This window comes from Pseudomonas costantinii, from assembly GCF_001870435.1.
Classification (GTDB): Bacteria; Pseudomonadota; Gammaproteobacteria; order Pseudomonadales; family Pseudomonadaceae; genus Aquipseudomonas; species Aquipseudomonas costantinii.
This window is the reverse complement of the sequence record NZ_MDDR01000065.1, coordinates 112,935-277,826: the sequence shown is the minus strand read 5'-3', so window position 1 is coordinate 277,826 and position 164,892 is coordinate 112,935. Positions and strand designations below refer to the sequence as shown.

Annotated in this window: 150 protein-coding genes and 1 pseudogene (1 of these 151 cut by a window edge); 95 read left to right on the top strand and 56 right to left on the bottom strand. The window is 59.2% G+C overall.

Annotated features, from left to right (window positions below):
- The first annotated feature begins 690 nt into the window (after positions 1 to 690).
- Entirely contained in the window at positions 691 to 3,027 is a 2,337-nt protein-coding gene (locus BFL40_RS31465; protein WP_071487598.1) for a putative bifunctional diguanylate cyclase/phosphodiesterase, read from the top strand.
- A gap of 65 nt (positions 3,028 to 3,092) precedes the next feature.
- Here the strand turns inward: BFL40_RS31465 and BFL40_RS31460 are convergent, their stop codons facing one another.
- Both BFL40_RS31460 and BFL40_RS31455 read right to left on the bottom strand, forming a co-directional pair.
- Complete coding sequence (locus tag BFL40_RS31460; protein WP_071487597.1) at positions 3,093 to 5,510, bottom strand: glucose/quinate/shikimate family membrane-bound PQQ-dependent dehydrogenase; 2,418 nt, start codon at positions 5,508 to 5,510, stop codon at positions 3,093 to 3,095.
- A gap of 474 nt (positions 5,511 to 5,984) precedes the next feature.
- Positions 5,985 to 8,003 (bottom strand): TonB-dependent receptor, encoded by a 2,019-nt coding sequence (locus BFL40_RS31455; protein ID WP_071487596.1) that lies wholly within the window; start codon positions 8,001 to 8,003, stop codon positions 5,985 to 5,987.
- A gap of 213 nt (positions 8,004 to 8,216) precedes the next feature.
- On the opposite strand from BFL40_RS31455, the gene BFL40_RS31450 reads away from it, so the two are divergent.
- Together BFL40_RS31450 and BFL40_RS31445 are read left to right on the top strand one after the other, a co-directional pair.
- The gene (locus BFL40_RS31450) at positions 8,217 to 8,450 is read left to right on the top strand and encodes a VF530 family protein (protein WP_071487595.1); all 234 of its coding nucleotides are present in this window, start codon (positions 8,217 to 8,219) and stop codon (positions 8,448 to 8,450) included.
- Between the two features lie 4 nt (positions 8,451 to 8,454).
- Entirely contained in the window at positions 8,455 to 9,078 is a 624-nt protein-coding gene (locus tag BFL40_RS31445) for a Pr6Pr family membrane protein (RefSeq protein WP_071487594.1), read from the top strand.
- Position 9,079: 1 nt separating this feature from the next.
- Here the strand turns inward: BFL40_RS31445 and BFL40_RS31440 are convergent, their stop codons facing one another.
- Together BFL40_RS31440 and BFL40_RS31435 are read right to left on the bottom strand one after the other, a co-directional pair.
- Positions 9,080 to 9,847, bottom strand: a complete 768-nt coding sequence (locus BFL40_RS31440) for a siderophore-interacting protein (protein ID WP_071487593.1) — start codon at positions 9,845 to 9,847, stop codon at positions 9,080 to 9,082.
- Positions 9,844 to 10,365, bottom strand: a complete 522-nt coding sequence (locus BFL40_RS31435) for a PadR family transcriptional regulator (RefSeq protein WP_071487592.1) — start codon at positions 10,363 to 10,365, stop codon at positions 9,844 to 9,846. Before BFL40_RS31435 ends, BFL40_RS31440 begins: the two co-directional genes overlap by 4 nt.
- Before the next feature lie 534 nt (positions 10,366 to 10,899).
- Between BFL40_RS31435 and BFL40_RS31430 the strand changes: the two genes are divergently transcribed.
- The 9 genes from BFL40_RS31430 (at position 10,900) to BFL40_RS31390 (ending at position 18,672) form a co-directional block, all read left to right on the top strand.
- Positions 10,900 to 11,409, top strand: coding sequence for a fimbrial protein (locus BFL40_RS31430; protein ID WP_071487591.1), 510 nt, complete (start codon positions 10,900 to 10,902; stop codon positions 11,407 to 11,409).
- A gap of 53 nt (positions 11,410 to 11,462) precedes the next feature.
- Positions 11,463 to 12,023 carry a fimbrial protein gene (locus BFL40_RS31425; RefSeq protein ID WP_071487590.1) on the top strand — a complete coding sequence of 187 codons (561 nt, stop codon included), beginning with the start codon at positions 11,463 to 11,465 and terminating at the stop codon, positions 12,021 to 12,023.
- Between the two features lie 19 nt (positions 12,024 to 12,042).
- Positions 12,043 to 14,655 carry a fimbria/pilus outer membrane usher protein gene (locus BFL40_RS31420; RefSeq protein WP_159440222.1) on the top strand — a complete coding sequence of 871 codons (2,613 nt, stop codon included), beginning with the start codon at positions 12,043 to 12,045 and terminating at the stop codon, positions 14,653 to 14,655.
- The gene (locus tag BFL40_RS31415) at positions 14,652 to 15,413 is read left to right on the top strand and encodes a fimbria/pilus periplasmic chaperone (protein ID WP_071487588.1); all 762 of its coding nucleotides are present in this window, start codon (positions 14,652 to 14,654) and stop codon (positions 15,411 to 15,413) included. Before BFL40_RS31420 ends, BFL40_RS31415 begins: the two co-directional genes overlap by 4 nt.
- A gap of 21 nt (positions 15,414 to 15,434) precedes the next feature.
- Entirely contained in the window at positions 15,435 to 16,016 is a 582-nt protein-coding gene (locus tag BFL40_RS31410) for a fimbrial protein (RefSeq protein ID WP_071487587.1), read from the top strand.
- A gap of 10 nt (positions 16,017 to 16,026) precedes the next feature.
- Positions 16,027 to 16,521 carry a fimbrial protein gene (locus BFL40_RS31405; protein ID WP_071487586.1) on the top strand — a complete coding sequence of 165 codons (495 nt, stop codon included), beginning with the start codon at positions 16,027 to 16,029 and terminating at the stop codon, positions 16,519 to 16,521.
- Positions 16,522 to 16,534: 13 nt separating this feature from the next.
- Complete coding sequence (locus tag BFL40_RS31400; RefSeq protein ID WP_071487585.1) at positions 16,535 to 17,014, top strand: fimbrial protein; 480 nt, start codon at positions 16,535 to 16,537, stop codon at positions 17,012 to 17,014.
- A gap of 11 nt (positions 17,015 to 17,025) precedes the next feature.
- On the top strand, positions 17,026 to 17,574 hold the full coding sequence (locus BFL40_RS31395; protein WP_071487584.1) for a fimbrial protein: 549 nt from the start codon (positions 17,026 to 17,028) through the stop codon (positions 17,572 to 17,574).
- A gap of 126 nt (positions 17,575 to 17,700) precedes the next feature.
- On the top strand, positions 17,701 to 18,672 hold the full coding sequence (locus BFL40_RS31390; RefSeq protein WP_071487583.1) for a fimbrial protein: 972 nt from the start codon (positions 17,701 to 17,703) through the stop codon (positions 18,670 to 18,672).
- 53 nt (positions 18,673 to 18,725) lie between these two features.
- Here the strand turns inward: BFL40_RS31390 and BFL40_RS31385 are convergent, their stop codons facing one another.
- Positions 18,726 to 23,603 carry an NEL-type E3 ubiquitin ligase domain-containing protein gene (locus BFL40_RS31385; RefSeq protein WP_074851686.1) on the bottom strand — a complete coding sequence of 1,626 codons (4,878 nt, stop codon included), beginning with the start codon at positions 23,601 to 23,603 and terminating at the stop codon, positions 18,726 to 18,728.
- A gap of 36 nt (positions 23,604 to 23,639) precedes the next feature.
- On the bottom strand, positions 23,640 to 26,783 hold the full coding sequence (locus BFL40_RS31380; RefSeq protein WP_235864721.1) for a transglycosylase domain-containing protein: 3,144 nt from the start codon (positions 26,781 to 26,783) through the stop codon (positions 23,640 to 23,642).
- Between the two features lie 381 nt (positions 26,784 to 27,164).
- Between BFL40_RS31380 and BFL40_RS31375 the strand changes: the two genes are divergently transcribed.
- Positions 27,165 to 28,577: an amino acid permease gene (locus BFL40_RS31375; protein WP_071487582.1), complete on the top strand. Its 1,413-nt coding sequence runs from the start codon at positions 27,165 to 27,167 to the stop codon at positions 28,575 to 28,577.
- Between the two features lie 45 nt (positions 28,578 to 28,622).
- Here the strand turns inward: BFL40_RS31375 and BFL40_RS31370 are convergent, their stop codons facing one another.
- From BFL40_RS31370 to BFL40_RS31345, 6 genes are all read right to left on the bottom strand, one after another.
- On the bottom strand, positions 28,623 to 35,132 hold the full coding sequence (locus tag BFL40_RS31370) for an NEL-type E3 ubiquitin ligase domain-containing protein (protein WP_071487581.1): 6,510 nt from the start codon (positions 35,130 to 35,132) through the stop codon (positions 28,623 to 28,625).
- Positions 35,133 to 35,203: 71 nt separating this feature from the next.
- Positions 35,204 to 36,343, bottom strand: a complete 1,140-nt coding sequence (locus BFL40_RS31365) for an OpgC domain-containing protein (RefSeq protein WP_071487580.1) — start codon at positions 36,341 to 36,343, stop codon at positions 35,204 to 35,206.
- 132 nt (positions 36,344 to 36,475) lie between these two features.
- Positions 36,476 to 36,772, bottom strand: a complete 297-nt coding sequence (locus tag BFL40_RS31360) for a cupin domain-containing protein (protein ID WP_071487579.1) — start codon at positions 36,770 to 36,772, stop codon at positions 36,476 to 36,478.
- A 58-nt stretch (positions 36,773 to 36,830) separates the two neighbouring features.
- Entirely contained in the window at positions 36,831 to 37,115 is a 285-nt protein-coding gene (locus BFL40_RS31355) for a putative quinol monooxygenase (protein WP_071487578.1), read from the bottom strand.
- A 12-nt stretch (positions 37,116 to 37,127) separates the two neighbouring features.
- Positions 37,128 to 38,747 (bottom strand): FMN-binding glutamate synthase family protein, encoded by a 1,620-nt coding sequence (locus BFL40_RS31350; RefSeq protein ID WP_071487577.1) that lies wholly within the window; start codon positions 38,745 to 38,747, stop codon positions 37,128 to 37,130.
- A 28-nt stretch (positions 38,748 to 38,775) separates the two neighbouring features.
- The gene (locus tag BFL40_RS31345) at positions 38,776 to 39,540 is read right to left on the bottom strand and encodes a helix-turn-helix transcriptional regulator (protein ID WP_071487576.1); all 765 of its coding nucleotides are present in this window, start codon (positions 39,538 to 39,540) and stop codon (positions 38,776 to 38,778) included.
- Positions 39,541 to 39,632: 92 nt separating this feature from the next.
- Between BFL40_RS31345 and BFL40_RS31340 the strand changes: the two genes are divergently transcribed.
- The 6 genes from BFL40_RS31340 (at position 39,633) to BFL40_RS31315 (ending at position 44,847) form a co-directional block, all read left to right on the top strand.
- Positions 39,633 to 40,454 (top strand): carbon-nitrogen hydrolase family protein, encoded by an 822-nt coding sequence (locus tag BFL40_RS31340; RefSeq protein ID WP_071487575.1) that lies wholly within the window; start codon positions 39,633 to 39,635, stop codon positions 40,452 to 40,454.
- Between the two features lie 97 nt (positions 40,455 to 40,551).
- Positions 40,552 to 41,877 (top strand): APC family permease, encoded by a 1,326-nt coding sequence (locus tag BFL40_RS31335; protein WP_071487574.1) that lies wholly within the window; start codon positions 40,552 to 40,554, stop codon positions 41,875 to 41,877.
- A gap of 100 nt (positions 41,878 to 41,977) precedes the next feature.
- A complete protein-coding gene (locus tag BFL40_RS31330; RefSeq protein WP_071487573.1) occupies positions 41,978 to 42,250 on the top strand; it encodes a type B 50S ribosomal protein L31 in 273 nt (90 codons plus the stop codon).
- 167 nt (positions 42,251 to 42,417) lie between these two features.
- A complete protein-coding gene (gene nosR, locus BFL40_RS31325; RefSeq protein ID WP_071487572.1) occupies positions 42,418 to 43,755 on the top strand; it encodes a response regulator c-di-GMP phosphodiesterase, NosR family in 1,338 nt (445 codons plus the stop codon).
- Between the two features lie 169 nt (positions 43,756 to 43,924).
- The gene (locus tag BFL40_RS31320) at positions 43,925 to 44,347 is read left to right on the top strand and encodes an NUDIX hydrolase (RefSeq protein WP_071487571.1); all 423 of its coding nucleotides are present in this window, start codon (positions 43,925 to 43,927) and stop codon (positions 44,345 to 44,347) included.
- Positions 44,344 to 44,847 (top strand): GNAT family N-acetyltransferase, encoded by a 504-nt coding sequence (locus BFL40_RS31315; RefSeq protein ID WP_071487570.1) that lies wholly within the window; start codon positions 44,344 to 44,346, stop codon positions 44,845 to 44,847. Before BFL40_RS31320 ends, BFL40_RS31315 begins: the two co-directional genes overlap by 4 nt.
- Here BFL40_RS31315 and metR read toward each other — a convergent pair.
- Positions 44,844 to 45,761, bottom strand: a complete 918-nt coding sequence (gene metR, locus BFL40_RS31310; protein ID WP_044274718.1) for a transcriptional regulator MetR — start codon at positions 45,759 to 45,761, stop codon at positions 44,844 to 44,846. The two genes, BFL40_RS31315 and metR, sit on opposite strands and share 4 nt — an antisense overlap.
- 182 nt (positions 45,762 to 45,943) lie before the next feature.
- On the opposite strand from metR, the gene BFL40_RS31305 reads away from it, so the two are divergent.
- Positions 45,944 to 46,963, top strand: coding sequence for an alpha/beta fold hydrolase (locus BFL40_RS31305; protein ID WP_071487569.1), 1,020 nt, complete (start codon positions 45,944 to 45,946; stop codon positions 46,961 to 46,963).
- 55 nt (positions 46,964 to 47,018) lie between these two features.
- Positions 47,019 to 47,672 carry a DsbA family oxidoreductase gene (locus BFL40_RS31300; RefSeq protein ID WP_071487568.1) on the top strand — a complete coding sequence of 218 codons (654 nt, stop codon included), beginning with the start codon at positions 47,019 to 47,021 and terminating at the stop codon, positions 47,670 to 47,672.
- 353 nt (positions 47,673 to 48,025) lie between these two features.
- Here the strand turns inward: BFL40_RS31300 and BFL40_RS31295 are convergent, their stop codons facing one another.
- Positions 48,026 to 48,796: a MipA/OmpV family protein gene (locus BFL40_RS31295; protein ID WP_071487567.1), complete on the bottom strand. Its 771-nt coding sequence runs from the start codon at positions 48,794 to 48,796 to the stop codon at positions 48,026 to 48,028.
- 227 nt (positions 48,797 to 49,023) lie between these two features.
- On the opposite strand from BFL40_RS31295, the gene BFL40_RS31290 reads away from it, so the two are divergent.
- From BFL40_RS31290 to BFL40_RS31265, 6 genes are read left to right on the top strand one after another with little or no spacing between them, the layout of a single operon-like run.
- On the top strand, positions 49,024 to 49,728 hold the full coding sequence (locus BFL40_RS31290) for an MtnX-like HAD-IB family phosphatase (protein WP_071487566.1): 705 nt from the start codon (positions 49,024 to 49,026) through the stop codon (positions 49,726 to 49,728).
- Positions 49,721 to 51,115 carry an aspartate aminotransferase family protein gene (locus tag BFL40_RS31285; protein WP_071487565.1) on the top strand — a complete coding sequence of 465 codons (1,395 nt, stop codon included), beginning with the start codon at positions 49,721 to 49,723 and terminating at the stop codon, positions 51,113 to 51,115. Before BFL40_RS31290 ends, BFL40_RS31285 begins: the two co-directional genes overlap by 8 nt.
- The gene (locus tag BFL40_RS31280) at positions 51,112 to 51,984 is read left to right on the top strand and encodes an alpha/beta hydrolase (protein WP_071487564.1); all 873 of its coding nucleotides are present in this window, start codon (positions 51,112 to 51,114) and stop codon (positions 51,982 to 51,984) included. Before BFL40_RS31285 ends, BFL40_RS31280 begins: the two co-directional genes overlap by 4 nt.
- 9 nt (positions 51,985 to 51,993) lie before the next feature.
- Complete coding sequence (locus BFL40_RS31275) at positions 51,994 to 53,118, top strand: GNAT family N-acetyltransferase (RefSeq protein ID WP_071487563.1); 1,125 nt, start codon at positions 51,994 to 51,996, stop codon at positions 53,116 to 53,118.
- Positions 53,118 to 54,896, top strand: a complete 1,779-nt coding sequence (locus BFL40_RS31270; protein WP_071487562.1) for a sensor histidine kinase — start codon at positions 53,118 to 53,120, stop codon at positions 54,894 to 54,896. Before BFL40_RS31275 ends, BFL40_RS31270 begins: the two co-directional genes overlap by 1 nt.
- Positions 54,886 to 56,283 (top strand): sigma-54-dependent transcriptional regulator, encoded by a 1,398-nt coding sequence (locus BFL40_RS31265; RefSeq protein WP_071487561.1) that lies wholly within the window; start codon positions 54,886 to 54,888, stop codon positions 56,281 to 56,283. Before BFL40_RS31270 ends, BFL40_RS31265 begins: the two co-directional genes overlap by 11 nt.
- A 136-nt stretch (positions 56,284 to 56,419) precedes the next feature.
- Here the strand turns inward: BFL40_RS31265 and BFL40_RS31260 are convergent, their stop codons facing one another.
- The 8 genes from BFL40_RS31260 to BFL40_RS31225 all read right to left on the bottom strand — a co-directional run bounded on the left by BFL40_RS31260 (position 56,420) and on the right by BFL40_RS31225 (position 65,983).
- A complete protein-coding gene (locus BFL40_RS31260) occupies positions 56,420 to 56,758 on the bottom strand; it encodes a GlpM family protein (protein ID WP_071487560.1) in 339 nt (112 codons plus the stop codon).
- Between the two features lie 10 nt (positions 56,759 to 56,768).
- Positions 56,769 to 58,118 carry a two-component response regulator AauR gene (gene aauR, locus BFL40_RS31255; protein ID WP_071487559.1) on the bottom strand — a complete coding sequence of 450 codons (1,350 nt, stop codon included), beginning with the start codon at positions 58,116 to 58,118 and terminating at the stop codon, positions 56,769 to 56,771.
- Positions 58,115 to 60,016: a two-component sensor histidine kinase AauS gene (gene aauS / locus BFL40_RS31250; RefSeq protein WP_071487558.1), complete on the bottom strand. Its 1,902-nt coding sequence runs from the start codon at positions 60,014 to 60,016 to the stop codon at positions 58,115 to 58,117. The genes aauR and aauS overlap by 4 nt, the downstream gene beginning before the upstream one ends.
- Before the next feature lie 66 nt (positions 60,017 to 60,082).
- Entirely contained in the window at positions 60,083 to 60,817 is a 735-nt protein-coding gene (locus BFL40_RS31245; protein ID WP_017526340.1) for an amino acid ABC transporter ATP-binding protein, read from the bottom strand.
- Positions 60,814 to 61,485, bottom strand: coding sequence for an amino acid ABC transporter permease (locus tag BFL40_RS31240; RefSeq protein WP_071487557.1), 672 nt, complete (start codon positions 61,483 to 61,485; stop codon positions 60,814 to 60,816). The genes BFL40_RS31245 and BFL40_RS31240 overlap by 4 nt, the downstream gene beginning before the upstream one ends.
- Positions 61,485 to 62,231 (bottom strand): amino acid ABC transporter permease, encoded by a 747-nt coding sequence (locus BFL40_RS31235; RefSeq protein WP_071487556.1) that lies wholly within the window; start codon positions 62,229 to 62,231, stop codon positions 61,485 to 61,487. Before BFL40_RS31235 ends, BFL40_RS31240 begins: the two co-directional genes overlap by 1 nt.
- Before the next feature lie 195 nt (positions 62,232 to 62,426).
- Positions 62,427 to 63,353, bottom strand: coding sequence for a glutamate/aspartate ABC transporter substrate-binding protein (locus BFL40_RS31230; protein WP_071487555.1), 927 nt, complete (start codon positions 63,351 to 63,353; stop codon positions 62,427 to 62,429).
- 308 nt (positions 63,354 to 63,661) lie between these two features.
- Positions 63,662 to 65,983 carry a TonB-dependent receptor gene (locus tag BFL40_RS31225; RefSeq protein ID WP_071487554.1) on the bottom strand — a complete coding sequence of 774 codons (2,322 nt, stop codon included), beginning with the start codon at positions 65,981 to 65,983 and terminating at the stop codon, positions 63,662 to 63,664.
- 124 nt (positions 65,984 to 66,107) lie between these two features.
- Here BFL40_RS31225 and BFL40_RS31220 point away from each other — a divergent pair, with 124 nt between their 5' ends.
- Positions 66,108 to 66,833 carry a tetratricopeptide repeat protein gene (locus BFL40_RS31220; RefSeq protein WP_071487553.1) on the top strand — a complete coding sequence of 242 codons (726 nt, stop codon included), beginning with the start codon at positions 66,108 to 66,110 and terminating at the stop codon, positions 66,831 to 66,833.
- A gap of 47 nt (positions 66,834 to 66,880) precedes the next feature.
- On the opposite strand, the gene glpD is transcribed toward BFL40_RS31220, so the two are convergent.
- From glpD to BFL40_RS31200, 4 genes are all read right to left on the bottom strand, one after another.
- Positions 66,881 to 68,419: a glycerol-3-phosphate dehydrogenase gene (gene glpD / locus BFL40_RS31215; RefSeq protein ID WP_071487552.1), complete on the bottom strand. Its 1,539-nt coding sequence runs from the start codon at positions 68,417 to 68,419 to the stop codon at positions 66,881 to 66,883.
- A 260-nt stretch (positions 68,420 to 68,679) separates the two neighbouring features.
- Positions 68,680 to 69,435 carry a DeoR/GlpR family transcriptional regulator gene (locus tag BFL40_RS31210; RefSeq protein ID WP_010212755.1) on the bottom strand — a complete coding sequence of 252 codons (756 nt, stop codon included), beginning with the start codon at positions 69,433 to 69,435 and terminating at the stop codon, positions 68,680 to 68,682.
- Positions 69,436 to 69,530: 95 nt separating this feature from the next.
- On the bottom strand, positions 69,531 to 71,036 hold the full coding sequence (gene glpK, locus BFL40_RS31205) for a glycerol kinase GlpK (protein WP_071487551.1): 1,506 nt from the start codon (positions 71,034 to 71,036) through the stop codon (positions 69,531 to 69,533).
- Between the two features lie 81 nt (positions 71,037 to 71,117).
- Positions 71,118 to 71,972 (bottom strand): MIP/aquaporin family protein, encoded by an 855-nt coding sequence (locus tag BFL40_RS31200; RefSeq protein WP_071487550.1) that lies wholly within the window; start codon positions 71,970 to 71,972, stop codon positions 71,118 to 71,120.
- 326 nt (positions 71,973 to 72,298) lie between these two features.
- Between BFL40_RS31200 and ybaK the strand changes: the two genes are divergently transcribed.
- On the top strand, positions 72,299 to 72,769 hold the full coding sequence (ybaK, locus tag BFL40_RS31195) for a Cys-tRNA(Pro) deacylase (protein ID WP_057021816.1): 471 nt from the start codon (positions 72,299 to 72,301) through the stop codon (positions 72,767 to 72,769).
- Positions 72,770 to 72,839: 70 nt separating this feature from the next.
- Here ybaK and BFL40_RS31190 read toward each other — a convergent pair whose 3' ends face one another.
- Positions 72,840 to 73,949, bottom strand: coding sequence for an ABC transporter ATP-binding protein (locus BFL40_RS31190; protein WP_071487549.1), 1,110 nt, complete (start codon positions 73,947 to 73,949; stop codon positions 72,840 to 72,842).
- Positions 73,946 to 74,866, bottom strand: a complete 921-nt coding sequence (gene argF, locus BFL40_RS31185) for an ornithine carbamoyltransferase (RefSeq protein ID WP_071487548.1) — start codon at positions 74,864 to 74,866, stop codon at positions 73,946 to 73,948. Before argF ends, BFL40_RS31190 begins: the two co-directional genes overlap by 4 nt.
- A gap of 435 nt (positions 74,867 to 75,301) precedes the next feature.
- On the opposite strand from argF, the gene BFL40_RS31175 reads away from it, so the two are divergent.
- Positions 75,302 to 77,410: a molybdopterin oxidoreductase family protein gene (locus BFL40_RS31175; protein ID WP_071487546.1), complete on the top strand. Its 2,109-nt coding sequence runs from the start codon at positions 75,302 to 75,304 to the stop codon at positions 77,408 to 77,410.
- An 84-nt stretch (positions 77,411 to 77,494) separates the two neighbouring features.
- On the top strand, positions 77,495 to 77,833 hold the full coding sequence (grxD, locus tag BFL40_RS31170) for a Grx4 family monothiol glutaredoxin (RefSeq protein ID WP_071487545.1): 339 nt from the start codon (positions 77,495 to 77,497) through the stop codon (positions 77,831 to 77,833).
- A 68-nt stretch (positions 77,834 to 77,901) separates the two neighbouring features.
- Here grxD and bfr read toward each other — a convergent pair whose 3' ends face one another.
- Positions 77,902 to 78,372, bottom strand: coding sequence for a bacterioferritin (bfr, locus tag BFL40_RS31165; protein ID WP_071487544.1), 471 nt, complete (start codon positions 78,370 to 78,372; stop codon positions 77,902 to 77,904).
- A gap of 201 nt (positions 78,373 to 78,573) precedes the next feature.
- A complete protein-coding gene (locus tag BFL40_RS31160; protein ID WP_010564137.1) occupies positions 78,574 to 78,792 on the bottom strand; it encodes a bacterioferritin-associated ferredoxin in 219 nt (72 codons plus the stop codon).
- 245 nt (positions 78,793 to 79,037) lie between these two features.
- Here BFL40_RS31160 and BFL40_RS31155 point away from each other — a divergent pair, with 245 nt between their 5' ends.
- The gene (locus BFL40_RS31155) at positions 79,038 to 79,640 is read left to right on the top strand and encodes a peroxiredoxin (RefSeq protein ID WP_071487543.1); all 603 of its coding nucleotides are present in this window, start codon (positions 79,038 to 79,040) and stop codon (positions 79,638 to 79,640) included.
- A gap of 65 nt (positions 79,641 to 79,705) precedes the next feature.
- Here the strand turns inward: BFL40_RS31155 and rnt are convergent, their stop codons facing one another.
- Together rnt and pyrC are read right to left on the bottom strand one after the other, a co-directional pair.
- Positions 79,706 to 80,377 carry a ribonuclease T gene (rnt, locus tag BFL40_RS31150; RefSeq protein WP_071487542.1) on the bottom strand — a complete coding sequence of 224 codons (672 nt, stop codon included), beginning with the start codon at positions 80,375 to 80,377 and terminating at the stop codon, positions 79,706 to 79,708.
- Entirely contained in the window at positions 80,374 to 81,420 is a 1,047-nt protein-coding gene (gene pyrC / locus BFL40_RS31145; RefSeq protein WP_071487541.1) for a dihydroorotase, read from the bottom strand. Before pyrC ends, rnt begins: the two co-directional genes overlap by 4 nt.
- Positions 81,421 to 81,576: 156 nt before the next feature.
- On the opposite strand from pyrC, the gene BFL40_RS31140 reads away from it, so the two are divergent.
- From BFL40_RS31140 to BFL40_RS31130, 3 genes are all read left to right on the top strand, one after another.
- The gene (locus BFL40_RS31140; protein WP_071487540.1) at positions 81,577 to 82,485 is read left to right on the top strand and encodes a flagellar protein MotY; all 909 of its coding nucleotides are present in this window, start codon (positions 81,577 to 81,579) and stop codon (positions 82,483 to 82,485) included.
- Between the two features lie 129 nt (positions 82,486 to 82,614).
- A complete protein-coding gene (locus tag BFL40_RS31135; RefSeq protein ID WP_048720141.1) occupies positions 82,615 to 83,832 on the top strand; it encodes an argininosuccinate synthase in 1,218 nt (405 codons plus the stop codon).
- A gap of 613 nt (positions 83,833 to 84,445) precedes the next feature.
- Positions 84,446 to 85,078 carry a response regulator transcription factor gene (locus BFL40_RS31130; protein WP_071487539.1) on the top strand — a complete coding sequence of 211 codons (633 nt, stop codon included), beginning with the start codon at positions 84,446 to 84,448 and terminating at the stop codon, positions 85,076 to 85,078.
- Positions 85,079 to 85,163: 85 nt separating this feature from the next.
- Here BFL40_RS31130 and BFL40_RS31125 read toward each other — a convergent pair whose 3' ends face one another.
- The 4 genes and pseudogenes from BFL40_RS31125 to metG form a co-directional block, all read right to left on the bottom strand.
- Positions 85,164 to 85,346: a PA3496 family putative envelope integrity protein gene (locus tag BFL40_RS31125; RefSeq protein ID WP_071487538.1), complete on the bottom strand. Its 183-nt coding sequence runs from the start codon at positions 85,344 to 85,346 to the stop codon at positions 85,164 to 85,166.
- 107 nt (positions 85,347 to 85,453) lie between these two features.
- Positions 85,454 to 86,092, bottom strand: coding sequence for an endonuclease III (nth, locus tag BFL40_RS31120; protein WP_071487537.1), 639 nt, complete (start codon positions 86,090 to 86,092; stop codon positions 85,454 to 85,456).
- Positions 86,093 to 86,971: 879 nt separating this feature from the next.
- A pseudogene (rsxB, locus tag BFL40_RS34685) lies at positions 86,972 to 87,346 on the bottom strand (electron transport complex subunit RsxB); the annotation flags it as partial.
- Positions 87,347 to 87,472: 126 nt separating this feature from the next.
- Entirely contained in the window at positions 87,473 to 89,524 is a 2,052-nt protein-coding gene (gene metG, locus BFL40_RS31110; protein ID WP_071487535.1) for a methionine--tRNA ligase, read from the bottom strand.
- Positions 89,525 to 89,695: 171 nt separating this feature from the next.
- Here metG and apbC point away from each other — a divergent pair, with 171 nt between their 5' ends.
- Positions 89,696 to 90,790 (top strand): iron-sulfur cluster carrier protein ApbC, encoded by a 1,095-nt coding sequence (gene apbC / locus BFL40_RS31105; RefSeq protein ID WP_071487534.1) that lies wholly within the window; start codon positions 89,696 to 89,698, stop codon positions 90,788 to 90,790.
- Between the two features lie 498 nt (positions 90,791 to 91,288).
- Here apbC and fdxA read toward each other — a convergent pair whose 3' ends face one another.
- Both fdxA and mutS read right to left on the bottom strand, forming a co-directional pair.
- On the bottom strand, positions 91,289 to 91,612 hold the full coding sequence (gene fdxA / locus BFL40_RS31100; RefSeq protein WP_071487533.1) for a ferredoxin FdxA: 324 nt from the start codon (positions 91,610 to 91,612) through the stop codon (positions 91,289 to 91,291).
- A gap of 142 nt (positions 91,613 to 91,754) precedes the next feature.
- A complete protein-coding gene (gene mutS / locus BFL40_RS31095; RefSeq protein ID WP_071487532.1) occupies positions 91,755 to 94,346 on the bottom strand; it encodes a DNA mismatch repair protein MutS in 2,592 nt (863 codons plus the stop codon).
- Between the two features lie 198 nt (positions 94,347 to 94,544).
- On the opposite strand from mutS, the gene BFL40_RS31090 reads away from it, so the two are divergent.
- The 23 genes from BFL40_RS31090 to recX all read left to right on the top strand — a co-directional run bounded on the left by BFL40_RS31090 (position 94,545) and on the right by recX (position 110,410).
- Positions 94,545 to 95,279: a LexA family transcriptional regulator gene (locus BFL40_RS31090; protein ID WP_074851688.1), complete on the top strand. Its 735-nt coding sequence runs from the start codon at positions 94,545 to 94,547 to the stop codon at positions 95,277 to 95,279.
- Positions 95,280 to 95,876: 597 nt separating this feature from the next.
- Entirely contained in the window at positions 95,877 to 96,221 is a 345-nt protein-coding gene (locus BFL40_RS31085) for a phage holin family protein (RefSeq protein WP_071487530.1), read from the top strand.
- A 21-nt stretch (positions 96,222 to 96,242) separates the two neighbouring features.
- A complete protein-coding gene (locus BFL40_RS31080) occupies positions 96,243 to 96,758 on the top strand; it encodes a hypothetical protein (protein WP_071487529.1) in 516 nt (171 codons plus the stop codon).
- Positions 96,759 to 96,761: 3 nt separating this feature from the next.
- A complete protein-coding gene (locus tag BFL40_RS31075; RefSeq protein ID WP_071487528.1) occupies positions 96,762 to 97,370 on the top strand; it encodes a phage baseplate assembly protein V in 609 nt (202 codons plus the stop codon).
- A gap of 12 nt (positions 97,371 to 97,382) precedes the next feature.
- Positions 97,383 to 97,715: a phage baseplate protein gene (locus BFL40_RS31070; RefSeq protein WP_071487527.1), complete on the top strand. Its 333-nt coding sequence runs from the start codon at positions 97,383 to 97,385 to the stop codon at positions 97,713 to 97,715.
- The gene (locus BFL40_RS31065) at positions 97,712 to 98,707 is read left to right on the top strand and encodes a baseplate J/gp47 family protein (protein WP_071487526.1); all 996 of its coding nucleotides are present in this window, start codon (positions 97,712 to 97,714) and stop codon (positions 98,705 to 98,707) included. The genes BFL40_RS31070 and BFL40_RS31065 overlap by 4 nt, the downstream gene beginning before the upstream one ends.
- Positions 98,704 to 99,345, top strand: coding sequence for a phage tail protein I (locus BFL40_RS31060; RefSeq protein WP_071487525.1), 642 nt, complete (start codon positions 98,704 to 98,706; stop codon positions 99,343 to 99,345). Before BFL40_RS31065 ends, BFL40_RS31060 begins: the two co-directional genes overlap by 4 nt.
- Positions 99,342 to 99,872, top strand: coding sequence for a phage tail protein (locus tag BFL40_RS31055; RefSeq protein WP_071487524.1), 531 nt, complete (start codon positions 99,342 to 99,344; stop codon positions 99,870 to 99,872). The genes BFL40_RS31060 and BFL40_RS31055 overlap by 4 nt, the downstream gene beginning before the upstream one ends.
- 48 nt (positions 99,873 to 99,920) lie before the next feature.
- Positions 99,921 to 100,703, top strand: a complete 783-nt coding sequence (locus tag BFL40_RS31050; RefSeq protein ID WP_071487523.1) for a phage tail protein — start codon at positions 99,921 to 99,923, stop codon at positions 100,701 to 100,703.
- Between the two features lie 11 nt (positions 100,704 to 100,714).
- Positions 100,715 to 101,017 carry a hypothetical protein gene (locus BFL40_RS31045; protein ID WP_083374589.1) on the top strand — a complete coding sequence of 101 codons (303 nt, stop codon included), beginning with the start codon at positions 100,715 to 100,717 and terminating at the stop codon, positions 101,015 to 101,017.
- Between the two features lie 90 nt (positions 101,018 to 101,107).
- Positions 101,108 to 101,281 carry a hypothetical protein gene (locus tag BFL40_RS34175; RefSeq protein ID WP_162843037.1) on the top strand — a complete coding sequence of 58 codons (174 nt, stop codon included), beginning with the start codon at positions 101,108 to 101,110 and terminating at the stop codon, positions 101,279 to 101,281.
- A gap of 2 nt (positions 101,282 to 101,283) precedes the next feature.
- Positions 101,284 to 102,450 carry a phage tail sheath protein gene (locus BFL40_RS31040; RefSeq protein ID WP_071487522.1) on the top strand — a complete coding sequence of 389 codons (1,167 nt, stop codon included), beginning with the start codon at positions 101,284 to 101,286 and terminating at the stop codon, positions 102,448 to 102,450.
- Positions 102,450 to 102,956 (top strand): phage major tail tube protein, encoded by a 507-nt coding sequence (locus BFL40_RS31035; RefSeq protein ID WP_071487521.1) that lies wholly within the window; start codon positions 102,450 to 102,452, stop codon positions 102,954 to 102,956. Before BFL40_RS31040 ends, BFL40_RS31035 begins: the two co-directional genes overlap by 1 nt.
- Positions 102,957 to 103,005: 49 nt before the next feature.
- Positions 103,006 to 103,578: a phage tail assembly protein gene (locus tag BFL40_RS31030; protein ID WP_071487520.1), complete on the top strand. Its 573-nt coding sequence runs from the start codon at positions 103,006 to 103,008 to the stop codon at positions 103,576 to 103,578.
- Between the two features lie 127 nt (positions 103,579 to 103,705).
- Positions 103,706 to 105,535: a glycine zipper domain-containing protein gene (locus BFL40_RS31025; protein WP_071487519.1), complete on the top strand. Its 1,830-nt coding sequence runs from the start codon at positions 103,706 to 103,708 to the stop codon at positions 105,533 to 105,535.
- Positions 105,535 to 105,918, top strand: a complete 384-nt coding sequence (locus tag BFL40_RS31020; protein ID WP_071487518.1) for a phage tail protein — start codon at positions 105,535 to 105,537, stop codon at positions 105,916 to 105,918. Before BFL40_RS31025 ends, BFL40_RS31020 begins: the two co-directional genes overlap by 1 nt.
- Positions 105,911 to 106,123: a tail protein X gene (locus BFL40_RS31015; protein WP_071487517.1), complete on the top strand. Its 213-nt coding sequence runs from the start codon at positions 105,911 to 105,913 to the stop codon at positions 106,121 to 106,123. The genes BFL40_RS31020 and BFL40_RS31015 overlap by 8 nt, the downstream gene beginning before the upstream one ends.
- A gap of 9 nt (positions 106,124 to 106,132) precedes the next feature.
- On the top strand, positions 106,133 to 107,143 hold the full coding sequence (locus BFL40_RS31010) for a contractile injection system protein, VgrG/Pvc8 family (RefSeq protein ID WP_071487516.1): 1,011 nt from the start codon (positions 106,133 to 106,135) through the stop codon (positions 107,141 to 107,143).
- Positions 107,144 to 107,164: 21 nt separating this feature from the next.
- A complete protein-coding gene (locus tag BFL40_RS31005; protein WP_071487606.1) occupies positions 107,165 to 107,722 on the top strand; it encodes a glycoside hydrolase family 19 protein in 558 nt (185 codons plus the stop codon).
- Positions 107,710 to 108,210 carry a lysis system i-spanin subunit Rz gene (locus tag BFL40_RS31000; protein WP_071487515.1) on the top strand — a complete coding sequence of 167 codons (501 nt, stop codon included), beginning with the start codon at positions 107,710 to 107,712 and terminating at the stop codon, positions 108,208 to 108,210. Before BFL40_RS31005 ends, BFL40_RS31000 begins: the two co-directional genes overlap by 13 nt.
- Before the next feature lie 81 nt (positions 108,211 to 108,291).
- Positions 108,292 to 108,792, top strand: coding sequence for a CinA family protein (locus tag BFL40_RS30995; protein WP_071487514.1), 501 nt, complete (start codon positions 108,292 to 108,294; stop codon positions 108,790 to 108,792).
- Positions 108,793 to 108,875: 83 nt separating this feature from the next.
- A complete protein-coding gene (gene recA, locus BFL40_RS30990; protein ID WP_071487513.1) occupies positions 108,876 to 109,934 on the top strand; it encodes a recombinase RecA in 1,059 nt (352 codons plus the stop codon).
- A gap of 8 nt (positions 109,935 to 109,942) precedes the next feature.
- Positions 109,943 to 110,410 carry a recombination regulator RecX gene (recX, locus tag BFL40_RS30985; protein WP_071487512.1) on the top strand — a complete coding sequence of 156 codons (468 nt, stop codon included), beginning with the start codon at positions 109,943 to 109,945 and terminating at the stop codon, positions 110,408 to 110,410.
- Between the two features lie 57 nt (positions 110,411 to 110,467).
- Here recX and BFL40_RS30980 read toward each other — a convergent pair whose 3' ends face one another.
- Positions 110,468 to 111,580, bottom strand: a complete 1,113-nt coding sequence (locus tag BFL40_RS30980) for an LOG family protein (RefSeq protein WP_071487511.1) — start codon at positions 111,578 to 111,580, stop codon at positions 110,468 to 110,470.
- Positions 111,581 to 111,957: 377 nt separating this feature from the next.
- The gene (locus BFL40_RS30975; protein WP_071487510.1) at positions 111,958 to 112,398 is read right to left on the bottom strand and encodes a PA3611 family quorum-sensing-regulated virulence factor; all 441 of its coding nucleotides are present in this window, start codon (positions 112,396 to 112,398) and stop codon (positions 111,958 to 111,960) included.
- Positions 112,399 to 112,597: 199 nt separating this feature from the next.
- Between BFL40_RS30975 and BFL40_RS30970 the strand changes: the two genes are divergently transcribed.
- The 3 genes from BFL40_RS30970 to BFL40_RS30960 all read left to right on the top strand — a co-directional run bounded on the left by BFL40_RS30970 (position 112,598) and on the right by BFL40_RS30960 (position 114,658).
- Positions 112,598 to 113,317 (top strand): tRNA-uridine aminocarboxypropyltransferase, encoded by a 720-nt coding sequence (locus BFL40_RS30970; protein WP_071487509.1) that lies wholly within the window; start codon positions 112,598 to 112,600, stop codon positions 113,315 to 113,317.
- Positions 113,318 to 113,569: 252 nt separating this feature from the next.
- Positions 113,570 to 114,220, top strand: a complete 651-nt coding sequence (gene erdR, locus BFL40_RS30965; protein WP_071487508.1) for a response regulator transcription factor ErdR — start codon at positions 113,570 to 113,572, stop codon at positions 114,218 to 114,220.
- 69 nt (positions 114,221 to 114,289) lie between these two features.
- Positions 114,290 to 114,658, top strand: a complete 369-nt coding sequence (locus BFL40_RS30960) for a diacylglycerol kinase (protein ID WP_174555611.1) — start codon at positions 114,290 to 114,292, stop codon at positions 114,656 to 114,658.
- Positions 114,659 to 114,661: 3 nt separating this feature from the next.
- Here BFL40_RS30960 and BFL40_RS30955 read toward each other — a convergent pair whose 3' ends face one another.
- The gene (locus BFL40_RS30955; protein WP_010212678.1) at positions 114,662 to 115,588 is read right to left on the bottom strand and encodes a LysR family transcriptional regulator; all 927 of its coding nucleotides are present in this window, start codon (positions 115,586 to 115,588) and stop codon (positions 114,662 to 114,664) included.
- A gap of 124 nt (positions 115,589 to 115,712) precedes the next feature.
- Between BFL40_RS30955 and fpr the strand changes: the two genes are divergently transcribed.
- Positions 115,713 to 116,492 carry a ferredoxin-NADP reductase gene (fpr, locus tag BFL40_RS30950; protein WP_003231344.1) on the top strand — a complete coding sequence of 260 codons (780 nt, stop codon included), beginning with the start codon at positions 115,713 to 115,715 and terminating at the stop codon, positions 116,490 to 116,492.
- Positions 116,493 to 116,548: 56 nt separating this feature from the next.
- On the opposite strand, the gene tsaA is transcribed toward fpr, so the two are convergent.
- The 6 genes from tsaA to rimO all read right to left on the bottom strand — a co-directional run bounded on the left by tsaA (position 116,549) and on the right by rimO (position 121,440).
- Positions 116,549 to 117,244, bottom strand: a complete 696-nt coding sequence (tsaA, locus tag BFL40_RS30945; RefSeq protein ID WP_071487506.1) for a tRNA (N6-threonylcarbamoyladenosine(37)-N6)-methyltransferase TrmO — start codon at positions 117,242 to 117,244, stop codon at positions 116,549 to 116,551.
- Between the two features lie 52 nt (positions 117,245 to 117,296).
- Positions 117,297 to 118,067 carry an SDR family oxidoreductase gene (locus tag BFL40_RS30940; RefSeq protein ID WP_071487505.1) on the bottom strand — a complete coding sequence of 257 codons (771 nt, stop codon included), beginning with the start codon at positions 118,065 to 118,067 and terminating at the stop codon, positions 117,297 to 117,299.
- A gap of 131 nt (positions 118,068 to 118,198) precedes the next feature.
- On the bottom strand, positions 118,199 to 118,660 hold the full coding sequence (locus BFL40_RS30935) for a YehS family protein (protein ID WP_071487504.1): 462 nt from the start codon (positions 118,658 to 118,660) through the stop codon (positions 118,199 to 118,201).
- 68 nt (positions 118,661 to 118,728) lie between these two features.
- The gene (locus BFL40_RS30930) at positions 118,729 to 119,439 is read right to left on the bottom strand and encodes an rRNA pseudouridine synthase (protein ID WP_065872498.1); all 711 of its coding nucleotides are present in this window, start codon (positions 119,437 to 119,439) and stop codon (positions 118,729 to 118,731) included.
- A 71-nt stretch (positions 119,440 to 119,510) separates the two neighbouring features.
- Entirely contained in the window at positions 119,511 to 119,984 is a 474-nt protein-coding gene (locus BFL40_RS30925) for a GNAT family N-acetyltransferase (protein WP_071487503.1), read from the bottom strand.
- A gap of 115 nt (positions 119,985 to 120,099) precedes the next feature.
- Positions 120,100 to 121,440, bottom strand: a complete 1,341-nt coding sequence (gene rimO / locus BFL40_RS30920; protein ID WP_046384502.1) for a 30S ribosomal protein S12 methylthiotransferase RimO — start codon at positions 121,438 to 121,440, stop codon at positions 120,100 to 120,102.
- Between the two features lie 288 nt (positions 121,441 to 121,728).
- Between rimO and BFL40_RS30915 the strand changes: the two genes are divergently transcribed.
- The 4 genes from BFL40_RS30915 to BFL40_RS30900 all read left to right on the top strand — a co-directional run bounded on the left by BFL40_RS30915 (position 121,729) and on the right by BFL40_RS30900 (position 125,893).
- A complete protein-coding gene (locus BFL40_RS30915) occupies positions 121,729 to 123,630 on the top strand; it encodes a potassium transporter Kup (RefSeq protein WP_071487502.1) in 1,902 nt (633 codons plus the stop codon).
- A 126-nt stretch (positions 123,631 to 123,756) separates the two neighbouring features.
- Complete coding sequence (locus BFL40_RS30910; protein WP_071487501.1) at positions 123,757 to 124,863, top strand: NADH:flavin oxidoreductase/NADH oxidase; 1,107 nt, start codon at positions 123,757 to 123,759, stop codon at positions 124,861 to 124,863.
- A gap of 103 nt (positions 124,864 to 124,966) precedes the next feature.
- A complete protein-coding gene (locus tag BFL40_RS30905) occupies positions 124,967 to 125,512 on the top strand; it encodes a GNAT family N-acetyltransferase (RefSeq protein ID WP_071487500.1) in 546 nt (181 codons plus the stop codon).
- Between the two features lie 195 nt (positions 125,513 to 125,707).
- Complete coding sequence (locus tag BFL40_RS30900; protein ID WP_071487499.1) at positions 125,708 to 125,893, top strand: hypothetical protein; 186 nt, start codon at positions 125,708 to 125,710, stop codon at positions 125,891 to 125,893.
- Between the two features lie 59 nt (positions 125,894 to 125,952).
- Here the strand turns inward: BFL40_RS30900 and BFL40_RS30895 are convergent, their stop codons facing one another.
- Positions 125,953 to 127,578, bottom strand: coding sequence for a glucan biosynthesis protein D (locus BFL40_RS30895; protein WP_071487498.1), 1,626 nt, complete (start codon positions 127,576 to 127,578; stop codon positions 125,953 to 125,955).
- 402 nt (positions 127,579 to 127,980) lie between these two features.
- Between BFL40_RS30895 and BFL40_RS30890 the strand changes: the two genes are divergently transcribed.
- The 16 genes from BFL40_RS30890 to BFL40_RS30815 all read left to right on the top strand — a co-directional run bounded on the left by BFL40_RS30890 (position 127,981) and on the right by BFL40_RS30815 (position 144,613).
- On the top strand, positions 127,981 to 128,691 hold the full coding sequence (locus BFL40_RS30890; protein WP_071487497.1) for a tellurite resistance TerB family protein: 711 nt from the start codon (positions 127,981 to 127,983) through the stop codon (positions 128,689 to 128,691).
- Positions 128,692 to 128,840: 149 nt separating this feature from the next.
- Entirely contained in the window at positions 128,841 to 130,463 is a 1,623-nt protein-coding gene (locus BFL40_RS30885) for a methyl-accepting chemotaxis protein (RefSeq protein WP_071487496.1), read from the top strand.
- Entirely contained in the window at positions 130,463 to 130,975 is a 513-nt protein-coding gene (locus tag BFL40_RS30880) for a chemotaxis protein CheW (RefSeq protein ID WP_071487495.1), read from the top strand. The genes BFL40_RS30885 and BFL40_RS30880 overlap by 1 nt, the downstream gene beginning before the upstream one ends.
- Positions 130,972 to 132,243, top strand: a complete 1,272-nt coding sequence (locus BFL40_RS30875; protein ID WP_071487494.1) for a CheR family methyltransferase — start codon at positions 130,972 to 130,974, stop codon at positions 132,241 to 132,243. The genes BFL40_RS30880 and BFL40_RS30875 overlap by 4 nt, the downstream gene beginning before the upstream one ends.
- A complete protein-coding gene (locus tag BFL40_RS30870) occupies positions 132,240 to 132,941 on the top strand; it encodes a chemotaxis protein CheW (protein WP_071487493.1) in 702 nt (233 codons plus the stop codon). Before BFL40_RS30875 ends, BFL40_RS30870 begins: the two co-directional genes overlap by 4 nt.
- A complete protein-coding gene (locus BFL40_RS30865) occupies positions 132,938 to 135,211 on the top strand; it encodes a hybrid sensor histidine kinase/response regulator (protein ID WP_071487492.1) in 2,274 nt (757 codons plus the stop codon). Before BFL40_RS30870 ends, BFL40_RS30865 begins: the two co-directional genes overlap by 4 nt.
- Entirely contained in the window at positions 135,208 to 136,218 is a 1,011-nt protein-coding gene (locus tag BFL40_RS30860) for a chemotaxis response regulator protein-glutamate methylesterase (RefSeq protein ID WP_071487491.1), read from the top strand. Before BFL40_RS30865 ends, BFL40_RS30860 begins: the two co-directional genes overlap by 4 nt.
- Positions 136,219 to 136,270: 52 nt before the next feature.
- A complete protein-coding gene (locus BFL40_RS30855) occupies positions 136,271 to 137,272 on the top strand; it encodes a diguanylate cyclase (RefSeq protein WP_071487490.1) in 1,002 nt (333 codons plus the stop codon).
- 173 nt (positions 137,273 to 137,445) lie between these two features.
- Positions 137,446 to 138,541, top strand: a protein-coding gene (gene prfB / locus BFL40_RS30850; RefSeq protein ID WP_139213525.1) for a peptide chain release factor 2 whose coding sequence is annotated in 2 segments (ribosomal slippage) — positions 137,446 to 137,517 and positions 137,519 to 138,541 — 1,095 coding nt in all. Because the reading frame shifts where the segments join, the coding sequence is not laid out codon by codon here.
- 71 nt (positions 138,542 to 138,612) lie between these two features.
- Positions 138,613 to 140,115, top strand: a complete 1,503-nt coding sequence (lysS, locus tag BFL40_RS30845; RefSeq protein WP_071487489.1) for a lysine--tRNA ligase — start codon at positions 138,613 to 138,615, stop codon at positions 140,113 to 140,115.
- Between the two features lie 152 nt (positions 140,116 to 140,267).
- Positions 140,268 to 140,981: a TetR/AcrR family transcriptional regulator gene (locus BFL40_RS30840; RefSeq protein ID WP_071487604.1), complete on the top strand. Its 714-nt coding sequence runs from the start codon at positions 140,268 to 140,270 to the stop codon at positions 140,979 to 140,981.
- Between the two features lie 16 nt (positions 140,982 to 140,997).
- A complete protein-coding gene (locus BFL40_RS30835) occupies positions 140,998 to 141,546 on the top strand; it encodes a hypothetical protein (RefSeq protein ID WP_071487488.1) in 549 nt (182 codons plus the stop codon).
- 21 nt (positions 141,547 to 141,567) lie between these two features.
- Positions 141,568 to 142,845, top strand: coding sequence for a flavohemoglobin expression-modulating QEGLA motif protein (locus BFL40_RS30830; RefSeq protein ID WP_071487487.1), 1,278 nt, complete (start codon positions 141,568 to 141,570; stop codon positions 142,843 to 142,845).
- Between the two features lie 139 nt (positions 142,846 to 142,984).
- A complete protein-coding gene (locus tag BFL40_RS30825) occupies positions 142,985 to 143,890 on the top strand; it encodes an alpha/beta hydrolase (RefSeq protein WP_071487486.1) in 906 nt (301 codons plus the stop codon).
- Positions 143,887 to 144,213, top strand: a complete 327-nt coding sequence (locus tag BFL40_RS30820; RefSeq protein WP_071487485.1) for a PA3694 family proteiin — start codon at positions 143,887 to 143,889, stop codon at positions 144,211 to 144,213. Before BFL40_RS30825 ends, BFL40_RS30820 begins: the two co-directional genes overlap by 4 nt.
- 106 nt (positions 144,214 to 144,319) lie before the next feature.
- Positions 144,320 to 144,613: a hypothetical protein gene (locus BFL40_RS30815; protein ID WP_235864723.1), complete on the top strand. Its 294-nt coding sequence runs from the start codon at positions 144,320 to 144,322 to the stop codon at positions 144,611 to 144,613.
- 55 nt (positions 144,614 to 144,668) lie between these two features.
- On the opposite strand, the gene lptF is transcribed toward BFL40_RS30815, so the two are convergent.
- From lptF to BFL40_RS30800, 3 genes are all read right to left on the bottom strand, one after another.
- Complete coding sequence (gene lptF, locus BFL40_RS30810) at positions 144,669 to 145,454, bottom strand: lipotoxin F family OmpA-related lipoprotein LptF (protein WP_071487484.1); 786 nt, start codon at positions 145,452 to 145,454, stop codon at positions 144,669 to 144,671.
- Between the two features lie 55 nt (positions 145,455 to 145,509).
- Positions 145,510 to 145,935, bottom strand: coding sequence for a DUF4398 domain-containing protein (locus BFL40_RS30805; protein WP_071487483.1), 426 nt, complete (start codon positions 145,933 to 145,935; stop codon positions 145,510 to 145,512).
- Positions 145,936 to 146,218: 283 nt separating this feature from the next.
- Positions 146,219 to 146,563: a pilin assembly protein gene (locus BFL40_RS30800; RefSeq protein ID WP_071487482.1), complete on the bottom strand. Its 345-nt coding sequence runs from the start codon at positions 146,561 to 146,563 to the stop codon at positions 146,219 to 146,221.
- A 197-nt stretch (positions 146,564 to 146,760) separates the two neighbouring features.
- Here BFL40_RS30800 and ppc point away from each other — a divergent pair, with 197 nt between their 5' ends.
- The 6 genes from ppc (at position 146,761) to BFL40_RS30770 (ending at position 153,272) form a co-directional block, all read left to right on the top strand.
- Entirely contained in the window at positions 146,761 to 149,388 is a 2,628-nt protein-coding gene (gene ppc, locus BFL40_RS30795; protein WP_071487481.1) for a phosphoenolpyruvate carboxylase, read from the top strand.
- 280 nt (positions 149,389 to 149,668) lie between these two features.
- Positions 149,669 to 150,316, top strand: a complete 648-nt coding sequence (gene adk / locus BFL40_RS30790) for an adenylate kinase (RefSeq protein ID WP_071487480.1) — start codon at positions 149,669 to 149,671, stop codon at positions 150,314 to 150,316.
- Between the two features lie 90 nt (positions 150,317 to 150,406).
- Positions 150,407 to 151,093 (top strand): tRNA (adenosine(37)-N6)-threonylcarbamoyltransferase complex dimerization subunit type 1 TsaB, encoded by a 687-nt coding sequence (gene tsaB / locus BFL40_RS30785; RefSeq protein ID WP_071487479.1) that lies wholly within the window; start codon positions 150,407 to 150,409, stop codon positions 151,091 to 151,093.
- Positions 151,094 to 151,253: 160 nt separating this feature from the next.
- On the top strand, positions 151,254 to 151,556 hold the full coding sequence (locus BFL40_RS30780; RefSeq protein ID WP_071487478.1) for a hypothetical protein: 303 nt from the start codon (positions 151,254 to 151,256) through the stop codon (positions 151,554 to 151,556).
- Positions 151,556 to 152,416, top strand: coding sequence for a DUF72 domain-containing protein (locus BFL40_RS30775; protein ID WP_071487477.1), 861 nt, complete (start codon positions 151,556 to 151,558; stop codon positions 152,414 to 152,416). Before BFL40_RS30780 ends, BFL40_RS30775 begins: the two co-directional genes overlap by 1 nt.
- Positions 152,417 to 152,444: 28 nt before the next feature.
- On the top strand, positions 152,445 to 153,272 hold the full coding sequence (locus tag BFL40_RS30770; protein WP_071487476.1) for an isocitrate lyase/PEP mutase family protein: 828 nt from the start codon (positions 152,445 to 152,447) through the stop codon (positions 153,270 to 153,272).
- Position 153,273: 1 nt separating this feature from the next.
- Here the strand turns inward: BFL40_RS30770 and BFL40_RS30765 are convergent, their stop codons facing one another.
- Entirely contained in the window at positions 153,274 to 153,894 is a 621-nt protein-coding gene (locus tag BFL40_RS30765) for an energy transducer TonB (RefSeq protein ID WP_071487475.1), read from the bottom strand.
- Positions 153,895 to 153,990: 96 nt separating this feature from the next.
- Here BFL40_RS30765 and BFL40_RS30760 point away from each other — a divergent pair, with 96 nt between their 5' ends.
- Positions 153,991 to 154,773, top strand: a complete 783-nt coding sequence (locus tag BFL40_RS30760) for a class I SAM-dependent methyltransferase (protein ID WP_071487474.1) — start codon at positions 153,991 to 153,993, stop codon at positions 154,771 to 154,773.
- Positions 154,774 to 154,817: 44 nt separating this feature from the next.
- Here the strand turns inward: BFL40_RS30760 and BFL40_RS30755 are convergent, their stop codons facing one another.
- Positions 154,818 to 155,453: a TetR/AcrR family transcriptional regulator gene (locus BFL40_RS30755; RefSeq protein WP_071487473.1), complete on the bottom strand. Its 636-nt coding sequence runs from the start codon at positions 155,451 to 155,453 to the stop codon at positions 154,818 to 154,820.
- 93 nt (positions 155,454 to 155,546) lie between these two features.
- On the opposite strand from BFL40_RS30755, the gene BFL40_RS30750 reads away from it, so the two are divergent.
- The 4 genes from BFL40_RS30750 (at position 155,547) to BFL40_RS33965 (ending at position 160,767) form a co-directional block, all read left to right on the top strand.
- Entirely contained in the window at positions 155,547 to 156,647 is a 1,101-nt protein-coding gene (locus tag BFL40_RS30750; protein ID WP_071487472.1) for an efflux RND transporter periplasmic adaptor subunit, read from the top strand.
- A 6-nt stretch (positions 156,648 to 156,653) separates the two neighbouring features.
- Entirely contained in the window at positions 156,654 to 159,719 is a 3,066-nt protein-coding gene (locus tag BFL40_RS30745) for an efflux RND transporter permease subunit (RefSeq protein ID WP_071487471.1), read from the top strand.
- A 2-nt stretch (positions 159,720 to 159,721) separates the two neighbouring features.
- Positions 159,722 to 160,315, top strand: a complete 594-nt coding sequence (locus BFL40_RS30740; RefSeq protein ID WP_071487470.1) for a LysE family translocator — start codon at positions 159,722 to 159,724, stop codon at positions 160,313 to 160,315.
- A 161-nt stretch (positions 160,316 to 160,476) separates the two neighbouring features.
- Positions 160,477 to 160,767 carry a hypothetical protein gene (locus BFL40_RS33965; protein ID WP_139213526.1) on the top strand — a complete coding sequence of 97 codons (291 nt, stop codon included), beginning with the start codon at positions 160,477 to 160,479 and terminating at the stop codon, positions 160,765 to 160,767.
- A gap of 65 nt (positions 160,768 to 160,832) precedes the next feature.
- Here BFL40_RS33965 and BFL40_RS30730 read toward each other — a convergent pair whose 3' ends face one another.
- From BFL40_RS30730 to plsB, 3 genes are read right to left on the bottom strand one after another with little or no spacing between them, the layout of a single operon-like run.
- On the bottom strand, positions 160,833 to 161,522 hold the full coding sequence (locus BFL40_RS30730; RefSeq protein WP_071487468.1) for a DUF4197 domain-containing protein: 690 nt from the start codon (positions 161,520 to 161,522) through the stop codon (positions 160,833 to 160,835).
- Positions 161,523 to 161,549: 27 nt separating this feature from the next.
- Positions 161,550 to 161,951, bottom strand: a complete 402-nt coding sequence (locus BFL40_RS30725; protein ID WP_071487467.1) for a YbaY family lipoprotein — start codon at positions 161,949 to 161,951, stop codon at positions 161,550 to 161,552.
- A 51-nt stretch (positions 161,952 to 162,002) separates the two neighbouring features.
- Complete coding sequence (gene plsB / locus BFL40_RS30720; RefSeq protein WP_071487466.1) at positions 162,003 to 164,522, bottom strand: glycerol-3-phosphate 1-O-acyltransferase PlsB; 2,520 nt, start codon at positions 164,520 to 164,522, stop codon at positions 162,003 to 162,005.
- Between the two features lie 181 nt (positions 164,523 to 164,703).
- Here plsB and BFL40_RS30715 point away from each other — a divergent pair, with 181 nt between their 5' ends.
- A protein-coding gene (locus BFL40_RS30715; protein WP_071487465.1) for a cold-shock protein crosses the window boundary here: on the top strand, positions 164,704 to 164,892 show its 5' portion. 21 nt of this gene lie beyond the right edge of the window; the window shows 189 of its 210 coding nt (coding positions 1–189); the start codon lies at positions 164,704 to 164,706; its stop codon lies beyond the right edge, outside the window.

Below are 164,892 nucleotides of genomic sequence, written 5' to 3'. Positions count from 1 at the left end.
AAATCAAAAGCAGAGCACGGCGGCCTGAAAGCCGACCTGAGTGGTGTGGAGCAAAAGCCAGATCAGAAGCAGGGCAGATTGCAGTCATCCCTGATGTATGGAGATTAAAAATGTGGGAGGGCTTGCTCGCTCACATGTTTTACCGCTTTTGATCTACACCACTCAGGTCGGCTTTCAGGCCGCCGTGCTGTTGATTTTGACTTTGATCTTAGGCGCCCCGTTAAACCACGCTGGCCGCAAGTAGGCACGGTGGAGCGGGTAAACCGGCAAGGATGCCGGTTTAGCCGCGCTGGGCCAGGGATGGCCCATCGCGGCGACCCGCGCAGCCGTGCCGGAGTGCGGGCACACCGAGCCTAGGCGAGGTGCCGAGTGGTGGGGCAAGAGCCCTTTGCTTACTTTGGGGCTTTTCCAAAGTGAGTCGCCGTAAGGGCGAAACCCTAGGCCGCCGTTACCCAAACAACGGATATGTACACAGCAATCCGCCCAATCAAACCCGCATTCGCCAATAAAATGACATGAAGTTCCCGGTATTTATTGGGTTTACTTATCCAAACTCCCAGCTAATCTGCTAATACTAAATATTTAATCAGAATAGATGTTTTTTTGACGCCATGTCAGTAGTCGCCAAGGATGCGTATGACAAAGGGACGCAGTGGCAGAGAGAGGCGAACGCTGCCAGAGGGCACGGAAATGAAGTGGCGCCACACATTCCAAACCCGCATTGCCGGGGTACTGGCGCTATTGCTGCTGGTGGTCGTGGCCGCCACCTACTTCGCCGTCAAGGCCGCCACCAACAGCGCCGTGGAAAAACAGGCCCAAGTCCAACTCAACACCGGTATCCAAGTGTTCGAGCGCTTGCTTGACCTGCGCGGGCGCCGCCTGCAATACGGGTTGGACTGGCTCACCGTCGATGGTCCATTCAAACAATCGGTGGCCGAGGGCGAACCTTTACCGATTCTGGCCGCGCTGCGTCGGCATGGCACCGGCATCCGTTCCAGCGAAGTATTTGTGTTGGGCCTGGATGGCAAAGTAATCGTCAGCACGTTGCCCGTGCTTGCTCGTGGCCAGTCGTTTCCCTATGAAGACGCTTTGCGCCACGCGCGGCGCAGTGGCTTGCAAATGCTGATCGTCGCGATGGACGGGCAGCCCTATTTGCTGGTGCAGGATGAAGTGCTCGACCCGCAGCCCATCGCTCGCGTGGTCATGGGCTTTCCCATGGACAAGCTGTTCGCCGATGAGCTGCGCTCCATGAGCAACCTTGAGGTGTCGTTCCTCAGCGTGCAGGACGGCCGCGTCGGCGCGTTGTTCAGCACCCAGCCTGACGCCTACCAGGCTGCCATCATCACTACGCTGCGCGACACGCACCTCAACGCTGAAGCACAGATCAATCAGTTCTACGGGCAACGCGTGCTCAGCCAGGTGCTACCGCTGGCCAACACCGGTGAGGGTGATGAAGTGCGTGTGTTGCTGCAAAGCCCGCTGGACCATGCGTTGGAGGCGTTTGGGCCGTTGGACCGGCAATTCCTCGTCATTGCGCTGGCGGTACTGTTGGTGTCGCTGGCGGGTGCGCTGTTCCTGGCGCGCCGGGTATCACGTCCTCTCAACGCCTTGGTGGAGGCGGCCCAGCGGATTGGCGCCGGTGACTACCGCACGCCGGTGCGGGTGCGCAGCCACGATGAGTTCGGTTTGCTGGCCAATGCCTTCAACGCCATGCAAAGCGGCATCGCCGTACGCGAGCGACAACTGGCCCATAACGCCCTGCATGACCCACTCACCGGCCTGCCCAATCGCGCCCTGGCCATGGAGCGCCTGGGCAGTGCGATCAGTGCGCAGCGGCCAGTGGTGTTGTTGTACCTGGGGATTGAAAACTATCGGGTGATCAACGAAGGCTTTGGCCCCCAGGGTGTTGAGGAAATGCTGCGTGAAGCCAGCCGGTGCTTGTCGATGTGCCTGTTGGCCAGCGACACCGCCGCGCGTATCGCCGGCAGTGAGTTCTTGCTGTTGTTGGAAAACACCGAGATCGACCGAGCGGTGGCCCGCGCCGACCGCCTTTATGGACTGCTCACCGAACCCCAGCGTATTGGCAATGACGAAGTGCGCCATGAAGTGAGCATCGGTATCGCCGCCTATCCCACCGATGGCCAGCAGGTGGAAGAGTTGATCAGTCGCGCCGCGATTGCTCGGCATGATGCGGCGACCTTGCCTGGGCATTTGCAGATCTACCAGCAAGACCGCGACCTGGCTCACCAGCGTCAGATCACCTTGATCCGCGACTTGCGCCGTGCTGTCGTCGAGGGCGAATTGTTCTTGTGCTATCAGCCCAAGCTCGACCTCAATGACGGCCATGTGCGCCAGGCGGAAGCCTTGCTGCGTTGGCAGCATCCGACCTTGGGCCAGGTGTCACCCACCGAATTCATTCCCCTGGCGGAACGCACGGGCAGCATGAGTGGCCTGACCCAGTGGGTGATCGAGGAAGCAATCCGGCAACTTGCCGAGTGGGCGCAGCGCGGGTTGTTTATTCAGCTCTCAGTGAACATTTCGGTAGACGACCTGGCCGATGATGACTTGGCCGTTCGCATCACCGCCTTGTTGATGCAATACAAAGTGCCGGCCGAACAACTGATTTTCGAGATCACTGAAAGCGCCATCATGCACAACCCGCAGCAGGCGCTCAGCGTGCTGGAGCAACTGCGCGGTTGCGGCATCAGCCTGTCGGTGGATGACTTCGGCACCGGTTATTCATCGTTGGCGCAACTGCAACGCTTGCCGGTGCAGGAGTTAAAGATCGACCAGTCCTTTATACGCAACCTCGACAGCGCCAGCGGTGACGGCGTAATCGTGCGTTCGACCATCGAAATGAGCCACAACCTGGGTCTCAAGGTGGTGGCTGAAGGGGTGGAATTCGAGCCCAGCCTGAAATTGCTCAAGAAGTGGAAGTGCGACACGGCCCAGGGGTACTTGATCAGCCGGCCGTTGAATGCGATGGCGTTTGAGATGTGGATGCGACGTGAGCGGGTACCGCTGTGAAAAGTCGGAAAATAAAAAGGCGGCTACCCATCAGGTAGCCGCCTTTGTTTTACCGCCAGTATTGCTTAGTCCGGCAGTTTAAACGCCATCACGTAGTCACCCTGCTTGGTGCCCAGCGAACCGTGACCGCCGGCCATGACCAGCACGTACTGCTTGCCGTCCTTGCCGGTGTAGGTCATCGGGGTGGTTTGCGCGCCTGCAGGCAGGCGGCCTTCCCACAGTTGCTTGCCGTTTTTCACGTCATACGCACGCAGGTACTGATCAAGGGTACCGCTGAGGAACGCCACGCCACCGGCGGTGGTGAACGTACCGCCCAAGCTAGGCACGCCCATGGTCAGCGGGACCGGAACCGGCGAGCTATCACGTACGGTGCCGTTCTTGTGCATCCAGATGGTTTTGTGGGTGGTCAGGTCGACCGCAGCCACATAGCCCCACGCCGGTGCTTGGCACGGCAGGCCCATCGGCGACAGCAGAGCTTCGAGAATCACGCCGTATGGCGCGCCTTTGTTCGGCTGTACGCCTTGCGTCTCGCTGACGCGAGGGCCTTGTTTGGCAATGTCGGCGGCCGGGATCAGCTTGGATTTGAACGCCATGTAGCTCGGGTTTACGAAGGCGATCTGGCGTACCGGGTCGACGGAAATGCCACCCCAGTCGAACACGCCGAAGTTACCTGGGTAAACGATCGAGCCTTGCAGCGATGGCGGAGTGAACGGGCCGTCGTAGCGCATCGACTTGAAGTCGATCCGGCAGATCAGTTGGTCGAACGGGGTTACGCCCCACATGTCGCGTTCTTTCAACGGCGGCGGCATGAAGTTCAGGTCGGACTTGGGCTGGGTAGGGGCGGTGTGATCGCCAGCTACTGCACCCTGCGGAACCGGAATTTCATTGATCGGCACGACCGGCTGGCCATTGCTGCGATCCAGCACATAGATGCTGCCTTGCTTGGTCGAAGCCATGACCGCTTGCTTGACGCCGTCAGCAGTCTTGATATCGATCAGGCTTGGCTGGCCGCCCACGTCCATGTCCCACAGGTCATGGTGAGTGAACTGGAAGGTCCACTTCACGTGGCCGCTGTCGATGTCCAGGGCGGTCAGGCCGGCGCTGTACTTCTCGGAGGCCGGGGTGCGGTCGCCGCCGTACTGGTCGGGCATCTGGTTGCCCATCGGCAGATACAGCATGCCGAGTTTTTCATCGACGCTGAACATGGACCACATGTTCGGCGAGTTGCGGGTGTAGGTTTTGCCTTCGGCCAGCGGGGTGGTGTCGTCCGGGTTGCCGCTGTCCCAGTTCCACACCAGCTTGCCGGTGTGCACGTCGAACGCGCGGATCACGCCGCTTGGCTCGTCGGTGGAGACGTTGTCGGTCACGTGACCGCCGATCACAACCAGGTTCTTGGTCACGGCCGGTGGCGAGGTGGAGTAGTAACCGCCCGGGGCGAAGCTGCCGATGTTGGCACGCAGGTCGACTTGGCCTTTGTCACCGAAGTCTTCGCACATCTTGCCGGTGTCGGCGTTCAGGGCGATCAGACGGGTGTCGGCAGTCGGTACGAAGATACGTTTCGGGCACACGGCGCTGACGGGCGCCGCACTGGCGTTGCCGGTTGGGCTCTGCGCAGAAGCGTACACAGCGTCATCGTGATACGACACGCCACGGCAGGTCATGTGCGCCCAACCTTTGAAGTTCGCGGCACCTTCGGTGCTGATCTTCGGGTCGAAACGCCAGATTTCCTTGCCGGTGTCCGGGTCCAGGGCAATGACTTGGCTGTGTGGCGTGCACACATAGAGCATGCCGTTGACTTTCAGCGGGGTGTTTTCCGCGGTGGTCTCACCGGGATCGCCTGGGCCAGGAATGTCGCCGGTGCGATAAGTCCACGCCGGTACCAGCTTGTGGGCGTTCTCTGGAGTGATCTGCGCCAGTGGCGAGTAGCGATCGCCGAAAGCCGAACGGCCGTAGGAGTTCCAGTCGCCATCGGCTTGGGTCGGTGCAGCGCTGGCCATGCCAGGCACCGCGTCGCGGTCCAGTTGGCCGGTCTTGACCATTTCACCGGGGTTGGTGAATTGGCTGGCCAGAGCGGCAGCACCCGCCAGCACTACGGCCACGCTCAGCGCGCCGGTGCCCAGTGGCGCGGGTTGGCCACGCAGCAACGGACGGCGAAACCACGGGAGCAGCATGACGATGCCCAAGGCGAACAGCAGGGCCAGACGTGGCACCAACTGCCACCAATCCAGGCCGACTTCCCACAGTGCCCACACGGTACTGGCGAACAACACCAGTGCGTACAGGCCCAGCGCGGCGCGACGGGTGGCCAGCAGCAGGACGCCGGTCAGGGCGATGCCGATACCGGCCAGCAGGTAGTACAGCGACCCGCCGAGCATGCTCAACTTGACGCCGCCGGCCAGCAAGGCCAGGCCCATGATCAGCAGCAAGACGCCTAGCAGCCTGGGCAGCAGGCGGCTTGGGCTTGAGGCACCATCAGTGCTCATAGTGTGTTTCTCCGTGACGTTGGAATTATGTAACCCCGTGCTTCACTGTAGATGACGATTCGGCGCGGGCTTGGTTCAGCGTTATTTGGGTTTTTCTGTGGATAACCGGGTTATCCACAGGCGGGCGATTTATCCTCAGGCGCAGTTGGGTGTGAGACAGCGCTGTCTTTGCAGGTAGGAGTCATCGGCAAGATAGGGTCGACCGGGGCGTGAAACGTTTCAGTTTGTTGCCGGCAAGGATAAAGCGCAGACGCGCCAAGAGAAAGCGCAAATCGCAAGATGCATCATTTCGGATTTGGTAACAGTGACAGAACGTCGCTGCTGGAAGCGGGTGTGAGTGGGTTCCATGTGTCGAGCGGGCTTGCCCCTATTTCAGGCACCGCGCTATGTCTGACACAGCGCGGTGATCTTTTAGGGCTGCTTCGCAGCCCAACGCGGGGTAAGCCCGCTCGCCACAGGGGAACCGATTGGCAGTTAGAAAGTAGTGCGCACCCCAAACTGCACACTACGCCCCGGCGCCGGTGCGATATCGCGCAGGATCGAACTGGCATACCGCACGGTCTGGTTGGTCAGGTTTTCACCATTCACAAACGCCAACCACTGGCTGCCACCGACATTGAAGTGATAACCCGCGCTTGCGCCCAATGTGGTGTAGCCGTCGGTGCCGCTTTCGTTATTCGGTACACGCCCTTGGCCTGCGGCATGTTCTACATCGATACGCGCTTGCCAGCGGTCCAGTTCCCACAGCAAGCCGCTGTTCAAGCGCAGCGGCGCAATGCGCGGTAGAGCTTCGCCGGTATCCAGGTTGGTGGCGCGGGTGTAGTCACCCGACAGCTCCAGGGCGAATTTGCCGTAGGCGCTTTCGCCGAGCTTCCAGTGATCCTGGGCTTCGAAGCCTGCAAAACGGGCACGTACGCCGGAGTATTTGTACTCCGGGTGACCGCCTGCATCTTCTTCGCCTTCATCGTTCAACGTGCGACCAGTGCCCAGCAGCCCGATGTAATTGGAGAAGCGGCTGTAGAACACGCCGAAGCTGCCTTTGTGGGTGCCATTGTCAAAGCGCAGGGCCAGGTCGCTGGACACGGCTTTTTCTTTCTTCAGGTTGGCATCGCCCAGCTCGTAGGTGTTGGTGGCGACATGAACGCCGTTGGCATACAGCTCGTAAAAGGTCGGTGCGCGTTCGGTGTAGCCCAGGGTCGCCGCCAAGGACCAGATCGGCGTGAGGGTGTAGACCGCGCCCGACGACAGGCTGCCTGCCGTGAAGTCATTGGACTTGTCGGCCTTGGCAAAGCGCGCGTTGCCTTTGGCATTCGGGTCGATGCTGGTGTGCTCCAGGCGCCCGCCGAGGCTGAGCTTCAGGCGCTCGGTGGCCTGCATTTCTTCGAGAATAAACAGTGCACCGGCGTTGGTGTCGGTCTGTGGCACGAAGGCTTCTTCGCCCAGGGCCGAGAACTCGTTGCGGCTCACTTGTGCACCGACCACGCCATCGAACGGGCCGATCGGCTGGTGGCGAGCTTCGACACGCGCTTCATAGCCCTTGTTCTTGAAGACGGTGCCGGTTTCCCCGCCTTCGATTTCGCGGTGCTGGTAGTCGGTGTAGCCCGCATCGAGTTTTACCGAGGTGAATGGGCCTTGCAGGTTGCGGATCTCGGACGCAAAGGCGTAGTGATCCTGTTTCATGCGGATGCGCACGTCCTGCTCGGCAGGCGAGCCGTAATTACTGTCGTAGTTGCTGTAGGACAAGCCTGCATAACCGTCGTCCCAGGTGTAGGAACCGCCCACCGCGCCGCCGTCCTGGCGCCCGTCGCTGTTGCCCAGTCGACCGTCTTTGCCAGGGCCGTCTTCGGTGGCCGGGGCGTGGCGGCTGCGCGCATAACCCGGGATTTTCAGGTCGTTGAACTCCCGCGCATTGGCGTCCAGGTGCAAGGCGAAGGTACCGTTGCCGGCTTCCAGTTTGCCCGCGCTGCTGCGGGTGGTGTCGGCGCCGCCATAGCGCAATTCACCGGCCCCGTGGATGCCTTCAATGGCCTCGGTGGGGATGCGATTGTCGAAGGTGTTGACCACGCCGCCGATGGCACTGCCGCCATACAACAGAGCCGCCGGGCCACGCACAATTTCAATGCGGTCGACGTTGATCGGGTCCAGCGGCACCGCGTGGTCGTAGGACAGCGCCGAGGCGTCCAGCGCGCCCACACCGTTGCGCAGGATGCGAATACGGTCGCCATCCTGGCCACGAATGATCGGGCGACTGGCGCCTGGGCCAAAGTATGAAGATGACACGCCAGGCTGCTTGTTCAGGGTTTCGCCGAGGCTGCCTTTTTGTTGCAGGGTCAGGTCATCGCCTTCCAGCACGGTGGTGGGCGAAGCCAGCTGTTCGCTGCCCAGTGGGTTGCCGGTAATGACTTGGGGTTGCAGCTCAAGGGCGTAGGCTTCGGAGCAGATCAGCAGGGTGGCGGCAAGCGGGGTCAAGCGCCATAGAGAAGAGAGAGACATCGGACATTCCTTGGCAAAACGGCAAAAGAAGAGAAGGCTTAAAACGGTATCGAATCAGTTACTTTTGATAAGTATCGTTACAATATAACATCTCTTTTTTCGCTGAAAAGGGGAACTTTCTCTCAGGGTCTATATTCAATGCGGTGCTTCCACCGTTACGCCCCGTCGGCTAAGGTGCGCGGCTGTGTTTCCTCTTTTTGCAAAAGGCCTGGCATGACCGCGACAAGCAACGACCCGCTCCATGGTGTGACCCTGCAACACGTGCTCACCACTCTGGTGGAACATTACGAATGGGAAGGCCTGGCCGAGCGTATTGATATCCGCTGCTTCAAGAGCGACCCAAGCATCAAGTCGAGCCTGACGTTTTTGCGCAAAACCCCGTGGGCACGGGAGAAAGTCGAAGGCTTGTATGTGAAGCTGATGCGCACCAAACGCCCGCAGGACTGAGCCCATGAAGCGCTTTGTCGCGGTGGCGGCATTGGCCGGTTGGGTGGGGTTGGCGATTCAGCAATACCTGATTTTTTATTCGCGCTGGTCCAGCGGCGCCAGCCTGCTGGGCGGGTTGATCAACTTCTTCAGTTTCTTCACCGTGCTGACCAACACCCTGGTGGTGGTGGTGCTGAGCTATGCGCTGGTCAATCGGGAGTCAGCCGCCAAGCGGTTTTTCCTGGCGCCCCACATCAGTAGTGGGATTGCGGCGAGCATCATCGTGGTGAGCCTGGCCTACAACCTGTTGCTGCGGCATTTGTGGAGCCCCGAAGGCTTTCAATTTATCGCTGACGAGTTGTTGCACGACGTCATGCCACTGCTGTTTGTCGTGTATTGGTGGCGGTGTGTGCCCAAAGGGACGTTGCGTCTGGCACACATCGGCGCCTGGGTGATCTACCCGCTGGTGTACTTTGCTTATGTGCTGCTGCGCGGGCATTTGCTCGGGCAGTATCAGTACCCGTTTATCGACGTGGACACCCTCGGTTATCCACAAGTGTTTGTGAATGCAGGGGGGCTTTTGGCGGGGTTTGTGTTGATTGCGTTGGCGGTGGTGGGGCTGGATAAAGTCATCCAGCCCCGACGTTGACTTACTCTTCGTCACTGCCCTCGGCGCGCCAGTAACCGACGGCCTTGAGGAACTCTTCGTTAACCTGGTGCGTGTCCAGCAGCACCCGGCGCACTTGGCGCGACAGCTTGGTTTCGGTCGCGACGAAGGTGTACAGCGAGCCGTTCGGCAGTGTCAGTTTTTGCACGGTTTGGAGCAGGTCATCCTGGCCGCGCACCACCCAGATCACGTCCACATCTGCGGCACTTTGCAGCACTTGCCGTTCCGCCGCATCGGCGATTTCAATCACCGCCAACACGGTGCGCCCCGCCGGTAATTCTTCCAGGCGGCGAGCGATGGCGGGCAGGGCGGTTTCATCGCCGATCAACAGGTAACTGTCGAAGATATCCGGCACGATCATCGAGCCCCGTGGCCCACCGATGTACAAGTGCTGGCCGACCTGCACCTGTTCGGCCCAGGTGGACGCTGGGCCATCGCCGTGCAGCACAAAGTCGATATCCAACTCACCGATACTCAGGTCAAAGCGCCGAGGCGTGTAGTCACGCATGGCCGGTTGCGGACCATCCCCCTTGATGTTGAACGTCGGGCTTTCCAGCGCGGCCTGCTCGGCGGCGTTTTGCGGGAACAGCAGCTTGATGTGATCGTCACTGCCCAGGCTGACAAACCCCGCCAGCTCAGGACCACCCAGGGTGATGCGGCGCATGCGCGGTGTGATATCGACCACCCGTAAAACCTCCAGGCGACGACGTTTGATTTCGTGGGTAACGCGGTGGATAGCTTGCGTATTCATTGGTCTTTCCCGTCGGCAATGGCTTGAGCGGTGCGATTGAGCAGCGCCGCGACACGAACGATTTCTTCCGGGCTCCAGCGCCCGTGGTGCGAATGCAGGGCATGGCGCAGGTTGTGCACCGCCTCGTGGATTTGTGGCGGGCGGTCCTGGCCACGCAACGAGCGCTTGCTGACGTCGATGCGCATGCGCACGCCATCCAAGGCCACTTGTTGTTCGCTTAAGAAGAGACGACCGGCGTCGGTGATTGTGTAGCGTTTTTTTCCACCATCGGCGTCGCCCTGGATCAAATCGCTTTCTTCAAGAAAGGTCAGGGTCGGGTAGATCACGCCTGGGCTGGGGGTGTAGGCACCGTCGAACAGGCTTTCGATCTGGCGGATCAGGTCATAGCCGTGGCAGGGCTGTTCGGCGATCAATGCCGGCAGCAACAATTTCAAATCGCCGGGTGCAAATACCCGGGGGCCGCGACCGCGGCCGGCGCGTGGGTCAAAGCCGTCACGCTGGTGAGGATGGTCTCGCATGGTAGGAGCCTCTGTGTGTGTCTAGATATAACGTAAGATATATCTTGATGGTCAGGCAAGGACTCCCGACAGACGGTCTCCCATCCTTCACTCCCTCCTGTTATTCGCTAGTTGATATACCCAAGTAAATGTTGTTATTTTTTTGTGCATGTCATCCTCTTCTTACATACTTATTCTTCACTAAAACATTCTCATTAATGCTCATGTAATCCTCTTCTTACGGTTAATTTGAAAGTTTTGGCAAATTGCCATAATTCTCCTATGTGTCTAGGTGTGACAAAGCTACGCCATTAAGAGAATCGCCCGGCTTACATCTTCAAGCTTGAAAGCGAGAATTTCCTGGCTTTGAACGGGTTCCTGATTTGCAATGCAATTAATTGGAAAAATCGTTTCACGTTTCACTCAGTGACTCGAATTTTTCCACATCAGGAGTTACCACCCAGTCATCGCTTGCTTAATAAGTCCTGCGCATTACCGCGTCAGGGTTTTTTATGAAATTTATGAATGTGTGAGTACTTTTAAATGAAAACCAAAATGAAAACTGCACTGTTGTCTATCGGGTTGCTGGTAGGTTCGATGTCCGTTGCTCATGCGGCCGATGGAACGGTTACGTTTTTGGGTTCGGTCCACTCCGGTGCTTGCTCTATCAAGCCTGACTCCGTCGATCAGACAGTTAACCTGGGAGCGATCGCAAAACATCAACTGCAAAGTGGAGGCAAGTCTGAAGCACGACGTGTGCTTATCGAACTTGAAGGCTGCGATTTGACTGGCCTCACCGATAACACCGTGACCACTACCTTCACGGCCGCGCCTTCCAGCGCTGTTCCAGGTGCGATCGGCACCATCGGTGGTGCGGGCGGCGTGGGCATCATGGTGACCTATGGCAGTAAACCCATCGAGTTGGGTGTCCCTACCGCCCCGCAAGCCCTTTCCGCCGGTAATAACACGTTGGAGTTCGGTGCTTATGTACAAGGCGCGGCAACGGGGGCAATCGTTCCTGGTGGTTTCAGCGCAGTCACCAATTTCACCTTGGCTTATCAGTAAGTTTCGCCCCCGCCATTTTTAGAGTGGCGGGGGGAAGCTGGCGGGAGATAAAGGTGAAAACATTCATAAGTCTCGCTATTGCCTCTTCATTGACGATGTTCATCAGCCCTTGTGTTGTCGCTCAGGCGCCTGCGCAAGGCGATGGGGTGGTCACGTTAGGAGGACAGGTCGTCGACTCGGCCTGTGGGCTGGAAGCGGTCAGTGCCGATCAAACCATTGAGATGACTCCCCAACCAATAGGTCGGCTGTTGCGCAATGCAAGGGGAGAAACACATCCCTTCCAGCTGCGTTTGGTCAACTGCACATTGAGTCGTCCCGACCCATCACGCCCAGGCGAAAACCTGCCTGATTGGGAGCATCTGCGAGTGACGTTTGAGGGGCCCAGCGATAGAGAAGGGCGCTCTTTTGCTGTCTTTGGCAGTTCACAGGGGGTGGCTCTGCATATTGAAGACGCTGCGGGTCAGGAGAGTGTTCCTGGTGTACCGATGGCGCTGCTTCCGCTGGTCAATGGCGACATGACGCTTCACTACACGCTTCGCTTGGTCGGCAACGGGTGGGCGCTCTCAGCTGGGCCTCACAGTGCCGCGGTGCGGTTCAAGTTGGAATACTTTTGAACAGTGATGGACTGCTTTCATGTTGAATACGTCGAAAGTCAAAAATACGCTGCGCCCAAGCCTCTTTAGTGGGCTGATATCACTGGCGGGAACTGCATTGGGTGCAGGGAATATCGAATTTAATACCGATGTTCTTGATCTGAGTGATCGCTCCAATATCGACTTGTCTCAGTTTGCGCGCAGCGGGTTTATTCTGCCGGGCACTTACTCGATGGTTGTGCAGATAAATACCCAGCCTATTTCTGAGCAGTCGGTGGCGTTCTATCCCCCCGATGATGATCCCAAAGGCAGTCAGGCCTGTTTATCGCAGGCTCTCGTGGAACAGTTGGGCCTGAAGGCGTCCGGCACGGCCAAACTGGCGTGGTGGAGAGGCGGAGAGTGCCTGGATATTCAAGGCTTGCCGGGTATGGAGGTGAGTGGAGATCTGGCCACCTCCACACTGAACATTAGCCTCCCTCAAGCCTACCTCGAGTACAGCACCATTAATTGGGACCCGCCCTCGCGCTGGGATGAGGGAGTGCCTGGCCTGCTGATTGACTACAACCTGACGGCGCTGTCCAGCTACCGAAAGAATGACGGGGCCCGTAATAACGTCACGGGCAACGGAACGCTGGGGGCCAACGCCGGGGCTTGGCGCCTGAGGGCGGATTGGCAGGGGCATCTTGAGAAAGGGCGCGAGGGGGCGACCGGGGGGCGAAAGCTGGACTGGAGTCGTTACTACGCTTATCGCGCAATTCCTGCGCTGCAGGCGCGCTTGGTAGTGGGAGAGGACTACCTGTATTCGGACCTGTTTGACAGTTTCCGGTTTACTGGCGCAGCGCTCAACTCGGATGAAAGCCAACTGCCACCCAACTTAAGGGGTTATGCGCCGGAAGTCATCGGAGTGGCCAAGACTAATGCGAAGGTCATCATTAGCCAACAGGGACGTGTGCTGTATGAAACCCTGGTCGCGGCGGGACCTTTTCGCATTCAAGACCTGAATGACGCGGTGACTGGCAGGCTCGATGTACGGGTGGAAGAGCAGGATGGTTCGATTCATGCGTTCCAAGTCGATACGGCAGGCGTTCCCTACCTGACGCGCCCTGGACGTGTTCGTTACAAACTGGCGGCTGGACGGCCGTCCAATCTTCAATATGGCGCTGAAGGCGACTTTTTCGGTACTGGGGAGTTCTCTTGGGGGATCAGCAATGGCTGGTCTCTGTTTGGCGGCGGAATCAGCGATAACAACTATCGAGCGCTCTCCGCTGGGGTGGGGCGAGACTTGCTGGCGTTCGGCGCCATCTCGTTGGATGTCACGCAGTCTCAAGCCAATGTGTGGAACGACACGCTCTCCGGTAAATCGTACCGCCTTCAATATTCCAAGAACTTTGAACAGTACGACAGCCAAGTGACCTTCGCCGGTTATCGGTTTTCCGAGAAAAACTTTTTGAGCATGAGCGAGTACTTGGATGCTCGTCATTATGGGTTGAATGGCGAGCGCCGTAGGCGGGAGGTATACGACCAATACGGTGAGTACCCTGATAGCCCGATACCGATTGGTGATAGCAAGGCGCTTTATACGGTGACCGTTAATAAGCAGTTTCGTGATGTGGGGGCGACCGTCTACGCCAGTTACAACAAACAAACTTATTGGGGACGGCCGGACACTCAGCGTTGGAACGTGTCTGCGTCGCGTTACTTCAAGTTAGGCACCGTCAAAAACATGAGCCTGTCCCTGAATCTGTACCGTACTTTGGAGTACAGCTATAAAGATAACGGAGTGGCGCTGACGGTCAGTCTGCCGTTGGGGCGCACCGGCACACTGTCACTGGATGCTAATAGAGCCGCAGGCGATAACCGTTTTTCGACGCGCTACAGTGATCGCATCGATGAGCGTAATAGCTACCAGCTCAGTGCAAGCAACAGTTCCGCGAGTGGCTACCTGAGTCATGTGGGTGAGCAGGCCGACATTAACGTCAGTGCCAGCAAGCAAGAAGGCAATTACAACAGCCTCAGTCTGTCTGCTCGCGGTGGTGGCACGCTCACACCTTACGGTGCTGCACTGCATCGTAACAATGGTACGGGCGGAACCCGCTTGATGGTTGATACCGCTGGTGTGTCCGACGTGCCTGTGCGGGGTTACGGCACCCCGACCCGCAGCAACATTTTTGGCAAGGCGGTCATTTCCGATATCAGCAGCTATCAGCGCACGGCAGCCAGTGTTGATCTGGAGAGCTTGCCGAGCAATGTCGAAGCCACTCAATCCGTCACGCAACTGACACTCACCGAAGGCGCCATTGGATACCGCTCGCTGGACGTGATTGCCGGTGAGAAGGCCATGGCGGTTCTGCGCCTGCCCGACGGCACTTCACCGCCCTTCGGCGCGATGGTGAAGAACATAAAACAGCAGGACACCGGGATTGTGAATGACGGCGGCAATGTTTACCTGAGCGGTATTCAGGCCGGCGAGCAGATGACCGTCAGTTGGGGAGGTGTCGAGCGCTGCATTCTTACGCTCCCTGTCATTTTGCCATTTGATGGTTTGACCAATGCCCTGCAACTGCGCTGCCAAATGGTAGCCGTTGCCCCATCTTTGCCCGAACCAGCCGCGCTGACCGGCAAGCATACCGAAATGGAGAGCACAGCCTCATGATGCTGAACACACGCTTCATACCGCAGGCATTTGCACTGCTGATTCTAGGCTTTAGCCAAAGCGCTAACGCCGCTGTTGGCCTGGATCGTACCCGCGTGATTTTTGATGGCGGCAAAGATGCAACCAGCGTGAACATCACCAATAACAACACCCAGTTACCGTATTTGGCTCAAGGTTGGATTGAGGATGAAGCGGGTAACAAAATCACCACGCCCTTGATCGTGCTACCGCCGGTTCAACGATTGGAGCCAGGGAAACAAAGTCAGGTGAAAGTCCAGGCGTTGCCGGCAGCAAAGTTGTTACCTCAGGATCGAGAGACGGTCTTCTACTTCAACTTGAGAGAAATTCCGCCACGCAGCGATAAGGCCAACACCCTGCAAATTGCGTTGCAAACCCGAATTAAATTGTTCTACCGACCGCAAGCCATTGCGCCAAGTCAACAGGACTTGTCAAACCCTTGGCAGGAAAAGCTGACCCTTACCCTGCAAGGTGACCATTATCAGGTGAACAATCCTACGCCTTACTACGTAACCCTGGTGGATGCGCGCAGCAGCAAGGACGGCAAAACCGTGCCGGGTTTTGAGCCACTGATGGTCCCACCCAAAGGCTCGCTGACCTTGGGCCCGACGGCCAAAACACTCGGTACAACCCCCCATTTGGCCTATGTGAATGATTACGGCGGACGCCCGCTGATGGCGTTCACCTGCAGTGGCACTGCTTGCAAAGTGAACTTGCAAGTATCACTGCCTAATGAGTAGTGCCTACTGCCGGAGAACGTCATGAAATTGCGCAATGTGAGGGTCTTGGGCTGCCTGTGGCTGGCCTTGGTAGGGGGCGCGCACGCTCAGGAGGATGATGACATTGAAGGCATGGTTGGGATGCTGAACATTAGCGGGTCCATGCATGAAACCCCTTGCAGTCTGGAGATGACATCGCTGCATCAAACGATTGACCTGGGAGCCGTGTCGACCAGCCAATTGCAACGGCCCGGCGATCAGGCAACCGCTGTGGCATTTCAGCTGCGTTTTACGGATTGCCACCGCACCGCTGGCAACATCCGCAGTGAGCGTACGGGGAACCTGGCATGGAGTGCCTATCAACCCGTGCTGTCGGTCGCGTTTTCTGCGCCCGCCGATGCCGAGGATCCACGGCTGGTCAAAGTGCAAGGCATCACCGGGATGGGCCTGCGCTTGACCGATGCCCTGGGCCGGGACGTACAGCTGGGCTCAAGGGGCGAACCTTTGTTTTTACCGTTGGGCGGCAGCACCCAGACCTGGAATGTTCAACCCACGCGTACCTCCGCTCCTTTGACCAGCGGGGCATTTCGGGCCGTGGTGGATTTCAGGCTCAATTATGAGTGAGGGCAGAACAATGGCTAAGTCAACCGGCTCTCGGGCTATGTTTCTCGGTGGCGGCCTACTGTGGGCGGTCAGCCACGGTGTGCTGGCCGAGACCAATTTGACCATCCGGGCCGTAATCATCGCGCCTCCGCCGTGTGTGATTAACAGCGGGAGCACGCTTGATGTGCCCTTCGGGAATGACCTTCTGACATCACGGGTTGACGGGGTTAATTATCGTCGAGGTGTGCCTTATACCGTCAGGTGTGATTCCCCCTTCAACAACGCGATGACACTGGAACTCAAGGGCACGGGGGCGTCGTTTGATCAAAACGTGCTGTTGACCCGCAAACCGGACCTTGGGGTAAAGCTGTTCGTGAATGGCGCTGATTGGCCTCTGAATACGGCCGTGAATTTTACTCATCCAAACTTTCCAGTCGTGCAGGCGGTGCCTGTCAAACGTGTGGGCAGCAGCCTGACGGGAGGCGCATTTGATGCCGCCGCAACCCTCGTAGTCGAATATCAATGAAGAGGAACGATCAATGACATGTTGGCAGCAGCGAGCGTTGCTCGCCCTGTGTTCCATCAGTCTTTGCAGCGGTGCGTCGGCCAACTTGACGTTCAGCGGAACGCTGAACGAGCCTCCCCCCTGCACGATTGATGCGGGAAACACGATAGAAGTCGACTTTGGCGATGTCGGGGTCAAGCGAGTCGATGGTGTGAAATACCGCCGAGGGGTCGGCTACACCATTAGCTGTGGCCCTGCCACGCTTCCGTGGGAGCTGAAGTTGAGTATCAACGGTACACCCACGAGTTTTGATGGCTCAGCAGTGCAGACCAGTGTGCCTGCGTTGGGTATTCGGATTTTTCAGAATAACGTGCCGTTTCCACTCAATACGCCACTGGACATCACCCTGTCGTCGCCTCCGACATTGGAAGTTGTACCCGTCAAGCAGCTAGGCGCAGTTCTGGCCCCCGCAAGGTTTACGGCGGTGGCCACGCTGTTGGCTGAATACGAGTAGGAGTCAAGTCTATGCGACATCAAATGGTTCATAAGGGTTGGCCATATGCCGGGCTGACATTACTGCTGACCTTCGGCCTGGTGCCCAAGGGGCATGCGGCGGACAACCTGAGATTTAAGGGCAACCTGGTTGAAGAAGCCTGCACCATCCGCCCTGGCGACGAGGCCATCACTCTGGAACTCTGGGACGTTACCAGCAAGCACCTCTACATCAACACGCGTACACAGGGTAGGGGATTCAAACTGCACCTGGAGGACTGTGACACCACCATCGGCAATACGGTCACCATCACATTCGGCGGCACAGAAAACGTGGCGCTACCCGGATTGTTTTCGCTGGATGGTGGAAGTGGTGCCTCAGGTATTGGGGTCGGTATCGAGACGCTGAGCAACAAGCCATTGCCTTTGAATGCTGTCAGCGATGAACAAGTGTTGAGTGATGGCAGCAATGTAATTGAGCTCAAAGCCTATGTGCAGGGTGAGCCGAATGCCATCAAGGATCAAACCATAGGGCATGGCACGTTCACGGTCACCTCTACTTTTACGCTGGACTATCCATAGCGATGAACCGTTATTCATAGGCTGAAAGTGGCCTCGGACAAACTTCAAATCTCTTCTGGGCGGCTTTAAAGCACGAACTCAATATTCGGTGGGTGGCGCCTGGGTGGGGAGCATCGAGAGATCAAAATGAAACGACTATATGGAGCTATTGTGCTTCTCGTCCTGATTGTCAGTAGTACGACCGCGAGAGCAACCGATTGCCGTGTGAATGGTGGACCGTGGGTATTTGTAGGTGCAGGCGGGACGCTGAACCTGCAAGTCCCCGTCACCGTCCAACTGGGTTCGGACAGAACCCGTATCCTGCTCGAAGGGGTGAGGTTAGAGTGCCGGTTCTCCGGCTTTGGTGGCAGTCAGCCTTGGTATACGGACTACTGGGCAACATCGGCAAGAGTCGGCCCCGCCTGGGTGCCCGGTCCAAAGTTCACCCGCGAAGGCACCGGCTTACGAATAAGCGGAAGCTACTACAATACTCCGGTTCAAAATGGTATTCGGATGACGACCATGCCTAACAACGGCGTAGGCGTCGCGGTCGATGTAACACCCTATATTTTGGTACGCAACGATCCGACGAACCCTATCGACATTCGAGTAGGGGATGTCCTCGGAGGGTTAAATCTCGACCAAACCAACAATTATAATTCCGGCAGCGCAGCGCTTGCCCTGACGTATACCGCCGCCAACAACTTCTCCATTTCCCCGTCAACGTGCACGATCAACAATAACAACCCGATCGACATAAACTTTGGCAACGTACACCAGAGGGCAATCGGCACCGATCCGCTGACAACAACTATCCGCAGCGACCGCAGACTCACCTACTCATGCCCGGATGGAGGGATTACCACACCGATAACCATTACCTACAAAGGCAGCCCATCGCCGTTCGACACACGTCTCCTGATGATGAGCAATCCCGACGTGGGCACGGCGCTTGTGCGGGCAGGGGCTGCGGTTCAAGTTGGCGGTTCATTCCTGACCCGCATTACCAACAGTGTTGGAGGTGACGATGTGACGTTTGCTCTCGTTCGGCGAGCGGGGTCTCTACCTGCCGCCGGGGCCGTAAGCGGGAGCGGTGTACTCGTGATGGGTGTGCCGTGACCTGTGCGGCCTCAAACTCTGATTTTGATCGTGGATGTCTGAGACTCTGATTCTTAATTGACGGGCTTTAGGGCTTCTCTGGTCAGGCGTCGGGCGAGATTCTTTTCTTCGGACGCAAGCGCCAGCAGCAGACGATCACACGTGGTTTGGGGTATTGGTTGCTCGATAAATACCTCATCGTCTGGAACCCCCAGCGCATCCGCCAGCACCTTGAGCGGTTGACGCAAGGCTTCCCGCGCTGCGTTGCTGGCTTGCACCCACGCGTGTTGGGCTTGTTGCAAATCGTCGACCTGTTCGGCTTTGGCCTGATAGAAGCGGGTGTTTTGCTGCAGCTCATCGGCGTAGGTTGCGTCGAGGTACTCGTCCCAGAAATCCACGTTCAGCATGCGGTTGATCAGGCCGTCACCCTGTTCGCGGCGAGTCACCTGCTCGAAAGCCTCATCGATCATCTGCGCATCCACCCTGGCGGTCTCGCGATAGACCATATGGCTGGCCAACCAAGGCAAATCCAGCCGTTGCTTGAGGGCGGTTTGATAGGCGGCATGCACCTGTACTTCGTCCACGCTGCCGGGTACGCCGTCGATCACCTCGGTGGTCAGCCGCAAGCCCGGGCCGCCCATCTCGGCGGGGGTGAGGCGGCGGGCCACTTCGTCTTCGGCGATGGCATTGACCATGTCCAGTCGCGCTTTTTGCCGGGCCAGCGCCGCCAGCCGACCGGAAAAAGCAGGCGGTGTCAGCCCGGCGCGGGCGCTGTAGGCTTCATGCACCAGCGTCTGCACGCCCAGGTTATTGAAGATCTGCGCGCTGGCGTCGGCACAGTTGCCGGGTGTACTGGCCATGGTGAAGAAGCGTTTGCGCAGGGCCTCGTCCTGGTGGATGGCGTCCAGCATGCGCCAGACGTTGGCGGTCAGCTCGTTATGGTTGAGTCGGTAGTCGATTGCGTCCTGGTCCGTCTCGAAAAATTCCGGGAGTTGCAAACTTCTCAGCACGTCGAAAAAGCCCTGGGAGCCGTGTTCGTTTTCCAGTTCATCCCATTGCGCCCGGCGCCGGGCTTTTTCAGCCGAACCCAAGTGGTCCCACCAGAAACGGCTGTCTTGCTCGCCGCGTGGCGGGTAAGTGCGCCAAGGGTCCAAGCCGGCGGCAAGCCGGTAACTGACCATGCGCTCTTGATCGTCCAGCCCCAGTTGGTTGCGATCCAGGCGCGTGCGGGCCACCAGTTCCGCCTGAGGTTGCCAAGGCAGGAATTGCGGCACGGTCTTGATCTCGGTGTTTTGCAGGTCGAGGAAAAACTGTTCGGGACGCTGGACCTCGAACAGACCGTCGGGCCATTGAGTCAGGGACGTGTTGCGCAGGTACAGTTCACGCAAATGCGGCATGCCGCCGACATCGGGCGGTTCGCTCATCAGGCGATTGAAGGACAGGTCCAGTACTTTGAGGTGCCTTAGTCTTTTCAGACGATCCAGGCTGTGTCTGCCCCACACCAAAGGGTTTTCGCCCAAGCCCAGTTGGCCCAGGCGTGGCATCGCCATTACTGCTTCAGGCAGGTAGGTCAGGCGGTTATTGGAGAGTTCAAGGGCAACCACGTTTGGGAACAGCGAGAGGAATTCGGCTTGGTCGTCGCTGAAGGCACTGTTGGTGACTGTCATGCTGGTGATGCGGTTAAAGCCTTCACACGGGCCCGGCATGGTTTTCAGGTATTGACCCAGAGGCCAACCTTCCAGGTTCAAATGAGCACCCGACTGGCGCTCACCGAAGTTGTCCACATAGCCGCAGGTGGCGTTCTCCCAACTTTGACGCAGGGCACGAGCCAGTTGGACACGCACCATGCGCTCTTCTTCCTGGCGGGTGATGTTGCCCTCGTGGCGCTGGGTGGGCGCTTTTATCCAGTTATCCAGCTCACGGGCCAGCGCCTTTTTTTCTCGCTCCAATGCGCGCAGCACCGGTTCACCCTCGGCCGAGCTGTAGGTTTGCACCCTTTCCAGCACCTTGTCGGCGCGTAACCTTGGGTATAACGCCTTGACCCGTTCCTCCACCGTAGGCGGGGTGATGCCGAGCAATTTGCTGGCCCATTTGAACCGGGGCTTTTGCAACAGCGTCTCGGTTTTCCGCTCCGGCGGTGGCGCCGCTGCCAGCGTCGTGCGGCGTTCTTCGATGGGTGCCAGCAGTGTCATCAGCCAAGTGCGCAGACTGGCGCCGTCGCGGGCGGCGAGGGTGTCGGCGGGCAGGGTCAGCAGCACGGCGCTGTAGAAATCCGTAGCGGGGTGCAGGCGGTTGCGCTGGTCATCCTGGACCTCGTATTGGCCGTTATCATCCCGCACTAGCACGCGCACCTCACGGGCATTGCCTGGCCCGGCCGTGGCACGTAGATCGCCCAGATAACTTTGTTTGCGCACTTCCACCCGCTGGCTGCCAAAGGCATCGCTGTGCAGCTTGAGGGTGTTGAGCAGCAGTTGTTCGCTGTCGGCTGTCATTAGGGCGGGGTGATAAAAGCCTTCATAGGCGTGGGTGGCGCGGGAGTGGATCAACAGCTCAGTCGCCTGGTTTTTCAGGCGCAGGGGCAGGCGCTGATGCTCTTTCATGATCTGTAGCTCGTCGGGCCTGGCCTGCTGCAACAAGCGTTGGATCAAGCTTTTGGGTAACCCGGGAACGGCCTGACGTACCAGGACTTCTTCAGCGTGGGTAAGGTATTCGCTGTTGTTGTACAGGTAGTCGAGAACTTGACGATGGTGAGAGGCGAGCTGGTCAGCCATGCGTTGACGCAGTGCGTCAATGCGCGCCAAGTGCTCTGACGGCAGTGTATTCAACACACTGCGTTGCTCCGCTTCGTCGAGCACTTCAAGCAGGCGCTCAGGAAGCTTGCCGGCATTCAGGTCCTGACGAGTGATATGCAGCGTACGTGTGGGTTCATTTGCGCCGTAAAGCAGCGAGTCGCCATGAGTGGCGGGGCCTTCGTATATGCGAATGGCCAGGTCCTGCGGCCAGCCCGGCAACTCGGTTGCCATTTGCGCGCTCCAGTAGGTGTGCTCGTCGGCGGGCTTGCCGGTGCGAATCCGTTCGGGCAACTGGCGCGCCTCTTCGTTGAGGCGAAAGCGCTTGAGGCTGTCGGTCAACAAGGGCGGCGGGGGGGTGTTGTCGGCGTGCATAGCGCGCAGTACTGCGTGTTCGGTACCGCTTAAGGTGCGCACCTGGTCCAATTGAGCATCGTTGAGGTCTTGCACCGAGTGCCCCAGGCGCCGCATCAGTTGGGGGGTGTCCCAGGTTCTGGGCGTTTCCGCTTCATGGGTCCAGGCGCCTTGACCGTTATGTTCGAGGTAGGGTGCATAGGCGTCGGCGCGTGTGGGGTGTCGGATTCGGTGGGCGCCACTTTCTGGGTCGAGTGTCACGGCGTAATGTTCGCCGTCCAGAGGCAGGATATGTTGCCCGGCATGGGCATGCAGTCCCAGATCGTCGGGTGTGGTGTTGCCGGGCAATGCGAAGTCTTTTTGTGCATAGGGACGCAGGTCCGGGTTCCACAAGCGAGCCTGCCCATTGACCTTAACGGCTTTGAGCTGATTGACGAACAGCGAGGGCACCAGATGCCCAGCGACACCAAAGGCGCCGAGTTGCACCACATCACTGACCACGCCCACCAAGTTTTCGGCAGCCTCGACGGCCAGGCCCTCGGCCAGGTCGACCACGCCTTCGACCACTTCATCCAGCAGTTGATAGGCGGTGTAGGCCAGCATCAACTCGCCCAGAAACGGCACAAATGGCGTCACCACCAACAGCGCCGCGTTGAAGATTTCTTCAAGCGCGCCGCTGACGCTATCCCACCAGGCCCAGCGTGCGCGGCTGTCGCTGTCGGCGGTGGAAACCGCCAGCACGCGCGCGTCGTTGAGCACCTTGTCGAGACTGCGTTGGTAGCGATAGGTCCACAGGTCGCCATCGATGCGTAGCGCACCGAACGGCACATGGGCGCCGCCCAGTCCGTTGAAAAAGTGCGCACGTTGTTGCTGGTCGACAAACTGGCTGAAGAAGCGCTGGTAATTCGTATCGCGCAGTTTTTCGCGCAATGCCTTTATCAGGGCTACGGTGCTCGTGTAGTGCTGAATGGGGGCCACGGGGTCATGGGGGGTGTAGGCGAGCACGGGTGTGATGAACGTGCTTGAGCCCAGGTCTGCCGCTATCAGAAGAATGCCGGTCAGCACCGTGTCCATCATCTTCAGTTCATAGAATTGCATGATCCCGCGCTCACCCTTGAGGGTGCGTTGCAGCAGGTGAAACTGGCCTGGTTCGATGTCCCCTCGGGCCAGGGCGATATGCGCGGCCAGGCCCAAAGCTGCCTGTTGGCTGGCAATGAGCGGGGCTTTCAATTCGGCAGGCAACAGGTGTTGACGCACATGGCGTTGGTACTGCGCACCCAGGTCTAGCTTGCGGCACAAGGCAATGAACTGCGCGATGCTCACCTGGTGCTTGAAGGGCTTGATCATGAAGTGCCCGCGCGCGTCGGGGCGGGTGATGTAGCTGGAGCTGTCGGTAAAGGTTTCGCGGTTTGAAAAGTTCTGCACGGCGGCGTCCAGCAAGGACACCGTGCGACTGGCGGTGCCTTTGATGACAGTGCCTTTGGCGATGTGCAGGAAGAGGTAAGTGTCGCGAACGTTTTCCTCGAAGGCGTAGTGTTTCTTCAATGCGTCGATGAGCAACGGTTCGGCAAACGCGTACACGTCCTGCACCGCCTTGAGGCGCTCATCGACATTGTTTTGCGTGACCCAGGCCTGGGCGTTCGCCTGCTTGAGCGCGGCGGACGCCCGGTGATGCCAGGGCTCGATGGACAGGCGCGTTGTGCTGAGCGCCTGGGCCCTGGCCCATGAGGTGCCGAGCAACCAGGATGGCGCTCGTTCCTTGATCAGTGAGTAGTGTGGGCCTTTATCAGGTACCCGTGGGGTAGGCATGGTGGATGACCTTGAAGAGGAGACAAGGTCATCAGCCTATTGGGCGGTCAGGGCGCCAGGTGTTATCGGGTTAGCGCTCGTTGCCTGTTCATACGCTGGTGCGGGGGGCAGGCATTGGGTGTACATGCCGGGTTGCAGATACGGCATCAGGATTGGCGCCATGCCCTTGAGTACTTGAACCGGCAATGCGGAGGTGAACGTGAAATGCTCCGCCGATTGACCGGGCACAAACGCCGTGAGTGTGCCGAAGTGATGCTCACCGAGGTAGAACACAAACGTGGCGGTACGGTTGATGGATTTGGAGCTTAGAATCCGCCCGCCCGCGCCGATGGCCTCAATGCGGTTATCCCCGGTGCCGGTCTTGCCGCCCATGGCCATCGGCGTCCCGTCGGCCAGTTTGAAACTGCCGGCCACGCGTTTGGCGGTGCCGGCATCCACCACTTGGGACAAGGCCCCGCGCAGGGCCCGGGCTACCTCAACGGGAATTACCTGCTTGCCGGGCGCCGGGTCGTTGACCACCTGGGTTTCGTAAGGCGTACCGGCCGCGAAATGCAGGGTGTCGATGCGCAGCACTTTGGGGCGCACACCGTCATTGAGGATGATCCCCATCAGTTCCGCCAGGGCCGCCGGGCGGTCGCCTGAGCTACCGATAGCGGTGGCGAGGGACGGCACCAGATGGTCGAAGGGGTACCCGACCGCTTGCCAGCGCTGATGAATATCCAGGAACGCCTCGATCTCCAGCATGGTTCTGATTCGGCTGTCGCGTGCACTTTGATGGCGACTTTTGAACAACCAGCTGTAGACCTCCTGACGTTCGAATTGGCTGGCTTTGACCACCTCGGTAAACGTTGCATCGGGATGGTTGAGCAGGTAGCCCAGCAGCCACAAATCCAGCGGGTGGACCTTGGCGATATAGCCTTGGTCGGGCAAGTCAAAGGCGCCGGGCCCATAATTTTTGTAGAGTTTTTCCAGGCGTTCATCCGTGAGCTTTTCGGTGATCTTGACGCCCGTCAGGTGCGCGCGCACGAACAGGTTGAAGCTCTCCTGGCTGGCGTTGGGCAGCAAGTAGCGATGCACCGCAGCCAGGCGAATCGGTGTGGGGCGCAAACTGTCGAGGAAGGTCTCGAGGCGTGCCTGGGTGTCTTTCTTTTGATACTTCTTCCAGAATTTTCGCAGGAAGGTAGTGCCTTCACGGTCGGCAAAACCGGCGAGGTATTCTTGGCGGCGCGGGTCGTTGTCGTCCTTGAGCAACTCGGCGCTGTTGTTCGGGCCGGCATAGGTGGAGTAGCGCACCAGGTCGCGCATCAGGCGAATAAAGGGCAGGTTGATCGACTCGCGTAACGCATCGCGCAGGCTAGGGCTGCGGCCGTTGTCCTGGCTGCGAAAATTGTGGAAGTGATGCAGGCCACCGCCGGTGAAAAAGCTCTCGGCGGGGCTCGCCGAATACGTGCGATCGAGGGCCGCATCGAGCATTGTTGTCAGTGATTTGTCCGGCGTCTGGATCAGGTAGTCCAAGGCCCACCGGCTCAGGCGGTCCTGATCATCCACGGTGACTTTCTTCAGTGCGGCGGGAGCTTGGGCGGCGTACTTGTCGTGCAGCTCGCTGATGATTTGCAGGTAGGTGGTGAGTACCCGCAGCTTGGCGGTGGAACCCAGCTCCAGCTTGCTGCCTTCGTTGATATCGAAGGGTTGGTCGGTGTTGTCGGTTTGTACCCGCACGCGCGAGCCGTCCGGGGTCAGTTCGAACAGGGTGAAGCTGTAACGCACTTGTGCAGTGCTGGTGGGGGTCAGCAGGCGTTCTCCGAGCAGGCCAAGCTGACGGGCGTAGTCAGGGTCGGCAAGGTGTTTGAGGTAGTCGCTGACCTGGCCCTGCAACTGCGCTTGCAAGGTGCTGGTGGCAGACAAGTCAAGACGATCGAGGTCGTACAGCGGCCGGTCGAGCAGCGCGGCCAGACGGCTGCGGGCCACACTGATGCCCTTGTTGGTTTCGATTGGCTGCACGGTGGGTTGTTGCACCCAGTCGCGGTAAGTGACCTTGCTCGTCAGTGCCGCTTGCAACAGCGCCGGTTCGATCACGCCGTTCTGGGCCAGCAGGCGCAGGTGGCTGTCAGTCAGTTGCGCCAGTTCATCGCGGCCCTTGGCCAGGTAATGGGAGGGGCGGCGCTGGGCGATGATCAGCGACAACACTTCGCGCAGGGCCAGGCCTTGTTCCGCGTTCACGGGGCCGCGCAGCACTTGGTTGACCCGGTTGAAATCGGCGCCGTACCACACCCGCAAACCCTCGGCCATGCCATGCACTTCACCGTGTCCGGGCACTGCCGACAGGGGCACGCTATTGAGGTAGTCGCGCAGGATGTTTTTGCGTGCAGGCAAGGTGTCGGGCCCGTCGTGGTAGGCGCGCACGGCGGCGGAAAACATCTGCCGCAGTTTTTCGCCGCCCGACACCGTCAGGCCATCCGGCGAGTGGCGGTATTTTTCCAACTGCGTGGCCAAGGTGCTGCCGCCGGCACTCTGGCCTGGCAGGTGCAGCAGTTTGGCGACCTGCGACCACGCGGCCTTGGCAAACCGCGGCCAGTCGACGGCGGGGTTGGCCTGAGGCTGTGCGGGGTCGAGCAAGTCGCGGTTTTCGATGAACAACAGGCTGTTGACCACCAGCGGCGGGATGGCTGCGAAACTGTCGTAGAGCTGTTGCGGGTAGTTGTAGTGGTAGAGCGGTACGGCACGGCAGTCGGTGATGGACAGCCCGGCCTGGATCTTCTCCGCATAGGGCACGAACAGACCCTTGGCGCTGTAATCCATCAGCTCGGTAGAAAAGCGCGACTGGGCCTGGATCACATAACCGCGCTTGAGCAGGCGTGGCAGGAAGATACCGAGGTCGCTGTAACCCAGGCGACGGTCGAAGGGCCCCGCGCCGGGATAAACCATCGCGTCGCTGGGGCCTGGCTTGACCTGGTACGTGAGTTCACGGGCCAGGCGGCTGAGTTCCTGGGCCTGCAAGCGTGAAGTGCGCATCTCTTTGGTGGCGGCAAAGCACAAAGCGATCAGGGCTATCAGTAAAATCAGCCAAAACAGCCGGCACCAATAACAGGGCCTGGGTTTATTTTTGGGTAAAGGCGCTGGGTCCGAACTGCCTTGTAGTTTCGCAGCCTTGGTCGATTCGGTTTGCCAGAGTGCGCCCATAGTCGATTGATCCATTCACGCAGATTGATCGGACTTGTTAGAAGCTTAGTCGCTGGGAGCGGGCTGTGAGGAAATTGTATTTTTCGCATCGGAATATTCCATGAGAGGACGTAATACGGTGTCCTCCGCGACGTTTTGTCGCCCAAGACAGGTTAGATACTCCTGTAAAATTGCATTTTGACGAGCACTTCCCCTAAATTGGCCCGCTTTTATAGTGAATGGCCCTGACCAGGGCTTTTTATACTGCACGCCCCGCTGATCTTGCCCGGCAAGAAGGGCCCGTCCATGAGGCGGCCCCGGTTTCGGCAAGGGCACAGGCTTACCAGCCTGAGCCCTGGAAACGCGACGGACAATCCAATAACAAGATGAGGTTGTACCCCTATGCCAGTTGGCAACCCACTGCCCCATGGCGAGACCGCTCAAGGCGGCCCGCTCAAACGCGAACTTGGTGAACGGCACATTCGCCTCATGGCCCTCGGCGCCTGCATCGGTGTCGGCCTGTTCCTCGGTTCGGCCAAAGCCATTGAAATGGCCGGCCCGGCAATCATGCTGTCCTACATCATCGGTGGTCTGGCGATCCTGGTGATCATGCGCGCCCTCGGCGAGATGGCCGTGCACAACCCGGTTGCCGGTTCGTTCAGCCGTTACGCCCAAGACTATCTCGGCCCGCTGGCGGGCTTTCTTACCGGCTGGAACTACTGGTTCCTGTGGCTGGTGACCTGCGTTGCGGAGATCACCGCCGTCGCTGTCTACATGGGCGTCTGGTTCCCCGACACGCCGCGCTGGATCTGGGCCCTGGCGGCGTTGATCAGCATGGGCACGATCAACTTGATTGCGGTCAAGGCCTTTGGTGAGTTCGAGTTCTGGTTTGCGCTGATCAAGATCGTCACCATCATTGCGATGGTGATCGGCGGCGTTGGCATCATCGCGTTCGGCTTTGGTAACGACGGCGTGGCGTTGGGGATTTCCAATCTGTGGGCCCATGGCGGCTTCATGCCAAACGGTGTTCAGGGTGTGTTGATGTCCCTGCAAATGGTGATGTTCGCCTACCTGGGTGTGGAGATGATCGGCCTTACCGCCGGTGAAGCAAAGAACCCGCAGAAGACCATCCCGAGTGCGATTGGCTCGGTGTTCTGGCGCATTCTGCTGTTCTATGTGGGCGCGTTGTTCGTGATTTTGTCGATCTACCCGTGGAATGAAATCGGCACCCAGGGCAGCCCGTTTGTGATGACCTTCGAGCGCCTGGGCATCAAGACTGCCGCCGGTATCATCAACTTTGTGGTGATCACCGCCGCGCTGTCGTCTTGCAACGGCGGCATCTTCAGTACCGGGCGTATGCTCTACAGCCTGGCGCAGAACGGCCAGGCTCCGGCCGCGTTCGGTACGACCTCCAGCAACGGTGTACCGCGCAAGGCGCTGCTGTTGTCGATCTTCGCCTTGTTGCTGGGCGTGTTGCTCAACTACCTGGTGCCGGACAAGGTGTTCGTCTGGGTGACGTCCATCGCCACCTTCGGCGCGATCTGGACCTGGCTGATGATCCTGCTGGCCCAGCTTAAATTCCGCAAAAGCCTGAGCCCGGCCGAGCAGGCGGGGCTCAAGTACCGCATGTGGCTGTACCCGGTCAGTTCCTACCTGGCCTTGGCATTTCTGGTGCTGGTGGTGGGGCTGATGGCGTACTTCCCTGATACGCGCGTGGCGCTGTATGTGGGCCCGGCGTTTCTGGTACTGCTGACCGTGTTGTTTTATGCCTTCAAATTGCAGCCCGGTAATACGGCTGTAGCGACTGCTCGTTAAGTGAGCTTGGTGCGCCGGTTCCTCACCGGTGCACCAGGCGGTTGGTCAGTCGGCTCGCTGGCCAATCTGCGCGGCTTGGGTCAGTTGCTTGACCAGCCGGGCAAGCTCGGCAGTTTTCTGGTCGATGATGTTTTGGCGTTTTTCCAGGTAGCCATCTGATCGTTTGTCCGCAACCTGTTGGTTCAGCTCAATGATCTGATACCCCGCTATTGCGTCGATGGTTTGGAATGGCTCCGGCAGGCTGCGGGCCAGGTAATCAATCCAGAACTCTTCCATTAACAGCGCAGTCTGCTGCGCTTCGGTGCGGCTCAACTCTATAAGCGCTGTTCTGACGTTGCCGATGTCCCTTTCGCTGACCCATCCTTGCACCGAATACAGCATTTCTTCGTGTTGTACGGGCAGATTGAATTCTGTGCGCAGTTTGAGTCGGTAGTAGAGTTTTACCTCTGCGTCGTCGGGGTCAAGGCCGGATTCGTACAAGGATTCTATGCGCCTTTGGGCGTGATAATCCACGTGACGCAAGTAAAACAGCCCCTTGGCAAGAGCGAGTAGCTCTCGGTCAGCTTCTTTGCTGTTGGGGCGGGCTTTTGCCTGATGCAGTTTGTGCAGGATCTCCATGTCGATAAAGGTCAGTATGGCGCCGTCGCCGCAGGTGCCGGCTGCGTAGGTGTTGTGAAAAACCGTGTCGCGTAACTCCGTGGACTCGCCCATTGCATCCAGTAAGCGCCAGACGCGGTCGGTCAAGGTTTGCCTTGAGGACGGGCTGTGGGTATAGGCATAGGACTGGCTCAGGTCCGCCAATACGCGGAATGCATCATCCGGGCTAGCGCCCTCGTTCTGTTGCAGTTGCTCCCACAACTGCTTGCGGGCGCCATGCTGCGCGTCGGGTACACCGGCCAGCCACTGACCTGCATCGGCGCTGGATACAGGGGCATGGGTGATACCGGGTAGAGCGCCGCCGAGGAGGATGCCGGTTTGCTCGCGGTATCGGGTGATCCTGGTCAGCGTTTCGGTGGTCAAAGGGTTATCATGGAGAAACGTATGCCCGTTGGCAGGCTCCATCCGAACGTCGGTGAACACGGCATCGGGGATCGTGGTGATGCGATTTTCCTCCAGGCGCAGGCTCTGCAAACCAAAGAGGCTTTCGGCGCCGATGGGCCATTGGTCGATCCCGGTGCCACGTAAGTCCAGCTTGATCAGTTCAGTCATTGCACTGACGTCGGGCGTCAACCCCAGAGGGTTGTCGTCCAGATAGAGGCGGACCAATTGCGTCATGCCGGCCAGGCGCTCGCGAGATTCTGGCGTGAGGACAATATCGTTTTCAGCCAGGTCCAGATAACGAAGGGTATGCATGTCGGTGATGCTGGCGGGAAGTTCGGTGAGCCTGCAATCAACATGCAAATGCGACAAGTTGGAAAACTTGCCTATAAAGGCATTGCCCGTCGGCGGAAAAGCCTCCCCTGAAATTTTCAACAGATCAATGTGCTCGAACCCGCGAGTGCCCAGAATAAAGTCGGGGTCAGGCAGATCATTGCCGTCCAGCTGCAATTCCAGAAAGTGCATGTCATACATGCTTCCTGGGCGCGGCCTTCGAGTTTCCATACGCCAGGCGCTACGAATGTGCTGGGCGATGTAGCGGCGACGGCCAAGGTTCAACCCTAAAGGGTCGTCTGCATCGTTGGCGTGGGGCGCTTCGGCCCATTGAGTCAACCCGTAGTCCAGTGCCTGGTACTCGGCCCTGCGGCGTTCAAGCTCGATCAGCCTGGCGGGGTCGCTTGAACCCAGTGTCTGGAGCATATAGTTGGCTACCCCTGCGCTGAGGCTGGGATACAGCTCACGGAGCTTGCTGACCAGGTCAGCCGTCGGCGGCTGATCGGCACTGGACGGCCACAGGTTGCGCAGTGTGAAAGGGTAGGCAAGAAACGAGCTGTCGACCCGCATCGGTGGTTGCAGCCACGGCGGAATATGCGGCAGGCCGAGCAAGGTCTTAATTGCAACTCGCTGGTTCAACGCCAATTCGGCGATGCGCTGTTGCAGCGGCGTGATGTCCAAACCGTCGACAACCTCCAGGGCTTTGCGCTGTTCGGTAGACAACAACTGAACGATCGACCTCAGCAGGTCATGGGGGGCGTCAGCTGGCTCGTTGAGCAAGCGGCCCTGGCTGTCGTAGGCCTGGTAGCCACCGCCAAGCCTGGCCAGGATTCTGCGTTCGCTGCCGTCCAGGTGGCCGGCACTTTCGAGCAGGCGGCCCTTGTCGCTGCCTTCGTGGATGTCCAGGCGTAAAGTCGCCGGCCAGCCGGGTAGGGACTTAAGCAGGTGCAGGGTGATTTTCTCGCTGTCTGGGTTGGCTAATGTATTGAGGTACAAGCCCTCAAAGGCACGGTTCAGACGTGTGTCATTGACCGTCAGCCTTGCCTGTTCGGCCAGGCGTAAGCCTACTCGGTCGTGAGTTTGCAGTTGCTTGAGTTCCTTGGGGCTGGCCTGTTCGAGGATGGCCGTGACCGCACTGTGCGGCAGTGCCGGATGGTGAGTCTTGAACCGTTGCTCCAGCGCGGTGCCGTGCGGCTCGCTTTGGAGGTACAGCGTATTGAACAGTTGTGCCCGCTCGCGGTAGGCGTACTCGCTAATTTTTTTCGCCAGCTTGGACAGGCGCTCTTGCTGGCTGGTGGGCAACTCGCCGAGCAACGCGCTGGTGACGGTATCGTTGCGTGCGATAGGTCCAAGAGGCTCGGCGCCTCGGCTCTGGGCTTCACTGATTCGAATTTTTTCAGCGTCGAGGCGGCTTTTCGACGGGTATTGCGAGCGCACGCCGCCTTGGCTGTCGACAATCACCAGGGCATGGGTGTCGGGCCAGCCGGGCAGGCTGGTGACCAGCAGCAGTTGCAGGGAAGGCCGGGCAGTGTCGGTGCCTGAGTAAGTGGCCATGGCCTGGATGAAGGCAAGGATTTCGCGCTCGATTCGAAAGCGTTTGCTGGTGTCACTCAGCAAAGGCGGTGGCGGCAGGTGGGTGCTGTGCACCTCACGCAAGGCTCGGGCAGGTGTATCGGTCAGGCTGAGGATCCGGCTGGCGGTGGTCTGGTCAACATTGAAGTTGTGGTTGCCCAGGCGTGAGAACAGCTGGTGGTCATTCCAGGCCATCGGATTATCGTTGGCCAGGCGCCAGGCACCCCGGCGGTTATGCTCCAGCAGTGGCGTGTCGACGCCTATTTTTTGCGGGTGCTTGAGACGCCATTTGAGTCGCTTGGTGTCGAAGATAATCGAGTACACCGAGCCCATCAGAGGCAGCAGCGTTTGCCCATTCAGTTCGTACACACCGGTGGCATTGGGCGGCTCGTCGAAGGGCAGTACCACGCTCATGGCGTACTGGCCCAGAGAGCGGTCAAGCAGACTGATGTAACCTTCGGGGCTACGCTGGGCGCTCATGGCGTTTGCCAGGGTGTTGCGCAGGCCCTGGGCATCAATCGGTGAATGCATGCCCAGCGCAACTCGTTCATGGGGTTGCAACACGGAACCGATGGCCAGGTAAAAACTGTCGCTGGCCGGGCTGACAGGAATCGGCCCGGCGTTGTGCAGGTCGTTGGCTTCGTAGCCACCTTGGCCGTGGTGCAGCACATTCACGGTGGTGTCGTCGGGGCCGCTGGAAATGTAGGGCTTTATGGCTTTCTCATCCGCCATCTCGGTGACGACGAAATCCCGGTTGAAGCGGATGCGTAGCAGGCTGGCGGCGAATTCACGTGCCCAGGAGTCGGTGTCCGGGTTGAAGGCGCGCGGGTGGTACAGACCGTCGATCACCTCATCAATGCGCAAGGCCATGCGGTGGTGCTCGAGGTTGTCTTTTACCACGGCAGGCAGGCTCGCATCATTCAGGAAGCTCGCCTGTTGCGTCATGTTCAAGGGCGTGCGCTCCAGCAGGTATTCAAGGTGGGCGGGTGTCAGAGGGGCATAAAGTGTTCGCAGCTTTTCCAGCAACGGCGTGACTTCCACGCGCGGTGCAGCGTGGTGAAACGGCACAAAATATCGAGCATCGTCGTTGGCCGACACCTGGTCGCGGGTATGCTCGGCGTAGCGGGTCAGGGCGCTGAACAGGGCCAGTTGGTCGGCTTGTGCCCGTTGGCTGATCTGCAGGCGCAGCCGGGCAATGCGCTGCGCTTCGCTCAGGTTTGGGCTGCCTTCTTTGCCTAATATCGAACCGGTGGGCAATTGGCGAAGGATCGCCTCGAAGAGAGACTCTTGGGAGACAACGGTGGCAGCGGGGTCGTCAAGGCCGACATAGGTGCCGTCGTCGCGACGCTTGAGTTTGATGGTGTGAGCGCCGCTGGCTGGCGGTTGGCGGCCTGCATAGGTTTGCAGGCGCTGGCCGTGTTGGTCATGCACTTGGAGCTGTGCCTCCACCGGCCAGCCGGGCAACTGGGTCAGCAGGCTCAATACGGCTTCCTCTGCATAAGGCGGCATGTGCCCGCGCCGATGAAAATCACGGGTGATCTGCTTGATCACCTGATCTGCCTGTAAACGCCTGACGCCCTCGGTTACGTGGAGAGGAGCTGTTTTGCCAGCCCAGATGGCGTCCAGGGCGGCGCGGGATGCCGCGACACTGCGCAGCATCTGTTCGATATCTGACATGGGAACGCTGGCCGAGCCATCGGGCAGCATGCGCTCGACCAATTGGCTGTCCGACAGCGTGTGGGTGCCGTTCACGTCCAGGACCCAGGCTTGCAGCGACGGGTCGAACACAATGGGCGGGGCAAAGTGCGCCGGGTTTTCCGGTTTGAGCGTAAAGCGCATCGCTTTGGCGTCGTAGCTGATTTCCATGACCCTCTGCGCCTCGCCATGCTTGACCCGCGCGTACTGCTTGCCGTTGATCGCATAGACGCCTTGGGCATTGGCGGTCTTGCCGTTGAGCAGGTTCTGATCGAGGGCGGCATCCGGGCCTATGTCCGGCATCCATAACATGGCGTTACCGTCGCCGCCGGTGACTTTGCGCGGGCTGCCCAACCGCCTCAACAACCCTTCGATTCTTTGGCGGTGGACACGGCCGGCGGTCGAGATCAGCAGGCCGTTGACGGCCATATCCATCACGTCGGCCAAGGCCCCGGCAAATTGGCTGGCCTCGCCCCTGGCGGCTTCATTGACGCCGACGATCACGCTGTAGGTCAGGCTGCCGAATACCGCTGCCTGCATCACCCGGTTCAGGCCGGTCACCCCACCAGGCATGGGGGTCAGAAGCAGTTGCAGGACCTCGTCGAAGAGATGCGCCGCACCGTCGATAACGGCTTGCAGGTCGCGTTCGGAACGGCGGGTGGCCAGGGTCGAGAGATTGGCTTGGTAGCGTTGTACTTCTCGATAAGTCAGCGCTTGAACCAGGGTGTGCTTGCGACCGTGCTCGATGTCCGGAGTAAAGCGCAGGCCATCCAGGGCTTGCTCCGGGAACCAGCGGTGAAACGTGTCGTACAGCCAGCCTGCCACCGGGCTCAGTCCCTCGGGTGGGCTTTGTGGAATGGTCAAGCCTTTGAACGCGTGCATTTCGTTCATGGGTAACTGGCGGGCAAACCATCCCAGGTCAAAGGCGCGATGGCTGTCTTTGAGCTGTTGAGCGAAGTGGCCGGCGGCGCTGCCGGCGTCGTCGTGATAGCGCAGCGCGCCGCCGGGGCGAAAAGGGAAATACGAGAGCACGCCAAGGCTGGCGACCCGAATCAACAACAAAGGTACCGGGATGGTCGCACCGGAGGGTACGAAAGGCACGGCGGGTAACACGGTCACCCCGGTGCTCATCCCCAGGGTTTCAAACGTGAGGGCGGGGCCGCTGCCGTCGATGGCCTGGGTCAATTGCTCATACAACCTGAGTGTTACCCCGGTGCTGGCGCGGTTGCGATAGGCCTCCAGGGCTTCAAACAACAGGCAGGCCTTGGTGCTGGTTTGCAGTGCGCGCTCCAGCCTCCCGTCTTTTTTCAGGGCCGTTTGCAGAGTGGCCTGTAGTTGCTCGCCCAAATCCAAGTCACGACTGATTGCGATAAACTGCGCGACGCTCAAGTCCTTGGCCCCGGTCAGGTAGGACGCGTCGACAAAGCTGTGGCCCGATTGTTGTGGCGTGCCAGTCGCGAAATCGAAGTTCAGGCAGGCAGCGTCCCACAGTGACATCGTGGAGAGGTGGGGGCGGTATCTGGATTCATCATAAGCGCGTCGAAAACGGTTCTGAAGCAGGTTCACCTCGGCTTTACCGAACGCCGGCTCCCACGGCAGCGCAGGCTCGATAACTTCCAAGTAGCGGGTGTGCAGCTTTATTTGCTCGGGGTCCTGGCCGCCTAGCTTACTGCGCAATTGCGCGAGTCCGCGGGTCTTGAACTCACTGATGATGGCCGCATTCTGGATCTCGACAACGGCGAGGGCTGCGTGAGCCTCGCGTTGCAGCCGGACGTAATCTCTCTGTTGGGAGGGCGTCAGGCTGGCGAGTGCGCGTGCAACGGTGTGGCGGATGAACTCCAGGGCTTGCTGTCGATCCCAGGATTCGCGGGACTGCAGGGCGCCCGACAAGCCATTGAGCGGTGGACGGGTAGGCATGGTGACCATCTCCTTTCACTGAATAAGTGGAAGGCAGATGGAAGCACCCCGTTGTCGGCGTCTGGCGCTACCTATGTAGCGGGGGCAGAACGGGTGACGATCCTTGGCGGTTGGGTCAGGCGCTTGTTCAACTCCAGCCAGGCGGCGAGGCCCGCCATCAGTGCGACGCCGACGATGGCTGTCAGCAGTTGCATGACCAGGGCATCGTCCATCAGCGCGTTGAGCATGTCCGCCAATGGCGCCAGCACCACGCCGAGGCAGAACACCTCCAGGGAATAGCGGCCCATCTGACAGACATGTCTGGCCAGCCAATTACGCGTCCAGCCATCTGTCGGCAGCAACTTGGCGGTGACATAGGCCAATGCGAGAAAGTGCAGCAGGCGCACCGGCGACAAATCGGTCTTGCTGATGGGGTAGATCAAGTCGCTGAGCAGCGACGGCATCAGCGCGTCATGAATCTCTGGCCAGCGCCAGGACACGGTCAGCACACCGGCCACCAGTACATAAATGGCAGCCGCGATAAACATCGGCTGATGGATCAGGGGTCGGGTTTCGACCGGTCGATCTTTCTGGCTGTAGAGCGCCGCCGCACCACCTAGTACGAACAGCAATTGCCAGGTGACCGGGTTGAAGTACCACACGCCATCGGCAATCGCGCGCAGGTTCCAACCCATCCACGGCGCCAGCAGGTAGATCGTCGTGGAGATGGCGACCACCGCCCAGGTCTTGCGCAGCATCAGCGGCAACACCAGCGGCAAGCCGGCCAACAGCACGATGTACAGCGGCAACGGGTCCATCAGGTTAGGTTTGAAGCGCAGCAACAGTTCATCGGTAAGCGCTTGTTGCGGGTGAGTGACGAAGTGCGTCAGGCCCATTTCTGCGACCAGATCGCGGGTTTCCACATGGCTGTTGGCGAAGAACACGATGCCCATCAGCATCGCCAGCAGGAAGATGTGCACCACGTACAACACCCAGGTACGGCGCAGGATTTTCAGCGAGGCAATCCAGTAGCCGTCGCGTTGCAGGATCTTGCCGTAGGCCAGCACGGCGGCGTAACCGGCGAGGAACACAAATACCTCCGCCGCATCGCTGAAACCGAAGTTGCGCAGGGTGATCTGGCCGAGTGGGTTATGGGGGACGTGATCCCAGAAAATGAAGATCAACGCCAGGCCCCGAAAAAAATCGATGCGCGGGTCGCGTCCGTTCAGCATGGCTGCGGGCTCTTGAACAAATGGTTTAGTAATGACACGCGAACGCGCGGGTTGTCGTACGCCGCACGTCGGGCGGGCGCAGGTTGGCGGTATTTGTAAGCAATTGCAAAGGCGGGGTATTACTGAATGTCTCTAGACATCCACGATCACCAAAGTGCCCCGGCTGCCGGCGAGTACGCCATGGGCGGTGCCGGCTTCCACGAGGTACATCTGGCCGGCTTCAACCCGGATTTCGTCATCACCGATGCTCAGGCGCAAATGGCCGTTGATCACCAGTAACCCCTCGTTATAGTCGTGGGTTTCTTCTTCGTACGCCTGCTCATCCATGCGCAGCACCTTGATCCGCGCCGGGCCGACTTGACCCAGGCGCGTTGATTTCCAGGTATCGGGCAGTTGCCCGGCGATGGCAGTGAAGTCGAGTAACGGCATGTGAAGCTCCTTGTTTCAACGATGCCGTCGGTGGTCCGGTTCAGCGGGAAAGGGTTGGTTAGAACGCATCCATCAGCAGCACTCTGCACGGCTTGGCTTGATACGCGTTGATTTGTGGCACCAGCCGAGTGAAGTGTTCGGTCTGGCAATGCGTATCGAGCGCTGCCTGGTCGGGCCATAGCTCGATGAAGATAAAGTGCCCCGGGTCTTTTTGATCGACAAACAAATCGTAGGCGATGCACAGCGGTTCCTGGCGAGTTTTTTCCACAAGCTCGGCGTACCACGGGCGCACAGCATCCAGATGTTCAGGCTTGATGAAATCTTCGGCGATGACTTTCAACACACTATCGATCCTTTACGCGGCCACGACTTCATGGGGCTCGAAGCTGTCTGCGCGCGCCATCTGCCACATGCGCGAATAGAACTCGCCGCTCACCTCACCGGTCAACAACTCGCCGGGTTTTAGGAATACATGCAGTTGCGAGAACAGCTTGATCTCCGTCGCCGACATACGCCGCACCAAGTGCTTGGCCGACAGTTGCGAGGGGTGATTGAGACCCGCTGCCGCCAGCATTTCCGCCAGCGCTTTAAGAGTGTTGCGGTGGAAGTTGAACACGCGCTCGGCCTTATCCGGTACCACCAGTGCGCGCTGGCGCAGTGGGTCTTGGGTGGCGACGCCTGTGGGGCATTTGTTGGTGTGGCAGCTTTGCGACTGGATGCAACCGATGGCAAACATGAAGCCGCGTGCCGAGTTGGCCCAGTCGGCGCCGATGGCCAGGACGCTGGCGATGTCGAATGCGCTGACGATCTTGCCGCTGGCGCCGAGCTTGATCTTGTCGCGCAGGTTCAGGCCCACCAGGGTGTTGTGCACAAACAGCAAGCCTTCACGCAGCGGCACGCCGATATGGTCGGTGAACTCCACGGGCGCGGCACCGGTGCCGCCTTCCTTGCCATCCACCACGATAAAGTCCGGGAGGATGCCGGTTTCAAGCATGGCCTTGGCGATGCCCATGAACTCCCATGGGTGGCCGAGACAGAACTTGAAACCCACCGGTTTACCGCCGGACAGTTCGCGCAGTTGGGCGATGAACTGCATCATTTCTATCGGGGTGGAAAACGCGCTGTGGCGCGACGGCGAGATGCAGTCTTCGCCCATCATGATGCCGCGGGTATCGGCGATTTCCTGAGTGACTTTGTGTTTGGGCAGGATCCCGCCATGACCCGGCTTGGCGCCTTGGCTCATCTTGATTTCGATCATGCGCACTTGCGGGTTTTGCGCCTGCACGGCGAAGCGTTCCGGGTCGAAATGGCCGTCGCTGGTGCGGCAGCCGAAGTAGCCGCTGCCCAGTTCCCAAGTCAGGTCGCCGCCGTTTTCGCGGTGATAGGGGCTGATGCTGCCTTCGCCGGTGTCATGGGCAAAGTTGCCCAGCTTGGCACCCTGGTTGAGTGCGCGGATCGCGTTGGCGCTCAGGGAGCCGAAGCTCATGGCCGAGATGTTGAACACCGACGCCGAGTACGGCTGCTTGCACTGGGGGCCGCCGACCATCACGCGAAACGCGCTGGGGTCGCTCAGCGGCGCCGGGCGCATGGAGTGGCCGATAAATTCGAAACCCGACTGGTACACGTCAATCAAGGTGCCGAAGGGTTTGTCGGCGCTTTCATTCTTGGCGCGCGAGTAGACCAGCGAACGCTGGGCTCGGGAGAAGGGCAGGGCGTCGTTGTCGGACTCCAGCAGGTACTGGCGGATTTCCGGGCGAATGGCTTCCACCAGGTAACGGATATTGCCCAGGATCGGGTAGTTGCGGCGCACTGCATGGGGGCTTTGTCGCAGGTCGAAAATGCCGATCAGGCTGAGGATGCCGGTGACCACGGTGATGGGCCACAGCCATTCATGTTGAATAAAGGGCAGGCTGGCGAGGGTGAAAATGACACACACGGCAAAGAAGGCGTAACGGCTTAGTAACGACAGGCTCATACGGTTTTCCTTGGTTCGGACTCATCGGCTAGGCGTTTTGCGCCTGAAGAAAGATCGAGAACAGCTCTGACTGGGATTTGATCCCTAGCTTGCTGTACATGTGTTTCTTATGGACTTTCACGGTTTCAACAGAGATTTCCAGCTTACGAGCGATTTCCTTGCTAGAGCAACCGCTGAGCATCAAACGGCCTACATCCAGCTCACGGGCGGTGAGTTGCGCGCCCCAATCATCATGTTGAATCGGCGGTTGCAGCGCGCTGACCTGCTTGAGTTCAAAGGGCAGGCGTTGGCGCAGCAAACTTAAAACCCAGGGTTGGATCAACGACAGCAAGGCAATCTGATGCGGGTCAAAGCGCTGCTTCGAGCCCAGTGACAGGCATAGGGTACGCCCATCCGGCTGTTGGCAATTAAATTGGATTTCATCGGCCACCACATTCAGACGGAAGTAGCGCTGGTAATACTCGGTGAGTTCGAAATGCTCCGGCGCGACTTCCGCCAGGCGAAACAGCCCGGTACGCAAGTGCTCTCGGCTGGCGATGTAGAAAGGGTCGAGCAGGTACAGGCCGTTGAGGTAGTCCTGGAACAGATGGTCGGGTGTACCGTCGGCACCTGGGCATTCGGCGAATACCAAAGGCCGGTGCTCGCTGCTGAACAGCAACACCACCCAGCTGTCGAACGGCACGTATTGGTCCAGCAATCGAACAAGCTGGGTCCAGAAATTGGCCTGGTCGAGGGCGTCTATCATTTGCCCCACCGAACGGTGCCAGGCGATGTCTTGCAGCGAGACTGTCATTCGTCTACCCCCATAGGGTTACCCCGGTGGCGTGATTTCCCCGGCGGGTGTGGCTGCGCATACTGCGCCACAGATAAAAAACAGGATTTCCCATGAAGGTCGAATTTGCCCAGTTGGCAGGTCGTGATAACGGCACAGCTTACAACCTTGAGCGCGCCTTGGCGGCAATTGCTGCCTGCGCTGGTGATACACAACTGATCGTATTCCCGGAAACCCACCTGATGGGCTTCCCGACGGCCGAAACGGTTGCCGACATCGCTGAGCCCGTGGATGGCCCGACCGTACAGGCGATTATCCAGGCCGCCCGAGCGCGCAATATCGCGGTAGTGATCGGCATGGCCGAGGCTGATAGCGGCCAATTCTTTAACACCACCTTGCTGATCACCCCGGAAGGCATCGCCCTGCGTTATCGCAAGACCCACCTGTGGGCTTCGGATCGCGGCGTGTTCACCCCGGGCGATCGCTACGCCACTTGCCTTTGGAACGGCGTGCGCGTCGGCCTGCTGATCTGCTACGACATCGAATTCCCGGAAACCGCCCGCGCCTTGGCGCAATTGGGCGCCGAGTTGCTGATTGTCACCAACGGCAATATGGACCCGTATGGCCCGACGCACCGCACCGCAATCATGGCTCGCGCCCAGGAAAATCAGGCGTTTGCGCTGATGGTCAACCGGGTGGAAGAGGGCGATGACGGGCTGTTGTTTGCCGGTGGCAGCGCCCTGGTGGACCCGATTGGCACGTTGCTGTTCGAGGCTGGGCGTGAGGAAGGGCAATTTACGGTTGAGCTGGATCTCGACCAACTGGCGGCGGCTCGCAAGGACTACCGCTACCTGGATGACCAACGCTTGAAGTTGCCGGGTGAGGTGATTGAGCGCAGCGATGGGACTCGCGAGTTGTTGATTCCAACGACCTGAAATAACAGGCCCTGCAAGGGCCTGCACTCTAATAAAAGCATCCGCTTCACCGACTTCAGTTCTGCCATAAATCTAATAAATCAGCGGAGAATCGCTCATGGCTCGTTTGCAACGCACCCTGTCGTTAGGGTCGGTGGTGCTGTTTGGCATCGCCTATATGACGCCAATCATTGTGCTCGGCACCTTCGGCATCCTGGCGCAATCCACCGCCGGCATGGTGCCCGCCGCGTACCTGGCGGCCCTGGTGGCGATGTTCTTTACCGCCATGAGTTACGGGCGCATGGCCTCGGCTTTCCCGGTAGCCGGTTCCGCCTACAGCTATGTGCGCAAGGCGATCAGCCCCAAGCTGGGCTTTATCGCCGGTTGGGCGGTGTTGCTCGACTATCTGTTTTTGCCCATGGCGATCTGGCTGATCGGCGCGGCGTATCTCAATTCTGCGTTTCCCTCGGTGCCGCAGTGGGTCTGGGTGCTGGCGTTTATCGGCATCACCAGCGCCATCAATATCGTCGGCCTCAAGCTGGCCAACGGCATCAATGCCTTGCTGATGCTGGTGCAGTTTTTGGTGCTGATTGCGTTTGTGGCGTTGTGCATCCACTACATCGGCGGCGATGCGAGCAAGCCGTTGTGGACCCTCACCCCGTTCTTCAACGGCCAGATGCAAATGCCATTGATCATGAGCGGCGCGGCTATCGCCTGCTATTCGTTCCTGGGTTTTGACGCGGTCAGTACCCTCACCGAAGAAACCCGCGACCCACGTCGTACCATCCCTCGGGCGATCATGTTGATCACCTTGATCGGCGGGCTGATCTTCGTGGCGGTGTCCTACTTTGTGCAGATCGCTCATCCGTCATTCGAGTTCGCCAATGTGGATTCGGCGGCGTACGAAATCGCGCGCAATATTGGTGGCGACCTGTTTGTGTCGATCTTCCTGATTGGGCTGATTGTCGGTCAGTTCGCTTCAGGGCTGTCGGCCCAGGCCAGTGGTTCGCGCTTGTTATTCGCGATGGGCCGCGACGGCGTGTTGCCTAAATCGTTCTTCGGCACTTTGCATGTGCGCTTCGGCACGCCGGTCAACAGCATTCTGTTGTGCGCGGTTGTGGCGTTGCTGGCGTTGAAGCTGGATGTGACCACCTCCACCTCGTTCATCAACTTCGGCGCGTTCCTGGCCTTCAGTTTGGTGAACTTGTCGGTGATCTTCCACTACTGGATCGGTGCGAAAGGGCGCGGTGTGCGTGAGTTGATCCTGTTTCTGGTATTCCCTGCCATCGGTCTGGTGGCGGATTTGTGGCTGATGGTCAGTCTCGATCACCTGGCGATTTACCTGGGGGTGATGTGGTTGGCAATCGGGCTGGTTTACCTGGGTTTTCTGACGCGTGGCTTTTCGCAACAGCCACCGGAAATGGACTTCCAGGAAGCCGCATAGACTTTCCAGGCCTATTCTTATTGCAATAGGTTCTCGTTTGAGTGCATGATTTGTGTTACTGTATAACACATTGAATGCACCCAAACGCCCCGGAGGCTCTATGAAAGCTGGTATCCATCCCGACTACCGCACCGTGCTGTTTCACGACACCGCCGCCGACGTGTTCTTCCTGATTGGTTCCACCGCCGACAGCGATCGCACCCATAAACACAGCGACGGCAACATTTACCCGTATATCCCGTTGGATGTATCCAGCGCCTCACACCCGATCTACACCGGTCAACAGCGCAAGACTCAGGTCGAAGGGCGGATTGCCGGGTTCAACAAGCGTTTCGCGTCGTTCGGCTCTAACCCGAAAAAAGCCGACGCCTGAGGGATTTGTGTTTCACCTCGAAGACCGCTCTCGTTTCCAGAGCGGTTTTTTTATGGGTTGATATCGTAAAGCCATCATTCTTGAAAAACCGACTAGACTACTCAGTAAACGCCAGGAGGCGGTGGCCCCGACCTTAAGGAACGCATATCGACGATCCGAGGTGTCCCATGGGAGAGTCAGTTACTTTCACCGATGCCGACCGCCCTGTGGTGCTGTTGATCGACGCCCACTCGGACGTATTGCACAGCCTGACGCAACTGCTGCGGCTGGAACCTTTCGAACTGCACAGCGCGATCTGCGCCGCTGATGCCCTGGCTATTCTCGCCAACCAAACCATTGATCTGGTCATGAGTGCTGCACGCCTGCCGGACATGGACGGTGCCTCGTTGCTGGCGCATATCCATCAACACTATCCCCACACGGTACGCATCCTGCTGACTGGCGAAACCGACCGGACGCTGATTGTCAAAGCCATCAACGAAGGCGAGATCTACCGCTACCTCAGCAAACCCTGGAACGATGAAGAATTGCTGTTGGCGCTGCGCCAATCCCTCGCCCATCAACATTCCGAGCGTGAACGTCTGCGCCTGGAACAACTGACCTTGCAGCAAAACGAAGAACTCAAGCGGCTCAATGCCTCTTTGGAAAAACACGTGGCTTCGCGCACCAGCGAGCTGCAGCAAACCGCCGATATGCTCGATTTGGCCTATGAAGAACTCAAGCACAGCTACGCCACCGGCACTGAGGTGTTTTCGCTGCTGGCCAACTTGCGCCTGCCGCGCGCCAAGCAAACCAACCGGCAGATCATCGAACTGGTGCGCACCTGGAGCGTGACCCACGGTGTGGACTCCGCCAGCAACCGCGACCTGACCATGGCTGCGGCGCTCTACAACATCGGCAAGTTGAGCTGGAGCGACAGCATGATGGCCTCGCCTTCGGACTTGTTGCACGGCAGCGACCGGGAACGCTATCGCGCCTATGCCACCCAAAGTGAATCGTTGCTGATGACCCTGGAGCCGATGAAGGACGCCGCGCGCCTGATCCGCCATCACCAGGAACGCTGGGATGGCAGCGGTTTTCCCGACCACCTCAAAGGTGAAGCGATCCCTGCAGGTTCGCGCTTGCTGAAACTGGCAGTCGACTTTATCGAGCTGCAAAAAGGCCTGATCCTGGAACGGCAGATGAACAGCGACGAAGCGCTGCTGTATATCCGCAAATACGCCGGGAGGTTCTATGACCCGCAGATGGTCGAAGACTTTGTGTTGGTGTGTGCCACCTACCTCAATGACGTGACCCTGGGAGACCCCAACGTAAAAGTGCTGGGCACCCGCGAGTTGGAAGCGGGCATGGTGCTGGCGCGTAATTTGAATGCAGATAGCGGTATGTTGCTGCTCAACGCCGGCAAAGTGTTGAACCTGCCGCTGGTGGATAAGTTGATTGCCTTTGAAACCATGGAAGGCGCGCGCTATAGCGTATTTATCAAAGATTACGCTGAGTTGTCGTAGCCGTTGTCGAGCGCCAGCGAGGCTACGTCGGCAGCTCTGCCACTATTGCGCCAGGTACGGGCATCGAGTCGCGCCCAACGCAGCCTCGCGGGTGCTCGACAGCTGCTACGGTTGTTCTGATTTAAATGCCATGTGATCCTTGCGCCTTTGTGTTTAAGGTGACCTTTTCATGACCTCTACCATCCGCATCGCCGCCGCCCTTCTGATCGGCAGCGACGGCCAAACCCTGCTGGTGCGCAAGCGCGGCACACAGGCGTTCATGCAACCTGGCGGCAAGATCGATGCCGGTGAGCAGCCTGCCGAGGCGCTCGCCCGTGAACTGCACGAAGAGCTGAATTTGCACATCGAGCCAAGCGACGCCGTCTACCTCGGCCACTTCTCGGCCCCTGCTGCCAACGAGCCAGGTTTTACCGTGGAAGCCGAGTTGTTCCAGGTGCATATCGACGTGCCGGTAACACCCGCGGCTGAAATCGAAGAAGTGCGCTGGATCGACCCTGCCGGAGATGGTGGTCTGCAATTGGCTCCGTTGACACGCGACTTGATCCTGCCGTTTTATCGCGCATCATTGACTGAGACGACCTGCAACGCATGATCATCCGCACGCTTGGGGTTAACGACGCCGAGGCTTATCGAGCATTGATGCTTGAGGCATACGGCGCCTATCCCCAAGCGTTCACCTCCAGCGTGGCGGAGCGTGCTTTGATGCCGTTGAGCTGGTGGGAAAAGCGCCTGGACAACCCGTTGGATCGGCTGCTCGGTGGTTTCGACGGGGATGAATTGGCAGGTATTGTCGGCCTGGCATTCGAGCCCCGTGAGAAGGCGCGACACAAGGTGACCTTGTTCGGCATGTACGTGACCGAGGTTTATCAGCACAAAGGCTTGGGCCGTCAGTTGGTGGAGGCGGCGCTCGACGAAGCGCGCAAACAGCCCCGGCTCAAACTGATCCAACTGACCGTCACCGCTGGTAATGACGCAGCGTTTGCGCTCTACCAGCGGTGCGGTTTTATCCAATTCGGCCTGGAGCCGCTGGCGGTGCGGGTGGGTGTCGATTACTTCGACAAGATCCATATGTGGCGTGAGCTCACTTCCTAGCGCACCGCACTGACCCCATCCAATGTGGAAAACGACGTGTCCTTGGCCGTCAGCAGGAAGTCGCGCATATACGGCGCGTCCAGCATGTCCGCACGAATTCCCGCATACAGCGTCGCAAACAACCCTTTCTCACCCAAGCGCTTGGCTTTCACATACCCGCGCGAACTGTATTCATGCAGCGCCCAATGCGGCATCCCACACACGCCACGGCCGCTGGCCACCAGTTGCATCATCATCACCGTCAGTTCCGAGGTGCGCACCTGGGCCGGTTCCACATCGGCGGGCTCAAGGAAGCGGGTGAAGATGTCCAGGCGGTCGCGTTCCACCGGGTAGGTGATCAAGGTTTCGATGAGCAGGTCTTCCGGCACGATATACGACTTGTTCGCCAGTGCATGCTGGTTCGCCACGGCCAACATGGCTTCGTAGGTGAACAGCGGCACATAGGTGATGCCCGGCAGTTCCAGCGGGTCGGAGGTCACCACCAGGTCCAGGTCGCCACGCGCCAGGGCCGGCAGCGGCGCGAAGGCAAAACCCGAGGCCAGGTCGAGTTCGACTTCCGGCCACGCATCGCGGAACTGGTCGATGGTCGGCATCAGCCACTGAAAGCAACTGTGGCATTCGATCGCCATGTGCAAGCGTCCGGCAGTACCGCCAGCCAAACGTGCGATATCACGCTCGGCGCCGCGCAGCAGCGGCAGGGTCGCATCGGCCAATTGCAGCAGACGCAGGCCGGCGCTGGTGAAGCGCACCGGCTTGGTCTTGCGCACGAACAGCGGCATGCCCAAGCGTTCTTCCAGCTCCTTGAACTGGTGGGACAGCGCCGACTGCGTCAGGTGCAGGCGTTCGGCAGCTTCCACCAGGCTGTCGGCTTCGCGCAGGGCGTGCAGGGTCTTGAGGTGACGGATTTCGAGCACGGGCTCTCCATGAAGATAATTTGTGACAAAACTGGATGGCGTGAGTTTGTCTCATGTTGCAGCTCGTGTCGACCATGACCGCTGGGCACTCTTCATCAAACTGTCACGCAACTGTGGCAGCGCGCTTGAACAAACTTCATCAGACTCGCGCTCTACTGGGGTTCTGCGTTTCGGTGTTTTTCATGCGCGTGTTGTTTTTACTGGCCGCTCTATTGTTCGGCCTGCCGTCTTTTGCGGCGTCTCGATGTGATGTCAATGTCCCGACTCAAACGGTCGACCTGGATAAGGTGAGCATCGCCTATCAGAGCATCGGCCGTGCGTCCGATCCTGCCTTGTTGCTGGTGATGGGGCTGGGCGGGCAGTTGATCCACTGGCCCGATGAGGTAGTGGTCGCCCTGTGCCAACAAGGTTTTCGGGTGATTCGCTATGACAACCGAGATGTCGGCCTGTCCACTTGGCGGCAGGCTCCGGCCAGCGCCAACCTGACGTTTGAAGTGCTGCGCTACAAGCTCGGCCTGCCGGTGGCGGCGCCGTACACGCTGACCGACATGGCCGATGACGCCCTGGGTTTGATGGACGCGTTGCAGATCCAGCAATTCCATGTGCTGGGCGCGAGCATGGGCGGCATGATTGCCCAGCACCTGGCAGCCATGGCACCGCAACGGGTTGAGAGCCTGACGCTGATCATGACCAGCTCCGGTGCCGAAGGCTTGCCGGCGCCGAGTGCCGCGCTGGTGCAATTGCTGTCACGGCGCAGCGCGCCCAATCGTGAAGTGGCACTGGAGCAACAGGCCGACTTGCTGGCGGCGTTGGGCAGCCCTTACGTGAAAGATGATCGACAAGCGTTGCTGCACCAGGCGGCGCTGTCCTACGACCGCGCCTTCAACCCGGACGGGGTCAAGCGCCAGATCATGGCGATCCTCGCCGAACCCAGCCGTGTCCCGTTGCTCAATCAATTGCGTGTGCCAACCCTGGTGGTGCATGGCACCGCCGATCCGTTGTTGCCGGTGATGCACGGTGTGCATTTGGCCGCGCATATCCAGGGCAGCGAGCTGAAACTGATCCCTGGCATGGCTCATCGTTTCCAGGAGGCGTTCAAAGCGCAGTTGCTGACGGCGGTGTTGCCGTACCTGCAAGCCCATCGCGAAGATGCCGCACACTGGGCGCAGATTGACCTGGGGGAGCCTTCGAAGGTGCTGTGAGTTTGGTGTATCGTGCAGCTTTTACGGCGCAAGAATGCCAGCGAGGTTGCCTGCCATGAGTACTCCCCTGAAAATCGATTTCGTCAGCGACGTGTCTTGCCCCTGGTGCATCATCGGCCTGCGTGGCCTGACCGAAGCCCTCGACCAGCTTGGCGGCGAAGTGCAGGCTGAGATTCATTTCCAGCCGTTCGAGCTGAACCCGAAGATGCCTGCTGAAGGGCAAAACATCGTCGAGCACATCACCGAAAAATACGGCTCTACCGCTGAAGAATCCCAGGCTAACCGTGCGCGTATCCGCGACATGGGCGCTGAGTTGGGGTTTGCCTTTCGCACCGACGGCCAGAGCCGTATCTACAACACCTTCGACGCTCACCGCCTGCTGCATTGGGCCGGGCTTGAAGGCTTGCAGTACAACCTCAAGGAAGCGCTGTTCAAAGCCTACTTCACCGATGGGCAGGACCCGTCCGACCACGCGACCCTGGCGATCATCGCCGAAAGTGTCGGCTTGGATATCAAGCGCGCGGCCGAGATTCTGGCCTCCGACGAGTATGTGGCTGAGGTTCGTGAAGAGGAACAACTGTGGGTTTCTCGGGGTGTTACCTCGGTGCCGACCATCGTGTTTAACGGTCAATATGCGGTCAGCGGTGGCCAGCCGGCTGAAGCCTTTGTCGGGGCGATTCGTCAGATTATCCGTGAGGCGAAGGGGTAGGCCTGTGGCGGCCTTCGGGGTAGCCTGAGTACATATCCGTTGCTGCGGTAACGGCTGATATGGGTTCCGCTCTTACAGCGGGTCACTTTTGGAAAGGCCCAAAAGTAACCAAAAGGCCTTCGCCCCACCACTCGGCACCGAGCCACAGCGAGGTGCCGAGTGGTGGGGCAAGAGCCCTTTGCTTACTTTGGGCTGGGCCGGCATTCCGGCTTTTCCAAAGTGAGTCGCCGTAAGGGCGAAACCATAAGCCGCCGCTACCCAAACAACGGATATGTACTCAGCGGCCCAGCAACAACCATCAAGCCCAAGCCCGTTGCCTGTACCTTACAGCTGGCTACTCAGCATTATGTCCGTCAGTCAAACTTGTAGCTGATCGCGGTCTGCACCTGGCCTTGGTTCACATCTCCGGCTTCCTTGACGATGCTGCTTTTGGCTGCAGAGCCGACCAGGTGCACCCAGCTGGCGCTGGTCAGCAGCGTCCAGTTGGCAGCCAAGGGGAATTCGAAATTTTGGGTCAGCGTCAGGTTCTGGAAGCCCGCGCTAGCGTTATAGGGCCGAAAGCCAGAAACCGCGGACTCCTTGGCGTCGACGCCGAAAAAGGTTTGGGTCTGGCGGGCGTCGGCAAAATGCGCGATCAGGTCGGTGCTGCCAATAATGCCGCTCCCCAGCGGGTAGCCCAACTCGCCACCGAGTTTGCCCAGCACACCACTTTGATCGCGCGGCCCGCCTACAGCCTGGCCCACCTGGGCATACACGCGCCAGAATTCGGCCGGGGCGTATTGGACGAAACCACCGACCTCTGCCATGTCGGGCACATCGCGCAAGCCGCGCAGCGATCCGTTGGCCGAACGTCCCGGCAGGTAATTGATGTAGGGGCCGGCGGTAAAGCCGTTGGTGTTAAGTGCGCTCCAGCTCAGGCCGTCGTCGGAGTCCAGGCTGACGCTGCCCCACTCCAGGTCCAGGTAGGGAATAGGCCGTGTTTCGTAGCGACTGCCGGTGGGATCGTAAGGTTGATAGCTGATGCCGGCGCCCACGTCACCCGTGATGCCGTCGGCCCATACGGCGCTGGAAAACCCCCACAGCCCCAGTAAACCGACGAATACAGCAGATGTAACCTTGAGCATGGAGCGGTTTCCTTAATCAGAACATGCGCGCATGTACGCGCGAAGGGCGGCCCTGGCGCAAGCACTCATCTTGTTTGTAGCAAGCTACAAAAATTGTAGCTTGCGCGACACATATAAACACAAACATCAGCCAAACCCCTAGCCCTGCTGGGTTATAGCCAGTTGGCACAATCTCTGCTTTACCTCGATGGCAAGCGCACAGAGCGCTCCTCTTCAAGGTAAACGCAATGATCCAGTGGCATATCGTGTGCGACTTCGACGGGACCATTACCCCCACCGATGTCATCGACAACGTCCTCCAGCGCTTCGCCGGTCCCGAGTGGGAAACCATCGAACAGGAATGGCTGGATGGGCATATCGGTTCACGCGAATGCCTGAGCCGCCAACTGGCGTTGATCAAGGCGACCCCGGCAGAACTGCTGGCGTACTTCGACAGCGTCGAGATCGACCCGGACTTCCCGGATTTCGTCGATCATGTCATGGGCCTGGGCGCGACCATCGAAGTGGTCAGCGACGGCATCGAACAAGGCATCGCGCGCATTCTGTCGCGCAACTACGTGACCTTGCTGCCGATCCTGGCCAACCGCCTGCGCCAAGTCGATCAGAACAGCTGGCGCATCGACTTCCCGTACTCCAGCGACGCGTGCCGCGCTGCCTCCGGGAACTGCAAGTGCAAATCCACCCCGCGCAACAAGCGCGTGCTGGTGATTGGCGACGGCAAGTCCGACATGTGTGTGGCTTCCACCGCCGACTTCGTCTTCGCCAAAGGCAGCCTCGCCAAGTATTGCGAAGCCAACAATATTCCCTACGCGCGCTTCGACACTTTTGCCGAATTGCCTGCGCTGTTGGCCAAGCTGCCTCAGGGCATCGCCGCCAACTCCACCTCTTTCAACACCTCTTCTGATAGTCAGGAACTCTTCCACCATGTCTGATATCCGTATCGCTACCCCTGAAGACCAGATTCTTCTGGATAAAGAAGCCAAGTACTGCTCTTACGGCGACACTGTTCACTACATCGAGCCACCGCGTATTTTCAGCCGTTGCGAAGGCTCCTACGTGTGGGACACCGAAGACCAGGCTTACCTCGACCTGCAAATGTGGTACTCGGCCGTTAACTTCGGTTACGCCAACCCGCGCCTGAATAACGCGCTGAAACAGCAGATCGATACCCTGCCGCAAATCGCCAGCCAATACCTGCACAAAGGCAAGATCGAGCTGTCGGAAATGATCGCAGTCGACGCCAAGAAGAAATTCGGCCTCGACGGTCGTGTGCACTTCAACGTCGGCGGTTCGCAGTCGATCGAAGACTCCTTGAAAGTGGTGCGTAACGCTTCCAACGGCAAGAGCCTGATGTTCGCCTTCGAAGGCGGCTACCACGGCCGTACCCTCGGCGCGTCGTCGATTACTTCGAGCTTCCGCTACCGTCGCCGCTACGGCCACTTTGGTGAGCGCGCCAACTTCATTCCGTTCCCGTACCACTTCCGTGGCCCGAAAGGCATGACCAAGGAAGAGTACGGCAGCCAGTGCGTGCAGCAGTTCGCCCGTTTGTTCGAGACTGAATACAACGGCGTCTGGGACCCAAAAACCAATCAGTGCGAATACGCAGCCTTCTACGTTGAGCCGATCCAGGGCACCGGCGGCTACGTGATCCCGCCGATGAACTTCTACCGCGAACTCAAGCAGGTTCTTGACCAGCACGGCATCCTGATGGTTTCCGACGAAATCCAGATGGGCTTCTGGCGTACCGGCAAGCTGTGGTCAATCGAACACTTCGACGTACAACCCGACGTAATCGTCTTCGGTAAGGCGCTGACCAACGGCCTGAACCCACTGGGCGGTATCTGGGCCCGTGAAGAGCTGATCAACCCGAAGATCTTCCCACCAGGTTCGACTCACTCCACCTTCGCCTCCAACCCACTGGGTACGGCGGTAGGCCTGGAAATGTTCAAGATGACCAGCGAAGTCGACTACGGCGCAATGGTCATGGCCAAGGGCAAATACTTCCTGGAAGGCCTGCAAGACCTGCAGAAACGTTTCCCGATCATCGGCGACGTCGATGGCCTGGGTCTGGCTCTGCGCTGCGAAATCTGCGGCCCGGACGGCTTCACGCCGGACAAGGCGACCCTGGACTACATGGTCGAGGAAGGCATGAAAGGCGACATGGTGGTTGATGGCCAGAAACTCGGCTTGATCCTCGATGTGGGCGGTTACTACAAAAACGTAATCACCCTGGCACCTTCCCTGGAAATCAGCTACCCGGAAATCGACCTGGGCCTGAAGTTGCTCGAGCAACTGCTGGTGCGGGCGACCAAACGGTGAACAACGTCGAGATCGACCTCGGTGAAGGTGATGCCGGCTTCGTTCTCGGTGAAGGTCCGGTCGGGATCCTGTTGATCCACGGCCTGACCGGCACCCCGACGGAATTGCGTCAAGTGGCCAAGGGTTTGGCCAAGGCGGGTAACTGCACGGTGTATGTGCCCACCCTGGCTGGACACTGCGGGGACAACAGCGACCTGCAGGCCACTGGCTGGCTGGACTGGTACGAAGGGGTGCGCAAAACCTTCGCCCAGATCAAGCAACGCCACGAGCAAGTGTTTGTCGGTGGTTTGTCCATGGGCGCGGTGATGTCGATGTACGTGGCCTCCGAGCATCCTGGGCAAGTCGCCGGGCTGTTGATGTATTCCACCACCTTGAAGTACGACGGCTGGAGCATTAATAAGTTGGCGTTCTTGACGCCATTGTTGATGAAAATTCCATTCGGCGTGCACATCTGCCGCTTCGAAGAGAAGCCGCCTTATGGCATCAAGAACGAGCGTCTGCGGGCAATCGTCGAGCGTCAGATGAAGGAAGGGGAAAGCAGCGAGGCGGGTTTGTTGACGATGGAAGGTATCACCGTGCGCGAATTGCACCGGATGAACGCCGTGGTCAAGAAACGCATGCCTGAGGTCAAGGTGCCGGCTCTGGTGTTGCACTCCATTGAGGACGATATCACCAGCCGCTGGAACGCCGATTACGTGGAGCGCCATCTCGGTGGGCCCGTGACCAAGATCCTGTTGGACAACTGCTACCACATGATCACCGTCGACCTGGAGTACCGTCGGGTGATCGAGTTGAGCGCTGAGTTTGTCGAGCAACACACTGCTGTAATCCAGGTGCCCGAAGATTATCGACAGCGAGCATCCGCTTAAGGACGAGACGTGATCACCGCCCAAGCCTTCTCGACTATCCGGGCCATCCAGCGCAGTGCCTGGAATGACTGTTTCCCCGGTGCCTTGGAGGATTGGGACTATTACGTTGCCGTGGAAAACGCGGCCATCGATGATTTCAAATGGCGTTACCTGGCTGTCTACGAAGATGAAACGCTGGTGGCGGTTGCCGCCGCGTTCATCACTCATTATCGCCTCGACACTACAGTGTCGGGAGCAGGCAAGCGCTTTACCGAGCGCCTGGAGCGACTGTGGCCGGGTGTTTTGCAGTTGCCGCTATATGCCATTGGCTCCCCGGTCGCCGAACGTTGTGACGCAGGGGTCGCGAGTGGTGTGCCCGAGGAGCGGCGTCCGCTGCTGCTCAAGCACTTGTTGCAGGCCGCGCGTCAGGATGCCAATGAATTCGGCATCGGCCTGGTGGCAGTCAAGGACGTGCCGACAGACGACCCGAACTGGGCAGCCAGCTGTCGCACCGCAGGCTTCCAGAGCATGCCGAGTTTGCCCAGTGGGTTGCTGAGCGTGCCCTACGGTTCGGTGGATGCCTACCTGGGCTCGTTGTGCAAATCGACCCGTAAGGATCTGCGCCGCAAACTGCGTGCGCCGGGCCCACGGGTGGAGTGGCGGCACAACATTGATGATGTGCTACCCCAGATCATGCGTCTGTATGAATGCACGCTCAGTCGTGCGGACTTGCAATTCGAACGCCTGCCGGCCAGTTACTTCACCGGCATCCTTGAACGGCTTGAAGAGCGTGCGGTCTGTGTTCTGTATTGGGTGGACGAGCGACTGGTAGCGTTCAACTTGATCCTGTTGGACCAGCACCGACTGATCGACAAATTTTTCGGGCATGACATTGAGTTCAGCCGTGAGTACAGCCTGTACTTTCGTAGTTGGTTGACCAATGTCGACTATTGTATCCAGCACAATATTCCCGTGTACGAGTGCGGTCAGGAAGGGTATGCCAGCAAGAAGCGCCTGGGCTGTGAATTCCAGGGCAACAGCATGTTCTTCCGCCACCGTAATCGGCTGGTGAACGGCCTGCTCAAACTCGTGAAAAAGTTTCTCCGACCGGATCGTTCCGACCCTGCCATGGCTGCTGCGATAAGCGAAACCTGATGATCACCAAGACCCGCCAAAAAGCCCGCCCCTTTGCCATTTCGCGCTGGAGCGTCCAGCGCAAGCTGGTGCTGGCGTTCTGGCTGGTCAGCGTCATTCCCACCATGATCGCGGCCGAGTTGGCGGCGACCACGCTGTCGCAGATTTTCGACAGTAACGTGCGTATCTGGCTGCAAGAGTCGACCAAGATCGTCAAGGATGAGATTGGCGACATCCTTCATGACAACGCACGAGTGGCCAAGCTGTTCCTGCGCTACACCAGCCCGCCCTCGAGCAAGCAAGCCGCCAAGCACGACCGGCTTACCGCCGACATCGCCGAAGCCACCGATATCGATGTGGTTGCGCTGATTCGCAGCAGTGACAACAAGGTGATGTTCAGCACCGCGCCCGATGACATCGTCAAGCAGATCAACCTGACCAGCCATGCGGCGTTGCAAACCGTCGAGGTGGCTGGGGTGAGTACGGGCCTGGTGGTCTCGACGTTCGAAACCTCCCAGGAGGGCGTCGACTATGTGCTATTGGTGGCCACTTATCTGGACAGCAGCTTCCTCACCAGCGTGGCCGATGTGCATTCCCTTGACCTGCGCCTGTACCTGGCCAACCCCACGGGTTTTTCCGAGATATTCTCGACTCAGCGCTTCGAGCGTCATCCTTCGCGCATTCCGAAGAGTGTCGAAACGGCCATGCGCAGCACCCGGCAGCCGAGTGAGCAGTTCACCAATAGCTATAGCGGTTTGTATTGGCCGATCTTCAACGACGCCGGCGATTTGCAAGGGGTGATCTTCAGCGGCCTGCTGCGCCACACCAGCCTGGTGGGGTTGGTGAACCAGAGCAATCTGTTCGTACTGATTTTCCTGGTGAGTTCGGCGTTGTCCCTGGGCGCCGGTGTGCTGGTGTCGCGGCGTCTGACCAAGCCTCTGCGGGACTTGTCCGAAGGGGTGAACGCGGTCATTTCGGGCAATTACGAACATCGCGTGTTGGTCAGCGGCGGCGACGAGCTGGCGCAGTTGAGCAGCACGTTCAATCACATGACCGAGCGCCTGGGGGAGTTGCACCACCTCGAGGCCCAGTTGCGTCGTCGTGATCGGCTGCATGCCCTGGGCGAAGTTGCCATGGGCCTGGCCCACGAAATCCGCAACCCGCTGGGCATCATCAAGACGGCCACCCAACTGCTGCACCGTCGCGCCGACCTGCCGGAAACCGATAAGCGTCATTTGGAATACGTGATCAGCGAAGTCAGCCGCATCAACGACTTGATCACCGAGTTTCTCGACTTCGCCAAACCCAACCCACCCTTGCGTGTGTTGCAGGCGGCACGTCCGTTGGTGGAGGAGATCCTAGGTTTCTGCGCCCCGGAGCTGGCGAGCCATAACATTGACTCGCAAATCGATGATCAGGCGCCCGGTGCGACCATCTATGCTGACGCCAAACAGCTCAAGCAGGCGTGCCTCAACCTGATTCTCAACGCCATTGATGCGATGCCGGAAGGTGGGCGCTTGACCGTGGGCATTGGCAGCTTGGGTGGCAATACGGTTATCAGTATTGCCGACACCGGCCAGGGCATCCCGGCGGATATGATTGAGCGCATCTTCACGCCATTCGTCACCACCAAGGCCTCGGGCACAGGCCTGGGCCTGGCTAAAGTCTATTCGATCATGGAAAGTCACGACGGCAGCATCGAATGTGCCAGTGAGAAAGATGCCGGCGCCACCTTCAGCCTGTACATTCCGGCCAATGGTGAAGATGACGGTGATGATGAGGAAGGTCATGACGCATAACGTATTGGTAGTCGACGATGAGCCCAAGCTCTGTGACTTGCTGTCGCAGGCCTTGAGCCAGAATGGCATCCAGGTATTTACCGCGAGCAACGGCTTGCACGCGCTCAAAGTGCTGGAGCAGGAAGACATCGACCTGGTGATCAGCGACTGGCGCATGCCGGGCATGGACGGGCCGGCGCTGCTGGCTGAGATCAAGGTGCGTTTCCCTGATTTACCGGTGATCGTGATGACCGCCTACAGCACCGTGAAAAATGCCGTGCAGTCGATGCGCAATGGCGCTTATGACTACATCGCCAAGCCGTTCGACATCGACGAGTTGGACATCACCGTGGCCAAGGCCTTGCAGTTTCGCGACATCATGCGCGACAACGCGCGCCTGCGCGCCGAACTGGACCAACATGCACAGTTCGACAGCCTGGTGGGCGATAGCCCGGCGTTTCGCCAGGTGTTGCATGCGGTGGACTCAGTACGCGACAGCAGTGCAACCATCCTGCTGACCGGCGAAAGCGGAACCGGCAAGGAAATGGTCGCCCGCGCCATCCATAAGCACGGCAGCCGTGCCGACAAGCCGTTCGTGGCGGTCAACTGCGCAGCCATCCCTGAAGGCCTGCTGGAAAGCGAGATGTTCGGCCATCGCAAGGGCGCTTTTACCGGCGCCGTAGCGGATCGGATAGGGCGCTTTATGCAGGCCGATAAAGGCACGTTGTTCCTGGATGAAGTGGGCGATATGCCCCTGGCATTGCAGGCCAAGATTTTGCGCGCCTTGCAGGAGAGGGTGATCGAGCCGGTAGGTGACCCGCGTGAGCGCAAGGTGGATGTGCGGGTGATCGCCGCCACCAACAAAAACCTGCTGGATGCGGTGGCCAATAAAGAGTTTCGCGAAGACCTGTATTACCGCCTCAACGTGTTCCCGATTCCGTTGCCGGCCCTGCGCGAGCGCGCAGAAGATATCGTGCCCCTGGCGCGACACTTCGCCCAGACCCTGAGCGCCACCGCCGGCAAACGCATCACGGGCTTCAGCCCTGAGGCGTTGCAGGCCATGGCCGCCTACAGCTGGCCGGGCAATATTCGTGAGCTGCAAAACTGTGTAGAGCGAGCGACGATCGTGGCGGCCAAGCCGGTGATCGAAGACATCGATCTTCCCGCTTATTTGTTTGCTTCCAAACCCGTCGAGGGTGGCGTCACGGCGCTGCTCGGTGACACACCGGGCGTGCCTGCGGACCTGGATGCCGCACTGGCGGAGGTTGAGAAAACCTACATTCTGGCGGCGTTGAATGAGAGCAATGGCGTGCAGGCTGCCGCGGCGGCGAAGATCGGGATTTCCGAGCGGAGTTTCTGGTATCGGTTGAAGAAGCTGGGCATTCAGGTCGAGAAGATCATCCGTTAACGCGGCTGAAAACTTCCGTAGCAGCTGTCGAGCGCCAGCGAGGCTGCGTTGGTCACGCTGCCGATACCGAGTCAGACAGAGCATTGCGCCGCGCCTGACGCAGCCTCGCTGGCGCTCGACAGCTGCTACGGTTTAATCAGGTGTGGACGCGTACCCACAGGCTCACCAAAATGGTCGCCGCGATTAACCACGCCACCGCCGCCACGGCGAGTGATGCCTCTAATCGCATGCGGTCGACCATCACATACAGCGTCGCCAAATACACAAAGTACGGAATGATCGACCACATCCCAAACAGGATGGTGGTCTTCAAGTCGTCTGCCGAGCGGCCCTTGCCGACGATGTAGTGCGCGATCAACGCAAAGGTCGGAAACAGCGGCACCAGCCCTGCGAGGTAATAGTTTTTGGTCTTGGCCAGCGCCGCCAGAATCAACACTACCGCTGCGCCAAGAGCGGCTTTTAATACCAGATCCACACTGCGCTCCTTAGTGGCTCAAACCGTACTTTTTGACCTTGTCGAACAGGGTGGTCTTGGCCATTCCCAGCTCCTGGCTGGCCTGGGTCAGGTTGCCGCCGCTGCGTTGCAAGGCGTCGTTGAGCAGGTTGCGTTCGAAGGCTTCCACCGCCTCGGTAAACGCCAGGCCATGGTTTGCGCTGCCGGTGCCGCTTTTCTTGAAGGCGGGTAAGCCCAGGGCAAAGCGTTCGGCAACGTTGCGCAGTTCACGCACGTTGCCTGGCCAGTCGTGGCTCATCAAGCTCGACACGGTCTGGTTGTCTAGTTCCGGTGCGGTGCGGTCGAAGCGCAACGACGACTGCTGCAGGAAGTGTTCGAACAACTGCAGGATGTCTTCGCGGCGCTCGCGCAGGGGCGGCAGTTCCAGGGTCACCACGTTGAGGCGGTAGTACAGGTCGCTGCGAAATTGGCTGGCGCGGCTCAGTTCGTCGAGGTCGGACTTGGTGGCGGCGATCACCCGGCAATCCACCGCCACGCTCTGGTTTGAACCCAGGCGTTCCAAGGTGCGTTCCTGTAACACTCGCAATAACTTGATCTGCAGGTTGATCGGCATGCTTTCCACTTCATCGAGAAACAGCGTGCCTTCGTGGGCGTGTTCGATCTTGCCGATACGACGTTTTCCGGCGCCGGTAAAGGCGTTGGCTTCGTGGCCGAAAATTTCGCTTTCGAACAGGTTTTCCGGCAGGCCGCCGCAGTTCAAGGCGACGAACTGGTGGGAATGGCGTCGGCTGAAATCATGCAGGCAGCGCGCAACCAGTTCCTTACCGGTGCCGGTCTCGCCTTCGATCAGCACGTTGGCCGAGGTGTCGGCCACATTGGCGATCAGCTCGCGCAGGTTCTGCATGGCCGGGGAGCGGCCAATGATGCGGCCCTCCAGGGAGTCGCGTTCGGCCAATTGGCGTCGCAGCGACCACACTTCTCGTGCCAGTCCACGCTGTTCCAGGGCGCGGCGGGCCACGTCGACCAAACGCTCGGGGGAGAAGGGTTTTTCCATGAAATCATAGGCGCCGTTGCGCATCGCGCCGACGGCCATCGAGATATCGCCATGGCCAGTGATCAGCACCACCGGCAAGCTTTTATCCAATGCCTTAAGGCGGGTCAGCAGTTCCAGACCATCGATGCCCGGCAGGCGAATGTCGCTGATGACGATGCCGGCAAAGTTCTCGCCGATGCGCTTGAGCGCTTCCTCGGCACTGCCCACGCCCACGCTGGGAATGTCTTCCAGCGCCAGGGCTTGCTGGCAGCCGAGCAACACATGGGGGTCGTCCTCGACGATCAGGACGGTGAGTTCGCCTGCTGGGGTTGTAACGTCTGTATTCATGTCGACTCAGCTTTTTGAGCGCCAACCAACGGAAGGCACAAGACAAAGGCAGTACCACCCTCGGCCGGGTGTTCCACGGCGAGGTTGCCGCCAGTGGCCGCCGCGAGGCTGGCGGAAAGGGTCAGGCCCAGGCCCAGGCCTTGTTCGCCGGGTTTGGTGGTGAAGAAGGGTTCGAATAAATGCTTACGCGCCTCGGAGTCGATGCCGTGACCGTTGTCGCGCACATGCAGGCGATATTTGCCGTCGAGAATGTGGCCGTTGAGCCACAGTTCGGGTGCCGGCTGCGCTTGCATGGCGTCGAGGGCGTTGCCGATCAGGTTGACCAGGATCTGCTCCAGGCGCGTCTGGTCGATTTGCAATTGGGCGTTGGCGAAGTCGCGGTGCACGGTTAACGGCAGGCTGTCCAGGCGGGCGCCCAATACCTGGAACGCGGCGTCCACGGCCTTGCCAAGGTTGGCTTCGCCCTGGTCGTCACCGCGCCGGGCAAAGGAGCGCAGGCTGGCGGTGATGCGGCCCATGCGGTCGATTAACTCGTTAATGGTCTTGAGGTTGGCGCTGGCAGTATCCAGTGCGCCGCGTTCCAGGAAGCGCACGGTATTGCCGGACAAGGTGCGCAACGCGGCCAGGGGTTGGTTCAATTCATGGGCAATGCTGGTGGACATTTGGCCTATGGCTGCCAGCTTGCCGGCCTGCACCAGTTCATCCTGGGCACGGCGCAGGGTTTCTTCGGCCTGGCGGCGTTCGCGAATTTGGCCCTTGAGCCGTTCGTTGCTGGCGCGCAGGTCGGTGGTGCGTTCGGCAATCCGCCGTTCCAGCTGGCTGTTGGCTTCCTGCAAGGCTTCCCGCGCGGCGAGGCGCGTGGCGATGACCTTGCGCCGCTCGTTCCAGGCAATCAGCAAAAAGGCGACCAGGCCAAACGCGACGGCCACCAGGATGCCTTGGTTGATCGCTGCTCGGCGCAAGTCATTGAGCGGGGTGAGCAGCGTGAAATTCCACGGCGTATCACTCAGGGGCCGAGTCTGGGCCAGGTAGCTGACCTCTTTCTCGTCGGCCACTACTTCGCTGTTGGCGGGGAACGTCAGTTTTTCGGTGCCTTCATTGATACGCTCGCGGGCCAGGGGTTCCAGCTCGTTCAGCGTCGCCCAGTAATATTGCAGGCTGTGGGCCAGGCGTTCCTTGGTGTCATCGCTCAGCGGCCGCACGGCCTTGAGGCGACGGGCCGGGTCGCTGGACAGAATGATGATGCCGTTCTCGTCGCTCACAAACGCTTCGAGACGCGCGCGTTGCCAGCGTTCTTCCAGGGCTTCGAGGCGCACTTTGACTACCGCGACGCCGATGATCTTGCCGTGCTCTTCAAGGCCGTGAGCCAGGTAGTAGCCAGGCTCGCCGTTGGTACTGCCGATGCCATAGAAGCGGCCGGGCTGACCGCGTACGGCGTTCTGGAAATAGGCGCGAAAGGACAGGTCTTCACCCTGGTAACTGTCGGCATCGCGCCAGTTACTGGTGGCCAGCACGCGGCCGGTGGTGTCCATCACGTAGATGGCCCGACTGCGACTGCGTCGGTTCAGGCCTTCGAGGTAATCGTTGACCGACTGCCGGGTTTCCTGGGTCGGGTCGGCCAGCAGTGTGGAGACGCTGGACTCCAGTTCCAGGAGGCTGGGCAGGTAGGTGTATTTGCTCAGTTCACTTTCGACGGTGCGAGCGTGCAGCTCCAACTGGCGTTCGCCGTTGTCGCTGAGGGTGCGGATGCCATAGTACTCACTGACCCAGAAGCCGATATAACCCAAGCCGATCATCAAGGCGATGATCAACGGCGGCAGGAACAGTTGGCGAATCAGGCGAGGTTTCACGGCAAGTGATGGCGGTGCGGCGCGAAATTGGTTGGGGTCGCATTTCATCACAGATGCCTTGGGTCAACCAGTTGTGGTGAAGGGCATTGACCCCTCACCACAATTGGACAGTGCTTAGTGCTGCAGGATTTTCTCAAGGAAGTGCTGCGCGCGTTCGGAGCGGGCGCTGATGTCGCCGAAGAACTCTTCCTTCGGGCAGTCCTCGATGATCTTGCCGGCGTCCATGAAAATTACGCGGTCGGCCACTTTACGGGCGAAGCCCATTTCGTGGGTTACGCACATCATGGTCATGCCTTCCTGGGCCAGTTGCACCATCACGTCCAGCACTTCGTTGACCATTTCCGGGTCGAGGGCGGAGGTCGGTTCGTCGAACAGCATGACGATCGGGTCCATGGCCAGGGCGCGGGCAATCGCCACACGTTGTTGCTGGCCACCGGACAGTTGGCCCGGGTGCTTGTGGGCGTGTGCCGACAGACCTACGCGCTCAAGCAGTTGCAGGCCTTTCTTGGTGGCTTCTTCCTTGCTGCGGCCAAGCACCTTGATCTGCGCGATGGTCAGGTTTTCGGTGATGGTCAGGTGCGGGAACAGTTCGAAGTGCTGGAATACCATGCCCACGCGTGAACGCAACTTCGGCAGGTTGGTCTTCGGGTCGGCGATGGAGGTGCCGTCGACCACGATGTCGCCCTTCTGGAACGGTTCCAGCGCGTTGACGCACTTGATCAGGGTGGACTTACCCGAGCCGGATGGCCCGCACACCACGATCACTTCGCCTTTTTTGACATCAGTGCTGCAATCGGTCAGCACCTGGAAGTCGCCATACCACTTGTTGATGTTCTTGATAGAGATCATACGGCAAACCTTTTTTGCAGACGCTTGACCAGCAGCGAGGCGGAAAAGCTGATGATGAAGTAGACGACACCGGCGAAGATCAGGAACTCATTGGAGCGGCCGATGATGTCGCCGTTGGAACGGGCGGAGTTGAGGAAGTCCACCAGGCCCACGGTGTAGACCAGCGAGGTGTCTTGGAACAGGATGATCGACTGTTGCAGCAGCAACGGGGTCATCTTGCGGAACGCCTGGGGCAGGATGATCAAACGCATGGTCTGGCCATAGGTCATGCCCATCGCTTGCGCCGCGCCCATCTGGCCCTTGGGAATCGACTGCACGCCGGCCCGTACGATTTCACAGAAGTACGCGGCTTCGAACATCATGAAGGCCACGACGCAGGACGTGAACGCACCGATCGGGGTGTCTTCGCCGGTAATCCAGCGCAGTACGAACGGTACCGCCAGGTAGAACCAGGTGATCACCAACAGCAGTGGGATCGAGCGGAAATAGTTCACGTAGGCGCCGGCCAGGCGCGACAACAACTTGTTGGACGACAGGCGCATCAACGCCAGGACCGTACCAAGGGCGATGCCGCCGACCACACCCATGACCATCAACTGCAAGGTCATGACCATGCCGTTCCACAGGCCCGGAATGGCGGGGATGATGCCGCTGAAATCGAAGTCCATTATTTACCCCCCACGGAGATCAGGCCGGGCACGGCGACTTTCTTCTCGACTAGGCGCATCAGCAACATCAAGCTCATGTTCAAGGTGAAGTAGATCAGCGTGGCCAAGGTGAAGGCTTCAAACAGGTTGGCCGAGAACTCGGCGGTCTGTTTGGTTTGCGCAAGCAACTCCATCAGGCCGATCAAGGACGCCACGGAGGAGTTCTTGAAGACGTTGAGGAATTCCGAGGTGAGCGGCGGAATGATGATCCGGTAGGCCTGGGGCAGCAGCACGTTCCAGTAGATCTGCGGCAGCTTGAAGCCCATGGCGCGCGCGGCAGCTTCTTGGCCGCGTGGCAGCGCTTGAATGCCGGTACGGACTTGTTCACACACACGGGCGGCGGTGAACAAGCCCAGGCACACGACAACGCTCAGGTAGGCCGAGGTGGTCGGGTTCAGGTCTTGTTTGTACCAGTCCTGCAGGTTTTGCGGCAGCATGTCGGGTATCAGGAAATACCAGACAAACAGCTGAACCAGCAGCGGCACGTTACGAAACAGTTCCACGTAGCAGGTCGCGATGCCCGATACGATGCGGTTTGGCACGGTGCGCATGACCCCCAGAATGGAGCCCAGCAGCAAGGCGATAATCCATGCCACGACAGCGATGGCAATGGTCCAGCCCAAGCCGGCGATGTACCAGTCGAGATAAGTCTCGCTGCCAACGCCGGTGGACTTGAAGAACACGCCCCAGTCCCAGTTGTAATTCATTAGGGTCTCCCCTCGAGATCGATCAATGTACAAGCACCCGCCTGGGGAAGATCCTTTCCCGCCCGGCGGTGAACGCCAGGCACACACGATCGGCTCGAAAACCGCCAGGTCGAGTGTTCCAAAGTAAAGCCAGCAGGTAGTAACAGATACCTGAGGGAGGATTGGCCCCCTCAGGAGATAAGGTTAGATCAGGTGTCAGATTTTTACGTCAGGCGCCGGCTTATCGCTTGGGTTAGCGATCAGCTCTTTAACCTTTTCGCTCATCGGGAAGTTCAGGTTCAGGCCTTTTGGTGGAATCGGGCTTTCGAACCATTTGCTGTAGATTTTGTTGATTTCGCCGGATTTGTAGAGGCCAACGATGGCGTCATCTACCGCTTTCTTGAACGCAGGGTCGTCTTTACGAACCATGCAAGCATAGGCTTCGAAGGATTGTGGAGTACCGGTGATGACCCAATCGTCCGGCTTCTTGGCCTTGGCTTCTTCACCGGCCAGCAGGGCGTCGTCCATCATGAAGGCTACGGCGCGGCCGCTTTCCAGCATGTTGAAGGCTTCGCCATGGTCTTTGGCGGAGATGACGTTCATGCCCATCTGCTTGTCGGCGTTCATCGCTTTGATGATGCGCTCGGACGTGGTGCCGGCGGTGGTCACGACGTTTTTGCCTTTCAGGTCAGCAAAGTCGGCGTAGGAGGGCTTGCCGTCCTTGTCTTTCTTGACCAGCAAACGGGTGCCGATTTCGAAGATGTTGACGGTGAAGTCGACTTGTTGGGCGCGTTCGGCGTTGTTGGTGGTGGAGCCGCACTCGAGGTCCGCGGTGCCGTTCTGGATCAGCGGGATTCGGGTTTGCGAGGTGACCAGGTTGTACTTGGCCTTCAGATCGGGCTTGTTCAGGTCTTTTTTCAGGGCTTCAACGACAGCCAACTGAACGTCGTGGGAGTAGCCCACGGGTTTGCCCGAACCATCCGCGATGTAGGAAAACGGAATGGAGCTGTCGCGGTGCGCGAGAGTGATGGTGCCGGAGTCGTTGATTTTCTTCAGTGTGCCGGTGAGTTCGGCGGCGAAAACTGGAGTGCTGATCAGAGCAGCAGCGATAGCTGCGCCCAAGATATGGGGAACGATGCGCATCAATACTTCCTCGACATTTGTTTTTTTTATGAAGCCGGCTAAACGGCTCTCTTGTACAGCGAATGCCCGTAACGGCTCCTGAAGCGTCTCAGGCAATCGTCAGGGAGTGTAGAGCATGAGTCGTGCCATACCTGAGGCAAACAGTTAACTATTTGATTTATATGGATATTAACTTTATGTGACGGAGGTTTTTCGGAGCGAGGGTCCGGCAAACCGAATAGGGGCGAGGATGGTGTTCGGAAAACCGAATGCCTGATGGGGCGTGATCATTCCCACGCAGAGCGTGGGAACGATCTAGTGTCCAGCGATCAGAACGTGTAGTCGGCCGATACAACCGCTGAGCGCCCATCGCCGGGTACCGCCCAACCGTTGTTACGGATGCGGGTCAGGTACTCCTTGTCGAACAGGTTGTTGACGTTCAACTGCAGGTTCAGCTGTTTGTTGACCTTGTAACCGAGCATCGCGCGCTGCACCGCGTAGCCGGGTGAGGTCGGTGCCCCGGCGGCGCTGGCCAGGTACTGTTTGGTTTGCGCCGTTATGCCATAGCCAACCTGGAAGTCGTATGGCAGGTCGTACACCGTCCAGAGGCTTGCCGCATGTTTGGGCGTGAAGGTGAGCGGTTCGCCTTTCTGCACGTCGACGCCGGTGGTTGCCAGGGTGTAATCGCTGGCACTGCGCAGCACTCGGGTGTCCAGGTAGGTGTAGTTGGAGAAAACCCTCCAACTGTCTGTGAGCGCACCGCTCAGACCCAGTGCCACACCATCCGCACGTGCCTTGCCGTCGAGGGTTTGCGTGCCGCTCAAGTTGCTCGGGTCGTTACTGGCGACTTTGTAGTTGGTGCGGTCATTGCGAAAGATCGCGCCCGTCAGCGACAGGGCATTGTTGAAGAAGTCCCACTTGGTGCCAATTTCATAGCTGACGGCGGTTTCAGGGGCGACGTTGCAGTTGTTGGTGGCCGCACTTGAGGTTTTGGCCACGGTGTAGCAGCCGCCATTGACGCTGGCTTGCGACGGCGTCTTGCTGTTGCCGTAGGCGATATAAAAGCTACCGTTTTCCACCGGTTTGTAGACCAGGGCCGCGCGGTAGGACACCAGATCATCGGCTTGGCCGTAGCGCACGCCGGGTGCTTCCACGCCGGTGCTGGAGTAAGCATTGGTCACCGAACTGCCGGCGTTGTGCTCGTAACGCAAACCACCATTGATTTCCCATTGTGGGTTCAGCTTGAGCGTGTCAAAGATATAGGCGGCACGGTTGTTTAACTCGCCATCGATGTGGGCCGCGCGGGTGAAGTTAACGGGCCCCGACCAGTAGGAGTTCGGATCGCTGTAGCTGACCGGTGGTGGGGTTATCGTGCTGCCGTTGCTGTTAGTCAGCCATTTTCCGGTGTCCGCCTCATATTCTTCGCGGCTGATGGCGATACCGGTCACCAGCGTGTGGTCGATGAAACCTGTGCTGAAGTGGCTGGTCAGGTCGGTCTGGTTGGTGAACATCTTGTTCTGGGTGTTGCGCTCGTTACCCAGTGATCCGCCGGTTGGCTGGAAATAGCCTGGGGCCAGGCCTGCGGTACACGGGGCGCCGGTTATCTGGGTGCCGCTGGCCAGGCAACCGGCCTGGGCGCCTTCGGGACCTGAAGCGCGCAGATACTGGCGCACGCGCTCGATGCGGCTGAAGTTACGGATGGACACTGCGTCGTTGAAGTCGTGCTCGAGCTTCAGGCTGAACGCATCCGAGGTGATTTGCTGGTCGTTGACGTTGTGATAACCGTAGTAATCACTCCAGCCCACGCCCGGCATAGGCTTGCCGTTGTAGATCGGGATGCCGTATTGCGGCGTGTTGTCATCTTTCTGATGCTCGTAACTGACGGTGACGCGTGTCGGCGTGCCCAGGCCAAAGGCGATGGAGGGCGCAATGCCCCAGCGAGAATAATCTTCATAGTCGCGGCCCGGCACATCGTTACCGTGGGCCATCAGGTTCAGGCGAAACGCGGTGGTGTCGTTGAGGGTCTGGTTGGTGTCCAGGGTGGTGCGCTTGTAGTTATCGGTGCCGATGCCGGCGCTGACGGTGGTTTTGTCACGCAATTCCGGCTGCTTGCTCACCAGATTGATGGTGCCGCCGACCGCACCGGAACCCGAATACACCGAGCTTGCGCCGCTGACGACTTCGACCTGTTCCAGGTTGAAGGGGTCGGTGCGGCTGTATTGCGCGCTGTCGCGCACACCGTCGACGTAGATGTCGCCACTGGCGGAAAAACCGCGCAGGTTGATGCTGTCGCCATAACCGCTGCCGCCTTCGCCGGCACCGAAGGTGATGCCGGGCACAGTGCTGAGCACGTCACGCAGGGTCAGCAGGTTCTGGTCGTGAATAACTTCCTTGGGCACCACCGTGATTGTCTGCGGCGTGTCGCGCAGGGCTTCGGTGTATTTGGGGGACGAAGGAGCCACAGGGTTGTAAGCGCTTTGGCTGGGCGCCTGACCTTCAATGCTGGTCGCGCCGAGCTGAATCACACCTGTGCCGTCATCTGCAGTCTCCGCTGCATAACTGAATCCTCCTTGCGCAGCCACTGCCAAACCCACCGCCGACGCGAGCAAATGCCGCGATGAAAGGGGGGCAGAACTGATCCCGGTAGCCATTGAGTATTCTCGTGTGAGTGAAAGTGAGAGGTGATCGTAATTGATAAGTGATCTCAAATGCGATAGTTTGTAACTAAATAATTCATGAAGCTTTTGCGGTCCTGGATCGCCATGTGGGGCACGTATGCAAAGTGGGCAATCAGGCAGTGATGTGTCTGAAATCGGCGACAACCCTCGCGCCTATGCGCGCTGGGTCATGCATGCGGCGCAACTTGGCGATGTCGACGCGCAAGCGACCCTGGCCCAGCTGTTGCTCGACGGCCGTGGCATCCAGAAGGACGAGCCGCTGGCGTTGAGCTGGTTTCGTATTGCCGCGCTGCAGCGCCACCCGATGGCGATCAACATGGTCGGGCGCTGTCTGGAGAACGGCTGGGGCTGTGAAGTCGATCTGACCGAGTGCGCCAGGCATTACCGGCAAGCCGCCGATCTGGGATTGGATTGGGGCTTGTACAACTATGGCCAACTGCTGACGCGCGGGCGCGGTGTGGAGCGCGACCTTATCGCCGCGTTTGCGCTGTTCGGTCAGGCCGCGGCAAAAGGGCATGCCAAGTCGATGAACCTGCTGGGGCGCTTTCACCACGAAGGCGTTGTAGTGCCCAAGGATGTGCAAGTGGCGCGGCAGTGGTATCAGCGTTCGGCTGAGGCCGGGGATTTTCGCGGGCAATACAACCATGCCGCCGAGTTGGTGGAAGCGGGCGATGAGGCCCAAGCCTGCGTATGGCTTGAGCGCGCCCTGACAACCGCGACGCCGGGTTTCCTGCAGGCGGCTTACCCGGTGCTGTTGGGCTCGGCTTTCAGCGCGATCCGCGAAATGGGCCTGCGTTATCAGTGCCAGGCGCTCGAGGCATAAAAAAGCCCCTGGACCTTTCGGTGCAGGGGCTTTTCATTTCGGCCTTATCAGGCCGCTTCAATCTTTGCGCGGTTTTGCTCAACCTTCGACAGGTAACGCTGCACGTTTTCTTGTTCCTGCGGTGTGGTGAACAGGCCAAGCTTGGTGCGGCGCCACAGCACGTCCTGGGGCTGGGTCGCCCACTCTTCTGCGCACAGGTAATCGACTTCGCGGGTGTAAAGGCCACCACCGAGGTGCTCGCCGAGGTCCGCGAGTGACTGAACGCCTTCCAGCAGGCGCCAGGTGCGGCTGCCATAGGTGGTGGACCAACGACGGGCGATCTCGCTTGGCACCCAGTCGAACTTGGCACGGATGGCTTCGGCCAAGGCCTCTGGCGTGCTCATGTTTTCGCCACCAGGCAGGCTGGCCGTGGCCGTCCAGCTCGGGCGCATCTGGGTGAAATACGGCGCCAACTGCGCCATCGCCGACTCGGCGAGTTTGCGGTAGGTGGTCAGCTTGCCACCGAACACCGACAGGATCGGTGCTTCGCCATTACCACCGGACAGCGCCAGGGTGTAGTCGCGGGTGATGGCCGACGGGTTATCCGACTCGTCGTTGCACAGTGGGCGTACACCGGAATAGGTGTGGACGATATCGGCGCGGCTCAACTGCTTCTTGAAGTGCGCGTTGACCACATTGAGCATGTAGTCGGTTTCACCTTCGGTAATCGTTACCTTCGCCGGGTCACCGGTGTATTCACGGTCCGTGGTGCCGATGATGGTCAGGTCGTTCAAGTAGGGAATGGTGAAGACGATGCGCTGGTCTTCGTTCTGCAGAATATGTGCGTGGGCGCCCTCGTACAGCTTTGGCACGATCAGGTGGCTGCCCTGGATCAGGCGGATGCCGTAAGGCGAATCCAGCTTCAGGTCATCCTTGATGAACTTGGCGACCCACGGACCGGCGGCATTCACCAGTGCTCGGGCGCGGATCGAGAACAGGCTGCCATCGGCACGCTCCATGTTCATTTCCCACAGGCCGTTGCTGCGGTGCGCGCTGATGCAACGGGTCTGGGTGTGGATGTGCGCGCCTTTTTCGCGGGCGGCCATGGCGTTAAGCACAACCAGGCGGGCATCGTCGACCCAGCAGTCGGAGTATTCGAAGCCTTTGGTGATTTCGCTTTTAAGCGGGCTGTCAGGTCCGAACTTGAGGCTTTTGGAGCCGGCGAGTTTTTCGCGCTTGCCCAGGTGGTCATACAGGAACAGACCGGCGCGGATCATCCACGCAGGGCGCAGATGCGGACGGTGAGGCAACACGAATCGCATCTGCTTGACGATGTGCGGTGCCTTGGCCAACAGCACTTCGCGTTCGGCAAGGGCTTCGCGCACCAAGCGGAATTCGTAATGTTCGAGGTAACGCAGGCCACCGTGGATCAGCTTGCTGCTGGCGGAGGACGTGTGGCTGGCCAAGTCGTCCTTTTCGCAAAGGAATACCGACAACCCGCGACCGGCTGCGTCTGCTGCAATGCCAACGCCATTGATCCCGCCACCGATTACGGCAACGTCATAGACTTCGGCAAGCGGTGGAGCAGGCAAGGTGGAAGGGTTCATCGGCTAGCCTCGCGATCTTTTTCGTCTTGGAATTCGAACATTAATGTTCATTTGCGAAAATGGTAGCTGATAAACGCGCGCGCAGCCACCCGACTTCGATTGAAAAAACTCATCGAAGGGCGGCGAAAGGAAAATTTGTGAACTGATAGTTCCCACGCCCCGCGTGGGAATTCAGCCCGTGACGCTCTGCGTCATAGAGCGGACGCGGAGCGTCCTGCGATGCATTCCCACGCGGAGCGTGGGAACGAGCAGGTCAGGCGCTACACGACTTCGAGGCGAACCTTATGCTGGTTCAACAGTTGCACCAGCGCCGGTACCGGCTGTTGATCGGTCACCAAACAGTCCACCAAGCTGATCGGTCCCAGGCGAATCATGGCATTGCGCCCGAATTTGCTGGAGTCCGCCGCCAGGATCACCTGGCGTGCATTGGCAATGATCGCCTGGGAAACCCGAACTTCCTGGTAATCGAAGTCCAACAGGCTGCCATCTTCGTCAATACCGCTGATGCCCACCAAGGCAAAGTCGACCTTGAACTGGTTGATGAAGTCGACGCTGGCCTGGCCGACCACGCCACCATCACGCCGCACATTGCCGCCAGTCAGCAACACATCGAAGTCGTCCTTGGCACTGAGCATGGTGGCGACGTTGAGGTTGTTGGTGATGATTTTCAGGTGATTATGATTGAGCAGCGCACGGGCGATGGATTCGGTGGTAGTGCCGATATTGATGAACAGCGAGGCGTGATCGGGGATTTGCGCGGCGATGGCTTCGCCGATGCGCTGTTTCTCATCGCGCATCTGGTCGGCACGCATGGCGTACGCGGTGTTCTCGACACTGGAGTCATAAGCCGCGCCGCCGTGGTAGCGACGCAGCAGATTGGCGTCCGCCAGTTGGTTGATATCGCGGCGGATAGTTTGCGGCGTGACAACGAATAGCTGCGCCATTTCCTCGATACTCACATAGCCGCGTTCGCGGACCAGCTCGAGGATTTGTTGCTGGCGGGGAGGCAGATTCATGGGGCGTCCTTTGGGCTGCCATACAAAAGTCGCCCATGATGACCCAGGAATCTGCTCCCTACCAGTTACAACCCAATGTGGGTCCGGCGGTTGGCTTATTCAGCGCCTTCGTGCGGTTCCCAGTCGCGGGTGCGGCTGACCGCTTTTTGCCAGCCGGCGTACAGTTTCTCTTTGGCCGTTTCTTCAAGCTGTGGTTCGAATTCGCGCTCGATGACGGCCTTGCCGCGCAGTTCGTCCAGGCTGCTCCAGAAGCCACAAGCCAGGCCTGCCAGGTAAGCGGCGCCGAGTGCGGTGGTCTCACGCATTTGCGGGCGTTCAACCTGGGTGCCGAGGATGTCGGCCTGGAACTGCATCAGGAAGTTGTTGGCAACAGCGCCACCATCCACACGCAGGGCTTTGAGGCGTTCGCCGGAATCCTGCTGCATTGCGTCCAGCACGTCGCGGGTCTGGTAGGCAATCGACTCCAGGGCTGCACGAATAATGTGATCTACACGTACACCGCGAGTCAGGCCGAACAGTGCGCCACGGGCGTAGGGGTCCCAGTACGGAGCGCCCAGACCGGTGAATGCCGGGACCAGATACACGCCGTTGCTGTCCTTGACCTTGTTGGCGAAGTATTCGGTGTCGGTGGCATCAGCGATGATCTTCAGCTCGTCACGCAGCCATTGCACGGTGGAGCCGCCGTTGAATACCGCGCCTTCCAGGGCGTAAGCGACTTCGCCACGCGGACCGCAGGCGATGGTGGTGAGCATGCCGTGTTTGGACTTCACGGCTTTGTCGCCAGTGTTCATCAGCAGGAAGCAGCCGGTGCCGTAGGTATTCTTGGCTTGGCCGGCTTCCACGCACATCTGGCCGAACAACGCGGCCTGCTGGTCACCGGCGATGCCGCCGATGGCGATGCCGCTTTTGGTGCGGCCGTAAATTTCCGAGGAAGACTTCACTTCCGGCAGCATTTCGCGCGGGATATCGAGGATTTCCAGCATCTTCGAATCCCACTCCAGCGAGTGGATGTTGAAGAGCATGGTGCGCGAGGCGTTGGTGTAGTCGGTGACGTGGGTTTTGCCGCCGGTAAATTTCCAGATCAGCCAGCTGTCGACGGTACCGAACAGCAGCTCGCCGTTGCGTGCACGCTCGCGGCTGCCTTCGACGTTGTCGAGGATCCACTTCAGCTTGGTGCCGGAAAAGTACGGGTCGGTGACCAGGCCGGTGGTGTCGCTGATGTATTGCTCGTGGCCGTCGCGCTTGAGTTGCTGGCAGATCTCAGTGCTGCGGCGGCACTGCCAGACGATCGCGTTGTAGATCGGGCGGCCGGTGACCTTGTCCCAGACTACGGTGGTTTCACGCTGGTTGGTGATGCCGATGGCGGCGACTTGGTCATGGTGCAGGCCGGCCTGGGCCAAGGCCTCGACCATGACCGCGCTCTGGGTGGCGAAAATTTCCATCGGGTCATGCTCGACCCAACCGGCTTGCGGGTAATGCTGGGCGAATTCACGCTGGGCGGTGCAGACCACATTGGCGTCGCGATCAAAGATGATCGCCCGCGAACTGGTGGTGCCCTGATCAAGGGCAATGATGTAGTTCTTATTCTGAATGTCGGTCATGTCGATTGCCTTGGACGGAAAATAAGGAAGTGAGTAATCAGCCTGGGCCGCAAAAGGGCAGTGGGGACCAGGCTGGCGCTATCAGGAAATATGCGTCTTGCCGTTGACAGCCGTGTCAGTTGTTTCAGCTATAGCAGGTGCGGCGCTTGGCAGATGACGGGCAATCAACCCGCGATAGGCCGCAGCACCGAGGCAGGCGCCAACAATTGGCGCGAAAATTGGAACCAGGAAGTAAGGAATATCGCGTCCGCCAGTAAAGGCTATTTCACCCCAGCCGGCGAAAAAGGTCATCAGCTTGGGCCCGAAGTCCCGCGCGGGGTTCATCGCAAAGCCGGTCAACGGGCCCATGGCGCTGCCAATTACTGCGATCAACAGACCGATCAGCAGTGGGGCCAACGGGCCGCGTGGCAGGCCGTTGTTATCGTCGGTCAGGGCCATGATCACGCCCATCAGGATCGCGGTAATAACCACTTCCACCAGGAATGCCTGGGCGGTGCTCAGCAGGGCATGGGGGTAGGTGGAGAATACCGACGCCAATTCCAGGCTGGCCTGGGAGCCGCGAACCATGTGATGGGTTTGTTCGTAATCGAAAAAAAGATTGCTATAGAGCGTGTACACCAAGGCGGCCGAGCAGAACGCACCGGCGATCTGGGCGAGGATATAGAAGGGCAGTTTGCGCTTTTCGAAATCAGCGAAAATGCACAGGGCGATACTCACCGCTGGATTGAGGTGAGCCCCGGAAATTCCGGCGCTCAGGTAGATCGCCATGCTGACGCCGACCCCCCAGATGATACTGATTTCCCACAACCCAAAGCTGGCACCCGCGACCTTGAGCGCAGCGACACATCCTGTACCGAAGAAGATCAGAAGCGCAGTCCCCAGGAATTCGGCCATGCATTGACTCGAAAGTGAAGGCTGTTGAAGAGCAGTTGTCATGGAAAACCTCGATTGTTGTTCTTGTTTGGCGCACAGCCTCAACGGGCTGTTGCGCGATTTTCACCGTGGCGAGGATCCCCATCCAGGACGCGGCTTACTGCTCGAATGCTGTAGGGCTATTTCTACTGTATTCGGAAACGAAAAAATATAGACAAGAATGACGGCTGTCAAAGGTCGAAAGTGAACCATTGGTCATTTTCGAACTATTGGTCTGGTGAATGATCACGCTTACCCCTGCGGGCACTCATTACAGAAGGGGCGCACTAGAGCGTTTTGCATGGGCTTGGCCTAGAATTGGCCCTCTGTTTGCCACGCCCGGAGTAGTCATGACCCCCGCACTGGACCTGTTGAAAAAAGTTCGCGCCGAACATCGCATTCACAGTTATGAGCACGATCCCAAGGCGGCTTCGTATGGCCTGGAGGCCGCGGAAAAATTGGGGCTCGACCCGGCACAGGTATTCAAGACCTTGTTGGCCAGCAGTGAGAAAGGCGAATTATTGGTGGCGGTGGTGCCGGTCGTCGGAAGTCTGGATTTGAAAGCGCTGGCCCACGCTGCCGGGGTGAAAAAAGTCGAGATGGCTGACCCGGCGGCGGCGCAACGTTCCACCGGTTACTTGTTGGGCGGCATCAGTCCCTTGGGGCAGAAGAAGCGTTTACGCACCTTTATCGATGAGACAGCGCAGCCGTTCGCGACGATTTTTGTGAGTGCGGGGAGACGGGGATTGGAAGTGGAGCTACCGGCAGCGGTGTTGGCTGAACATACTCAGGCCAAGTTCGCGCCGATTGGCCGAGCTTAAATTCACTTTTGACGACAATGTAAATCCAATGTGGGAGCGGGCTTGCTCCCACATGTTTAATCCGGTTTCTTCAGTTGGTGGGGCTGTAGCGGCGCACGCCGAACTCGGCATGAGGAATCTGCGCCGCAACGCTGCCTGAAGCCTGGAACAGCACCAAGTGTTCAGCGGCGACACGAATCCCCACATCCACACCGACCTGATGATCAGCATGACTAGGGAAGATCGATTCCAGCTGCGCCCCCGTCGGCAATTGCAGCCGGTACAGCGTCGAGGCGCCAAGGAAGGTTTTACCGACGATCCGTGCTTTCAACACGCTGTCCGGCGCGTAGACGATGTCATCCGGGCGCAGCAACACATCCACCGCGCCACCTATAGGCCAAGTATAGGCGCGATTGCCGCGCAGGTCACCGAGTTCGGTGTTGACCGATTCCGGCGAGCTCAATTGGCCACGAATGAAATAACCCTGACCGATAAAGCTGGCGACGTAAGGCGTCTGCGGTTCGTGATAGAGGTTGTAGGGCGTGTCCCACTGCTCAAGACGGCCCTCTTTGAAGACGCCTACCTGGTCGCTCACCGCGAAGGCTTCTTCCTGGTCATGAGTCACCAGGATCGCACTGGTGCCACGTGCCTTGAGGATTTCACGCACCTCATGGCTGAGCTTGCGCCGCAGTTCGCCATCGAGGTTGGAGAACGGTTCATCCAGCAACAACAGTTGCGGTTCCGGCGCCAGGGCGCGAGCAAGGGCGACGCGTTGTTGCTGGCCACCGGAAAGCTCGTGGGGGAAACGCTTGCCCAGGTTTTTCAGGTTGACCAGTTCCAGCAGTTCGGCGACCACTCGCTCTTTTTGCGGGTGCTTGCGAATGCCGAAGACGATGTTGTCGGCCACGCTGAGGTGGGGAAACAGGGCGTAGTCCTGGAACACCATGCCGATCCGGCGTTTCTCCGGTGCCAGGGTAAATCCGGCACTGGAGATCACTTCGCCGGCCAGGCTGATCTCGCCTTCGTGCACCGGTTCGAACCCGGCAATCGCTCGCAACGTGGTGGTCTTGCCGCAGCCTGAAGAGCCCAGCAGGCAACCGATGTCGCCGGCGTTGAGGTGCAGGCTGAGGTTTTGCACCACGCGTTGATCCTGATAGCCGCATGCCAAATTGCGCAGGTTCAGCAGTAATGGCTGACTCATGCGTGGTGATATGACGGCGGCACGAGGAATTCGAGCAAGGCCTTTTGTGCGTGCAGGCGGTTTTCAGCCTGGTCCCAGGCGACCGAGCGTGGGTCGTCGAGCAGGTCGACACTGATTTCCTCGCCACGGTGCGCGGGCAGGCAGTGCATGAACAGCACATCCGGCGCGGCCAGGTCGAGCAATGCGCGGGTTACCTGGAACGGCGCGAACAGGGCCAGGCGTTTGGCGGTTTCTTCTTCCTGCCCCATGGAGGTCCAGACATCGGTGCTGACCAGATGTGCGCCGATGACGGCGTCGCGCGGGTCGCGCACGACAGTGACACGATCGCCGGCCTGTTCGAGGAACCGGGCGTCAGGTTCGTAGCCTTCCGGGCAAGCGACGCGCAGTTGGAAATCGAACTGGATCGCCGCTTCTATATAACTGTTGCACATATTGTTGCCGTCGCCGATCCAGGCCACCGTCTTGCCCTGGATCGAACCACGGTGCTCAAGGAAGGTTTGCATGTCGGCCAGTAATTGGCAGGGGTGCAGGTCATCGGACAGGCCGTTGATCACCGGTACCCGGGAGTTGGCGGAAAATTCGGTCACGGTACTGTGGGCAAAGGTACGAATCATCACCGCATCGAGCATGCGCGACATAACCCTGGCGCTATCGGCGATCGGCTCGCCACGGCCCAGTTGGGTGTCACGCGATGACAGGAAGATAGCCTGGCCACCCAGTTGAATCATGCCGGCTTCGAAAGACACGCGGGTGCGGGTCGACGACTTCTCGAAAATCATCCCGAGCACGCGGTTTTTCAAAGGCTCGAACAGTACGCCGCGGTTACGCAGGTCTTTAAGCTCAATGCCTCGACGGATCACGCTGACCAGCTCTTCGGGCGTGCAATCCATCAGGGAGAGAAAGTGCCTTGCGCTCATCATTAACTACCTTTTTGCAACAGACCGCAGATACTCAAAGCCTTGTTTATTGTGACAACGGGCGAGACCTGCGGCGAAAGCCGCACGGGGCGACGAAATAGGGGAAGGCGCGATCTTATAATTAAATGTCGCGTCTTACCAATAGGGCTACGGTTTTTAAGGGTGTTCAAGAGGGGTGCAGAAGCGCTTTTGAAGACGATTTCCAGACAGCAGCAGGTCATTTGTACACTGGCGTTGAGATATTTTGCAATGCGCGAGGGCGGGTCCAGACCAGGCTGCGTCGGTTTCAGAGGCTGTGTGTGGGGTTTCTGAAACATTTGCTCACGCTTAGCCATGCCTTGGCCTGATGCCCGTCGATTCACGGCGCGAACGTTACTGGTGTCCATCCCTGTCGCGGCCCATAGTTGGGCCAAAGCCCTAATAAAGAGACTGGCCATGACCAAGACTCTCCACCACCGTGCCTGCCATCTGTGTGAAGCCATCTGTGGCCTGACCCTGGAAACCACTCAAGCCGACGACGGCAGTCTGGCGATCACGTCGATCAAGGGGGACGCGCTGGATACGTTCAGTCGTGGGCATATCTGCCCCAAGGCTGTGGCGCTGCAGGATATCCAGAATGACCCGGACCGCTTGCACCAGCCTATGTTGCGAGTGGGCAGCGAATGGCAACCGATCCCCTGGGATGAGGCCTTTGCGCTCGTCGCCGAGCGGTTGGCGGGCATTCAGGCCCGTCATGGGCAGAATGCAGTGGCGGTGTATCAAGGCAACCCTAGCGTGCACAACTATGGGCTGATGACGCACAGCAATTACTTCCTTGGCCAGCTAAAGACGCGTAATCGTTTCTCCTCGACCTCGGTGGACCAGTTGCCCCATCACCTCACCAGCCACCTGATGTACGGCCATGGCCTGCTGCTGCCGATTCCGGATATCGATCACACCGACTTTATGCTGATCCTGGGCGGCAATCCGCTGGCGTCCAACGGCAGCATCATGACTGTGCCCGACGTGGAGAAGCGCCTCAAGGCCATTCAGGCCCGAGGCGGCAAAGTGGTGGTAGTCGACCCACGGCGCAGCGAGACGGCGGCGATTGCCGACCAGCACCTGTTTGTACGCCCGGGAGGGGACGCAGCGCTGTTGTTTGGGATGCTCAACACCCTGTTCAGCGAGAACCTGACCCGCGACAGCCATTTGCCGGTTGAAGGCCTTGAGGATGTGCGTCGTGCCATCGCCGGGTTTACCGCTGAGACCATGAGCCGGCAGTGTGCAGTGCCTGCCGATCAGATCCGCCAGTTGGCACGGGATTTTGCTGCGGCGGACAAAGCGGTGTGTTACGGACGCATGGGCGTTTCGACCCAGGCGTTTGGCACGCTGTGCCATTGGCTGGTGCAATTGATCAATCTGGTCACCGGCAATCTGGATCGTGTGGGTGGCGCCTTGTGCACTACTCCGGCGGTGGATCTGGTGGCGTCGACTGGCGGCGGCCATTTCAATCGCTGGCAGAGTCGGGTGTCCGGACGCCCTGAATACGGTGGCGAGTTGCCCGTGTCTGCCCTGGCCGAAGAAATGCTCACCGAGGGCGACGGACAAATTCGCGCCCTGGTGACGGTCGCTGGCAACCCAGTGTTGTCGACACCTAACGGTCGTCAACTGGAGCAGGCCTTGGACGGTTTGGAGTTCATGGTCAGCATCGACCTCTATATCAACGAGACGACGCGATATGCCGACCTGATCCTGCCGTCCACGTCGGCGCTGGAAAACGATCACTACGACACCACATTCAATATGTTTGCCGTACGTAATGTCACCCGTTTCAACCGCGCGATTTTGCCCAAGCCCGAGGGCGCGTTACATGATTGGGAGATATTTGTCGGTTTGGCCAAGGCGTTTGCCGCGCAGACAGGCGTAGCGCTCAAACCGACTATGGCGCCCGCACAGATGATCGATTTCGGGTTGCGCGCCGGTGTGTACGGCGACGCCTCCAGTCATCAGTTGTCGGTGGCGATGCTGGCCGATCATCCGCACGGCGTTGATTTGGGGCCGCTTCAGCCTAATCTTACCGCACGCTTGAAAACCGCCAGCGGCAAGGTGCAGGCGGCGCCCGCAGTGATCCTGGCGGACTTGGCGCGCTTTGCGGCGCAGCCAGTCCCCGTGGCCGACGAACTGTTGCTGATCGGCCGCCGTCATGTGCGCAGCAATAATTCCTGGATGCATAACTATCACCGCCTGGTGAAGGGCAAGCCACGTCATCAATTGCTGATGCACCCCGATGACTTGGCCAGCCGACAACTGAGCGATGGCCAAAGAGTGCGCGTTAGCTCGCGCATCGGCATGATCGAAGTGGAGGTGGTGGCCAGCCTGGACATGATGCCCGGTGTGGTTAGCCTGCCCCACGGTTGGGGGCACGGTCGCCCAGGTGTTCAGATGACTATCGCCAGCGGCCAGCCTGGGGCGAGTGCGAATGACCTGACCGACGAGCGGCAGTTGGACGAATTGTCTGGCAATGCCGCGCTGAATGGCGTTCCAGTGCAGGTTGCCGCTGCATAAGGCCAGAGCACTGCGCTGGAATTTTGCGTTACAATGCGCCACCGTGCCGACCTGTGAGTCGCAAAGTTCCAGCCGAGGTGTTCCATGGATATCATCGAAACGATCAAAGAGCAGATTGCCAACAACACCATTCTGCTTTACATGAAGGGCGCGCCAAACGCTCCTCAGTGCGGTTTCTCCGCGAAGGCTTCCCAGGCCGTCATGGCGTGCGGCGAGAAATTCGCTTACGTGGATATCCTGCAAAACCCTGAAATTCGCGCCAACCTGCCGAAGTACGCCAACTGGCCAACCTTCCCACAACTGTGGGTAGCGGGTGAGCTGGTCGGCGGCAGCGACATCATCGTTGAGATGGCGGCGGATGGCTCGCTGCAAGCGCTGATCAAAGACGCGGCGGAAAAAGCGGCAGCCAAGACTGAAGCTTGATTCGAACGCAATAAAAAGCCCCGCTTCTCGTGAGAGAGCGGGGCTTTTTTATACCTGCCAGATAAGGCTTATTCGCCCATCTGAGATTGCAGGTAGTTCTCCAGGCTGACTTTGATGATCAGGCCCTGTTGGGTTTCCAGCCAGTCGATATGTTCTTCCTGATCTTCCAGGATATCTTCCAGCAGTTCTCGGCTGCCGAAGTCGCCCTTGGTTTCGCAGTGAGCAATGGCGGCCTTGAGGTCGCTGTGGCTCTTCTGTTCGAACTTCAGGTCGCTGCTGATCATTTCCTGGGTGTGCTCGCCGATGTTCAGCTTGCCCAGGTCCTGCACGTTCGGCAGGCCTTCCAGGAACAGGATGCGCTTGATCAGCGCGTCCGCGTCTTTCATGGCCTTGATGGATTCTTTGTATTCACGCTTGCCCAGCTTTTCCAGGCCCCAATCGTCATACATGCGCGCATGCAGAAAGTACTGATTGATCGCGACCAGTTCATTGGCAAGGATTTTGTTGAGTTGCTGGATGACTGAGATGTCGCCTTTCATGACTGGGGTCCTGCCCTGTAATAGCTGTGTATAAGGCAGAGTTTGAGCGGCGAAATCCCTAGTGTCAAACCTAAGTTATTGAATAATAAATGAAAATTAATCGGAATAAGAATGTTTGTGTTCCGCGTCTTGGCGCTAACTAATTGAATTACGAGCATAAAAAAACCGGACGCTAAGTCCGGTTCTTTAAAATACGTCTAATTAGGCGTGTGTAAATTCTGCTGAATAGGGGAGCGCGGCCTGGGCCGTTTGCAACTGCGTGAGGGTTTCCCGTACCACTTGTTTGGCCAGGCATGCACATTTGCCGCACTGGCTGGCAACGCCGGTGGTTTCACGCACTTCCTTGTAGCTGCAGCAACCTTCATAGATTGCTTCGCGGATTTGTCCGTCGGTGACGCCAGTACAGAGGCACACATACATAAAGGAGAACCGTCGCGGGTTTAAGGCTTAAGTGCGATGGATCTTAATGTTAACGAGAATGATTGTCAAAGTAGAATCGCAGGACTTTGCACCGCCGCTGCCAGCGCGCTGACGAACGGTTTTTTCGGTGTATGATGGTCGGTCTTTACGAAGCGTGACTGCGTCACAGGGCTGTCGCTTATGGGCGGCAGACTTGGAGGCGGTCCTTTTACTTCAATCGTCACCCCTACATCAGGAGATACCCAATGAGCGTACTCGTCGGCAAACAAGCCCCGGATTTCGACGTACCAGCCGTCCTCGGCAATGGCGAAATCGTTGACAGCTTCAAGCTGTCTGAAGCCATCAAAGGCAAATACGGCCTGGTGTTCTTCTACCCGCTGGACTTCACCTTCGTCTGCCCTTCGGAGCTGATCGCTCTGGACCACCGCATGGACGATTTCAAGGCGCGTAACGTTGAAGTGGTCGCCGTTTCCATCGACTCCCATTTCACCCACAACGCCTGGCGTAACACCGCCATCAATGATGGTGGCATCGGCAAAGTCAAATACACCATGGCTGCCGACCTGAAGCACGAAATCGCCAAGGCTTACGACGTTGAGTCCGAAGGCGGCGTGGCGTTCCGTGGCGCGTTCCTGATCGACGACAAGGGCGTTGTTCGCTCCCAGATCGTTAACGACCTGCCGCTGGGCCGTAACATGGAAGAGCTGATCCGTCTGGTCGACGCTCTGCAATTCCACGAAGAGCACGGTGAAGTTTGCCCTGCCAACTGGAAAAAAGGCGACAAAGGCATGAACGCTTCGCCAGAAGGCGTTGCGGCTTACCTGACCGAGAACGCCGGCAAGCTGTAAGCCACGTTTGCGGTACAAAAAAACCGGCCTGAGAAGGCCGGTTTTTTTATGCGCGGGAGACGACCTCAGTCGCCGAAATCTTCCCAGCCGCCCATCTGCTTCCAGCGATTGACGATGCCGCAGAACAGCTCGGCCGTCTTCTCGGTGTCGTAGCGAGCCGAGTGAGCCTCGCGACCGTCGAAGTCGATACCGGCAGCCTGGCAGGCTTTCGCCAGCACGGTCTGGCCATAAGCCAAGCCGGCGAGGGTGGCGGTGTCGAAGCTGGAGAACGGGTGAAACGGGTTGCGCTTCATGTCCAGTCGCGCCACGGCGGCATTCAGGAAGCCCAGGTCGAAGCTGCTGTTGTGGCCGACCAGGATCGCGCGTTTGCAGCCATTGGCCTTCAACGCCTTGCGCACACCACGGAAGATATCGGTCAGTGCCGCTTCTTCACTCACCGCCATGCGCAGTGGGTGATCGAGCTTGATCCCGGTGAACTCCAGGGCCGCGGCTTCAATGTTCGCGCCTTCAAATGGCTCTACACGGAAGAAGTGGGTGTGTTCCGGGAACACAAAGCCCTGCTCATCCATGCCGATGGTGGTGGCGGCGATTTCCAACAATGCGTCGGTGGCGCTGTTGAAACCACCGGTTTCTACGTCGATGACAACCGGCAGATAGCCGCGAAAGCGCTCGGCCATCGGGTGGCGAGAGCCGCCACCACTGTGCTCGTGTTCGTCGTCGTAATGGTCTTCACTCACTTGCTTTCCTCCAGCAGGCGCCAGCGCAGTGTTTCACCGGCGCGCAGCGGGATAACAGTCAGCTCGCCAAACGGCAGGCTGGCAGGGGCGGTCCAGTCTTCACGAACCAGGGTAATGCGGTCGGTATTTGCTGGCAGGCCGTAAAAGCGCGGGCCATTGAGACTGGCGAAGCCTTCGAGTTTGTCCAAGGCGTTACGCTGTTCGAATGCTTCCGCGTAAAGCTCTATCGCGGCATACGCGGTGTAGCAACCAGCACAACCACACGCGGCTTCTTTGGCGTGTTGGGCGTGGGGCGCGGAGTCAGTGCCGAGGAAGAACTTCGGGCTGCCGCTGGTCGCAGCATCCAGCAAGGCCACCTGGTGGGTGTTGCGCTTGAGGATCGGCAGGCAATAGAAGTGCGGCCGAATCCCGCCCACCAGCATGTGGTTGCGGTTGTAGAGCAAATGATGCGCGGTGATGGTCGCACCGACGTTGGCCGAAGCCTCTGTGACGAACTGCACGGCGTCTGCAGTGGTGATGTGTTCGAACACCACTTTGAGGGTCGGGAACAGCTCGACCACACGGCGCATATGCTCGTCGATGAAGATCTTTTCACGGTCGAACACGTCCACGTCGCCACGGGTGACTTCACCGTGGATCAGCAGCGGCATGCCGACTTCAGCCATGGCTTCGATGGCCGGCAGGATCTTGTCGATGCTGGTCACGCCGGAATCGGAGTTGGTGGTCGCGCCCGCCGGGTACAGCTTGGCGGCGTGCACGAAACCTGTGGCCTTGGCCTCACGAATTTCTTCAGGCTGGGTGCGGTCGGTCAGGTAGAGCACCATCAACGGTTCGAAGCGGCTACCGGCCGGTCGCGCAGCGAGAATGCGCTGGCGATAGGCGTCGGCTTCAGCGGCATTGCGCACCGGAGGTACCAGGTTAGGCATGATGATGGCGCGGCCAAACGTGCGCGCGACATCGGCCACAGTTTGAGGTAACGCAGCACCATCGCGAAGATGAATATGCCAGTCGTCGGGACGCAGCAGGGTCAGGCGGTCGGACATTGGGGATTCCAGGCGGGTCAATCTGGTGGGAATGCTACCGGAAAAGACTCTTGCAGGCACTCGCTATCAAGTTTTGCAGGAGGTGACCGATATCCCTGGGTATGCCTTAACGACGTATGACGCTTTGAAGTGTTGTAGAAACCAGTGGAGCCTCCCGTGCGCCAGCATTATCTAGCCCTGCTCAGTGTGTTCGCCAGCCTGCCTGCGATGGCCCTCACGTTCCAGACACGTTTGGAGAATATTGAGTGGAAGGTGGAAGGCGACCAGTTCGAGTGCCGCTTGACCCAGCCGATCACCGATTTCGGCTCGGGTGAGTTCGTGCGCCGGGCCGGTGAGCAGGCGACGTTTCGTCTGAAAGCCTACAACGGCTCTCTGGGCAAGGGCTCAGCCACTTTGTTGGCCGCCGCTGCCCCTTGGCAGCCGGGCCGAGGCGATATCAACCTTGGCGCTGTACGTGCCGGCAGTGGCGACGTGTTGTTCAACAGTTCCCAGGCGCAAGCCGGGCGACTGTTCAATGGCTTGCTGGAAGGGCGTAGCCCGACCGTTCGTCACTACGGGCGCGAAGGTGGCTATTCGGAAATTCGCTTGCTGCCGGTAAAATTCAACAAGGCCTACAACGACTATCAACTGTGCACCGCCAAGCTGTTACCGATGAATTACGATCAGGTCAAACAGGCCGAAGTCGGATTTCCCGGTGGCGGCATTGAGCTGGACGCAGCCGCCAAGAAGAAGCTGGACGTGATTCTCGCGTTCATGAAAGCCGATCCCACTGTCAACCATATCGAGTTGAATGGCCATTCGGACAACAGCGGAAACCGCCTGACCAACCGCGATGTTTCGCGCCGCCGCGCCCTGGCAGTGATGGACTACTTCAAGGCCAATGGCATCCAGGAGTCGCAGGTCACCCTACGTTTCCACGGCGAAAGCTACCCACTGGCTCCCAACACCAATGCTGCCAATCGGGCGCGTAATCGCCGCGTCAACATTCAGCTTGAGCGCGTGGCCGCCCCCGAGAAACCGGCGCCTCAGGCCACCGCACCGAGCAACCCGGCAGCCACGTCATAAGGTGCGACCATCGGTCGCCCTCTCGACATAATCTGTCGCTTTATCTTCATTTGCTGTCGCGCCTCTGTAATTTCACGGTTTTGGTCGGTAGAATCGACGCCTTTCCGTAAAACCCCGTGGAGTGATGGCATGGCCGACGTAAACAAGGTCGTTCTCGCGTATTCCGGCGGCCTGGACACTTCGGTGATCCTCAAGTGGCTGCAGGATACTTATAACTGTGAAGTGGTGACCTTCACCGCTGACCTGGGTCAGGGCGAAGAGGTCGAACCTGCACGTGCCAAGGCGCAAGCCATGGGCGTGAAAGAGATCTACATTGATGACCTGCGCGAAGAGTTCGTCCGCGATTTCGTTTTCCCGATGTTTCGCGCCAACACCGTCTACGAAGGCGAGTACCTGCTGGGTACCTCCATCGCACGTCCGCTGATCGCCAAGCGCCTGATCGAAATCGCCAACGAAACCGGCGCTGATGCCATTTCCCATGGTGCCACCGGCAAAGGCAACGACCAGGTCCGCTTCGAACTGGGTGCCTACGCACTCAAGCCAGGCGTGAAAGTGATTGCCCCTTGGCGTGAATGGGACTTGCTGTCCCGTGAAAAGCTGATGGATTACGCTGAGAAGCACGCAATCCCGATCGAACGTCACGGTAAGAAGAAGTCCCCGTACTCGATGGATGCCAACTTGCTGCACATCTCCTATGAAGGCGGCGTGCTGGAAGACACCTGGACCGAGCACGAAGAAGACATGTGGAAATGGACCGTCTCCCCGGAGAACGCTCCAGACAAGGCCCAGTACCTGGAACTGACCTACCGCAACGGCGACATCGTCGCGCTGGACGGCGTCGAAATGACACCGGCCACCGTGCTGGCGACCCTGAACCGTATCGGTGGCGAACACGGTATCGGCCGTCTCGACATCGTCGAGAACCGTTACGTAGGCATGAAGTCCCGAGGCTGCTACGAGACCCCGGGCGGCACCATCATGCTACGCGCTCACCGCGCCATCGAGTCCATTACCCTGGACCGCGAAGTGGCTCACCTCAAAGACGAGTTGATGCCTAAGTACGCCAGCCTGATCTACACCGGCTACTGGTGGAGCCCAGAGCGTCTGATGCTGCAGCAGATGATCGACGCCTCCCAGGCCCACGTGAACGGCGTCGTACGCCTGAAGCTGTACAAGGGCAATGTGATTGTCACCGGTCGCAAGTCCGATGAGTCGCTGTTCGACGCCAATATCGCCACCTTTGAAGAAGACGGCGGTGCTTACAACCAGGCGGACGCAGCGGGCTTCATCAAGTTGAACGCACTGCGTATGCGCATTGCTGCCAACAAGGGCCGCAAACTGTTCTGAGTGATTCCCTTGTTGTGAAAAGTGGCCCCTTATTAAAGGGGCCATTTTTTTTGCTTGAATAAAAGGTGTAAGTCTTGAACAGCTCGCGATGTTTAATTCAGCCTGATAAATGTTTATTTTCTGTTGATTTTAAAGTTTTTGAATGGAGTTTGCGCGAATGAACGATTTTCTAACACCTTACTAGGAACTATGTCTTACAGAAGTTTCACTACCTTATTACAGCGAGCCTGTAAGGCGCTGAAAATTCTGTAGGAATTAAGGATGTTTGAAAATATGTTGAATGGAACTAAAACAGTCGGAATTTTTTCACCCTCGCACCTGTCTGGTGGCAACAAGCAATGGGCATTTCCTGAAAGTCATGTGCGGCACGTTTACCGCGAGCCTCTTATGCGGCGGATATTTCTCTCAAAATATGTAAGCCCCCGGAAAGTTCTGAAGGGCTCAATAAAACCGTATGCGTCTGAGTTGGTGTTTTTTTGTAGGTTAATTCCCATATCGTTGTGGGTTGGGTCTCTGCTTGCTGTTGCTTGGGGGGGAGTGCTATGCCAACTATGAAACGACTAGGCTATTGTGCTTGCTCTAAATAATTCGAACAGCGAAATTGGACTTTCTCATGAATAAAGTGCTGATCGTGGATGATCATCCCGTCATTCGTCTTGCTGTGCGCATGCTAATGGAGCGTCATGGTTATGAAGTCGTTGCCGAGACTGATAACGGTGTTGATGCGTTGCAACTTGCACGGGAGCATGTGCCGGACATTGTCATACTGGATATTGGAATCCCCAAACTCGATGGTTTGGAGGTTATTTGCCGGTTGGCCTCCACCAAGCAGCCAGCACCCTTCAAGGTGCTGGTGCTGACGTCCCAGGCTCCTGGTCATTTTTCCATGCGTTGCATGCAGGCGGGAGCGGCGGGTTATGTGTGCAAGCAACAGGACCTGACCGAGTTATTGAGTGCCATCAAGGCGGTGCTCTCCGGCTACAGCTATTTCCCGAACCAAGCGCTCAATTCAGTACGCTCCACCATGGGCAATTCCAGTGAGGCCGATATGGTCGAGCGCCTGTCGGGTCGAGAGATGATGGTGTTGCAACAACTGGCCCGTGGCAAAACCAACAAGGAGATCGCCGACGGTATGTTCCTCAGCAACAAAACCGTCAGCACCTACAAGACTCGCCTGCTGCTCAAGCTCAATGCGCGATCCCTTGTGGATCTGATCGAACTGGCCCAACGCAATGGCCTTGTATAAAGGAGAGGCTCTTACCACGTTGAAGGCAGAGTAATCGACAGAAAAAAGCCTCCGTCAGGGAGGCTTCCGGTCGTCAACGGGTCGATCAGAGATCGAAGTCGTAATCGGCCAGTTGTTTTTGCAAGCGTCGTTCTTCCAGAAGATTGTCGATAGTACGGCGTTTGCTCAAATTGGTCTTGGCCACCTCTGCAACGGGTGCTTCCCCATCGTCATCCGCCTCTGCAACGAGGTCGTCTTCTACATCCAGTTGTTCTTTGCCAGTGCTCATAAGGTTAACTCCAGGCTAAGACTGCCGTTGGCGCTCCTTATAACGATAATCCATGAATCGGTAAAAAAGATTTTTTCAATCGATTGATCGAGAAAACCAATGAGCTCTCAATCGTCGGACGTTTTGTCCTTGTATTCGCACAGGTCTTCGATGCGGCAGCTCCCGCAGCGAGGCTTACGGGCTTGGCAAACGTAGCGGCCATGAAGGATCAACCAATGGTGGGAGTCGAGCAAATACGGCTTGGGCACGAACTTCATCAACTGCTTTTCCACCTCAACCACATTTTTGCCGCGAGCGATGCCGGTTCGGTTGCTGACGCGAAAAATATGCGTGTCCACCGCCATGGTCAGTTGTCGGAACGCTGTATTGAGTACGACGTTAGCGGTTTTTCGGCCCACGCCAGGCAGGGCTTCCAGGGCTTCGCGAGTTTGCGGCACTTCACTGCCATGTAGCTCAACGAGCATGCGACAGGTCTCGATGACATTCTTTGCCTTGCTGTTGTACAGGCCGATGGTCTTGATGTATTCGGACAGCCCGTCTACGCCCAAGGCATAAATCGCCTCGGGCGTATTGGCCACCGGATACAGTTTGGCCGTGGCCTTGTTGACGCCAACGTCTGTGGATTGGGCCGACAGGATTACCGCAATCAGTAACTCGAACGGCGAGGAGTAGGCCAGTTCGGTCTTGGGTTCCGGATTGTCTTCGTGAAACCTGCGGAAAATTTCCAGGCGTTTTGCGGCGTTCATCGGGCAGGCGTTTCCTTGCAGACGGTCAACGTGGAATTCAAAAGTGATGCAGGCTGTGCAGGATAAACCATCGTTGCCACACCCGGCAGCGCCTGTCGCGGATCAAGCGCCGATGTGGGCGTCCACCTGGCGCTGCGCTTCTTCCAGCTTGTCTTGCGCGGCTTTCAGGTCTTGCGCGCTGACTTCGGGTTGGCGTTGCAATTTGCTTACATCAGCCCGTGCATAAGCCAGGGTGGTTTTCAGTTGGCGCAGTTGGGCGTCGATGGGACGTTTTTCAACACGCTGCAAGTCTGGCTTGGGCTGTTCACTGCTGGCTTCGGCATCGTGCAAGACTTGCTCTGCGCTGGACAGTGCAGCGCTCAAGGTCGCCAGTTGTTGCTCGTCAGCGTTCAGGTCCTGAGCTTTTTTCAGATCGGCTCGCCGCATGGCCAGTTGGATTTTGGCGCGCTTGAGCTCCGGGTCTTTTTGTGTCGGCGAGGGTGCAGGGCTGACCACTTCCAGGCTAGCCAGTGCCTGCTCTGCCGATTCGAACTGCTGTTGCAGGACGATCAACTGCGACTGCTGTTCAAAGGTCGGTGGGTGACCAAATGCCTTCAAGGATTTGTGCAGTTGGGCGCGACTCATTGCAACCGTGATTTTGGCTTTCTTGACTGCAGCATCCTGAGCAGCTTGGGCGGCATCGGCCTGCATGGGGACAGCCGGCGTAGAACGTTTGGCTCGTGCCAGTCGTTCGGCGAGCCTTTGAGCTTCTCCCCGTTGTAGTCGCGCATTACGTTGCTCATAGCGCCGCCGTGCCCGGTCGCGTTTGAGGCCACGTTCCTGGCGCTGGTGATCGTTGACCGCTAGGTTGCCCACAATCGGCAGCACAGAGGCCGCTGGGCGCATTTCAATGCAGTCGACAGGGCAGGGTGCAACACACAAGTCGCAGCCGGTGCATTCATCCATAATGACGGTGTGCATTAACTTGGCGGCGCCGACAATCGCATCCACCGGGCAGGCCTGAATGCACTTGGTGCAGCCAATGCACTCGGCCTCACGGATATAGGCGACTTGGGCCGGGGCCTCTCCACGGCTGGCGTCCAGTTCCAGTACCGGTACGCGCAACAATTTCGCCAGCCCAACGATGGTTTCCTGCCCGCCGGGCGGGCACTTGTTGATCGCCTCGCCAAGCGCGATGCCCTCGGCGTAAGGCTTGCAGCCCGGGTGCCCGCATTTGCCGCATTGGGTCTGCGGCAGCAGCGCGTCGATACGTTGAATCAGATTCATGGGGTGATCATTGGCATGCCGGTTAAACAAACAGGGCCTGATTATCCGGCAAGCGAGAAGGGGGGACTAGCTGAAAAGCCCTGCCGCCGAAACGACAGGGCTGTTTGGTAGGGCTTACTTGATGCGTTGACCCGGCTTGGCGCCGCTGTCCGGGCTCAGCAGGTAGATCTCTTCACCGCCGGGGCCCGCTGCCATCACCATACCTTCGGAAATGCCGAACTTCATTTTCCGTGGCTTGAGGTTGGCGATCATCATGGTCAGGCGACCATCGAGTTTGGATGGGTCCGGATACGCGCTCTTGATCCCGGAGAACACGTTGCGTTGCTCGTCACCGATATCCAGGGTCAGGCGCAGCAGCTTGTCGGCACCTTCCACAGCTTCGGCTTTGACGATCAGCGCAACGCGCAGGTCCACGGCCGCAAAGGCATCGAACTCGATTTCCGGGGAAAGCGGGTCTTTGGCCAGTTCGCCGTTGCCGGCAGGCGCGGACTCGCCGGTGTCGGTCTGGCTGGCGACCAGGTCTTCTTTCGAAGCATCGGTCATCGCCTGGACTTTGACCGGGTCGATACGGGTCATCAGCGGTTTGAACTCGTTCAGTTGGTGGTTGCTGAGCAGGGTGGTGTGGTCGTTCCAGGTCAGCGGCGCGACGTTGAGGAACGCCTCGGCATCGGCGGCCAGCAATGGCAGCACCGGCTTGAGGAAGATCACCAGTTGGCGGAACAGGTTGACGCCGGTGGCGCAAATCGCCTGGACTTCAGCTTGTTTGCCTTCCTGCTTGTTCAGCGACCACGGGGCCTTGTCGGCGATCCAGGCGTTGGCGCGGTCGGCCAGGCCCATGATTTCGCGCATGGCGCGGGCAAAGTCGCGGGCTTCATAGGCGTCGGCAATGCTTGGTGCTGCGGCCAGGAAGGCGTCGGTCAGTTCCGGCGCGGCGTTTTCGGCCACCAATAGACCGGCGTTGCCCTTGTGGATAAAACCTGCGCAACGGCTGGCGATGTTGACCACTTTGCCGACCAGGTCCGAGTTGACCTTCTGTACGAAGTCTTCCAGGTTCAGGTCCAGGTCGTCGACGCCACGGCCCAGCTTGGAGGCGTAGTAGTAGCGCAGGTATTCCGGCGACAGATGGTCCAGATAGGTGCGCGCCTTGATAAAGGTGCCACGGGATTTGGACATTTTCTGGCCGTTAACCGTCAGGTAGCCGTGCACGGCAATGCCGGTAGGCTTGCGGTAACCCGAACCCTCGAGCATCGCCGGCCAGAACAGGGCGTGGAAGTTAACGATGTCCTTGCCGATGAAGTGGTACAGCTCGGCGGTGGAATCCTTGTTCCAGAACGCATCGAAGTCCAGCCCCGGCGTACGGTCACAGAGATTCTTGAAGCTGGCCATGTAGCCGATCGGCGCATCCAGCCACACGTAGAAATACTTGCCCGGCTCATCGGGAATTTCAAAACCGAAGTATGGCGCATCGCGGGAGATGTCCCACTGTTGCAGGCCGGCGTCCAGCCATTCGGCGATTTTATTGGCGACGGCGTCTTGCAGGGTGCCGCTGCGAGTCCAGGTTTGCAGCATTTGCTGGAAATCCGGGAGTTTGAAGAAGAAGTGTTGGGAATCCTTGAGCACCGGGGTGGCGCCAGAGATTGCCGACTTCGGATCCTTCAGGTCGGTCGGTGCGTAGGTGGCACCGCACTTCTCGCAGTTGTCGCCGTACTGATCCTCAGTGCCGCATTTCGGGCAGGTGCCCTTGATGAAGCGGTCGGCCAGGAACATTTTCTTTTCCGGGTCGAAATACTGGGTGATCGAGCGTGTGTCGATGTGCCCGGCGTCGCGCAGACGCTTGTAGATCTGGCTCGATAGCTCGCGGTTTTCTTCGGAGTGGGTCGAGTGGAAATTGTCGAAATCCACCAGGAACTCGGCAAAGTCGGCGCTGTGTTCAGCCTGCACATTGGCGATCAGTTGTTCCGGGGTGATCCCTTCCTTTTCGGCGCGCAACATGATGGCCGAACCGTGGGCGTCGTCCGCGCAGACATAAATGCATTGATTGCCACGATGCTTCTGGAAGCGCACCCACATATCGGTCTGGATGTACTCAAGCATATGGCCAAGATGGATCGAACCATTGGCATAGGGCAGGGCGCTGGTGACGAGGATCTTGCGTGGCTCGGACATGGGGCTCGGCTACTTGATGAAACGGAGGTCGGCCACTATAAAGCGCCGGGAAATATATTTCACCCCGTGGCGCTGTTTCTGAAGCTTTCCGGCCTGCGAAAGCATGCCGCTGGATGCCTGGAACGGTTAGGATAGCCGCCTGTTTCAGTCAGTCTTTTTCGGGAGTAGCCCATGAGCGCCGTCAATCGCGCAGCGGTGGAAGCCGTGCTTCGCCAGTACACCGACCCTTATTTGAACCAGGACCCGGTCAGTGCCGGCTGTGTGCGCGCCATCGAGGTCCAGGGCGACCAAGTGTCGGTCCAGTTGGAGCTGGGCTATGCAGCCGGTCTGTTCAAGAACGGTTGGGCGCAGATGCTGCAAATGGCCATCGAGGGCTTGGACGGTGTGCGTTCGGCCAAGGTCGACATCCAATGCGTGATCGCGCCGCACAAGGCCCAAGCTCAGATTCCTGGCCTGGCCAACGTCAAGAACGTAGTCGCCGTGGCCTCCGGCAAGGGCGGCGTGGGTAAATCCACCACCGCCGCCAACCTGGCCCTGGCCCTGGCCCGTGAAGGCGCGCGCGTTGGGATTCTCGACGCCGACATCTACGGCCCAAGCCAAGGCGTGATGTTCGGTATCGCCGAAGGCACGCGGCCGAAGGTCAAGGACCAGAAGTGGTTCGTGCCGATTGAGTCCCATGGTGTGGAAGTCATGTCCATGGCCTTCCTCACCGATGACAACACGCCGATGGTCTGGCGCGGGCCGATGGTGTCCGGTGCTTTGCTGCAATTGGTCACCCAGACCGCCTGGGGCGACCTGGACTACCTGGTGATCGACATGCCGCCGGGCACGGGTGATATCCAGTTGACCCTGGCGCAGAAAGTCCCGGTGGCCGGCTCGGTGATCGTGACCACGCCTCAGGATTTGGCGTTGCTGGATGCGAAGAAAGGCGTGGAGATGTTCCGCAAGGTCAACATCCCGGTGCTGGGCGTTGTGGAAAACATGGCGGTGCACATCTGCTCCAACTGCGGTCATGCTGAACACCTGTTTGGTGAAGGCGGCGGCGAGAAACTGGCCACCCAGTACGGCGTCGAATTGCTGGCCTCGTTGCCGCTGTCGATGGTGATTCGTGAGCAGGCCGACGGTGGCAAGCCCACGGTGGTGGCCGAGCCTGACAGCCAGATCGCCATGATTTATCAGGAGCTGGCCCGCCATGTGGGCGCGCGGATTGTTCTGCAAGAAGCGGCTGCGCCGGCTATGCCGACGATTACGATCAGCGACGACTGATCCTGCTGAAAGGAAAGAGGCCTCGGCGTTGTCGGGGCTTTTTCTTGCCTGGATATCGGCCAACGGAGTCCAGTTTCGCTTTTACGCAATTGTGCGTGTAAGCATTCACTTACTTTTTCGTAAGTGTTTGGTTTTTTTACCGGGCGTGGACGTCTCGAATCATCGAGAGGGTTTTCTATGTTGCTGAAATATAAGAATTATTTATCGATGTTGTAGTGCTGAAGTCTGTCAGCCCAAGAGGCGGGGGCCGTTGAACTTCCCTTGGAACTCTCTAACATCAGCCCTGTGTCCACGGATTGACACAGCCATCAAGGAACGATGGTTTGAAGGAACGTCGCAGGATGCGATTCATCAGGATGATGAAAAGGAATACAGGGACTAGGGAAAAAATGTGGGCGGGTCATACCGCCCCTTTTTTTTGCCTGTAGAAAAGTGAATTATCGCGCCTACAGAATGCAAAAAGGCCCGCAAGGGGCCTTTTCAGCAACAGCAGAGCCGTTACCTTTCCAGGTCGGCAATCTTGCCCTTTTTACCATCCCACTCTTTAGCGTCTGGCATCGGGTCTTTACGTTCGGTGATGTTCGGCCAGATTTCCGCCAAATCAACGTTCAACTGAATAAATTCCTGCATCTCTGCCGGGACTTCGTCCTCGGAGAAAATAGCGACGGCCGGGCATTCTGGTTCACACAGGGCGCAGTCGATGCACTCATCCGGGTGGATGACCAGGAAGTTCGGGCCTTCGTAGAAGCAGTCCACCGGACATACTTCCACGCAGTCGGTGTACTTGCACTTGATGCAGTTGTCGGTGACGACGAAGGTCATTTCTAATTTTCTCCTCAGGCGGCGGCAGCGAAACCCTTTGTGGCAGGGTTCGCGAGGTTCGGGAGCGATAGTCTGCAGGCCAGGCTAAAAGCCTGCAGCATCCCAAACCGCGCGAGAGTCTACCAGCTTGCAAGCGTCAGCGTTATATCCGAACCTTCAGTGCATATAACATTTCGAGCGCTTTACGCGGGGTCATGTCGTCCAGATCAAGCTTGGCCAACTCTTCCAGCACCGGATGGGGCAGGCTGGCGAACATATCGCTCTGGTGTGGCGCGCTGGGTTTGTTGCTGGATTTGGTCGGGCTGGCCACGGGAATTTCGTGGGGCAGGGCAGTTTCTTCCAGACGGCTCAGGTGTTCACGGGCACGGGTAATCACCTCTGTTGGCACGCCGGCCAATTGCGCCACGGCCAGGCCATAACTCTGGCTCGCAGGCCCAGGCAGCACGTGGTGCAGGAACACGATGCGCTCGTTGTGCTCGGTGGCATTGAGATGCACGTTGGCCACCAGTGGCTCGTTTTCCGGCAACACGGTCAGTTCGAAATAGTGGGTGGCAAACAGCGTATAGGCACGCAGATGGGCCAGGCGTTCAGCCGCCGCCCACGCCAGGGACAGGCCGTCGAAGGTGCTGGTGCCGCGACCCACTTCGTCCATCAGCACCAGGCTGCGGTCGGTGGCGTTGTGCAGGATGTTGGCGGTTTCGCTCATTTCCACCATAAAGGTCGAACGGCCACCGGCCAGGTCATCGCTGGAACCGATCCGCGTGAAAATGCGGTCCACCAGCGACAGTTCGCAACTGGCTGCCGGCACAAAGCTACCGATATGCGCCAGCAACACGATCAGCGCGGTTTGACGCATGTAGGTGGATTTACCGCCCATGTTCGGGCCGGTGATCACCAGCATGCGGGTGTCATCATCCAGCGACAGGTCGTTGGCGACGAACGGTGTGGTCAACACCTGCTCCACTACCGGATGACGCCCCTGCACGATGCGCATGCACGGCTCGCTGACAAACCGCGGGCAGTTCAGGTCGAGGTTCAGCGCGCGTTCGGCCAGGTTGCTCAACACATCCAGTTCCGCCAGGGCGGCGGCGGTGTCTTGCAGGGGGGCCAGGCGGCTGATCAAGTCTTCGAGCAGGGCTTCGTAGAGCATCTTCTCCCGAGCCAGGGCGCGGCTCTTGGCCGACAGCGCCTTGTCCTCAAACTCTTTGAGCTCTGGAGTGATAAAGCGCTCGGCACCCTTAAGGGTCTGGCGACGCTGATAGTCGATAGGTGCCGACTCGGCCTGCTTGCTCGGCAACTCAATAAAGTAACCGTGCACGCGGTTGTAGCCGACCTTCAAGTTGGCCAGGCCGGTGCGGGCTTTCTCGCGGGCTTCCAGATCGATCAGAAACTGCCCGGCGTTTTCGCTCAGGGATTGCAGCTCATCGAGCTCAGTGTCGTAACCGGTTTTCAGCACGCCGCCGTCACGAATGATCGCCGGCGGGTTGTCGATGATGGCTTTTTCCAGCAGCGCCGCGAGGTCCGGGTAGGTGCCGGTGGTCACGGCCAGCTGTTGCAGGTGCGGCGTGTCCAGATCGGTCATCGCCACTTGCAGTTGCGGCAGGGCACCCAAGGCATCGCGCAGACGCGCCAAGTCACGAGGACGAGCGTTACGCAGGCCGATCCGCGCCAGAATCCGCTCGATATCGCCGATTTCCTTCAGTTGCGGCTGCAGCTTTTCAAAGCGATAGCCATCCAGCAGGCAGGTAATTGAAGACTGACGCGCTTGCAGCACCGTCAAATCCCGCAGCGGACGGTTCAGCCAGCGGGTCAGCAAGCGGCTGCCCATGGCGGTCTGGCAACGGTCGACCACCGATTGCAGGGTGTTATCACGCCCACCGGCCAGGTTGGTGTCCAACTCCAGGTTGCGACGGCTCGCGCCATCCAGCACCACGGTGTCGTCCAGACGCTCATGACGCAGGCTGCGCAAATGCGGCAGGGCAGTACGCTGGGTTTCCTTGGCATAACCGAGCAGGCAACCGGCTGCGCCGATGGCCAGGGTCAGGGTCTCGCAACCAAAGCCCTTAAGGTCTTGCACCGAGAATTGCTGGCACAGACTTTTCAGCGCCGAGTCACGCTCAAAATCCCACGGCGCACGACGCTTGGTCCCACGACGCTTTTCCGCCGGCAAGTCCTTGGGCCAATCATCCGGGATCAGCAACTCCACCGGATTGATGCGCTCCAACTCCGCCAGCAGGTTCTCCCAGCCCTTGATCTCCAGCACGCTGAAGTTGCCGCTGGTGATATCCAACACCGAAAGGCCGAACAAGCGCTCATCACCCAACACCGCCGCAATCAGGTTATCGCGACGCTCATCCAGCAGCGCCTCATCACTCACCGTGCCCGGCGTAATAATGCGTACTACCTGACGCTCCACCGGCCCCTTGCTCGTCGCCGGGTCGCCGATCTGCTCACAAATCACTACCGACTCGCCCAGCTTCACCAGCTTGACCAGGTAGCCCTCTAACGAATGGTAAGGAATCCCACACATCGGAATCGACTGCCCCGCCGACTGCCCGCGCGCGGTCAGGGTGATGTCCAGCAACTTGGCCGCCTTCTTCGCGTCTTCGTAGAAGATCTCGTAGAAGTCGCCCATGCGATAGAACATCAACTGATCAGGGTGCTGGTTTTTGAGGCGCCAGTACTGCTGCATCATCGGGGTGTGGGAGGACAGGTCGGACGTGTTTTTGCTCATCAGATAATTAGCAGATTCGTTAAAAGGAGTGAGGCAAAGAGGGCACTTGGCCCAGCTGATTTTGCGATGGCGGCAAGGTTAACACGCGAAGTCGGCCCTTCGCAGGTTGCAAACGGATAGGTATGTAGGCGTGGTCAATGCATAAAATATGCAAATTAGCATTTGCCAACCCCCAAATCTCCCGTCACTATCCCCGCTATGCAAAAACGCAACGTTTCTATCGTCTTAAAAGAACTGCTGGACCGCGACCGGATCTCCCCCACGGAGCTTCACCGGCGTACTGGCGTGCCTCAATCCACGTTGTCCCGGATCCTCAGCGGCAAGATCGTTGATCCGTCGGACAAGCACATTTCCCGCATCGCCGAGTACTTCCGTGTGAGCACCGACCAGCTGCGCGGGCGCGCGGCGGTGGGCGTTTTGCGCGACGATGGGCGCGACCCGATGCATTCGGAACTCAAGGACATAAGCCTGTGGGACGACGACACACCCGTTAATGATGACGAGGTGTCGATCCCCTTTCTGCGTGAGGTTGAATTGGCTGCTGGATCAGGAAGATTCGTCATCGAGGAAAGCGAGAAGGCTAGCCTGCGGTTTGGCAAGCGCAGCCTGCGGCATAACGGTGTGCAGTTCGACCAGGCCAAGTGTGTGACGGTGCGCGGCAACAGTATGTTGCCGGTACTGCGCGATGGCGCCACGGTGGGGGTGAATGCGGGCAAAAGTGGCATTGGTGACATCGTCGATGGCGACTTGTATGCCATTAATCACAACGGCCAGTTGCGCGTGAAACAGCTCTACCGCCTGCCTTCCGGGATTCGCTTGCGCAGTTTCAATCGCGATGAGCACCCGGACGAGGACTACAGCTTCCAGGATATTCAGGATGAGCAGATCAGCATCCTCGGTCATGTGTTCTGGTGGGGCATGTACGCCCGTTAACCTCCTTACGTAAGACAAAGCCCGCTCATGAGCGGGCTTTTTTTCGCCTGAAGAAAATCATCAGGCCCTCAGCCTGCAGGGCCTTAAATGCATCCGTGCATTTGTCCGGCAAAAATAAATGCATTTGTGCATTGACTGTATATGCATACATGCATATTCTCCATCTCAAGCCAGCCAACAAGGCCTGGTGGAGGCGGCAAGGATGCTGCCAAGGAAGACAAGGAAGGCACGCAACATCGGCAAGGACGCCATCGAAGCGATGGCAGGGATGCCAGGCAACACCGGCAAGGATGCCGACGCTCTTTAGTTTTACCGCTTCAAAAAACAGGCAGCGATGAACCGGCCTAATAACGGTTCAGAGGGTTGGCAACTGACCCGGGTGTGCAGCGTAAAGCACCAGAAGCAGTTATCCGGCAGACAGGGATCGTGGTCGGAAAAACATTGAGGAAAGAACCGTACCGCGCCAGTAGCGCCGAAAGTTCGAGGAAATCATTACTGAAAAGCCCGGGCAACCGGGCTTTTTGGAATGCCTACCCATAAATGGAATTACCCAAAAAATCGGCCCTTTGCCGGTAATGCTCAGCCAGGAGGCGTGACATGACAAACGAGCAGCAAGCGTTAGCGGAAATGCCTATCTGGCTGGTGATCGCACTGGCCCTGATCGGCGGGGTGTCCGGTGAAATGTGGCGTGCCGACAAGGAGGGCGCCCGTGGCTGGTCGCTGATTCGGCGCCTGGCCCTGCGGTCCGGGGCGTGCATGGTGTGTGGGGTCTCGGCATTGATGCTGTTGTACGCCGCCGGCATGTCGATCTGGACCGCCGGTGCCTTGGGTTGCCTCACCGCCATGGCCGGCGCGGACGTCGCCATCGGCCTTTATGAACGTTGGGCGGCCAAGCGGATTGGGGTCGATCAGGCCCCGCCCTCCCGCCCGGATCAGTCATAACCGCTGCAAGGACGCGACCAGATGACACTAATCGAAAAACCTTCCCGGCTTCCCGTGGCCATTGGCGATGCGTTGAAAAGCGCCTTCCCACAATTGCGTGTGGGCAATCATCAAGACTTTAAAAACACAGGCGACAAAACCGGCGTGCTGATCACCGTTGAAGGCAACGGCCCGGGCATTCGCTCCCTTGAAGGCCGCAAGGCCCATGCGCTGTCGGTTTCACTCAAGGCCACAGTCGCTGACGGCTCCGCACCTTTTGAGGCCTGCGACCTAGCCAGCCAATTGATGGACCTGGCCCTGGATAACCGCTGGGGGCTGCCGGCTGACCAGTGCGACTTGCCCGCCGCCCTTGTCGCGGCGCCGTCGATTCAAACGGGTGCCGAAATGGACTACGACACTTGGACCGTGTCCTTCACCCAAACCCTCTACCTCGGCCCTTCGTTGCTCGAAGATCCCACAGGCACACCGCTGTTTGCCTGCACTTGGGAAGTCTCGAACATCAACGACCCGAACCAATATCGGCCACTGCAGGAGTAGTCCATGTTCGATGCGCTGTTACGCATGCAACTGGGGCCAATCGTTGAGCGCCTGGCCGAAATGGAGGCTCAGCTCGAAGACCTTTACCGCCGCGCCGAAAGCTTCTGCCGGATTGGTGTGTGCCAGGAGGTCGACGCCGGCAGCAATACCTGCAAGGTCAGCCACGGTGAATTGCTCACCCCGGCTATTCGATTTTTCAACCCCAGCGCAGGTGCGCAAACCGAGACCCGCATCCCATCAGTGGGTGAGCAATGCTTGTTGCTCAACTACGGCGGCGGGGAAGGCGGCGGCCAGTCGGTAGCCTTGTTCGGCCTCAACAGTAGTCTCTTTCCTCCGGTTTCCAGCGTTGCATCGCTGACTCGGAGGCGCCATCAAGACGGTACTCAAAGCGACTACGACGATGCCAGCCACACCTTCAATTGGGTCAACGGCACGACCACGTTCAGCGGCTCCCGCGAACAGGTCGACGTCAAGGTCGGCGCCGCCAGCCTGACGATCAACGCCCAGAGCATCACCCTGCAAATCGGCGGCACCGGCCTGTTGCTGGATGCCGGCGGCGCGCACTTCAGCGGCCCGGTGGTGGACCACCAAGGTCGAGTCATCAGCCCCTGATAAGGACATCCCATGATCGGTATCGACCGAAACACCGGGGCAGCCGTCGATGACTGGCTGCAATTCGTGCAGCGTGCCACCCGAGCGCTGACTACCCCCGTGGGCACTCGTCAGAAACGCCCGCTGTACGGCTCGATGATCCCGCAACTGCTCGGCCAGAACCTGGGCGACGACCTGCTGATCCTCGCCCAAAGCCACGCCGCCCAGGCGTTTTACAACACCCAGAACGGCATCGGCGACTTTCAACCCCAGGTCATCGTCGCCACCCGCCAAGGCGCAGGTTTGCTGCTGCGTTTTGCCGGGACTTGGAAAAACTGCCAACAATCCTTTGAGGTCGTGACATGAGCATGCTGATCCCTGGCCAGAACCAACTGGCGGAGCCTGCCATCATCGCGGTCGACGCGTTCGAACCGTTGCTGGCGGAATTCAAGGCGTTTGTCGTCGACTACGTCGCCACCCGCGCTCCGCAAAGCGCGGCCAAACTCAAGGTTAGCCTCGACAATGAGAGCGAGTTGCTGACCCTGGCCCTGGAAGCCTTTTGCGTCCGCCTGCAAACCCACGAGCGCAAATACAACGCCCGCATCAAACAGATGCTGGCGTGGTGGGCCACCGGCAGCAACCTCGATGCACGCCTGGCCGACATGGGCCTGGAGCGGCAAGTGCTCGACCCCGGTGACCCGGCCGCCTTCCCGCCGGTGCCGCCAACCCTGGAAAGCGATGACGATGCTCGGCTGCGTTACTACCTGGCGCCCCACGCCCCGGCAGCGGGCTCACGCATGCAGTACCGCCGCGAAGTGTTTACCCTCGGCGAGCGGCCTACGGTCAAGGTGCAAAGTGCGACGCCCGGCGTAGTCACCGTTAGCTACACCTTCGACCCTGACGGCTATGCGGCCCAGGTCAAGGACGGCAACGGCCGTCGCACGGCGCCGGGTGAAGTGATGGTCACGGTGCTGTCACGGGAAGGCGATGGCACGCCATCGACCGATTTGCTTGACGGTGTGCGCCGCCATTTCGCACGCCCCGATGTGCGGCCGGAGACTGATCTTGTCACCGTCCAGGGCGCACAGATTCAACCGTACAAGATTCGTGTGGTGGCCAAGATCAATGCCGGCCCGGACTCCGGGCTTACTCAAGTAGCCGCCCAGAAACTATTGCAAACCTATGCCGACTCCTGCCATCGCCTGGAAGGACGGGTGGACCCCAGCTGGATCGACTACGCCATTCACAGCGCTGGCGCGGCACAACTGCAGATCCTCGAACCGTTGCAGCCGATTATCAGCACTGCGTTCCAGGCCCCGTACTGCACAGGTGTTGAAGTGGAGGTGCGCACGCTATGAATGACGAACCCAAGGCGAGTCTGTTGCCGGCCAACAGTTCACCGCTGGAAAAGGCCTTGGACCTGGGCTTCGGAAAGTTACTCGAGCGGGTTATACCGCCGTTTCCTGCGTTGATGAGTCCGCTGCAAACGCCTACCGAATTCCTGCCCTACCTGGCCGCCGACCGGGGTGTCAGTGAATGGGACGCCAGCGCCAGCGAAGCCGAAAAACGCCTGACCGTGGCCTTGTCCTGGCAGATCCAACGCCAGGCGGGCACGCCCAAGGCATTGAGTTACGCGGTGGAATCACTGGGTTTCACTCCCAACATCAGCGCCTGGTATCAACAGCGCCCGCTGGGTGTGCCTTACACCTTCGACGTGCAGGCAATCATCGGGCGCAGCTGGTCCAGTGGTGACCATAACCGGCTGATCCGCCGCATCAACGCGGCGCAGAGCGAGCGGGACCGGGCGACGATCACCGTTGTTCATGAGACCGAAGGTCAACTGGCGTTTACGCAGATGCTCCATGCCCCATTCAGCGACGGCGAGCTGTATTTGGACGGCGCACTGCCGGAATTGGCGCTGGTTGCTCGACTTAACAGTGCCGGGGTTGCCCAGCACTACACCATTAACGACTACGACCTCAGGGCGCAGCCATGACAGATGACATTACGCGCCTGGTGCGCTTCACCTCCAAAGGTTTGGATGAAGTGCTGCAGGCAAAGAACCAGGGCCTGAAAGGCGAAATCACCCACATCGGCGCCGGCACCGGCCGCTATAACCCGGACGGCACGGAAGTGGCCTTGCGCGACGAACGCCAACGGGTTGCCATCGTGGATTACGAAGACCTGGGCGACCGCCAACTCAGGATGGCCGCGCTGTTCGATGGCGAGGGTGAATATGAGATTGGCGAGTTCGGTTTTTACCTCGCCAGCGGGACTTTGCTGGCGGTGTATTCCGTTGCAGGGAAGTTGCTGACGTATAAAGCGGCGGCAGCTCGGGTACTGCAGAAGTTCACGCTGGATATTTCACCGTTGCCGGCAGATAGCGTGACGGTTGTGGTGGGGAGTGAAAACCTGAATGTGTTGTTGGCTGAAGAGATCGCGATCATGGCGGCGGCTTCGGTGGACAATATGTCCCGGCATGTGGATTTGATGCTCAGGGTTATGCATCTCGAAGCGAAGTAATGGCGCTTACAAAAGTGCTGAAAAGACAAAGTTGACAGGGAGTTGATGATGGGAATTGAAGCGACGATTACGAAAGTTGTGGATGCATGCAATAAGCTGACCGACACAGTGACCAACCAGATTGGCAAGATTGATGCGCGCATGGATACGGCGTCCAGTCAGTTCACAACGTGGCGTAATAGCGTGCAGGCCAAGGATATTAATGGGCGTGCACTTTATAAGCAGGAGATCGATCTGACCGGTTTGTCGACCGATGTAGTTTACCCAGTATGGTGGACTATGCCGGGTAACGAGGCGGGTGAAACCGAGATTACGATTTCTCGTTTTTTTGCACGAGACAGTGACAAGGCACCCTTCGGTGAAGGGATTTACCATATTGCAGGCTTGAACTTGCAGTTAGAGGGAGTGGGCTTTCCATGGAATGGCGATGCTAACTTTTTGACGATCAAACGTATATCGCAAACGTATCGCGAAACGGTGCGCGGCATTTCGTTCGGCATGATTTGTACCGCACGAGCTGTCACGGGGCTAAAACCCATGTATGTCGGTTTGGTTGCAGGTCAACTGACGACCGCTCCACAATTTTCCGGTTTGTACCTGAGAGGCGGGCTAAGTTACACCATTACCAAAACCTTTGATTACCCGGTTAACTTCAGCAAGCTGGATACTGAAGTGATTATGAAGGATGACGTCACTGCCGAGTGGGAAGTGCGTTGGGTAGTTAAGCCATATACGTTAGCCCAAGCGGAAGCTGTCCTTGGCAAGACCTTGGAAGAAAAGCGTTTGGCTTATTCGTATGACAACGACACTCGATACACCGCCAAGGTTTAAGGACGGATCAAATGACTTTGTTTATTGAAAAACTGGTGACCCCAGCCGGTGCCGCATTGATTAACGTACCCGCGAATGCGCAAACCCTCCAAGGGCTTGGGTTTAACGATGAGGCCGCTCGCGCACTGATCGATAAAGCCACCGCCGCTGCCGCATTGGCCACCACCATTGCCGCGCGTCGTGCTGCCTACGTCAGTGAGGCGGACCCCATGTATTTGGAGTGGCAATACGACGGCACCACCGAGAAAGAAAAAGACTGGCGTGCCAAGGTCGCCGAGATCAAAGCCCGCTTCCCATTGCCGGAAGATAAGTAACCCTCCCCACCGCGAAAGCGGTTTTTTTACGCCCACCCAAAGCCCCTCTCCGCAGGGGCTTTGGCGTTTCTCACCTGGAGAATTTCACCCATGCACAACCGACAAACCTACACCGTCCTCATCCCATTTCCCACCGGAGGTGGCCATTGGTCCACCGTCGGCGAGGAGCTGGAACTGCTCGACGTCGAAGCATCCGCCTTGCGCACCGCCGGCCGCCTGGAACTGACCAGCGTCCTTAACTCCATCCCCAAGAAGGCTGACTAATCATGGCTGAGGTTTTGAACTTCGAGCACAACGGCATCACCGTGAATGCCACCGAATCCCCCGAGGCCATGGGTGGCCTCGGCGACAACGTCATCGGCCTGGTCGGCACCGCGCCGAAGGCCCATGCTTCGATCCCGAAAAATGCCCCGTTCCGCATCAACAGCTTCACCACCCAGGCACTGCTGGACCCAACCGGCAGTGAGTCGGGCACGCTGTTCCACGCGGTGTACCAGATCCTCAAAGTGGTGAAGGTGCCGGTCTATGTGGTGATCGTCGAAGAGGGTGCTACCCCGGCCGACACGATTAACAACGTGATCGGCGGCAGTGAGCCAATCACCGGCCGCAAACTGGGCCTGGCGGCCTTGAGCAGCGTCCCGGAAGACCTGACCATCATCGGTGCCCCAGGCTTCACCGGCACCAAGGCCGTTGCCGGTGAGTTCGCTTCCTTCGGCAAACGCATCAAGGCTCGTGTGGTATTGGATGGCAAAGATGCGTCCGTCGCCGACCAAGTGACCTACAGCGGCGAGCTGGGCGGTGCCGACCTCGGTTTCGACCGTTGCCTGCTGGTGCACAACATGCCGTCGGTGTACTCCAAAGCGGCCAAGAAAAATGTGTTCCTGTCGCCGTCGTCACTGGCCATTGCGGCATTGGCCAAGGTCAAGCAGTGGGAAAGCCCAGGTAATCAGGTGACGTTCGCCGAGGACGTTTCCCGCGTGGTCGAGTACAACATCCTCGACACCTCCACCGAAGGCGACCTGCTCAACCGCTACGGCGTGAGCTACTACGCCCGCACCATCCTCGGCGGTTTCTCGCTGCTGGGTAACCGCTCCATCACCGGCAAGTTCATCAGCTACGTCGGCCTGGAAGATGCGATCAGCCGCAAGCTGGTCAAGGCCGGACAGAAAGCCATGGCCAAGAACCTGACCAAGTCCTTCATGGACCAGGAGGTCAAGCGCATCAACGACTGGCTGCAAACCCTGGTCGCCGACGAAACCATCCCCGGCGGCAGCGTGTACCTGCACCCGGAGTTGAACAGTGTCGAGAAGTACAAGAACGGCACCTGGTTCATCGTCATCGACTACGGCCGCTACGCGCCGAACGAACACATGATTTATCAACTCAACGCTCGCGATGAAATCATCGAGCAGTTCCTGGAGGACGTTCTCTAATGTTTACCAACCGAGTCAGACAGGCCATTGCGGCCACCCTTCAAGGCCTGCCGTTGTCCGCGACTGTGGAAGAGTTCACCCCGCCGAAGATTGAATTCGACATGGAGCCTATGTCCGGCGGGCGTTTCATCGCCGAAGAAATGGCCAAGAGCGGCAAGGTGCTGGGTGCCAAGTTGGTCCTGCAAGGCGCTGGTCCGGAAATCATGCTGGCCCTGGGCGTGCGCTTGGGTGATGACATCCTGCTGAACGTGCGTGAAGCAGGCCAGGACCAGGACGGCAAGACCTACTTCACCTACCACACCGTCGGCGGCAAGCTGAAATCCCTGGAGGAGGCGAAGCTGAAGATGGGCGACAAGGCCACCACCACGTTGGATCTGTCCTGCCGCACCTACAACCGCCTCGAAAACGGCATCCCGGTGATCGACATCGACGTGCGCACCCAGAAGTTTGTGCTCAACGGCGTCGACATCCTCGGCGATGCGCGCCGCGCGGTACTGATGCCTTAACCCCTGGGGGCGGGTTTTCCCGCCCCTGTTTTTCATCAAGGAATTGCCCATGGCCTGGATGCCTCCGCTGCACCTCCTGCTCTCGCCGATCACCGCCGACACCGGTGCTACGATCGAGCAGGTTCAACTCAAACCGCTGTACTACGCCGCGCAAAAAGACGCGCTGGCCCGGGCCGGTGATGACGAGGACGATCAGTTCTTTGAGCTGGCGAAACTCGCCACCGGCCTGTCGGAAAAAGAGCTCGACCAGCTCAAACGCCCGGACTACGTGAGCATCGCCCAGTACGTGCATGAGATGTCGACACGTCCTGCATCGTTCTTCCTCGGCGCACCTGATGAAGCATCGTCCTACGAGCAGGTAAACCTGCTGCTGCCCCTGGACGCCGCCGGTCGCAACCTGACCACGCTGTCCCTGGAAATGCCTGCCCTGCGCGCGACCAAAGCCATGAAAAAACTCGGCACCAACAAAGAGCGCGCCGAGTTCATCACCGCTCACTGCACCGGCCTGATGATCCCCGATCTCGCCAGCCTGACCGTACCCGACTGGACGGAACTGCAGGAGCGCATCGACGATTTTTTAAATCAACCGGCGGACTTCTTTCGGAGCGCGACATCGAAGTAATCCTCGATGTGGTGCCACTGATTTACTCGGTCAATGAGGCGGAGATCCTCGACTGGGACGCCGGAAAAGCATTGCGCCGCTACGACATCGCGATCACTCGCCTTGGCGTCAAACAGGAGTAAGCGAGATGCAGGATACGTATTCGCTCGCCTATGCCATGGCCAGGGATGGTCAGGGTATTGTTGGCCACGCAGTCGGCGCCAAGGGGGCCGATGCCGTCAACCCGGGTCCTTTGGTACCCGAAAGTATCAAGGCTGCGCCACTTTTATCGCCCCTGAGTTTGGCCCTGGCCAATGCGGGTCTGGAACTCAATGGGCTGTCTCTGTCCCTAGGAGTATTGCGCAACAGTGTCGAGGCGCTGGACGCCTCCCTGTCGCGGTTCAAGGATGTGGGTATTAGTCGCTCCAACACCCGCGAACAGGCCGAGCAAAAGAGCACCACTGAAATCAATTCGAGCACGCCTCAGGATCTGCACCTGACCCGTGAAGCCATGACCGTGCACGTGAAGAGCCTTGATCCGGTCGCAGCCTTTCAGCAATCGTTTACAGCGCCACCCGCCCCGGAAAAAACGATAACGGTGTTGCGAGAGGAATCCACGAAAAGCGAGGCGAGCCTAACCAAAACGCTTGAGCCTGTGTCGGTATTAGGGGAAGGAACTTGGCTGGAAGCCAAAACCAGCGTGATGAACAGCGCCAACCATTGGGCCAGCGACTCTCCGGCTGCCGCTACGACCGTTAAAACTGCTGAGGCAGTGGTTTTGCCTGTGCTTACCGGCTTTTTTTCGGGTTTGGGAGAGACGATTAAAACGCGGGTGACGGGCAACCTGGTCGACGTGACGTTGGGCAAGTTGCCTGGCGTGGCTGGTAAGCTTTTCAAGGATGGCGGATTCGAAAAGGATAAGTCGTGCTGCTGTAAAGACGCGGCCCAAGCCTCACCGAGCAGTCGCCGCACTGCACGCAAAAGCGCATCTGCCGGGAAGAAAGGTACCCAAAGACCGAAATCGCAGACGCCACAGAAGACGAGGAAGTCGCAGAAGTCGCTGAAGTCGCTGAAGCCGAAGAACACGCTGCACTCGCAAAAGAAGCAGGCGCCCGCGAAGTTAGTTCCTGCAAAGACCGGTGGCGCCTTCGCATCCTGGCGCAGTGCTTTTGGGCGGGGTGTTCAGTCACTTTTTCCCGCGAATTCGTCAGGGTTCAATGCCGGTGCTCCTACTCAAACTCTACAACCACGTGGGGCCCAGGCGAAGAGCCGAAAGAACAACAGCTTTCCCCGTCAACCGGCTTCAAGCAGAGGGCCAGGGCTGATCGAAGCACTGGAACGGGGGCTTGTTCCCATGCCTTCCGAAACTCGCGCAAAGACCCCGCCACTTACACAGACCGCCAGCCATGAGCGTTTAGCCGCGCCTGTGACTCACCCGCCGAAAATACCGGCCTCTGGTCTGTTGGGCACGGTGAGCAAGCTGGAGTCGTCGGCCGCCCGCCGCCTTGGTCCGATGAAGTACGTCGACACTGCTTTTGATGTGGTGCAGGGCGTGCGCAACGGCGACGCAAAAGCAGTCGGCGCCGGCCTCAGCACTGCCGGTGGCGCCTGGGCCGGAGCCTCTGCCGGCGCAGCTATTGGCACCCTGATTTTCCCAGGCGTCGGCACCGCTGTAGGCGGCGCCATCGGTGGCTTGCTCGGCAGCGAGGCGGGTACCTGGCTCGGTGACAAATTGTTTGGGGCGAGTGATCGCCTGCCCTCACCGAGCGCAGTGAGCAAGGAACTCAACAGCGCGCGAAGCGACAGCGTGCAGGTCTCTATTGCCCCAAGCATCCAGATCACCGGCGTTAACCCGGCCGATGCCCAGCAAGTCGTCAATCAGGTGATCCAGGCCCTGCAATTTCAATGCATGCCGATGGTTACCGATTCCCTCGGTATCCGGCGTAACGCGGCACTGGCCGATACAGGAGGTGATTGATGCGACAGCAAATGGTGCTGGGCGACTTTATTTTTGGTTTGGCCCGAGGCTTTGCCTATTCCACGTTGATTCGTAACACCGATGGCGGCTGGACTGACCTGGCAATTATTGCCAGCAAACCCCAGTCACGTCAGAACGGGCAAAAACTGGAAAAGCTCACGTTTGGTGGCACGGCCATGTACGCGGTCGGCATGCAGCGATTGGACGAGTTGCGCGCATTGCAAAATGCGCGCGCGCCGTTGCCTCTGGTCGATGGCATTGGCCGCAACTGGGGCCTGTGGCGGATCAATTCGGTGGTGGAAAACCAGAGCAATGTGATCGATGACGGCACCGCCATGGTCATGACCTGGACCCTTGAATTGGAGGAGTTCGTCAATGCGTAGAGTGCGAAGTATTGCCGGTGATTCGGTCAACCTGCTGCTCTATCGCGAGTTGGGTCGCTGCGATGACGCCGCCGAAGAAAACCTCTGGCGCTTGAACCCCGAGCTTGCTGAATATGGCCCGGTGCTGCCGGCTGGCGTGTGGGTCATTGTGCCCGAGCTGTCAACGCAGCCAAGTGCCGTGAGACCCGTTTTGGCCTGGGATTAAGGAGGTTGCATGGCACAGGAATTTACGCCGGTTGTGGAGTTTTACGGCGCCAATGCTGCACTGCTCAATGAGCGCTTGATGCGCTGGAGCCACACCGACGTCTCGGGCGTTGAGAGTGACCGGTTGGAGCTGACCCTCAATATCGAAGGGCTTGAAGGCTTGCCCAGCCTGAATGGCAAGATCGGGTTGCGCATCGGGTATCGGGAGACAGGTTTGGTGGAAAAGGGCGAGTTTGTCGTCACCCAGCGAACCCCCGTGCTGTTTCCCATGCGCTTGATGATTGTGGCGACAGCCGCGCCTTTCAGCATGGAGGACGCCAGCGGTTACCGCCAGCGTCGATCCGCCAGTTATGGCCCGACCACTTTGGGGGCGCTGTTTCGCCAACTGGTCAGCCGTCACGGTTTTTCACCGCGCGTGGCGCCTGCGCTGGAAGGCATTTCGATCCCTCATATCGACCAGTCCAACGAAAGCGACATGGCGTTTATCACGCGGTTGGCCAAGCGATACAGCGCGGTCACCAAACCCTTCAACGAGCTGTATGTGCTGGCCGAAGCCGGGCAGGTCAAATCACTTTCTCTCCAGCAACTGCCAGAGGTGAAGTTGTCGGTGACCCAGGACAATCGCCCGGGTGAGCACGCGTTCATTACCGCCAAACTCGACGAAACCTCACGTGCCAAATATGAGGGTAGCCGCGTCACCTGGTGGGATGCGGCCGCAGGCAAGCAACGTGTGGTACAGGTCGGAAATGCCCCGTTCAAAACCTTGCGCCAACGCTGCCAGAACGAAGCCGAAGCCCGCAGCGTGGCCGAGGCCGAATTACGGCGTGTAGGGCGCGAAGACTTGAAGTTGCAGATTGATTGCCCTGGTAACCCGTTGCTGGCTGCTGAAGGGTTGCTGCGGCTGGATGAAACCTGGCCTTCGTATATGCAGGGGCAATGGTCGATTACCAAAGTGGTGCATGTTGGCGACCCGGCGACGGGCTATCGCAGTTCGATCACGGCCGGTGGGTTGTCGACGTAGCCTCTTTACGGAGCGAAAATGCTGGTAATAACACTCCCCCAATTGCTTCAAGTGATGCCTGGAGCCCGTCTTAGAGCGGGCACTTTTTTAACCTCTCTAAATGCTGCTATCACTCGTTACGGGATCAATAGTCCGAAACGCTTCGCTGCCTTCCTCGCTCAAATCGGTCACGAATCCGGCCAACTGCGTTACGTGCGTGAACTGGGTAGCGATCAATATCTGAGTAAATACGACACCGGCCCTCTGGCCGGGCGCCTGGGCAACACCCCCGAAGCGGACGGTGACGGCCAGAAGTATCGGGGCAGGGGGCTGATCCAGATCACGGGGCGACGCAACTACCTGGCCTGCAGCCAGGCCCTGTTTGGCGATGATCGCTTGCTGCAACACCCCGAACTGCTTGAGCAACCGCAATGGGCCTGTGAGTCCGCTGCATGGTTCTGGCAAAGCAATGGCCTGAATGAACTGGCCGATAAAGACCAGTTCACCACCATTACCCGGCGCATTAATGGCGGGATCAATGGCCTGGAGGACCGTTTGCAATTGTGGGCGCGGGCGAAGGTGGTGTTATGCGTTTCTTAGGAATGCTCCGTCTTATCGGCGTCTGCCTACTGATGGCGTTGGTGTGGCAGGTGCAGGCTTGGCGATATGGCGCGCAGCTTGAGCGGCAATCGGCTGACCATGCGCAGGCGCTCAGCCAGCAAAGCCTGGCGGCCGTGCATCAACAACAGACCGATCAGGATAAACGGCTGGCCCTGGAGCAACAGCTCGTCGCCAGCGACCAACACCATGCGCAGGAGTTGAACGATGCCCAACGCAATCAAGCGTCTCTGCGCGACCGTCTGGCCACTGCTGATGTGCGGTTGTCAGTCCTTCTCGACACCACCGCCCCCACCAGTGGCAACCCAATGCCAACCTCCACCGCCGCCGGCGGCGTGGTTCATGCAGCCGCGCGAGCCCGACTTGACCCGGCGCATGCTCAACGAATTATCGGCATCACCGACGACGGTGATAACGCCTTGATCGCTTTGCGTGCTTGTCAGGCGTATGCGCAGGCCGTCGCGCGCTAGTCTCTTGATGCACTCTGTAACTTGCATGGTCGATGGGCTCCTGTAGGGTAGGTAAACCCCCGCCCACTTCTGGAGACGACCGTGAAGGAAATCACTCAACTAGCCGCTGAACTGGGTCGCCGTTTGCAGGTGCTCAATGCCCACGTCACCACTGCCGAGTCCTGCACCGGCGGCGGTATCGCCGAAGCCATCACGCGGATACCCGGTAGTTCGGCCTGGTTCGAGGCGGGGTATGTCACGTACTCCAATCGACAGAAGACCCGGCAACTGAATGTGCCACAGGAGCTGTTCCCCAAAGTCGGCGCCGTCAGCCAGGAAGTGGTGGAGGCGATGGTCAGGGGCGCGCAGGAAAAAAGCCTGTCGCGATTTGCCGTGGCGGTCAGCGGTGTAGCGGGGCCGGATGGCGGCTCGGCGGACAAACCGGTGGGCACGGTATGGCTGGCGTTCGGTGTTGGCGAGGAGGTGACGGCCGAGCTCCAACACTTCTCCGGCAACCGGGATGAGGTCCGCCGACAAACGGTAAAGGCCGCGCTAGAGGGCTTGTTGCGACGAGCTGCAGCAGAAATAGAAAATCAGGGGTAGGCGATCTCGGATCTTTGTGGAACAATACTGTCTACTTATACAGGTGTTGGCCGCCAGGCCTTATTGATTACGTGAGGACTTTAATGGACGACAACAAGAAGAAAGCCTTGGCTGCGGCCCTGGGTCAGATCGAACGTCAATTCGGCAAGGGTGCCGTAATGCGTATGGGCGATCACGACCGTCAGGCGATCCCGGCTATTTCCACTGGCTCTCTGGGTCTGGACATCGCGCTCGGCATTGGCGGCTTGCCAAAAGGCCGTATCGTTGAAATCTACGGTCCTGAATCTTCCGGTAAAACCACCCTGACCCTGTCGGTGATTGCCCAGGCTCAAAAAATGGGCGCCACCTGCGCGTTCGTCGACGCCGAGCACGCCCTGGATCCTGAATACGCCGGCAAACTGGGCGTCAATGTTGACGACCTGCTGGTTTCCCAGCCTGACACCGGTGAACAAGCACTGGAGATCACCGACATGCTGGTGCGCTCCAACGCCATCGACGTGATCGTGGTCGACTCCGTGGCAGCCCTGGTACCCAAGGCTGAAATCGAAGGCGAAATGGGCGACATGCACGTGGGCCTGCAAGCCCGTCTGATGTCCCAGGCGCTGCGTAAAATCACCGGTAACATCAAGAACGCCAACTGCCTGGTGATCTTCATCAACCAGATCCGTATGAAGATCGGCGTGATGTTCGGTAGCCCGGAAACCACCACCGGTGGTAACGCGCTGAAGTTCTACGCTTCGGTCCGTCTGGATATCCGCCGTACCGGCGCGGTGAAGGAAGGTGACGAGGTTGTGGGTAGCGAAACCCGCGTTAAAGTTGTGAAGAACAAAGTGGCCCCGCCATTCCGTCAGGCTGAGTTCCAGATTCTCTACGGTAAGGGTATCTACCTGAACGGCGAGATGATCGACCTGGGCGTGCTGCACGGTTTTGTCGAGAAGTCTGGCGCCTGGTATGCCTACAACGGGAGCAAGATCGGTCAGGGCAAGGCCAACTCGGCCAAGTTCCTGCAAGACAACCCGGATATCGCCGCCACGCTTGAAAAGCAGATCCGCGACAAGCTGCTAACCGCAGCGCCAGACGTGAAAGCTGCAGCCAACCGCGAGCCGGTTGAAGAAGTAGAAGAAGCCGACACTGACATCTGAAGCAAACGATGACTGTTGTACTGGATACACTCGTCGCCGTACGGCGCACTGCGATGGACCTGCTCGCTCGCCGCGAGCATGGTCGAGTCGAGCTGACGCGTAAATTGCGTCAGCGCGGTGCGCCTCCCGAGATGATCGAAACCGCCCTCGACCGCTTGACGGAAGAAGGGCTGTTGTCGGAATCACGTTACCTCGAAAGTTTTGTGTCCTACCGAGCCCGTTCCGGCTATGGCCCTGCGCGAATTCGTGAAGAGCTGAGCCAGCGCGGCCTGCAACGCGCTGATATCGACCTCGCCCTGCGTGAGTGCGGTATCAGTTGGCAGTCGCAGTTGGAGGACACCTGGCGTCGCAAGTTTTCCGGGCATTTGCCGATTGATGCCAGGGAGCGAGCGAAGCAGGGGCGCTTCTTGAGTTATCGCGGGTTTTCGATGGAGATGATCAGCCGTTTGTTAAGCGGCCGAGATCTGGACGACTGAGCAATACAAAAAAAGGCCCACTATGAAAATAGTGGGCCTTTTTTTTGCTTTAAAAAATCACGCCGGCTCTGGCGTCACTCGCTGCTGAGTCTTCCCCTGAGCCTGTGCCCAGTTTTCCGGCAAGTTGATGTAATCCACCAACTCCCGCAGCCGTCCCTGATCACGCCCGTTGAAGTTGAACACCAACCGCGTCAAATGGCTGAACGTTGGCTCATCATGTTCCTCGCCCGTATAGGAGAGCTGCTGGAACACTCCGCTTAGCCGCAGGCTGGCAAACTCGCTTTGCAAGTGGGCCAGTGCGCGATCGCTGAGTGGGTGATTCATGCGCACCACAAACTCGCGCTTCAACCAGCGCGTGGAATGGAAGTTGGCATAGAACCGGTTGATCTCATCCACCGCTTCCTCAGCGCTGTGCACCAGGCGGACCAGCTTGAGGTCGGTAGGCAGGATGTAGCGATTGGCTTCCAACTGGCTACGGATGAAATCCAAGGCGCTTTGCCAGAAACCACCGCCTGGCGCATCCAGCAATACCACCGGCACCAGCGGGCTTTTACCGGTCTGGATCAGGGTCAGTACTTCCAGCGCTTCGTCCAGGGTGCCGAAACCACCTGGGCACAACACCAGCGCATCGGCTTCTTTGACGAAGAACAACTTGCGAGTGAAGAAGAAGTGGAATGACAGCAGGTTTTCGGTGCCATCGATGGTCGGGTTGGCGTGTTGTTCAAATGGCAGGGTGATGTTGAACCCCAGGCTGTGTTCCAGGCCTGCCCCTTCGTGCGCTGCGGCCATGATGCCGCCGCCGCCGCCGGTGATGACCATCAAATCCGATTGCGCCAACATCGCGCCGACTTCCCGGGCCAAGGCGTACAAAGGGCTTTCGACGGGTGTGCGCGCCGAGCCGAATACCGTCACCTTGCGCCGGTCCTTGAACTGTTCGAGTACACGGAAGGCGTTGTCCAGTTCGCGGATCGCCTGCAGGGTGATTTTGGCATTCCACCGGTTACGGTCATCATGAGCCATACGTAGAACGGTCAGGATCATGTCGCGATAAAGGGGAATATTTGGGCTGTTGGGAGCGATCAGCTGGAGTTGCGCGTCGACCTGCTGTGTGAGGTCGGTCCCGTTTTCTTCAAAATGACGGAGCAGGAGGTCATTCGATTCGTAAGGCATTCAACTTCTCCTTCTTCACAGAGACTGGGCATCGGCGAGATATTCGTCCGAGGCCACGACACCGCATGTGTCGCTGCATGCCAGAGGCATTGCACGGTGTTTGCCAGGCGGCAAAACGGCTCTGTATGTTCCTTGTGATTTGGAAACTTTTGCACTGCAAGTCGCAGGAGGGCAACCCTCTTTTGCCCTGGAAATGTTACAGAACGGCGTGAAAAACGCTGTAGATGGGCTGCCGGGATAACTTGATCATGAGCCGAAAAACCCTTGGCTGGCAACCGGTTATTGGTCACACATCATGGAGTTTAGTTGTAGGCAGGTAAATGAAGCGGGGAGGGTTGCGCGCCACTGGGCAGCAGCGCGCGACGGTCAGGCGAGTGTTACTTTTTCTTCTTCGCAGCAGTGGGGGCCGGGCAATCCGCTTCCGCAAACTTGACCGAGGCCACTGGGCGATTGGTCTTGTTTTCAGTGATGTCGTAGCGCATCACCGCGCCCTTGGCCATCAACTCGCGGTAACCCTTGTTCAGGCACACGCTTTGACCCAGCTGGAAATACACCGCCTTGGGGTTGGCGCGCATCTGTTCTGCCCGGTCAGACTGCACGCTGAGGTGATCAATCAGCTGCATGCCTTCTACGGTGTAGGCCACTTCCAGGGTTTTTTCATCGATTTCCCGGGGCAGGTCCTTGTTGCTTTCCGCCGCGACGCTTTGCAGCTTCTGGTTCATTTGGGCCTCCAGCAGTGAGGCTGCTTGAGCGCTCATGGGCAAGACCAGTGCAAGGGCGACGGACGGAACGACAAGGCGCAGCATGGAATGCAGCATGAAACTCTCCTGATTCGGTTACTGGTGCATAGACCAGCCACTGCGCTGTGCGTTCAGTGGCGCGCAATTATAGGTGACCCTTCGGCACTACAGCCAGGCGTATTGCTGGGAAGTGCGGGTGGCTCTGGTAAACTGCGGCCACTTAAAGCCTCCCTCGAGTTCCCTCAGTGTTGATTTCCCCTTCCTTGCGGCGTATCCGATGAGCCACGCCGTTTCCCGCTTGCGCACCCAGCGCCTGGCGCGGGCCGTCAGGCCTTTCCTCAACCGTGGCTCCCGTGCCGAACGTTGCCCCGGCTGCCGGGTGATTCCCGAGTACTGCCTGTGCGCCTGGCGCCCCAAGGTGGCGGCCCGGTCCGCCATGTGCCTGCTGATGCACGATGTTGAACCGATGAAACCGAGTAATACCGGCTGGCTGATCGCCGATGTGATCGACGACACCACGGCATTCGCCTGGTCGCGTACCGAAGTCGACCCTGACTTGCTGACCTTACTGGCCGATCCACAATGGCAGCCTTATATCGTGTTCCCCGGCGAGTTCGTGGCGCCCGGACGGGTTGTCAACGAAGTGAGCGTGGAGGAGGGCAAGCGCCCGCTGTTCATCCTGCTGGACGGTACTTGGAGCGAAGCGCGCAAGATGTTTCGCAAGAGTCCCTACCTGGAGCACTTGCCGGTATTGAGCCTGGCGCCGGAGCAGCTATCGCGCTACAAACTGCGCCGCTCCAAACGTGATGATCATTTCTGCACCGCCGAAGTGGCGGCGTTGTGCCTGGAACTGGCCGACGACCAAGCTGCCGGCGAAGTGCTGGACGCCTACTTGGACGTGTTCAGCACCCATTACCTGGCCGCCAAGTTTCAGTTACCCCTGGACCCGACGGACATCGTCCATACACGTCTTGCACCCTATATCCCGGCGGTATAACCAGACGACGTTTGCATGATGGCACCGTAAACCCGTAACCCGCTAAAATGCCCACGGGTGTAGTGCTTGACCCCCCAGGCTACGCTGGGCATGCTGGGCGCCGATTGGGGCGTAACCGTGAATTTTCAGCGTCGTTTCGGGTGTTTTTGACGTTGAGTATGCCCTGTGGCGATGGCTGCCTGGCCGTCGCCTTGTGTATTGGCGACCCCTGAACCCATCAGGGGTCCCCTAAAAAACAGGATCATTTAATCAATGGCCACATACGAAATCCTGATAGCCGATGATCACCCGCTGTTTCGCAGTGCGTTGCATCAGGCCGTAACCCTGGGCCTTGGCCCGGATGTTCGCTTGGTCGAAGTGGCGAGCATTGCCGAGTTGGAAACCCGCCTTACCGAAAAGTCCGATTGGGACCTGGTGCTGCTCGACCTGAACATGCCCGGTGCCTACGGTTTCTCGGGGCTGGTGTTGCTGCGCGGGCAGTATCCGCAGATCCCGGTGGTGATGGTTTCGGCCCAGGAAGAAGCTGATGTGGTGGTGCGCTCCAAGGAGTTTGGCGCCAGCGGCTTCATTCCAAAGTCCAGCTCAATGGAAGATATCCAGAAAGCCGTGCGCACTGTGTTGGATGGCGATGTGTCCTGGCCACCGCAAGCGTTTGAAGAAATCAACGTGTCGGACGAAGCCAGGGCCGCCCGTGATGGCCTTGCCAGTTTGACGCCTCAGCAGTTCCGGGTGTTGACCATGGTCTGTGAGGGGCTGTTGAACAAGCAAATTGCCTACGAGCTGAGCGTGTCGGAAGCGACTATCAAAGCCCACGTTACGGCGATCTTCCGCAAGCTTGGCGTGCGTACGCGGACCCAGGCCGCGCTGCTCTTGCAACAACTTGAGTCAATTTCGCAGCATTAAGTCTTTATCTATTCACGCTTTTTTGACTTTGCGTGATCTAGCTTCCCCACTTCTTTGGTTCAGTTGTCTATATCTATGTCGCCTTTCAAGGGTCAAACCGGTATCAAACGTATTCTTAACGCAGGGGGTTATTCCCTGGATGGTCTGCGCGCGGCCTTCACCGGCGAGGCGGCGTTCCGTCAGTTGGTATTGCTGAACGTCATCCTGATCCCGCTGAGTTTTTTCCTGCATGTCAGCCGGGTCGAGCGTGCTTTGCTGATCGCTGTCTGCCTATTGGCCTTGATCGTTGAACTGCTCAACTCGGCGGTGGAAGCGGCTATCGACCGGATCTCCCTGGAGCGCCACCCACTGTCGAAAAACGCCAAGGACATGGGCAGCGCCGCGCAATTCGTGGCGCTGACCATGATCACCCTGGTGTGGGCCGTCATCCTGATCTAACGATCAGGCAATGCTTGGCAGCACGATCTCGTCGCTGCGCTGAACCCCAGCGGTAAAGGCGCGGCACAGTTCCAGGAACTCGCGCATCGCCGAGGTCTGGTACTTCTGTTTGTGCCAGATGAAGTAGAACTGCCGGGCCAGGTCCAGGTCCGGGGTTTCCACCGGCACCAGGCTGCCACGGCGAAACGCATCCCGTAGCGCCAGCCGGGAAATGCAGCCAATCCCCAATCCCGATTCCACTGCACGCTTGATCGCCTCGGTGTGTTCCAGCTCCAGGCGGATGTTCAGCGCGCTACGGTGATGGCGCATGGCCTGGTCAAAGGTCAGGCGCGTGCCCGAGCCTTGTTCCCGCAGAATCCATGCTTCATGGGTCAACTCATCCATGCTCGCCACGCCACGCTTGGCCAGGTGATGTTGGGGGGCGCAAAACACCACCAGCTCATCTTCCACCCAGGTTTGCACCTCGATGTCCGGATGGCTGCAGTCACCTTCGATTAGACCCAAGTCAATTTCGTAGTGCGCCACCTGGTGCACGATATGTGCAGTGTTCTGTACATGCAGCTTCACCTGGCTCTCGGGGTGCTGCTGCATGAAGCTGCCGATCAGCAGGGTAGCCAGGTAATTGCCGATGGTCAGGGTGGCGCCCACCGCCAGGGAGCCGAAGCCGGATTTGCCGTTGAGCAGGTCCTCGATCTCCTTGGCCTGGTCCAACAGTGCCACGGCCTGGGGCAGCAACTGATGACCGAGGGCGTTAAGGCTCAAGCGCTTGCCCGCGCGGTCGAACAATTGGCAGCTGGATTGGCGCTCCAGCTCAGTAATCGAGGTGCTGGCGGCGGATTGAGATAAGGCCAGAAGGCCAGCAGCGCGCGAGACGCTTTCCTGCTGGGCGACGGCGACGAAGACTTGCAGTTGACGTAGAGTAAATCGCATATCGATATAACCGATAACCCTTATCTTAATAATCCAGTTAACAGATATTGTCGCCGCCATTAGAATGCTGTGCAATTGCGCATCTATCATTTGGCGCAGACCCATTTCCAGGAGTTCCCCGTACATGAGCAACATGAACCACGAGCGTGTCCTCAGTGTTCATCACTGGAACGACACTCTGTTCAGCTTCAAGTGCACCCGCGACCCGGGCCTGCGCTTCGAGAACGGTCAGTTCGTGATGATCGGCCTGCAACAGCCTAATGGCCGCCCGCTCATGCGCGCTTACTCCATTGCCAGCCCAAACTGGGAAGAGCATCTGGAGTTCTTCAGCATCAAGGTGCCGGATGGTCCGCTGACTTCCCAATTGCAGCACTTGAAGGAAGGCGACGAGATCATCATCAGCAAAAAACCGACAGGCACCCTGGTGCTTGACGATTTGAAGCCGGGCAAACACCTGTACCTGCTCAGCACCGGTACTGGCCTCGCTCCGTTCATGAGCGTGATCCAGGACCCTGAAACCTACGAGCGTTTCGAAAAAGTGATCCTGTGCCACGGCGTGCGTTACGTCAACGAAGTCGCTTACCGCGAATTCATCACCGAGCACCTGCCGCAGAACGAGTTCTTCGGCGAGGCCCTGCGTGACAAGTTGATCTACTACCCAACCGTGACCCGTGAGCCGTTCGAAAACGAAGGCCGCCTGACCGACCTGATGCGCAGCGGCAAGCTGTTCACCGATATCGGCCTGCCGCCGATCAACCCCGAGGACGACCGTGCCATGCTGTGCGGTAGCCCAAGCATGTTGGACGAAACCAGCGAAGTGCTGAACAGCTTCGGCCTGAAAGTTTCGCCACGGATGCGTGAACCGGGTGATTACTTGATCGAGCGCGCGTTCGTCGAGAAGTAAGCGACACAAAAACCGCGTTGCCTGAAAGGGCCGCGCGGTTTTTTTATGCCTGCGATTTACTTGGCGGCGACCACTTCCAGTACACAAATCATCCCGGCTTCCGGATAGTGCCACCGCACATCCACGTCCCAGAACTGCGCGCCATACTCACGTTCAGGCCCAGGCGTCTGATACGCCGGCCGTGGGTCCTGTGCCAAACACTGTTCGATCAATGCCACCAAGGGTTCGTCAAGGCGCTGGGCGTGGCCTTGTGCCTGGTGCAGGGCTGTCTTCAGCCATTGCACGCCAATTAACTGCGGCGCCGCGCTGGCGATGCTGTTGGTGGCTGTGTCGACAATATCGGCGTAGGGCACATACGGTTTGATGTCGAGAATCGGTGTGCCGTCCAGCAAGTCGATACCGGATATCCACAGGCGGCCATCTTCCACCTTGTCCAGCTTGACCACCGACTGGCCAATGCCGTTGGGCCGGTGAGTCGCGCGGGTAGCAAATACGCCCATGGACTTATTGCCGCCCAGACGAGGCGGACGTACCTTCAGTCGGGGTTTATCTTCCAGCGCCTGGTGAAACAGGAACAGCAACCACACATGGCTGACCTGCTCCAAACCCTGCACCGCTTCACCCTGATCGAACGGTGCCACCAACTCCAGCACCCCACGGGCGGCGGGGGCCAGTTGTGGTTGGCGCGGAATGGCGAACTTCTCCTTGAAGCAGGAGCGGACAAAGCCGATAGGCGAAACGCTGTAGGTCATGGTCTGAGGTCGAAGCGGGCTGAGGCGGGCATGATAACCCGAGGCAAGCCCCTCAGAGACTGAACCCGCCATCCAGCGGAATAATATTGCCGGTCATATAGGCGCCAGCGGTGCTCGCCAGGCTGATCGCGAGTGCTGCCATCTCTTCCTCGCGGCCCCAGCGTTTCATCGGTATCAGCGCCGTGTCTTCTGCCAGGGCCTGCTCATCGTTGCCAATATGCTGGGTCATCTTGCTGGGGAAGCGCCCGGGAGCAATCACGTTGACGTTGATGTGCTGGCTCACCAGTTCCCGCGCCAGAATTCGCGACAGTTGGTGTAGGGCCGCCTTGCTTGGTCCGTAGGCATACGCCTGCTCGCCAAACGACGAGATGCCAGCCACCGAACCGATATTGATGATCCGAGCCGGATTAGCCTGCGAACCGGCCTTGCGCAATAACGGCAGCAGTTGCTGGATGCAGTTGAACACCGAGGTCACGTTCAGTTGCATGACTTTCTCCCAGCCCTTGACCGGATAGCTTTCCAGCGGCGCACCCCAGGTGGTGCCGGCGTTATTCACCAGAATATCCAGCTGGCCGATTCGTTCGCCCAAGTGCGCAGCCAATCGCGCAACGCCTTCTTCCTGTGCCAGGTTGGCGGCCAAACCGTGGCACTCACCCAATGCACTCAATTCGATGGCGGTTTGCTCGCAGGCCTCGGCATCACGGGCGCAGACGTAGACGATGGCGCCGGCCTCGACAAACGCCTTGGCGATCATCTTGCCGATACCACGGGTGCCGCCGGTCACCAGAGCGGTGCGGCCTTGCAGGGAGAAATAAGGGTGCATGGGCAATCCTGAGCGAAAGGGGAAGAGGCTTCACCCTAGTCGCCAGCCGCTGGAAGCGGAGCCACTATTTTGCAGCGGAATGGAGGGTCATGCGTGCCTGCGGGGCCCGAAGGCCACCGCAAGCCATGCGATCAGGTGCGAACGCGCAGGGTCAGGCCCTTGAGGAAGTTGCGCAGCAACTGGTCGCCACACGGACGGTAGTTGGTGTGGCCGAACTTGCGGAACAGCGCGCTCAGCTCAGGTTTGGACACCGGGAACTCGGCGGCCTTGAGAATGGCGTGCATGTCGTCTTCCTTCAGTTCGAAGGCTACGCGCAGTTTCTTGAGGATGATGTTGTTGGTCACTGGGGTTTCGATCGGTTGCGGCGGACGGCTTTCGTCCTTGCCGCGCTTGAAGATCACCAGGCCATCGAGGAAGTGCGCCATGACCTCGTCCGGGCAGAATACAAAACCTTCTTCCTCATCTTTCTTGAGGTAGGTCAGCAGGTCGTCTTTGGTCACGTCCATGCCGCCGAGCTTGATGATCTCGACCATCTTGTTGTCGCTGATGTCGAGCATGTAGCGCACGCTGCGCAGTACGTCGTTGTGAATCATGGTGGGCAATCCTGGTTTTCAACGGTGGACACCGCCGAGTGGGCAGTGTCGAGAAAAGGGGGAACGGCTTAGAACTTCTCTTTGCCGGACAGATAACGCCATTGGCCTACCGGCACTTTACCGATGGATACGCCGCCAATGCGGATGCGACGGATGGCGATGACTTTCAAACCAACCGCTTCGCAGAACAGCGCAATCACACCCGGTTGCGGGTTTTTCATCGCAAAGCGCAGGCGGTTTTCGTTTTGCCAGCTGGCTTTGACGGCCGGCAGCTCTTTGCCTTTGTAGGTCAGGCCGTGGTTCAAGCGGTTAAGGCCGTGGGCAACCATGTCACCTTCGACCTCTACCACGTATTCCTGCTCGATCTTGGCGGCATCGGCGGTCAACTTGCGCAGAATCTTCCAATCCTGGGTAAACACCAACAGGCCGCTGGCCTTGGCTTGCAGGTCGGCGCTGGCGGTCAGGCGCAGGAAGTGGCCTTTGAGCGGGCGCTTGCTGAAGCGGTGTTCTTCGGACAGGGTCTCAGCGCTGATCGAGGCCATTGCCGTCTCGGCGTCCACGCCAACCGGCGCGTGCAGCAGAATGGTCACCGGCTCCGGCACGGTGGCCTTGGCTTCGGGGTCCAGCTCGACTTTTTGGGTGGTGACCTTGAACTGCGGCTCGTCGATCACTTCACCGTCCACCGAGACCCAGCCGCCTTCGATAAACAGCTCAGCCTCCCGACGGGAGCAACCGACCAGTTCGATAAGGCGTTTGGAGAGGCGTATGGGGTCAGTCATGACAAGGGCCGTAGCAAAAGGGGGCGGCTATTGTACCTGTGTGGGCGCGGTTAATCCCGGCCCCATTTCATTTAGCCCTGGCGTGCCTGTTGCTGCACCTGGCGCAAACGCATGTGCAGCAACGGGTAGGGCTGCCCAAGCCCATCATGTTCCGTGCGTCCGATCACCTCGAAACCCTGTTTGAAGTAAAAGCCCAGGGCCTGGGGGTTCTGTTCGTTGACGTCCAGTTCATCGGCGTTCAAGTGTTCGATCGCATACCGCAGCAATTGTCGGCCCAGGCCTTCGCCACGATGCTGTGGGGCGATAAACAGCATCTCGACCTTGCCTCCCGCCACGCCGGCAAACCCGGTGATGCGTTGGCGCGAGTCCTTGGTGCAGATCAACATGACGGCGTCCAGGTAGCGCGTCAGCACCAGGTTCTTCAGCAATACGATGTAGCTATCCGGCAAAAAATCGTGGGTCGCTCGAACCGAGTCTTCCCATATTTGCGCCAATTGCGCGTAGTCGCTGCTTTTAGGTGTGTGGATAACCGAATGCTGACGCATGCCCGCTGCCCCTTGCTGATGATTGGCGTCGATGGGCAAACGATAGACCTAAAAAAGCCCCGCATCTTGTTCAGAGGCGGGGCTTTTTCAACTATTTACAACATGCTTGCGAAAATCAGTCGCGCTTTTCAGCCCACAGGTCGTATTCGTCGGCGTCAGTCACGGTGCACCAGACCTTGTCGCCTGGCTTCAAACCGCTGGCATCGTCGATAAACACGTTACCGTCGATCTCCGGGGCATCGAAGAAGCAACGGCCAACGGCACCTTGCTCGTCGACTTCGTCGATCAACACTTCGATTTCCTTGCCGATGCGCAGTTGCAGGCGCGCCGAGCTGATGGCCTGTTGGTGCGCCATGAAACGCTCCCAGCGGTCTTGCTTGACGTCGTCCGGCACCACGGCCAGGTCCAGCAGGTTGGCCGGAGCACCTTCAACCGGTGAGTACTGGAAGCAGCCAACGCGGTCCAGTTGCGCTTCGGTCAGCCAGTCCAGCAGGTACTGGAAGTCTTCTTCGGTTTCGCCGGGGAAGCCGACGATGAAGGTGGAGCGGATGATCAGTTCCGGGCAGATTTCGCGCCAGTTCTTGATACGCGCCAGGGTCTTGTCTTCGAAGGCCGGGCGTTTCATGGCCTTGAGCACTTTCGGGCTGGCGTGCTGGAACGGGATGTCCAGGTACGGCAGGATCTTGCCGGCGGCCATCAACGGGATCAGCTCGTCAACGTGCGGGTACGGGTAAACGTAGTGCAGGCGTACCCACACACCCAGGCTGCTGAGGGCTTCGCAGAGTTCGGTCATACGGGTTTTCACCGGTGCGCCGTTCCAGAAACCTGTGCGGTACTTGACGTCGACGCCGTAGGCGCTGGTGTCTTGGGAGATCACCAACAGCTCTTTCACGCCGGATTTGACCAGGCGCTGGGCCTCGTCCAGTACGTCGCCTACCGGGCGGCTGACCAGCTTGCCGCGCATCGACGGGATGATGCAGAAGCTGCAGCTGTGGTTGCAGCCTTCGGAAATCTTCAGGTAGGCGTAGTGGCGCGGGGTCAGCTTGATGCCTTGTGGCGGCACCAGGTCGATCAGCGGGTTGTGGTCCTGGCGTGGCGGCACCACTTGGTGCACGGCGTTGACCACCTGCTCGTACTGCTGCGGGCCAGTCACGGCCAGCACGCTTGGGTGCACGTTGCGGATATTGCCTTCTTCCACACCCATGCAGCCGGTCACGATGACCTTGCCGTTTTCCTTGATGGCTTCGCCGATCACTTCCAAAGACTCTGCCTTGGCCGAGTCGATGAAGCCGCAGGTGTTGACCACCACCACGTCCGCGTCCTGATAAGTGGACACAACGTCATAGCCTTCCATACGCAGTTGCGTGAGGATGCGCTCGGAGTCGACCAGAGCCTTCGGGCAACCCAGGGATACAAAGCCTACCTTGGGGTTGGCTTTTGCGATGGTGGTGGACATGTCTAACCTCGGTATTGAATGACGCCGCCGCCGTGAAGGGCAGGGCAGCGGACGGGCGCTTGGTGCGCCTCTGATCAAAAAGTGCGCAATTCTATCGACGGGCAACGCACTTGACCAGCTTTATGCAGGGAAATACGACGAGTGCTGCGCTATGCTTCGCGCCGTTGCACTTGGGTAAAACCCCAAGGTCAATAAAACGTCTGTTACGAGAAGTAAAACAGCGCATGCTAGGGTCAACTCAGGCGCACTGTTTATAAAAGACCTTAGGTTAAAGGGTAGGAGTGGTTGATGGGGCAGGCAAGTAGTCAGGCAGCAGGTGGCGAGCATTCCAACGCAAAGCCGATTGGCATGCTGGTGGCGGCGGTCGGGGTGGTTTACGGCGATATCGGTACCAGCCCGCTCTATACCCTTAAAGAAGTGTTTACTGGCGGCTATGGGGTTCCGGTCGATCATGACGGGGTCTTCGGTATTCTGGCGCTGATTTTCTGGTCGCTGGTCTGGGTCGTCTCGATCAAATACGTGCTGTTTATCCTGCGCGCGGACAACCAGGGCGAGGGCGGCATCATGGCCCTGACGGCGCTGGCGCGGCGGGCGGCGTCGCCGTATCCCAAGCTGCGTGCGGTGCTGGTGATCCTTGGCCTGATCGGCGCGGCGCTGTTTTACGGCGACAGCATGATCACCCCGGCGATCTCGGTACTGTCGGCAGTCGAAGGTCTGGAGCTGGCGTTTGATGGGCTTGAACGTTGGGTCGTGCCGCTGTCGCTGGTGGTGCTGGTGGGCCTGTTCCTGATCCAGAAACACGGCACCGACCGCATCGGCAAGCTGTTCGGGCCGGTGATGGTGGTGTGGTTCCTGGTGTTGGCCGGGCTCGGTGTTCACGGCATCTTGCAACATCCTGAAGTGCTCAGCGCGCTGAACCCGATGTGGGGCGTGCGTTTCTTCACGGTTCACCCTGGCATGGGCGTAGCGATTCTCGGCGCCGTGGTGCTGGCCTTGACCGGTGCCGAAGCGCTGTACGCCGACATGGGCCACTTCGGGCGCAAGCCGATCGCGCGTGCCTGGTTCGCGCTGGTGCTGCCGGCGCTGGTACTCAACTACTTCGGCCAAGGCGCCCTGCTGCTGGAAAATGCCGAGGCGGCGCGCAACCCGTTCTACCTGCTGGCGCCGAGCTGGGCATTGATCCCGCTGGTGGTGCTGTCGACCCTGGCCACGGTGATTGCCTCCCAAGCGGTGATTTCCGGTGCGTTCTCCTTGACCCGTCAGGCGATCCAGCTGGGTTACATTCCGCGCATGCATATCCAGCACACCTCCAGCGCCGAGCAAGGCCAGATCTACATTGGTGCGGTGAACTGGACGTTGATGGTCGGCGTGATCCTGCTGGTGCTGGGCTTCGAATCCTCGAATGCCTTGGCCTCCGCCTACGGCGTGGCAGTGACCGGCACCATGTTGATCACCAGTATCCTGGTGTCCGCCGTGATGCTGCTGCTGTGGAAGTGGCCGCCGGTGCTGGCGATTCCTGTGTTGATCGGCTTTTTGCTGGTGGATGGCCTGTTCTTCGCCGCCAACGTGCCGAAGATCGTTCAGGGCGGTGCCTTCCCGGTGCTGGCGGGGATCGTACTGTTTATCCTGATGACCACCTGGAAACGCGGCAAGGAACTGTTGGTGGACCGCCTGGACGAAGGCGGGCTGCCGCTACCGATCTTTATCAGCAGTATCCGCGTGCAGCCGCCCCATCGCGTCCAAGGCACGGCGGTGTTCCTCACCGCGCGGCCCGATGCCGTCCCCCACGCGCTGTTGCACAACCTGCTGCATAACCAAGTGCTGCATGAGCAGGTGGTGTTGCTGACGGTGGTCTACGAAGACATTCCGCGCGTGCCTGCCGCACGGCGTTTTGAGGTGGATGCCTACGGCGAAGGTTTCTTCCGGGTGATCCTGCACTTCGGCTTTACCGACGAACCGGATGTGCCCCAGGCACTGAAGTTGTGCCATCTGGATGACCTGGATTTCAGCCCGATGCGCACCACCTACTTCCTCAGCCGCGAGACGGTAATCGCCTCGAAGATCGAAGGCATGGCCCGCTGGCGCGAAGCGTTGTTTGCCTTCATGTTGAAGAACGCCAACGGCAACCTGCGCTTCTTTAAGCTCCCGGTAAACCGGGTGATCGAGCTGGGCACCCAGGTCGAAATGTAACGCGTTGTAGAACGGGAGCCGGCAATCGGCTCCCGCTTTCCTTTCTGAACCCTGTGCAATCCATCGTTGTCGACTAGGCTCTAAGCACTGTTGAACAGTGCCCACAGAACCCGGAAGAGGTGCGCCATGAGTCAGCTGCTTGAACCCTATACCCTCCGTCAATTGACCCTGCTCAACCGCATTGCCGTCTCGCCGATGTGCCAATACTCCGCCGACGATGGCCTGGCCAATGACTGGCACCTGGTGCACCTCGGCAGCCGTGCCGTCGGCGGTGCCGGGCTGATTTTCACCGAAGCCACCGCTGTGACCGCCGAGGGTCGCATTACCGCCCAGGACTTGGGCCTGTGGAACGACGAACAGATCGAACCGCTACAACGCATCACCCGCTTTATCGCCGCCCAAGGCGCAGTGGCGGGTATTCAACTGGCTCATGCCGGGCGTAAGGCCAGCACCCATCGGCCGTGGATCGGCAAGCACGGCAGCGTCAAGCCGCAAGACGGTGGCTGGGTGCCGATCGGCCCATCGCCGATTGCTTTTGATCCGCAGCACACACCGCCCAAGCCGTTGGACGAAGGGCAGATTCAGCAAGTGATCGCCGACTTTGTGGCTGCGGCCAAGCGTGCGTTGACCGCCGGTTTCGAAGTGGTGGAAATCCACGCCGCCCACGGTTACCTGCTGCACCAATTTCTCTCGCCCCTGAGCAACCAGCGTCGGGACCAATACGGCGGCTCCTTTGAAAATCGCATCCGCCTGGTGCTGGAGGTGACCAAGGCCGTACGCGAAGCCTGGCCTCAGGAGTTGCCGCTGTTCGTGCGGGTGTCGGCCACCGACTGGGTGGAAGATGGCTGGAACCCCGATGAAACCGTGGAGCTGGCGCGTCGCCTCAAAGACCTTGGCGTGGACCTGATCGACGTGTCTTCCGGTGGCACCGCCGCCAATGCCGAGATTCCCACCGGCCCCGGTTACCAGACGCGCTTTGCCGAGCGTGTGCGCAAAGAGTCGGGCATCGCCACCGGCACCGTCGGCATGATCACCGAACCGGCCCAGGCCGAGCACATCCTGCGCACTTGCCAGGCCGACATCATCTTCCTGGCCCGTGAGCTATTGCGTGACCCGTATTGGCCGCTGCACGCTGACGATGACTTGGGCGGGCGCAAGGCAATCTGGCCAGCGCAGTACCAACGGGCGACTCATCGTGATCAGCCGATTCATGAGTCTGACCTGAGGGATTGATCCTTCAGGTGTTTCACACAAACCCACCCCGAGCCGGTGGGTTTTTTCTTGCTCGCGCTCAATGGAGCGCCGATCCTTGGTCGCTTAAAAGCAGGAGGCCATCATGTTGGTTGAACGAGCATTAAACGAAAGCGATATCCCGTTGCTGGCAACCATCGACCGTACGGAGCTGGTTCACGAATGCTATCGCATGGAGGGCGGCGAGCTGGTGTTGTACGCCGCCTACCACGATATGCGCGGCTGGCCTGAGGGCGAGGCGGAGCAGGACGCCGTGGCACTACTTGCCTGCCTCAAGCGCGGCGGATGGATGTTGGGCGTGTTCGAGGGGCCAACCCTGGTGGCTGCGGTGGTGGTGGACAATCGGCCAATCCACAACCAGAACCTGCACATGCGGCAGTTGAAGTTCCTGCACGTCAGCCACGCTGCCCGTGGCATGGGGCTGGGCGGGCGTTTATTCGCCCTGGCTTGTGAGCATGGCCGGCAAGTGGCGGCCGACGCGCTGTATGTCTCGGCCACAGAGTCGCGTAACACCGTGGACTTCTACCGGCGCCATGGATGCCTGTTACTCAAGCAACCTGATCCGCAGCTGTATGCGCAGGAGCCTCACGATATTCACCTCTATCGGCCGTTGTGTGGGAGTGGGCTGTAGGTCTTTGTTACCGAAGCAGTTTTTTAAGTGAATACTCTAAAAAAATCCCACACGTAACGAGATTGTTTCTACGCTTAGGGTAAGTCTGATTTCTGGCCCAGGGAGTCAGTCTGTTTACCTGCTGAGGCATTGCGCTTCACGGGACGCGGTTGATGGGCGCCAGGAGTCTTAGAGTGATATCAGGAGAAACAGTCCATGGCCAAGTCCTATGGTGTTGCGGGTGTGGTGATGTCTTTTCTGACCCGCAGGGTGTCCTTGAGAGCCCGAAGGTTGAGTTCGGATGAAGCTGAATTACTCGCGCAGTACCGCGCCCTGACTGAAAACGATCAGGTGGCGATGCGGTATCTGATTGGGGCGATGAAGAGTGTGTCGCGGTTCTGAGGTCACATAAAAGCAATGTGGGAGCTGGCAAGCCAGCTCCCACATTTTGAATCAGGGCATTAAGTGTACTTACGCAGCCCAGGTGCTGGCGGGAAGTACTGGTAGAGCCAGGTTTCACTCAGGGTGCGGTCCTGGGTGCGGATAAACAGCCGCAGTTCTACCGGCTCCACGCTGTCGCTGGTCGGGTACCAGTCGAACAGAATGCGATAGCCCTTGATGTTGTCGAGCACCAGCACGCTGAAATCCTTCACCTGGCCATGGGAGCAGGTCACTACCGGCTCGATCCCGGTGCCGGGTGGCAGGCGATCGAGACCGCCGCCCTTGAAGTCCACGGCAAAGCGGCGTGCCCACACTTCTGGGTAATGCTCGCCCGGTGCCCAACCTTCGGTAAAACCGCCCATGCCTGAACGGGTGGCATCGACCTGTGCCAGCGGCGTGCTCACCGGCGGCAGTGCGCTCCAGTACAGCTTGTAGCCGTAGTTCAGCGAATCGCCGGCAGCCACGGGTTTTTTCGGGGTCCAGAAGGCCACGATGTTGTCCAGGGTTTCACCGGTGGTCGGGATTTCCAGCAGGTCGATCGAGCCTTCGCCCCACGCGGTGGTGGGTTCTACCCACAGGCTTGGGCGCTTGCTGTACCAGTCCACGGTGTCCTGGTAGCTGGCGAACTCATGGTCGGTCTGCACCAGACCGAAGCCTTTCGGGTCTTTATCGGCAAAGGCGTTGAATTGCAGCTTGGCCGGGTTGTTCAGCGGTCGGCAGATCCACTCGCCGTTGCCGCGCCACATCGCCAGGCGATCCGAGTCGTGGATTTGCGGGTGAATGGTGTCGCACATCCGACGTTCATGGGTGCCGCAACTGAACATGCTGGTCATCGGTGCGATGCCCAGTTGCTCGATGGCGGTGCGCGCATTGATATGCGCGTCGATGGCCATGACCACCTGGTTGGCCTGGCAGTCGATATCGAAGCGGTAGGCGCCAGTGGCGCTCGGCGAGTCGAGCAGCGCGTAGACCACAAAACGGGTGGCATCCTTGTCCGGGGTTTCGAACCAGAACTGCGTGAAGTCGGGGAATTCTTCGCGTTTTTTCGCGTAGGTATCAATCGCCAGGCCACGCGCTGAGAGGCCGTATTGGCCGGTGGAGTCCACCGCGCGGAAGTAGCTGGCGCCTAGAAATGACAGCACGTCATGGCGATCGAGTTCCGGTGCCTTGAACAGCTTGAAGCCGGAGAAACCCAGGTCGCCGGTCAATTGTTTGGTGTCCACCGTGGTTTTGGCGTAGTTGAACAGCGAAGGGCGGAAATGCACCTCGCGAGCCTCACGGGTCTTTGGGTCGACACTGTGCATGCGCACCGGTGTCTTGAAACCCATGCCGACGTGGAAGAATTGCACGTCGAGTTGGCCATTCAACTCCTTCCACAGCGAATGGTTGCCGTCGTAGCCGATGGCGTTGAAATTCTGCGGGGTCATGGTCGCCAGGGTCGGCGGCAGCACTTGTTTGGTGTCTTTATACGCTGTCCCGGCCAGTTGCTTGGCCTGGGCCTTCAGCGTTTCAAAATCGAATGCTACGGCTTTTCCATCGGCGGCGCGGTTCCCGGCCCAGGCTTGCGCGGCCAGCAGGCCACTGGCCGACAAACCGGTGTAAGCCGCAATGGCCATGGACGCTTTGAGCAAATTCCTGCGGTGCATAGAGACAACCTGTCGTGAGCAAATCCCGCGCCGTTCCTGGCACGTAGCGGATCAGAAAAAACGGTTCGGACATGCCTTCGGCCAAACACAACGGACAATAAACAGACGCCGGATAGCTTAAGCGGTTCGATGCGGAAGGAAAATTGATTGATGGCGGGGTGATGGCCTTGCATGTGAAACAAGTTATTTCCAGTTCTTCAGGCAAACACAGTACTTAAGAATCATGGAGATCCAAAGGTGGGAGACGGTCGCGTGGCCGACGATGTAAGGGTTTGCCGCAGTTCAGGGATTCCAGACGGGCCAGGGTTACATCTGGAAGCACTCTAGATCGGGGCTTTTTGGCACTTGGTTTTACGCTGGGAGCCTATTGGTCCTATGAACCTTAGTGTCTGGAGGCTGTGAATGAATACCCGTGGATTGCTCGATCAGTTGCTCAAGTCTGGCCAAGACATGTTGCAGAACAAGGCCGGTGGCCAACACAAGCAGGATGACAAAGGCGCCCTAGGCGGGCTGCTCGGCAGCGGAGGGCTAGGCAGTTTACTCGGCGGCGCGGGCGGCGGAGCCTTGGCGGCCGGGGCCATGGGCCTGTTGCTGGGCAATAAGAAGGCACGCAAATTTGGTGGCAAAGCCCTTACTTACGGCGGGCTGGCGGCCTTGGGTGTGATTGCCTACAAGGCTTATGGCAACTGGCAGGCGCAACAGGCCAATGCGCCTAAAGGGGAGCCGCAGACCATAGACCGTCTGCCACCGGCCCAGGTCGAGCAGCACAGCCAGGGGATTCTCAAGGCGCTGGTCGCGGCGGCCAAGGCCGACGGGCATGTGGATGAGCGCGAACGTGCGCTGATCGAAGGCGAATTCACCAAGCTCGACAATGACCGCGAGCTCCAAAGCTGGCTGCACGCTGAGCTGAATAAACCGCTGGACCCCGCTGATGTGGCTCGCGCAGCAGGCACTCCGGAAATGGCCGCAGAGATGTACATCGCCAGCGTGATGTTGGTGGACGAGGAAAACTTCATGGAAAAGGCCTACCTCGACGAGCTGGCGCGCCAACTTAAACTGGAGCCGGGTTTAAAGGCCGAGCTGGAAAAACAGGTGCGCCAGGCCACCCTCTGACCTGTCCCGTGAACATAAAACACCTCGGCCGCCGCCACGGTCCGGGGTGTTTTTGCATTCTGTGATCGCTGCATCACAACCCGTTGATAAATGCGGGCATCTGCTCAGCTATACTCCTCGGCATTTGATTGTCCCTTCGAGGAATTACTGTGAAGAACTGGACCTTGCGCCAACGGATCTTGGCTAGCTTTGCGGTCATTATCGCCATCATGCTGTTAATGGTTGTGGTCTCTTATTCACGGTTGTTGAAGATTGAGCTCAGCGAGGAATCGGTCCGGGATGACGCGGTCCCAGGGGTCTACCTCAGTTCGATGATTCGCAGCGCCTGGGTTGACAGTTATCTGCACACCCTGGAGCTGCTCGATCTGCGTGACGATAAGGGCCTGACCGACGCCGACAAGGTCGACTTCAAATCTTTTGAAGCACGCGTCCTGACGCAGATGGCCAACTACCGGAACACCATAAAGGGCGGAGATGATCAGGCTGAATTCGATAAATTCGAAGCCGCGCACCAGGCTTACAACAAGAGCTTGAACGCGGTGCTCGACAGCCTGCAACGCAATGACGTGACCGCTGCGCGCAAAGAGTTCAACACTAACCTGACGCCCGCCTGGACGGCCGGGCGCATGAAGCTCAACGACATCATCACTGAGAATAAGGATGTCGCTGACCGTGCGACCAATGCCATTGATGATGCAGTGTCGGCTGCAAAATTCAGCATGTTCGTGTCGTTGGCTCTGGCCATCCTCGCAGCCGGACTCTGCGGCCTGCTGTTGATGCGTGCAATCATGGCGCCGATGCAGCGCATTGTTTCGATCCTGGGCACGATGCGCGACGGTGATCTGAGCAAACGCTTGAACCTTGAGCGCAAGGACGAATTCGGTGCGGTCGAAACCGGCTTCAACGACATGATGACCGAACTGACGGCCCTGGTGTCCCAGGCCCAGCGTTCTTCGGTGCAGGTGACCACCTCGGTCACGGAGATTGCCGCCACCTCCAAGCAGCAACAGGCCACGGCCACTGAAACTGCAGCAACTACCACCGAGATCGGCGCCACTTCCCGCGAGATCGCTGCAACTTCCAAGGACTTGGTCCGCACCATGACCGAAGTGTCCGTCGCCGCTGACCAGGCATCGGTCGCCGCGGGCTCCGGCCAGCAAGGTCTGGCGCGGATGGAAGAAACCATGCATTCGGTGATGGGGGCCGCCGACCTGGTCAACGCCAAGCTGGCGATCCTCAATGAGAAGGCCGGCAACATCAATCAGGTGGTGGTGACCATCGTCAAGGTCGCCGACCAGACCAATCTGTTGTCGCTCAATGCCGCGATTGAGGCCGAGAAGGCCGGTGAATATGGTCGCGGTTTTGCGGTGGTGGCTACCGAAGTGCGGCGCCTGGCCGACCAGACCGCTGTGGCGACCTACGACATCGAGCAGATGGTGCGCGAGATCCAGTCGGCGGTGTCGGCGGGCGTGATGGGCATGGACAAGTTCTCCGAAGAAGTGCGCCGGGGCATGTTCGAAGTGCAGCAAGTGGGCGAGCAACTGTCGCAGATCATCCATCAGGTACAGGCCCTGGCGCCGCGGGTGTTGATGGTCAACGAAGGCATGCAGGCCCAGGCCACCGGCGCTGAACAGATCAACCACGCGCTGGTGCAACTGGGCGATGCCAGCAGCCAGACTGTGGAGTCCCTGCGTCAGGCCAGCTTTGCCATTGATGAGCTGAGCCAGGTTGCAGTGGGGCTGCGCAGTGGCGTGTCGCGATTCAAAGTCTGATGAGCGACCTTGCGGCTAAACGCGGCGCCGTCCCGGCAGCGAAAAAGGCGTTGTTCCTGGTGTTCCACATCGGCGGTGAGCGTTATGCCCTCAAGGCCACGGAAGTGGCTGAAGTGCTGCCGCGCTTGCCCTTGAAACCGATCGCGCATGCGCCGACGTGGGTGGCGGGGATCTTTGCCCATCGTGGGGCGCTGGTGCCGGTCATCGACCTCAGTGCGTTGACGTTTGGCACTGCGGCCCAGGCCCGTACCAGCACGCGATTGGTGCTGGTCAATTACCAGCCTCAACCGTGGGTCGATGCGCGTTGGCTGGGTTTGATTCTGGAGCAAGCCACCGACACCCTGCGTTGCGACCCGACTGAGTTTCAGCCTTACGGTCTGGATAACCGCCAGGCGCCTTACCTGGGGCCGGTGCGTGAGGATGCCTTGGGTTTGATGCAGTGGATTGGCGTCGCCGATTTGCTGACCGATGAAGTGCGTGCCTTGCTGTTTTCTGCCGAGTTGAGCCAATGAGCAGCGACCCGCGCTTTTTTACCTTCCTGAAAGATCGCATCGGCCTGGACGTCGCCTCCGTCGGTGAGGCCATCATCGAGCGCGCCGTACGCCAGCGCAGCCAGGTCATGCAGTCGCAGACGGCGGATCAATACTGGCAGCACCTGCAAAGCTCGCATGACGAACAGCAAGCGCTGATCGAAGCGGTGATCGTCCCCGAAACCTGGTTTTTTCGTTACCCCGAATCGTTTGCAACCCTTGCTCGGCTAGCCAAGGCGCGCTTGGTCGAGATCAAGCAGATGCGCGCGTTACGTATCCTGAGCTTGCCGTGTTCCACCGGTGAAGAGCCTTATTCGATTGCCATGGCCCTGCTGGATGCCGGTCTGGCACCGCATCAGTTCAAGGTGCAGGGCATGGACGTCAGCCCGCTGTCGGTTGAGCGTGCCCGGCGCGGGGTGTACGGCAAGAACTCCTTTCGCGGTGCGGATATCGAATTTCGCGATCGCCACTTCGCCGAGCAAGAGGACGGTTATCGCATCGCTGACCGGGTGCGTGAACAAGTGCGCCTGCAAGTCGGCAACTTGCTTGATCCGGCCTTGCTGGCGAATGAGCCAACCTACGATTTTGTGTTCTGCCGCAACCTGTTGATCTACTTTGATCAGCCGACCCAGAAGCAAGTGTTCGATGTGCTCAAGGGGCTGACCCACGTGGACGGTGTACTGTTTATCGGCCCGGCCGAGGGCAGCCTGCTTGGGCGCCATGGCATGCGTTCGATTGGCGTACCGCAATCTTTTGCTTTCAGTCGGCATGTCGAACCGGTCAAGCCTGAGCCGCTGCCTGTGTTCGTGTCGGTGCCGAAACCGGCACCTTTGCCGCAGCGCAGCGCAACGCCGGTTCCGGTCAAGCCGCGACCGTTCAGCACAGTCAATGCCCAAGTGGTGCCGATCAAGGCGCCACACTCCGACGCGGGCGACTTGCTCAGCCAGATTGCGACCCTGGCCAATGAAGGCAAAAGCGCTGAAGCCCGCGCCGCCTGTGAACAGTATTTGAATAACCATCCGCCGGCCGCCCAGGTGTTTTACTGGCTGGGGTTGCTCAGCGACGTGGCCGGCAGCGCCCTGGAGGCCCAGGGGTATTATCGAAAAGCCTTGTACCTGGAGCCGCAGCACCCGCAGGCCTTGATGCACCTGGCCGCATTGCTCGAGTCCCAGGGCGATATCGCGGGGGCGCGTCGTTTGCAAGCGCGAGCTGCCCGCAGTGAGCGAGCTGACAGTGAGCCTAAACGATGAGTAGCCCAGCCCCTCTCGACACCACAGGCCTGGACCTGACCCTGGCCGGGACCCATGCCATAGATGACTGTTGGAACCGCATCGGCATTCATGGCGATAAGTCCTGCCCATTGCTGGCAGACCATATCCACTGTCGCAACTGCTCGGTGTATTCCGCCGCCGCCACGCGCTTGTTGGACCGGTATGCCTTGCAGCAGGACGACCGACGCCCGCAGGCGGCTGCCGAACTCGACACTGATGTGGTCACGCGATCCCTGTTGATGTTTCGCCTCGGCGAAGAATGGCTGGGCATCGCCACCCGTTGCCTGGTGGAAGTGGCGCCGCTGCAACCGATTCATTCCCTGCCGCACCAGCGTTCGCGGGCGCTGCTCGGCGTTGCCAACGTGCGCGGTGCGCTGGTGGCGTGCCTGTCGCTGGTGGAGTTACTTGGCCTGGAGAGCGCCGACAACGGCGCCACGGGCGGGCGCATCATGCCGCGGATGTTGATCATTGCCGCGCAGGACGGCCCGGTGGTGGTGCCGGTGGACGAAGTGGATGGCATCCACGCCATCGACGAGCGCATCTTGAAGGCGGCATCGGCCTCCGGCACCCAGGCCAGTGCGCGTTACACCCAGGGTGTGTTGCAGTGGAAAGGCCGCAGCCTGCGTTGGCTGGACGAGGCGCAATTGTTGTCCGCCGTGACCCGGAGCCTCACATGACCCCCGAGCAGATGCGCGATGCCTCGCTGCTGGAGTTGTTCAGCCTGGAAGCCGATGCACAGACGCAAGTACTGAGCGCCGGCTTGCTGGCTTTGGAACGCAACCCGACCCAGGCAGACCAACTCGAAGCCTGTATGCGTGCTGCCCACTCGCTTAAAGGGGCGGCGCGAATTGTCGGGGTGGACGCCGGGGTCAGCGTGTCCCACGTCATGGAAGACTGCCTGGTCAGCGCCCAGGAAAGTCGCCTGTATTTGCAACCCGAGCATATCGACGCGTTGCTGCAAGGCACCGACCTGCTGATGCGCATCGCCACGCCCGGCAATGACGTGGGTCCAGCAGATGTTGAGGCTTATGTGGCGCTGATGGAGCGCCTGCTCGACCCGTCTCAGGCGACCGCGAAAGTGGCTCCTGCGCCGGTGTTTGTTCCGGCGCCCGTGATTGAAGCGTTGCCGCCGGAACCCGAGCCTGCGCCGTCGGTCGTCAGTGAGCCGCCGCGTCAGAACAAACACATGACCGAAGGCGGCGAGCGCGTGTTGCGGGTGACCGCCGAGCGCTTGAACAGCCTGTTGGACCTGTCCAGTAAATCCCTGGTGGAGACCCAGCGGCTCAAGCCTTACCTGGCCAGCATGCAACGCCTCAAACGTCTTCAAAGCAACAGCGTTCGTGCCTTGGATGCCTTGGATGGCCAGCTCAAGGCCTTGGATTTGAACCTGGAGGCTCAGGAGGCGCTGGCTGACACACGTCGCCTACTGAGCGAAGCCCAGGCCTTGCTAGCTGAAAAAACCGCCGAGCTGGATGAGTTCGGCTGGCAGGCCGGGCAGCGCGCCCAAGTGCTGTACGACACCGCGTTGGCCTGCCGTATGCGGCCGTTTGCCGATGTACTGGCGGGGCAGGTGCGCATGGTCCGCGACCTCGGCCGTAGCCTGGGCAAGCAGGTGCGCCTGGAGATCGAGGGTGAAAAGACCCAGGTCGACCGCGACGTGCTGGAAAAGCTCGAAGCGCCGCTCACCCACTTGCTGCGCAATGCCGTTGACCACGGTATCGAGATGCCCGAGCAGCGTATGCTGGCGGGTAAGCCGGCCGAAGGTTTGATTCGCCTGCGCGCCTCCCACCAGGCGGGGTTGCTGGTGCTGGAATTGAGCGACGACGGTCATGGCGTCGACCTTGAGCGCTTGCGCGGCACCATCGTTGATCGGAACCTGTCACCGCTGGAAACCGCCCTGCGCCTGAGCGAAGAAGAACTGCTGACCTTCCTGTTCCTGCCGGGTTTCAGCCTGCGCGACAAGGTCACCGAGGTATCCGGGCGTGGTGTCGGTCTGGACGCTGTGCAGCATATGGTCCGCCAACTGCGCGGCGCGGTGGTGCTGGAGCAGACGGCAGGGCAGGGCAGTCGCTTCCATTTGGAAGTGCCGTTGACCCTGTCGGTAGTACGCAGCCTGGTGGTGGAGGTCGGCGAAGAAGCCTATGCCTTCCCGCTGGCACACATAGAGCGCATGTGCGACCTGGCACCTGACGACATTGTGCAACTGGAAGGCCGTCAGCATTTCTGGCACGAGGGGCGACATGTTGGCCTGGTCGCCGCCAGCCAGCTGTTGCAACGCCCGGCGGGACAGAGCAATGAAGAGACCTTGAAGGTTGTGGTGATCCGCGAGCGCGATGCGGTGTACGGCATCGCCGTGGAACGCTTTATCGGCGAGCGCACGTTGGTGGTGCTACCGCTGGATGCCCGGCTGGGCAAAGTCCAGGATATTTCTGCCGGTGCCTTGCTGGACGACGGCTCAGTGGTGTTGATCGTCGATGTCGAAGACATGCTGCGTTCGGTAGATAAATTGCTCAATACCGGCCGCCTGGAACGCATCGCCCGGCGTAGCCAGTTGGCCACCGAAGCGCCGCGCAAACGGGTGCTGGTGGTGGACGACTCGCTCACCGTGCGTGAGCTGCAGCGCAAATTGTTGCTTAATCGTGGTTATGAAGTGGCCGTCGCGGTCGATGGTATGGACGGCTGGAACGCGTTGCGCTCCGAAGACTTTGACCTGCTCATCACTGACATTGATATGCCTCGCATGGACGGTATTGAATTGGTCACACTCTTGCGCCGTGATAGCCGCCTGCAGTCGCTGCCGGTGATGGTGGTGTCATACAAAGATCGCGAAGAGGACCGGCGTCGTGGCCTGGACGCCGGCGCGGACTATTATTTAGCCAAAGCCAGTTTCCACGATGACGCCTTGTTGGATGCCGTGGTTGAACTGATCGGAGGAGCCCGGGCATGAGGATTGCGATCGTCAATGACATGCCTCTGGCGGTGGAAGCGTTGCGCCGTGCCCTGAGTTTCGAGCCTGCGCATCAGGTCGTGTGGGTGGCCGGTAATGGCCTGGAAGCCGTGCAGCGTTGCGCCGAATTGACCCCGGACCTGATCCTGATGGACCTGATCATGCCGGTGATGGACGGTGTAGAAGCCACGCGGCAGATCATGGCCGAGACGCCGTGTCCGATCTTGATCGTCACCGTGGATCGTCAGGCCAACGTCAGTCGCGTGTTCGAAGCCATGGGCCATGGCGCCCTGGACGTGGTGGACACTCCGGCACTGGGTGTGGGCAACCCCAAGGACGCAGCGGCACCGTTGTTGCGCAAAATTCTTAACATTGGCTGGTTGATCGGCCAGCGCGGCAGCCGTGTACGTGCTGAAACCGCGCCTTTGCGTGTTACCGGCAAACGCCAGCGCCTGGTGGCGATTGGCTCCTCGGCCGGCGGTCCGGCTGCGCTGGAAACTCTGCTGAAGGGCTTGCCCCGGGACTTTTCCGCAGCCATTGTGCTGGTGCAACATGTGGACCAAGTGTTCGCTGCGGGCATGGCCGAGTGGCTGAGCAGTGCGTCCGGACTGCCGGTGCGGCTGGCCATCGAGGGCGAGCCGCCACAAAGTGGCGTGGTACTGTTGGCCGGCACCAACCACCATATTCGATTGTTGAAAAACGGCACGCTAGCCTATACCGCAGAGCCGGTGAACGAGATTTACCGGCCGTCCATCGACGTTTTTTTCGAGAGCGTCGCCAGTTACTGGAACGGCGATGCCGTCGGCGTATTGCTGACCGGCATGGGACGCGATGGCGCCCAAGGGCTCAAATTGCTGCGTGAACAAGGATATTTGACCATCGCCCAGGATCAGCAGAGCTCGGCGGTGTATGGCATGCCCAAAGCGGCGGCGGCGATTGACGCTGCTGTTGAAATTCGCCCACTGGATAGAATTGCGCCCCGATTGCTGGAGGTCTTTGCAAAATGATCAAGACACCCCGCGCTGCTGGCTTGCAGGAAAGTAATTCAGGTGACTGCACATGAATGATTTACAGCTCGACGACTTCAAGGCCAACGAAAATGCCGCCATGGTGTTGTTGGTCGACGACCAGGCGATGATCGGGGAAGCCGTACGACGTGGCTTGGCCCATGAAGAAAACATCGACTTCCACTTTTGCGCCGACCCGCACCAGGCCATCGCCCAGGCGATTCGCATCAAACCGACGGTGATTCTGCAAGACCTGGTGATGCCGGGTCTCGACGGCCTGACCCTGGTGCGCGAATACCGTAATCACCCGGCCACGGCGAATATCCCGATCATCGTGCTTTCTACCAAAGAAGACCCGCTGATCAAGAGCGCGGCCTTTGCGGCCGGAGCCAACGATTATCTGGTCAAGTTACCGGACAACATCGAGTTGGTGGCGCGCATCCGCTATCACTCGCGCTCTTATATGACCCTGCTGCAGCGGGATGCGGCGTACCGTGCGCTGCGGGTCAGCCAGCAACAACTGCTGGACACCAACCTGGTACTGCAGCGCCTGATGAACTCCGACGGTCTCACCGGGCTGTCCAACCGCCGCCATTTCGACGAATACCTGGAGCTGGAGTGGCGCCGTTCCATGCGTGACCAGACCCAATTGTCGTTGTTGATGATCGACGTCGACTTCTTCAAGGCCTACAACGACACCTTCGGCCACGTCGAAGGTGACGAGGCCCTGCGCAAAGTCGCCGCCGCCATCCGTGATGCCAGCAGCCGCCCTTCGGACTTGCCGGCGCGCTACGGCGGCGAAGAGTTCGCGCTGGTGCTGCCGAACACCTCGTCCGGCGGCGCCCGCCTGGTGGCGGAAAAGCTGCGTATGGCTGTCGCTGCGTTGAATATCCCGCATATCACACCGGCTGAAGGTTCCAACCTGACCATCAGCATCGGCCTGTCGACCATTACCCCGCAGCAGGGTAGTGATTACCGGCAGGTGATATTGGCGGCGGATAAGGGGCTGTATATGGCCAAGCACAATGGGCGTAATCAGGTCGGTATTGAGTAACCTGAATCCGCCGCAATTCCAACTGTGGGAGCTTGCTCGTTCCCACATTGGGTCTTCATCGGTCATCAGATCGTGTACAACCCTGCGCCTTTTCGCCAAGCGGGCTGCCGTTTCACCCTGTTTGCCGTTATACTCGTCGGCTTTCAAAAGTTCGCCAACGAGTGCTGCCCGCCATGGAAATCAACCCGATCCTTAACACAATCAAGGACCTGTCCGAGCGCTCCGAAACTATTCGGGGGTATCTTTGACTACGATCAAAAGCATGAGCGTCTGACCGAAGTCAATCGCGAGCTTGAAGATCCGGCTGTCTGGAACAAACCTGAATACGCCCAAGAGTTGGGCCGCGAGCGCGCAGCGCTGGCACAGATCGTCGATACCCTCGACGAGTTGAACACCGGTCTGGGCGACTGCCGCGACCTGCTGGACATGGCCGTCGAAGAGAACGACGAAGGCGCAGTGGGCGATGTCGTCGCCGAGCTGGCCCGTCTCGAGGAAAACCTCGCCAAGCTCGAATTCCGTCGCATGTTCAGCCACGAAATGGACCCGAACAACGCCTACCTGGATATCCAGGCCGGTTCCGGCGGTACCGAAGCCCAGGACTGGGCCAACATTCTGTTGCGCATGTACCTGCGCTGGGCCGACAAACGCGGTTTCGACGCGACCATCATGGAGCTGTCGGCCGGTGAAGTCGCCGGCATCAAAGGTGCGACCGTGCACATCAAGGGTGAATACGCCTTTGGCTGGCTGCGTACCGAGATCGGCGTGCACCGCCTGGTGCGCAAGAGCCCGTTCGACTCCGGCAACCGTCGCCATACTTCGTTCTCCGCGGTTTTCGTCTCGCCAGAGATCGACGACAAGGTGGAAATCGAGATCAACCCGGCAGACCTGCGAATCGACACGTATCGCTCCTCCGGTGCCGGTGGTCAGCACGTAAACACCACCGACTCGGCCGTACGTATTACTCACGTACCCACCAACACCGTGGTCAGCTGCCAGAACGAACGTTCCCAGCACGCCAACAAAGACACCGCCATGAAAATGCTGCGGGCCAGGTTGTACGAGCAGGAAATACAGAAGCGCAACGCCGCTTCCCAGGCGCTGGAAGACACCAAGTCGGACATCGGCTGGGGTCACCAGATCCGTTCTTATGTGCTTGATGCGTCGCGGATCAAGGATCTGCGCACTAACATCGAACGCAGCGATTGCGACAAGGTGCTCGACGGTGATATCGACGAATACCTGGAAGCCAGCCTGAAATCGGGGCTGTAAACCGTCAGCCAAGACCTTAAGTCCCCTGCCACCGGTGGGGGCAACGAACCTGTGATGGAATTTCAAAAGACATGAGCGACCAACAACTCGACCCGCAAGCCCTGCAACAGGAAGAAAACTCCCTGATCGCCCTGCGCAAGGAAAAGCTTGCTGCCGAGCGCGCCAAGGGCAATGCCTTCCCCAACGACTTCCGCCGCGAAAACTACTGCGAAGACTTGCAGAAGCAGTACGCGGACAAGACCAAGGAAGAACTGGCAGAAGCGGCGATCCCGGTCAAGGTGGCAGGTCGCATCATGCTCAACCGTGGCTCGTTCATGGTGATCCAGGACATGACCGGTCGCATCCAGGTCTACGTCAACCGCAAAACCCTGTCGGAAGAAACCCTGGCCTCGGTGAAAACCTGGGACATGGGCGACATCATCGCAGCCGAAGGTACCCTGGCCCGTTCCGGTAAAGGCGACCTGTACGTTGAAATGACAGGCGTGCGCCTGCTGACCAAATCCCTGCGCCCGCTGCCGGACAAGCACCACGGCCTGACCGACACCGAGCAGCGTTATCGCCAGCGCTACGTTGACCTGATCGTTAACGAAGAAGTGCGCCAGACGTTCCGCGTGCGTTCGCAAGTCATCGCCCACATCCGCAGCTTCCTGATGGCGCGTGATTTCCTGGAAGTGGAAACGCCGATGCTGCAAACCATCCCCGGTGGTGCCGCAGCCAAGCCGTTCGAGACTCACCACAACGCGCTGGATCTGGAAATGTTCTTGCGTATCGCGCCTGAGCTGTACCTCAAGCGCCTGGTGGTTGGCGGCTTCGAGAAAGTGTTCGAGATCAACCGCAACTTCCGTAACGAAGGCGTTTCGACCCGTCACAACCCAGAATTCACCATGTTGGAGTTCTACCAGGCTTACGCCGACTACGAAGACAACATGGACCTGACCGAGGAGCTGTTCCGCGAACTGGCACAGTTGGTTCTGGGCAGCACCGACGTGCCGTACGGCGACAAGGTGTTCCATTTCGGCGAGCCGTTCGTGCGTCTGTCGGTGTTCGACTCGATCCTCAAGTACAACCCTGAGCTGACCGCTGACGACCTGAACGATATCGACAAGGCTCGCGCCATCGCCAAGAAAGCCGGCGCCAAGGTGCTGGGCTTCGAAGGCCTGGGCAAATTGCAGGTGATGATTTTCGAAGAGCTGGTTGAGCACAAGCTGGAACAGCCGCACTTCATTACCCAGTACCCGTTCGAAGTGTCGCCGCTGGCCCGTCGCAACGACGACAACCCGAACGTCACCGACCGTTTCGAGTTGTTCATCGGTGGCCGCGAAATCGCCAACGCCTACTCCGAGCTTAACGACGCGGAAGACCAGGCCGAGCGCTTCATGGCCCAGGTGGCCGACAAGGACGCCGGCGACGACGAAGCCATGCACTACGACGCCGACTTCGTGCGTGCCTTGGAATACGGCATGCCGCCGACTGCCGGTGAAGGTATCGGCATCGACCGGTTGGTAATGTTGTTGACCAACTCGCCGTCAATTCGTGACGTGATCTTGTTCCCGCACATGCGGCCACAAGCGTAACCGTAGCGAAATCCGAAGCCGCCTTTTATAAGGCGGCTTTTTTATGCGGCGTATATAAGCGTCAAGCGAACAGCGCCAGGGGATCGTTCCCACGCTTTGCGTGGGAATGCAGCCGGTGACGCTCCGCGTCACACGTTAAAGGAAGATTTGTGGTGAACCGCGTAAAGGAAGAAGGCGCCGCCGGCATTGCTGCTGCCGTGGCTGAAAGCGTCCAGTACCAGGGCCGCAAGGCCAGTCGCCGAGGCAGCGAGCAACGCAGGCAAGACATTCTCGATGCGGCCATGCGTATTGTGGTGCGTGATGGCGTGCGGGCCGTGCGCCATCGCGCGGTGGCGGCGGAGGCGGGGGTGCCGCTGTCGGCCACTACCTACTACTTCAAGGACATCGATGACCTGCTCACCGATACCTTCGCCCAATACGTGGAGCGCAGCGCCGCCTTTATGGGCAAGTTGTGGGTGCGTAACGAAGGCCTGCTACGCGAAATGGTCGCCTATGGCGATGGCAGCCCGCAGTCGCGTTCGCAACTGGCCGATGACATCGCGCGACTGACCGCCGACTACGTGCTGCGCCAACTGACTAACCGTCGTGAACACCTGATGGCCGAGCAGGCCTTTCGCCAGGAAGCCTTGCTCAACCCACGCCTGGCCGAGCTGGTGCGCTCTCACCAGCAAATTCTGTTGCAGGGTACCGGGCAGTTTTTCCAGGTATTGGGTTCGCGTGAACCGCAACAGGATGCCAAAGTGTTGACGGCGATAATCGGTCGGATGGAATATCAGGGCCTGCTTGGCGGCCCAGAGCCTCTGACCGGTGAAGAGGTGCTTGAGATTCTCAAGCGCTATATGCATTTGGTGTTGGCCTCGGTCTGACACCGGGGGATGTTCAATGAAAGCCTGGCGTGTCGCGCTAATCGCCTTGTCGTTCCTGCTGCTCAGCGGTTGCCTGGTGACCTTCAAGGACCCACTGCCGGCCCGCGAAGCCGCGCCGGATGCCTTGTTGGGCCACTGGTCGAGCAAAAACGCCTGGGGCGAACCGCTCAACCTGCAGATCACCCATGCCGGTGAACATCGCTACAAAGCGGTGAGCTACCCTAAAGCCAAGCCGGGCCAGCGCGATGAGTACCTGTTTACCGTCTCGCATCATGGCAACCGTTGGTACTTGTCGGCGCCGTTGCCGGACAAACTGGGTGGGCATTTCATCCTGGCTGGCTTTGAGTTGGACGAAAAGCACGAATTGGTGGTCTACAACCTGGATCTGGAGCAGATCCGTCAAGCGATAGGCCAACAAGCCTTGCACGGCAGTACCGTGGAAACCGTCGAGGGCGATGGCGTGTTGGTGGACAGCTCCATGGACCAGGTGTTTGCCTACCTGGATGACCCGGCCAATGCCGATGTGTTCGTTGAAGCCGTGCGCTACCAGCGTGCGGGCAAATAACGTTTAAAGAGGAAGCACCGGGTGGACGATTACCAGCAGACGATACGCACCTTGTCTGATCGCATTGTGCTGGCGCAAACACCGATTCGCGTCCTCGACGCTGTGAAGTGGGACGAGAACATTCGCCAGGGATTCCTCAAGGCCAAGGGCAAGGCGATGCCTGCCGTGGACCGCGATTACTATCTAAGCCGGCCGCTGGCGTTCGACTCCAGCGCGGTAAAGCTGGAGTTCCAGAACATCGAGCGCGACATCACGCGCCGCCTCGGCCAGTTCAGCCCGGTGGGGCAGATCATGCGCCGCATGTGCCGGGAATACCGCATGGTGGTGCGGATGCTTGAGGCGCGTGGCACCGAGGATTTCGGTCTGATCTCCCAGGAGCTGTACGGCGCGGCCTCCGATGCGTTCCACGCCGGCGACCCGACGCTGGCTGACCTGGGCCTGATGCTCTCCGACTACCTGAACAATATCGACGGCCGTGGCGACCTGAAAGACGAAGCCAAGACCCTCACCGCCAAGGATGCAGTCGCTTTGCTGCAAACTCGCCTGAACAAGGTGTTTGGCGAGGCGGAAGAAACCATTCGTGTGTTCGAGTCCGACGGTATCGTTGCCGACGCCGCGGCGGGCGCCGATTACATCAAGATCCGCGCCGACGCGATGTTCAACGAGCGCGACGTGCGCGCGCTTGAGGTGCATGAAGGCCTGGTGCATGTCGGCACCACGCTGAATGGCCAGAACCAGCCGATCTGCACCTTCTTGTCCAAAGGCCCACCGTCGTCCACGGTGACCCAGGAAGGCCTGGCGATTTTGATGGAGATCATCACCTTTGCCTCGTACCCCAGCCGCTTGCGCAAGCTGACCAACCGCACCCGCGCCATCCATATGGTGGAGGAGGGCGCGGACTTCCTGCAGGTGTTCGAGTTCTTCCGTGAGCAAGGCTTTGAGATGGCCGAGAGCTACGGTAATGCCAGCCGGGTGTTCCGTGGTTCGGTGCCGACCGGTCTGCCATTTACCAAGGATTTGTCCTATCTCAAGGGCTTTATCATGGTCTACAACTACATCCAGCTCGCCGTGCGCAAAGGCAAGCTGGAGCAAGTACCGTTGCTGTTCTGCGGCAAGACCACCCTGGAAGACATGCGCACCTTGCGTCAATTGGTCGACGAAGGCCTCGTGGTGCCGCCCAAGTACCTGCCGGAGCAGTTCCGCGACATGAACGCGCTGGCGGCGTGGATGTGTTTCTCCAACTTCCTCAACCATTTGAGCCTGGACCGGATCGAGGCGGATTACTCAAATATCCTTTGAAGAAACCGAATTCGATCGTTCCCACGCTCCGCGGGGGAATGCAGCCCGTGACGCTCCACGTCACAAAAGCGGACGCAGAGCGTCCTGTTGATGCATTCCCACGCAGAGCGTGGGAACGAGCGTCTGGAGGCTTCAACGGATGAGAATCCTCGGCATTCTGTGCCTGCTACTCACATTGAACGGCTGCAGCTCCCTGCTGTTCTACCCCGAGCCGGGCCTGCCGTTTACACCGGAAAAAGCCCACTTGGCGTATCGCGACGTCACTCTTACCACCGCGGATGGCCTGAAGTTGCACGCTTGGTGGCTGCCGGCCAAACCCGGGGTGCCGCTTAAAGGCACAGTGCTGCACCTGCACGGTAATGGCGGCAACCTAGCCTGGCATCTGGGTGGCAGTTGGTGGTTGCCGGAGCAGGGCTATCAAGTGCTGCTGCTGGACTACCGTGGCTACGGTTTGTCTGAAGGCAAGCCATCATTGCCGGCGATCTACCAGGATATCGATGCGGCCTTCAGTTGGATCGACAAAGCCCCTGAAACCCAAAACCAGCCGCTGATCGTACTCGGCCAGAGCCTGGGCGGTTCATTGGCGGTGCATTACCTGGCGGCCCATCCCGAGCGCCAGACCAAGCTCAAGGCCTTGGTGCTGGATGGCGTACCTGCCAGTTATCGTGACGTGGGACAATTCGCCCTGAGCACCTCCTGGTTAACATGGCCATTTCAGGTGCCGTTGTCCTGGCTGGTGCCGGATGCCGACAGCGCGATCAATGCGATGCCCCAATTGACCGGAGTGCCAAAGCTGTTGTTCCACAGTTTGGATGACCCCATCGTGCCGCTGTCCAATGGCATTCGCCTGTACCAGGCCGCGCCGCCGCCCAGGGTGCTGCAATTGACCCGTGGCGGCCATGTGCAGACCTTTGCCGACAAGACTTGGCAAACCGTGATGCTGCGCTATCTGGACGACCCGCAGCACTTTAACGGCCTGCGCCGCCTGGGCGAAATTCCGAACTATCCGATTTCTAAAGCTGACTCATCAGAGAGCCCACAATGAGTGAAGAACGCAACATGATCCCGCTGATCCTCACCGGCATCGGCACCATCATCGGCACCGTTGGCTGCCTGTGGTATTACGGCTACCTGCACTTCGCGAAGCCCGAAGATGCGTTGCTGCTCAGCGACTTCACCATGCTCAAGACCGTGCCGGGTGAGGACTACAAGATTTCCCTGACCCCGGCCGCGCAAGTGGCGCAGTGCGTTGATGGTGTACTGGTGATGTTCGACACCGAGCAAAAGGGCTTGAGCGGTGTGTTGGTGAACAACAAGAAGCAAGCCGTGCGCTGCATGGGCCAGGAAACGCCGCAATTACAGGAATAGCGCTCGCGCCGGAAATATCTGGAACCGTATTGCGTAAGAAGCCACTGACTGGTTTGTCAGTGTTGCTGATGGATAACTTACGTAGTACGAATCTGGGAGTGTGATGATGGATATTGGTGCGATTGGCAAGATGCTGGGCATGGCCAGGGGCCAAAACGATCTGGACCAGGGCGGTGCACAAGGCGCTGAGCCACAGGGGAAACAGGAGCCAGATCTGATCAAAAAGCTTATGGAAATGCTGTCAGGCGCAGCGGGCGCTCAGGGTGGTGGGGGCTCTGCCGGCTCCGATTGTTCGGAATGTCAGAAGAGTCCCGAGGAGCTTGAACAGTTGGCGGCGGGGCGCCAAGGCATGGAAGCGATGATGCCGGGTAATGACAACGGTCGCCAAATCAACGCCTGATCGGCGAAAAGAACCCCACCTTTCAGGCGGGGTTCTTTTTTCCAGCTTCAATCAATCAGTTAGCAACGGACGAACGTGGCTTCACCGGCTGGTTGTCGTTGGAGATGGTCACTTCAACGCGGCGGTTCATGGCACGGCCCGATGCGCTGCCGTTGTCGGCAACCGGGTATTCCTTGCCGTAGCCCTGGGTCACGATGCGCGAGATATCCACGCCTTGCTGCGCCAGTGCACGCTGCACGGACGCCGCACGACGCTCGGACAGGCTCTGGTTGTACGCGTCGGAGCCGGTACTGTCGGTGTAGCCTTCGACGATCACTTTACGGTCCGGGTTATCGCGCAGGAACTGCGCCAGTTTGGTGATATTCACCAAACCGCTGGATTTCAGGTCGGACTTGTTGGTGGCAAACAGCACATCACCAAAGGTCACCAGGGTGCCGCGATCCGTCTGCTTGGCGTTCAGGCTGTCTTGCAGTTGCTTGATCTGCGCATCACGGGCTTGCAGCAGGGCGCGGGCACGTTCATCACCGGCATTTTTCAGCTTGGCTTCGGACTCGCGCAGCACGATGGTGTCTTTCGCCACTTCAACGCGCTGGTTGGTCAGGTAAGCCAATTGGTCGACTTTCTTCTGGTCTTCCTTGTCGCGGTAGGCTTTTTCAGCCTTGTCCAGCCATTCGCTGGCGTCCTTGGTTTCCAGCGCCGCTACCTTGGTGGCTTGCGGGTTGGCTTGCAGGGCCGAGAAGTTGGTCCGTGCGTTTTCCAGGTTCGCGTTCGGCGGGGTGGAGCAGGCCGCCAGGGCAACGCTCATCGCCAGCAGGGCAGGGATCATCAATTGTTTACGCATAGTCGTGTCGTCCTTTCAATTCGATATCGGGTGCAATGCAATCAGGGGTGTCGGCTTATTGCTGTTGGATAACAGCTGGGCGCATGCCTTCCTGACGCAGCTCCTGAACAGCTTTCTGGGAGTCCTTCACCGCCAGTTCGGCCTTGGCGGCCTGGGCTTTGCGCTCTGCGACGCGGGCATCCCACTCGGCTTGTTCGGACAGGCGACGGGCTTCGTCATAGTTCTTGTCGTGCATGGCAATCTCGGCTTGCTTGAGCTTGTCCTGTGCCGACTTCATCTCAACCGCTGCGTATTCGGTGCCGCCGGCGCTGACCGCGCTGTTAACCGCCGACTGGGTCACCGCATATTGCTCGGTAGGAGGGTTGCCGGCGCAGCCCGCCAAAACGAAGCTGGTGCCGATTGCCAACGCGGCCAATTTGAGCCCGCGCAGGTGGTTAAACGAGGATTTGGCAGTGCTGGTCTTCATCGTCTTCAACTCCATTAGATAACTCCTGAAAAACATCAACATCCATCTCTGGTGATCAGCGGCAGCGGGCCCGGCAGTGATGCGCGTGGCACCTTTCAAACGACTGTTCCTGGTGATGGCTTACTGGCTGTGACCGGAGGCTTTTTTGAATAGTTCAGAGAAGATGGCGATTTGCCTAAAGAAATATCTGACTGCTTGGTCAGCGTAAAAAAGTTGGAACTTTCACGACGTGCAGAGGTACGCCGAGCCTCTGTGAGGCCCGGAATACAAGGGTTTTATAGGTTTTGGCGGATGTTTGTCAGTGCTTTTGTTCGTCGGTGCTGGCCGACAAATCATGCAAATAGCGTCGCGACAACGTGAGAAAACGCGGGGTAGGGCCGACGTCTTCATACAGCGGATCGCCTTCTTCATCGGTGGCAATCACCTGCTGCCCCTTGATGTAGGGAAAGCTGGCTTCCAGCTCCTCAAGGGCTGCGCCGATCAGTTCGCCGAGCAGCTCTTCGGCGTGGCGCTTGGGGTACATTTCGGCAATGGCGGCCAGCCGTGCGGCGGACTCCATATCCAGATGAATCGCGTACTCGGTTTTGGTCAGGCGACCCTTGGCGTTCTCTTCCCAATGCTGGGCCAGTTCTCGAATTTTCATGGCAACCTCAATAAAGCCCACGGTAGCAGGCGGTGATGAGTGACCAGCCGCCTGCGTGGATAACGTGGCGACTCAAGATTGAGACTAGCTGTAAGCCGCAAGGTTTAAAGTCGATTGCACTTGGCCTTGTCAGAAACCGACGCGGGCGGCACTCTGGAAGACCTGCGCGTCCCGGATTTCTGGCTGGAGATTGGCTGATGAGTGATATCGATGCACGCTTGCGTGAGGATGTTCACCTGCTGGGTGAATTGCTGGGCAACACCATTCGAGAGCAGTACGGCGATGATTTTCTCGACAAGATCGAGCAGATCCGTAAAGGCGCCAAGGCCGACCGTCGAGGTGCCGGCGATGAACTGAGCGCCAGCCTGAACCAGTTGCAGGAAGACGAGTTGCTGCCCGTGGCGCGGGCCTTCAACCAGTTCCTCAACCTGGCCAACATCGCCGAGCAGTACCAGTTGATTCATCGACGCGATGAGTCGCAACCGGCGCCTTTCGAGTCCCGCGTATTGCCGGAGTTGCTGGCCCGCCTGCAAAGTGAAGGTCACAGCAACGAATCCCTGGCCCGCCAGTTGGGGCGCCTGGAGATCGAACTGGTCCTCACCGCCCACCCGACCGAAGTCGCCCGGCGCACCCTGATCCAAAAGTACGATGCAATTGCCGCGCAACTGGCGCTGCAGGATCACCGCGACCTCACCACGGCCGAGCGCGAGCAGATCCGCGATCGCTTGCAACGGTTGATCGCCGAAGCCTGGCACACCGAAGAAATCCGCCGCATCAGGCCTACCCCGGTAGACGAAGCCAAATGGGGCTTTGCGGTGATCGAGCATTCGCTGTGGCATGCCATCCCCAATTACTTGCGTAAAGCAGACCTTGCCTTGCACGCTGCCACCGGCCTGCGCTTGCCCCTTGAAGCAGCGCCGATTCGCTTTGCCTCGTGGATGGGCGGCGACCGTGACGGCAACCCGAATGTCACCGCGCCGGTTACCCGCGAAGTGCTGCTGTTGGCGCGCTGGATGGCGGCGGATTTGTACTTGCGCGATGTCGATCACTTGGCGTCCGAGCTGTCGATGCGCCAGGCCAGCGCTGCGTTGCAGGCCAAGGTCGGCGACAGCGTCGAGCCTTATCGTGCATTACTCAAACAGCTGCGTGAACGCCTGCGCGCCACCCGCCAATGGGCTCATACATCACTGACCTCCAGCACACCGGCACCTGCCGAGGTGCTGCAGAACAACCGTGAGCTGCTGGAGCCGTTGGAACTGTGCTTCCAGTCGCTGCACGAATGCGGCATGGGTGTGATTGCCGATGGCCCGTTACTCGATTGCCTGCGCCGTGCCGTCACCTTTGGCTTGTTCCTGGTGCGTCTGGATGTGCGTCAGGATTCCAGTCGACACTCGGCGGCCATGACCGAAATCACCGATTACCTTGGCCTGGGCCGGTATGAGGACTGGGACGAAGACGCGCGTGTCAGCTTCCTGATGAAGGAGTTGGCCAATCGTCGACCGCTGCTGCCGGGGTATTTCAAGCCATCGGCGGATACCGCCGAAGTGCTCAATACCTGCAAGGAAATTGCTGCTGCACCGGCCGCGTCTCTTGGCTCCTATGTCATCTCGATGGCAGGCGCTGCGTCGGACGTACTGGCGGTGCAACTGCTGCTTAAAGAGTCCGGCGTGCAACGGCCGATGCGTGTGGTGCCGCTGTTCGAAACCCTGGCCGACCTGGATAACGCCGGGCCGGTGATGGAGCGCCTGCTGCAACTGCCGGGCTATCGCGCACGATTGCAAGGTCCGCAGGAAGTGATGATTGGCTACTCGGACTCGGCCAAGGATGCCGGCACCACCGCCGCCGCTTGGGCGCAATACCGGGCGCAGGAGCGTCTGGTTGATATCTGCCGCCAACAGCAAGTGGAACTGCTGTTGTTTCACGGTCGTGGCGGCACCGTCGGCCGTGGCGGCGGCCCGGCTCACGCGGCGATCCTGTCGCAACCGCCGGGTTCGGTGGCGGGGCGTTTCCGTACGACTGAACAGGGGGAGATGATCCGCTTCAAATTCGGCCTGCCAGACATCGCCGAACAGAACCTCAATCTCTACCTGGCGGCCGTGCTGGAAGCCACGCTGTTGCCACCACCACCACCCGAGCCGGCCTGGCGCCATTTGATGGACGAATTGGCGGCAGACGGTGTCAGCGCTTACCGCGCCGTGGTGCGGGAAAATCCGCAGTTCGTTGAATATTTCCGCCAGTCCACTCCGGAACAGGAACTGGGTCGCTTGCCACTGGGCAGTCGTCCGGCCAAGCGTCGTGCGGGGGGAATCGAAAGCCTGCGCGCCATTCCGTGGATCTTCGGCTGGACCCAAACCCGCCTGATGTTGCCGGCCTGGCTCGGATGGGAAGCCGCATTAACCAAGGCGTTGGAGCGCGGTGAAGGTGAGTTGCTGGGGCGGATGCGCGAGCAGTGGCCGTTCTTCCGTACCCGCATCGATATGCTGGAAATGGTGCTGGCCAAGGCGGATGCCGATATCGCCCGTTTATATGACGAGCGTCTGGTGCAGCCTGACCTGCTGCCATTGGGCGCGCACTTACGCGACCTATTGTCGCAGGCATGTAATGTGGTGCTTGGCCTGACCGGCCAGTCGCAACTGCTGGCCCATAGCCCTGACACCCTGGAGTTCATCCGCCTGCGCAACACCTACCTCGACCCCTTGCACCTGTTGCAGGCCGAGTTGCTGGCCCGCTCCCGTCAGCAGGAGGCTGCGCAAGACAGCCCTCTGGAACAGGCGCTGCTGGTGTCCGTAGCCGGTATTGCCGCCGGTTTGCGCAACACCGGTTGAGGTTTCTTGCATGTTCTCAAAGGCTTGCAGATAGACAATGACGGCCGCCCCGAAAAGGGCGGTCGGCGTTTAAACGGCGGGGTTGCACTCAGGCACACCCTACCTATGACGCATGCCTGGCACGGGTTCCTCCGACTTTCGGCGGCTTGTGTGGTTTGGGCCTGCTGTGTATCTTGATCAGCCTTTGGCCGTTTGGGCGGCCAGGACCCACATTTCTACGAGATTGGCCCCACGCGGCGAATCCGAGCGTCATCTCTATAAAAAATTGAGGAGCACATCAATGCGCGTCATTCTGCTGGGAGCTCCGGGGGCCGGTAAAGGTACTCAGGCAAAGTTCATCACTGAAAAGTTCGGCATTCCACAAATCTCCACCGGCGACATGCTGCGTGCGGCCGTCAAGGCCGGCACCGAGCTGGGCCTGATCGCCAAGAGCGTGATGGACAGCGGCGGCCTGGTGTCCGATGACCTGATCATCAACCTGGTCAAGGAACGCATCAGCCAGGACGACTGCAAGAACGGTTTCCTGTTCGACGGTTTCCCACGCACCATTCCTCAGGCTGAAGCTCTGGTGAAGGCGGGCGTCGAGTTGGACGCTGTGGTTGAAATCGCAGTTGAAGACGAAGAAATCGTCCAGCGTATCGCCGGCCGTCGCGTTCACGAAGCGTCGGGCCGCGTGTACCACACCGTCTACAACCCGCCGAAGGTTGAAGGCAAGGACGATGTCACCGGTGAAGACCTGGTGCAGCGTAAAGACGACACTGAAGAAACCGTGCGTCATCGCCTGTCGGTCTACCACTCCCAGACCAAGCCATTGGTGGCTTTCTACCAGGACCTGTCTGCTGCTAAAGGCAAGCCGAAGTACAGCCACATCCCTGGCGTTGGTTCGGTGGAAGCGATTACCGCCAAGGTTCTGCAAGCACTGAGCTGATCCTGCGATCTGCTTTGCGTACAACGGCCCGCTTGCGGGCCGTTGTTGTTTATACTGGCGCACTTTTTTTCAACTTGGACACCCACACCGATGAGCACCCTGCTGGCCCTGGACACCGCGACTGAAGCTTGCTCCGTTGCCTTGCTGCACGATGGCAAGGTAACGAGCCACTACGAGGTGATCCCGCGCCTGCACGCGCAGAAGCTGTTGCCGATGATCAAGCAACTGCTGGAAGACGCGGGCACCACCTTGGCGGCCGTGGATGCCATTGCCTTTGGCCGTGGCCCCGGTGCGTTTACCGGTGTGCGCATCGCCATCGGTGTGGTGCAGGGATTGGCCTTTGCGTTGGAGCGCCCGGTATTACCGGTCTCCAACCTGGCGGTGCTGGCCCAGCGCGCACTCCGCGAACACGGTGCCTCGCAAGTTGCGGCAGCCATTGATGCACGCATGGATGAAGTCTATTGGGGCTGCTACCGCGAAACTGCAGGCGAAATGCGCCTGGTGGGCGTGGAGGCCGTGCAGCCGCCGGAAGCTGCGGTATTGCCCAATGATGCCCGCGGTGACTGGTTCGGTGCGGGTACTGGCTGGGGTTATGGCGAGCGCATCGGCGTGCAGTTAGTCGGTCAAGACGCTGCAATGTTGCCCCACGCTGAAGACCTGTTGACCCTGGCACGTTTCGCTTTTGAGCGTGGCGAGGCGATCCCGGCTGACCAGGCTGCGCCGGTTTACCTGCGCGATAAAGTGGCGCAAACCAAGGCTGAGCGCGGGATTATTTGACGTCAAAAATGTGGGAATTTGGCGGCAAATTTCGCCAATCGTCAGAATTCGCCCGCACATTTAAACCTTTATCAAATTATGTGTTCTAGTTATCAACAGAGCATTTGCGCGCCATGGAAAGCGCTATTAAAATGCCATCACTGATACCGAGTTCGCATCGATGCGCATAGACGGCTTTTCCTCACAGTCCTACCCCCTCAAGCGTAAGCCGCGCAAGGCGAACGTCACGGTAGACGAGTCCGTTGAAGATTCGCCGGACTTCATCGAGGTGCTGTCCGACACGCAGTCCAGCCCCCAAGGTTCTGCAAGTGCACGTATCAGTGGTCTTCCTGCCCGCCCGCAAGACATGGTCTTCCCCCGCTCCATGAGCAAAAGCGTCGCCACCGCCCTGGCCAGCTACCTGACCACCGCCGGCTTTGTCGAATGGGATATGGAAGTGCTGGGTCTCGACATCCACATCTGATGCGCCTGCCTTACTTTATTGGTTGCCCATCCTGGAGTGAAAACGCCTGGCGCGAGTACCTGTACCCGGCCGATGCCCGCTCCAGTGACTACCTCGCGCTGTATTCCCAAGTCTTCAACGCCGTTGAAGGCAACACGACTTTTTATGCCCGACCCTCGGCCGCCACTGTGCAGCGCTGGGCCGAAATCATGCCTGAAGATTTTCGCTTCACCGCCAAATTCCCCGGCGATATCAGTCACGGTGGCGACTTGCGCGAGCAGTTGCCGGCAGCGGAAAGTTTTGTCGGCTTGATGAGCCCGTTGGGTGAGCGTGTTTCGCCACTATGGTTGCAACTGTCGGCGAGTTTTTCACCGCAGCGCCTCGGCGAGCTGGCGGGGTTTATCGACGGGCTCGAACGCCCGATGGCTGTGGAAGTGCGCCACCCGGAATTCTTTGCCAAGGGCGATGCCGAGCGCATGCTCAACCGCTTGTTGCGTGACCGTGGTGTCGAGCGCATTTGTCTCGACCCTCGCGCCTTGTTCAGTTGCACGTCCACTTCGGCTGCCGTGCTGCATGCCCAATCGAAAAAGCCCAAGGTGCCACCGCGTCCGGCGGCGCTGACGCAGTCTCCGCAGGTACGTTTTATCGGCCACCCAGAACTGGAGGCGAACGACCCGTTCCTGATTCCGTGGGTGGAAAAGATCGCCGGTTGGATCGAAGAAGGGCGCACGCCCTACGTGTTCCTGCACACTTCCGATAACCGATTGGCGGCACAGTTGGCCCTGCGTTTTCACGACAAGCTGATGGTACGCCTGCCAGGTTTGCCGCCTCTGCCGACGCTGCATCGAGAGCCCGCAGCCGAGCAACTGGGGTTACTCTAGGGCTCCTTTTTTCCGCCAGGAGTCAGTCATGGATGCCCAAACCCTTCGCGCCGAAACCTTCAAGGCCCTGCATGAGCGTGATCGCGCGTTTGTGATGCCCAACCCGTGGGACGCCGGCTCTGCCATCATGCTTGCCAGCCTTGGCTTTGAAGCCTTGGCCACCACCAGTGCAGGTTTTGCGTTCAGCCTGGGGCGGCCGGATGCGGAAGGCGCGTTGTCGCTGGAAGACACCTTGGGCAATGCCGCAACGATTGTCCGGGCGATCTCGCTGCCGGTGGCCGCCGACTTGGAAAATGGCTTCAGCGACACCCCCGAAGGCTGTGCCCAGACCATTCTTCGCGCAGCTGCCACCGGTATTGTCGGCGGTTCCATCGAAGACGCCACGGGCATTTCCGCAGACCCGATCTATCCCTTTGACCTCTCCGTTGAGCGTGTGGAAGCCGCTGTAGCCGCCGCTCGCAGTCTGCCATTCCCCTTCACTCTGACGGCCCGTGCGGAAAACCTCCTGCATGGCCGCCTGGATTTACCTGACACTATCCGCCGCCTGCAGGCTTACGCCGAAGCCGGTGCCGACGTGCTCTATGCCCCCGCGTTACGCAGTGCCGAAGAAGTGCTGGCGGTGGTCAAGGCTGTCGCGCCAAAGCCGGTGAATGTGTTGATGTCCGGCGGCTTGAACCTCAGCGTGGCGCAGTTGAGCGAGATGGGTGTGCGGCGTATAAGCGTCGGGTCGGCCATGGCCCTGGCGGCGTATGGCGAGTTCTACCGGGCGGCGCGGGAGGTGTATGAGTTGGGCACATTTACCTTCACCGAACGCAAGATGCCGTTCAGCCAGGCCAACGATTTTTTCAAAGGCTGAGTCAGGCCGCCAGGCGCAGGTTGTTGAGGATCAGCGGGCGTGCCCAGTGATAATCAAAGTCCAGTGCCTTCTGCTGTGCCACCAGTTCTTCAGTCGGGTACGGTGTAGCGGCGGGCGGCAACAGGTCCAGTTCGAACTCGGCAATTGGCAAGTGCAGTGGGCGTGGTTCCGGCGCAGGGCCCGGCTCAGGTACTGGCTGGCCGGCGTTCAAGACAATCGGGCGCACCCAGCCACTCTCGAAATTCTGCTGACGCTGTTGGGTGACAATTTCTTCCGGCGGGAACGGTGTAGCCGCTGGCGGCAGCAGTTCGGTTTCGAATTCGGCGATTGGCAGGAACAGCGGCTCAGGCGGGGCGATTTCGGTGTCTTTCACGTCACACTCACGCTGGGTGAGAATCTGCGACAACAGGTCGGCGCCTTCGCTGGGTTCTACCGCAGGGTCCACCGCTACAGGCGCCTTGGCGGCGAGTGCATCCGGCGAATCGCCAAGCTGTTCGGCCAATGCCCGTGCGAAGAAGTCCTGCCACACATGACTCACCCCGGCCAGCGCTTGGGTATTGCGCAGGCCGTAGTGGTTGTGGGTCGGCAGTACACCGATGGTTTGGGGAAGAATGTCTGACATTTTTCTCGGTCGACGCTCAGCTCTGGCAAAATACCTGACTGTTGTTTTTATCGGCCGTTGTTTGCCGATCCTTAATATTTTTGAGCGTAGCGATTGATGAGCGAACAACCAGCGGCCAGCCGCATCCGGGTCGAGGCCTTGGCCGAAGGTTTCCAGGCGAGTGCCGAGCAATGGGCTACGCAGCTTGGCCTGCCTTTGCAGTTGGCGGACGCGGACTTTGCCCTGCAAGTCGGGGAGCACGGCCTACAGTTGCAGCAGCTCGGGCCTGACGCGCCGGGCCCTGTGCGTGTGGACTTTGTCGAAGGCGGCGCGGCGCATCGGCGTTTGTACGGTGGTGGCAGCGGGCAGATGATTGCCAAGGCCGTTGGCGTCGCCCAAGGCGTGCGCCCACGGGTGTTGGACGCTACGGCTGGTCTGGGCAAGGACGCATTCGTGCTGGCCAGCCTGGGCTGCGAGATGAGTCTGATCGAGCGTCAGCCGTTAATTGGTGCCCTGCTCGAAGACGGCCTGGCACGTGGCGCGAATGATTTTGAAGTGGCACCGATCGTGGCGCGCATGAAGTTGCTCAAGGGCAATTCCATCGAAGTGATGCTCAATTGGGAAGGCGAACCGCCTCAAGTGATCTACCTCGACCCAATGTTTCCTCATCGTGAGAAAACCGCCCTGGTAAAGAAGGAAATGCGCCTGTTTCGGCCGCTGGTAGGCGATGACCCGGACGCACCGGCGTTGCTGGCTGCCGCATTGGCCCTGGCCAGCCACCGCGTGGTGGTCAAGCGCCCGCGCAAGGCACCGTGTATTGAAGGGCCGAAGCCGAGCCATGCACTGGATGGGAAATCCAGCCGCTACGACATTTACCCGAAGAAAGCCCTCAAGCCCTGAATCATCGTGGGGTTTGAGAGCGCCATCGCAGGCAGCCTTAATCCTTAAGCTCGATAAGCCCGCATAAACAACCCCACCACATCCTGCACATGAGCTTCGGCGGCCTCTTCACTCAACTGCCCGCCGCAGCCATACAGCAAGCGGAAATTTGCCGTGCCCTTGAGCAGGCAGAAGAAGTGCTCGGCTGCCGTGAGCGGTTTGTCGATGCTTAGGGCGCCGCTCTGGTCGATCTTACTAAGCAGGCGCTCCATGCCTAGCAGCATGCGCATGGGGCCTGCCTCGAAAAAGATCTGTGAAAGTTTCACGTCCTGGTTGCCTGTGGTCATCATCAGGCGATGCAGGTTCACCGACTCCTCGCTGTTGATCAGCCGATGGAAGCCCCGTGCGATGTTCAGCAGCACGGTTTCCACGGGCATGCCGTCGGGCAGTTCGAAGTACATCACCGGCAACTGCTCCTCGCACTTGGCGACCACGGCAGCGGTGAACAAGGTCTCTTTGTCGGTGAAATGGCTGTAGACGGTCAGTTTCGACACGCCGGCCTCAAGGGCCACGGCATCCATGCTGGTACTGGCGTAGCCATTGCTCAAAAACAGGATTTTCGCTGCTTCGAGGATTGCCTGGCGTTTTGCCATGTCCTTGGGACGCCCGGGGCTAGTGGTGTTTACAGGATTGTCGGACATTTTCACCTTTAATACTGGACTGGCGAGTTTGGTATTAATAACATACCCGCCAGTATAATTATTCCTAGCTCCATTTGCGAAAGGTCCTTCAGCATGCGCAGCACTTTCCTGCCCCTTGCGTTGCCTGTCAGCCTGGTCTTCCTGTTGGCTGCCTGCGGCCATGAAGAAGCGGCCCAGACCACCATCCGTCCGGCCATGGTGGTGCAACCGCAGCCGTCGGCGCAGGCGATGGACAGCTACCCTGGCGAGGTGCGTGCGCGCTATGAGCCGGACCTGGCATTCCGCATCGGCGGCAAAGTCAGCAAGCGGCTGGTGGAGGAGGGCGAGCGGGTCAAGGCTAATCAGCCGTTGGCGGAGCTAGACCCCCAGGATGTGCGCCTGCAACTGGAGGCCACCCGCGCACAGGTCGCTGCCGCCGAGGCCAACCTGAGCCTGGTGCGTGCCGAACGTGATCGCTACAAGACCCTGATGGACCGTCAGATGGTCAGCCGTTCCCAGTACGACAATTCCGAAAACCTCTACCGATCCGGTGAAGCGCGCCTGAAGCAGATCAAGGCCGAGTTCGACGTGTCGAGCAACCAGGCCGGCTACGCCGTGCTGCGTGCGCCTCAGGACGGCGTAGTCGCCAAGCGCGCCGTGGAAGTGGGTCAGGTGGTGTCCGCCGGCCAAACCGTGTTTACCCTGGCCACTGATGGCGAGCGAGAAGTGTTGATCAGCCTGCCCGAGCAAGGCTTCGGCCGGTTCAAGATTGGCCAGCCGGTGTCGGTCGAATTGTGGAGCCAGCCGGACCAACGCTTTACTGGGCGCATTCGTGAACTATCTCCCGCAGCTGATCCGAAATCGCGCACTTTCGCCGCCCGTGTTGCGTTCACCGGCGGCAAAGTCCCTGCTGAGCTGGGCCAGAGCGCCCGCGTATTCGTACAGGCTGACGGCGTGATTCCACTGTCGGTGCCGCTGTCTGCCCTCAGTGCGGAGAACGGTGTGTCCTACGTCTGGCGTGTGCAACCCGACAACACGCTTAAGCGCACCTCGGTACGTATCGGCGCGTTCGGTGAAAAAACCGTACCGGTATTGGAAGGTTTGACGCCCACCGATTGGGTAATCGCTGCGGGCGTGCATGTACTCCACGAGGGCCAGCAAGTGCGCCCGGTGGATCGCTCCAACCGAGTAGTGAATCTGGCGGCCAAGGAGTAGTCCCCGATGGGTTTCAATCTTTCCGAATGGGCGCTGCGTAATCGCCAGATCGTACTGTTCCTGATGATCCTGCTGGCCGTGGTTGGCACCTTGTCTTACACCAAGCTGGGACAAAGCGAAGACCCGCCATTCACCTTCAAGGCCATGGTAATCAAGACCAATTGGCCCGGGGCCACCGCCCAGGAAGTCTCACGCCAGGTCACCGAGCGTATCGAGAAAAAACTGATGGAGACCGGTGACTATGAGCGCATCGTCTCCTTTTCGCGTCCCGGTGAATCCCAGGTCACCTTTATGGCCCGCGACTCGATGCACTCGGCGCAGATTCCGGACTTGTGGTACCAGGTGCGCAAGAAGATCAGCGACATTCGCCAGACCTTGCCGCCGGATATCCAGGGGCCGTTTTTCAACGATGAGTTCGGCACCACCTTTGGCAACATCTACGCCCTGACCGGCGATGGCTTTGACTACGCGGTGCTCAAGGACTACGCCGATCGTATCCAGATTCAACTGCAGCGCGTGCCGGACGTGGGCAAGGTCGAGTTACTTGGCCTACAGGACGAGAAGATCTGGATCGAGCTGTCCAACCTCAAGCTCGCGACCCTCGGCCTGCCATTGGCTGCAGTGCAGCAGGCATTGCAGGAACAGAACGCCGTTTCCACCGCGGGCTTCTTTGAAACCCCGACTGAGCGCGTGCAACTGCGGGTGTCGGGCAACTTCAAGACGGTGGAGGAGATCCGTAACTTCCCGATTCGTGTAGGTGACCGCACCTTCCGTATCGGCGACGTGGCCGACATCCATCGCGGCTTCAACGACCCACCGGCACCGCGCATGCGTTACATGGGCGCGGATGCCATCGGCCTGGCCGTGGCCATGCGTGACGGCGGCGACATCCTGGTTCTGGGCAAGGCCCTCGAAGGTGAATTCGCACGCTTGCAGAAGAACCTTCCGGCAGGCATGGAGTTGCGCAAAGTGTCGGACCAACCGGCAGCGGTGAAAACCAGCGTCGGAGAATTCGTCCAGGTACTGGCCGAGGCATTGGCCATCGTACTGCTGGTGAGTTTCTTCTCCCTCGGTGTGCGCACTGGCATGGTGGTGGCCCTGGCGATTCCGCTGGTGCTGGCAATGACGTTTGCCACCATGTATTACCTTGGCATCGGCCTGCACAAGATTTCCCTTGGCGCGTTGGTGCTGGCCCTGGGCTTGCTGGTGGACGACGCCATCATTGCCGTTGAAATGATGGCGATCAAAATGGAGCAGGGCTACGACCGGCTTAAAGCTGCGAGTTTTGCCTGGACCAGTACCGCGTTCCCGATGCTCACCGGCACGTTGATCACGGCGGCGGGCTTCTTGCCGATTGCCACCGCGCAATCGAGCACCGGTGAATACACCCGCTCGATCTTTCAAGTGGTGACCATCGCGTTGCTGGCCTCGTGGGTTGCTGCTGTAGTGTTCGTGCCGTACTTGGGGGAAAAACTCCTGCCGGACCTGGCGAAGATTCATGCCGCCAAACACGGCACCGACGGCCCCGATCCCTACGGCACTCCCTTCTACCAGCGGGTAAGACGTTTGGTCGAATGGTGCGTGCGTCGACGCAAAACCGTGATCGTCCTGACCCTGCTGCTGTTTATCGGCTCGGTCGCGTTGTTCCGCTTTGTGCCGCAACAGTTCTTCCCAGCTTCCGGGCGTCTGGAGTTGATGGTCGACTTGAAACTGGCCGAAGGCGCCTCCCTGAGCAACACGGCCGACCAGGTCAAGCGCCTCGAAGCGATGCTCAAGGAGCACGCGGGCATCGAGAACTATGTGGCCTATGTCGGTACTGGTTCACCGCGTTTCTACTTGCCTCTCGATCAGCAACTGCCAGCCGCCAGCTTCGCCCAGTTTGTCGTCTTGGCTAAAACCATAGAGGAACGTGAAAGCCTGCGCACTTGGTTGATCGAAACCCTTAACGAACAATTTCCCGACCTGCGCTCGCGCGTTACGCGCCTGGAAAACGGCCCGCCCGTGGGTTACCCGGTGCAGTTTCGCGTGACCGGCGAGCACATCGAAGAAGTCCGCGCCCTGGCGCGCAAAGTGGCGGCCAAGGTTCGCGAAAATACCCACGTGGTCAACGTGCACCTGGACTGGGAGGAACCGAGCAAAATCGTCTACCTGAATATCGACCAGGACCGCGCCCGAGCCCTTGGCGTGAGTACTGCCAACCTGTCGAAATTCCTGCAGAGTTCATTGACCGGCTCCAGTGTCAGCCAGTACCGGGAGGACAACGAGTTGATCGAAATCCTCCTGCGCGGCACCGTGCATGAACGCACCGAGTTGTCGTTGCTGCCAAGCCTGGCGGTGCCGACCGACAACGGTAAAAGCATAGCTCTGTCGCAAATCGCTACCCTCGAATACGGCTTCGAAGAGGGCGTTATTTGGCGCCGCAACCGCTTGCCGACGGTCACTGTCCGCGCCGATATCTATGGCAAGGAACAACCGGCGACCCTGGTTCAGCAAATCCTGCCAACCCTCGAAGGCGTGCGCGCCGAACTGCCGGATGGTTACTTGTTGGAGGTTGGCGGCACCGTCGAGGATTCCGCACGCGGCCAGAACTCGGTCAAGGCCGGGGTACCGCTGTTTATCGTGGTGGTACTGACGTTGCTGATGCTGCAACTGCGCAGTTTCTCACGCACGGCGATGGTGTTTCTGACGGCGCCGCTGGGCTTGATCGGAGTGACCTTGTTCCTGCTGGTATTCCGCCAACCGTTCGGTTTCGTCGCCATGCTGGGGACCATCGCCCTGTCGGGGATGATCATGCGTAACTCGGTGATCCTGGTGGATCAGATTGAACAGGACATCAAGGCTGGCCTGGCACCGTGGCAAGCGATAATCGAGGCCACCGTCCGACGTTTCCGGCCGATTGTTCTTACGGCCCTCGCAGCGGTGCTGGCGATGATTCCGCTGTCACGTAGTGTGTTCTTCGGGCCTATGGCTGTGGCGATCATGGGGGGCTTGATTGTGGCGACGGCGTTGACCCTACTGTTCCTTCCGGCCCTGTATGCTGCGTGGTTCCGAGTGAGGAAGGACGTCGCGTAATCATGTTGGCCACCGTTTCAGCCCTGATGTTGTTACTGCTCGCCCCTGGCCCGACCAACACCCTGTTGTTTCGTGCCGGGGTGTTGTTCGGGTATAGGGCTTCATGGACGCTAGCTTTTATCGAGTGCCTGGCGTACCTGTTGCAGGTGTCGGTGTGGGGCGTGGCGTTGCTTTATCTGGCAACGTATTCGCCATGGGCGCTGAAAGCCACGCAACTGGCAGCGGCCTGTTACTTGTTATATGTCTCGTTCAAGCTGTGGCAACGCAAAAACAGCGCAGCAGATCCGAGCCACGACCGTTTTTCCGGGCTGTATTTTTTCTGGCTCACCGTGATGAACCCCAAAGGCTTGTTGATCGTTTCGTTTATCGCACCGATCAGTGCATTTGCCACGTTGCAAGGCTATGCCGGGTTCATGACCACGTTGGCATTGGTGGTAATCCCGGTAGGTTCTGCCTGGATAGTTCTAGGCAGTCGCTTTGAAGGGATTCAAAAGGCGTGGCTCACGCCGTTGAAGATCAACCGGGCAACCTCTATTGCCATCTGCTGTTTTGCCACGATCATGATGGGACGACTGGCTGATTCGGTTATTCACTGACCCCGTCTGGTGGCTGATTTACATACCGATGCAAACAGCCTTCGGAACACTTGGAACGTTCGCTTTTTTCACTCCACTCAGAATTGCCTGATGGACAGGCACAGGTTTCGGCTTCGCCAGTTGGCGGTCGGACCTATTTCGATGAGTTTACGGAGTGTCAGATGTCTTTTTTTAATGCCATTGTTAATTTCAAAATTGCGCTTATCGAGGCTTTGGTGGGCAATAATTTGCCTCACAAAGGTATTGAGGCCGCGAAGCCCCAGGCGTCGGGGTATGGAAAGCCCGGCCATCACCATCACCATCACCACCATCACCGTCCTCATTCAAGTCAGCCGGGGTTTAACTATCCGCAGCCCACTCAGCCAGTTTACGGCAAGCCGCACCCACACCCGGTCAGTGAGCATCAATTGCCCAGCCAGCCTTTGTATCCGATTTGTTCGCTGAGTCGCTAAGAGGCTAGCGTAAGACAGCTGCGTCCAGGCTGTGATAAGCAACCTGGACGCAGTGAGGGAGGGGGTTACAGTGCGCCAAATACCTTCTTCGCCAGGCTGGTGGCCGCAGCCGCCGGGTTCTTGCGAATGGTTTCTTCCTGTTGCGCAATCATCTTGAACAGGCCGTCCAAGGCTTGCTCGGTCACGTAGCTTTCGATGTTGGCGCTTTTGGCGTCCAGCGCACCAAAGGTCGCGGCCTTGCCGGCCAGGGCGTTGTACTGCTGGGCTACGCCCACCTTGTCGGTGGCAGCCTTGACGATCGGCAGGAACTTGGCGCGGATCTCTTCGCGGCTGCTTTTGTTCAGGTATTGCGTCGCCGAGTCCTGGCCACCGGTGAGGATGCCCTTGGCGTCAGTCACGCTCATGTTTTTCACAGCGTTTACAAGGATCGGTTGCGCCTGGGTCACGGCCGACTCTGCCGCTTTGTTCATGCTGGTTTCCAGTTGTGTGACCTGGTCGCCCATACCGAACATTTTCAGCTTGTCGGCCACTTTGCCCAGCTTGCCTGGCAGGCCAATCTTCACTTCAGGGTTGTTGCTGAAACCACCGGGTACGCCCAGTTGTTTCACGGCGATTTGTGCGCCTTGGGTGAGTGCATCCTTGAGGCCACCGCTGGCGTCGCCTTGGGACAGGCTGCCAAGATCCAGGGCCATGGCGTTGGCACCGAGCAGCAGGCCGGCACACAGGGCAGTGAGACGAAGGGAATTACGGAACATGGGCGCTTCCTTTTGATCTGGAAATAATCAGTGTGCGACCGCATCAACCCGCAGACGCAACGGTTGTGGGTCTTGGCCGTTGAGCTGCACAGAGTGCCGTTCGGTGGTAATAAACAGTAGCTTGCCATCCAGCTCGATGCGAGCGCTCACCGAATAACTATGGCCGGGCTTGATCTGAGTTGGGTCGTAGCTCAGGTGAAACGGCAGTGGCACCTGGCCTTTTACCGGACCTTTCTGTTCGGCGAGGGTCACGGCCGGGGCGTCCATCAGCGACACGTCTTGCAGGCTGACGCTCAGCGTGGCAGCGGGCGGCAGGGCGATCCGTTGCAGATAGAACACTTCGCCGTCGAGGCTGGCCTTGGGTGCGGGGTTCATCGATTGGCAGGCTCCGAGCAGGGCGGTCAGGCCCAGGAGGATGATCTTTTTCATGGTACAGCTCCTTTTCAACGGCGCCGGCATCCAACCGACGCCTTTTTAAATCTAGCGGACTTCTTCAGGATTGAGCGCTTCAGGTTCGGCCGGTGCTTCTGCTGCGCCATCGACGCGGTGCAAGGCTACCTGGCGAATCGACAGGCGAATTTCGGCCGGCAACACACGCTTGGCGGCACCCTCGGCCAGTTCTCCGAGCAGATCGTGATAGCTCAACTTACCGGCTTCATCGCGGCGCAGCACATCTTGCTCCAGCAACGTCTGGATAAAATGTCGGAAAAGACTCTTGTCGAAGAACTCCGGGGCGTTGAGACCATGCAGGATCGACAGGCGCTGGGCCATGATCGTGCACAGGTCTTCCAACTCTTCGGCGCTGATACTGTTTTGGCCGCTGTTGAGCAGCAGCGAGATCGCCATATAGAAGCGTTGCAAGGTCTGGGCGATGCTCTTGGACAGCAGCGTCAGCAGCACAAAGTGCCGTGAACTCGGTGCCGGGCGCAGGTACACCGCGTTTTCGAAGCGCAGCAGGCCTTGTTCGACAAACGCCTCCAGCCATTGGTCGACCACCGCGTCCAGCTCCTCCAGCGACCAGCGGATAAACAGCTCCGATTGCAGGTACGGATACAGCGCGCGCGTATAGCGAAGGATCTGTTCGCGGCTCATTCGCGAACTGCTCTGGAAGAAGCTTGCCAGCAACGCCGGCAGGGCAAAGATATGCAGCACGTTGTTACGGTAGTAGGTCATCAGGACGGCGTTTTGCTCGTCCAGGTACAGAATTTTGCCCAGGGCGTCGCTCTGTTCCGACAGCAGATCCATGTCCTTGACGTGCTTGATCAGCGCCAGTCCATCGCCCTCGGGCAGCGTGGTGTGAGGTGAGTACGGCACGCGGCGCAGCAGCGCCAGGTACAGGTCCAGTTGGCGCGCCATGGCTTGCTCATCCAAGGCCAGACGTGTGGTGGACAGCAGCGCTAGGGCCACCAGGTTCACCGGATTGACCGCCGCCGCCTCGTTCAAGTGGCGCGCCACCTTTTCGCCGAGGCGGTTGGTGGTTTCATTGAGCCACGCCGGTTTGTAGTTCGGGCCTAGCTCCTGGGCGCGCCAGTCTGGTTGTTCACTGTCGAGGAATTGCGCCAGCTTGATCGGTTCGCCGAAGTTGACCGCGACCTGGCCAAAGCGCTGCTTGAGTGCGCCGACCACTTTGAAAATATCGAAGATCGATTCTTTTTTCTTGCTCGCGCCGCGCAATTCGCCGAGGTAGGTGCGGCCTTCGAGCACGCGCTCATAGCCGATATACACCGGCACGAACACGATCGGCATGCGCGAGGAGCGCAGGAAACTGCGCAGGGTAATCGCCAACATCCCGGTTTTCGGTTGCAGCATGCGCCCGGTGCGCGAGCGGCCGCCTTCGACGAAGTATTCCACCGGGAAGCCCTTGGTGAACAAGGTGTGCAGGTATTCGTTGAACACCGAAGTGTAGAGCGGGTTGCCCTTGAAGGTGCGGCGCATGAAAAACGCACCGCCACGGCGCAGTAGGCTGCCGATCACCGGCATGTTGAGGTTGATCCCGGCGGCGATGTGCGGCGGGGTCAGGCCATTTTTGAACAGCAGGTAGGACAGCAGCAGGTAGTCAATGTGGCTACGGTGGCAAGGCACATAGATCACCTCGTAACCCTGGGCAACCTTTTGCACACCTTCGATGTTATTGACCTTGATGCCGTCGTAGATCTTGTTCCAGAACCAGCTCAGCACCACTTCCAGGAAGCGAATCGCGGTGTAGGTGTAGTCCGAGGCAATCTCGTTGCCATAGCGCAGGGCTTGGGCCTTGGCCTTTTCCGGGGAGATTTTTTCCCGTTCGGCTTCATCCAGGATGGCTTGTCGCACCAGTGGCATGTTCACCAGGCCTTTCACCAGATTGCGGCGGTGGGACAAATCGGGGCCGATTACCGCGGTCTTCAGGTTGCGAAAGTGCACCCGCAGGATGCGCTGGGCCATACGCACGGTGCGTTCGTGGCCTTTATTGTGCTCGATCAATTCACGCAGGTTGATAGGCGCGGAGAATTGCACACGGGTCTTGCGACCGAGGATCAGGATACTCAGCAACCGGCGCAGGCGCCCGGTCACGGCCCAGCTGTCGGCGAACAGCAGCTTCCACGGGCTGGACTCGCTCTCGGGCGACTGCCCCCAGAACACGCTGACCGGAATGATTTGTGCATTCTCTTCGACGTGCTCGGTCAGGGTGTTGACCAGGCGGGTCAGGGTGGGCGGCGCGCCGCGTTTGTCCTGGCGGCCGAGCCAATCCGGTTCCGGCGTGAGGTAGAAGAACGCCGCAGGTTCCATCAGCGTGCCAACCGATACCGGCAGCACCGGGCGCGGCAGGCCGGCCTTGGTGCATTCGGTATCGACCACGGCCAATTCGGTGAGGGAAGGCGATTGCAGGACGTAGAACACCGGCCGGCTGCGGTCGAGGTTAAGGGTTAGGGACGACTGGTTGATCGTCTCCGAGCGAACCCAGAGGTACAACAGTCGGCGCAAGGTGCCAAACACCAGACGGCGAAACGGGGAGCGGGTCATAGGCGTGCTGCTTCAAGTGGAAAAAACCGAGCAGGCGCTCGGGCGGGTAGTGTGCCGTATTCGCCGAAAATCGGCAAAAAAGCAGCGATGTAAACTTGAGTTGATCGTTTTTGAGCCTGTCTTATACTCGGCAGTTCAATGCGAGCGACTCAACAATAAAAAGCATGTGGGAGTAAGACAAATGGCAACGCGCGAAACCGGCAGTGTGAAGTGGTTCAACGATGCAAAAGGCTATGGTTTTATTCAACGCGAAGACGGCAAGGATGTGTTTGTGCACTACCGCGCCATTCGCGGTGACGGCCACCGCTCTCTGGCTGAAGGCCAGCAGGTGGAGTACGCCGTGGTGACCGGCGAGAAGGGGTTGCAGGCG

Coding starts and splice junctions, on each gene's coding strand:
- BFL40_RS31270 (WP_071487562.1), top strand. CDS start 53,118: ATGATCACCAAGACCCGCCAAAAAGCCCGCCCCTTTGCCATTTCGCGC.
- BFL40_RS31060 (WP_071487525.1), top strand. CDS start 98,704: ATGAATGACGAACCCAAGGCGAGTCTGTTGCCGGCCAACAGTTCACCG.
- BFL40_RS31395 (WP_071487584.1), top strand. CDS start 17,026: ATGCGACATCAAATGGTTCATAAGGGTTGGCCATATGCCGGGCTGACA.
- BFL40_RS31225 (WP_071487554.1), bottom strand. CDS start 65,983: ATGGCTACCGGGATCAGTTCTGCCCCCCTTTCATCGCGGCATTTGCTC.
- BFL40_RS31285 (WP_071487565.1), top strand. CDS start 49,721: ATGTCTGATATCCGTATCGCTACCCCTGAAGACCAGATTCTTCTGGAT.
- BFL40_RS31075 (WP_071487528.1), top strand. CDS start 96,762: ATGTTCGATGCGCTGTTACGCATGCAACTGGGGCCAATCGTTGAGCGC.
- BFL40_RS31070 (WP_071487527.1), top strand. CDS start 97,383: ATGATCGGTATCGACCGAAACACCGGGGCAGCCGTCGATGACTGGCTG.
- BFL40_RS31245 (WP_017526340.1), bottom strand. CDS start 60,817: ATGATCTCTATCAAGAACATCAACAAGTGGTATGGCGACTTCCAGGTG.
- BFL40_RS31085 (WP_071487530.1), top strand. CDS start 95,877: ATGACAAACGAGCAGCAAGCGTTAGCGGAAATGCCTATCTGGCTGGTG.
- BFL40_RS30915 (WP_071487502.1), top strand. CDS start 121,729: ATGGGGCAGGCAAGTAGTCAGGCAGCAGGTGGCGAGCATTCCAACGCA.
- BFL40_RS31265 (WP_071487561.1), top strand. CDS start 54,886: ATGACGCATAACGTATTGGTAGTCGACGATGAGCCCAAGCTCTGTGAC.
- BFL40_RS30855 (WP_071487490.1), top strand. CDS start 136,271: ATGAATGATTTACAGCTCGACGACTTCAAGGCCAACGAAAATGCCGCC.
- BFL40_RS31295 (WP_071487567.1), bottom strand. CDS start 48,796: ATGCTCAAGGTTACATCTGCTGTATTCGTCGGTTTACTGGGGCTGTGG.
- BFL40_RS31175 (WP_071487546.1), top strand. CDS start 75,302: ATGACCAAGACTCTCCACCACCGTGCCTGCCATCTGTGTGAAGCCATC.
- BFL40_RS30860 (WP_071487491.1), top strand. CDS start 135,208: ATGAGGATTGCGATCGTCAATGACATGCCTCTGGCGGTGGAAGCGTTG.
- apbC (WP_071487534.1), top strand. CDS start 89,696: ATGAGCGCCGTCAATCGCGCAGCGGTGGAAGCCGTGCTTCGCCAGTAC.
- BFL40_RS31010 (WP_071487516.1), top strand. CDS start 106,133: ATGGCACAGGAATTTACGCCGGTTGTGGAGTTTTACGGCGCCAATGCT.
- BFL40_RS30895 (WP_071487498.1), bottom strand. CDS start 127,578: ATGCACCGCAGGAATTTGCTCAAAGCGTCCATGGCCATTGCGGCTTAC.
- BFL40_RS31405 (WP_071487586.1), top strand. CDS start 16,027: ATGGCTAAGTCAACCGGCTCTCGGGCTATGTTTCTCGGTGGCGGCCTA.
- BFL40_RS30815 (WP_235864723.1), top strand. CDS start 144,320: ATGGATATTGGTGCGATTGGCAAGATGCTGGGCATGGCCAGGGGCCAA.
- BFL40_RS30825 (WP_071487486.1), top strand. CDS start 142,985: ATGAGAATCCTCGGCATTCTGTGCCTGCTACTCACATTGAACGGCTGC.
- erdR (WP_071487508.1), top strand. CDS start 113,570: ATGGCCACATACGAAATCCTGATAGCCGATGATCACCCGCTGTTTCGC.
- BFL40_RS30980 (WP_071487511.1), bottom strand. CDS start 111,580: ATGCCTTACGAATCGAATGACCTCCTGCTCCGTCATTTTGAAGAAAAC.
- BFL40_RS31155 (WP_071487543.1), top strand. CDS start 79,038: ATGAGCGTACTCGTCGGCAAACAAGCCCCGGATTTCGACGTACCAGCC.
- BFL40_RS31235 (WP_071487556.1), bottom strand. CDS start 62,231: ATGAATTACAACTGGGACTGGGGCGTGTTCTTCAAGTCCACCGGCGTT.
- BFL40_RS31190 (WP_071487549.1), bottom strand. CDS start 73,949: ATGAGTCAGCCATTACTGCTGAACCTGCGCAATTTGGCATGCGGCTAT.
- BFL40_RS30770 (WP_071487476.1), top strand. CDS start 152,445: ATGGATGCCCAAACCCTTCGCGCCGAAACCTTCAAGGCCCTGCATGAG.
- BFL40_RS31415 (WP_071487588.1), top strand. CDS start 14,652: ATGATGCTGAACACACGCTTCATACCGCAGGCATTTGCACTGCTGATT.
- lptF (WP_071487484.1), bottom strand. CDS start 145,454: ATGCGTAAACAATTGATGATCCCTGCCCTGCTGGCGATGAGCGTTGCC.
- BFL40_RS31390 (WP_071487583.1), top strand. CDS start 17,701: ATGAAACGACTATATGGAGCTATTGTGCTTCTCGTCCTGATTGTCAGT.
- BFL40_RS31240 (WP_071487557.1), bottom strand. CDS start 61,485: ATGGACTTCGATTTCAGCGGCATCATCCCCGCCATTCCGGGCCTGTGG.
- BFL40_RS30940 (WP_071487505.1), bottom strand. CDS start 118,067: ATGCACCCTTATTTCTCCCTGCAAGGCCGCACCGCTCTGGTGACCGGC.
- BFL40_RS31030 (WP_071487520.1), top strand. CDS start 103,006: ATGGCCTGGATGCCTCCGCTGCACCTCCTGCTCTCGCCGATCACCGCC.
- BFL40_RS31440 (WP_071487593.1), bottom strand. CDS start 9,847: ATGAATACGCAAGCTATCCACCGCGTTACCCACGAAATCAAACGTCGT.
- BFL40_RS31160 (WP_010564137.1), bottom strand. CDS start 78,792: ATGTATGTGTGCCTCTGTACTGGCGTCACCGACGGACAAATCCGCGAA.
- BFL40_RS31305 (WP_071487569.1), top strand. CDS start 45,944: ATGCGCGTGTTGTTTTTACTGGCCGCTCTATTGTTCGGCCTGCCGTCT.
- BFL40_RS31465 (WP_071487598.1), top strand. CDS start 691: ATGAAGTGGCGCCACACATTCCAAACCCGCATTGCCGGGGTACTGGCG.
- BFL40_RS30870 (WP_071487493.1), top strand. CDS start 132,240: ATGAGTAGCCCAGCCCCTCTCGACACCACAGGCCTGGACCTGACCCTG.
- BFL40_RS31045 (WP_083374589.1), top strand. CDS start 100,715: ATGACTTTGTTTATTGAAAAACTGGTGACCCCAGCCGGTGCCGCATTG.
- BFL40_RS30865 (WP_071487492.1), top strand. CDS start 132,938: ATGACCCCCGAGCAGATGCGCGATGCCTCGCTGCTGGAGTTGTTCAGC.
- glpK (WP_071487551.1), bottom strand. CDS start 71,036: ATGACCGACATTCAGAATAAGAACTACATCATTGCCCTTGATCAGGGC.
- BFL40_RS30740 (WP_071487470.1), top strand. CDS start 159,722: ATGTTGGCCACCGTTTCAGCCCTGATGTTGTTACTGCTCGCCCCTGGC.
- BFL40_RS31320 (WP_071487571.1), top strand. CDS start 43,925: ATGACCTCTACCATCCGCATCGCCGCCGCCCTTCTGATCGGCAGCGAC.
- BFL40_RS30890 (WP_071487497.1), top strand. CDS start 127,981: ATGAATACCCGTGGATTGCTCGATCAGTTGCTCAAGTCTGGCCAAGAC.
- BFL40_RS31315 (WP_071487570.1), top strand. CDS start 44,344: ATGATCATCCGCACGCTTGGGGTTAACGACGCCGAGGCTTATCGAGCA.
- BFL40_RS31340 (WP_071487575.1), top strand. CDS start 39,633: ATGAAGGTCGAATTTGCCCAGTTGGCAGGTCGTGATAACGGCACAGCT.
- BFL40_RS31130 (WP_071487539.1), top strand. CDS start 84,446: ATGAATAAAGTGCTGATCGTGGATGATCATCCCGTCATTCGTCTTGCT.
- BFL40_RS30835 (WP_071487488.1), top strand. CDS start 140,998: ATGAAAGCCTGGCGTGTCGCGCTAATCGCCTTGTCGTTCCTGCTGCTC.
- plsB (WP_071487466.1), bottom strand. CDS start 164,522: ATGACCCGCTCCCCGTTTCGCCGTCTGGTGTTTGGCACCTTGCGCCGA.
- BFL40_RS31420 (WP_159440222.1), top strand. CDS start 12,043: ATGTTGAATACGTCGAAAGTCAAAAATACGCTGCGCCCAAGCCTCTTT.
- BFL40_RS30875 (WP_071487494.1), top strand. CDS start 130,972: ATGAGCAGCGACCCGCGCTTTTTTACCTTCCTGAAAGATCGCATCGGC.
- BFL40_RS31460 (WP_071487597.1), bottom strand. CDS start 5,510: ATGAGCACTGATGGTGCCTCAAGCCCAAGCCGCCTGCTGCCCAGGCTG.
- BFL40_RS30970 (WP_071487509.1), top strand. CDS start 112,598: ATGAGCCACGCCGTTTCCCGCTTGCGCACCCAGCGCCTGGCGCGGGCC.
- BFL40_RS31025 (WP_071487519.1), top strand. CDS start 103,706: ATGCAGGATACGTATTCGCTCGCCTATGCCATGGCCAGGGATGGTCAG.
- fdxA (WP_071487533.1), bottom strand. CDS start 91,612: ATGACCTTCGTCGTCACCGACAACTGCATCAAGTGCAAGTACACCGAC.
- BFL40_RS31220 (WP_071487553.1), top strand. CDS start 66,108: ATGCAAAGTGGGCAATCAGGCAGTGATGTGTCTGAAATCGGCGACAAC.
- BFL40_RS31080 (WP_071487529.1), top strand. CDS start 96,243: ATGACACTAATCGAAAAACCTTCCCGGCTTCCCGTGGCCATTGGCGAT.
- BFL40_RS31385 (WP_074851686.1), bottom strand. CDS start 23,603: ATGCCTACCCCACGGGTACCTGATAAAGGCCCACACTACTCACTGATC.
- BFL40_RS31370 (WP_071487581.1), bottom strand. CDS start 35,132: ATGCCTACCCGTCCACCGCTCAATGGCTTGTCGGGCGCCCTGCAGTCC.
- BFL40_RS30880 (WP_071487495.1), top strand. CDS start 130,463: ATGAGCGACCTTGCGGCTAAACGCGGCGCCGTCCCGGCAGCGAAAAAG.
- metG (WP_071487535.1), bottom strand. CDS start 89,524: ATGTCCGAGCCACGCAAGATCCTCGTCACCAGCGCCCTGCCCTATGCC.
- BFL40_RS31050 (WP_071487523.1), top strand. CDS start 99,921: ATGGGAATTGAAGCGACGATTACGAAAGTTGTGGATGCATGCAATAAG.
- BFL40_RS31375 (WP_071487582.1), top strand. CDS start 27,165: ATGCCAGTTGGCAACCCACTGCCCCATGGCGAGACCGCTCAAGGCGGC.
- BFL40_RS31300 (WP_071487568.1), top strand. CDS start 47,019: ATGAGTACTCCCCTGAAAATCGATTTCGTCAGCGACGTGTCTTGCCCC.
- BFL40_RS30760 (WP_071487474.1), top strand. CDS start 153,991: ATGAGCGAACAACCAGCGGCCAGCCGCATCCGGGTCGAGGCCTTGGCC.
- tsaB (WP_071487479.1), top strand. CDS start 150,407: ATGAGCACCCTGCTGGCCCTGGACACCGCGACTGAAGCTTGCTCCGTT.
- BFL40_RS30750 (WP_071487472.1), top strand. CDS start 155,547: ATGCGCAGCACTTTCCTGCCCCTTGCGTTGCCTGTCAGCCTGGTCTTC.
- pyrC (WP_071487541.1), bottom strand. CDS start 81,420: ATGTCCGACCGCCTGACCCTGCTGCGTCCCGACGACTGGCATATTCAT.
- BFL40_RS31210 (WP_010212755.1), bottom strand. CDS start 69,435: ATGAATCTGCCTCCCCGCCAGCAACAAATCCTCGAGCTGGTCCGCGAA.
- BFL40_RS31055 (WP_071487524.1), top strand. CDS start 99,342: ATGACAGATGACATTACGCGCCTGGTGCGCTTCACCTCCAAAGGTTTG.
- recA (WP_071487513.1), top strand. CDS start 108,876: ATGGACGACAACAAGAAGAAAGCCTTGGCTGCGGCCCTGGGTCAGATC.
- lysS (WP_071487489.1), top strand. CDS start 138,613: ATGAGCGACCAACAACTCGACCCGCAAGCCCTGCAACAGGAAGAAAAC.
- BFL40_RS30930 (WP_065872498.1), bottom strand. CDS start 119,439: ATGACTGACCCCATACGCCTCTCCAAACGCCTTATCGAACTGGTCGGT.
- BFL40_RS30745 (WP_071487471.1), top strand. CDS start 156,654: ATGGGTTTCAATCTTTCCGAATGGGCGCTGCGTAATCGCCAGATCGTA.
- bfr (WP_071487544.1), bottom strand. CDS start 78,372: ATGAAAGGCGACATCTCAGTCATCCAGCAACTCAACAAAATCCTTGCC.
- BFL40_RS31020 (WP_071487518.1), top strand. CDS start 105,535: ATGCGACAGCAAATGGTGCTGGGCGACTTTATTTTTGGTTTGGCCCGA.
- BFL40_RS31360 (WP_071487579.1), bottom strand. CDS start 36,772: ATGCCGTTACTCGACTTCACTGCCATCGCCGGGCAACTGCCCGATACC.
- argF (WP_071487548.1), bottom strand. CDS start 74,866: ATGAGCGCAAGGCACTTTCTCTCCCTGATGGATTGCACGCCCGAAGAG.
- recX (WP_071487512.1), top strand. CDS start 109,943: ATGACTGTTGTACTGGATACACTCGTCGCCGTACGGCGCACTGCGATG.
- ybaK (WP_057021816.1), top strand. CDS start 72,299: ATGACCCCCGCACTGGACCTGTTGAAAAAAGTTCGCGCCGAACATCGC.
- BFL40_RS30925 (WP_071487503.1), bottom strand. CDS start 119,984: ATGCGTCAGCATTCGGTTATCCACACACCTAAAAGCAGCGACTACGCG.
- glpD (WP_071487552.1), bottom strand. CDS start 68,419: ATGAACCCTTCCACCTTGCCTGCTCCACCGCTTGCCGAAGTCTATGAC.
- BFL40_RS31455 (WP_071487596.1), bottom strand. CDS start 8,003: ATGTCTCTCTCTTCTCTATGGCGCTTGACCCCGCTTGCCGCCACCCTG.
- rimO (WP_046384502.1), bottom strand. CDS start 121,440: ATGTCCACCACCATCGCAAAAGCCAACCCCAAGGTAGGCTTTGTATCC.
- BFL40_RS31330 (WP_071487573.1), top strand. CDS start 41,978: ATGAAAGCTGGTATCCATCCCGACTACCGCACCGTGCTGTTTCACGAC.
- BFL40_RS31450 (WP_071487595.1), top strand. CDS start 8,217: ATGACCGCGACAAGCAACGACCCGCTCCATGGTGTGACCCTGCAACAC.
- BFL40_RS31345 (WP_071487576.1), bottom strand. CDS start 39,540: ATGACAGTCTCGCTGCAAGACATCGCCTGGCACCGTTCGGTGGGGCAA.
- BFL40_RS30800 (WP_071487482.1), bottom strand. CDS start 146,563: ATGAAAATTCGAGAACTGGCCCAGCATTGGGAAGAGAACGCCAAGGGT.
- aauS (WP_071487558.1), bottom strand. CDS start 60,016: ATGAAATGCGACCCCAACCAATTTCGCGCCGCACCGCCATCACTTGCC.
- nth (WP_071487537.1), bottom strand. CDS start 86,092: ATGAACGCCGCAAAACGCCTGGAAATTTTCCGCAGGTTTCACGAAGAC.
- BFL40_RS31335 (WP_071487574.1), top strand. CDS start 40,552: ATGGCTCGTTTGCAACGCACCCTGTCGTTAGGGTCGGTGGTGCTGTTT.
- aauR (WP_071487559.1), bottom strand. CDS start 58,118: ATGAATACAGACGTTACAACCCCAGCAGGCGAACTCACCGTCCTGATC.
- BFL40_RS31445 (WP_071487594.1), top strand. CDS start 8,455: ATGAAGCGCTTTGTCGCGGTGGCGGCATTGGCCGGTTGGGTGGGGTTG.
- BFL40_RS30765 (WP_071487475.1), bottom strand. CDS start 153,894: ATGTCAGACATTCTTCCCCAAACCATCGGTGTACTGCCGACCCACAAC.
- BFL40_RS31125 (WP_071487538.1), bottom strand. CDS start 85,346: ATGAGCACTGGCAAAGAACAACTGGATGTAGAAGACGACCTCGTTGCA.
- BFL40_RS31380 (WP_235864721.1), bottom strand. CDS start 26,783: ATGGGCGCACTCTGGCAAACCGAATCGACCAAGGCTGCGAAACTACAA.
- adk (WP_071487480.1), top strand. CDS start 149,669: ATGCGCGTCATTCTGCTGGGAGCTCCGGGGGCCGGTAAAGGTACTCAG.
- BFL40_RS30975 (WP_071487510.1), bottom strand. CDS start 112,398: ATGCTGCATTCCATGCTGCGCCTTGTCGTTCCGTCCGTCGCCCTTGCA.
- nosR (WP_071487572.1), top strand. CDS start 42,418: ATGGGAGAGTCAGTTACTTTCACCGATGCCGACCGCCCTGTGGTGCTG.
- fpr (WP_003231344.1), top strand. CDS start 115,713: ATGAGCAACATGAACCACGAGCGTGTCCTCAGTGTTCATCACTGGAAC.
- BFL40_RS31365 (WP_071487580.1), bottom strand. CDS start 36,343: ATGCTGAACGGACGCGACCCGCGCATCGATTTTTTTCGGGGCCTGGCG.
- BFL40_RS31400 (WP_071487585.1), top strand. CDS start 16,535: ATGACATGTTGGCAGCAGCGAGCGTTGCTCGCCCTGTGTTCCATCAGT.
- BFL40_RS31430 (WP_071487591.1), top strand. CDS start 10,900: ATGAAAACTGCACTGTTGTCTATCGGGTTGCTGGTAGGTTCGATGTCC.
- BFL40_RS34175 (WP_162843037.1), top strand. CDS start 101,108: ATGCACAACCGACAAACCTACACCGTCCTCATCCCATTTCCCACCGGA.
- BFL40_RS31035 (WP_071487521.1), top strand. CDS start 102,450: ATGTTTACCAACCGAGTCAGACAGGCCATTGCGGCCACCCTTCAAGGC.
- BFL40_RS31200 (WP_071487550.1), bottom strand. CDS start 71,972: ATGACAACTGCTCTTCAACAGCCTTCACTTTCGAGTCAATGCATGGCC.
- BFL40_RS31040 (WP_071487522.1), top strand. CDS start 101,284: ATGGCTGAGGTTTTGAACTTCGAGCACAACGGCATCACCGTGAATGCC.
- grxD (WP_071487545.1), top strand. CDS start 77,495: ATGGATATCATCGAAACGATCAAAGAGCAGATTGCCAACAACACCATT.
- BFL40_RS31290 (WP_071487566.1), top strand. CDS start 49,024: ATGATCCAGTGGCATATCGTGTGCGACTTCGACGGGACCATTACCCCC.
- BFL40_RS33965 (WP_139213526.1), top strand. CDS start 160,477: ATGTCTTTTTTTAATGCCATTGTTAATTTCAAAATTGCGCTTATCGAG.
- BFL40_RS30900 (WP_071487499.1), top strand. CDS start 125,708: ATGGCCAAGTCCTATGGTGTTGCGGGTGTGGTGATGTCTTTTCTGACC.
- BFL40_RS31350 (WP_071487577.1), bottom strand. CDS start 38,747: ATGAGCCTGTCGTTACTAAGCCGTTACGCCTTCTTTGCCGTGTGTGTC.
- BFL40_RS30820 (WP_071487485.1), top strand. CDS start 143,887: ATGAGTGAAGAACGCAACATGATCCCGCTGATCCTCACCGGCATCGGC.
- BFL40_RS31230 (WP_071487555.1), bottom strand. CDS start 63,353: ATGCGCATCGTTCCCCATATCTTGGGCGCAGCTATCGCTGCTGCTCTG.
- BFL40_RS30755 (WP_071487473.1), bottom strand. CDS start 155,453: ATGTCCGACAATCCTGTAAACACCACTAGCCCCGGGCGTCCCAAGGAC.
- mutS (WP_071487532.1), bottom strand. CDS start 94,346: ATGAGCAAAAACACGTCCGACCTGTCCTCCCACACCCCGATGATGCAG.
- tsaA (WP_071487506.1), bottom strand. CDS start 117,244: ATGACCTACAGCGTTTCGCCTATCGGCTTTGTCCGCTCCTGCTTCAAG.
- BFL40_RS30935 (WP_071487504.1), bottom strand. CDS start 118,660: ATGATTCACAACGACGTACTGCGCAGCGTGCGCTACATGCTCGACATC.
- BFL40_RS30775 (WP_071487477.1), top strand. CDS start 151,556: ATGCGCCTGCCTTACTTTATTGGTTGCCCATCCTGGAGTGAAAACGCC.
- BFL40_RS30725 (WP_071487467.1), bottom strand. CDS start 161,951: ATGAAAAAGATCATCCTCCTGGGCCTGACCGCCCTGCTCGGAGCCTGC.
- BFL40_RS30910 (WP_071487501.1), top strand. CDS start 123,757: ATGAGTCAGCTGCTTGAACCCTATACCCTCCGTCAATTGACCCTGCTC.
- BFL40_RS30780 (WP_071487478.1), top strand. CDS start 151,254: ATGCGCATAGACGGCTTTTCCTCACAGTCCTACCCCCTCAAGCGTAAG.
- BFL40_RS31135 (WP_048720141.1), top strand. CDS start 82,615: ATGGCCGACGTAAACAAGGTCGTTCTCGCGTATTCCGGCGGCCTGGAC.
- BFL40_RS31000 (WP_071487515.1), top strand. CDS start 107,710: ATGCGTTTCTTAGGAATGCTCCGTCTTATCGGCGTCTGCCTACTGATG.
- BFL40_RS31015 (WP_071487517.1), top strand. CDS start 105,911: ATGCGTAGAGTGCGAAGTATTGCCGGTGATTCGGTCAACCTGCTGCTC.
- BFL40_RS30955 (WP_010212678.1), bottom strand. CDS start 115,588: ATGCGATTTACTCTACGTCAACTGCAAGTCTTCGTCGCCGTCGCCCAG.
- ppc (WP_071487481.1), top strand. CDS start 146,761: ATGAGTGATATCGATGCACGCTTGCGTGAGGATGTTCACCTGCTGGGT.
- BFL40_RS31435 (WP_071487592.1), bottom strand. CDS start 10,365: ATGCGAGACCATCCTCACCAGCGTGACGGCTTTGACCCACGCGCCGGC.
- BFL40_RS30805 (WP_071487483.1), bottom strand. CDS start 145,935: ATGGAGTTGAAGACGATGAAGACCAGCACTGCCAAATCCTCGTTTAAC.
- BFL40_RS30730 (WP_071487468.1), bottom strand. CDS start 161,522: ATGTTCCGTAATTCCCTTCGTCTCACTGCCCTGTGTGCCGGCCTGCTG.
- BFL40_RS31065 (WP_071487526.1), top strand. CDS start 97,712: ATGAGCATGCTGATCCCTGGCCAGAACCAACTGGCGGAGCCTGCCATC.
- BFL40_RS30905 (WP_071487500.1), top strand. CDS start 124,967: ATGTTGGTTGAACGAGCATTAAACGAAAGCGATATCCCGTTGCTGGCA.
- BFL40_RS31090 (WP_074851688.1), top strand. CDS start 94,545: ATGCAAAAACGCAACGTTTCTATCGTCTTAAAAGAACTGCTGGACCGC.
- BFL40_RS31410 (WP_071487587.1), top strand. CDS start 15,435: ATGAAATTGCGCAATGTGAGGGTCTTGGGCTGCCTGTGGCTGGCCTTG.